Raw genomic sequence first — 230,686 nt, forward strand, 5'->3', positions numbered from 1 at the left:
GCGCAGCCAGGCGAAGGCAGCAGCCTCCCAGGAAAGCGGACGGCTGGCGAAGGAGATCACTCCTGTCACCATCCCGCAGCGCAAGGGCGATCCCATTGTTGTCGGCAAGGATGAGCATCCGCGTGCGACGACGATGGAAGCGCTGGCCAAGCTCGGCACCCCCTTCAAGAAGGAAGGTGGAACCGTCACGGCAGGCAACGCTTCCGGCGTCAACGATGGCGCGGCCGCCTTGATCGTCGCGTCTGAAGCTGCGGCTAAGAAGTATGGCCTGACGCCGATCGCCCGTATCCTTGGCGGCGCTGCCGCAGGCGTTCCGCCGCGGATCATGGGCATCGGCCCGATCCCGGCATCACGCAAGCTGATGGCTAGGCTCGGAATGACCCAGGAGCAGTTCGACGTCATCGAACTCAACGAGGCCTTCGCCTCGCAGGGCCTCGCGGTTCTGCGCGAACTCGGGATTGCCGATGACGATGCCCGCGTCAATCGCAACGGCGGCGCCATCGCGCTCGGTCATCCGCTTGGCATGTCCGGCGCTCGGATCACCGGCACGGCTGCTCTGGAACTCAAGGAAACCGGTGGCCGCTATTCGCTGTCGACCATGTGCATCGGCGTCGGCCAGGGCATCGCCATCGCGCTCGAGCGGGTCTGACGGGCGCGAAGCCTCCCGCTTTGCCGTTTCGGAGCATCATGCCTTCCGAAACGGCGCCCCTTGCCGGGGCAAATCGTAAACTCATCTTGATTACCGATCGGAAGGCACGATTGTGTCCTTCAGGGAGGCATATTGTCGTCTCCGCGCCGGTTTATTCAAATCGTCTGATCCGCGATCCCAGCCTCGATATCGAAGCGGAATCGCGCGGTTGCGGCGCCTCTCCGTACCCTGAGCAAATTCAGGCCGGCAGAAGTCCCGCCGCCCGGTAGCCATCGATCAGCGTGTCATAGAGGGATATGTCCGCCCGGCTTCTTGCCATCAGCTGGGCACCCGCCACAGCCGCAAACACGGCCTTGGCGCGCGCGTCGCTCGCATCCGGCTCGACAGCTCCAGTCGCGATCAGTGCCTTCTTCAACCACGCCACATTGACGTCGGCGAAGATCTGCACTTCCTTTTTCACCGTTTCCGGCAGGTCGTCAAACTCGGCACCCATAAAACTGCACAGGCACATACGGTTCCCGTTTTCGAGCGCCCGTCGAAAGGTCTCCGGGAAGAAGAGCAGTCGCTCGACCGGATCAGGATATTCGTCCCAGATCTTTTCGAGATCGGCTGCCGCGTCCTCCCAGTATCGCTTGGCGACTGCTGACGCCAAGTCGGCCTTGCTCGGAAAATGATAGTAGAGACTGGCAGCCTTTATGCCGACTTCAGCTGCCAGATCGCGCATGCTGAGGCCGCCATAGCCATGGGCCTGGGCCGACCTTTTCGCGGCCGCAAGGATGTCTTCACGCGCATTCGAGCTCATTTCAAGGCCTTTCTGATCCTTCCCAGTTAATCGAAAAAAGGGGGTTGACCAAGGGAAAGTTTGCTTCTAGCGTGATCTAACTAACGTTAGTTAGGCAAAGGAGAAGAGAAATGCAACAAGATAAACTCTATTACACGGACGCCACAAAGCTGGCCGAGCTCATCCGCACTAAGCAGGTCTCGCCCGTCGAGGTCGTCAAGGCACATCTCGATCGTATCGAGGCGGTGAATCCCAAGGTCAACGCTATTGTCACGATGGCTGACGGGGCACTGGTATCCGCCAAGAAGGCCGAAGCAGCCGTCATGGCCGGCGAGACGCTCGGCGCTCTCCACGGCGTTCCCTTCACCGTTAAAGACAGCATCGATACAGCCGGTGTTCTCACCCAGCGCGGCTCGCCGATCTTTAGGGGACGTGTGCCCGACACCGACGCCACCGCGGTTGCCCGCGTCAAGGCTGCCGGAGGCATCCTTATCGCCAAGACCAATCCGCCGGAGTTCGCCACCTCCATCGAGACCGACAACCTTCTGACCGGCCAGACCAACAACCCCTGGAATCTCGACTACACTCCGGGCGGTTCGAGCGGCGGCGAGTCGGCCGCGATCGCAGCCGGCATGTCCCCGCTCGGTATCGGCAGCGATCTGTCGATCTCGACCCGCGGTCCGGCCGCCCACACCGGCATCGTCGGTCTCAAGGCAACGCATGGCCGCGTACCGTTGACCGGTCACTGGCCGCGCGCACCCCGCCGCCTCTGGCACATCGGCCCGATGGCGCGCAGCGTGCGTGACGTGGCACTGGCCTATTCGATCATCGCCGGTCCCGATGGTGCCGACGGCTTCTCGACCGTCCCGCCGACTGTCGATCTCGGAGCACTTCAGATCCGTCCGCTGCGCGTGGGCTGGATCGCCGACAATGGTTTCTTCGGGCCGATCGATCCCGAAGTCGCGGCAACCGTAAAGGCCGCGGCGCAGGCACTGGCGGGCATCGGGGCCGAGGTAGAGGAGGTCGATCTGCCGCTCCTGCGCGACACCGATACCGTCACCGTCCTGTGGCAGCTTCATCAGATGGAAGCTAAACCCAATTTCGCGAAGGCCGTTGCCGGTCATGAGGATAAGGTGTTTCGTCATGCCAGACTGGTTCTCGATGGTGCCGACACGCCGATCGAAGACTTCGTCGCCCACGAGCAGACGGTTGAGCGTCTGCGCGACGAATTCGCCAGCTACTTCCAGCGCTACGACGTGCTGCTTGCGCCTGTCACGCCGTTCCCGGCTACAAAGCACGGCCTGGACGACGTGATCGTGGACGGAAAGGCCTGGTCGCCCTTCCAGGTCATGAACGGGACCTCGCCCTTTAGCCTGACCGGCCTGCCGGCGATGACCCTGCGGTTCGGTACCAGCAGCAACGGCCTGCCGATCGGCGTGCAACTCTCGTCCGCCTGGTATGCGGAGTCGACGATGTTCGACGCAGCCGCCCGCCTGGAGTCGGTCAGCCCGGTTCGCAACCTGTATCCGTCGCTCTGATAGTCAGGAAGGCCCCCGGAAACCTGTTTCCGGGTGCCTCAACATCGCCCAACGGCTCGCCATCAAGCCGAATCCGCAAGACAATAAAAACAAAAGATTTTCCTCGATCCCTGGCTCGGGCTGCCGCCATCACCCCTGACGCGGCCGACAGCGTCAGCGACATGTCAGGCAACTGGAAGCGATTCCTTCGACGCATCGCTTCCCTGTTTCGCAAGCCAGAATTCAAATTCACCCTGCAATATTCATCAGGAGATCTCAGAAATGACAGGAAAGACAGACCTCGACCGCCGCACCGTCCTGCGCGCCATTACCGCCGCGTCCGGCACGGTCTTAGCATCGGCAATCCTGGCAAATCCGGTTTCAGCCCAGTCGAGCCAGGCAACGCCAGCAGCAGGTCCGACCGACTTCGAGCCCGTTGAAGTCAAGACCAAGGACAACACGATTTTCGTTCGCCGTTACGGAAGTGGCTCGCCGCTTCTCCTGGTGCACGGTTTTCCCCGGAGCAGCCTGATGTGGCGCTTCATGGCGCCTGTTCTCGCCAAAAGCCACACGGTGATCTGCGTCGACCTTCGCGGTTACGGGCGCAGCGGCGTGCCGGCCTCGACCGACGACCATTACGCCTATTCGAAGAGGGCAATGGGCGACGAGCTTGTCGAGGTGATGGACAAACTCGGCTTCTCGAAATTCGATCTCGTCGGTCACGACCGCGGTGCCCGCGTCGCCTATCGCCTCACACTCGACCACGCCGAGAAAGTACGTCGGCTGGCGGTTTTCGACGCCATTCCGATTTCCGAGGGATGGGGTCACGCCGATGCAAGATTCGCTTTGGCATATTGGCCATGGACGCTGCTCGCACAGAAGGCGCCCCTTCCCGAGAGATATCTCGCCGGTGATCCCGAAGCCATCTTCGACAATACATTTGGTGCGGGCTCATTCGGTCCCGATGTCAGGGCGGAATATACGTCGACCTATCACGATACCGCCCGGACACACGCGGTTTGCGAGGAATTTCGCGCCGCTGCTTCGATCGATATCGAGCATGACAAAAAAGACCAGGAAGCGTTGCGGCGTATCGCCTGTCCGGTTCTCCATCTCTGGGGTGCTGGCGGCCCCCTTGATGTTTTCTATCAGAAGGACGGCGGCCCTCTCGGCATCTGGCGCAAGTGGGCAGATCATGTCGAGGGTCAGGCAATGAAGGGTGGCCACTTTTTTCCGGAGGAGAATCCCACCGAAACGACCGACCTTCTGATCAAGTTCCTGTCGGCCTGATCGACGGGCCGGGCGATCGGCTGCCGTCTCGCATTGCGACGGAAGCCGATCGTTCGCGTAAGGTCCGCCAGCGACCGGCGGGGCCTCTGACCTTTCATCCCTTCAAACAAATTCAATTGTATCGGTCACTAAAGAAAAATCTTGACGCGGCCCTGGCCTCAAAATATAGCGATCGCTACATATGGGCAGCCAGTGAATTTTCAAAATGAGTTTCAATCACCCGGAGCGCGGGGGAAACGGTTCAACGAACCGAACCGCACAAGCCTTTCGCGAAGATCAACCCTGACATGGCCTGAAGGCCCATGAGAACGGGCCAGGGCTTCATCGTGGTCAAACCAAAGTTAGAGGCAACAATGCAAAGACAGACTGCAACTCCCGGGACCAAGGCGGAAGAAAGAAGAAAATTTCTCGTGCTGGTGTCGGCAGGTTTGGCTTCGTCGCTGATCATGCTCGACTCGAACATCGTCGCGGTTTCGTTGCCATCGATTGCGAAGACGCTTGGCGCGACCTTCACCGAAATCGAATGGGTCGTGAGCGCCTACGTGCTTGCCTTTGCCGCTCTCCTCCTTGCGGCGGGCTCATATGCGGACCGGCACGGTCGAAAACTGGCCATGCTCGCCGGTCTGGCCATATTTACGATCTCGTCGGCATTTTGCGGATTGGCGACATCTGCGCTTGTGCTGAACCTTGCCAGGGCAGTTCAGGGCGTCGGCGCAAGCCTTCTTCTCACGGCGTCTCTGGCCGTCATAAACCACACCTTTGCCGGCCCGGAGCGAGCGAGGGCCTACGCATTCTGGGGCGCCTGCCTCGGAATTGCGATCACCAGCGGACCAATTATCGGTGGCGTCATCACCGACTTTTTCGGTTGGCGCTGGGCGTTCCTGATCAATTTGCCGATCTGCGCGGCGCTCATCATTGCGACCTACCTTGTGGTCGAGGAATCCAGCGACCACGAAGCCAAGAAGCTCGATTTTCCCGGGATCGTCACGTTTAGTGCGGGTCTCTTTCTCTTGATCTGGGCCTCGATCGACGGGAACAATCTGGGCTGGTCCAGCAGCGCGATCCTGCTTCGGCTCGTGGGCGCGTTCGTACTCTTGGCTGCATTCTATTGGATCCAGACGAAGGAAGAGCGGCCGATGATCGATTTCGGCCTATTCCGCCAGCCGACGTTTCTCGGATCAGCCTTCGCCATGCTTGGATATGCTATCGGGGCGCAGGTCCTGATCTTCTTTCTGCCGCTCTTCCTGCAGAACTCCTATGGACTTAAGCCTGCGATAGCCGGCCTGGCCATGCTGCCCTTCGCGCTGCCGATGTTCCTGACGCCTCGTTTCGGCGCGGGTCTTGCGTCGCAATATTCGGGACGCACGCTACTGACGCTCGGCCTTTCGGTTACAACACTTGGCGATCTGCTCCTTTATATCTTTGCAGAAGGGGGCGTATCGTACCCGCTGTTTGCCGCCGCCATGGTGGTCGCCGGTGCCGGAGCGGGACTGCTGAACAGCGAGACGGCGAAAGTGATGCAGGGTGCTGTTCCGCCGCAGCGCGCCGGTATGGCATCCGGCATCTCCGCGACCACGCGATTTGTCGGCCTGCTGTTCGGCTTTGCGGGGCTCGGGGCTGTGCTCTCGCATGGCGTCAATACGCGGTTCGTTTCGGCTGACGCGGTCAGCGGACTGGATTCCAACCTTCTTGCTCAGGCCGCAAGGCGTGTCGCATCGGGCGATTTGGGCGGGGTCATCGGCATGCTTGGAGAGCCGGCGCGAGAATCAATCCGCGCCGCGGCACAAAATGCCTTTGCGGGTGGCTTCGGCGATGCAAGCCTGATCGCGGCGATCGCCGCTGCGTTTTTCGGGCTGCTGACCTATGCGCTGGTACGCGCCGCCGACACGGCGCCGAACAAGGCTGCAAAGGGCGAAGAGCTGGCGCCGGCAATGGAATAAATCTGGTCCGGTGCAGGGGCCGGCCCCGCGCCGGCCTCATGGGCATCCGACATAACGACCAGGCATGGGGCATAAGATAGCGATGCCCCGCGCCAGGATCTGGACGCTGCAATAAGCGTTCCGAGCTACACTGTGCTCAGGCGCCAAGCGTCGCCTTCACCCTTTCCCGCGTGTAGGGCAGATCGTAAATGCGCTTGCCCGTGGCGTGCTTGACGGCATTGGCGATCGCACCGCCCGTCGGTCCTTGTGCTGCCTCCGCCACGCCGAGGTAGGGCGCGCCGGGATTGTCGACGACATGGACCTCCACGCTATCAGGCACGGCGCTGAAGCGCAGGATCGGATAGGATGACCAGTCCGCGCTGGTTACGCGGGTATTGTTGAAATGGACGGCTTCATAGAGGGTCCAGCTCAGCGATTGAAGGATTCCGCCTTCCGTCTGGTTGATAATCGCGTCGGGCGCAACCGCTTCGCCGCAGTCGACGGCAGATACGACATGCGAAATCTTGATCATGCCTGTTTCCGCATCGACATCAGCTTCAAGCGCGATGGCGAGATAGGCAGCATGGTTCTTGTATTTCGCAAAGGCGAAGCCTCTGCCCTTGCCTGCAGGCATCGGGTCATTGTTCCAGCCGAACTTGTCGGCCACCACTTCCATGACCTTCCGGCCGCGCGGATCCTTCATATGCCTGAGACGGAACTCCACGCGATCCGCGCCGGCTGCCTCGGCGAGCTCGTCCATGAAGCTCTCGATCGAGAAGATGTTGCAGTAGGCGCCAAGGCCGCGCAATGCGGAGACGCGAACCGGCATATCCGGAACGAAATGCCAGTTCACGCGCTGGTTCGGAACATCATAGAGCGGGATGGCATTGCGATCGCCATTTCCGAGCGGGGATATTTGCAGCTTCGCCGGATCGGGCGGAAAATGCTGCGCCATCAGGCGACCTGCCAGCAGCGATCCAGCTGATCCCGGACGCGTGCCGTGATTGTTGCTCCACAGATCATAGTGCCAGTTGACGATATTGCCCTTAGCGTCGAGGGTCGCGTTGGCGCGCGTCAGCATGCCGGGGCCATAGGGTTCCCAGAGATGCTCCTGATCGCGCATCCACTGCACGCGGACGTGCCGGCCGGGGAGCGCCTTCGCGATGAGCGCCGCGTCGCCTGCCGCATCGTCGGCACCATTGTGGCCGTAACAGCCCGATCCCTCGGTATGGATGCAGCGCACCTTTTCCTGCGGCATGCCCAGCATCTGCGCAATGGCGATCCGGTCAGGATAGACGCCTTGCGTATGCGTCCACACGGTCATCTGGTCATTGTCGAAAATGGCAACGGCCGCGGATGGACCGATGGAGCCGTGCATCTGATAGGCGCGCGTGAACTGTGCGCTCAAAGTCTTGATGCCATCGGCGGATTCGGCCCCGACGGAAGTCACCACGCCGACCTCGGTGACATTGGCTTCCAGAAACGCGGGAATCTTGTCCTGATCCGGGAGTGCTGCCTGCTCCTGCCAGCGCGCGGATGCATTCATGGCGCGCATCGCCTTCACGGCCTGGAACTCCTGCTCGGCAACGACGGCAAGAAAATCGCCGTCCCGCACGATGGCGATGACGCCGGGCATCGCCTTGATCGGCGCCTCGTCCAGGTCGATCAGCTTGGCGTAATAGCTCGGCGGGCGAACGACGCGAGCATGGACCATATCCTCCGGTCGCATGTCCTGCACATAGGCTTCCCCGCCGGTTACCTTGGCCGGAATATCGACGCGGGCGAAAGGCTTGCCGATGGCATGGTAGCTGCCCGGCTGCTTGATCTTGATGGCGGGATCGGCGTCGATATGCAGCATCTGGTCCACGACGAGATCGCCGTAGCCGACGGACGCACCGCTCGGACCCGTTACCTTGCCATTCTCCGCCTTCAACTGATCGGCCGGAATGCCAAGCTTGGTGCTGGCATTCCGGATGAGGATCTGCCTCACCTGGGCGCTGGCGTAGCGGATGGCCGTGCCGCTGTTCTGGATCGTCTGGCTGCCGGCAGTGTAGCCTTCGTTCGGCGTAACCGCGGTGTCGGCGGTGATCAGATTGATGACTGGGGGCTCGACCTCCAGCTCCTCGGCGGCAATCTGCCGGATGGAGGTCTTGGTGCCCTGTCCGAGCTCGGCCTTGCCAGTGAAGACCGTTATCGATCCGTCCTTGTCGACCCTGATCCAGGCGTCGAGAGCCGGCGTGTCGGCAAGGCTTCCCTGCAGCTTGGGTGCTACCGGCTTCGGCGTTGTCGGCACTTCGCCTTCCTGGGCCTGGACTTCGGGCGGGATGGTGAAGCTGACCACGAGAGCGCCGGAGCCGGCCAGAAAACCGCGGCGGGTGATGTCAAAAGTCGGGGCGTTCATGATGTCCTCCTCAACCGGCCGAAACCGGGGTTGCGGAAGCCGACTTCATCAGCTCCCGCGCACGCTGGACGGAGCGCAGGATGCGCATATGGGTGCCGCAGCGGCAGAGATTTGGCTCGAGTGCAGTGCGGATGTCGCTGTCGGTGGCATCCGGCTTGGCCTCCAGCAAGGCCTGCGCGCGCATCATCATGCCGGCGATGCAATAGCCGCACTGGGCCGACTGCTCTTCGATGAAGGCCTTCTGCATCGGACTCGGATTGTCGATGGTCCCAAGACCTTCGACCGTCTTGATCTGGCGACCCTCCAGCAACATGATAGGGGTCAGGCACGAAAACGTCGCCACACCGTCGACCATGACCGTGCAAGCACCGCATTGACCGAGCCCGCAGCCGAACTTTGCGGCATTCAGCTTGAGATCGTTGCGCAGCACGTAGAGCAGCGGGGTGGATGGGTCGGATTCGACCTCATGCGAGGCGCCATTGACATTGAGCTTCATCATTTATCCTGCGCTCCTATATTGTCGGGACCGCGTTCGATTCCGTCAGAAGGCCGGACGCTGACCTGGTATTTTCCGTTTCTCGTATCGGCCGAACGTTTTGCGACGTCCGTCCAGGCCGGTTTGCCGGCAAAATTCTCACGCAGATAGGCGAGCAGATCCGTCACCTGATCGTCGTTCATCGTATTGGCAAAACCGGGCATGATCGCGCTCTGACGCCCGCTTGCCGCAGGCAGGCCGAAAAGCACGGTGTTGACGGTATTTTGCGCATTCGGCGCATTGATGGCCGAACTCAGGTGAAAATCGATGCCGCCAAAGGGCAGGGGACGGCTGCCGTCGTGACAGACGGCGCAGGCGGCCGAGTAGATCGCCGCCCCGCGTCCGGCAGGCGTGTCGGCGGCCGGTACCGCAGGCGCGCTTGCCAGCACCACCTTGTCCGCCACGCTTTTGCGTATTTCTTCGCCCCTCTTTGCCCTGTCGGCAGAGGGCTGACCCATCGATGCAGCGACATAGGTCGCGATGGCGCTGATGTCGGAATCGGGCAGCAGGCCGAGATTGCCGGTCACTTCTCCCATTGGCCCGTTTGCAACGCCGTGATCCGGGTGCCAGCCCTGGCGCAGATAGGCATAAAGCGAATCGTGATCCCACGGAACCGGAGCAGACGTAGTGGAATCGAGCGCAAAAGCCGACCAGCCTTCAGCCTCACCGCCCGCCAGATGTGCGCTGCCGGATTCGGCGCCGAGGGCATTGCGGGGCGTATGACATGCGCCGCAATGGCCGAGGCCGTTGACGAGATAGGCGCCGCGGTTCCATTCGTCGCTCTGCGAGGCAACCTTCTGATAGGCGCCTTCGCGGAAGAACAGCGCCTTCCAGCCCGCAAGGACAAGGCGCACATTCAGCGGGAATGGCAGTTCGTTTGCCGACGGGCTTTCCTTGACGGGGTTGCGCGTCATGAGGAAGGCGTAGAGCGCCTGGTTGTCTTCATCAGAGACCAGCGTGAAGTGATCGAACGGGAAGGCGGGATAAAGATGCTTTCCGTCGCGGCTCACGCCCTCGCGCATCGCGCGGTTGAACGCTGCTTCCGACCAGGTGCCGATACCGGTTTCCGGATCCGGCGTAATATTGCTCGAATAGATGGTGCCGAAAGGCGTGGGGAGGGCAAAGCCGCCGGAGAATGAATGCCCTCCGGGTTTCGTATGACAGGCTGTACAGTTGCCGACCGCGGCCAGCATCGCGCCCTTGTCGATCAAGGCCTGATCGAAGGATGCCCGCTCAGGCGGAGAAATCGGCGCGATCGCAGGTTTCCAGGCGAAGGCAAAAGCGCCTGCGCCGGCGATGACGGCGATTCCCACCAGCCCGAGGATGATGCGTTTCAATCTCACTTAGAACTCCTAGCCCTGCAACCATCAAAGGTCGAGCGCAAACGAGCGGTAATCGCGCGCCTGTGCACCAGCCAGATAACCTGATGAAAACATTCATAATTATCGTTGGAAATGAAATATAGACGTCGATCTCTGACCGTCAATTATTAGTATTAGTCTAACTGTCCCGATGCCATCGGCTGTCATGCCGCAGCGGATCACACAAACAGGTAATGTTTGATCGCTAACGGAGAATTGGCCTCTGCATCTCCCGCCGAGAGAGGCCTTTTTTGCCCGGATTCGCGACAGATGCCGCACATTTGAATCTCAAATGATCTCGTCGACATCGACCTCATCTCGATCGACGGACGCGGCCTCGGAGAGCTCATCACGGTTTGTTGATAGAGGCGCTATGCGTCAAACCGAACCAATCGAGCACTTGTCCGCAAAGACGAAAAGATCGCGGCGTTTGACCTTCCGCCGCCGCCCACCTTTTCTCGATTCGTCAATGCCCGCTGGGTTGGGACGCGCCTTTTGGCGGGGTGACGTTTTTCATCAGGGGAACGAGAGCTGTCGCAATGACGAAAGCGACCATGATGACCTCGAAGGCATCGGCATAGGCCATGGTCGATGCTTCGCGATAGGCGAGCTTGAAGAGCTGCTTCAGCGCGGCGACATGGCCGTCATCCAGGCTGCCCGGCATTTCGCCATAGCGGCTGGCCACGCCGCCGACCAGACGTTGCATCGCCCCATTTGTGGGGGTCAGATTGGAGGCGATCGCGGTGAAATGCATGTTGGTGCGATCGTTGATGATCGCTGCGCAGACGGCAATGCCGACGGCGCCACCGAGATTGCGCATCATGTTGAAGAGCCCGCTTGCATATTTCAGCCGCTCCGGCGGCAGGCTTCCGAGCCCGAGAGTAACGGCCGGGGCAACCGCGAAAACCTGCGGAAAGCCACGAAAGACCTGCGGCCAGAAGAGCTCGTCACCGCCCCAGTCATGGGTGATGTAGCTGAAGCCCCACATGGCAGCGCCGAAGGATGCCAGACCAAACATCATCAGCCAGCGCGTATCGAAGCGCTTGGCAAGGAATATATAGGCCGGGACACCGAGCGTCGAAGCCGCGCCCGTCGAGAAGACGGCAACGCCGGTTTGCCATGCATCGAAGCCGCGGACATAGCCGAGGAAGAGGGGCGTCAGATAGATCGTCGAGAAGATGCCGATGCCTGTGATGAAGGACAGCACGCAACCGATTGCAAAGTTGCGATTGCCGAAGGCCCTGAGGTCGACGACAGGCCGCGAAAAGGTCAAGCTGCGGATGAAGAACAGTACGCCGGCGACGGCTGCGATGGCGGTTGTGTTGCGGATCGTGCTGTCATCGAACCAGTTGGCGCGCGTACCTTCTTCCAGCACGTATTCGAGCGTGCCGAGCGAAATCGCCATCAGGATGATGCCGGGATAATCGGCGTCCTTTAGAAGCTTCAGGTCAGGCTCATCGATCTTGACCAGGAGCGGCACCAATATCGTGATGATAAGGCCGGGGACAATATTGACATAAAACAGCCAATGCCAGTTCCAGGTATCGGTGATCCAGCCGCCGATGACGGGTCCAAGGGTCGGCGCGACCGAGGCGATCGTTCCGATGACGGCGGCTGAATAGACGCGCTTCGGTCCCTGGAAATAATGGAAGGACGAGGTGAAGACCGTCGGGATCATCGAGGCGCCGAGCAGGCCCTGCAGTGCCCGGAACATGATCATGCTCTCGATGTTCCAGGCTATCCCGCACAACATGCTGCTGAGCGTGAAACCGGCTGCCGATATGGTGAAGAGCCAACGTGTCGAGAAGACGCGGGTCAGCCAGCCGGAGAGCGGGATGACGCAGATCTCTGCGATCAGATAGGCCGTCTGCACCCAGCTGATCTCGTCTTGCGATGCCGATAGACCGCCCCCGATATCCTGCAGCGAGGAGGCGACGATCTGGATGTCGAGGAGCGCGATGAACATGCCGAAGCACATCACCACGAAGGGCAGGAGGCTCCGGACCCAGCTGGTTTCAGCCGGAGCGGACGCCGATGCGGTGGCTGTTGTCACGACCGGCTCCTATCAGGGGTGCGTATCGACCGTGACCGTCGTCGACAGGCCCGGACGCAGTGCCCGAGCCTGCGAAACGTCATCATTCAAGGCGATGCGAACGGGTACGCGCTGGACGATCTTTGTGAAGTTGCCGGTTGCGTTTTCCGGCGGGATGACGCTGAAGGTCGCGCCGGTCGCCGGGGCAATGCTGCTGACGCGGCCCTGCAGGGGATGACCGGGATAGATATCGGTTGTGACATCGACCGTCTGGCCGACTTTGATCACGCCGAGCTGGTCTTCCTTGAAGTTTGCGTCGACCCACAATCCCTTGGCCGGGATTACGCTGAGGAGATAGCTGCCATCGGAGACATAGGCACCGATCTGCGCGGCGCGGTTTCCGACGTAACCGTCGACCGGTGAACGGATTTCCGTGTAGCTCAGGTTGAGGCGCGCCGTCTCGACATCAAGTCGTGCGCCTTGGAGGGTGGATTCGGCCTGCTCGATCTGCGTACCCAGGACATCGATCTGCTGGCGCGCCGCTGTCAGTCCCGCATCGGAAGCCTCGACGGCCGCCTTCGCCTGTGCGTCGGCCATAAGCGCCTTCTGGGCGTTCTGTTCCGTGCCGGTGCTCTGGTTTGCGAGATTGCGATACCGCTCGGCGTCGATGCCGGCGAACTCGGCCGCCGCCTTCTTGGCGGCGAGGTCCGCATCGGCTTGCTTGACGAGGGAGGCCTGTAGTGTCAGCTGCGCATGAAGATTATCGAGGCTCGCCTGCTGCTGATGCACCTGCGCCTCCGCGCGGTCCAGTGCGGTCTTGTAGGTGCTTGGATCAAGCCGGACCAGCAACTGACCGGCCTTTACCAGCTGGTTGTCCTCGACGAGAACTTCCTGCACATGACCGGAAACGCGTGGCGAAAGCGCCGTGGTGTTGCCGCCGACATAGGCATCGTCGGTCGTCTGCTGCCAGCGGCCTGTCTGCCACCAATAATTGGCGTACCAGCCGGCGGCCGCGACGATCGCGATCCCCGCCAGCAGTGCAACCGGCTTCTTCAGGCTCCGCTTCTGCTTAAGGGAGACTGCGCCCTGCTTGATGTCTGCTTCACTGACGACCTGATTCATGGCCGTGATCTCCGTGCCTATGCGATTAATTGATGACGGGAGGGATTTGGATCAGCGCGGATCCCGGGCCTTCGGATTTCAGGCGATAGCGCGAAGGCAGTGGCTCGCGAGCGCTCGGCCCGGCCGCCACGGCATATTTCGGCCTTGCGATGGGCTCCCTCGTTTCCCGGTCGACGAGTATGGGGTCTGCCCAGGCCCCGGTCTCGGTGTCGACAATCACGAGGCTCGGCCCTTCCGGGGCGAAATGCCTGTTGCCCCAGGCGATCAGCGACCAGAGCACGGGGCGGAAGTCCTCGCCGCACGCCGTCAGCACATATTCGAAACGCGGCGGTCGCTCCTGATATGGTCGCTTTTCAAGCAGGCCGGCCTCCACGAGGCTGTCGAGCCGCCGCGTCAGCGTGGCGGTACCAATACCCAGGCTCTTTTGGAACTCGTCAAATCGTGAAACGCCGCGCATCGCGTCGCGAAGAATGAGGATGCTCCACCACTCGCCGATGCGGTCCAGACTTTGTGCCACGGGGCACGGCATGGATTTGAAGCTCTTATTCTGCATGAGGGCACCACACAACTTTCATGATGAAAGTTACTATAGGGCGACCGATTGCACTTTGCAAGTCGATGACTGCAAGCCCGGATGAGCGACATTGCTAAAGGTGCTGGAGGGTAGCCGAACGAGCTGGCAGACGCGCCGGGCGGCAGTGACGTCCGCCCGGCGATAATCTCAGTCCCGTACCCTAAGGACGATCTTGCCTTTCGGACGCGGAAGCTCGCCCTCGAGCATCCGGTGCGCTTTGACAGCATCGGTGATAGGAAGCACGAGGCCGACATTTTGAAGAAGTTCGCCGCTGTCGATCGCTGCGCCGATCTCCTGAAGCTCGGCGGTGTTGACGGCAACAAGGAAGAAGAAGGCCTCGACGCCGAACTGCTTGGCAAGGTCCTGATCAGGCTGCGACACTGCTGAAACCAGCCGTCCGCCTCGCTTCAACACGCCGAAGGATTTCGTCTGCGTATCGCCTCCGACCAGATCGATGACGACATCTACGCCGCTCAGCATGTCTTCGAAACGGTCGCGTTTGTAGTCGATTACCTTGTCGGCTCCCAGTGCCTTAACTCGCTCCTTGTCATCGCCGACAGCGGTCGCAATTACATTCAGCTTTGCCTTCCGGGCGAACTGGATTGCATATGCGCCGACGCTGCCCGCGCCTCCATGGATGAGCACGGTGTCGCCGGCCTTCAGTTTGCCATGCTGGAAGAGTGCCTGGAGCGCGGTCACTGCAATGACCGGCACGGATACCGCTTCGGCATGGTCGATCGAGGCCGGCTTCTGCGCGACCATGTCGGCTGCGGCGATCGCATAGTCCGCATAGGCTCCGATGAACCGTGGATTGGTGACGCCATATATCGCGTCACCAGGCTTGACGTGTAATACGCCCGGCCCGACTGCCTCGACGACCCCGGATAAATCCGATCCCAAAGTCAGGGGGAGCGGCTGGGGCAGCGCGCTCTTGCCCGATCGAATCCAGCCATCCCATGGGCCAACACCTGCCGCATAGACCTTGACCAGGACTTCATTCTGCCCAGGGCGAGGCTTTTCCAGCGCTTCGGCGCGAATAACTTCTGGTGGCCCGAATTCGTGCACGGTGTATGCAGTCATCATCATATCGGACGAGCCGTTGATGTTCTTTTCGTTTTCGATGTCGGTCATCTGAAAAAACTCCTTTAGCGATCTGGCTGCTATTAAGCCTTTTCGTCATCGCGTTGGTTCTTCGGTTTCATTTGATGGGGGTGGTGAGTACCTTGTCGTCGGAATCGACGACGAAGACCGCGAGAAGCTTCGCCGGTTTGCTCTTGCTTGCGTTGCGGCTGATTGTATGGCTCGCATTCGGCGGTTCGGACCAGCTTTCGCCGGCCTTGTAGATGCGGGTCTTTCCGTCATTCACCCTGGACTCGATTTCGCCCGAGATCACATAGGCATAGATGAAGGCGGACTTCGCATGTGTATGCGGCGGGGAGGCCGCGCCCGGAGCGTATTCGACTTCGACGGCGACAAGAGACTTGCCGGGAATGTTCGGAATAGCTTGATTGAATTTGGGGGTGACCGTTTCGGCCTGGCTGTCATGCGCCAAGGCGGATCCGGCAATCGCGAGGGCGCCGACGATGCAGGCGGTGGCGACGATGGTACGGATGTTCATGGGGTCCTCTCTTTCTGATGGCCTCAAGATGTGACTTTTCAGGCTAGAAAAAAGTACCAAGAATGCGAAGAAATCATGTACCAGGGCGCGATGAAAAAGCCGCTGAATCTGAAGCTCGACCGCACCGTAAATATTCCTCTGGCAGAGCAGATCCGCAAGGGCATAGCTGCGGCGATTGAAGGCGGAGTGCTGGAACCCGGTGCGCGCCTGCCTTCATGGCAGGATCTCGCCGCCCAACTCGGCGTCGCGCGTGGCACCGTGCGGAACGCATACGAGAAGCTGGCGGCGGCGCAGTTGATCGAAGCCTCGCGGGCAACCGGCACGCGTGTCGCCCAACGCCCTCGGTCCCTCGTCAAAAGCGAGCCGCAGCCGGAGGCGGGCTCGTTCATGGAAGCCTATCGGGAAATGATCCAGGGACCTGCGCTCTTCCAGATGGGCGTGCCGGCGACCGAGACCTTTCCTGCAACCTTGTTTGCGCGAATTCGTGCGCATGCGGTCCGTGCCGAGGCGAGTGCTCCGCCGCTCTATCCGGATGCGCGCGGCGAGCTCGAGTTGCGGCGGGAAATAGCCGGCTATCTTGCCGTTTCCCGCGGCATCAACTGCTTGCCTTCGCAGGTCTTCATCACCGGAGGATTCGGCGCGGGACTGGGCCTTGCGCTCAGCGTTCTAGGTCTGGAGGGGCATACCGCATGGGTAGAGAATCCGGGCTTTCCGTGGTCCAGGAAAGGACTTGAGCTCGCGCGCTTGTCGCTGTCTCCGATCCCGGTTGATGCCGAGGGCATCGATATCGACTACGGCCTGCACCACCATCCTGACGCAAAGCTCGTTGTCGTGACGCCAGGGCAGCAGGCGCCGCTTGGCCCTACCTTGTCGTTGGAGCGGCGCCTTCGTCTGCTCGAATGGGCCGCCGCGAACGAGGTTTGGGTTATCGAGGACGATTATCTGAGCGAATTGCAGCTGGCCGGCAGGGCGGCGCCGGCGCTAGCCTCGCTCGACCGGGACGAACGGGTCATCCACATAGGCTCGTTCAGCAAGACGATCAGCCCGACTGTTCGGCTTGGCTTTCTGGTCGCGCCGGTCGAATTGATCTCTCGGTTTGGCGAGACAGCAGCGTGCCTTGCGCCGCCACCAGGTCCCGCGGTGCAACTTGCAACCGCGGAGTTTATGCATGAGGGGCACTATATGCGCCATCTCCGACGCACCAAGCGCGCCTATGCCGCCAAACGGCAGGCGCTGCTGGATTGTCTTCAGGCGTCTGTCGGGGTCGGTCGCGTCGCTGCACCAGGCCTGGCCGTGTTGCTGAAATTACCGACGGGAACGCCTGATCTAGCGATCGTACGTGAAGCCTCGATGTTCGGCATGTCTCCCTCACCGCTTTCGGCCTGGTACGTCTCGAGTGACAACGCCGAGTCCGGGCTTCTGCTGGGGGTCGCGACTTCACCGACGAAGAATCTCGCTCTGGCCTGTGATCGGCTGTTTGAAACAATTCGCCGGTTCAGCTGAGCTATACAGTCGGACCGATTGGGGCCATGACAGCTTCCTTCTTATGCTACATCGCTTGGGAGAATTTGTGCCAACGCCGGTTAGCACCTGGAGATTTACGGCTATTGATCTGGCTTGATCGCGCTCGCGATCACAGTCTCCGCTTTAGAAAACCGCGCCAGTTGTTCACTGGTCAGCACTACCGCGTTTGTGATTGCGGCGGCAGGATGAAAGGCAACGATGGTCTTTCCGCTTGTGTCTTCACGCACCAGGACTCGGAGCGGGAGATCCAGTGCTGCCGCTGGCGTTTCCAACATCACGGGCGTGCCCGATTGCGGACTGCCGTAAATCAGAACAATGGTCCGCGGCATTGTCAGGCCCACCTGTTCGGCTGCGCCGCTGTGATCGATGCGCGCAAATATCTTCAAGTTGGCTTTCTCGAATGCATCGCCAAGCCGTTTCAGGGTCGTGGAAAAGTCGTGGGCGCTCTCCAGTTCCACTATGCCTGCAGGATGTTCGACCATGGGTTTCCTCTTTTATGCGTTCAGTTTGATTAAAGGCAGGCGTAGACCATTTTGATGAATTGGTCGCCATTGAAGACGAATTTTCCATGGTCGCTTCGGGCTTTCAAAGCCAGTTGATCCGCTTGAGGATCATCAGCGTTGCAACCGATGTGATCGCGACGAAGGCAACGATTATAATGAACGCCCAGGTGTCGTTGACACCGGGGATACCGCCGACATTCATGCCGAAAAGACCCGCCACCACGCTCGGCGGGAGAAGCAGGGCGGCGAGCGCGGCGAGGCGGTTCGAATTGCGGGCAATCCGCTCGCTGATGACCGTGGACAGGTCGTCATGAAGAATTCCGGTACGGTCGCGGATGGCGTCGAGATATTCGATGAAGCGCATCAGCTTGTCGATGACCTCGCGGAACCGCAACTTGTCACGCTCCTTTAGCCACGGCGCGTCGTCATGTTCGATACGGTTCAAGGCGTCGCGCTGAGGAGCAAGATAGCGCCGAAGCTGAACAGAGCGGCGGCGAAGCTGTTTCAGCCGCTCGCGCACTTCGCTGGCCTCGCCGTGAAAGATCAACTCGTCGAGTTCGTCGACCTCTTCGTCCATTGTGTCGAGCACCGGCTCAAGATCTCGTACCAGTTTTTCGCTGACGAGAGCGAGCAATTCCCCTGTCTGTCTGGGCCCCTTGCCCTTGTCCAGGGCAAGTCGGATGTCGCGCAATGCAGTTATGTAGTGGCCGCTATCGCGCAGGGTCACCAGCCTGCTCTCGTCGGCCCATATATGAAGAGGAACGAGATCGATTTCGGCAGGCCCAGCCTCCACTTCCTCCGGGGGCGCGGCGCAAACACCGCGAAGAATAATCAGCAGCCCGTCATCGATGCTTTCGACACGTGGGCGCGTTTCTTCCTCGAGCAAGGCGTCAGCGACCAGCGGATCAAAGCCGCCTCTCGTTGTGACCCATTCGGCAGCAGCCGCGTGATCCCGCTCGAAATGCAGCCAGACGACGCCGTCAGCCGGCCTCCACCGGCATACGGCTTCCATATCGAGGGTGCGACAGCCGCCGTTTCCGTCAAGGAGCACGGCAAAACGCAAACCGGGCTCGGCGCCGTAGCTTGCAACGCTCACGACCTGTTCCTGCATGAGTAACCTCCACCCGCCAATGCAGCTCTTGGAAGCGCAAGGGCAAGTCGACAGCTTAGCAAGTCGCTGCGAGGCGACAAGACAATCAAATACAGAGCGGTGTGTTGAGAACAAACAAAGCCTGGCAGGCAAGACGCGCCTCGGAAAAGCAGCGGTCATACGCCAGAGAAAGCTGTTTGGTTACGGCCTTATTCCGCTCCAATTCGCGATCCCGGCCAAGGCCTGATATGCCGCTGACCAACATTCGCGCAGGTTCATAATTCCAGGGCTTCCTTGAGATTGAAACCCCTGCGTTCGCGCAAATCTAGATCGGCCTCGATGTGCGCAATGTGATGCAGCATCAGCCGACAAGCCTCATCCAGATCATTTCGCTCAATCGCCGCTACAATGTCGCCGTGCTCGGAGTGGCCACAGCTCGAAATTGTCGATTGGCCGTAAAGTGCGATCACCAGCGAAGAGCGGGCAACGAGTTCATCCATGAAACGCTGCATGATGACGTTGCCGGATATCGCTGCAAGGGTGAGATGAAAATCGCCGGATGCCTTGATCTCGGCACGGCGGGCCGTCTGGCCCCGCTCGCCCATCAAACGGCCTTCCTCAAGCAACAGATGTCTCAGCTGCCAGATCTGCGACGGCGTAATTCTGGTGGCCGCCTCCCGCAGAATTCCGGGCTCCACGAGGCGGCGCGCGGCGAAGATCTGGCGTGCTTCCTCGGGAGAAGGGTAGGCCACGAACGCACCGCGATTCTTCTCGACACTTACCAACCCTTCGTAGGAAAGGGCCTGCAGGGCGGCTCGAACCAGCGTGCGGCTGACATTGAAGAGGTTACCGACATCGCTTTCGGACAGTTTCGTTCCAGGCGACAATCGACGCTCCACGATGGCATCGCGAAGCGCGTCGCGGATCTGTCGCGTGCCCGTATCGGCTGAGTCGTCTGCTGTCTGGAGGGCGCTCGGCGCGAATTTCATGAAATCAGGTACCTTTTGACCGGAAATATATCCCTGTTTCTCTCGAAAGTTAAATGAAATTTGCGCTCAATATGATGAAGGATTGTATACGAAATATTGCCTTAATTGCAGACGATAGCCTAATTCGTGTGCAAGGACGTATGTTGCCTCAATTTTGGATAATTGCGAAAATTCTCCATCAAGAAATTGATTTTAAATGACTTGTTGCGCCGCAATAGAAACTGGCACGGAAGATGCATTGTTCTTCTCAAACAGGGGAAGACAATGTCGAAAGCCGCAGAGATCGATATCGTATCCGTTTCCAAGGTCTATGGAGCCACTACGGCGGTCCATTCCATCAGTCTGAAGATTCCAGCCGGATCCTACTGCTGCTTCCTTGGGCCTTCGGGCTGCGGAAAAACCTCTACGCTACGCATGATCGCCGGCCACGAGAGCATTTCCTCCGGCGATATCAGGCTTGGCAACACCGTCGTTACCGATTTTCCGCCGGCCAAGCGCGACACTGCAATGATGTTCCAGTCCTACGCGCTGTTTCCGCATCTCGACCTTATCGAGAATGTCGCCTTCAGCCTGAAGATGAAGGGCGTCGAGAAAGCCGAGCGTCGTGCCAAGGCGTTGGAAATGCTGAAGCTGATGCAGATGGACGCCTATGCAACCCGGCGGCCGGCGCAGCTGTCGGGTGGTCAACAGCAGCGTGTGGCGCTGGCACGGGCTCTAATCACCGATCCGGAGGCCCTATTGCTGGATGAACCGCTGTCGGCGCTTGATCCCTTTCTCAAGATCCGCATGCGCGCCGAGCTCAAGAAGCTTCAAAAGTCGCTCGGCATCACCTTCGTACATGTGACGCACAGCCAGGAAGAGGCGATGGCGCTCGCCGATCTGATCGTCATTATGAATGACGGCAAGATCGAGCAGGCTGCAACGCCGCGCAAGGTGTTCGAAGAGCCGGCGACTGCTTTCGTCGCGCGTTTCATGGGCGATCACAACGTACTGTCCGGTCGTGTCGTGTCCTCCCAAAATGGCCTCACGACGCTTGAGGTGCCTGAGGGACAGGCCTTCTCCGTGCGTGGTGATGGCAAGCAGGTCGGCGAGAACGTCGATATCGGCATCCGCACTGATCGTGTCCGTCTCGAGGCTGCCTTCGACAAGACGCTCGGCATGAATGGCGTCATCTCCAACATCGAATATCGCGGCGCTTCGGTGAAGATCACCGTCGTCGGCGCGGGCAGCGACGACTTCACGGTCATTGCGAATGACAGTGATTACTTCGCCAAACCTGTGTCGGTCGGCGACGCGGTGCCTTTGCGTTGGGCACTGGAGGACGCCGTTCTTCTAGGCCGTGCATGAATCTCAACACCAAAAAAGGGGAACTGACATGACAAATGACAAGAAGACGACGACCGGCACGGAAGCGGGAATTTCCCGCCGCAAGTTGCTGAAAACCGGCGCTGCCGCGATCGGCGCTGCCGCAGGCTCCGGCCTGATCACCGGTTTCCCGACGATCTGGGCGCAGTCCAATATCACGCTCCGCCAGTTCGGCACCGGCGTTTCGAACATCAATGCCATCGCCGACAAGTGCAAAGCCGACCTCGGCATCACGCTGGAAATGACGGCGACCGATTCCGACGCCGCCGCCCAGCGCGCGGTGACCCAGCCGAACAGCTATGATATCGCCGACATCGAATACTGGATCTGCAAGAAGGTCTTCCCAGCTGGCGTTTTGCAGCCGATGGACGTCAAGAAGCTGAAATATTTCGACAAGGTCGTGCCGATCTTCACGACCGGCAAGCTGACGCCCGACTCCACGATCGCGCAGGGCACGGCGCCGCATACGGTCGGTTTCGTCGAGAGCCAGGATTCGAGGAAGTTCGCCAAGGAACCGACCCAGTGGTTCACCATGATGCCGACGATCTACAATGCCGACACGCTCGGCATCCGTCCTGACCTGACCGGCCGCGAAATCACCAGCTGGGCCGATATCCTCGATCCGAAGTTCAAGGGCAAGACGGCGATCATCAACGTGCCGTCGATCGGCATCATGGACGCCGCCATGATCATGGAAGCGTCAGGCAAGATGAAATATGCCGACAAGGGCAACATGACGAAGGAAGAGATCGACAAGACGATCGAATTCCTGATCAAGACCAAGGGCGACGGCCAGTTCCGCGCCTTCTGGAAGAGCTTCGATGAATCCGTCAACCTGATGGCCTCGGGCGAAGTCGTCATCCAGTCCATGTGGTCGCCGGCCGTCGCCGCCGTCCGCTCCAAGGGCATCGCCTGCACCTTCCAGCCGCTCAAGGAAGGCTACCGCGCCTGGGGCGGCGGTCTCGGCCTCGCCAAGCACCTGTCCGGCGCGCAGCTCGACGCGGCCTATGAATATATCAACTGGTACACATCGGGCTGGGTCGGCGCCTACCTCAACCGCCAGGGCTACTATTCGGCCTGCCTCGACACGGCGAAGGGTTTCATGACCGCCGACGAGTGGGGCTACTGGATGGAAGGCAAGCCGGCACAGGGCGATATCATGTCGCCCGAAGGCAAGGTGATGGAAAAGGCCGGCGCCGTTCGCGACGGCGGCTCCTTCCAGGACCGCATCGGCCACATCGCCTGCTGGAACTCGGTCATGGACGAAGACCGCTACATGGTCCGCCGCTGGAACGAGTTCATCGCGGCGTAAGGCAGGTCAGCGCTTGCCGCTTTCCCCTCGCCAGCCCTCCCCACAAGCGGGAGTGGTCAAGAGGTGGAGCGGCAAGAAAACTCCCTCCCCCTTGTGGGGAGGGCTGGGGAGGGGTCTTAACCGATCCCTCCTCGCATCCCGAGAGAATGAAAGGATCAGAACATGGCCACGATCGCTTCAGAGCAGACCGTATCGGCGGCGGCGGCGCGCAGCCGCCCGTTCCGTCTCGCGCCATGGGCGATTTCCTATCTGCAGGCGATGCCGCTGATCGTAATCCTCGGCTTCTTCTTCATCCTGCCGATCCTGATGATCGCGGTCGTCAGCTTCTGGGACTATGACTTCGCCGGCATCTATCCGGCTTTCCTCTCCATGAATTACACGGACACGCTGGGGTCCTGGGTGACGTGGAAGACCTATCTCAACACGCTGAAATTCGCCGCCATCGTCTGGGGGCTGACGCTCTTCATCGGCTTCTGGGTCGCCTACTTCCTGGCCTTCCATGTCCGGCGCACCTCGACGCAGATGATCCTGTTTCTCGTCTGCACCGTGCCCTTCATGACGTCTAACATCATCCGTATGATCTCCTGGATCCCGGTGCTCGGCCGCAACGGCCTCGTCAATTCGGCGCTGGTTTCGTCAGGCATCGTGCCGCAGCCGATCGAGTGGCTGCTCTATTCCGATTTCGCCGTCGTGCTCGCCATGGTGCATCTTTATACGCTCTTCATGGTGACGCCGATCTTCAACACGCTGATGCGCATCGACCGTTCGCTGTTCGAGGCCGCGCGGGACGCAGGCGCCAGCGGCTGGCAGGTGCTCTGGAACGTGGTGATCCCGCTGGCAAAGCCCGGCATCGCGATCGGCTCGATCTTCGTGCTGACGCTGGTTATGGCGGATTTTTCCACCGTCCAAGTCATGTCCGGGGGCCAGAGCGCCTCGGTGGCGTTGATGATGAAGAACCAGATGTCGCTGCTGCAATATCCGGCCGCGGCCGCCAATGCAGTGGTTCTGCTGGTCGTCGTGCTCTTGATGGTCGCTGCCATCCTGCGCGTCGTCGACATCCGCAAGGAGCTTTGAGATGAACCACGAAAAGCGCACCCTCGAATTCTATGTGCTGGCGGTCTTTTTCGTCGTCTTCGTTCTCTTCCTCTACGGGCCGCTGTCGGCGATCTTGATCCTTTCCTTCCAGGGGCCGGACGGCGGCCTGACCTTCCCGCTCAATGGGGTGTCGCTGCACTGGTTCGTCAACCTCTTCCAAAAGCAGGCGGTCGGTGATTTTGGAGCCTCTTTCCAGCGCTCGCTGATCCTCGGCCTGATGGTCATGGTGGTGACTGTCGTCGTGTCGCTTCTCGCGGGTTTGGCCTTCCGCCGCCGCTTTCGCGGCTCCTCGGTGCTGTTCTACGCGACGGTTGCAAGCCTCGTCGTGCCGTCGATCATCGTCTCGCTCGGCATCGGCGTCGTCTTCCAGCAGAGCGGTCTGGCGCCCGCCTGGTATTCCTCGGCCTTCGGCGCGCATCTCACTTGGACGTTGCCCTTCGGCGTGCTGATCATGTTCGCGATCTTCAACCGCTTCTCTCCAGCCTATGAGGAGGCAGCGCGCGATCTCGGTGCGACGCCCTGGCAGACCTTCCGCTATGTCGTGCTGCCGATGATCGCTCCGAGCCTGATCGGCGTCGGTCTCTTCGGCTTCACGCTGTCCTACGACGAATTTGCTCGCACGCTGATGACGTCAGGCACCTTCAACACGCTGCCGCTCGAAATCTACGGCATGACGACCAATGTCACGACACCGGTGCTTTATGCCCTCGGCACCGTGACGACGCTCTTCTCCTTCACCATCATCCTCGTCGCTCTCGGCATCATGACGATGCTGCGCGGCCGGCAGTCAAAGACAGTCTGATCTTCATGCGCATTCTCATCGTTAATCCCAATACCACGGTCTCCATGACGGAAAAGGCGGCCATCGCCGCCCGCGCGGTGGCGGCCGCCGGAACCGAAATCACCGCCGCGACATCCCGCATGGGCCCGGCCTCGATCGAGGGACATTATGACGGCGCGCTTGCCGTCCCAGGTCTCCTCAATGAACTCAAGTTGCGGCAGGCCGAGGGCTACGATGCCGCCGTTGTTGCTTGCTTCGACGACACTGGCCTAGAGGCGGCGCGTAGTTTCAGCGATGTCCCGGTACTCGGCCTCTGCGAATCCGCCGTCGCGACGGCTGGTTTTCTCGCTCAACGGTTTACCGTGGTGACGACGCTGGAGCGCTCGCGTGTATTGATCGACAATCTCCTACACCGCTATGGCATGGGTGGACGAGCGAAGGTTCGCGCGTCGGATATCCCTGTTCTAGAGCTTGAAAATCCCGCATCGGGTGCCATCGGCAAGCTTCGTTCCGAGATCGAACGGGCATTGTCGGAAGATGGCGCTGAGGCAATCGTGCTTGGCTGTGCCGGCATGACCGATCTTGCTCGTGATCTGCAGGCGATCTACGGCGTGCCTGTTGTCGATGGCGTAGCCGCCGCCGTCAAGCAGGCTGAAGCCTTGGTATCGCTTGGGCTCTCGACCAGCAAACGTGGCTCATATGCTTCGCCTCTTCACAAACCCTTCCTTGGCGCGATGAGCAGTTTCGCGCCTTCGCCAGTGGTGCGCTAGGATGACGGTCTCCTTCGATTTTGAGGCACTCAGTGAGCGTGAACGTTACAAGCTGATGATCGGCACGATTATTCCTCGGCCCATCGCATTGGTGACGACGGTGGACGAGAACGGCCGTATCAACGCCGCGCCCTTTTCCTTCTTCAACTGTCTCTCCGCGGATCCCCCGATCCTGGCGCTCGGCGTTGAAAATCATCCGGATATGTCTTTTAAGGATACGGGTCATAACATCCGCATGACGGAAGTTTTCACCGTCAACATCGTGTCGTTTTCCATCGCCGAGGCAATGCATGTTTGCGGGTCGAAATATCCGCGCGACGTCGACGAATTGAAGGAGGCAGGATTGACGGCGATGCCCGGCACCAAGGTGGTCTCGCCATGGATTGCGGAAGCACCTGCAGCCTTCGAATGCAGGCGTCACGTCACCCTGGAACTCGGGAAATCCCGGCAGATCATTTTGGGCGAAATCATCTACGCGCACTATCGCGATGGCGTCGTCGATCCTGAGCGGCTGCGCGTCGATCCGGCCGGAGTCGATGCCATTGCGCGCCTCGGCGGCGATACCTGTTGCACGATCCGTGATCGCTTTGAGATGATGACGCCCCAGCTTTAGAGTCTCGCGGTGATATCAGCCGACCGAACGGGAAGTCGTCGACATCACCGACCAACTCGTACTTAGCATCCCCACCGCAACGCAGCGGTTGCGATAGGCGAATCCCACAGGGAGAACTCCTCGTCATTGAGGAAAGCGAGCGTGACGGAAAGGCCTTGCATGTCGAGCGAGGTAGCATAGGTACCAACAAGCGAGCGCTCGATATGGAGGCCGTGCTCCGCCAGAATGCGATGAGCGGTATTGTAGGCAAGATACAGCTCGGCCGGCGGCGTGCCGCCGAGCCCGTTGACAAAGAGCAATGCCTTGTCTGTCGCTTGGCTGATGTCGTTGACGATCGCTTCGCTCAGATATCTGACGATCGTGTCAGCGCTGGCGAAGGGCTCTCTTGAATGCCCCGGCTCCCCGTGAATGCCGACACCCATTTCTATCTCGTTTGATCCGAGTGTGAATGTCGTGCGCTGTGTGTGCGGCACCGCCACGCCCGTCAGCGCGACGCCCATCGACCGGATGCGTGGCGAGAGGCTGTCGCCGATGGCCTTCAGCTCTGCGAGCGGCGCGCCCCGCTCGGCCGCAGCGCCGAGAAGCCTTTCTGTGATAAGCGTGCCGGCAACGCCGCGCCGGCCGCGACCGTCGCTGGCTCTGACCGTTTCGACGTCGTCGCAGGTGAGAACCATTTCAACGCTGTGCCGACCGGCTGCCATCTCTGCCGCCATCTCGAAGTTCATCACGTCGCCATCGTAGTTCTTCACGACCAGCAGGCATCCGGCGCCCGTGTCTGTCTCCTCTATCGCGCTAATGATCTGGCTCGGCGTTGGACTTGTGAAAATATGCCCGACGCAGGCAGCATCCAGCATGCCGCGTCCGACGAAGCCAATGTGCATCGGCTCGTGACCTGCGCCGCCGCCGGAGATGATCGCGACCTTGCCGGGAACCAAGTGGCGACGGCGTATGCATTTGCGATCGACGCCGAACGCAACGAATTCCTCATGGGCGCGCACGAAGCCTTCAACGCTTTCCGCGACCATGGTCTCCGCTGTGTTCATGAATTTCTTCATCAAGCCCCTCCCAAGGCGATGATCATCTCAGTCTTGGCGCGCCAAGCGCAATGCCCTGTTCACTCCAGCGGTCCGGAAAGTGCTGCAATCTTCAGCACAAGATCCGTGATTGCTTCCTCCAGCAGCCGGTTGCGTCGTTCGTCGCCGAAATCAGGAACCATCAGCGAAAGGTGCCGCAGTTTTTCTGCGGTGCCAAGCTCCGGCAGTTTGCCGGGATGGGCGGCCTCGTAGGCGTCCAGAAAGCGCTCCTGTTCGGCGCCGCTGAAATGGCACACGCGGAAGATCGTCGCGAGATGCCGGGCAGGAAGCGGTGTCGCGTAGGTCGGGCTCGTTATCTGCGTGACAAAGCTGCGATGTTTGCCCAGTTCCGTGGCCAGCCGCTGCCGTGTTCCGGAAGGTCTGTTGTCGATGATCTGCGCCAGAATGGACTTGTAGGCGATAATGGCGTCTTCGGTGTCTTCGCGCGCCATCTTATTCTCCGGCTGCCTTTGTCCCATCGGCGTTCAGACCGACGATTGCCGATCTTATCGCGGGAAGTCGAGCTGGCGCCACGGAAAAATGACGTATGCCGGCGGCAAGAAGGTCTGCGGTTCGGGATGGATCGCTGGCCATGTCGCCGCAGATGCTGAGCGGCTTGCTGCCGGCAAGCTTCACGGCCTGTGACAAAAGACGCAACACGGCGGGTACTGCGCGGGCTTGGTAGAGAGCAAAGTCGGCACCTTCGCGTGCCGAGGCTACAAGGTATTGCGCAAGGTCGTTCGTACCGAACGAAAAGAAGTCTGCGCTTTCGAAATGGTCGAGCATGAGCGCTGCCGCCGGAATCTCTACCATCATTCCGATCGGTGGGATACGGTGCGGCACGCCCCGGCGCGCGAGCTCGCTGGATTCCTCGCGATAGATCCTCCGCATGTCATCGACGTCGGATGGAAAGGTCACCATCGGCAGCATGATGCGGAGATTGCCGAAGATGGCTGCGCGCAACAGCGCGCGGGCCTGAATGCGGGCAATCTCCGGCCGGGCAAGGAGAAGGCGGATGCCGCGCAAGGAGGAAGCCTCGGCAAGGCCTGCGAGCGGTTTGTCGCCACCAATATCCAACATGCGGACTGTTACCGCCCGGCCATCCGCCCAATCCAGGAGCCGGCGGTAGATCGTAAACTGCTTTTCCTCGTTTGCGGCATCGCCAAGTGATGTCACAGCAAATTCCGAGCGCATCAACCCGATGCCCGCGGTTGTCGTGACGATGATCGAATCGACTTCATCCGGGGCGTTGACGTTGATGGACAACAATATTTGCGAACCGTCGGCCGCGCGCAGATTTCCGTTGTCGGGCGCCGGCGCGCTGCTTGTCGCCGGATGGTCGAATTGGGTTGGCGTGGCGTTCCCCTTGCTCGTTTGAAGGATGACGGTGCCTGAATCGCCATCAACCCCGATATGCTGCCCCCTCTCTGTTGTGAACTGGCCTGCGCCGATGACCATTGGGATAGACCGGGATTTGGCAAGCAGAGCGACATGGCCGACGGCGCTGCCGGCATAAAGAGCGATACCGCCACCTGCGGACCAGTCATGTGCGAGGAAGCGGCTGGGTTCCATGTCCTTTCCGACATAGATGGATCCGGCCGGAAAGTCGTCGAGCGGCGTTCCCGTGAGGACCGCCAGGACGCGATTCTTGATGTCGAGAATGTCGACGGCGCGCGCCCGCATCTGATCCTCTTCCGAGCATTCCAGCTCGCGGATATATCCGTCGAGTGTCCCGACCCATGCGAACGCGATGTTTTCGCCTGCATCGATCCGTGCGCCGGCCATGTCAGTTAACGTCGGATCCCGGAGCACTTCGATCTGAAACTCGACGATATCGCTGCTCTCTGGGTCTGCTCCGGTCGCAAGGTTCTGCAGCTCGCGGATGGCCGTCTTGATCGCGTCGCTGAGCTCAGTATGCCCGGAAAGGCTTGATGGCGGGGACGCGGCGGCGGCCAGCGGCTCGGCTATAAAGGCTGGCCCGGTTGCGACGCCTGGCGATGCGCTCGTGGCTTTCAATCTAAGCGGTGCGGCCATGCCTCTTTTCCTCATCGAAGTTGCGTTCGACGAGCTCCTTCAATGCCTGGATCGCTTCTTGGGCGAGGATTCCATCGGCGCGGATCTTGAGCACTGAACCCTTACGGATCCTGGCACCCATGATCTTGATGATGCTCTTGCCGTTCAGCCAGATGTCGCTGCCATTGACCGCGACTTCGATGGAGCAGGGGAACGATTTTGCCAGCCGGGTGAACGTGACCGAGGGCCGAGCGTGCAATCCCACGCCGTGCTTGACCTCGACCTCGGTCTGGCAGCTGCCATGCACCTGCTCGATCTCCAGGTTTCCTATACGCAATCCGCCGCTCATCAGGGTGACAGCTCCTCTGCCGTTGCAACCACCCTGCTTAGCGATGCGCCACCGGAGGCCTCGGCTGCCGCGATGACGGCTCCCTCCACGATTGGGGCGTTGCAGATCGATACATGCTTGGATCGTGGCATACCGAGCATCTCGATTGCCATTTCGCTATTTGTCTCAGCGCCACCCAGATCGACGAAGACGGCGACGCCCGCTTCCGACCAGGCCTCCTCGATAGCTTTGAGAATGCCGCCAGCATCCGTGCCAAGCTCGCCGTGACGGTTGCCGCCGGACCAGGCAAGCGGCACGCTATCGCCGACCATCTGCCGCACCATATCCGCAGTGCCACGCGCAACCAGCGGCGAGTGGGAAACGATCACAATCCCAACGTTTGGCGTCTTCCCATTCATGCCGGGCGGTACTCCTCAAGGTAGCGGCAGATCGCGGCCGTCAAGAGCGCGCAACTTGAAGCGCCCGGATCGACATGGCCGATCGACCTGTCTCCGAGATAGGAGGCGCGCCCGCGCATGGCCTTCATGGCAGCAGTCAGTTCGGCGGAAAGTTCGGCCCGACGTGCAATATCTGTCAGAGGCGAACGGTGTGCGAGTGCGTCCTGAACCGGATACAGGACATCGAGAAGGGTCTTGTCTCCGGCATGTGAGCGACCGCGACGCGCTACCGCGTCAATCGCCTGCTTCAGTACCAAGGGGAAATCGTGTCGGTTGTCGAGCGCGCGAAGCTCGCGACCCATCTCCATAAGCAACGTTCCGTAGAGAGGGCCTGCTGCTCCGCCGATGTTCATCACCAGGGTCAGGCCAATTTTTTCAAGTGCGTCGGGTAAGGGCAGGATCGAGACGGAAGCTTCCTCCGCACTCACCGCTTCGCAGCCACGCCGCATGTTCGTTCCGTGATCGCCGTCTCCGATTGCGCGATCAAGCCCACAGAGATGGTCGCTGTTTGCCGCAATCGTTGCGCGGCAAGCTTCAATCAACCCCATGAGAAGAACCGGTTCTGCCTGCACCCAAAATCCTCCCAGAGCCTGCTCATGCCAGTGATGCCACCATTTCGAATACACCCGCCACAGCCACCGCGCCTGGATCAGGTACTCCCTCCAGATCCCTCTCGCCAACATAGGAGGCTCGTCCTGCTTTTGCCTTTCGCATTGCCTTCGTCGATTCCGCACCCGCTGCCGCCGCTCTCGCCGCAGCCGCGAGATCTCCCGACGTCAGGGCTGCCAATGCCGGGGTCAGCGCGTCGACCATCGTGCGGTCGCCGACACCGGCTCCTCCATAGAACGTCATCCGATCAAGTCCGGCAAGCAGGGCAGCAGCGATATCTTTCCTTCCGGCCATAGCCTTGGATGCCGCGGTAAAGAAGATCGAGAGCAGTACGCCGCTGGAGCCGCCCATGCTCGTGCTCAGGATCTCGCCGATCGCGGCCATCGTGGCCGCAGGGTCCTTCAGCGGCAGCGTGTCCATGCGGGAGAGAATGCTGCGGGCCCCTGTCGCAACCGTGGAACCGGTGTCGCCATCGCCCACGCGGCTATCCAACCGATTCAACTCTTCTTCTTGGGAAATCAGATGCTCGCAAACTGTCGTCAGGAGATGACGATTCGGCTGGTCATCGCTGGCCGACGTCGCTTCGTTCCGTGCAAGCGCTTTTTGAGGGGCGGGAACGATGGCGATCTCGTGCCTTTCGATTGCCGGTGGCCAGGCGTGCGGAGCGACCGCGGCCTTCAGCGCAACTTCACGGGCGGCGTCCAGACGGATCAGGGAAAGCGAGAAGCCGTTCATGTTGAGTGCGGTCATCATCGGCGCCGGTCCGATGATAAGTCGCACGGGGCGGCTTAAGGGAGACGACAGCACCGCGCCGGCTATCACGCCCATCTCAAGTGGCGGCACGGCACCGAGGTTGTTGATCAGCAAAGCATGCCGATGCGCACTATCCAGCTTGGCGGCCAGCCGCTCGACCATAGTAGCGACGAGATCGGCAACCGGCTGCAGCGCAATGCGCTCAACCCCTGGCTCGCCGTGGATGCCGAGACCGAGTTCTCCCTCGTTATCGCCCAGCCGATCCTCATGCGCCTGCCCCGGTACGCTACAGGTCGATAGCGACATGCCGAGCGAGATGATATCGCTTGCTGCTTCCATCGCCTGCGCAGCGACTGTCCTTAGGTCTGCTCCGGCTTCGGCGTAATATCCTGCGATCTTATGTACGAAGAGCGTACCGGCAACGCCGCGAGGCTGATTGATTTCGGGAATTGCGATGTCATCGGCAACAATCGCCATCTCGACGTCGAAGCCCTCGGCACGGGCCTTCTCCGCCGCAAGGCCGAAGTTCAGTCGGTCACCCGTGTAGTTCTTGACGACAAGCAACGCACCCTTGGGACCCGTCACGGCGCGGATTGCCGTAAGCACGGCATCGACGCTTGGCGAGGCAAAGATTTCACCCGATACCGCTGCGGTGAGCATACCTCTGCCGACGAAGCCTGCATGCGAGGGCTCGTGCCCGGCGCCGCCGCCGGAGATGATTGCAACCTTCGATTTGTCCCAGTCCGCCCGCAGGATCACCTTGATCTCGGGGAAGGTGTCCAGGCGAGCAAGATGGCCCGGGCCGCTCGTCAGGAGCAGGCCGTCCAAGGCTTCGGTGACGATGGTTTCTCGGCGATTGAAGAAATGTTTCATGGAGTGAGACCCGTCGTTTATTCTGCCGTTGTTTGTTTCGTTCCGTTTTTCATCCAAGGCGCTGGCCGCTGGCATCGAAATAGAGCGGATCACGCAGTGTCAGGCTGATCCGATCACCTGGCTGGATCGCGAGATACGGATCGGCAAGTGTAACAAGCTTGTGGTCTCGCACCTTGATGTGAAGGTGGTTCTGGTCCCCCAGGTGCTCGATCCAGTCTATTTTGGCATTGGCGTTCTGATCGATGATGATTTCCAGATGTTCGGTGCGCGCGCCGATCGTCCTGGTTCCTGGCGGCGGATTGGCGCCGGGAAGAAGATCGGTTGGCAAGAGGTTGATGTGCGGCTGCCCAAGCCGTGCGGCAACATGAAGATTGGCCGGATTTCCGTAAATCTCGCGTGGCGTTCCGACTTGCAGCAGCCTTCCTTCGGCAACGATGCCTATCCGATCCGCCATCGTCATGGCTTCTACCTGGTCATGGGTTACATAAAGCAAGGTCGAACCAAGCTCCTTCTGGATACGCTTTAGTTCCAGGCGAAGTTCCGCCCGCAGCTTCGCGTCGAGCGAAGAGAGCGGCTCGTCCATGAGATAGATAGCGGGTCGGCGCACCAGCGCCCGGCCGATCGCGACGCGCTGCATCTCGCCGCCCGACAGACGTGTCGAGCGGTTCTCCAGCTTGTGGTCGATCCTGACCATGTGCGCGATTTCCCGGACGCGTCGGTCGATCTCCTCGCTCGAGAGCTTGCGGACCGGCGCCCGCAGGGGAAAGGCAAGGTTGTCGTAAACCGTCATATGCGGATAGAGCGAATATTGCTGGAAGACGAACGCGACGTCCCTTTCGGCGGGCGCTTGGCTCCCGACATTGCGTCCGCCGATTTCGATGCGTCCGCTATCGGGGCGTTCCAGCCCCGCAATAAGCCTCAATGTTGTCGTCTTGCCGGCGCCCGTCGGCCCGAGCAGGACGACGAACTCACCGTCACGGATGGAAAGGTTTAGATCGGCGAGAGCCTGTATGTCGCCAAAACGCTTGCTAAGGTCCTTGAGAACAACGTCAGCCATGTGCAGCCTCCGAGTAGAGTGCCGAAGCAACGGCGCGGCCGGACTTGCAATCGAACAGCGCGAGCTTGGCCGGATTGAACTCAAGACCGACCGTCTCACCGATGCGGAAGTTGCGGTTTGCTGGAACCCGAGCCTTGATGACGCCGCTCGACGTCTCGATTGCCACGACCTGATTGGTTCCGAGGTATTCGCTGCCGTAGACCGCCCCCCGCAAGGGAGAGGTGTCGCTGAAGCGAATATGTTCCGGCCTGACGCCAAGCGCCAATTCGGCCTCGGCGAGATCCTGGTGCACCTCGGGAATACTGACATCGGCTCCGTCTAGCGAGATCGAGCGTGCGCCACTCTTAAGGCCGGAGGTGAAGCGCATGAAATTCATCGGCGGCGAGCCGATAAAATCCGCGACATACATGGTGGCCGGCTTGCTGTAGATTTCCTGCGGCGTGCCGAACTGCTCGATGACACCATGGTTCATGACGGCGATCTTGTCGGCCATGGCCATCGCCTCGTGCTGATCATGCGTCACGTAAACCGTCGTGGCATGGATGCGGTTATGCAGTTCGCGCAGCTCATGGACCATCACTTCGCGGAATTCCGCGTCTAGCGTTCCAAGGGGTTCATCCATCAGGAAGCACTTCGGGCGACGCACGATTGCGCGCCCGAGAGCCACGCGCTGGCGGTCGCCGCCGGCAAGTCCGGAGACGGAACGGTTCAGGATGTGATCAATCTGGAGTAGCCGCGCGGTTTCCTCAACGCGCTGGCGAATCTGCGACTTCGGCATTCCTTGCGACAGGAGCGGAAAGCCGATGTTCTTGCGCACGTTCATGTGCGGATAGAGCGCAAAAAGCTGGAAAACGAAGGCAATGTCGCGGGCGCTGGCCCGGTTGAAGGTGACGTCCTCGCCATCAAGATAAATCTTTCCGCTGGTCGGCAGCTCAAGACCGGCGATCATGCGAAGCGTTGTCGTTTTGCCGCAGCCCGAGGGGCCGAGCAGTGCCAGGAACTCGCCGTCATGGATGACGAAGCTCGAATCCTGCACGGCGACAAAGCTGCCAAACTGCTTGCGGAGATTTTCTATTCTGATGTCCGCCATGGCTCACTCCGGAAACTTCGAGACGATGATGAACATGGCCGTGCCCGCAAGCAGGGTCACCAGTGAGTAGGTGTAGAGCGCCAGCAGAAACGGCTGGAAGAGCATGAGGAAGCCGATCGCAATCAGCGTGGTTGCGATGTTCTCCATCGGGCCACGACGCAGGAAGAAGGGGCGCTTCGGGCGGGTAGGTGGGCGCGGTGTTTCGATGAGATGCGTCATTTGCGAACCGCTCCGAAAGTGATGCCACGCAAGAGCTGCTTGCGCAGGAGAATGGTGAAGACGAGGATCGGGATCAGGAAGATCGTCGTTCCCGCAGCGACTGCCGGCCAGTCCTGTCCGCCTTCCCCGATGATGGTCGGGATGAAGGGCGGCGCCGTCTGGGCCTCACCCGAGGTCAGCAATGCTGCGAAGGCATATTCGTTCCAGGCAAAGATCAGGCAGAAGATCGCGGTTGCGGCGATGCCGGTCGTCGCCTGCGGCAGGACGACTTTCCAGAAGGCCTGCATCCGGGTGTAGCCGTCGATCATCGCGGCTTCCTCGTATTCCCGCGGGATCTCGTCGATGAAACCCTTGAGCAGCCAGACCGCCAGCGAGACGTTGACCGCGGTGTAAAGCAGGATCATCCCGACGGCAGTGTCGGAAAGACCGAGCTCGCGATACATCAGATAGATCGGGATTGCGACCGCGATCGGCGGCATCATGCGCGTCGACAGAATGAAGAACAGAAGATCGTCGGCAAGCGGTACCCTGAAGCGGGAGAAGCCGTAGGCCGCGAGCGTCCCCAGCGAGACGGCAAGGAAGGTCGAGCCGAAGGCAATCACCAGCGAATTGGCAAAGCGCGGCAGGAAATTCGAGGGGCCGGCAATCACCATGTTTCGCTTGCGCGTGACCTCGTCGCAGGTGCCGCTTGGTGCGGGCAGCGCCGCGATATATTCTGGCGTCTGGCGCGTTCTCGTCGTCAGAAGGTTGCAATAGCCTTCCAGCGTCGGCGTAAAGACGATTTTCGGAGGATAACTGATGGAGTCAGGCGGAGATTTGATACTCGTCAAAAAAATCCAGATGAGTGGGATCATCGTGATCAGGGCGTAGAGGATCACGATGGCGCCAGCGATGCGCTTGCTGGTCGGGCTCGGCTCGACGACCGAATGGGCTGAGGTGACGGAGCTCATCGTTGCTTCACCTTGTTGAGCGCTTTGACATAGATGTTCGCAAGGCCGAAGACGGCGACGAAGAGGACGATGGCGAATGCCGACGCCCGTCCGGTCGCCCAGCTCTCGAATGCGGCGCGCTTCAAGGTGATGGAGGCAACCTCCGTGGTCGAGCCCGGACCGCCGCCCGTCAACAGGGTGACCATGTCGAACATCTTGAAATTTTCGATGCCGCGGAACAGCACGGCGAGCATGATGAAGGGCAGGGCCATCGGCACGGTGATCGACCAGAATTGCCGCCATGCGGAGGCGCGGTCGACCTCCGCGGCCTCATAGATGTAGTCGGGGATGGAACGCAGACCCGCCAGGCAGATCAGCATGACGTAGGGCGTCCACATCCAGGTGTCGACGATGATGATTGCCCAGGGTGCCAGCGAGACGCTGCCGAGCATCTGGATGTCGGCTGTCGGAATTCCGGTGACGAGCGAAACGGCGTAGGCGAAGAGACCGATCTGCGGTTCGTAAAGAAAGCGCCAGAAGTTGCCGACGACAGCCGGCGACAGCATCATCGGGATCAGGATCAGCGTCGTCCAGAATGCATGGCCGCGAAACTTGCGGTCGATGAGATAAGCGAGCGTAAAGCCGATCACCGTCTGCAGCAGGATCGTCCAGAACACGAAGTGCGCCGTCGTCTGCATGGCCTGCCAGATATCGGGGTCGGTCAGAACGCGCTCGTAATTGCTCAAACCTACATTCTGAACCGGCGCATTTGGGCGGTTGGCACGGTAGTTCGTGAACGAGAGGTAGATCGCCCAGATGAGCGGGAAAATGTTGATGGCGAGAAGAAGGATGATGGTTGGGGCGATAAACACCCAGGCGATCGCTCGATCTGACAGGCCGCGGACTCGATGAGCGACCGATGTGGGCGTCGCCCTTGCCGTGGCGTCTGCTGCCTTCTCGACCATGGAAGAAGAGGAAATGTTCAAGATGTCACCCGGTCTTTGCGTATGTGAGACAGGTGGCGGCCCGGCAGTCTTGGCGATTCGGGCCGCCATTCTGGCAAGGATGCGGTGCGTCCAGCCGGACACTATATCTTGCCGTCGTCCTTGAAGACCTCAGTCCAATCCTTCACCAGGCCGTCGAGCGCCTCCTTGGCGGTGCCGTTGCCGGCCACGACATAGTTATGGACACGCTTCTGCATATCCTGGAGAAGGGTTGCGTAGCTCGGCTCGGCCCAGAAATCCTTCACGATTGCCATCGAGTCGAGGAATGCCTGGGCGTAGGGCTGACTGGATGCAAAGTCCGGGGCGTTCACGACTGATTTCAGGCAGGAATAGCCGCCGAGTTTCCACCATTTGGCCTGGACGTCAGGCTGGGCGAACCACTTGATGTATTGCAGTGCGGCGTCCTTCTTGTCGGAATAGGAGACAACAGAGATGCCCTGTCCGCCAAGCTGGGCGAAATGCTTCTTTTCAGCCGGGTTGGGGAAGAAGCCGATCCTGTCGCCGCCGACCTTCTCATCCTTGTAGAGACCGGGCCAAGTGAATGCGAAGTTCATCTGCATCGCGACCTGGCCGGATTTGAAGGCATCCGCGGATTCCACCATGTAGACGTTGGAACTGCCGGGCGGGGTGCAGCAATCATAGAGCGATTTGTAGAATTCCAGACCTTTCACCGCATCAGGAGAATTGACGAAGCCATTCATTTCATAAGGCTTGTCAGGGTTGTCGTACTGGAAGCCCCAGTCGTACAGCACGTTCGTCACACCCATGGTGATGCCTTCAGAGCCGCGCTCGGTGTAGATCGAAGCGCCGTAGACGGTCTTGCCGTCGATTTGGCGCTTCTGGAAGAACTCGGCTATCTGCTTCAGCTCATCGTAGGTCTTCGGAGCAGCGAGATCTCGACCATACTTCTCCTTGAATTCCTTCTTCAGTTCCGGCCGCTCGAACCAGTCCTTGCGGTAGGTCCAGCCAACCACGTCGCCCATGGCTGGCAGCGCCCAGTAATTCGGCGTGTTCTTCGGCCATTCCGAATAGCCAACCACTGTCGCCGGCACGAAGTCATCCATCTTGATGCCTTCCTTGTCGAAGAAGTCGTTGAGCTTGACGTATTGGCCATTCTCTGCCGCGCCGCCGATCCACTGGCTGTCGCCGATGATCAGGTCGCAGAGCTTTCCGTGTGAGTTCAATTCGTTGAGGAAACGATCCGCGTAGCTCGTCCACGGGACAAACTCGAATTTCATTTCCGTTCCGGTCTTGGCGGTGAAGTCTTTCGACAGCTCGACGAGTGCGTTTGCAGGATCCCAGGCGGCCCAGCACAGCGTCAATTGATCGGCTTTTGCGATATTGGGCAGCGCCAACGACATCATAAACGCCGAGGCCAGCCCGAGAAGGGCTTTCAATGTCTTCTGCATGAGTTCCTCCCAGAACCAAAGGCCGGCTCCCCGCCGACCACGCAAGTCCACCAATGTCAGAGAATGCCTACATGAACTCCTCAACTCTCATGTTTAGCAATGTGTTTAGTGATATCAATTTTTATAAACATTGCAAGCGGCAATCGTTGTTGCGCTGCACACGGATACCGCGTGGACTTTCTTTGGCCGTGTCGCCGTTACAGAGGTGACGGAGATGTTGCCTGGCTTGGGGAATGGTTGGCTGAGCAAACGGCGGCAACGTTCCAGCAACGGGTTACCGGTCTTGCTCGGCGACGCGGCGACAGGAGCGCGCCGCGTCGCCGCATCAATCAATGCGTTGCCGGTTCGAGATACCGACGCAGATTGTCATTGATCTGTTCGATCGCTGCCTCTGTTGAAGGTACGTTGCGGATAGCGTTCAACAGCACGAAGTCATGGATCGTGCCGTTATATCGGGCCGCGGCGACGGTCACGCCGGCTTCCTTAAGCTTCCGGGCATAAGCCTCGCCCTCGTCGCGCAGCGGATCGTTCTCGGCGGTGATAACGAGTGCCGGCGGCAGGCCCCTGAGCTGGTCTATGCTGGCGCGCAGCGGCGATACATAGGGGTTGTCGCGGGTCTTGGCATCAGGCGCGTAGAGATCCCAGCCATATTTCATGAATGCCCGTGCCAGGAAGCGATCCTCGCCATATTCATGATAGGAGCCGGTATCGACGCTCGCGTCGGTCGCGGGGATAAGAAGAGCCTGGAAGCTGATCTTCGGGCCACCACGGTCCTTGGCCATGATCGTCAGGGCTGCGGCCATGTTGCCACCCACGGAATTGCCAGCGACGGCGATCCGACTACCATCTGCGCCGAACTCGTCGGCGTGAGCCGCCACCCATTTCAACGCGGCATAGGATTGATCGAGCTGTGTCGGGAAGCGTGCTTCAGGCAGGGACGTATACTCGACGAAGACGCCGACCTGGCCTGAGCCGACCACCAGATCGCGCAGCAGACGCTGATGGTTTTGAAAATTGCCGACGATCCAGACGCCACCGTGAATGAAAAGCAGCACGCCGAGCTTGCCGGTGATGTGCTCGGGCTTCATGATGTAGATCTTCACGGTCTGACCATCCTGGGTGATGGTCTGCTCGGTTGTGGTCACCCCAGAGACATCGACTGGGGTAGCGTTCTGAAGACCGGTCAGGATATCCTGAGGCTTCGGCTGAGGCAGTTTCCAGAACGGGCTCGGATCCTTGTTGATCTCGGCAAGGAAGGAGCGAACCTGGGGGTCGATCCGAGGGTCGGTAGCCGCGGCCGGGGCCGCATGAGCAGGTTGGGTCATAAGGACTACTCCAAGACTGAGGGTTGCGAGTGAGGACAGGAGTTTCACGGTCTTTCTCCCCGAGAAGGTTGCATGCCCCATCATCGGTAGCCCCAACGGGGAAGCTGCCGCTTCTGTCAAATGACCAGTCTGATGACCGGTGGTGTTCAGCGTTCAGGATGAATTATGCTGGCAAGAACGGGTCGCAAGCCGGACCGCGACGTGACGCCGGTCTTCGAAAAGATCTTGTGCAAATGGTAGCCGACGGTTCTGTGAGATAGAAAAAGTCTGGCGCCGATCTCCTTGTTGGAGAGGCCGTCGGCAGCGAGTTGCGCGATATGCAGTTCCTGTGGTGTCAGCTTTTCCCACATATACTCGCTGCGCCGGCGGCTGGATTCGCCAGAAGCACGCAATTCCTCTCGCGCGCGGTCGCCCCAGGGCGAAGCGTCAAGCGCATCGAAAATATCGCGACACTCACGCAGTGGAGCCCGTGCATCGGTGGATCTGCGTTGCCGGCGCAGCCACCCCCCATAGGCGAGAAGAAGGCGCCCTCGCAGGAAAGGAAATCTCACCGACGCGGGACCAAGGCCTGACAAGAAGAATTGCTCGGCATTCTCGGGGGCGGCAAGGAGAGCTCTGCCATAGTGCAACACCGTCTCTACCCATGGTACCGGCCTTGAAGCCGAGAGACGTTCGACCTCGTCAATGATATTTTGCGCCGCCTCGGCGTTGCCGGAAAAAACGGCGGCTTCCACAAAGTCGGCGATACCAAGAAACTCAATACCGGTAACAAATACCGCGTCGGCCGGCCCGAAGATTGGCTTCAGTTGCTCGTAGGCCTTCCAATGCTGGCCCGCTCCGATGGCCGAAACACCTCGTGAGATCTGCAGCAACACGCGCATATAATTGGCACCGACCGAAAGAAGTTGTCTATCGGCTTGCGCGGCATAGGCTTCTGATTGGTCCAGATTACCCTGCATTCCCACAAGCTTGGCTTTTACAATCGCCGCCCCTGCGATCCACAGAATCTCATTGGTCTCTTCGGCGAGGAGCGCGGATTCTTCAGCTTCCCTCATAGCGCCTATCCAGTTGCCGGTTTCCATTTCCGCCCAGCTTCGAGACAGGAGCACGCGTGTAAGCTCTCCAAGTCGTCCCTGAGCACGAAGGGTCGCAGTGAACTCGGCAAGAAGGCTTGTACCAAGATCGAATGCTCCAACGACATTGGGAATGGTTCCGAGGATGCGTGCAGTAGCAGGATCGCCTCTGGCAATTTCGGAAAGTCCCTGGAGCTCATTGTACACCTCGTGTCCTCGCCTAAGCGGTTCGACATAGGCGGATATCGCAATCAAGCGGGGATCAGCTTCAGGCAATTCCAGTCGATTTGCGGCATCGAGAACTCTTTTGCGGACTTCGTCGCTTGCACCGCTCCACCAACAGCGCTGCGCGGCGCGCCAAAGGAAATTCATTGCCAGATCTTTGGCGCCTTCCGATCGTGCCTGAGTGGCAAAGCCGATCAATGTGGAGACTTTCGCAGGATCATCCACCGCGGGGGACAGGCTAATCTCGCGACACCAACCAATTCGTACCGGCACAATCGTGTCCGACTGGTCGAAATCGACCTGGAGCAACAGACGATCCAGCAATTCTGGTTGTCCGAGATCGGCGGCGAGCTCGGCGGCGCGTAGGAAGCGGTCACTCCTGGCTCTTGTCGTGCTGCTTAACGCCGCCGCCTTTTCGAGAACCTCGATCGCCATGGCCACGGCACCTTTCCGCAGCGCGCGGGTCGCCATGGCGTCGTATTCGCTCGCAAGTTCGTCATCCGGTCCGATAGTCGCCGCGGCGCGGTGCCATAGATGACGATCCAACTGGTCACGAACGATCGTGGCAAGTGCTGCATGTATCCTTTGCCGCGTTGCCAGATCCGCCGCCTGATGCATCGCTGAACGCACGAGCGGATGCCGAAACCGCACCTCCCCTTCGTCGATGTCGATCAGCTTGGCGGCAATTGCCGGCGTGAAAGCACCGACATCCACATGCCCGCCCAACACGGCTTCCCCGGCGGACAGGATTTCGTGGAGCGATGTCCCGTCGTTTTCCGCCGCCACGAAGAGCAGCATTCTGGTTGGGGCCGGAAGATCGGTCAGACGGGCCGAGAATGCACGTTCCAGGCGTTCCGTCAGCGGAAGCCACGTCGCATCTCGAGCGTCCTCCGCTCGCCTGTCACGAGGCAGTTCCAATAGGGCGAGCGGATTGCCCGACGCCTCTTTGAGAAACCGGCTGCGCAGATCAGCCGAAAGGTCCGGTGCGTGGGAATCCAGCAGACGCTCGGCATCGGCATCGCTGAGCCCCGAAAGCCGGAGTCGCAACGTGGAGGCATCGTCGAACAGACGGTTGAAACCCTCGCGCATGGCCACGAATAGAACGACGGGATCCGAACTCAACCTGCGCGAGATAAAGGCCAGCACCTCATAGGTCGCCTCGTCCAGCCACTGCGCATCGTCGGCTACAAGCAGGATTGGCTTTCGCGCAGCGCTTTCGGTCAGAAGGGAGAGCGTAGCCAGTGCCACGAGAAAAATGTCAGGCGTGGCCATGTCATCATGCATGCCGAAGGCGGCCAGCAGGGCAGATCGCTGACGAGGGACCAAGCCGACAGCCTCCTTCATCAGCGGACGGAGCGCCTGCTCCAGTGCTGCGAACGGCAGATGAACTTCGGCGAGGACGCCGGTCATGCTCAAGACCGTCATATCGCTCTCTCGCGCGCGATGCCTGGCCGCTTCGAGGAGTGCAGACTTGCCTATCCCCGGCTCACCGCTGATGACAAGCGTCGATCCGCCCTCATGGATCCGGTCGATCACTTGATCAATCAGAACAATGTCTTGATCTCGACCTTGGAGCTTCGCCGGAGAAACTGCGACACTCTTTTGCTGCTTCCGCCGCGGCGATTGCGTCTTGTTCGACTGCTTGGCCATCAATCTACCCTTGGTCACTTGCTCCGCGTCGAAGATGAGGGCGTCAAAGACATGCCAACGGATCGAAGCCTGTGCCACGGTTCAGCGGCCCTCGAAGCTTCGCCTTATTACTATAGCGTGCCATTCACGGACACGTCCGTAAAGCCGCTTCCATTTGTGAAGATGTTCCTGGTCGAACGCGCCAGTATCGCGTTGGAATTCGCGTTGCACCCGCGTCTGGCGCTGGCGCGATCTGTTATTCACGTCTGTCGCTATGGTGGGCGCAATATTTCCTATGTGACGCGGCCGAATGCGAGAACGGACGAATGCGAGAACGGACGCCAGAAGACGTCCGCTCATGATCTATTCGTCAGCGATGCTGGGCAGGCCGATGCGAAGCCGATGAGGTGTTCTGACCGCTGATCGTCAGCGCGTGGAGACAAGGGACCGCAGCGCGTCAATCGGTTCTGTGGTACCGTAGCGAATCTCGCCCACATTCGGCTCGACGTCGATGAGCCCCCTGTTATGAACGTCATAAAGCTCGGTCATCAGCCCGACGGTGCCCGGCTTCATGATGCGCCCCAGGCTTTCTTCCCATTGCGCGCGGGGCGTTGCCTCCGCAATGACAGGGCGGCCAAGGACGTTGCCGATGGCTGCAGCGACATCTGCGGCGCTGTATCGGCGTGGTCCCTCGACGTGGACGATCTGCTCGGCGGCCCCGATATCGGGACGAAGCAGGAGGTCGGCGGCAACGAGGCCGACCTCCTGCGCCGAGACGGTGGGGAATAGCCTGTTCACGGGAGCAATCAGGCTCGGGAGAACACCGGTAGCCGCTGCTACAGGCGCGACGCGACCCCAATTTTCCATATGCTCGGCCGATCGCACGAATATCTTGCGCCCGGCAAGCCGGCGAAGGCGCTCTTCCAGCTCGAAGAAGAGTGAAGGAATGCCGAAGCCTCTACCGAGATGGGCGCCGTAGTCTGAAATAGCGAGCACGACCGTCGGCCGGGTTTCCTCCAACGCCGTGGCGACGCTTTCGATGGACCGGCGCAGGTCGGCGCCCATGTCCTCGGCCTGCGGCTGGGGCGGGAGAATGACCTGTACGGTCTTCGCCCCGGCTATTGCCTTGGCAAGCGTTGCGGCATCCTGAATATCGGCAAAGGCGACATCGCAGCCGATTGTGCTCAAACGGTCAGCCTTTGCCGCATCGCGCAGAATGGCGCGCACCGGCATACCTCTTTCCCGCAGCGCCTTGGAGGTCTGATAGCCAATCTTTCCGGCGGCTCCGAGGATTGCAAACATGGTCGTTCTCCTTGCTGATATCGAGCAAGGACTAGAGGCCGATGCCGAGGCGGTCGCGCAGATTCAGACCGGTCTTTGCAGCTTCGGACGGAATTCACTCGCCTGTCGCAGGATTTCGCCGGGTGTCTGGCCGGTGAACCGGCGCAATGTCGTCGTCATATGGCTCTGATGGGCGAAGCCTGCAGCAAGCGCGATCTCGCTTGCCGGCATCGATGTCGTCGTCATCAGGGCCAGGGCATATTCGACGCGGCGGCGGATGACATATTGATGCACGGGAACGCCGGTGCTGTTGCGAAACAGCGTCTTCAGGCGCGTGACGCTGACGCCGGCAAGGGCGGCCAGATCGGCGAGATGAAGCTTCTGTTCCAGATGGGTCTCGATAAATTCCGTCAGCATCCGCAGCTGTCGAGGCGATAGTTTAGGTTCGGTGCGGCTTTCGGGCGTTACCGAAGCGCCGCTCGCAGTCTCGATCAAGCGGATCGCGAGCGCATTGGCGAGAAGGTCGATATAGAGCGGGTCGGATGGTGTATCGGCCTCCAGATCCGCCTTGATCGCTCGGCAGATTGCCTCAATCCCGGCGTCTCGCAGCTGAAACTTTGGCTGCAACTCGATCTTGCCAACGTCCCGCCCGAGCTCTCCGGCGACCTGGTCGAGCCGCGACGGATCGAGGCACACCCGTAGGATCCGGCAGTCCGAATCATCCTCCCACGAACCGTCAACGCCGGCCGGAATGACGTCGATGTCGCCCCACTTCTGCACGCGGCGCATGCGCCGGCCGTCGCATTGGCAATCGGCATTGACCGGCGGGCTGAAGTGGATGCCCAGCCGATGCATATCGCTACCCTGGATATGGGACCGTCCGCGCGGAATATGCACGAATTCGGCCGATAGGCCGCTCCATGCCCTTCCGGCACTGGTCAGCAGGATTTGCGGTGAAATCTGCGGAGGCAAAATTGTCATGATCCGGCTCGGCGCTCGATTGCAGGACGAATGCTACGTCTCAATCGGCGCCTTGCCAACCGGGTTTGCCCGCGAAATTGAAAGCTCAGCGGCGCAGCAGCGGCAGTAGCTGATCACCCTGCCGCTTGCTCTCCGAAAGGTATGGCGTATCGGAAAGTATGAAATGGGTGATGCCGAGATCCTCGTATTTGCGCAGCGAACGAGCGACGTCGGCAGCCGACCCGACCAGCCATGTGGTGCCGGCGCCGCCGCCGCCGAATTTGCCTGGCGCGGTATAGAGATTGTCGTCGAGAACGTCGCCGCGCGCATGCAGATCGAGCAGTCGCTGCTGGCCGACGGCAACTGCATGACGGTGGTCGCTCCAGCCGGCACCCTCGGTCTCGGCCATGGCCGCGACCTTGGCCTCGGCGTCGGCCCAGGCCTGTTCGGTCGTGTCGCGAACGAGCGTGGTGATCCGCAATCCGAATTCCAGGGGCGGGAGGTCACGGTCGAGTTCCTTGCTCAGCGCCTTCAGATGCGCGATGCGATCCCGCACGCCGTCAAGCGGCTCGCCCCAGAAGAGCTGCACGTCGGCTTCGGTCGCCGCTACTCGCTCCGCCGCCGCCGAGGCGCCGCCAAAATAAAGCTTGGGATGCAGGCGGCCGTCGCGGATCTGGATACGCGGCGCCACGGTGGAATCGGTGACGCTGAAATGCTCGCCGGTGAAGGTGACCTTCTCTTCCGTCCACAGCCTGCGGACCAGCCGCATGAATTCCTTGGTGCGGGCATAGCGATGTGCCTGGTCGCCCTCGCTGTCGCCATAGGCGGCAAGGCTGTCGAGCCCCGAGACCACGTTTACCTTGACGCGGCCGCCGGAGAGATAATCGAGCGTAGCCGCCGAGGAAGCGAAATTGGCCGGGCGCCAATAGCCGGGACGGACTGCGATCAGCGGCTGGAAGGTTTTCGTTCGCGCAGCAAGCACCGCCGCCAAAGTGAAGGTGTCGGGTCGTCCCCATCCGGTGCCGATGAGCGCACCGTTCCAGCCGTGATCCTCGAGTGCCGCCGCCTGGGCAGTCAGCGCCTCCAGGCTATTGTGGTTCTCGACAGCGGCATCGCCGCGATGGCCCGCCTTCGTGTCGTTGGGGATGTACCAGAGAAATTCGGAATTGCTGCTCATGCGATGGGCCTGTCGTTTAACGTGATATGAAAATTGCTTCGCCAATTAAGTATCGGCGTTGACAATAGCTTCAAGCGGGAATGTTGCGGCATGACGCCGCCCTATTCGGCGGATTGGGCAAATGCCCGCGGAAGGTCGCGATAAGCGGCACCCGGATGTGGTGCGACGAGCCGGGGTCCAGAGCCACCCAGCTTTTCGCGCAGGGTCCCCGGACGGTATTCCGTCTTGTAGACGCCACGCCTTTGCAGCTCCGGTACCAGAAGATCCACTGCATCCTCGAAACTCTCCGGCGTTACGGCGTAGGCGAGGTTGAAGCCGTCGACGTCCGTATCCTCGACCCACTCCTGCATCAGGTCCGCGACCGTGGAAGGCGAGCCGACGAATACCGGGCCGAAGCCGCCGACGCCCACCCAGTCGGCCATTTCGCGCACCGTCCATTCCTTGTCCGGATCGATCGTCGTGAAGGTTTCGACAGCCGATTGAACGGCATTGGTATGCCGGTGACGCAGCACTTCGTCAGGACCGAACTGGCCGAAATCGATGCCGGTCCAGCCGGAAATCAGCGTCAGCGCCCCCTCGAAGGACGCGTATTTGCGGTATTCGTTGAATTTGTGCTGCGCCTCCGCATCCGTTTCGCCGAGAACGACGGTCTGCAGGTTGAAGGCGAGAATTTCGCGCGGGTTGCGACCGAGCCGCTCGGCCGCGTGGCGGACATTGGCGACATAGCGCTTCAGGACGGCCTTGGAGGGCGCCGCAACAAAGATGTTTTCGGCATGCGCGCCGGCGAAATCCTTGCCGCGGCTGGAGGCGCCGGCCTGGTAGAGCACCGGCGTTCTTTGCGGCGAAGGCTCGCTCAGGTGAATGCCCGGCACCGTATAGTATTTGCCCGAGTGGCGGATCGGATGCACCTTTTGCGGATGGGTGAAGATGCCTTTCTCGCGGTCGCGCACGACCGCGTCGTCTTCCCAGCTGCCCTCCCAGAGCTTGTAGCAGACTTCCAGATATTCTTCGGCCAGATCGTAGCGATCGTCATGGTTCGTCTGGGCCGGCTGGCCGATATTAAGCGCGCCGCTGTTCAGGTATGAGGTCACGATATTCCAGCCGACGCGCCCCTTGGTCAGGTGATCCAGCGTCGAGAGCCGGCGGGCGAAGGTATAGGGATGTTCGAACGAAAGCGACGCGGTCAGTCCGAAGCCGAGATGCTCGGTCTCGTAGGCCATGGTCGGGATGACTTGCAGGGGGTCGTTGACCGGCACCTGTGCCGAGTGGCGAAGCGCTGCATCGGCATTGCCGTTCAGCACATCATAGACACCAAGCACGTCGGCAATGAAAAGGCCGTCGAATTTGCCGCGTTCCAGTGTCTTGGCCAGATGCACCCAGTAATCCAGGTCCTTATAGGTCCAGGACTTGTCGCGCGGATGGCGCCAGAGCCCGGGCGACTGATGTCCGACGCAATTCATGTCGAAGGCGTTCAGCCTGATTTCGCGGGTCATGTCTCTGTTCCTTGGATCTAGGGATTGCTGCGGCCGAGGCCGTAGGTCAGGGCCAGGGCTCCGACGAGCACGGCGCCCTTGACGAAATCCTGGGTGTAGTAGGGCGCGTTCAGCATGGTGAGGCCGTTGAGCAGCACGCCGACGAAGACGGCGCCGACGACCGTGCCGAGTACGTTCGGGCGGCGCAGGTTGAGGACGGCAAAGCCGATCAAGGCTGCGGCGACTGAATCCATCAGCAGCGAGCCGCCGGAGGAAACATCGCCGCGACCGACGCGGGCGGCAATGACGATGCCGCCAAGGGCCGCAAGCGTGCTGGAGATGACATAGGCAAGGGTCTTCAACCGTGTCGTGGAGGCTCCTGCCAACCGGGTTGCGACCTCGTTACCACCGGTCGCAAACAAAAGGCGGCCGATGCGGGTGCGCTCGGTGAGGATAAAAAGGACTATGGCAACCGCCACCGTCAGCACGACCGATACCGGCACAGTGCCGAAAATGCTGTAGCGGCCGATCAGCAGGAAGGCCGGATCATAGGCGCCGGTCGCCTTGGATCCATCCGGTAGAACGAGGCCGGCTGAGATCGAGCGGCCGGCCGTCGGGATCAGCTGCAGTCCCGACAGTAAGAACATCATCGCAAGCGTTGCCAGGAGATCCGGAACGCGCAGGCGGACGATGAGAAGCGCGTTGACGAGGCCGACCGCGGCGCCGAATGCGAGCACCAGTGGTACGGTTGCGAATGCATCGAGATGCCAGACGATCATCGCATAGCTGGCCGCCATGACGCTCGATGCCGCTACCGCGCCGATCGAAAGGTCGAAGCCACCCACGGCAAGCGTGACGGTGACGCCGGCACCAAGGATGGCGACGACCGAAACCGCCTGCAGGATGCTCATCAGATTGCCGATATTGATGAAGGCCGGTTGTGCAATGGTGAAGCCGATCACCAGTACCGCAAGCAGCATGAAGACGGCGCCGGCCCGCAGGAAAGCGCCGAGGGCGGCGAGGCGGCTGTCCTCATTGCCGCTCCTGCGTACCTTGGCCGCCTTTGGAACTGCGTCGTCGTCGATCGTCGTCATGCTGGAATTCCCTGAATGGCTGAAAGCGAGATCGCTCCGCCCGCGACGGGCCGCAGCGTGTGGTGGTCCATGACCAGAATCCGGTCGGCCACTTCGTAGGCCTCTTCCGGATCGGATGTGGCAATCAGCGTTGCACGATCCTTCCGCGCCCGGATTGCCTGGATGATATCCTGGCGGGCGCCGACATCGACGCCTTGAAAGGGTTCGTCTAGCAGCAGCAGACGGCTCGGCTCCGCCTCCCAGCGTGCGATGACGGCCTTCTGCTGGTTGCCGCCGGAGAGCGTCCACACGGAGGCGAGGGGGCCGGCAGCTTTGATGCCGAGGCGAGCGATCGCCTGTTTCGCCTCACGCTGCTCGCGACCGCCGAAAAGGAAGCCATGCGGATACCATTTCGCCAGATGCGGCAGGCTGATGGTTGCGGCCAGCGAATTGCCCGGCCAGGCAGGTGGCATCAGCGAAGAACGATGGCGGTCTTCAGCGGCCATCGAGATTCCGGCGGCAATCGCCTCTGCCGGCGATCTTGGATGCAGCGGCTTTCCAGCGAGAAACATCGCGCCGCCGGCAAGTCGCCCGAGGCCGAAGATCGCCGAGAGCAGCCGGCTTTTTCCGGCGCCGAGCACGCCTGTGATGGCGACCACCTCGCCCTCGTGGAGCGTCAGATCGAAAGGTTCGCTCGCCGCAAGCAGCCGCGCGCCGCGCATCTCGAAGAGAGCCGGCCCGGCTGCCGGTCGCGCATCGGCGCGAGCGACATCCAATTTGCGGCCGATCATGGTTTCGATCGCTGCGGAAAAGTCGATCGGCCGGCTAAAGCCGCCAACCACGCGACCGCCACGCATGACCACCGCGCGGTCGGCAATGGCTTCGATATCGGCGGTGCGATGGGATATATAGAGGATTGCAAGCCCTTCGCTGCGAAGCCGTAAAAGGACTTCAAACAAGCGCCGGCATTCCTGGCTGGAAAGACTTGCCGTCGGTTCGTCCAGGATCAGCAATTCGGCCTGGTGAGCGAGCGCGCGGGTGATCGCAACGAGCTGGCGGTCCGCTGCGGTGAGATCCCCGAAGTCGCGGTCGAGCGGCAGGGAGATATCGACCGCATCAAGCATTGCCTGCGCCTCACGGCGAACACTGCGTTGCGAGATGAAGAAGGGCATGCCCCGATCGGCGAAGCGATTGAGAAGCAAGGCGTCGGCGACCGTCGATCCCGGAGCTCCGATGAGGTCCGTGGATTGATGCACGGTGACGACACCGGCACGCGCTGCCTCCGACGGGCTGTGCGGCTGGAATGCCCGACCGTTCAGTGTGATCGTGCCGCCATCGGCAACGATCACGCCCGAAAGTATCTTTACCAAAGTCGACTTGCCGGCACCATTTGCACCCATCAGCGCCACGATTTCGCCGCGCTCGATCATCAGTCCGGCGCCGGCGAGGGCACGCGTCGGGCCGAAACTGTGCGTCAGGTTGTCGATTTGAAGAAGTGGCATCCAGCGGCGTTCCGATGATTCAGAAGCCGGATATTGCCCCACCCAGCTGCGAAATCTCCAGGTACGCCTTTCCCGTCGAAGTCAGGGGGCCGGAACAAAGAATCTATCAATGCCGCTAAAATCGGATGATTTAATCTACTAAATTTATAGGGATTATATCTAATAAATTTACGTCGCCGGGAGCTGCCGAACCCATCAGACGACGTTTTGATTGATCAAGGGGATCGCGACGATGAAACCACTCGCACAGCTCGCTCTGTCTGCCGCTGTCATTCCATTCCTGCTCACGCAACAAGCCGTTGCCGGTGGTATTGCCGGTGCGCCCGCACCCTTTGACAAGGGCGGCGTCAAGGTTGCCCTGATCAGCTATATCTCGGCAGGCGATTTCTTCCAGGCCTACCAGGCCGGCGCCGAGGCGCAGGCAAAGTCGCTCGACATCGACCTTCGCGTGTTCCCTGGGCGGCAGGATGCCGCCGAGCAGCGCGAGCAGATCCTGCAGGCGATCAATCTTGGCGTATCCGGTATCGTTGTCGACCATGGCTTGCCTGAGTCGCTCGGCGATGTCGTGCAGCAGGGGCTCGATAAGGGCATCAAGGTCGTCGCCTTCGACGTCAATCTCAACAATCCCAAGATTCCGCAGGTCGAGCAGAGCGACCACGAAATTGCCGACCTCGCGCTCAAGCAAGCCGTCAAGGACAACGGCACCAAGTTCAACGCCGGCTATGTCTATGTCGCGGGCTTTGCTCCGCTCGACCGTCGCAACGAGATTTGGGACAAGTTCAGGGCTGAAAATGCCGGTGTCGTCGAAAAGGCACGTTTCGGCAATGTCAGCGACACGACAGCAACGACTACTGCCGACCAGGCAAAGGCTGCCCTGACGGCCAATCCCGATATCAGCGTCGTCTTTGCACCTTATGATGAGTTCGCCCGTGGGGTGAAGCTTGCCGCCGCCGACCTCGGTATTGCGAGCAAACTGAAGATCTATTCGGCCGACGTCTCGACGGCCGATATCCAGGAAATCACCGCTGACGGCAGCCCCTGGGTCGCAACGGTCGCCACCAATCCGGCCGTGGTTGGTGCCGTGTCGGTGCGCGCCGCGGCACTTCAGATCGCCGGACAGGATGTCCCGCACCAGATCACGGTGAAGCCGGCGCTTCTGACGCAGGAAGCGCTGCGGGCAGCCGGCGTCAAGACGATCGAGGATCTGGCGCAGAAAATCCCGGCCTTCAGTACGAGCGACGCCGCAACTGCGAGCTGGATTCCGGCCAAGGTTTTTTAAAAGTCAGCCGCATCGATTTTCCGATAGCGATCATGGGACCGCTGTCGGGCTCTTCCATAGAACCGGAGTTTCATCCATGAGCCTGTCCAACATCCTCTTCGCGACTAATCCGGGCACGACGCGCAGGGAGCTTTTCGCCAGTGCCGCGGAAATTTCGGCCGATCTTTCGAAGCGGGCAGCCGAGCTTGATCGCGACGGCCGCCCGCCGGTCGGCGAGATCATCAAGCTCAAGAAGGCTGGACTGCTGAACGCGCTACACTCGCGCGAGGTCGGCGGGGGCGGGCTGGACTGGGTGGATGGCCTGCGTCTGGTGCGCATTCTCGCGCAGGGCGAAAGCTCCGTCGGGCAACTCCTCGGCTACCATTTCGTCAACAGCCAATATATCTACTGGGCGCTAGATGCCGCCCGCGCCGATGCGCTCGGGGCAGAGACGGTTGCGCAAAACCTCTATTGGGGTGCCGCCGTCAATCCACGTGATCCGGGCCTGGTCCTGACGCGGCGGGGCAATGGATATGTGCTGAACGGCCGAAAGACCTTCTCTACGGCAGCGCATGTCTCGGATTATATCAACGCCAATGCGGTCCTGGACGACAAGATCGTCGGCTTTGTCATTCGCACCAATCGCCCCGGCTACGTCGCCAATGACGACTGGGACAATTTCGGCCAGCGTCTTTCGGACAGCGGTAGCGTCGAATTCCATGATTTTCCGGTGTATGCGGAGGATTTTGTCGGCCAGCCAACGGCAGCCGACGCATCGCCGCCGGTGCTTTCGACCTTCAATACGCCGCTGATCCAGCTGGTCTTCGTCAATTTCTATCTCGGCACGGCGGAAGGGGCGCTGAAGGCGGCCATCGACTATGTACGCTCGACGACCCGGCCCTGGGTCACGTCAGGCGTCGAGCGAGCCGCTGACGATCCCTACATTCTCGAACGCGTCGGAGAATTTTCGGCCTCGTTGAAGGCGGCTGCGGCACTCGCCGACAGCGCAGCTCTTGCCGTTCAAATCGAACTTGCAAAAGGTCACTCCGTCACCGCCCGCGAACGAGGTGCTGCGGCGGCGGAAGCCTACGCTGCCAAGGTCCACGCGACCAACGTTTCGCTCGACATCACATCGCGTATCTTCGAGCTCACGGGCGCCCGCTCGACGGCGGACAAATATCGGTTCGATCGCTTCTGGCGCAATGTGCGCACGCATACGCTCCATGACCCGGTCTTCTACAAGGCCAAGGAAGTCGGTGACTTCGTTTTGAACGACAAGATCCCTGAAGTTAGCCTTTATAGCTGAGCACCGCGGCGGACGTCAGCGAAGGCCCCACGCCTGATCGCAGGCGTGGGGTTTTTCGTTTGTTGAGAAACGCTGGTGCGCGCCGGACGCACAATAGGGCAAGCGCCTTCGCCGGATCGACGCCGCTGAATACGCAAAATATTATTAAATCTTGTCCATTCGACCGGTATCAAGCGTATTTGAAGAAGAAGGTCTTCAAGAGGCCGCTTTTATGAATAAGCTTCAAGAGCGATCGGATTCTTGGGTGAATTGGCAAGGGCATTGTTCGCGGCGTTAACGCCGGATAAGGAACATAGCATGTCCATTTAGTTGCCGAACACCATAATTGTTCCGCTAACGTCGCACATTTAAGACTCTACACCGAGAATTGGATCAAGGCTGCATGCATATAAAGTACGGTTTCCTGGGCGCCTTCCTGGCAATTGCATCCTCGGCATATGCCCAGGATGCCGCATCGCGGCCAATTTTGACCCCATCGCAACAGCAGGAGCAAGCGGCTCATTTGAGTGCGCAATTTCTGACGCGCTTCGGCTACAAGCCCGTTCCGCTCGATGACGCCCTCTCGGGCAAGATCATGAACAAGTACATCAAGTCCCTGGATCCGGACCGCCTTCTCTTCCTGCAGTCCGACATAGATAAGTTCACGGCTGACGGCGCGAAGATCGACGATGCGATAAACCGCGAAGACCTGCAGATCCCGTTTTCGATTTTCAACGTGTATGAGAACCGAGTTGTCGACCGCATGAACTATGCGCGCAGCTTGCTCAAGCAGAATTTCGACTTCACCGTGAAGGAAGATTATTCCCTTTCTCGCGACAAGGCCGCCTGGCCGCAATCCGAAGCAGAGAGCAACGAACTCTGGCGCAAGCGCGTCAAGAGCGACTGGCTGCGCCTGAAGCTGGCAGGCAAGGCCGACGCCGATATTCGCGATACGCTCGACAAGCGCTACGAAAACTCGCTCGAGCGCGTTCAGAAGTACAAGAGCGACGATGTGTTCCAGTCATTCATGGACGCCTACACGACGTCGATCGATCCGCACACCGACTATTTCGGCGCGACCGCTTCGGCTGAGTTCGATATTTCGATGAAGCTTTCGCTGGTCGGCATCGGCGCGGTGCTGCAGGAGCAGGATGATTACACGACGATCCGCGAACTCGTTCCGGGCGGTCCGGCACAATTGTCCGGCAAGCTCGCTGTCGGCGACCGCATTATCGGCGTCGGTCAGGGCAAGGATAGCCCGGTAAAGGAAGTGGTCGGCAGGCGTCTTGATGAAATCGTGCAAATGATCCGAGGCGCAAAGGGTTCCGTCGTCCGGCTTGAGATACTGCCAGCGGATGCTGGAGCGGATGGCAAGCATCGCCTCCTTGATCTGGTCCGCGACAAGATCAGCCTCGACAAGCAGGCTGCCAAGAAGACCATCATTTCCGTAAAGGACGGTGACGCCACCCGCAAAATCGGCATCATTACCCTGCCGGCCTTCTATGAAGACTTCGAAGCGCGGCAGAAGGGCGACAAGGACTACAGAAGCGCAAGCCGCGATGTCGCCAAGCTTCTGGGAGAGCTGAAGCAAGAGAATGTCGACGGCGTTCTGGTCGACCTGCGCGATAATGGCGGCGGCTCGTTGTCCGAGGCGGTCGATTTGACCGGCCTGTTCGTCGGCAAGGGCCCGGTGGTGCAGGAGCGCGATGCCAAGGGGAAGATTGATGTGGAAAGCGATGATCTTTCTGCACCTCTCTGGACAGGTCCGCTCGGTGTCTTGATCAATCGCAGCTCGGCGTCTGCCTCCGAAATTTTTGCTGCGGCGATACAGGACTACGGTCGAGGCGTGATTGTCGGCGAACCCAGCTTTGGCAAGGGTACGGTGCAGACAGTGATCGATCTCGACCAGGTCGCCCATAACAGCAAACCGAAATTCGGCGAGCTGAAAATGACGATAGCCCAGTTCTTCCGCGTCAACGGTGGCACGACACAGCTGCGCGGCGTGACGCCCGATATCAGCCTGCCGGGCCTCTCGGACCTCAGTACCTTCGGCGAAGCGAGTTTTGACAATGCGTTGCCGTGGGCTCAGGTGAAGCCCGCAAACTACACGCCCGATGGCGATATCAAGGCAGTGCTGCCGCAACTGCAAAGCCGCCATGATGAGCGAGTACAGAAGGATCAGGATTTCCAGCGCTTCATAGAAGACGTTGCCGACTTGAAGGCGCAGCGCGACAAGCAGGTCGTCTCTCTCAATGAAGCCGAACGTCGCGATGAACTGGCCACGCAGGCAAAGCGCCTGAAGGAGCGCAAGCAGATAGATGATGGTGTCGACCCCGGCCAGGACGACGGTTTGCAGGCGGATGAGCGTAGCCTGAGCGCCGATCTTGCGCTTGAAGATGCTCGCAAGAACGCAAAGGACGTCTTGCTGAAGGAGGCAGCCTCCATCGTTGCCGACCAAGCCGATCTTCAGAAGGACGGCTCGAAGGCTGCTACACAGCAATCGGGAAATGCGGACGGGAAATAGTCCGTTCGCACGCCGCTCATGAATTGCGGCGCCAAAAGACACGAACCGCATGGGCCATGGTCAAGGTCCATGCGGTTTGAACACTGGGCGGTCTATCAGACTGCCAGCGAATAGCCGAGATCGCGCAATGGCAGGCGGCGCACCCGCTCTCCCGTCGCGGCGAATATGGCATTGCCGAGCGCGGGCGCGAGCGCCGGGAAGGCTGGTTCGCCCATGCCTGTAGGCGGATTGTCCGACTGGATGAAAAAAGCGTCGATCGTCATCGGCGCGAAAGGCATGCGCAGGATCGGATAGGCATTGTAGTTCTGCTCCTGGATCCGGCCGTTCTCGATGTTGATCTTGAGGCCCATGGCAGTGGAGAGAGCATCGGTCGAAGCTCCTTGTGCCTGGGCTTCGGAGCCGGCCATGTCGATGATCGGCCCGACATCGAGCACCACGACAATCCGATTGACCTTGATCCCTTTGTTGGCATCGACGCTGAGCTCAATCGCTTGCGCGACATGGCCGGCGTGGGAATAGCACCAGGCAAAGCCGAGACCGCTGCCCTTGGGTAGCGACTTGCCCCATCCGGCCTTCTCGGCGCACATCTTGATCACGTCGGTTGCCCGCTTGGGGCTGAAGTTGACACTTGCGTCCTTGGCAACCAGCTCAGGCACGTCGCGGTTCACGGCATCGATGAGGAACTCGACGTGATCGCGACCGGAAGCGAGCGCCAGTTCATGCATGAAGCTCTGTGCTGCAAAGACCTGGGCATTGTCGCCCGGCGCGCGCCAGGCGCCGGTGGGAATCTTCAGCGGGAACATGGTCTTGGCGCGGCGCAGATTGGGCGCCTTGATGGAATATCGCAGATTGTCGGTGAGGTTGGCGCCGCTGGCTTCCTTTTTGCCGTCGGCTGTAAAGGTGATGAAATGTTCCTGCCAGGCATCGAGCCTGCCGGCCTTATCAATTGCGCCCTTGAACTGATGGTAGCCGGCGGGGCGGTAGAAGTCGTGACTGAAATCGTCTTCCCGGGTCCATTGCAGCTTGACCGGGGCGTTGACCTTCCGCGCGATGGCTGCCGCCTCGCAGGCATAGTCATTGACCAGCCGTCGCCCGAAACCGCCCCCCACGCGGGTCTGGTGCATGACGACTTTTTCTTCCGGTACGCCCGCCGCCTTCGCCACCATCGGCAAGCCGCGGTCGGGCTGCTGCGTGGGCACCCACATTTCCATCACGCCGTCGTGCCAATGCGCCGTGGTGTTCATCGGCTCCAGCGGCACATGGGCGGCGAAGGGGTACTCGTAGAAGGCCTCGACAGTCTTACTGGCATTGGCGAAGGACTTGTCCACGTCACCGACGTTGTCATCGAACTTTTCCGGGAAACTGGTCGCCACCTTCTTGGCCTCAGCCGAAAATTGCGAGCTGGAATCCGTCGACGCCTCGCTGAGATCCCAATCCACCTTAAGCTTGTCCTTCGCCTTGAAAGCGCTCCAGGTGTCCTTGGCGATGATGGCGACGCCCGGCATGACTTCGACCATCATGCCGGTGCCATCGACGGCGAAGGCGTCGAGGACGCCCGGCTGCGCCTTGATCTCGTCCACGTTGAAGGATCTGACCTTGCCGCCGGCTGCCGGACATTTGGTGTAGTTGGCATAGACCATTCCAGGGACCTGGACATCGATGCCGAACAGCGGCTGGCCGGTGACGACCTTGGGGTCGTCGACGCCGCGATAGCGCTTGCCGATCAGACGATAGTCGGCGCGGGCCTTCAGTTTCAGGCTCTTCGGATCCGGCACCGGCATTTTCGCTGCCGCTGTCGCCATCGATCCATAGGTGGCGGACTTGCCACTGGCGGCATGGGTGATGACCGAATCCTGAGCGGTGATCTGCGATGGGTCCACTGCCCATTCCTGAGCGGCGGCGGCAATCAGCATTGCCTTGGCGCCGGCTCCGGCCTGACGCAGCTGGTTCCAGGCGCGCGGAATGGAGGTCGAACCTCCGGCGCCCTGGCTGCCATAGACCTTGGGATTGATCGGAGCCTGCTCCATCACGACATGGTTCCAGTCCGCGTCGAGTTCGTCGGCGATGATCACGCCGAAGGAGGTTTTGATGCCCTGGCCGATTTCCGGGGCTTTGGAATAGATGGTGATCGTGTTGTCGGGAGCGATGCGGATGAAGGCATTCATCACCTGATCGCTGCCATCGGAAATGTTGCCGTTCACCGTCTCGGCCGCGAAAGCTGCGTCTCCGAGATGGAACCCCAGCACCAGCCCCGCAGCGCCCGCGCTGGCCAGTTTGAAGAAAGTCCGGCGTCCCATCGTCGGCATCGCCTGCGCCACTGGTACCGAACGGACCTCGCTGATCAAGGCCGAGAGATAAGCATCGGACTGGGCAAAATTGGACTGCATATCAGTCATTGGGTCACTCCCTGCGTTGCCTGGGCGGCCTGCTTTCGCAGATCGGCCACATCCTTGCCTGTCAGCTGGGCGCCCTTGGCGCCAAAGCGGGCGGTGACATAGTTGGCCACGGCCGCAATATCGTCGTCGGAATATCCTGCACCGAAGGCAGGCATGAAGATCGTGCCCTGATCCGTCTTGCGGTTGACGCCGTTGATGACCGTCTGCGCCACATTGGTGGCGGTGGGATCGTTCACCGCGCGCACGCCGGTCAAGGTGGCATAGCCGGTGACAGGGCTCACGCCCGTCCAGTCATGGCAGCTGGCGCAGGCGCTGGCGAAGATCTTTTCCCCGCGCAGATTGACGTCCGGGGTCACACCTTCCTTATGCGATGCTGGCGCAGGTGTCGTGACGGTGCGCGGTAGATCACTCGCATGGGCGGGTATGCTGCGCAGATAGGTTACCAGAGCATGCACGTCGTCAGGCAGCAGATAGCTCACGCTGTCGTCAGTGGCTTCGCCCATCGGGCCAGCCGCACCGCCATGTCCATTGGCGTGGCCGGTGGAGAGATAGAGATAAAGATCTTGGTCGTTCCAATCGCCAAGGCCGGAATCCTTGTCGCCGGTGATGTTGAAGGCGTGCCAGCCCGCAGTGATAGCCCCTGAAAACTTCCGGTGGTTGTCCAGCGCAAAGGCGAGGTTTCGCGGCGTATGACACTCGCCGCAATGGCCCATCGCCTCGGCAAGATAGGCGCCTCTGTTCCATTGCGGGCTTTGGCCGGGGTTTGGACGGAAGCGTTCATCGGTATTGAACGCCACATTCCAGAGCGAGAGCAAGCGGCGCTGGTTGAAGGGCCAGGAGAGTTGGTCCGGCTTGGCCGGGGCATGGACCGGCGCCAGCGTGAAGAGATAGGCCTTGATGGCGAGCGCGTCGGCGTCCGTCATATAGGTATAGGAAGTGTAGGGCATGGCAGGATAGAGCTTCTCGCCGTCAGCACGGATACCCTTATGCACCGCCGCCAGGAACTGGGCGTCGGTGTAATTGCCGATCCCCGTTTCCTTGTCTGGGGTGATATTGGTGGAATAGATGGTGCCGAATGGCATGTTGAAGGCAAAGCCGCCAGCGAAGGGCGGGCCGCCCGGGGCGGTATGGCAGGCCTGACAGTCCGCGGCATGGATGAGATATTCGCCGCGCTTGACCAGATCCGCGCTGGCAAGCTGCGCCGGAACGCCGGTAACAGTGCCTCCCTGGTAAGCGTCAAGCGCGACGGTCGAGCCGCCGGCAAAGGAGGTCGGATTTCGGCCGAGAACCAGCCATCCCGCAAAACCAAGCGCGACGACGACAATGACCACAACGACAATGCCGATGATTTTCTTCATGGTCAGGCCGGCTTGGCAGCGGCGTTCTTGATCGCATGGCGGATGCGTATATAGGTCCCGCAGCGACAGAGATTGCCCGCCATGGCCGCGTCGATGTCGGAATCGTCGGGCTCAGGGTTGCTGTCCAGCAGCGCGGTGGCCGACATGATCTGGCCGGCCTGGCAATAGCCGCATTGCGGCACTGCAGCTTCCATCCAGGCCTGCTGCACCTTTGCGCCGTTGGGCGTGCTGCCAACTCCCTCGATCGTAACGACGGCGCGGGTGCCGACATCGCCGACGGTCAGCTGGCAGGAACGCACGGCCTTTCCAGCCACATGGACGGTACAGACGCCGCATTGGGCGACGCCACAGCCATATTTGGTGCCGACCAGATTGAGATGGTCGCGCAGCACCCAGAGAAGCGGCATGTCTTCCGGCACATCGACGTCGCGGGATTGTCCATTGATATTAAGGGTGAGCATGTCTTTATCCCTGCCTGACAGTGAAATCGACGTACCAACAGCACTAATCATCATACGATACGCCGCTGTCGTCTCGTGGTAAACCTCGGCAAGGCACCATCACGTCCGCTGAATGGGTATCTTTCGGCTCTATCGAAAACAAAAAACCGTGATCGTCTTGCAGCTGGTGCAGCCTCGACCTCAAACGAAAATGCGAACCATCAGTTCCGCCGATAGCCCAATGCGCGGCTGATAAGATCAGCGGTCGAGCGCAGCATGAGGAGGAGTTCTTCACGCCGCTCGACATATCGGCTTGTCAGCGTGCCGAGATTGATGGCCGCAATTGCGTTGCCTTCGGCGTCGAATATCGGAGCTGCAATGCCGGTCGAGCCGGTAATGAATTCCTGATCGTTGATGGCGTAGCCGTCACGGCGCACCCTAATGAGGACCTCACGGAGCTGTTCGACATCCGTGATTGTGTAGCGCGTATAGGATAGGAAGCGGACGCGGGACAAATAGGCATCCCGCGCTTCCGCCGGAGCATGGGCGAGGAGCACGCGGCCGGTCGCCGTGCAATGAGCAGTGATCGCAGCGTCCATGTTGACGTCGTAGCGGACAGGGTGATGGCTGACGCATTTTGCCAACCGGCGCAGGTCGCAGTGCGCGTTCATCGTGCCAAGCAATACCGTTTCGCCCGACTCGTCCCTCAACCGTTCCATGAAGGGTATTGCGGTGACGACCAGGGGTTCCTCATGACGACGGAAGGGGAAGCCGTGACGGCTTGCTTCCACGAGCATGTAGCGCCCGGTGGAATCCTGGACGACATGACCCCTTGCCGCCAGCGTCTGAATGAGGCCATGCGCGCTGCTTTTCGGCAGCTTGAGATCCTGAACGATCTGCGAAAGCGATACGGCTTCGCGCAGCGCCGACAGGTATTCGAGGAGGTCTAGTATGCGACCGGCGCTTTTCACTTCGGAGTTCATATATGTGAACGAAACCCCCGTTTATGACTATTCGATTGGCTTATAACAATTCTGGTCAGAAAAATGACAGCCGCTGAGCGGTGTTGGCATCGCCGAACGAAAGAATATCATGAGCGCAGCAGAACAGCATGACAAGAACCAGCCCTGGCTTTGGACGGATGAGACGTGGCAAAAAAGCGTCAGCAAGGTTCGGGCAGGCCGTTCGCTGAAGCCGGCGCAGTGGAAGAATGGCGCCCGCATGGCCGTCGCGCTTTCTTTCGACGCGGACCACGAGACGATGGAACTGCGCAACGGCGGCATTTCCTTCAGCCGTATGAGCCAGGGCCAATATGGCGCGCGCTCCGGCATGCCGCGCATCCTCAAGCTGCTCGAAAAATACGCAGTCCCCGCATCTGTCTACATGCCGGCCGTCTCGGCGATGATCAACACTGACGAGGCGCGCGCCGTTGTGGCTTCCGGCCACGAAATCGGCATGCATAGCTGGATCCATGAGTTCAATTCGCGCCTGGACGAAACGACCGAACGCGACCTCGCGCTGCGGGCGGCTGATGTCCTCGAGCGGATCTGCGGCGTCCGGCCAGTCGGCATGCGCACCGCTTCCTGGGATTTCAGCCCCTACACGCTGAAGATCGCCCGCGAGATGGGCCTCCTCTACGATTCCTCCCTGATGGCCGACGACGAGCCCTATGAGCTGCTGGAAGACGGCGAGCCGACGGGTGTCGTCGAAATTCCGGTCGAGTGGATACGTGACGACGCACCCTATGTCGCCATGGACCGCATGACCGGGGCAAGGCCCTATGGCGCACCAGCCATGGTTCTCGATATTTTCCAGCGCGAGCTTGATGTGGCCTACGAGGAAGGCGGCCTCTTCCAGCTTACGATGCACCCGCACCATGTTGGTCATCGCTCGCGCATCTTCATCCTGGAGGAAATCATTCGCCAGGCACAGGCCAAGAAAGATGTGTGGTTCACCACGCATGCGGAACTTGCAGCCTATTGCGCCGACGAAGCCGGCTTGAAACGGGCGGGCTAAGGCGTTAACTCGAATTCCGCATAAAATACATAGATTAGATAATAAAAGAGAGGGTAATATGAACTGGAAATTCGCTTCGATCGCCGCACTCGCGGCGGTCATGACGGCTTCGACGGCGCTTGCCCAGACAGCCAAGGACACGCTGACCATCGACCTTCCCAATGACGCGGCCACGCTCGATCCGCAGCTGCAGTGGGATACAGACAGCTACACCATTTACCGCAACATTTTCGACAACCTGCTGACCCGCGACGCCTCCGGCAAGATCGTTCCGCAGATCGCCAAGTCGTGGAAATACGTCAACGACACGACGATTCAGTTCGATATCCGCGACGACGTCACCTTCCAGGACGGCTCGAAGCTGACGGCTGATGATGTGGTTTACTCCATCAACCGCATCATCAGCCCGGACCTGAAGAGCCCGCAGCTGTCCCAGTTCGACCAGATATCCAAGGCCGAGGCGACCAATCCGACGACCGTCGTGGTCACGACCAAATCCGCCTATCCGGCGCTGCTTGCCCAGCTGGTCAAGCTCTCCATCCTGCCGAAGGCCTATGTCGAGAAGGTTGGCGGGCAGACCTTCAACCAGCAGCCGATGGGTAGCGGTCCCTATAAGCTGGTGCAATGGCAGAAGGGCGTCCAGACCGAGCTGCAGGCCAACGACCACTACTGGCGCGGCAAGCCACCCTTCGCCCATGTCTTCTTCCGCGCCGTCCCCGACGTCTCCACCCGTCTTGCCGACCTGAAGACCGGCAAGGCCGATCTCGTCCGCGACCTGCCGTCCGACCAGGCGATCGATCTCAAGAGCGATCCGAATTCGCAGGTGCTTTCGGTTCCGACCGAGCGGGTCGGCTATATCTATATCAACGCCCAGGCCGGCGCGACCAAGGATGTCCGCGTTCGCCAGGCGATCGCCTACGCCATCGACAAGAAGGGCCTGATCGACGCGCTGCTGCAGGGCTTCGGTTCGCAGGTCAACGTGCTCGGCGCAGCACCGATCTTCGGCTATACGGACAAGGTCGAAGGTTATCCCTTCGATCCCGATAAGGCGCGCGCGCTCGTCAAGGAAGCAGGCGCCGAAGGCGCCAAGATCGAGTTCCTGACCTCGCCCTCTTACGACCGGGCCATGGTGGAAGCGATCCAGCAGATGCTGAACGATGTCGGTCTCGACACCGAGATCACCTCGCTCGACCAGGCGACCTTCCTGAAGCGCCGCCAGGGCGATCCGGCAAATGCCGGCAGCCTCGCGCTCGGCAAGTGGTCCTGCGCCTGCCAGGATGCCGACGGCATCATCTTCCCGCTGTTCCGTACCGGCTCGAGCTGGGCGAAATACAGCAACCCGGCTTATGACAAGCTGGTCGACGATGCCCGCTCCACGCTCAACAACGACCAGCGTCTGCAGGATTATGAGAAGGCCTATGGCATCCTGAAGGACGATGTGCCGGGTCTGGGTCTCTATCAGGTTGACGCCGTTTATGGTGCCAGCAAGCATCTGAAATGGCAGCCCAGCCCGAACGAAGCCATGTTCGTCATGGACATGGGCTGGCAGCAGTAACGTGTACAGGCGGGCAGGACGGATATGTTGAAATATGCCGCAGGGCGGCTGGTCCAGGCTGTGATCGCAATCTTCGGGGTCATCACGATCGTTTTCATCGTGATGCATCTCTCCGGCGATCCGACCCTGCTTCTGGTCCCACAGGGAGCGTCGACGGAAATGATCAACGAGCTGCGCCATCAGCTCGGATTCGATCAGCCGCTCTGGCTGCAATATCTTCAATATCTCCAGGGTCTTGCCCACCTCGATTTCGGCATGTCGGTGGTGCAGCGTGTCCCCGCGATCGATATCGTCGCCTCGCGTCTGCCCTATACGATCATGCTGGCAATCGGCGCGCTGATCGTTGCGATCGGTGTCGGCATTCCGGCCGGCATTTTGATGGCCACCCGCCGTGGCGGCTTTCTCGAAAAGATCCTGACGGCGATCGTCATCACCGGCCAGAGCGTGCCGACGTTTCTGTCCGGCATCCTGCTCATCTTCCTTTTCGCGGTAACGCTGCGCTGGCTGCCGGCATCAGGCGTCGGCGGCTTCTCCGCAATCGTGATGCCATCGATCGCGCTTGGGGCGCTGTCCATGTCGACTTTCGCCCGCATGGCTCGCATCTCGGTTCTCGATGAACTCGGCAAGGATTATGTGCGGGCGGGGCGGGCGAGGGGCCTTTCGCTTGGCGCGGTCGTCATCCGGCATGTGCTGCGCAATGCCTCCATTCCGGTCATCACGATCGCGGCGCTGGAAATCGGTAATCTGCTCGCCGGCGCCGTCATCGTCGAGACCGTATTTGCCTGGCCGGGCATCGGCCAGCTTGCCATCCAGTCCATTCAGTCGCGAGATTTCCTCGTTGTGCAGGTGATCGTGCTCCTGATCTCCTTCGTCTATGTGCTGACCAGCGTACTTGCCGATTTCGTCTATGCGCTCATCGATCCACGCATCCGTCTGGCGCGTTGAGGAGGCAGCCATGAGCATCGCCATTTCTGCCTTTTCCCAGCGCATTCGGCGCGTTCCCCTCTCGATCCAGCTGGTTACGATCATCCTGGCCGTTATCCTGATCCTGGCGATCTTTGCGCCGTGGATCGCGCCGGCCGACCCGGCGCACCAGAACCTTCTCGCCCGCCTGAAGCCGCCGGGCTTCGAGGCGAGGGGCATCACCTACTGGCTCGGAACCGACGATCTCGGCCGTGACCTGCTGTCCCGCATCCTTTACGGGGCCGGCGTTTCATTGAGCGTCGCCATCCTGTCGGTCGTCGTCTCCACCGTCGTCGGCGTTACGCTCGGCATGGTCGCCGGCTGGTTCCGCGGCACGGTGGAAATCCTCATCATGCGCCTCGTCGACATCATGATGTCGATCCCGGCGATCCTGCTTGCGGTGCTCACCGTCGCTGTGCTCGGTCCCGGCTTCCTGAAGCTCGTGCTGGTGCTCGGCCTCACCCGCTGGCCGCGCTATACCCGCGTTGCCTATGCGCAGACGCTGCAGGTCTCGAACCTTCCCTTCATCAAGGCATCAGAGCTTGCCGGCGCGGGTGCGGCCCGCATCCTCTTCCATCACGTGCTGCCGAACATTGCTGGTCCGGTGCTGATCGTCGCCACCGCCGAATTCGGCCTGATGATCCTCATGGAAGCCGGCCTCTCGTTCCTCGGGCTCGGTATTCAGCCACCGGCTCCCAGCTGGGGCTCGATCATGAGCGTCGGTCGGCAATATGTCGAACGCGCCTGGTGGATCGTCGCCTTTCCCGGCGCCGGCCTCTTCCTTCTCGTCTTTTCCGTCAATGTGCTGGGAGACTGGTTGCGTGACCAGCTTGATCCCCGCTCCCGTTCGCGCTGAGGCTTTCCATGGAATTCGAAAACAAGAAAATCGTCATCACAGGTGCAGCCGGCATCTTCGGCCGCTGGATCGCCGCCTATTTCGCTCGAGAAGGCGCCCATCTCTGCCTGTCCGACAAGCGACAGGATGCGCTTGAAAAGACGGTAGACGACCTCGGCCTTGATCGCTCGAAAGTGCTTCTGCATACGACGGAGCTCACCAGCGAGGAATCGATGCTCGACCTCGTCGATCTGGTGCGCCGCGAGTGGAAGGCGCCTGACGCGCTGATCAATAATGCCGGCATCTACACCCGCTACAATCTGATGACGATGGAGTTTTCGGATTGGGATCTCGTGTTCGACGTCAATTTGAAGGCGCCCTTTATCCTGACCCGCGAAATGGCCAAGCTGATGATCGCCGAGGGACGCAAGGGCTCGATCATCAATATCTCCTCCGGTGCTGCGCGCGGCATGAACCGGGAATCCGTGCCTTACTGCACCTCCAAGACCTCGATCGAGCGCCTGTCCAAGGGGTTCGCGCTGGAGCTTGCTGAAAGCGGCATCCGCGTCAACGTCGTGGAGCCGGGTTTTGCGGCGGGCAGCGAAGTGAGCCTGCTGACCGAGGAATATGTCGAGAACATGCTGAAGCGCATCCCGCTCGGTCGCCAGAGCGGCCCGGAGGATGCGCCGGCTGCGATCGCCTACCTCTGCTCGGACAAGGCGAGCTTCATCACAGGCGCGGTGCTGAGCGTCGACGGTGGCAACTCGATCGGGACGTTCCAGCGTAGCCAGCCCGCATCAGGCGCTCGCTGAGGAGGGAATATGGGCATCGAAGCCAAGCCGCTCCTGACGGTCGACAACCTCACCATCGAAATCGCTGGTGCCAAGGTTGTGGATGGCGTCTCCTTCACGGTGAGCCGCGGCAAGGTGATGGCGCTGGTCGGTGAATCCGGCTGCGGCAAGTCGCTGACCTCTTACGCCATGCTCGGCCTGCTGCCGCCGGCAGCGCGCCGGGTGAACGGCAGGATCCTGCTCGAGGAGACCGATCTCGCCAGCCTTTCTGAGCGCCAGCTCCGCAAGGCCCGCGGCAAGGACATCTCGATTATCTTCCAGGAACCGAGCGCTTCTCTCGATCCGCTGACGACGGTGGGCTCGCAGATCGCCGCAGCCTTCCGCGCCCACCAGAACGTCTCGAAATCGCAGGCGCTGGCAAAGGCACGAGAGATGCTGGTCGATGTCGGCATTCCCGATCCCGACCGGCGGCTGCACCAATATCCCTTCGAGCTTTCCGGCGGCATGTGCCAGCGCATCATGATTGCCATCGCGCTGATCTGCGGTCCGCGCGTGCTCGTCGCCGACGAGCCGACGACGGCGCTTGATGTGACGATCCAGGCGCAGATCCTCGATGTGATGAAGAAGCTCGTCGCCGAGCGCGGCACCTCGATCGTGCTCATCACCCATGACATGGGCGTCGTTGCCGATATCGCCGATGAGGTTGCCGTCATGTATGCCGGTCGTATCGCCGAGATCGCGCCGGTTCATGCTCTCTTCAACGCGCCGGCGCATCCCTACACGGCATTGCTGCTTGCCAGCGTTCCCAAGCTGGATGTGGCACCGAAGGCGGATCTGGCGACCATCGAAGGTTCCGTGCCGACGCCGAACGAATTCGGCCTCGGCTGCCGTTTCGTCGGCCGCTGTCCGCTCGCGTCGGACAAGTGCCGGGCCGAGCCCCCGCCGCTCTTCGAGCAGGGGACGGGCCATTTCTCCGCCTGCTGGCATATCGACAGAATGACTGAGATGCGTGAGGTGGCGGCATGAGCGGCACGGCAAACGTACTGGAAATCCGCGATGTCGCCGTGCATTTCTCCGGCCGTGGCGGCATGCTCGGCGGATCGACCCATACGGTCAAGGCGGTCAATGGCGTCACCCTCGATATCGCCAAGGGCGAGACCGTCGCGCTGGTCGGCGAATCCGGCTGTGGTAAGTCCACGCTTTCCAACACAATCGTCGGCCTGCAGCAGCCGGTTGCCGGCAGCGTGAAGATCGGCGGCGCGGAAGTGGTCGGCGCCAACCGCAAGGCTCTCAACGATATCCGCCGCAAGGTGCAGATGATCTTTCAGGATCCGGCGCTGTCGCTTGATCCGCGCTCCACCATCGGCGCGACCATCGGCGAGCCCCTGATCGTCCGCGGCATTGCCCGAGGCAAGGAACTCAAGGAGCGGGTGGCGACGCTGCTGACCCAGGTCGGTCTTCGCCCAGAACATGCCGACCGCTATCCGCATCAGTTTTCGGGCGGCCAGCGGCAACGCGTGGTCATCGCCCGGGCCTTGGCGCTGGAGCCCGATCTCGTCATTTGCGACGAGCCGGTCTCGGCGCTCGACGTCTCGGTGCGTGCCCAGATCCTCAACCTGCTCGTCGCGCTGCAGAAGCGTACCGGCGTCTCCTATCTTTTCGTTTCGCACGATCTCGCTGTCGTCCGTCATATCTGCGACCGCGTTGTCGTGATGTATCTCGGCCGCTTCGTCGAGATGGCCGATCGCGACACTTTCTTCGAAAATCCGAAGCATCCGTATACCAAGGCGCTGATGTCCGCCGTGCCTGAGGCCGATCCCGATGTGCAGCGCGCCAAGCAGCGATTCATCCTGAGCGGCGAGTTGCCGAGCCCCTCCAACATCCCTTCGGGCTGCGCCTTTCACACGCGCTGTCCGCTTGCGACCGAAATTTGCTCCAGGGAACGGCCCGAACTGACCCCGCGACCTGACGGCGCGATGGTTGCCTGCCACCATGCCTGATGAGATCGATATGACCGATATGACCGAGACGACCGCCGACGAAACGATGCACCTGCAGGGGCTCAAACAGCCCGCGGAAATCCGTGTGGACCGCTGGGGGATTCCCCATCTCAAGGCGGAAAACGAGCAGGATCTCTTCTTCGTGCAGGGCTTCAACGCTGCACGCGACCGTCTGTGGCAGCTCGATCTCTGGCGCAAGCGTGGCCTTGGCCTTCTCGCCGCCGATTTTGGCCCTGGATATCTCGCGCAGGATCACGCGGCTCGCCACTTTCTCTATCGTGGCGACATGGCGGCTGAGTGGTCTTCCTACGCACCGGACATGCAGGCGATCTGCACTGCCTTTGCTACGGGCATCAACGCCTATATCACCCTCTGTCAGGCCGAGCCCGCCCGCCTGCCGCCGGAATTCTCATTCTTCGGTACCAGCCCGGCACGCTGGCGACCGGAGGACGTGGTGCGCGTGCGCACCCATGCGCTGACCCGCAACGGTGCCTCCGAAATCCTGCGCGCCAATATCCTGACTCTGGCCGATGCTCAGACCGATCTGCTGCGCACACAGATCGAACCGCACGTCGATCTGAAAGTTGCCGACAGCATCACGCTGGCCGATATCCCGCTTGCGGCGCTCCGGCTTTTCAAGCTCGCGACTGCGCCGGTCACTTTCGAGCGCGAGCGGTTGGCTGCGACGCTCGACGATGTGTGGACATGGACCGAAGTCACCGATCTCGGCGACATTATCCGCGCAACTAGCGAGGAGGGGTCCAACAATTGGGTGGTGCACGGCTCGCGGACCGAGACCGGCCGGCCGATTCTCGCGAGCGACCCGCACCGCGCCCATGCGGTTCCTTCGCTGCGCTATCTCGTGCACCTGCAGGCACCGGGCTTCAATGCCATCGGAACCGGCGAGCCGACCGCACCCGGCATTTCTCTCGGCCACAACGGCAAGGCCGCCTTCGGACTGACGATCTTCGGGGCCGACCAGGAGGATGTCTACGTCTACGAGACCCGGGAAGGTGAGCCGGATCTCTATCGTTATCAGGACGGCTGGGAAGCCATCCGCCGGCAGGAAGAGCGCTTCGAGGTCAAGGGATATGCCGACCAGACCTTGATGCTGGCCTTCACCCGGCATGGTCCGGTTCTCCACGAGGATGCAGGCAAGCGGCTTGTGATCGCGTTGCGTTCGGTCTGGCTCTCGCCCGGCTCGGCGGCGTATCTTGGAAGCCTCTCGGCCATGCGCTCGCCCTCCGTTGCCGCCTTCGGCACGTCGCTCCGGTCCTGGGGCACGCCTTCGGTCAATCACGTCTGCGCGGACGTCGACGGCAATGTCGGCTGGTTCACCGCTGGTTTCACGCCGGTCCGGCAGAATTGGCATGGGCTGCTGCCGGTGCCTGGCGACGGCAGCCATGAATGGGCGGGTTTTCTGCCCGCTGAAGAGCTGCCCCGTGTCGTCAATCCGGCTGCCGGCTTCTTTGCGACCGCCAACGAGATGAACCTGCCGGCGGACCGCAGTCCCGATGCGCCGACGATCGGCCATGAATGGGCGGAGGTAAGCCGCGCGGAGCGGATCAAGTCGGTGCTTTCTGCCGATACCGCGCATTCGACCGAAGCCTCCATGGCGTTGCAGATGGACACCTATTCGAGCCCCGCCGGTCGAATCTGCGCCCTTCTCGCGGAAGCTATTGGCCGGAAAGGGGCTGCAATCGTCCCGGAAAAGGTCGCCGCTCTCCTTGATGGCTGGGACTTCCGGCTGACGGCCGACAGTAATATCGCGGCGCTCTTCGAGGTCTGGTGGATGAAGCATCTGCGGCCTGCTCTCTTTGCCCGCTTCGCACCGGATCCGGCTGTGCGGGCATTGCTTGTTCCCGGCGATGTCGACGTGCTTCTTAACCTCCTGGAACATCCCGATCAGCGCTTCGGTCAGCCGGCCGAAGAGGCGAGGGATACCATGCTGCTCGAAACCCTGGCTGCGGCCTTCGACGATTGCAGCCGCCGCCTTGGCGACGATCCTTCGAGATGGGCGTGGGGAACGTTGCATCATGCCCTGTTTGAGCATGCGGCAAGCCGCGTGAAGCAAGACAAGACCGGTGAATGGAATGTCGGCCCGCTGCCAGTTGGCGGCAGCCGCTCCACGCCCGGCCTTGCGAGCTATCGCCTGAGCGATTTCCGCGTCACCGCCGGCGCCTCCGTCCGTCTCGTCATCGATGTCGGCGAATGGGATAAGTCGTTCTGCATCAACACACCCGGTCAATCCGGCGATCCGCGCTCGCCGCATTATGCCGATCTCGCCGAGCGCTGGTCGGGCGGAGAATATGTGCCGCTCCTCTACAGCGACGAGAAGATCGCCGCCGAAACCGATCATCACATCCTGCTTTTGCCCGCCTGAGATCCTTTGGAAGATGCCCATGCCCCTCACAATTTCCGCTGCCGATATCGACGAAGCCGCACTTCTTTCCGAACTCAAGACCTGGGTGGAGCTCGAAACTCCGACGCGTGATGCCGCGGCCGTCAACCGGCTTGCCGATCGGGTCGAAGTGCTTGCCAAGGAAGGCGGTCTCATCGTCGAGCGCATTCCCGGCACGCTGGGTTTCGGCGATATCCTTGCCGTGCGCTCGCCGCGTCCGGCGGGAAGCAACGAGAAAGGCGTCCTGATCCTTGCCCATCTCGATACAGTGCATGCGACCGGTACGATCAAGGAAAACCTCACATTGCGCCAGGAAGGCGACCGGCTCTACGGGCCGGGCATCTACGACATGAAGTCCGGGGCCTTGATGGCGCTGGAGGCTATGAAGATGGCGGTTCGCACTGGCACGAGATCACCGGTCGACCTGCTGTTCATGCCTGACGAGGAGATGGGCAGCGCAAGCTCGCGCGGCCTCATCGAGGATTATGCCCGCCATGCCGGCCATACCCTGGTCGTCGAGCCGGCGCGCGATGGTGGCAAGATCGTCGTCGCCCGCAAGGGCGTCGCCATGTATGACATCGTGGTGCGTGGCCGCGCCTCTCATGCCGGCAGCAAGCCGCAGGATGGCCGCAGCGCCATCCGCGCCGCCGCCCGCCTGGTGCTCGAACTCGAAGGCATGAACGACGTCGAGCGTGGCATCACCGTCACCGTCGGCACGATCAATGGCGGCACGGGTCGCAACACCGTGCCGGCCGAATGCCGCATGCAGGTCGATCTCCGCTTGCCCGACAGCGAGACGGCGACCGAAATTCTGGGCAAGGTCCAAAACCTGAAGCCAGTCGATCCTGATATCACCATCGAGGTCAAGGGCGGCCTCAGCCGTCCGCCTTTCGCGCAAACGGAAGAGGGCAAGCGCCTCTTCGATCATACTGCGAAGATTGCCGCACAGCTGGGCATCACCCTCGAAGGCGTCAGCACCGGCGGCGGCTCGGACGGTAACTTCACTGCAGCGCTCGGCGTGCCGACGCTCGACGGTTTGGGGGCCGATGGAGCCGGCGCGCATACTTTCGACGAGTACATATTCGTCAGCAGCGTCGCGCCGCGCACTGCGCTTCTGGCGAACCTGATGCTGACCCTGAACGGCGACCTCTGATGTCGCCTATCACCCTGACTATCGGTTCGTATCGGTCGGCTGCAACATGACATCGTCGGAGATTATCAGCTTCGTGCTGATGGCGGGCGTTGCCGCCTATGTGCAGACCTTGACCGGCTTTGCCTTCGGGCTGTTGCTTATGGGTGGGGTCGGCCTCACTGCCGTCATGCCGCTGCGCGATGCCGCGGTCGTGACCGGCGTGCTGACGCTGGTCAACGCCACCATCATGATGACGAAGGGCTGGCGCGACGTGCTGCGCGCCGAACTGGTACTCGTGCTCTTCGCCAGCCTGCCGACATTGGTCGGCGGCTATTTCCTGCTCGACCATCTCGCCACCAACGGCCTCGTCTATCTCCGCATCATCCTTGGTGCGGTGATCATCATCTCGGCCCTGCAACTGGTCATGCCGCCGAAGAAGGAGGAGAAAGAGGCGACGAAATCCTCCTTCGTCTTTTTCGGAGCCTTTTCCGGCATCATGAGCGGCCTGTTCTCGACCAGCGGGCCGCCGCTCGTCTATCATTTCTATCGGCAGCCCCTGCCGATCGCGGCCATTCGCGAAACACTCGTGGCGATCTTTGCCATCAACGCCCTGATCCGCCTGCTGGTGGTCATCGCCGACGGCACCTTTCCCAAGCCGGTCTACTGGCCCGCCTTTCTGGCCGTCGCTACCGTCGCCGCCGGCACGCAGATGGCGCGGCGCTTGCCCCTGCCGCTGTCGCCGAGAGTGCTGAGGCTGATCGTCTTCCTATTGCTTTGTGCCTCCGGTGCCTCGCTGGCGCTGCCGGCAATTCCGCAAGCCCTCGCCGGGAGTTAATCACATGCTGCTGTCCATCTCCGAAGCCGAGCGTCTCGTTGCGCAGATGTTCGAACGCAACAAGGTAAGCCCAGAGAATGCCAGGTCGGTAGCCACGGCTCTCGTTGCCGCCGAAGCCGCGGGGCAAGGCGGCCATGGCCTACGCCGCATTGAGGCCTACGCCTCTCAGGCCAGGGCAGGCAAGGTCGACGGCTTTGCCGTACCCGCCCTGTCATTGAATGCGCCGGCCGTACTCCGGGTCGATGCCGGCTACGGTTTTGCCTATCCGGCCCTCGACCTTGCCGTCCGCGAACTTCCGGCCCTCGCCTCGAAATCCGGCATTGCAATCGCCGCCATCCATCGCTCGCATCATGCCGGCGTGATGGGGCTGACGGTCGAGCGCTTCGCCGAGCGCGGCCTCGTTGCCCTGATGTTTGCCAATGCGCCTGCAGCAATGGCACCTTGGGGCGGAAAGACCGCAGTCTACGGCACCAATCCGATCGCCTTTGCTGCGCCCCTGCCGGACGCCGACCCGATCGTCATCGATCTTGCCATGTCGAAGGTTGCACGGGGCAAGATCATGGCGGCCCATCAGAAGGGCACGGAGATACCCGGCGATTGGGCTCTCGATCCCTTCGGCGAGCCGACGACGGATCCGGGCGAGGCGCTCAAGGGCACGATGATGCCGCTTGGGGAGGCCAAGGGCGCTGCATTGGCCCTGATGGTCGAGATCCTCGCCGCCGGCCTGACCGGAGCCAACTACTCCTTCGAGGCCACTTCGTTGTTCGACGACCGTGGCGACCCGCCGGCACTCGGGCAGATGATTATCGCGATCGACCCCGAGGCAACCGGCGGCAGCGGCACCGCTTCCCGCCTTGCGCTGCTTGCGGCCACGATGACCGCCGATCCCAATGTGCGGCTTCCCGGTCGGCGCGGTCAGGGCAGTCGGAGGGAAGCTCTGGCTGAAGGCATCCAGATTGATGACGAAATAGCGCAACTGATCTGCCGCTAACGAAAAGGCTTTGGACCCTGAAAGACGGAACCCTTTCAGGGCCTAACAATTCACCTCTCTGAGGGACCGGACTGCCGCGCGAAATCGCGCCCAGGATTTAGCCAAGGTCAGAATGTTGAGCGCGCCATGAACCGCGATCAGTATCGCAATTCGCATTTGTCAGGACGAGATATGCCGGGGCGGCATAGGCGGCGATCAACCAAAGGTTCTGGTTGCAGGCAGTGACTTCGTTTATTGGTCGCACTCGATGTTGTTGAATTGTCTAAATAACTCGAACGAGGATTGGTCTTACACCAGTGGCCGTCAACGGCGCGCCACCGAGGACAATTCTGTTCGTGGTGAAGAGAGCCAAATGACTTGGGCGGATTTGCCTGGAATTTCCATCCGATATGAATTGTCCGGCCAGGGGCCGAACAGCCTGATACTCCTGCACGAGCTCGGGGGAAGCCTCGAGAGCTTTGACGCGTGCATCGACGGACTGGAGGATGGCAATCGCATCCTTCGCTACGATCAGCGGGGCGCCGGTTTCTCCGAAAAGCCGCGTGCTTCCTTCACGTTGACGGATCATGTCGCCGATCTCCTGGCATTGACGGATGTGCTTGGTCTCAAGCCGCCCTATCGACTATTGGGCGTCGCCGCCGGCGCGGCGATTGCCGCGTCGCTGGCAATTGCAAATCCTGATCTGGTCGAGGCTCTGATCCTTTGTTCTCCGGCGCTTGGGACCGTGCCAGAGCGACAAGTCTATCTCATGCAGCGCTCGGCAATGGCGGAAGAAAAGGGCATGCGCGCGATCGCGGATGCGACTCTGGAGCGGTCCTATCCTCAGTCTTTCAGAGAGGACGAAAAGGCTTACCAGACCTATCTGGCTCGCTTTCTCGCCAATGATCCTGTTGCCTATGGTCACGCCAACCGAGCCCTCACCGAGGCGAAGCTGACAAGTCAGCTGGATCGGATCACGGCACCATGTCTCGTACTGGCCGGGGCTCACGATGTGCTGCGGCCCAAATCGGAGATGCTCGATATCTGCAACCGATTGCCCCGTGGCGAATTCGCGGAGGTCTTAAGCGGCCATCTGATGCCGGTGCAGGCACCAGGCGAGCTCGTCGCGGAGACGCGACGCTTTCTCGCCTCTCTTGAAGAAAGTCCGGCCGGTGGACTGCAACGTAGCCCGACAGGCGGCAATCCGGAATGAGCATTACGAGTTCTTCAATCGACCAAATCGCCGACCGCTTCATCACAGTAAACGGCATTCGCTTTCGCTGCCGTATCGAAGGCAGTGAGGCCGGGCCATGGCTCGTCTTCAGCAATTCTCTGATGACCGACCTGAGCTTGTGGGATGCCCAGGTTGCGGCCTTTTCCGACCGGTTTCGCATCCTGCGCTACGACCAGCGAGGACATGGCGGAACGTCGGTCCCGTCTGCCGACTGCACTTTCGACCAACTGGTCGACGATACCATCGCCCTGTTCGATGAGATCGGCATAGATCATGCTGCGCTTGTCGGTATCTCGATGGGCGGCGTTACCGCGCTTCGATTTGCAGCGCGCTATCCGGAGCGGGTCAACAGTCTTGCGATTTGCGATTGCCAGGCCTCGTCGCCGGTCGCTGGGGCTGCACGGTGGCAGGAGCGGATCGATATGGCCGAAGCGAGCGGCATGGCAGCGCTGGCAAAGGCAACCGTTGCGCGCTGGTTCACGCAAAATTCGCAGGCCAATCAGATGCCCGCGATAGCGAAAATCGAAGCTATGGTTGCGGCAACGCCGCTCCCGGGCTTCGTGCGTTGCGCGCGAGCGCTCCAATCCTATGATTTTCAGGAGGATCTCGGTCGGATCACATGTTCGACCCTGATGCTCGCCGGCGAAAGCGACGCCAACATCCCCGAAACCATGCGGCTCATGGCACAGCGCGTGGCGCCGGCAGAGTTTCATGAAATTGCGCAAGCGGGGCATCTGCCCAACGTCGAGAGGTCCGAGGAGTTCAACAGGCTCCTGACGGTCCTGCTCGATCAACCGGACCCTGATGACGGCGGCGAGCGCCGATGCGACGACGCGGTTGCGTCCGATAATGGAGGATGACATGCGCCTGAAAGATTTGAAGCCCGAAGACATGACGGACGAGCAGCGCCTTGTCGCCGAAGAGGCAATCGGCGGAAAGCGTGGGCATCTGCCCGCGCCGCTGCGTGCCTGGCTGCATAGTCCGGAAATGGGCGCCAGGGCGCAGCGTCTCGGCGAATTCGTTCGATATGACACGAGCCTGGAACCACGTCTTTCCGAGCTCGCCATCCTCGTTACGGCCCGGTTCTGGAGCTCGCGCTACGAATGGAATGCGCACAAGATCAAGGCGCTGGAAGCGGGGCTCGAGGAATTCATCGTCGAGGCGATCCGCCTGCGTCAGACGCCGTTCTTCGCTTCCGCACGTGACCAGCTCGTCTACGACTACGCCTATGCGCTCCATGACACCCATTTCGTGTCGGACACCCTTCACGCAGCCGCACTCGAACTCTTCGGCGAGCGGGGATTGGCGGAGCTCGTCGGGATAATCGGATACTACACCTTCGTAGCGATGACGCTGAACGCCTTCGAGATAGGCGTGCCGGACGGCCAACCACATGATTTCGATGAATGACGCTGTCCAGCGAACTTCGATCAAATACCTGGGAGAGGAAATATGACTGATACTCCTGTCGGCAAGCCGGTAGCACCACCCCTCATAAGCACTGCAGACGATGCGCTGGAGGCATCGACAATGCGTCTCGTTCGCCGGCGCTTCCTGCCCGTTCTCGTGCTCGGCTTTCTCGTCGCCTATCTCGATCGCGTCAATGTGGGCTTTGCGGCCCTGACGGCGAATAGCGATCTTGGTCTGTCGCCGACAGATTTCGCTCTCGGCGCGGGTGTCTTCTTCTGGGGTTATTTCCTTTTCGAATTGCCGAGCAACCTGGTGCTTGAGAAGGTGGGCGCGCGCATTTGGGTGAGCCGTATCCTGATCACGATCGGGCTCGTTTCCATGGCCATGGTGGCGATACGCGGTCCGGTCAGTTTTGAGATCGTTCGCTTCCTCCTCGGCGCTGCCGAGGCCGGTCTCTTCCCGGGTGTCATCTATTTCATGTCGCTTTGGTTTCCCAAGCGTTACAAGGCGCAGGACATGGCGCTTTTCATGATGGCCATTCCGCTTTCCGGCTTCATCGGAGCTCCGGTCTCGAGTTGGCTGCTGGCGCTTGATGGCGCCCTCGGTCTTCGCGGCTGGCAGTGGATGTATCTTATCGAAAGCGTTCCCGCGATCGTGATCGGCCTGATGTGCTACCGGCTGCTGTCCGATACGCCGGCAAATGCACCCTGGCTCTCCAGGGAACAGCAGGTCTGGCTGCAAAACCGACTTGCACAGGAAAAAGTGCAGGTGCAGCCCGGCGTGAAGATTTCCAAATGGCAGCTGCTGAAGGACGTCAATCTGCTCTGCTACGGCGCCATCTTTTTCGGCGTAACCGCCGGCAGCTACGGGTTGAGCCTATGGCTACCGCTGATCCTGAAGGGCCTCGGGCTCACCACGTTCGAAACCGGGCTTATGGGCGCCGTGCCGTTTGCTTTTGGCTGCGTTGCCACCATCGTTTGGGGTTGGAGTTCCGATATCCGCAAGGAACGTGTGTGGCATACGGCCATTGCCTCCTTCGTCTCGGCGCTTGGTCTTGGCCTTTGCCTGTTGACGGTATCGCCTGCCTTGACCGTGGCCTTTCTTTCCGTCTCGGCGCTTGGCCTTTACGGCGTCAAGGGTCCGTTCTTTGCGCTGGCGACTGAGCGGTTGCCGCCCAGCCTGGCAGCGGCAGGCATCGCGGTCATTACCTCGCTTGCCGGCCTTGCCGGTTTTGTCGGGCCGTACGTGGTCGGCTGGCTGAAGACCGTTAGCAACAGCTATTCCGCCGGCCTCGGGTTCCTCGCCCTCCTGTGCGTGGTGAGCGGTTTACTCACTCTCATCCAGGCTTCTTTGCAGGGAACAAAGCAGCGTGACTGAGGCAAGTCCGACCGCCGTGATGCTTGCCATGATGGAACCTCCTTCTCAATATGAGGAGGAGTTCCACGACTGGTATGACACCGAACACGTGCCGCAGCGGCTCGGCTTGCCGGGATTCTTGCGTGCCTCCCGCTGGGAGTGCATTGCCGGCGCCCCGCGCTGGCTCGCACGCTACGAGCTTGCTTCACTCGCTGCCCTGGAATCTGCGGAGTACAAGGCTGTATCCGGCGCGAATTCCACGCCATGGAGCCGTCGTATGCTTGCCAAATGTGAGGGACCGGGCCGAGGGCAGGTCAGAGGCGATATTCTGACCTCGGCACAGAAGAACATGCCTGATGCCGCCAACGTCGACCATCTGATCGTCGCACGCTTTCCGGCGCTGGGGGCAAAAGACGAAACCATGCTTTCGGCAGCGATCGCAGGGCTTGTTGCCGAAGTGGAAGAGGTGTCGGGCTACACGCTGTTGCGATCGAGCGTCGAAGCGACGAACGGCTCCGATATCTGGGCGCTGATAGAAGGCGGCATCCCGCTCACCTACCTCATGGAAAACAGGCTTCTGGCATGCGGGCAATGGAGCGCTGAGGTAACTAACCTGTACAGAGGCTATAGACGACCTTTGAAATGAAGACCGGACGAATGCTCCTGACCTAGACTGTTGTCGTTGTGGCCTTGCAGCCTTTATACAATGCGGCGACTGAGCATTCGCGAGGGAACATGATCGATATTCGCGAGTTGCGATATTTCGTGCAAGTGGTGCGGGCAGGAAGTTTTAGCCGGGCTTCGATGGAGTTGAACGTCGCGCAGCCCGCCCTAAGCCGGCAGATGCAGAAGCTCGAGGAAGAGCTTGGCACCGCGCTGCTGCTGCGCCACGGGCGTGGGGTCCGCCCAACCGCGGCCGGTACACTGTTGCTCGAACGCGCCGAATCCATCCTGGGCCACTTGCGGCAGCTTCCCGATCATATCCGGGACGCATCGGAGGCTATGGTCGGACATGTCGTTCTCGGCCTGCCGCCTGCAGCCGGCCTGTTGATCGCGCCGGAGATCGTTTCAAGGTTCCGTGCACGCTGGCCGCATGCGACCCTTCATCTGAAGGAAGGCGTCAGCTCTTCGCTCGAAGAGTGGCTTCTCGGTCGCCGCCTGGATATTGCGGTACTTCATAATCCGACAATGCTGCCGGGCCTTAATCTCCATACGGTCATAAATGAAAACATGGTGGTGGCCGGGCCCGGAAAAGGTGGGCCTCGCGACGAGTTGGGGACGATCCGATGGCGCGAGATTGCGGAGACGCCGCTGATCCTGCCGAGCCTGCCCCACAGCAATCGCCGCTTCATCGAGCAGGAGGCCGCGCGGCGCGGCGTCAGGCTCACGCTCGTCCAGGAAGTCGACAGCGTCGCCATGACCAAGGTGCTGGTCAAACGCGGCTTCGGTTCAACGATCCTGACTTATGCCGCGGTCGCCGCGGAGGTCGCCAGCGGCGAAATCGACGCACGCCGGATCGACCGGCCACCACTGATCTCGACCATCGCGATTGGAACGACCCAGGACGCCATGATGGCTCCTCTTGCGCGCGAGGTCTTCGAACTCCTGCGTGATGTCATTAGTAGTCTGGTCGCTTCCGGCACCTGGGTCGGCGCGCAATGGGTCGAGACTTTGGCTCGACGTTGAGCCAATGAGCACGACCGTTCGCTGAGCTGCAATCTGTTCCCGCCGCCTTCGGGAGCTGATCCCGACACTAGCTCGCCTTTGATTGCTCCCCGGCGAGCGGCGCTGTCTCCCGAACATTAATTTACGCCGTTTGTTACCGTAACATACTTGCGGACGGCCTTGTTTCGGCTCTTTGTTATATAAGGTAACACATACATGCGGGCTTATCCGAGGGGGAAGTCATGCGAGTTCTCGTCAGCCTATCGTCTGTCGTCGCAGCGGCCGCCGCCGTCATGTTGGCCCCCAGCGCATTCTGCCAGGAAGCGGCAACAACCGCCGCACCGCCACCGCCGCCCACTGTCACCGTCGCGCTGGTAACCGAGAAGGATATCCGGCCTTCGTCCTCGTTCACCGGACGGGTGGTCGCTGTCGACAAGGTCGACCTCAGGGCGCGCGTTGACGGATTTCTCGAAAAGACGCTCTTTAAGGAAGGACAGGATGTAAAGCCTGGCGATCTGCTCTTCTCGATGGAAAAGGGGCAATTTCAGGCGGCCGTAGAGCAGGCCCAGGGAAATCTCGAGGCGGCTGAGGCATCGGTCTCGCTCGCGGATATCGAGGTCAAGCGGCAGTCCGATCTTGTCGCCAAGAATGCGGGGACCCAGCAGGCACTCGATCTGGCGAACGCCAAGAAGCAGGGATCCGCGGGAACCGCCGAACAATTGCGAGCCGCCTTGGCGCAGGCCGAACTCAATCTCGGTTACACGGATATTTCGGCGCCGATTGCTGGGCGGATCGGCCGTGCTGCATATTCGGTCGGAAACTTCATCGGGCCTTCGAGCAATGTACTCGCAACGATCGTCAGCCAGGACCCAATCTACGTGAATTTCACGGTTTCACAGCGTGAGATGCTGGGGATACGCGAGAAATACAAGGGAGCAGCCGCTGACGCGCTGGTGAATGTGCAGCTTGCCGACGGCACGACCTATCCCCAGGGTGGGAAGATCGACTTCGTCGACGTGAGCGTCAATCAGGGAACGGACACGGTGGTTGTGCGAGCAAGCTTCGCCAATCCGGACCGAGTGCTTGTCGATGGTCAGCTTGTCAACGTCACGGTCAAGGGTGATCAGGCGCAGTCCGCTCTGGTGATCCCGCAGTCGGCCATACAGATCGACCAGGCAGGCCCCTACGTGCTTGTCGTCAACAAGGACAAGAAGATCGAGGTGCGGTACCTCCAGCCGGGGCAGATGGAAGGCAGTGACGTCTCCATCACCAAGGGGCTGTCTGCCGGGGAGATGGTCGTAACAGAAGGCATACAGAAGGTTCGCCCGGGGCAGGCTGTCGAGCCCGTCGTCGCCAAATCAGGGTCCTAAGCAATGCTCTCAGAAGTCTTCATCGATCGGCCGCGATTGGCCGTTGTCATCTCGCTTGTCATAACGATCGCAGGCCTTGTGGCGCTCAAGGTCATTCCGATTGCCCAATTCCCGGACATCGTACCGCCCCAGGTATCAGTGACGGTCACCTATCCCGGCGCGAGCGCTGATGTGGTGCAGGAAACCGTCGCGCAGCCGATCGAGTCGCGCGTCGTCGGCGTCGACAACATGATCTATATGAAGTCGACGAGCGGCAATGACGGCAGCTATACGCTGACGGTCAGCTTCGCCGTCGGAACCGACCCTGACATCAACACCGTCAACGTCCAGAACCGCGTCAGTCTGGCAGAAGCACAACTGCCCCAGGAAGCCCGCGCTCAGGGCATCAACGTCAAGAAGAAGTCTTCGGCGCTGATGCAGCTCATTGCGCTGACATCCACCAAGCCGGAGCACGACCAGCTCTTTCTGTCGAATTACGCGACGATCAACATCATCGACGGCCTGAAGCGGATCAAGGGCGTCGGCGATGTGACGTTGCTGACGCCATGGGATTACAGCATGCGTGTCTGGGTCACGCCGGAACGCCTTGCGAATTTCGGCATGACGCCGAATGACGTCGTGGCCGCGCTGAAGAGCCAGAACATCCAGGCGGCGATCGGCCGCATCGGTGCGCAGCCGGCTCTGCCGGACCAGCAATTCCAGCTCACGATCCAGACCAAGGGCCGCCTGACGTCCGCCGAGGAATTCGGCGCGGTCGTGATCAGGGCGCAGCCGGATGGCTCGTTCGTGCGGGTAAGAGACGTGGCGCGCGTCGAACTCGGGCCGAAGGCCGCAGATCAGATCGGTCGACAGGACGGCGCTTCGGCAGCCGTCATCGGTATCTACCAGGCGCCTGGCGGCAACGCCATTGCGACGGCCGAGGCGATCCGCCAGCTCCTTGAGAGGCTGAAGCCATCGTTCCCCGACGGGGTCAGCTACGCGATCACTTACGACACGACGAAGTTCGTCGAGGAAAGCATCCATGAGGTGGTCAAGACCCTGATCGAGGCCTTCGTCCTCGTCGTGATCGTCGTCTATCTCTTCCTCGGCAGTGTCCGGGCGACGCTCATTCCGCTGATCGCCGTGCCGGTATCGCTGATCGGTACGTTCGCCGTCATGATGGGATTGGGCTTTTCAGCCAATACCGTCTCGCTGCTCGCCCTCGTGCTCGCCATCGGGATCGTGGTCGACGACGCCATCGTCGTGGTCGAGGCGGTCGAGGCTCATCTCGAGAAGGATCCGACCATCACGCCGGCAGAAGCGGCGCGACGCGCCATGACCGAGATCACGGCTCCGATTATCGCGATCACGCTCGTTCTGCTCTCCGTGTTCGTCCCGGTCGCCTTCATTCCCGGCATCTCCGGCGAGCTCTTCCGCCAGTTTGCCGTTGCAGTCTCGGTGTCGATGGTCATTTCGGCGATCAACGCCCTCAGTCTATCGCCCGCCCTTTGCGCCGTGTTGCTCAAGGCGCACCACGGCCCGAAGCGCGGCCCGATCCGCTATGTGTTGAAAGGCATCGACCTCGCACGCGATGGCTATGCCTCGATTGTCCACAGGCTGGTGCGAATTGCCGTCTTTGGTCTGGTCCTGTTGGCCGTAATTGTCGTTGCTACCGGTTGGTTGTTCAAGACAACCCCGACTGGCTTCCTTCCATCCGAGGATCAGGGCGCCATCTTTGGCGAAATCATTCTGCCGGAAGGTGCGTCGGTCAACCGCACGGATGCCGTCACCAAGAAGGTCGAGGACATCGTGCGCAAGACAGAAGGTGTTCAGGGCGTCATGTCGGTCGTCGGCTACAGTCTGCTCGATGCACAGGTAAAGTCGAATGCCGCCATGATGGTGCTGACGCTCAAGCCCTTCGCCGATCGAACCAAACCCGAGCTCTCAGTGGATGGCCTGATCTCCAAGCTTGGCGACGAGTTTCGATCTCTCTCCGAAGCCAACGTCATCGTCTACAATTTGCCGCCGATTATCGGGCTCGGAACCGGAAGCGGCTTCGAATACCAGCTTTTGAGCCTTACTGGCAGCAATCCGGCTGAGGTTGCACAAGCTGCGCGCGGCCTCGTTTTCGCGGCCAACCAGAACCCGGTTCTCAACCGTGTCTACACGACCTTCAGCGCCAACACGCCGCAGCTCTACCTCGATATCGACCGCGAAAAGGTGCAGACGTTGGGCATTCAGGTTTCCGACGTCTTCAACGCGCTCCAGGCGATCCTCGGCAGTATCTATGTCAACGACTTCAACCTGTTCGGCCGTACATGGCAGGTCACCGTTCAGGGCGAGGCCAGCAACCGGGCGCGAATAGACGACATCTACCGTATCAACGTCCGTAACAGCAACGGTGATATGGTGCCCATAAAGGCCTTTGCCAACGCTCGTCTGATCCTTGGGCCACAGCTCATCGTGCGCTACAACAACTACGCCAGCGCCACGATCAACGGCGGCCCGGCGCCTGGCCGCAGCTCCGGCGAGGCGATTGCCGCAATGGAGCAGGTCTCCGCCAAGACGCTTCCGCCGGGCTACAGCTACGAATGGACGGGCACGGCACTTCAGGAAATCGAAGCGAGCGGCAAAACGGCGATCATCCTCGGCCTTGCAGTCCTATTCGCCTATCTCTTCCTGGTGGGGCTCTATGAAAGCTGGACGATCCCGGTAGCAGTGCTGCTCTCGGTTTCGGCGGGTATTGCAGGCGCCATGCTGGCGTTGAAGCTCGCGGGCCTTGACAACAACATCTATGCCCAGATCGGTCTCGTGGTCCTGATTGCACTTGCCGCAAAGAACGGCATCTTGATCGTCGAGTTCGCCATGATGCGTCGCGAGCACGGTCTGAGTATTTCCGAGGCCGCGGTCGAGGGAGCAAGGGAGCGGTTCCGCGCTGTGATGATGACGAGCTTCGCCTTCATCGCGGGACTCATACCGCTGGTGATTGCCGAAGGCGCGGGCATGCTCAGCCGCCGTGGCGTCGGTACGGCCGTGTTCGGCGGCATGGTCGGGGCGTCGTTGGTCGGCATCTTCCTGATCCCCATCCTTTACGTGATCTTCCAGTGGCTCCGCGAAAAAGTGAAGCGCATCGGGTCATCCGCGAAACAGAAGGAAGTGCACTAGGTCCGAAAGCTTCTCCTGGATATTGGCCTTACGTGCGGGCATTTCGCATCTGCACAACTCCAGGTAATAAAGCGATTCGAAATATATGAAGCCATGAGCTCCATTCTGCGCTATGGTTGATCGCCGCAGTTTGGGTAACTGCAGCCTCCGCGATCACAGCGGAGGGGACGGAACCTTTGGCGAGGGGATATCGAGATCGCTTGTTCATCGATGATATCGGCGCGGCCCGGGAACGGGGTGCGACGCCTTTGCGAACATGCGACGGCCTGCCTGACGCTGCTTTTCCTCGTCGTTCTCTCGGCCTGTGCCAACGGCAAATCGGCTGGCATGGCGGATGCGGGATCAGGCGCAAAGACCGCCATCGCCTCCACGACAACAGCGAAAGCCAGAAATTTCGATGTCCTCTACGTGACAGATCGGGCGCCTGTTGTCTCCAGCGCCCGAGCGCTTTCCTATGGTCCAGGCAGAGATCGGGCGCTAAGCTTCGGTTCAGTCTCGCTTGCCTTTCCCCCAACGGCCTCAGGTCGGCCGGCGGACACCAGTGACGCGCCGCTGAAGGTTGTCGCGACGACCAGGATCGGCGCGTTCCCGCAGACGCCCTACGCCATCCAGGCGACGGCCAAGGGTCCGGAGCGATTGCCGGCGACTGTCAAAGCGCACGAAAGAGCGGCCGCTGCGCTCAAAGGAGAGATCAGCAGGCGGCTGTCCCTGGCGAAACGCAAGGAAGTCGTCATTTTCATCCACGGCTACAACAACACCTTCAACGATGCGGCGGAATCGACCGGCAAGATATGCGAGACGCTTTCGATGGATTTCGTCTGCGTTGCCATGACATGGCCTGCCGGCGGCTCGGGTGGCGTTTTCCAGGGATACAACATCGACCGGGAGTCCGGAGAATTCGCGGTAGCGGATATCAAAAAAGCCATCCGCATCATTTCTGAAACGCCAGGCGTGGAGCATGTTCATCTTCTCGCCCACAGTCGTGGAACCGATGTCCTTCTCTCGGCCATCCAGCAGCTTGGTATTGAAGCCTATGTCGCCCGCTCCTCGCCGGCGCAGCGCTACAAGATCGCCAATGTCGTTCTTTTCGCGCCCGATATCGACCTGGATGTGGCCGTGACCAAACTGTTCGGTGTCGTCTCCGATCCGGATATTCCCTTTGGATCACGGCCGAAACCTTCCGGCGCCTTTCCGCCGACAGGTTCTCTACATCTGACCGTGTATTCCTCGCCGAACGACAAAGCGATCGCGCTATCGAGCTTTCTCTTTGGCAGCGTCGTCAGGCTCGGGCGGCTGACCAGCACCAACATGACGACTGATATCAACGGCTCGAATGCACTCTGGGAGAATTCGCAGATCGCTGGCATTGCCGACTTCATCGAATACAAGGGACAGGCCGGATTTTTCGGACATGCCTACTTCAATTCCGATCCGGCAGTGCGTGAAGATCTGGTGGCCCTGTTGCGTGATCGTCTTAAGGCAGGAGATCCGCGGCGACCGCTGGTGGAGGTCAAGCGGCCGTTCTGGCGTATCGCGGAGGCTTCGAAAGCAACCAACTAGAATTGGCCAGCTTCAGTAATATACCGTATTTTACCTCTACGGAGGCGTATCTTACTGCCTCCGTCCTCTCATCGGACCTATCATAGTTTTAAATTTTGGAGGCCATGGCGATGACATCAACCGAGACGTCCACACCCCAGACAATGAACAGCGCGGAAGATTTGCGCAAACGTGCCCTTGAGCTTCAACTTGCCGAGATGGAGCGCAATGACAGAATCAAGGAGCGCGAGGCAAAGAAGCACGCGGAATTCGTTGAGGACTTTTTCCGCAAAAATATCGGTGACGCCGAGCGCGCCGTTATCAAGCGGCTGGTCATGAAGGCCGCTGCCGACGGAAAGTACGAGGCTATGATCTACAGCTTCCCTTCGAGCTTCTGCACTGATAGCGGCCGCGCCATCAACAATAGCATTCCCGGTTGGCCGGACACGCTCCAGGGAAAGGCAAAGGAACTGTTTGAACTTTTTGAAGAGGTGGCCAAACCTCAGGGCTACGGACTGAAAGCCACGATCATCAATTTCCCGGAAGGCATGCCGGGAGATGTCGGGTTTTTCCTGACGTGGGAACCACCCGTCGAGTGATCATTCAAACACAATCAAGATGTCACGCGTCCGCCCTAGCCGGCGGACGATTTATATAGCTGACGATCGAATCCCGCACTGCCTTGGCAAAGTACGACGGTCCCGCCGATGACGTTCCTGAGGCACGACATCGGCGGTCCATGCTAGTCCTGAACAATGGTCCAGTTGGAGTCGGGATTGAACTCCTTTATCGCTGCTGCTCGCTCTGTGGTCTGCGGCCCAAGATCGCGTTGGTAGATGGGGCTCACGCCGTTGACGATAAAGGTCTGCACACCGGTCACCCGATATGTGACCGGCCAGGCAATCAGGGCAAAGCCGGCCGTCATATGTCCATTGACGATATAACTCTGCTTGCCACCAAGCACATTGGCTCCCTGTCCCGTCAGGATGCGATAGCGGTATCCGTAATATCCGCCGCCTCGCTTGGCCGTGCCGAAGGCCGCCGTCTCGATCAGGGCGCTCGCCGGGCTGTCGTCGCCGTCGGGGCCGGGTTCCCAGTACAAGCCGTCCCGCTTGCCGGGCGTGCTGATCAGCTTCTGGGCATACTCATAGATGCCATCGCCGTCAGGATCCTCGGACGCGTACTGGTGTTGGGCGACGACATAGTCCCGCATGGTCTGAATGGTTGCGAGCTCGTTCTCGCCGATCCGACGGTTGACGATTTCCTGCAGGCCATCGCGTGTGTCGAATGACCATTTTCCGTCCTTGCTCTTGGCAAGCGGGAAAGGCAGGGGCCAGAGCTTATCTCCGATGGCAACGACTTTCCGGTCCCCCAAATCCTGCAGGACGACCTGCCGTGTGGCTCCCTCGCGGATCAGGTGATAGGCGATCATCGCATCATCGCTCGCCTGTAGTTTGTCGGCCTTCAAGCCGAGAAGATTTGCAAGTCCGCCGATGTCGTCCGAGGAGAGCACCGACTTCAGCCGATCGACCGCCTGCTCGGGCGTGTCGAACGACGGCGGCGGGCTTGTTCCCACGAATTCAGCAAGATCGGTCTTGCCCTGGGAGAACGACGGGGTCGCGGAAGCCACGCAGAGTGCGGTGGCGAGCATGAGTGGGAGCACCGTAGATTGAAGTCTCATGATGTAACTCCGATAATCTGGAAGGGAAAACACTTACCGCCGACGACCGCCGCCGCCACGACCTCCACCACCGCGGAAGCCACCACCGCCGCGACCTCCGCCACCACGACTCATCTGAGGACGATGAGCCGGACGCGACATGGAGCGACCGCCGCCGCGGAATCCGCCACCCATGCTTTGCCCACCCCGCCTCGAGGCTATAGCTTCGCGGCGGCCGCCGGATTGGAAGTTTCCAAGCGCACTCGTTCGGCCCCGGTTGTCGGGGCGCGCCGCCATCCTGGATTTGTTCCCTCTCGCTGCGGCGACATTTCCCGCGCGGTTGGCCGGTCTCGCAGCGGCGCGGTTACCAGACCTGTTGCCGCGGGCCTCAGGTCGCGACGCATTCGCTCGGTTGATCCCATCTCCTGCTCCTGGCCTGTTTGACGCATTCGCTCTCAGGCCCTGGGATGTATTCCGCCTGATATCGTCGGCACGGCCTCGGACGTTCCCCGCCCCCGTGCCGCGGTTCGCCCGCAGTTCGTTGGCTCTGTTACTCAGCTGGTTACGATTGTCGCCCTGAAGCCCGTTTCTGACTGCCGAGCGGTCAATGTTGGCGAGTTGATCGCGACCGATCGAAAGCTTGCTCCGATCGACGTTCTTCCAGTCGATGTCGTTCCACTTGACCTTGCCGTTGAAGTTGCGGTTGTTGAAGCAATTGTTGCAGTCGACATCAACGTCTCCGCGCCAATTGCCGCCCCATACGCCCCAATTGTTCCAGTTGACGGCCGCTGCCCAGGCGACTCCCGTGACGGCCGCAGCGAAGAATCCGGCCCCTGGATAGTAATAATTGTCGTAGGAATCGGGATAGTAGGAGATCGGGGCAGGCGCATAGTTCGGCTCGTAGAGCATCTCAGGCGCATATTGCGGGATGTAGATCTTTTCGGGATTGGTCGGACGAATGATAATATTGTCGTTCTCGTTGACAACAGTCACCTTGTCGTCCGTCTTGATGATGTTTTTCGCCACCGCCTCGTCTCGGAGTTGCTGAATGGCGATAAGCACGTCCTTTTGCTGATTGGTGAGTGCGTCGGCAAGCGACTGTGTCCAATCGAGATCCTCACTCATCATCTTGACGACATCGGGATAGTTCAGAAGCGAGATGACACTGCCGTCCCAGTCACTTTTCGGCTTGAGCTTGCTGTCCTTCTTCTTCGCCTCGAGATAACGCTGGGCCTCGACGATCTGTAGCGGAAAAAGGGAAGCAGCCGAGATCGCCGCAACCAGATCGTCCGGGTAAAGCGCGATCCGCGCGACCAGAATCTCTAGATCATCGTCGGAAAGTATCGTTGTATCGGTCTGGTCCGCATTCGCCGTAGCGGCAGCTGCAGCCGCCGCCGGCTCCTGGGCGCGCACGGCGAGCGCCGGCTGCAATGATATGATTGTGAAGGCTGACAGTCCGGCGAGCAGCCTGCGAGAAATTGCTTTCATTGCGCATTGACCTCCTCTGGATCAGAACCAATTGCTTTGATGCTTGCCTCATGGTGACTTTGGTCGTGCGTCCGGTGGCTTGAGCATCACGATTTTCGACTGGGCGAGCGCCTCTCTCATTTCCTTCAACAGGGCGTCGACCAGGGCGGCATATTCTTGCCGCCGCATCTCTCGCAGGTTGTCCGGTAAGCGTTCGACATGCGCCAGGGCGTCAATCGCGGCCGCGAGGTCTTCGCACATGCTGTGGAAGGCCTCGTTCACATAAAAAAGCCGCTGCACCAGCCTCTTCTGGTCGGGGAAGTGCGCCTCGACCGTCTCTAGAACGGACAGATGTGTCGAATTGCCTCCCGAGTTCATCCCCCACCGCCATCGAAACGCGTTAAGCAGACGATGCCATTATAAAATGCCTGCAGTGACGGGAGGCGTAACTTACGCGATCCTACGGTTAGTCGGCATTTCGATTTGGAACCTGACAGATCCTAAGCCGGAGAAAGGTCGCCTTCTCCAAGCGATTGATGGCGTTGGCGATTTTGGGTCGCCTTGCCGAGGGCCTCCGCTTCCAAGATCTCGATAGAGGTTACGCGATGCTACGGGCCTTTGGGCCAAAGCGGGTCTATTATCGAAGGTCGATCAACTGCTCGAAAACAACGGCAAGTGCCGACGGCCTGGCGATGTTGTTGCAGGAGAGCAATGATAAATTGGTAGGGGACCCGCGGTGATAGGCAGTCTTCCGATGTTGCGGGGCTTAGCCGGTTTCAATCGAGACTGGCTTCGCAAGGATATACCGGCCGGGCTGTCGATCGCCGCGGTGGGCTTGCCGAGCGCCATCGCCTATCCGGCAATTGCCGGCTTGCCGCCGGAAACCGGCATCTATGCGAGCATAGTTGGGCCGATTGCCTACGCGATCTTCGGTCCCTCCCGGCTGCTGGTCGTCGGCCCCGACGCTGCTACCATGACCGTGCTTGCTGCTGCGATGGGCATCATCATTGCGGCTGAACCCGCTACCGCCAACATTGATCGGGTTACAATCGCGTCAGCGCTTGCTGTCGGCGTCGGTATCTTTTGCATTGTTGCGAACCTGCTCAGGCTCGGTGTGTTGGCAAGCTTTCTCTCTCGTCCCATCCTGGTTGGCTTTTTCGCTGGCGTGTCGCTCTCCATCCTCATTGGACAGATTAGCCGTTTCACGGGAGTGAAGATCGAATCCGATGGATTGATCCCTCCCCTCGTCGAAATTCTAGCAAAGAGCGCCTCGATCCACTGGCCGTCACTGCTCTTCGGCCTGCTGATGTTCGCGTTGCTCTGGGGCGTGCGGGCATTGCCCTTCAATATCCCCGGCCCCGTGTTGGTGGTCGTGATATCAGTCATTCTCTCCGCTGTCTTCGATTTCAGAGGACACGGCATCGCCGTCGTCGGTGACGTTCCCACCGGGTTGCCAAAGTTTTCATTGCCGGCACTCTACGAGATGCCTTGGGACCAGATCGTGCTCGGTTCTGCCGCTATCTTTCTGGTGAGTTTCGGTGCCGGCATCGTAACCGCGCGAAGTTTTGGGTCGCGGACCGGCGAGGAGGTCGACGCAAATCAGGAACTGATCGGCCTTGGCGCTGCAAACATTGCGCCGGGCCTGTTCGGTTCCTTCCCCATCAGCATGTCGGACTCCCGAACTGCGATCAACCTCTCGGCAGGCGGCGTCTCGCAAGCGGCAGGTCTGGTCTCAGCGGCCACGCTGATCGCCGCGCTTGTCTTCCTGCACAGCGCTTTGCGAATCCTGCCGCTTCCGGCGCTCGCAGCAATTCTGGCGAGCGCTGCAATCAGCCTTATCGATGTCCAGGAGCTCCGTAAGATCTGGCGGATCAGCCGTATGGAATTCGTCTTTGCGCTGATCGCCATGGCGGGGGCCATCAGTTTCGGTGTTCTCAATGGCGTGATTGTCGCCGTCGCAGCAAACCTTGCCTACCTGATCCGCAAGATCATGTTTCCGCGCGACGGTTTTCTTGGTCGCCTGGAAGGGCGTGACGGTCTCTTCGATCTTGCCCGCTTTCCCGAAGCGCACCCGATCGACGGCATCGCCGTCTTCACGGTTCACGGCAGTATCCTGTTTTTCAACGCAGACTATATCCGCATGCGATTGACGACGGTCGCAAAGGAACTCCCCGCCGGAACCAGATGCCTTCTTCTCGATGGCAGCGCCATCACGCATATCGATAGCACGGGCGCCGCAGCACTGGATTCTGTCGTCGGAACCCTGGCGGAGCGAAATATCACTTTCGCGATTGCAGATCTCGGCGAGGAGAGCAGGGGCATTCTCGATCGCGCCGGCGTTTTGAGTGCAATCGGCGTTCACAACCTTTTCAATGACAGGGAAGAAGCCGTGACGGCACTGAACGGCAGGATCGATCGAACAGGCAATGCATTCTCTGAAAGCACCGGACTCTAGAGAACGAAGGAGGGAGAACCATGGACGAGATATATGAGGCGAAACGTCTGGACGAAGAGGCAATAACAAACGGCAAGGAGAAAAAAAAGAAGAAGTCATGGGACTACGACAAGGAAATCGCGCGCCTGCAGGTGGAACTGGCTCATCTCCAGGCATGGGTAAAAAAATCCGGCGCGAGAGTGGTCATCGTCTTCGAGGGGCGTGATGCCGCCGGCAAGGGCGGAATGATCAAGCGCATAACGGAGAAGGTGAGCCCACGCGTCTTTCGCGTGATCGCGTTGCCCGCGCCCACCGAACGCGAGAAGTCCCAGATCTACATGCAGCGTTACATCGCCTATCTGCCGGCTGCCGGGGAAATCGTGATCTTCGACCGCAGCTGGTACAATCGCGCAGGCGTCGATCGCGTCATGGGCTTCTGCAGCGACAAGAAGGCTCAGCGCTTTCTTGAACTGGCGCCGCGCTTCGAGGCCGCAATCGTCGAAAGCGGCGTCATTCTGCTGAAATACTTCCTGACGGTTAGCGAGGAAGAGCAGGAACGCCGGTTCAAGCGCCGGATCGACGATCCCGTGAGACAGTGGAAACTCAGTCCCATGGACGTGGAGTCATATCAACGCTGGTGGGACTATACGCGCGCCTATGACGAAATGCTGCGAATGACCGACAGCAACCATGCGCCATGGTGGATCGTGCCATCGGATGACAAGAAGCGTGCCCGGATCAACTGCATCTCGCACATTCTGCAATCCATCCCCTACGAGCGCGTGAAGTTTGATGCTCCCGATCTCGGAAAACGCCAGAAGCGCCCGTCGGGCTTCATGGAGGATCACACCGTTAGGCACGTCGTGCCCGACACCACGCCGTGAAGCGCTATTTCGGACGGGGATAGGGAGGACGGGATGGGGCGATGGAGCAAACCAGCGATACGACACCGCAGAAAACCGACACGGGGCAGATTTCCATAGAGGCAAGGGTAAGCGACCTTGTCAGATTGGGTATCATCGCGCTTTTCACCTATTGGACCCTGCGTCTGATAGCGCCTTTCGCGCTGATCATCGTCTGGTCGGCGATCCTTGCCGTTGCGCTCTTTCCACTGTTCCAGGGGTTGTCGCGATTGCTCGGAGGTCGGCCCATCATTGCCGCGACCACCATCGTGGTGGCTTGCCTTGTGCTGATCATCACGCCATTGGCACTTGTTGCCGTCAACTTCATCGACGCGGCGGAGGTGCTTATCGAAAAATTGAGGAACGAGAATTTGACGTTGGCGGCAGCGCCGGAAGCCATTCGCGGATGGCCTATCGTCGGCGAGCGGATTTATGCGTCATGGAATCAGATCGCAAGCGATCTCGCTGCCGCCATCATCAGGTTCGAGGAGCCGCTCCGCCGTGCCCTGGGCGTCGTTATCGGAAAGCTTGCCTCGATCGCCGGCGGCGTATTGGGCTTTGTCGCCTCGATCATTCTTTCCGGCGTCTTTCTCACCATGTCGGACCGGCTGGCCGAAACGATCCACGTGCTGGCAAGGCGGATTGCCGGCGACAAGGGCGTTGGCTTTGCGCGTTTGGCCGGAACGACGGTACGAAATGTCTCGCGGGGCGTCATCGGCGTTGCCTTCCTTCAGACGCTGCTGTGCGCCTTATGCTTTGCCTTCTTTGACGTCCCGGCCCGTGGTGCATTGACCTTTGTGGTACTCGTGCTCTGTCTGATGCAAATCGGGCCTGCATTGGTGCTGGTTCCCCTGATCATTTGGGGTTGGTACTCCTGGCCGGCTACGACGGCACTCGTCTTTACCGTCATTTCGATTCCCATCCTGATCGTGGACAACATATTGAAGCCGATCCTGATGGCCAGGGGCCTCACGACACCGATGGCGATCATCGTGATTGGCGTGATCGGCGGCACCCTTTCCTATGGTCTGCTGGGTCTGTTCCTGGGGCCGGTTATTCTCAGCGTCTTTTATGAGCTGCTGCGCGCCTGGGCTTGGCCGTCAGGGACATCGAGCGTAGCGCAGGCCACGTTGAAGGATGTTGCGCAGCAAACGTCGCCATCCCCTGAGCGGCCCGTGACATAGCGGAAGCGCCCAACCCCGGCCGGAGACGAGGGCCGTCGACCAACGCTCCATTGAACCGATCGCGATCCTCAGTCACCAAATGTGATGGCCAGTTTATTTAGCTATTTCGAGATGTAATGAATACGCTGTTGCAGCCACTCGTAGCTATGGATATGATAAATTAGTAATTACTCATGTCATAGCGCGATGTTGGGTGAGGGCGATCATGGACACCGCAAAAATCGACGCTGTCGGCAGTCCAGGACCTACGGCAGAAGAAGTCTGTCGCCAACTGGAACGGATCCTCGCAAGCGAGGAATTTCTTTCTCCCGATCGCGGGCGAAGGTTTCTGCAATTTATCGTCGACGAGACCTTGGCAGGGCGGTCCGAATTCCTGAAGGCGTTCACGATCGCAAACCAGGTCTTCGGCCGGGAGGTTTCATTCGATGCCCAGAATGATCCTGTCGTCAGGATCGAGGCGGGCCGCATTCGAAGAGCGCTGGAACGATATTACCTCATCTCAGGACAGGACGACGAGGTAACCATCACGATACCAAAGGGCAGGTATGTGCCGCATTTCGAATACTCTCGGTGCCCGCAAACGCTGGTACTGCCCGCGCCGGAGCCTGAGGTGCCGGAGAATATTCAGCCCGTCAGCCCCGATCAGCTAAAGCCGACACCACGGCCTGGCCAGATGCAACTGCGCGCTTTCCTGGCACTCGGAACTGTACTGGCGATCGGTGCTGCATCTTTCTACGCTTTTCACGCGCAGCCACTTCCCGTTTCGCAGGCTTCTCTCCCGGAAATGTCGGGGGGAGAAACGTCTCAGCCGCGGGTTGTAATTGAATCTTTCGAAGATGGCGGCTCTGCAGATGCAGCGTCGGACTTCGCACATGGCTTGAGGAGCGAAGTCATCGGTCAACTCACGAAGTTCGCCGACATTCTCGTCATCGCAGATCCGTCGAAATCCAACCAGCAAAACCCCGCCGGTTATGCCTTGCAAGGCAACGTTCAGTTTGATGGCGACAGGATACGCTCTGTTGCCCGGCTCGTGCGCCAGTCCGACGGCGTAGTGATCTGGGCAAACAACTACGATGCCGATCTTCGTGTCCGCAATAAACTCGATATCCAGGCAGATGTCGCCGAGCAGATCGCAGGCGCTGTCGCCCAGCCATATGGCGCCATGTTTCAGACCGACGCAGATACGATCGCGCGACAGTCTCAGACCGGCGGCAGTGACGTCTACGCCTGCACACTGGCCTATTACAGCTATCGCCGGTCGATGAATAGCCAGAGCCACAATACGGCACTCGGTTGCCTGAAAAGAGTGACCGAGCGATTTCCCGAGAGCGCCACGTCATGGGCGCTCCTCTCCCTGACCTATCTGGACGAAATGAGATTTCGCTACAAGTTAGGCACCGTCTCTGCGGCAAAACCGCTTGACCTTGCTGCCAGTGCCGCGGATCGGGCAGTAACGCTGGCGCCAAACGACGCACGTGCTCTCCAGTCCGTCATGTTGGTCAGCTTTTTCAAGGACGACATCGCAAAGGCCTTGCAGGCGGGCGCTGCAGCTTATGCTGCCAACCCGAACGATACCGAAGTCGCCGGAGAATACGGCCTCCGACTGGCAATGTCCGGAAAATGGCAATCGGGCTGCGAATTGATCTCCAATACCGTGAACAAGAACGCCGGCCCGAAGGGATATTATGAGGTGGGCATGGCCCTGTGTGCCCTTATGAGGGACGATCTTCAGGCTGCCGAACTGTGGTCCCGCATGTCCGATCTGCAATACAACCCCATGCACCATCTCGTGCTGCTGTCGATCCTTGGTACAGCGGGGAAGATGGCCGATGCGAAGCAGGAAGAGATCTGGCTGAATGCCAACGCTCCCGAACTGATGAGGAATATTCGTCGGGAAGTTTCCATTCGCCTGCAGCGGCCGGAGGATCAGGAGAGATTCTTCAAGGGACTGCGGGCTTCCGGCCTTGTCGTCGACACCGCGAGTGCGGAGTAAGGTCGCGAGGGAAAGGCCTCCATCAATCCCTCCGTCTCTCCACCATAAGAAAGACAGCCAATAGGCCGGACAGCAGACCGAGGGACAGCGGCAGCCCCTGATGTCCCGCCGCTTGCATTGCCAATCCTGTCGCCGGCGAGCCCAAAATGCCGCCGATACCCCATGCTGACGCGAACGCCGCGTTACCGGTGATCAAGGCTGGACCGGTGAAACGCTCGCCGAGTTGGATCAAGGACATGGTGTATATCCCGAACGAGACCCCGCCCCAGACGAAAACGAGCGGCCAGATGAGCCACGAGTCGAAGGCCGGCGACAGCAGTATGCAGCCGGCTACACAAGCCAGGGCGCAGAACAGCATGGTCCGCGTCGGGTCAAATTGTTCGGCAAGGCGCCCGAGCAAGATCTGCAGCGCGGCATTGCCGGCGATGAAGCAGGTGATCAGCGAAGCAACACGCTCCTCCGCGCTGCCGAGTGCGGCGCCATAGACCGCGAATAGGGAAAGCAGGATCTGTTCGAAGGCGGCAGCCGTGAAAACCGCAAACAACAGGAGGGGCGCCAGTGTGAGGAAGCCGCCGACCGATGTTGACCTGCCTTCTTCATGCGGCATGTTAGGCAGGTGCGGCACCACCGCAAGGACGATCACGCCGCAGAGGAGGAAGGCCGCGATGCCGATCATGAAGGGCGGCCAACCCTGCGTGCCGACCAGGCCAAGCGACAGCGGGCCGATGGCGAAGCCGCCCGAAACGATCGATGAATAGAGGCCCATGATGCGACCCCGGCGCGAGGCGGGGGTGATCGTGATCAGCCAGGTTTCACTGATCACGTAAAGCGGATTGGCAAAGAAGCCTAGCAGGAAGCGCAGCGGCATCCAGGCCCAGAGGTCTTGCATCCAGGCAATTGCAATCAGGATGATCGCAGCCAGGATCGAACACAGGATCGCAAGCCGTGCTCCGCCCATACGTCGCGCCAGCGCCGGGATGAAGGGCGCGGATGCGATGAAACCCAGCGGTGTCATGGCCGCCGACAGGCCGATCAGGCTCGACGTCGTCCCCTCCCGTTCCAGGATGAAGCTGAGCAGTGGATAGGTCAGTCCCTGAGCCACGGCAAATACCGTGACCGTTGCGATGATACCCGCCATCGCGGCCCACGGAATCCGATCCTCTCGCGGTAATGTCGTGTTGTCGGTAGCGTTGATGTTTCTCAGGGTTACGGGGCTGTCGTGCCGGTCGGACACTTCCGCCGGCCTCGCTGGGGGAGTATCGTTCATGGCAATCCTCCTTATGGTTCGAGATTTTGGGGCTCAACCTGAAAGAGGATGACTTCTGCGGGATCGGACGGATGTTGTAATTAAGCTTCCCCAAATAATTCCAAAAACTTCCGAACCGTCTAGTCTTGCGACCTTGCAGGCTTAGCCTTCAGCCGGAACATCATCAGGACCATCAGGACCATCAGGACCATCAGGACCATCAGGACCATCAGGACATGACCGCTTCACCTCGCTTTCTCGGTTTTCCCGATCGCCTCGCCGATGGACGCGTGCCCCGTGCGGTGATCTTTGGAGCCGGTCACGGCAGCACATATCCCGGCAAGGACAGCAGCGGCTATGTCCTTGCTGCCGACGCCATCAGGGCTGCGAGCCAAGACGATGCCGCGCTCGTCGAACACTGGGATTTCGATCTCGGCGGCCCGCTATTCGATGGCAAGCCGATCTCGTGCATCGATGTCGGTAACGTCGAGACATCGATGCACGACAATGTCGGAAACCGGGCACGGATTGAGGCGAAGACCCGCGAGATCCTGGCACTGTCTGCCGTGCCGATCCTGCTCGGAGGCGATGATTCCGTGCCAATTCCCTTTTTTGCCGGCTTTGCCGATCACGGGCCGGTCTGGATCCTGCAGATCGACGCCCATATCGACTGGCGCGACGAGCTGCATGGCGAACGCTACGGCTATTCGAACCCGATGCGCCGGGCGAGCGAGATGGCGCATGTTGCCGGCATGGTGCAGGTCGGCCTCCGCGGCGTTGGCAGCGCACGCGTTACCGAGATCGACGCGGCAAGGCACTATGGCAGCCGTTTCGTGACCGCGCGCGAGGTTCATGCCGATGGCGTCGAAGCCGCTCTCCGGCATATTCCGGAAGGAGCGCGGGTCGTTGTCACGCTCGACTGCGACGGGCTCGATCCGGCCATTATGCCGGGCGTGGCCGCGCGTACCCCCGGCGGCCTTACCTACACCCAGGTGATCGATCTGATCGCGGGCCTCGGCAGGCGGGCCTGGATCGCAGGATTCGACCTTGTCGAGCTCTATCCTCCCGCCGACATCGAGGCTCTGTCGGCGCTGACCGCGGCGCGTCTTCTTGTCAACGCGATCGGCGCCATCGTCAGGCAGGTCTAGACCCCGGCCCGAATGGCCCTAGGATATGCCGCATGCGGGGATTGCGCTTTGCTTTTGGTCCGTTCGTGCTTGATCCGGGTGCGGGAACGCTCCTGCGGAACGGTGATACCGTTGCCGTCAGTCACCGCGGACTGCAGCTGCTTGCAGCGCTCGTCGAGCGGCCCGGCGAAATTCTTGGCAAAGCCGAGCTGATGGATGCCGCGTGGCCTGGCATGGCGGTTGAGGAAGGCAATCTCACCGTCCAGATTTCGCAGCTGCGCAAACTTCTTGGTATTACCGCCGATGGCGATGACTGGATCGTCACGGTTCCGCGTGTCGGTTATCGCTTTATCGGGGTTATCGAACAGCTTAGCGGCGCGATGCCGAAATCTTTGCCCTTGCCGGACAAGCCATCGATCGCCGTGTTGCCTTTCGTCAATATTGGTGATGATCCCGCGCAGGAATCCTTTGCGGATGGCCTGACCGAAGACCTGATCACCGACCTGTCTAGGACAAGAGGCCTCTTCGTCATCGCGCGCAACTCCGCCTTTGCCTACAAGGGAAAGGCGATGAATGCGCGCGCGATCGCCGAGGAGCTTGGCGTGCGCTATCTGCTGGAGGGTAGCGCAAGACGCATCGCGGGACGCGTGCGCATCAACGCGCAGTTGGTCGATGCTGTAAATGGCGATCATCTCTGGGCGGAACGCTTCGATCGCAGCCTGGACGATATCTTTGCCGTTCAGGACGAGGTCACCGGCAAGATTGTGGAGGCGCTGCTCGGCCGGCTGCGCGCACCGCCACCGCGCAATCGCCCCAAGAGTCTTGAGGCTTATGATCTCTGCGTGCGGGCGCGCAAGCTGATGGACGATTCACCGCAGACGGCGCAGGAGGCGCATCTGATGCTCACGCGCGCGATTGCGCTCGACCCTGATTATGCCGAGGCCTATCGCTGGCTGGCCATGAACCACTGGATGGGATGGGTGCATTCCGGCGGACCAACGGAGCCTGCCCGTGGTATCGCTTTAGATCTGGCGCGCAGGGCTGTCGCGCTTGATCCCAACGATGCCGGCTGCCGCTGGATTCTCGCTTACCTGCTTTCCTATGAGCGCAGTTTTGCCGAGGCGGATGCGGAATTCGCCAAGGCGATCGAGCTGGACCCGAACGAGGCCGACACCTTTGCGGCATTATCCGACATCGCGGTCCTGGCCGGGCGGGTGGGGGAAGGGCTTGAGCATATCGCCAAGGCGTTCCGGCTGAACCCGTTTCCGCCGGGCTGGTATTATCTTGTGCGCGGCCAGGCGCAATATGCGGCCGGCGAATACGCAGCCGCTGTGGAGACATTGCGAAGGGACGAGACCTATCGGACCAGTTCACGCCGGTTCCTGGCGGCTAGTCTTGCGCAGCTGGGCCGTCTCGACGAGGCGCGCGTCGAGGCTGAATTGTTCCTCGTCGGCAATCCGCGTTTTACAATCGGCCACTGGGCGATGACCGAGCCGTTCAGGGACGCGGCAATGCTCGAGCATTTCATCGATGGCTATCGCAAGGCCGGTTTTCCGGAATGACGCGCGACCCAATCGCGCAGGTAGCCTCTGACCTGAATGCGATGATGAGTTGGTCAATACGCAGAAGGATTGACCGCGGCCGCGCGGAGGCCAATGTAGGGAAGGGGCTGTTCGGCCCATTTGAATTTCTGCTAAGCGATATCGATGCCATCCGAAGATAGAAAGAAAAACCGGGTAACGCTTCTTGATGTGGCACGACACGCCGGTGTTTCCCGCGCCACCGCCTCCCTCGTCATCCGCAAGAGCCCACTTGTCGGCGCGGAGACCAGGATGCGTGTCGAGGAGGCCATGCGTGAACTTGGCTATGTCTATAATATGGGCGCAGCTCGTCTTCGGGCCGAGCGCAGCCATACGGTCGGCGTGATCGTACCGAACCTTACCAACCCGTTCTTCGCCGAACTCCTGTCGGGCATCGAGGCAGTGGTCGATTCCGCTGGTATGGTGGTGATCGTGGCAAACAGTGGCGACTCCGTGGAGCGGCAGGACAGGTTGATGCGCCGCATGCGCGAACATGGCGTCGACGGCGTTATCCTGTGCGCGGCCGCCGGCACCGGACCGGGATTCCTGCATCAGCTCACCGAACACAGCCTGCCATTGGTTCAGGTGCTCCGCCATATCTCCGACGATATCGACTATGCCGGCGTCGATTATGCCGGCGGCATGCGCCAGGCCGTCGACCATCTCGCCTCGCTTGGTCACCGGGCAATCGCCTTTGCCGTCCACGGACCCGTTCATTCGGCCTATAGGGAGCGCGTCGAGGGATTTCGCGATGCCATGCGATCGTGCGGATTGAACCCCGACATGATCGTCCGGCTGCCGAACCAGATCCGCGAGATTGCTGCCGCCGCACACCTGCTCTTCGATGGGGCAAAACAGCCGACGGCGGTGGTCTGCTTCAACGACGTCATCGCACTCGGCCTTGCCGCCGGGCTTTACGACCGGGGACTGAGGGTCGGAGAGAATTTCTCGCTGGTCGGTTTCGACGACGTGACCGACGCGGAGGCCATGCGTCCGCGGCTGACGTCAGTTTTTACAGCGCCTGTCGCGATCGGCGAAAATGCTGCCCGGCTTCTGCTTGACCGGTTGGCGGACCCCTCATGCCAGCCTCGGCGGGTGGTGAAGGAGCCGCAGCTTCACATTCGCCAGTCCTGTGGGCCTGTTGCGGCACCTGTTTCTTAACTGCGCGTTAATAGCTGTTGACGCTCGATGGAAAAGCTTTTAGATCGATCTAAACGGTGAGGCGCCGAAGGAGCTGCGTCCAGCCGACTGCTATTGGGGAGGTCCCAAGTTGTATAAATTGAACTTCGAGCCCGTGTTTGCGGGTTTCGACCAGCTTCTCTTGGGCGCCTGGCTGACGATTCAGCTTTCCGTCTTAGCGATGATCCTCGGCCTGATCGTCTCGATCGCCTGCGCCGCCGGTAAAACATCCGGTGTGGCGCCTCTTCGCTGGCTGATCGACGCCTATATCGAAGTCATCCGCAACACGCCCTTCCTCGTGCAGATCTTTTTCATCTTCTTCGGCCTTCCGTCGTTGGGTTTGCGCCTGACGCCGAACAGCGCCGCACTGCTGGCGCTGGTGATCAATTTCGGCGCTTATGGGACCGAGATTATCCGCGCAGGCATCGAATCCATCCAGAAGGGGCAGGTCGAGGCTGGCACCGCGCTGGGGCTCTCGAAGCTGCAGATCTTCCGCTACATCATCATGAAGCCGGCGCTCCGCACGGTTTATCCGTCGCTGACCAGCCAGTTCATCTACCTGATGCTGACATCGAGCGTCGTCTCGGCCATCTCTGCGGACGACCTTGCGGCGGCCGGCAACAATCTGCAATCGCAGACCTTTGCGAGCTTCGAGGTCTATATCGTCATCACCATCATGTACCTCGTCATGTCGGTCGGTTTTTCGGCGATCTTCTCGGTGATCGAAAAGGCCGCTTTCAAATACCCCTTGAGCCGATAGGAGCCTGGTCATGCCTCTCATCAGACCTTTCGGCATCAACGAATTCTGGATCATCGTTATTGCGGCACGATGGACGATCGCGCTTTCGGCGATCGCGTTTGTCGGCGGTGGTATAGGTGGGCTGCTGATCGCATTGCTGCGGGTTTCCGATCTCAGGTGGCCGCGTCTCCTCGCCACCTGGTTCATCCGCGTCTTCCAGGGAACGCCGCTTTTGATGCAGCTCTTCTTGGTTTTCTTCGGCATGAACATTCTCGGTTTCGCCATCAATCCCTGGCTTGCGGCGACGGTCGCCCTCACATTGCATGCGAGTGCTTTTCTGGGCGAGATCTGGCGCGGCTGCATCGAAGCCGTTCCGTCCGGCCAGCGGGAAGCGGCGACGGCGCTCGGGCTCAGGTACTATAACCGCATGCGCTACATTATCCTGCCGCAGGCAAGCAGGATTGCGGTGGCGCCCACGGTCGGCTTCCTGGTGCAGCTCATCAAGGGCACGTCGCTGGCGGCAATCATCGGTTTCACCGAGCTCACCCGCCAGGGGCAGATCATCAACAACGCAACCTTCAGCCCGTTTCTCGTCTTCGGTACGGTGGCGGCTGTTTATTTCGTACTGTGCTGGCCGCTCTCTGTGCTCGCACGGCGCATGGAATTGAGATTTTCCCGGGCAACGGCACGTTGACGGGACCCGAGCCGGCGGAGGAAGCCGGCGTAACAGAAAGGGTAGGAAATGAATATTTCGAGACGTATGGTTATGGCCGCGATCGGCGCGGGTCTCCTGGTTGGCGCAATGGCTTCGACGGCCTCGGCGCAAACCGTCGACAGCATCAAGTCCGCAGGCACGGTCAAGATCGGCATGCTGGTCGACTTCCCGCCCTTCGGCATCATGAACGCTTCCAACGAGCCTGACGGCTATGACGCCGACGTCGCCAAGCTGCTCGGCAAGGAATGGGGCGTGAAGGTGCAGATCGTTCCTGTCACCGGTCCGAACCGCATTCCGTATCTCCAGAGCAACCAGGTCGACCTGCTCGTCGCTTCGCTCGGCATCACCGAGGAACGCGCAAAGAGCGTCGATTTCTCGCAGCCCTATGCCGGCATCTCGATCGGCGTCTTCGGCGCCAAAGACAGTGCAGTCTCGAAGCCGGAGGACCTTTCGGGCAAGACGATCGGCGTCGCCCGCGCTTCGACGCAGGACACCGGCGTTACCAAGATCGCGCCGAAGGACGCCAAGATCCAGCGCTTCGATGACGATGCCAGCGCCGTCCAGGCTCTGCTGTCCGGCCAGGTTGAACTAATCGGCGTCTCTAACGTCGTTGCCGCCCAGATCGAGAAGGCTGCACCGGGTCGCTTCTCCCAGAAGCTACAGCTCAGCCAGCAGGTCCAGGGTATCGCCGTCCGCAAGGGCTCTTCGGAGCTGCTGGCCGCCGTCAACGCCTTCATCGACAAGGCCAAGGCTGATGGCGAGCTCAACAAGATCCACGAAAAATGGCTCGGCGCGCCGCTGCCTGATTTCGTGGCCAATGCAAAGAAGTAAAGACTGAAAGGGAGTTCCTCGTATGACTGAGGGTAACGCAAACGCAGCGACCGCGGACGTGCGGGGAGCTTCCGATCTGGCCGTGCGCATGGGAGGCGTCAACAAATGGTATGGCAGCTTCCATGCTCTGAAGGATATCGAACTTTCCGTCAACCGGGGGGAGCGGATCGTCATCTGCGGCCCGTCCGGCTCCGGCAAGTCGACGCTGATCCGCTGCATCAACCAGCTTGAAATCATCCAGAAGGGCAGGATCGTGGTCGACGGCCACGATCTGACGGCGGGCGGCAAGAATGTCGATATCGTGCGGCAGGAGACCGGCATGGTCTTCCAGCAGTTCAATCTCTTTCCGCACATGACGGTTCTGGAAAACTGCACGCTGGCCCCGATGAAGGTCCGCGGCATTTCGAAAGCCGAGGCGGAAAAGACCGCCCGCAAATACCTGGAGCGGGTGCGCATTCCCGAACAGGCCGCGAAATACCCCGCCCAGCTTTCAGGCGGCCAGCAGCAGCGTGTGGCGATCGCCCGCGCCCTGTGCATGAACCCGAAGATCATGCTGTTCGACGAGCCGACCTCGGCGCTCGATCCGGAAATGGTCAAGGAAGTTCTGGACACGATGATCGATCTCGCCAGGGAGGGAATGACCATGCTCTGCGTGACCCACGAAATGGGATTTGCGCGGCAGGTCGCCGACCGGGTGATCTTCATGGATCGCGGCGAGATTCTCGAAGTCGGCGCACCGGACGAATTCTTCGGTAATCCGAAGAACGAGCGGCTGAAAGTCTTCCTCGGCCAGATTTCCTGACCGCGGACAATTTTGAAATATGGAATTTCGGACATGAAACCAGGGATATTGCTCGTTGAGCCGATGATGCAAATCATCGAGGAGCGCTTCGACGAAATCTATACCGTCCATCGTCTCTATGAGCCGGCTCACAAGGCGGCGATTGACGCGGCGCTGCCTGGCATCCGTGCGGTGGCGACAGGCGGCGGCACGGGCCTTTCCAACGAATGGATCGAGAAGATGCCGTCGCTGGGCGTAGTCGCCATCAACGGCGTCGGTACTGACAAGATCGACCTGAAATTCGCCCGTGGCCGCAATATCGACGTCACCACCACACCAGGTGTGCTGACTGACGATGTTGCCGATATCGGCATTGCTTTGATGCTTGGCGTTCTGCGCCATGTCGCCAAGGGCGACGCCTTCGTGCGGCAGGGCAAGTGGGGAGCGGAAAGTTTTCCGCTCGGCCACAGCCCGAAGGGCAAGCGTGTCGGTATTCTCGGCCTCGGCCAGATCGGCAAGGCTTTCGGCAAACGCGCCGAAGCCTTCGGCATGGCTGTGCGCTACTGGAACCGATCTCCGGTGACCGACACCAATTGGAAATCCTGCTCTTCCCCCTTGGAGCTTGCCGAAGACAGCGATGTGCTCGTTGTCTGCATCGCGGCCAGTGCAGCAACCCAAAACATTGTCGATGCCAACGTGCTGAAGGCGCTGGGGAGCGGCGGTATCCTCATCAACGTCGCCCGTGGCAGCGTTGTCGATGAAGACGCACTGTTGGCCGCGCTGAACGACGGCACGATCGCCGCCGCGGGGCTCGATGTTTTCGTCAATGAACCGACAATCCGCGAAGCCTTTCTTAGCGCACCGAACACCGTGCTGATGCCGCATCAGGGCAGCGCCACGGTCGAAACCCGCATCGCCATGGGCGAATTGGTGCTTGCCAACATCGCCGCTCATTTCGCCGGCGAAAAGCCGCCGACCACCGTCAACTGACTGGGAAAATATCCGATGATCATCCGCCAGGCCTTTTTCGAAGGCACGATCCATGCCGGCCAGGAAGAAGCATTCAAAGCCTATATCGCCGAAAAGCTGATGCCGCTGTGGCTCGCCTTTCCGGGCGTTAGGGAAGTCCGCGTGCTCTACAATATCGAACGGGACGAGGGTGCGCCGGCCTATCCCTTCGTGCTGTCAACCATGTATGAAAGCCGGGAGGCGCTGGCTGCGGCGCTCGATTCAGCCGTCCGCTATGAAAGCCGGGACGTGACCAAGGGGCTGCTCGAAATGTTCGATGGCCATATCCACCACCACGTTTTCGATCTGGCGCTGAGCTAGTTCCGTCCCCTCGTGGTCTTTGCAAGCATCTCGCTTAGCGTCGCTGCGGAGAGCATAGCTTCGGCCAACAGCTTCTTAAGCTTCTGGTTCTCTTCCTCCAGTGCTCTGACCCTTTTGGCATCGAGACCGACATTTCCGAACTGCAGGGATTGCCACCGGTAGAAGGTCGGCTCGCTGATGCCATGCCTATGGCAGACATCCGCGACCGTCACCCCGGCCTGGTGCTCCCTCAGAATGTCCGTGATCTGTTCGTCGTCGAATTTTCTCTTGCCCATGCCCATCACCGCGTCAGTCCTCACGAAATGCCCTGTTGAAACTGTCGAGGAGAGGCCTGACAGCATAGAACGCTACGCTGCTCTTGCCCGTTTCGATCAATGTCTGTGCAGGCATGCCTGGGATCAGTTCGACATCACTCATTTTCGCCAATCGTTCGTCCGTTACGCGGATTGTCACGGCAAAGTAGGGCTGGCCGGTCTGCGCATCGGTAAGACGGTCCGCTGAAACATATTCGACCCGCCCCTTCAGGAGCGGCACGCGCCGCTGATTGTAGGGAAGCAGGTGAACCTGCGCCTCCAGGCCCGCATGGACGAGATTGATATCTTCCGGCCTGACATGCGCAGACACGATAAGCCGATCGGCGCCCGGCATAAGGTCGACCAGCGGTTCGCCCGCGCCGATAACGCCGCCAGCCGTGTGAATGCGCAAGTTCATGATGACGCCATCGGCGGGCGCGCGGATATCGGTTCTCGACAGTTGATCGTCGATCGCCCGCAAGCGCTCGCGCAGCTGCATGATCTGGCTTTCCGTATCGCGCATGCCTTGGGCGACTTCGCTCAACCGGTCGCTCTCCAGCTTTGCAAGATCGGCCTGCGACCCGCTGATCACCTGGTAGGCGCGTGAGATTTGTGCCTCCACTTCACCTTGCTGGCCATCAAGGTCCGCTCGTTCCCGTTGGAGATTGAGCAGTCTGCTCTTTCGCTCCAACCCCTTGGCGCTGAGGGCAACAACCTGATCCAGCTCTTCCTGCGAGATTGCGGCTCTATTCGCCAGAGACGCTTTCTGCGCGCCAAGCCCGACGATCTCCTGCCGCACCTGCGCTATCTTTTCATTGGTGATCGCTATTTCCGACTGCATGACCCGGCGACGGGCCTCGAAGATTTTCTGTTGCCCGGTCAGGATCGCGCTGACCGAAGGGAATCTGTCCATTGCCGTCCTGAGGTCCGGCGGATAGGCGACATAGTCACTGCCGGTCTGTTCGGCAAGCAAGCGAGCGCGGCTTCCTTCCGCATCCCAAAGCTGCCCTTGGACGCTGTCGCGCTCCGAGCGGGACTTGGTATCGTCGAGTTGTATCACGACCTGTCCGGCTTTGACCGTATCGCCGTTCTTGACGAGTATCCGCCGTACGATTCCGCCCTCGAGATGCTGGATGGTCTTGCGGCTGGACTCCGGCTCGATGATGCCGGATGCGATCGCCGCGCTCTTCAGCGGCGCCAGAACCGACCAAGTTCCGAGGCCGATTATGAAGAAGCAGATTATAAGGTTGCCGGTCCAGGCAACACCTCGAAGCCTCGGCATGGGCGAAGGCGGCGCAAGCCCGGTCTGCTCAGGCACGATCGTCGGCGCATACGGGCGCAACTGCCTGACTGCGGGCTTCGACCGTCGGCCGAACCATTTGCCCGTCTTCGGCGAATTTGAAACTCTTGCCTGTATTGCGTCCAGTTGAACGAGGGTCATGGCAGCATCTCTCCCTACGTTCCTGATTGCGATTGTGGTTGCAGATAGGTGTCATAGATCCGCTCGCTGTCGCCGAACGCGGCCACCGTTCCGTTCCGCATGATGGCAATCTTGTTGGTGATCGGAAGGATGCCCATCCGGTGCGTTATGACAACGACGGTCATCCGTCGGGATTTCATCCGCTCAATTGCGTTGAACAGCATGCGCTCGCCGTCATAATCCAGGCTCGAATTCGGATCGTCGAGAACGACGAGGGACGGATTTCCATAGGCCGCCCGTGCCAGCCCCAGCTGTTGGCGCTGGGCGCGAAGGAGCAGGCTTCCACCCTCTCCGATATCAGTGTCGTACCCCCGAGGCAGCCGCATGATCGCCTCGTGCAATCCGACGAGCTTTGCAGCGTCGATGGCCTTGCTGGGATCTCCTCCGTCCAGCCGGCCGATGACATCCTTGATTGCTCCGCCGAAGAGTTCGATGTCTTGCGGTAGGTATCCGACGTGGCTGGTCCCCCCGCAAAGGCGAAGAGCAGAGATATCCACACCACCGAGAAGGGCGCATCCGCTCGTTGCCTGCGCGACGCCTGCTATGATGCGACCCAATGTCGATTTTCCAGATCCCGACGGGCCGATGACGGCCACACATTCACCGGGGGCAAGCCGCAGGGTGACGCCCCTCAATATCTGGCGACCAGCGGATGGCAGCGTGTAGCTGACATTGTCGAGAACGAGACCGTTGGGCTCCGGTACCTGCACCACCCGGGCATCGTCCTCGGATGAAACGGCGATCAGCATTCTGTTCAGACGATTGAAGGCGTTGCGCGCAAAGGCAAAAGAGCGCCATGCACCTATTGCGCCTTCGATAGGTGCAAGCCCGCGCCCAAGCAGTAGGCTCGCGACGAAAATGATCCCAGGACTGCTGTTATAGGCTAGTACCAGCCATGTAGCGGCCCCCATCATGAGGATCTGCGTCAGCGTGCGGATCGATTTGGAGAAGCCCAGAATGATCTCCGTGCGATGCATCGCGCTGTCCTGCGCCTGCCTTGCCACTTCGGCATCGCGATAGACGATCTGTGCTGCGCCATCCTGCATGCCCATCGCACGGATCACATGGATGTTTTTGAGCGCAGTCGCAAATCGCAGATAGCTCTTCGAAAGGGCAATATTGGCGTGGGCAAGCGGCCGTCGCGTCGTCAGTTCTGTCAGGATTGCAAAGAACAGAAGGGCGAGTGCGCTGACAAGACCGATCGTCCCAAGCAGGGGGTGCACGAGAAAAAGCAGGGACAGGAATACCAGTGCCCAGGGGACGTCGAAAAGCAACGAACTCGCCGGCGAATCCAGAAACTGACGCAATGTGGCCAGGTCCCTATAGCAGTCCGTGGCGACCGCCGTATCGGCGCGAGCCGCATATTCGAACGATGCGGTGAGCACCATGGGCCGCAACCTGTGGTCCAGCCAGCTGCCGATGCGCGAAAGAGCGGCCCTGCGCACGATATCCAGCGTCGACCCGACCACCACAGCGACGGCGATGATCATCGTCAGCATCAACAGCGTGTCGGCACTTCGGCTCGACAGGACCCGGTCATAGATCTGCAGGAGGTAGATGGATGGCGCGAGAAGAAAGAGATTGTACCCGCAGCTATAGACGAAGACCAGCCCGAAGGCCCCGGCACAGGCTCGGAGCGCAACAACCAGCTGCGTCTGTGGATTCGGCGGCTTTATGGAAATCGTTGTCATTATCAGATCTCGCTGCATTTGATACTGACAAGGAGGGGCGTCCGACCAGTTCATCAAAACATGAGGGTCGTCGGCCGGAACCAGCGACCCTCATGGCCCGAATTCAGGAGCCAAGATGGCTGAGATCGATATCGCCGAAGGCGTTTACGAAATGATCGAGAGCGTTGTTCACCGTCGTCGTTTCGGGATCTGAGTGAACCACTGCTGCCGAAATATCGCCGCCCTGGGCCAGGTTGCCGTTGCCGCCGTTGCCGCCGACGCCGGCGAGAATTGTGGCGTGCTGATCGGCCATCAACTGCGTGTTCTGTGTCGCGGTTGTAGCCGCAGCCACTGCAGCCGTGTCGCCGCCGCTCAAGCTTCCCTGATCACCATCGGAGTGAGAGTCTCCCCCTGCTCCACCGGCGCCGCTTGTAACGGCTGCGAAGAAGCCATTGTTCTGCGCTTGACTTGCGCCACCAGCACCGCCATCGCCAGAGCCCCAGCCTGCCGCCTGCCAAACGTGATCGCCGTTGTGCAGATCGGTATATGCCCCTTCGACTGTTTGTGTGTTGGCGACAAACGCAATCGGGTTGTAAGAAATATCCCCGTGGTTGTAGCCATCGCCGCCGTTACCGGCGTTTCCGTCACCCGCATCCGAGTGGTTGAGATGAATTGTGTCAGATACTTGTGGGATAGGCATTGATGTCACTCCTTCTACTTCGTTTCGTCCGCGTTTCCTTCTACGGCGTAGGTATCCAGCATGTCACCGCCAGCCAAGACAACCGCGTGTGAATATTGCTCGTGTTTTCAACTGCGAACTATCTAGATATTTGGAGACGTTCCTTTGGACGTATACTTCAAGGCGATGGAGCGTTATTTATGCTTAGTCCTTAGTGGTTTGCCAGGGGATGACATGGCCGCGATCGTGCCTGGCACCTTCCGGAACTCCCGCCATTTTCCGAAGCAGATCGCCGGGCTTTTAACCTCGCTGTGATGGGGATTTTCCATCGCCAGCATGTGTCGAGGAAGATGTCGTTGGGGGCTGAAAACTCCCGCTGTTCCCTCGCAAGAACGGTCGCGCAAGATGCAAGGGCGCGCCGATCCAGAGGCGGATCCCAGCGGTTCTCGGTCTCTTCGTTTTGTCGAGTGCTGTACGCGCCAGAGTTGATCTCGATAGGGTTATCGCGCATCGCCAAGGTAGATTACTGCGCGCCGGTTGCTCTCGAACAATGTGAGATTGCTGCCGTGACAGCCAAATGGCTATCGAGCTAGCCAAACAGCTATAGACGAATTGCAGGCTCCGTTTTTTCCGCGTTCGGTTACACAATGCCGAATGAATTGGGCTGCATTCCGCCGTGCGTTCGGTGGAAGCGCGGTCGAGCGCGGACGCGGGATGGAGACGACAATGACGGAAATTCGTTCGCTACTGGAAGACCTGCCCAAAGTGGGCGCCGATCAAAACCTTGCCTCCAATTCGGCCGCGGGGCACTTGGCACTGGTTCCGACATGGCTTCCCCTGGATGTGGCTTCCAGTCCCGCCTATAATTCAGCCGGCAGCGGTGGTGATGGAATAAGCGACGGCCTGATCAGCAGCAATGCATCGGCCGTCTTCATGCCGTCCAATGCCGCTATTGCGGGACCTCACTCCGGTGCGGATGCTTTCCAGGGCAACGACGCGCTGATCAATCAGCATCCCACCGAAATGGCCGGGATAGGCGGGAACGGCGGAAGTGGAAACACCGCCATCGGCGGCGACGAATATGCCAACCACGCCGGGACTGGCGGTAATGGCCTTTTTTATGGCGGACTCGTGAGTTCGGAAGTCGCGCTATTTGCGCCCGTGAATACGGCGGTCGCTGCAGGCCCTGGCTCGACTGCGCACGCGGAGCAATCGAACAATGCGCTATTCCTGCAAGGGGCAACCCAGATTGGCGGTGTCGGCGGCTCGGGCGGGGACCATAATGTCGCGGCCCATGGTGCGTCGGCAAACCCGGGTACAGCGCTCACATTCACGGGTGACAATTATGCGGGCCATGGGGGCGATGGAGATTTCATTGGCAGCATGATCGACGTGAGTGTGGCTATCTTCTCACCGATCAATATCGCCGTGGGCGCCGCAGGCGGTTCGGCTGAGGCTCACCAGACAAATAATGCAATCTTCGATCAGGGCACCGTACAGATCGCAGGTGTTGGCGGTGACGGCGGCGGCTTCAACATGTCATCCGGCACGATCTTTACCGGCAACCATGCGGGTGGCGGTGGAGGATCGGGATCGGCGACCGGAAGCATGGTGGATGTCAATCTCGCGTATTTCCATCCGATCAACATTGCCGTTCCTGCCGGCGGGACGGCCGACGCCCAACAGATCGACCATGTTCTCTACGATCAGCATGCGCTTCAGCTGGCCGGTATCGGCGGCCACGGCGGAGAGGGCAACATCACGGACGCCCATTCGGCTCTCGTAGACGATATCCTCAACTTCATACACACCTAGCGGATTGGCTCCCATTTGCACCGCTGTAGGGGCCAGCAAAGCGAAGCCATTCTCAGTGGCGGTTTTCCAAGCCGCATGTCGGATCGATAGATCATCGGGCGGTGGCCTCCGTACGCCGGCAAGGTGTGCAGACCGGACACGCTGTCGGGGCCTCAAGCAATTCCACAAATCACAATGTTTCGATTACCAGAGACACCGCGCTTGGCCGGTATCTCGTGATGTGCACAGCGCCGCACGACTTAGAAAAAATCCCGGCTGATCTCACCCGCCGCTGGATCTTAGTTTGTGTGTAATCATAACGGGTAATGAGGGATTTTGTGGCTTTATTGGCTTTCGTGTCAGCCGTCTTTGCCGTCTGGCCCTCCGATTGCCTCGGACGAGGACATGAAGACGACGCCGACCCTGTCGACAGCACGCCGTAACCGGCGGTTCTCACTCCAATCGCTTGGTCACAGATCGGGTTACTTTTCAGCGCCTTTGGAAGCTTTGTTGAGGTGCTTGCCGTATGGGAACTCGGCCAGGATTGGGACGCCTGCAGTGGTAAGTCGATTCCGGGACTGCACGTAGTAAGCGTCCGAATGTGCTGTCTAGGCTCCAGCTATCTCTCGCCGAGTTCTTATAGACTATAAGAATTATCGCATGATCTCCCAATATTGATATTGAGAATACACTCATTTTTTATCATGACATGAAGCGAGAACAGGAATAGTATGTATAGCCGTTGGGTTGCAAATACTCTGGGGAGCACGCAAGTGTCCATCAGTTCTGGAACGAAGCGCCGGATAGGGCGCAATGCACCAACTGTGATCGTTATCGAGCATTCTACACTGGCGCGCACTACCGTCGTGAAGCTCCTAGAGCGCGAACTCGCCGGCTGGAATTTTATCGATATGATCTCGACTGAGAGTCTCGATAGAGCTCTCGGATGCGAGGTGCGTTTAATTGCATTGGATCTGGCCGGCAGAAGTGTAGAGAGCACCAGTCTGCGCGATGATCTTGCGGCTATTAGTGCACGTTTTCCTGAGGCACCTATCACGTTGCTCTCAGGAACGGATGATGTGATCATCGCACGTCAGGCGCTGAAGATGGGCATTCGGGGTTTATTCTCGCCCTCTCTTCCCATCGATATTGCCCTTGCCGGTCTTCGCCTCGTTCTTGCGGGAGGAACATTCTGTCCGCAGCTATTGGGCGCTGTTACGAACGGCTCAAGCGAACATGCTCAGCCGCGAAGTGAACCTGAGAAAAGCTTGGATGATCGAACACATTACTTGGCGTTCGCGGATTTTACGCCTCGGGAAGCGGATGTTTTGGCGGAATTGCAGTCCGGTTGCTCAAATAAGGTGATTGCAGGCAAACTCAATTTGTCGGGGCACACTGTGAAGATGCATCTGCAGCACATCATGCGCAAACTGCAGGTGCAAAACCGCACCGAAGTGGTCGCCCGCCTGGGTCACAAAGCGCCGGGCGGACATGATGCTTCGCCCAACTAAAAAGCGATCTGTTTAATCCGTTGTTGGAGCTCCGGCGGGCAGACCTCCACTCGAAGATTGGGGGGTATCCAATGGGTGGATCGCGAGTTTCAGCTCGCGATAGTATTCGGTCAGGCTGGCGAGGGTGAAGGCCCTGTTGAGCCCGCTCGGATTCGGAACCACCCAGATTGTAGCGCCGCCGAAATCTTCCGGTTGCCTGCCCCACTCGATATGCGTCCGGCGGCTGATAGCCGCATATGCCGCTTTCCCCAGAAAGGCGAAATTCGTCGGCATGTATTTTCTAATCTTCTCTTCGAGTGCAGGCGCTGCGTTCAGGTAATCGCGCTTCTTGAGCTCGCCGGCACTCTTCGTCGGACGAGAGACTGCAGCTGTGATGCCGCAGCCATATTTCAGGAGTTCCCATTCTTCCTCTGCGCGCAACAGGCGGGGCGTAAATCCGGCCAGATGCAACACGCGCCAAAAGCGATTGTTTGGGTTGGAGAAGTTGTGGCCGTCCAGAGCCGCAGTAAGGGCCGGATTCAATCCGCAGAAAACCACCGAAAGATGAGGCGCAAGAATCTCCGCAAGTTCGTGCGTCTGCTTTTCGGTGTCGGTTAGCGGGTCGATATCCACGAGCGGTATTTACCTTGTTCATTTGCACAGAAACAGCGTTTGATACTTTCTACGAGAGTCTCCCGGCAAGCCGAGATATCTTGACACGACAATTTGTCTGACTTAAGTCAGATATTATGTCATATAATCCTATTGCACGCGTTCGTCGCTTCAATCGTGTCGTCACCTCAGAGGTTGGCGCACTCGACACATCCTTTCTCGGTCGCGGACGCCCGCTGGGTGCGGCGCGGGTGCTTAACGCGATTGGGCACGGCCAGTCGGATGTTGCGGCAATCCGGGATCATCTCGGGCTGGACTCGGGGCTGATGAGCCGTTTGCTGCGCAGCCTCGAAGATGAAGGCCTTATCGAAACAGTGCCGAATCCCGATGACGCCCGCCGGCGCGTTTCAAGGCTGACCGAAACCGGCCGTTCCGAATTCGAGGCTTACGAAGCGCTCTCAGATGCTCAGGCGGAGACATTTCTGGCTCGCCATTCTCATCCGGAAGAACTTTTGCGCGCCATGGATCTCGTCGCCTCCGCACTCGGGCGCAGTCATATCGTGATCGATGAGATGGATCCCAGGCAGGATGCTGCAAAATATTGCCTCGGTGAATATTATGCGGAACTTGGACGCCGTTTCGAAAAAGGTTTCGACGTATCGCTTTCTCGCGATCCCGAGGCAGAGGATATGATCCGCCCGCGCGGCGCCTTCCTCGTCGCAATATCCGAGGGCTTGCCGATCGGCTGTGTCGGCTTGAAGGGTACGGGGGACGATGTTGCCGAAATCAAGCGGCTATGGGTCGCGCCGTCTGCTAGGGGCCTTGGGCTTTCACGACGGCTCATGAACACGGTCGAGGATATCGCCCGCAAACTTTCGATCAAGGTTCTTCGCCTCGATACGAACAAGGCGTTGCCGGAAGCGCAGCGGCTCTACCGCAGCACCGGATGGACGGAAATCGACCGCTTCAACGATGATCCTTATCCGGACACTTTCTTTGAAAAGCGGCTTTGAACGGCCGTAGTAGATTTCGAATAGTCGGGCAGGTGATCTCAAGAAAATCCTAGTGGTGTCCGCAACACTCGCCGGAAAGATACAGCTGCGCATCCAAGATATCCGCCAGCGCGACGACGAGGCCTGACTTGGAACTGTGAGCTTCTTCGATGGTTGTTCAAAATTGAACAAGTATGGAGGACCAAGAGATGGTCGGAACATTTGGCGATGTAGGTCAAACGATCAGCGCGATGTTTGACAGCGAAGGCGATGCGGAGCAGGCCGTCGACGAATTGATCGCTGCGGGAATTCCAAAGGATGCCGTCATCCTGACGCCAGGCCAACGGCAGGAAGAAGAGCCCATGGATCATGTCGGCTTCATGGACGCGATCGCGAACTTCTTCTTCACAAGGGAACAACGCAACCTCTATGCCGAGGGACTTCGGCGCGGAGGCTTCCTTCTGACGGTGCAGGCTGCCACTCAGCCCCTGCATGACGCAGCGATCGGGATTCTGAGCGAGAAGGGAAGCATCGACATCGATGAGCGGGCCGAGCAATGGCGCTCAGACGGTTGGTCTGGTTAGGCCGCCAGATTAGCCTGCGGTCCGGCTGACCAGTACCTCGGCGTTGAGACGGAGCGCGCCCTGGACTTCCGCGGCGGTCGGCGCGCCCATCCTTCCGCCAAAGCTCTGGCATTTCAGCGCGGCCGCAACAGAGGAGAGACGGATGGCATTCTCTGCCGGCTGTCCCTCGGCTATGGCCAGCGCAAAGGTGCCGTGGAAGATGTCGCCCGCTGCGAGCGTATCGACAGCCTCGATTTTGATCGCCGGCATGGATTTCACGGACCGGTCGATTTCATCGAGCCAGTAGCAGCCCTGTTCTCCGGCAGTGACGCAGACGAAGGCCCGTTCAAATTTCTGCTTCAGGCGGGAAACGGTTGCTATGAGATCGATGGTTCCGGCTAGACGTTCGGCAGCCGGCTGTGAAAACACGATATGGGTCGCCGCCGGGGCCAGCATTTCGATGACGCCATCGGCTGCGACGTCGCCATCGAGAATGGCAGGCTTTCCAGCCTCTCTCGCAGCAACCAGCGTTGCCAGTGCAAGCTTCGGCCAGCGGACATCGACCAGCACGGCGTCGAACGCCGCGACGTCTTCTGCGCCGATCGCCCTAGTCGTCTGATGCAGGAGCGGATCGTAGAACGGCACGATCAGGCGCTCGCCGAGATCGTCGATCAGAATGGTCGAAACCGCCGATCTGGCGCCCTCGACCTTCACCACGCCTGTCGTGTCGATCCCATCGCGGCTGAGTTCGGCGATAATTCGTGCACCGGTTTCGTCGTCGCCGACGGCGCCCCATAGGCTGGCTCTGCCGCCGAGACGGGCAACTGCATAGGCAGCGCTCGATGCCATGCCCTCGGCGACCTGCAACATGTCGTAGGGCAAAACCTTGCCCTGGCCTGATGGCATCGAACGAACGCGAAACAGCGTATCGAGGACGGCGGCGCCTACGCAGAGGACGTGACGTGGAGGCACCTTCAAGTCGAAACCAGCGCCGGAGTTCAAAGACGCCTGCCGGTCGCTTTGTCGAAGAGATGCACGGAGGCTGGATCGATCGCAAATCCGAGCATGTCACCGAAGCGGATCTGGAGCCGCTCGCGGAAAAGGCAGGAGATCTGCTCGCCGCCGCAATCGATCTTCACGAAGATTTCCGATCCGGTGCCCTCGACCATCGCGGCTTTACCCTCTATGCCGCCCTCCGCCGCGCGGATGTGTTCCGGACGGATGCCGTAGACGATTGGCTTGCCGCCCAGATGCTGGAGATCCAAGCCCTGCGGCAGCGGCAGGATCAGACCCTTGTCGCTGCGGAACGAGCCTTCCTCGATCCTGCCATCGATGAAGTTCATCGAAGGCGAGCCGATAAAGCCGGCCACGAAGAGATTGGCCGGCCGGTCGTAGAGATCGAGCGGAGCGCCCACCTGTTCGATCAAGCCGTCATGCAGCACGACGATTTTGTCCGCCATGGTCATGGCCTCGACCTGGTCGTGGGTGACATAGATCGTTGTGGTGCCGACGCGCTGATGCATGGCCTTGATTTCGCCGCGCATCTGCACGCGGAGTTTCGCATCCAGGTTCGAAAGGGGCTCATCGAAAAGGAAGACCTTGGGATCGCGCACCAGCGCGCGGCCCATCGCCACGCGCTGACGCTGACCGCCCGATAGCTGGCGCGGATAGCGGTCGAGCAGCTTTTCAAGGCCGAGAATGGCGGCAGCCTTTTGGACGCGGCCGGCAGTCTCGCTGGCATCGGCCTTTCTCAGCTTCAGGGCAAAGCCCATGTTGTCGGCAACAGTCATATGCGGATAGAGCGCATAGTTCTGGAAGACCATGGCGATGTCGCGGTCGCGGGCCGGCAGGTTGCTGACTTCACGGCTGCCGATGCGGATCTGGCCGTCGCTGACCTCTTCGAGACCCGCGATCATGCGCAGCAGAGTGGACTTGCCGCAGCCGGAGGGGCCGACGAGAACGACGAATTCGCCGTCGCCGATGTCGACGCTGATATCGTGGATGACCTTGACTGCGCCGAAGCGCTTCTGGACGTTTTGAATGTTGACGGGTGCCATTGTTGCTTCCTGTCTGAAATCTTGAAAGAGAAGGCGGTCATCCGCCCTTGACGGCGCCTGCGGTCAGTCCGGCGACGATCTGCTTCTGCGCGAACATCGTCAGCACGAGAACAGGCAGCGTCACGATCAGCGCTGCGGCTGCAAGCGGCCCCCAGCTCACCTGCTCGAAGGAGAGCATGTTGTAGACCGCGACCGGCAGGGTTCTGGTCTCGCGGCTGGCGAGCACGATGCCGAAAACGAAATTGTTCCAGGAGAAGATCACCGAGAGAATGAAGGCAACGACGATGCCGGGCCTTGCAATCGGCAGGGCGACGAGACGAAACACTTGCCAGGGCGTCGCTCCGTCGATGCTGGCGGCTTCCTCCAATTCCATCGGCGTCGTCTCGAAATAGCCGATCATGATCCAGACGACGATCGGAACCGTCACGACGAGATGGATGATGATCTGCGGCCAGAGTGTGCCGAGCAGGTTCAGCCACTGGAACAGCAGGAACAGCGGGATGAGGAAGGAAAGGCCCGGCGTCATGCGCGCTATCATGATGACGATCGCCGATCGCTCAGCTTTCAGCCTCGCGATGCCATAGCCGGCGGGTACGCCGATCAGCAGCGCCAGCAAAGTGGCCGCGCCCGTCACCAGGATCGAATTCCAGAAGTAGAGGAAGAAATTGTTCTCCTGGAATACCTTCACATAGTTCGTCCAGGCAAAGCGATCCGGAATGAAAATCGGCGGATAGGCGCCATTGTCGATCTCATATTTCAGCGACAGCGAGATCATCCAGAGGAAGAAGAGGATGACCGGCGAAACCATGACCAGCGCCACGAAAAACAGGCCGATGCGGTTGAGCGTCTTTTGCGTCATGATCATTTCCCCTCCGCATCCGTCCATCGGGTGCGTTGCCTGACCATGAGAAGCACGAAGGACAGCGCGACGACGACGATGAAGAACACCACCGCCATGGCCGAGCCGTAGCCGATGTCGTAATAGGAGAAGGCGGTGTTATAGAGATAGATGTTGATCGTTTCCGAGGCCGTTCCCGGCCCACCCTGGGTCATGGCGTAGATGATGTCGAAGCTCTTGATGGCATCGATGCTGCGGATGATGACGGCAATCATCAGGAAGGGCGCGATCATCGGCAGGGTGAGATAGCGGAATTTCTGCCAGGCGTTGGCGCCGTCGATCTCGGCACTTTCATAGGGTTCCCGCGGTACGGAGGCGAGCCCGCCGAGAACGATCAGCATGATCAGCGGCGTCCACTGCCACGTCTCGACCAGCACCAGCGAGGGAATGACGCTGAACTGGTTGTATATCCACTCTTGAGGACCGATACCGACCAGCGACAGAAGATAGTTGAGCACGCCGAGCTGCGGGTGGAACATCATGGTCCAGACCAGCGCGACCGCAACAGGCGTTGCCATCATCGGCATGACGAAGATGCCGCGGAGAAACCCTCGCAGCGGAAAGTTCGCATCGAAAATCAGGGCTGCCAATGTGCCGAAGAAGAGCGGCGCCACCACCGACAGGAAGGTGTAGGTCACCGTGTGCCAAAGCGCTTCCCAGAAACGGGCGTCCGTCGCCAGACGAAGGTAATTGTCAAAGCCGACAAAGCTTTGCGATTGACCGAGCGTCCAGCGGTTGACGCTCATCCAGAGCGTGAACGCCCAGGGAAAGACGATGACGGCGGCAATGACGATCAGTGCCGGGATGACGAACGGCCAGTAGTTCGGAGCAAGCCTGTTCGGCTTGCTCCTGTTGCCCGTCGCCTTCTCGGCTGCCGTATTTTCGATGCTCACGGAGGCCATCAACCCTGCTCGCTTCGTGCAAGAACGGGCTCGAATTGCGCCGTGGCGGTCTTGAGTTCGCTTGCGGGATCGCTGCCGCCGATCATGTTGGTTAGCGCCACGCCGTAGATGTCGCGGAACTCGGTGACCGGGATGATGACGGGCAGGGCGAGCTGCGAGACCTTGCCGGAGCCGACAACGGCATCCACCCAAGCGCTCGGCATCTTGACGCCCTTGCGGACGGCTTGGTCCTCAAGCACGGACTGGCGGAAGGGAACGCCGGCACCTGCTTGCAGCAGGCGTGCGCCCATGTCGTGCGAAATCACCCACTGGCAGAACAGGTAGGCAGCTTCCTTCTTCTGGCTGGCGGCGGTGACGCCGATGCCGTCGCCGGTCGTGGCTGCCGCCTGCGCATTCGGACCCTTCGGCATGATGCCGTAGCCGACCTGTCCGACGACGCGGGACTTTTCCGGGTCTTCGATCGGCGGAGCAAAGCCGACGCCGTCCAGCCACATGCCGATCTTGCCCTGCAGGAAAGCCGACTGCGATTCCGCCCAGTTGAAGCCGGAGACGCCGGGAGGAGCCGACTTCGTCATCAGGCGCTGGTAGAGATTGGCGGCGTCGAGCGCGCCCTGCGAGGTCGTCTGCAGCTTGCCGTCGGCCCCGAGTGGGGTCGCGCCGTAGCCGAGCATGAAGGTGGTCCACACGGGCGTGTTGGCGTTCTTCAGGCCGCGGGCGACGAAGCCGTAGGTGTTGGTCGACTTGTCGGTCAGGGCTTCCGCGGCCTTGACCATGTCGTCGAAGGTTTCCGGATATTTCAGGCCCTTCTTCTCGAAGAGGTTCTTGTTCCAGTAGATGATCCAGTAGTCCACCGAGAAGGGGAAGGACCGCATGACGCCATTGGAATCCTTGGCGAATTTCAGGCCGGCTTCGGCGAAATCGCTTTCCGTCAGTGACGGATCGGTCAGCGACGGATCCTTCATGAAGCCGCTGATGTCGGCAAGCCAACCGCCCTTTTCGAACTGACGCTTCTGGACGTGGTAGCTCAGGTGAACGACGTCGAAGCTCGGCTTTCCGGAGCTGAGCTCGATCGTCGTCTTCTGGCGCTGCTGCTGCTCCGGCGTTGCCTCGGCATTGACCTTGATGCCAGTCAGCGCCTCGAATTCGCTCAGATATTTGAGAATGGTCTCGCTGCGCGGGCTCTTGATCAGGTTCACTTCCAGCGTCGTGCCCGAAAAACGCTTCCAATCCAACGCAGCCGATGCCGGGCGAACGCCCAGAAGACCTGCGGCGCCGATGGCGGCCGTGCCGGCAAGAAAGCCGCGGCGTGTCGGATTCATGAATGATGTTGGCATGTTATTTTTCCTCCTTGGCGCTCGGAATTCTCCTTACTCCGAGCTGTTGTCTTCTATATCGCTAGCGCCCGATCCCTTGCGTGATGGATATGGGCCACCAGATTGTTGACGGCGTCCTCCGCAGATCGCCGTTCGATCGCCTGCAGAACCTTCAAATGTTCTCCCATGACCGGCCCGACGCGTCCGTCGATACGAAAGCGTTCCTGGCTGATCAGGCGCATCTTGATGGAATTGACGCGATAGGCATTCGAAATGATCGTATTGCTGAGCGCATCGATAAAGGCGTCATGCATGCCCCAATCGACCGACTGTGCGTGGAGTTCAAGCTCGTGGGAGCCGTCTCCATTGTCGATGGCGTCGACAATATCGCGATGCTGCTTCATGAGCCGCGCGATGTCGTCGTCGGACGCCTTCCGGGTGAAAACGGCGACCGCTTCCTTTTCCAGGACGACGCGGAACTGGAAGGCCTCACGAATGAGGTTGAGATCGATATGCGCGATTTGAAGCCCGCGTTGCGGGACCGTTTTGATCAGCCCCTCAGCCTCAAGGCGGGGGATGAGCTCACGGATCGCGCCGAGCGTCAGCCCCGTCAATTCGACAAGGCGGCGCTGTGAAATGAATTGACCGGGACGGACATCGCGCGCCAGCAGGTGGCGGGTAAAGCTCTCGTAAGCCTTCTCCCTCAGCGTCGTCTGTTCCCCGGTTTCCTCCATTGCGTCTCCTTCGCGCACAGCCAAATCTCACGCCGCCTTCGACCGGAATAGCGACTCGAAAGCGTCGGCCAGCTGCTTTTGCCCTTCGCCGGATATTGAAACGAGCGGAGGACGGACCGCAAGCCACATCTGATCGCCGGTCGATCTTGCCACCATGACTTTTACCGCCGGTGTGACCGGATGCTTCAGGAGTTCGACCACGAAGTCCGCAATGCGGCTATCCTCATATCCGTGCTCGGCCATGGCCTTGACTTCGCGCGGCAGGAAATTTGCCATGCCCGAGATCGCGCCCTGGCCCCCGAGCTGCACGCCCTTGGCCAGATGCCGCTCGTCACCGATCAGGATGATCAGATCCCCATGCGCTTTCAGCAGAGATTCGGTGTACGGCCAGTCGCCCGAGGAATCCTTGACGCCGACCACAGCCGGAAAAGCCTTGCGAAGCCGGCCGATCAGCGGGACCGAGAGCGCCACCATCGTCACCGACGGAATGTTGTAGACGATGACATCGCGGGCGGTGTCGCCGAGCTTCGAAAATACCGCGCCGAACCAATCGAAAAGGCCGTTGTCGCTGACATTCTTGAAATAGGAAGGGGGCGCAAGCAGGATATTACGAACACCCTTGGCAAGCGCATATCCCGCCTGCGCGGCCGCATCCTCTGCAGCATCGACCAGAACGCCGACTACGATCTGGTTGGCCGCGATTCCGGCATCTAGAAATGCCGACAGGACAAGCTCACGCTCATGCGTTCCGATAGAAGAACCTTCACCGGTCGTTCCGAAAAGCGTTACGCTGGCGCAGCCTGCCGAGAGGCTACGCTTTGCCTGTTCGATCATCGCGTCGACTGCGATCGCGCCAGTCGAATCAAATGGCGTCGCAAGAGCGACTGAGAGCCCAAATTTCTTCGTCAATTAAAATCCTCCTCGCGGTTCACTGAAGGCGTAACACGCTAACATGTTAGTTGTAAAGAGGTGATCGCGGCACTGACATCTGTTGCTGTCACAGTGAGCCAAGCTGCAGTTTTGCTGCCGGGAGCCATCTCAATCGTTGCAGAATGATGAGATTTATCTATCGCAATGGGGCAAAATAATCGATTTTTCTGCGGCCCAAGTCTTCGATACAGTCTGGCCTATAGGCAGAATTTTATACGCGCGAATGCGGCTATCCAGCTCAGCCTCCTATCGAAGCCACCGTCCCAATCCGACGAGCACATCGGGGAATGGTGACCCCGCCTCGACTGAGCAGCAACTGCGTGTGAAGAGGGAAAAATGGTAGATAGAACAATCCGGCTCGGCATTATCGGTTTGAGCTCCGCTGAATCCTGGGCTGCGAGAGCGCATGTTCCGGCACTGAAGGCTATAACCGGTTACGAGATTGCGGCGCTCTCCACGTCGAATATCGACTCGGCTGCGAAGGCTGCAAAGACATTTGATGTACCGGCCTTTTTCGACAATCCGGTGCAACTGGCGAAGCATCCCGATGTGGATGTCGTGGTCGTTGCGGTGAAGGTTCCGCATCACCGGGAGTTGGTTACGGCCGCCCTCGATGCGGGGAAGCCCGTTTATTGTGAATGGCCACTCGGCAATGGCAGGCAGGATGCCGAAGCCATGGCTGCGTTGTCGCGGGACGCTGACGTCACCGGCTTCGTCGGGCTGCAAGGCCGCGCTTCTCCGGCACTACGCTATATCCGCGATCTTGTGAAAGCAGGTCACATCGGCGACGTGGTTTCGACCACACTGGTGGGGTCGGCTGGCGCCTGGGGGGCTACGATCGATCCACGCCTCGTCTATGGTCTCGATCGTAAAAACGGGGTGTCTATGCTGACGGTTCAGTTCGGTCACACCATTGATGGTCTATGCTGGTGCCTGGGGGAATTTTCCGAAATATCCGCCACCCTGGCAACGCGTTTCCCGATGGTGAAGCGAACGGATACGGGCGAAATGGTGCCGAAAACGATCGACGATCAGATCGCGGTCGGCGGCATTTTGCAGAATGGAGCCGTCGCCTCGGTTCACTATCGCTCCGGATCATCTTCCGTCGCCAATTTTCTCTGGGAGATCAATGGCACAGAGGGAGATCTGGTGATCACCAGCAACCAGGGCCGATTGCAATATAGTGACTTCCGAATTCAGCACGGTCCTGGCAAGGGAGGCAAACTGGCTGACATGGTGGTGCCGGAGGCCTATAAACTGGTTCATACCTGTGCTCCGACCGATATGTTCTATACGCTCGCCCATGCCTATACGCTAATGCACAAGGATATCGTCAACGGAACGTCCCATGTACCGAGGTTCTCCGATGCCCTTGTCCGCCACAAGATGATCGAGTCGATCGAAACGGCGTCATCGACAGGCTCGCGCCAAGCCTACCTGTAAGCCCCTGCCTATCGGCTGAAAGCGCCACGCGCTCCTTGGGCGCGTGGCGCCAATTTCCCTTCGGTCATTTGAACAACTGATGATGGGAGATCAGTTCCTTGGTCAAACTTACGATCGCTTCCAGGTCAGGCCCGAATTCCACGATCTGATAGCAAAGAAAAACGCGGTGCGCCTCGACGGGAACGCTCACCGGGACTGTTATCAATTCCCCTCGCGCAAGCTCCTCCGCGACCAGGCGCGCAGGAACAAGACCAATCGCAAAGCCGCTCTTGATCATGAGAAGCGTCACCGAGAGGCTATTGCAGGTGCTGACGCGGCTAGGGGCACTGCCGCCAAGCGAAAACCAGTTTGTCATCGTGGTGTGCAGGCGTGCCGTCTGCGGGCTGACGATGAGGTGGTTCTGCGCCAGATCGGCGGGCGTCAAAATACCCGGCGGCAATTTGAGCTTGCTGCTCGCAATCCACGCCAGCTCGTTTCGTCCGATCGGCACCCGCTGAATATGGCTTGCCACGCCGGGTTCGGAGATGACAGCGATATCGAGCTGATGGTCGTTCAGCAGCGCGCTTATCATGCCGGTGTCGCCAACTGTGACCGATGTCTTCAGCTTGGGATATTGCTGCTCCAACCGACCCATCAGATCGGTGAGGCAAACATGGGCGAAGCTTTCATTTACGCCCAGTCTCAGGAGGCCAAGCAATGGGTTTCGTTTCTTGAAGCGGACCACCGCCTCGTCTGCCGTCTCCAGCATCCGGTCCGCATACTCGAGCAACGCATGGCCATCAGCCGTCAGCGTGACCTTCGGGCCATTGCGGGTGAAAAGCTCCGTGCCGAGGACTGCTTCGAGATCCTGGATGCGATGTGAAATGCTCGGCTGCGTAATGCCGACATGCTGCGCGGCCGCATGAAAACTGCCGAGGCGAGCGATGCGCTCGAAAGCGCGTATCTGAGCGAGTGTGATAGCCATGATAAGTTTTATCAATCGGAATGGCTAAAAACAATCGATTTTTCTCTTTGCTCCCATGCTGCTATGCAGGTTTACGACGTCTTAATGACTGTCATATCTGGGAGGATAGCGATGCCGGTACTTTCGGTAAACGACGGCGAGATTTTCTATGAGGAAAGCGGTGAAGGATATCCGGTGCTTCTGTTCGCGCCGGGTTTCCTGGGATCGCGGATAGAGCGCTGGCGCACCAATCCTTCGCGTCCCGGCGTCGATCAGGACTGGCGCGATCCCATTCCGGTCTTCACGCCGCATTTCCGCGTTATTAGCTTCGATGTCCGCAATGCCGGAAGTTCTCGCGCCAGCATCGGTCCGGACTACAGCTGGTCCTCCTACACCGCGGATCATCTTGCACTGCTCAAGCATCTCGGCATTGCGCGATGCCATGTGATGGGAGGCTGCATCGGCGTCTCCTTTGCGCTGGCTCTGGAGCAGGCGGCACCGGGGACAGTCTCGGCTCAGATTCTGCAAAACCCGATCGGGCTCAGCGACACCAACCGTGCTGCCGTCGACGGCGAGGTCGCCCACTGGGAGTCGACGGTTGCAGGTCGGTCCGATGTCGATCCAGCGCTCTTGAAGGCGGCGGGTGAACGCATGTTCGCCACCGATTTCATCTTCAGCGTGACCCGGGAATATGCAGCAACCTCCACCGTGCCCACGCTGCTCATGCCCGGCGACGACACGATGCACCCGGTATCCGTCTCAGCCGACATCGCCCGTCTCACGAAAGCGGAGGTGCTGGCGCCGTGGAAAGGGCCGAAATACCGGGATGCCGCCATCGAACGCGCCCGTGATTTCCTTCTTGAGCATACTCCGGAGGTGTCGTCATGACGATGAACGGATTTGCCGCTCACGATGAAGACAGCGTCATCGAACCCGTCCTTGAAACCTCGGGACTAGACGTACCTCAGCACTCCTTCCGCCGCCAGTTCGATGCTCTGGCGCTTTCGGTCGAAGTTTTCGTCGTCGTCGCGCTGATCATCAATATCGTCGTGACCTTCTCCAATACGATGCTTCGGTACATTCTCGGTCAGGATTTGCCCTGGGCTGCCGATGTGTCCACGCTTCTCCTTTCCATCATCACCTTTCTCGGAGCGCCGGCCTTTATGCGGCGGGCATCCGGAATGGCCTATATGGCCATCATTGATCAGGCGACCGGGCTTCGGCGCGACATCCTGAGAAGTTGCGGCTTTCTGATCGTCATTGCGCTTTGCCTTCTTTCCCTGTCCGTCTTCCCCGACTTCTTTGCCGCGCAGGTCAAGCAGGTTCTGCCGGTTCTGCAAATGTCGCTCGGGGTTGTCGCCATATGGCTAGGCGTCGGCCTCGTGCTGACGATCATCTATACGATCGAGAAGCTGTCGGACGTTTCGTGGACTGGGCTGGCCATCGCGTTTGCCATCATGGCTGTGCTCGGCGCTTTGGTGATGCTTCTTCGCAGCGGCTATTATTCGGGGGCGCTGGAGCTGGATCCGTTCCTGCCCATCCTCGGCTTCCTGGCCTTCGCCTTCGTCACTGGCACGCCGATCCCGTTTATCCTGGCCTCCGGTGGTGCATTGTACTTCGTCATGACAGGCGATGCGCCGCTGGTCGGGATTCCGGCCGCCTATCAGTATGGCATCAGCAGCTTCGTCCTTTTGGCAATCCCGTTCTTCATGGCCGCCGGGGCGCTCATGGATGTAACGGGCATGGCCCGCAAGCTGATCGATATGGTCCAGGAATGGGTGGGGCATTGGAAGGGTGGCCTGCTGATCGCCGAAGTTCTCGCAACATATGTCTTTTCGGGCGTCAGCGGCTCCAAGGCCGCCGATATCGCTACCGTTGGATCGGTCATGAGGGCCCCGATGCGGGAGCGCAACTATCCATCGACGGAATTCGTGGCTGTGCTTGCCGCGTCTGCTGCCATGGCTGAAACCATCCCACCGTCCGTTGCAATGCTGATACTGGGCTCGGTGACCAGTCTTTCGGTCGGCGCACTTTTCGTTGCGGGCTTTCTGCCGGCGGCGATCCTGGCAATCGCCTTGATTCTCGCGATAGTCCTTCGCGGCCGGAAAAGAGAATGGCCCAAGGGTGCTCCGTTCAATTTGAAAAGGGCGTTGTTCAGCCTGCCACCGGCTCTGCCTGCACTGGGTGTGCCCGTTATCGTCATTGGTGGCCTTGTCGGTGGTATCGCGTCGCCGACGGAGTCCTCTTCCTTCGCTGTCGTATATGGCTTTGTCGCAGCACTCTTCTTCTACCGGAGCGTAGGGCTCGCTTCTTGCTGGCGTGCGCTGCGGGAAGGAGCGCTTGTCGCGGGTATGGTGCTGCTGATGGTGGGCATGGCCAATTTGATGGTCCAAGCAATCGTGGTGGATGGTCTCGGCGCGACGATGGTCAGCGTGTTCAGTCAGACGGTAAGCCCAACGGTCTTTCTCTTCGTCAGCGTCGCGGCTCTCATCGTGATCGGCTTCGTGCTTGAAGGTTTTCCGGCCATTCTGATATCGGCGCCGATCCTTCTGCCGCTTGCCGTCAAGCTGGGCATTGATCCGCTTCAGTTTGGAATCCTCATCATCATGGCCACGGGCATCGGCGTAATGATGCCGCCGATCGGTATCGGCTTCTACATCGCCTGCACGGTCGGTGAAGCCCCCATCAATGCGACGATGCGTTCGAGCATGTACTACAACGCCTTCCTCATCCTGGGCGTCGTGGTCGTCATCCTCTTTCCGCAGATCACCACATGGCTGCCGACGGTATTCGGCATGCACTGAAATGCAGCATCTCATTGAAACGCCTAAGCTTAATCATACCGGGAGGGTATAATGAAAAAATCCAGCATCGACCTCGGCACAGCAACCCGCAGCCGTCGTGAATTCCTCAAGCTTTCGGCGGCGGCCGGTGCTGCGGCCACTGTCGCGGTCACGGGCCTGGCGACGCCTGCCCTTGCGCAGCGGGCTCGCACCCTGCGCTTCGGCAATCCGCAGCCCACCAGTTCGAACTACCACAAGGCGATGATGATGTTCGCGGAGGAGGTCGCGACGCTTTCATCGAACAAGATCAAGATAGAGACATTCCCGAACTCTCAGCTGGGTAGCATCAAGGAAATGCTGACGGCCGTGCAGCTCGGCACCCTGTCGATGAGCAATGCCACGCCCGCCTGGTATTCCAATTTCATCCGGCAGATGGATGTGTTCACCTTGCCGTTCCTTATCTCCTCCCCGGACAAATTGAGATCATCGTTCGACGGCGCCTTCGGCGCGAAGATGGAGGAACTGTCGGAAGCGGCCGGGTTCAAGATCCTTGGCTCGTGGCTGATGGGCGCGCGCCATATGGTCAACAACGTGCACCCGATCAATACGCCCGCCGATGTTGCCGGCCTGAAGTTTCGGGTTATCTCAAGCCAGGTGTACCTCCAGGCCTTCCGCGCCATGGGTGCCAATCCCGTCGCGCTCGATTCCGCTGAAATCTACCTTGCCATGCAGCAGAAGGTCGTTGATGGACTGGAATATCCCATTCCTGACCTGATCGATGTCAAGCTCTACGAGGTGAGCAAATACGTCTCCCTCACAAGCCATGTCACCGATTTCTTCGTCGTATCGATGAACAAGGGACTGTGGGACGGCTTCGGGAAAGAAGAGCAGGGCATTCTGCAGGCCGCGATGAAGAAGTCGATGGATTGGGAATGGCAGGCTCAGCCGCAGACAACAGCCGCGGCCGCCGAGAAACTCAAAACCCTCATGCAGATCAACGATATCACCCCGGAAAATCGCGCGCTGTTCGTAAAGGCGACCCAGCCTGTCTACCAGCAGTTCGAGGCTTCCATCGGCAAGGATATTATCGATCTGGCTGTCAAGGAACTGGGCTGATGCAAAGGGTTTCAGCAGGAGAAATGGAATGACGAAAGTCGCAGTGATCGATGACTGGCAGGGCGTCGCCCGTACCAGTGCGGATTGGAAGCCCTTGTCTGCCCGCGCGGATGTGAGCTTCTTCGAAGATTCCCTCTCAGGGGAGGATGCCGTCGTCAGGCGTTTGCAGGATTTCGACATCGTGATGACGATGCGCGAGCGGACACCCTTTCCGGCAAGCCTGATCGCGAGATTGCCGAAGCTTCGGATGCTGAGCGTGACGGGCATGCGCAACCTCTCGGTGGATTTGAATGCCATGGCCGAGCGGGGCATCACCGTGACGCGCACCGAAGCAGGCGAGGGCGGTGAGGCAACGGCGGAGCTGGCGCTTTGCTTGATGCTTTCGGCTGCGCGTCGCGTACCGGCAGGTGACGCGGCGATCCGGGCGGGAGGCTTCCAGAGCGGCGTGGCTCCGGGCTTTGTTCTGCGTGGAAAAACGCTTGGCCTGATCGGGCTTGGACGGCTTGGAGCCCTCGTTGCATCCTATGCGAAAGCGCTCGGGATGAACGTGCTGGCCTGGAGCCCGAACCTGACGGCAGAGCGCGCTGAAGCCGCCGGAGTGGCTTATGCGACAAAGGACGAGCTTGTCGCGCGCGCCGACTTCATCAGCATCCATATGGTCCTTGCGCCGCAGACGATCGGCATCATCGGAGCGCGTGAGTTCTCGCTGATGAAACCAGGCGTCGTGGTGGTCAACACATCGCGTGGCCCCCTCATCGACGAGCCGTCGCTACTGGCCGCGCTTGCGGCAGACAAGGTCGTTGCCGCTCTTGATGTCTACAACCAGGAGCCCCTGGCGGCCGATCATCCTTTGCGCAGCTCCAAGAACACCGTTCTGTCGCCGCATCTCGGCTACTGCGTGCGCGAAAATTTCGACGTCTTCTACAAGCAGTCGATCGAAAATGTTCTCGCCTTTCTGGACGGAGCGCCGATCCGCCTCCTGACCGCTACGAAATAATATGGAAATTCCTTCAATCAAAGGGCACCGCAATGGATAAGATCGCAACGAAGCAAAGCCGCAATATCGTCAAACAGGCGGCAGCAACGCGGGAAAATATTCGGGGCATTCATCTTACCTTCCCTGCACCGACCATCATCGAGGTTCTCTCCTCGCTGGATCTCGATTTCGTCTATCTGGACGGCGAACATGGCTCCTTCGATACGAGGGACCTTGAGACGGCGTGCATCGCAGCCGAACGATATGACATGGTTCCAATTGCCCGCGTTCCAGATCGGTCTGCGGCAACCATCACGCGGTTCCTCGATCGAGGCGTACGCGGCATCATTATTCCGCATGTAGACTCGGTGGCCGATGCCAAGGAAGCGCTTGACGCGGTCTATTTTTCGCCGCAGGGCAGCCGCTCGTTCGGTGGTGGCCGGCCGTTCTTTACCGAGATCGACGATCTGCCCGGCCATCTTGCCGCCTGCAATGAAAATGTCTCGGTCGGCATCATGATCGAGAGCACCGAAGGGCTCGAAGCAGCAGAAGACATTGCGGCGCTACCTGGCGTCGATTATTTCAGTTTCGGTCTCAACGATCTCGCCCAATCGCTTGGATATCCCGGCGAGCCAAATCATCCCGAGGTGAAGCGCATCGTTGAGGAGACGACCCAGCGCATCCGTCAGGCAGGAAAGCCTGTCCGCGAAGACTTCATGAATCTCGCATGGATCAATCAGGTTCTTCTTGCGGGTGCTCGCAAATTGCTCGTACAGCAATCGACGAAAGCCTACTGAGGAGGAATATCATGCAAGAGAAATACATTCATAACGCGGCGAACCTTCTGGCGAAGGCGCGTCTTCAAGGCCTATCCCTGAAGGAGTTGCCGGCGGATGCGAGGCCAACCACCTTTGCCGATGCGGCCGCCATCCAGAATGAAACGGCAAAGATCCTGGGCGAGAAGATTGTCGCCTATAAGGTTGCCGGCACCGATCCTGAGACCGTGATGTGGGGCGGAATCCTGGCGTCCCGCTTACTCGCGCACCCTGCGAAGCTGCCTGCCTCGGCTGTTCCGCTGCTGGGCGTGGAAGGGGAGATTGCCTACCGCTTGAACGTCGACTTGGAGCCCTCTCACCGAACGCTGACGCTCGAGCAGTTCGATGAGATGACGACCGTCGTGCCGACGATAGAAGTGGTGGATACGCGGTTCGTCAGCTACACGGACGCACCGCCCATGGATCGCAACGCGGATTTCATGTCCAACGGCGCGCTCGTTTACGGCGACCCGTGGCCCAATAGCAAAGCAACCGATTTCACCAAACTTCCGATCAAGCTTTCCAGTTCGGGAGAGGTCTTGTCGGAGACCGTGGGCGGCCATTCCGCGGTCGACTCCCGACTGCCGGCTTTGGCGTTTTTCCGGTCGAAGCACCGTCCTGATTATGTGCCTCAGGGAACGATCATCACGACAGGCACCTATACTGGATTGAAATTCGCCAAACCCGGCGACACCGTTTCCGTAGCCTTCGAAGGCTACGGCCCGCTTGAGATCACCTTCACGGTGTGACGCCAGGCAACAGGATGAATGTCTAAAGCTGCGAGCGAAGGAAGCCGGCTGCCGCTGAAACGCCAGACGGTTTCCGACGCTTCGACGGGAGGATGCCATGCCCTTAAACTTTGACCTGCAAAACACCACGAGGATCGTGTTCGGCCAGGGTAAGATTGCCGATCTCGATCATCTGCTGAGCCGAAACGAAAGGGTCCTGCTCCTTTTCGGTGGAGGAAGCATCAAGTCAAACGGAGTCTATGATCAGGTCATGCGCGCACTGGGAGACCGGCACGTCATTCCGTTTGGCGGCATCGAGCCCAACCCTGAGTACGATACCATCCTTGAGGCCGCGAGGCTCGCGCAGCATGAAAAAGCGACGTTCGTTCTCGGCGTCGGCGGCGGCTCCGTTATCGACGCTGCGAAGTTTCTGGCCGCCATAATTCCCGTCAAGTCCGGGGACGCATGGGATCTGCTCGTATCAGGTGCCGCCTTGCCGGATCCGCTGCCGAACGGCGCTGTTCTGACGCTGCCGGCAACCGGCTCCGAAAGCAATCCCGTGTCCGTCATGTCGCGTCGGACCCGCGGCCTGAAACTGCCTTTTGCGATTGAAAAGGCCCGTCCGAAATTTGCCGTCCTCGATCCCTCGACAATGAAATCCCTGTCCCGGCGGCAGTTGGAGAATGGCGTCGTCGACGCGGTGACCCATGTGCTTGAGCAATATCTGACGCAGCCGGCCAATCTCCCGATCCAATATGGCTTCAGTGAAACCCTGCTGACTGTCCTGTTCGAGGCCGGGCCGAAACTCATCGATGAGCCGACGGATGAAGTGCGCGACACGGTCATGTGGGCGGCCAATCAGGCGTTGAACGGGCTTATCGGCGCTGGCGCACAACAGGATTGGTCGACCCATATGATCGGCCACTCACTCACGGCGCTCTACGGCATCGATCATGCGCGGACGCTGTCGCTCGTCATGTCGCATCTGTTGCGCGACCAGCTGGAGCTCAAGCTCGCAATGCTAGCCCGCTTCGGCCGGAACGTGTGGAAGCTCGAAGGGAGTGACGACCGTGCAGTTGCCATGGAAGCGATCGCTTTCACGGAGCAATTCTTCAGCCGCATGGGCTGCCCTGTACGTCTGAGCGAATTGCCGAATATTGCCTTTGATGTGGAGCACATCATCGAACATCTGGAAAAGGCGCATCAGTTGCCTCTCGGCGAGAGACAAAACCTGAATGCAGAGGATGTCCGGCGGATTCTCAAAGCCGCTGCGTGAGCCCATTCACAGGAATCATTTCCAAACAGTTCGGGAAATTGACGATGAAGAAACTTATAAACGATCCCAAATTTGTCGTTCGGGAAATGCTCGAAGGCGTGGTTGCGATGTCGCAGGGGCTTGCCATCTTGTGTGACGAGAATGTTGTCATCCGCAACGATCTTCCGGGCAAGCTCAACAGGAAGGTCGCCGTCATTTCTGGCGGTGGTGCCGGGCATGAGCCTGCACACGCAGGCTATGTGGGTGCTGGGATGCTGACGGCGGCTGTGGTCGGCGACGTATTCACTTCTCCGAGCGTCGATGCGGTGCTTGCGGCCATCCGCGCTGTTTCAGGCCGTGCTGGCGCTCTGCTTATCGTGAAGAACTATACCGGCGATCGGCTCAATTTCGGGCTTGCGGCCGAGATCGCCACGTCGGAGGGCATCCCGACCGAGATGGTTCTGGTTGCCGACGACGTATCGCTGCGCAACACCGTTTCAGTAGAGAGGCGCCGCGGTATTGCCGGTACGGTGTTCGTCCATAAACTGGCCGGCGCGGCAGCCGACGCGCGACTGCCTCTTTCGGATGTAGCGCGCATTGCACGACAGGCAGCTTCCGAGGTTCGCTCGATGGGCGTCGGGCTTGGCACCTGCATCGTTCCTGCTGTCGGTCATGCCGGTTTCAGCCTCGGGGAAAACGAAATCGAATACGGACTGGGCATCCATGGAGAAAAGGGTGTCGAGCGAATGGCAATGAAACCGGCCGATGAGATTGTCGACGACGTGCTCAGCACTATCCTGTCGGATTTCGGCGAGGCCTCGCCGTCCAATGTTGCGGTCCTCGTCAACGGCCTTGGCGCGACGCCGCAGATGGAGCTTGCAATTGCCCTGCGCCACAGCCTTTTCAATCTGACGCAGCGGGGATTGAAGGTCGAGCGAGCCTGGTGCGGCAATTTTATGACCGCTTTGGAAATGCCGGGTTTCTCCCTTTCGTTGTTGCCGGTGGACAAGGAACGGCTTGAGTTGCTCGACGCCCAAGTGGATGCTGCCGGCTGGGCCGGAAATGGCCTGATCCGCTATCCCTTTGCAGTGGCTGAAGGCGAGGCCGTGGAAGCTGTCTCGCAAATCGATGCGCAGGATGGTCCGCTATCCGACAAATTGCGCACGGCCGCCCGGTCCATCGCCGATGCACTGGAGCAGGCAGAAGCCGAGCTCAGCGATCTCGACGGAAAGGCCGGCGATGGTGATCTCGGCGCAAGCATGGTTCGCGGCGCGGCGGCCATCAGGGAGCTTGCCGACGCAAGCTATGCGACGCCGTCGCGCTTCTTGGCCGATCTTGGAACGTCGGTGCGCCGCGCCATCGCCGGCAGTTCCGGTCCGTTCTACGCGACAGGCCTGGTGCGTGCCGCAACCCATCTGCAGGGGATAGATGATCCAGAAGAGATCGATTGGCTGAAAGCCTTTGCGGCTGCGATCCAGGCCATTTCGGATCTCGGAGGAGCAAAACGCGGCGATCGAACTATGTTGGATGCCCTCTATCCGGCACTGGATGCTTGGGCTAACGCCGCATCTGCCCCGCACTCGCCGGTAGCGGCATTTGCCGCCGCGGCGTCGGCTTCCACCAAAGGCGCGGAGCAGAGTGCAAATCTCACTCCCCGGGTCGGTCGCGCGAGCTATCTCGGCGAACGCGCGCTCGGATTTCCCGATGGTGGGGCCACAGCTGTCGCGATCTGGATGAATGCAATCGAACGCTCGTTGCAGTCCTCCGATTGCTGCCACTGAGGCAATGGGCACCGGGGAGGAATGCTTCGTGATGCGTGACAAAGGTTAGGGTCGGAAGATGTCAGTCCACGGCTTTGCGCAAATCGACCGGGAAAATAAGTCCGGGAACGGGAGCGGTCGTTCGCCTTGCGATCAACTGGGGTTCCAGTCGTATCTTGCGCATCGTCGTGCGACCCTTGAGCGTATCGAGCAGGAACCGCGCGGCGCCGTCTCCCATTTCCTTGGCCGGCACGTCCATGGTCGTCAGGGGGGGGCTGATGTGGGCGGTGAAGTCGAGATTGTCAAAACCAACGATCGAGATGTCATTCGGCACTGCAAGGCCCATCTCATGACATTCGATAAGCGCACCGAAAGCAAGAATGTCGTTGCCGCAGATGATCGCCGTCGGCCGCGGGATCAGCGCCTGCAGCACGCGCAAGGCTTCCCGACCGCTTGGAATGCTGTAGGGGCGCTCGATAATAGCGGACGGATCGAGTTCGATTCCGTGACGGGCAAGCGCTTCCCTGACGCCCGCCACGCGCGTGGCCGCACGGTCGTTGCCCTCCATCAATGCACAGATGACACCGAATGTGCGGTGCCCAAGCCCGTACAGGAATTCGGCTATGTCGAAGGAAGCTTGTCGGTTGTCAATGCCGACGCAGGGATGCGCCCCATCCGGCCTGAACACATAGGTGTTGATGTAGGGAATGTCGGCAGCCGCCAGCATCGGATAGAATTCAGGATGATGACATTCTCCAACCAGAACAAGGCCTTCGGCGCCCCGTTCTATCAGGACAGCGGTCTGTTCCTTTTCCCTGTCCAGGTCGTAGTCGAAGGTCGCGACAAGAAGAGAATATCCTTCGCTGGCAAAGCGCTGCTGCGCGGCGTCGACCAGGCTGGCATAGATCGCATGGTTGAGAGTCGGAATGACGATGCCGATCATGCGCGAACGATTGGAGCGGAGGGCCCTGGCGGCACTGTTCGGCATGTAGCTGAGCGCACGGATCGCGGCCTGTACTCGCTCGCGTGTTTCGGCCGATACGAGATCCGGCGTATTCTGGACTCGTGACACTGTTGCCGTCGAGCATCCCGCCAGTCGCGCCACGTCGCTGACCCGGACAGCTTCACCTTGATTTTTCTGTAATCGTTTTCTTTTTTCTGGCGCCATGATTGATCTTAATAGTCGTCCTCTGACGCCTTGACAAGATATCCGCAAAACTTTGCCGAGCAATGAATCCGGCATTCAGCCCCAAAATCGGCATTATCTAGGGAGTTTATATGAGATATCCGGACAATCTGAGGTCCTCTTTTCAGCTGCGGTTCCATAGATTCCGTTTGACGCATCCTGCAAAGAAATGTAATCCATTACATTAATGATCTCGACGGGCGGGAGGCCCAGACACGGAGACCAGGCGACGGCAGGTCGAAAAACCCCGTTCGCAATGGTGCGTGCACCAGGGAGGAATGCATGACAGTTGAGGTGGCTCCGGCCTATAGGGCCGAGGTTGACGGGGTTGAGGATCTGCATCCTGTTCCGCGCTGGCTTCAATGGATCGACGAGGCTGCGATCGCAGTCCTGAATATCTCATTGGTAGGGCAAGTTCTGCTCATTTTCGCGAGCACCATTCTGCGAAGCTATACCAATTCCCCGCTTGTGGTCGGCGTAGCCGAAACGGCTCATCCTTTCCTGGTGACCATCTCCTTCCTCGGAGGTGCCGTTTCCTACAGCCGCGGAAATTTCGTCGCCATCACCTTCCTGTCGGATCGGATGCCGGCGCATGTGAAGCCGTTCCTCGCGGCTCTGGTCGAGTGGACCGTTATTCTGGTCACCGCGCTCACTGCTTATTATTCCGTGCCCCTGCTGTTTTCCAATCTGGAAGAGACGACGATCGTTCTCGGCATCGGTTACGCGTGGCTGACAGTGCCGATCACGATCGGATGCGTGCTCTTCGTCGTACATGCCGCGGTCCGTCTGTTCCGGCTTCCCATTGCCGCCGCAATTTCCATGTTCTTCATTCCGGCGATCGCGGTCGCGTTGTTCCTTGTCAGCCAGGATGCGCTCAGCGCGAATCTTCCGGCCCTATATGCCGTGCTTGCCGGCATGTTCCTGGTGCAACTGATCCTCGGGATCCCGATCGGCTTTGTCCTTGCCACAACAGGTATTGTGTGTGTCTTGGGCTCGGAATCCTCGGACATGGTCGCGGTTGTCACGAATGCACAGCGCGGATCGGATGGGTTCATTCTGCTTGCCCTGCCATTCTTCATCTTCGCCGGCTTCATCATGGACCAGGCCGACATCGGCTCGAAGATCGTGAACCTGATCGTTGCGTTGATCGGCCATGTTCGTGGTGGATTGCTGCAAGTCATGGTGGTGGGCTGCTATCTAGGCTCGTGCATTTCCGGCTCTAAGGCCGCCGATATGGCCATGATCGGCATTCCGATGTCCAAGCAGCTCGAGGAGGAAGGGTATCCGGCGCCAGAGCGGGCCGCGGTGCTTGCGGCGGCGGCTGCGATGTCCGAATCCGTGCCCCCGAGTATCGCCCTGATCCTGATTGGATCTGCAACTGGCATATCGACAGGTGCACTGTTCGTTGCCGGTGTGCTTCCGGCGGCGACACTTGCCTTTTGCCAGATGGTGCTCATCCGCATCCGCGCCTCGATGTTCGGCTGGAAGCCCAGGCCGCGTGCGCCTTTCAGCCGGGTCGTCTCGACCGGCCGCAGCGCCATTCTTCCGCTGCTCCTGCCGGTCATCCTCATCGGCGGCATCATTGGTGGTTTCGGCACACCCACGGAAGTCTCGACTTTTGCCGTCATATACGGGCTGTTTCTGGGCTTCCTCTACCGCAAGTTCACGCCGGCCACCCTGTGGCAGACGCTGACCAACGCCTCGATGCTGAACGGCATGGTCTTCTTCACGGTCAGCATGGCGACGGTCTTTTCCTGGGCGCTGACACTAGAGGGCGTTACCAGCTCGCTCGCCGATTTCGTCGGCGGTTTCGGACCGACGGGATTTCTTCTGGCGGTGATCGTCATTTTCGTACTGGTCGGCGCTGTTCTCGAGAGTTTCGTCACGATCATCATCCTGGCGCCGTTGCTTATGCCCGTTGCGGTGTCGCTTCATATCGATCCGCTGCACTACGGTATCGTGATGGCTGAGGCATTCGGTATTGGTGTCGTTCTTCCGCCGGTCGGCATCGCGCTTTACGTCGCCTGCAAGATCACGGGCGCCAGGGTGGAGGCCACCAGCCGCATACTGCTTTGGTATTTGAGCGTTCTGGTGATCGGCCTGCTCATACTGGTCGCCGTGCCTTCAATCACAACAATTCTGCCCACCCTGTTCAACATCAAGGGTTGATGGGCAGCGAGGGGAAACGAGAGGAGTGTTACTATGTCCGCATTTGATTTTCTAAACGGAGCAAGCTCCAACGGCGTATCGCGCCGACAGCTGTTGAAACTCGGCGGCGCGGTGGGAGCCGCCTCCATTCTCCCAGCCGGCATTGTGAGGGCTGCGGCAGCGAAGAAGCTTCGGCTCGCCCATCCGGCCCCCACCGAGCACGGCTGGCATCTCTGGGCACTGGAATTCAAGGCGCAGATAGAGAAGCTGACAGATGGCGGCGTGACCGTGCAGATTTTCCCGAATGCCCAGTTGGGAGGAGAGCGCGATATTGCGCAGGCGGTTCGTCGCGGCTCCGTCGAGATGGGTGGCATCGGCGTCGGTCTTTCGGGATGGGTGCCGGAAATGTCCATCACGGACGCTCCCTTCCTTTGGAAGACGCGCCAGCAGGCCTACAACGCATTCGCCGGCGAATTCGGCGACGATCTGCGCAAGCTTTCGCTCGATAAGGGATTCAAGCTCTGCGGCTGGACCGATCTGGGCTTCCGCTGCATGACCAACAACGTCAAGCCTGTGCTCAAGGCGGACGACATGCAGGGCCTGAAAATGCGCGTCCCCAATTCCCGCGCCTATATCGCCCTCATACAGTCTCTGGGCGCCTCGACTGTCGCAGTCGATCTGAGCGAGCTTTATCTGGCCCTCCGGCAGGGCGTCGCTGATGGCCAGGACACGCCGGCTCCGGTTGTGAAATCGACCAAGCTCTATGAAGTCCAAAAATTCGTGTCGAAGACCGACCACGTGCTGACGACGGCCTATATCGTGATCAATCCGGACGCCTACAGCAAACTTTCCGAGACCGAACAGGACGCTTTCAACAAGGCTTCGAAGGCAGCCGACGACCATGTCCGGATGCTGACGGTGCAGCAGGAGACCGAGGCCTACACCTTCTTTGCATCCAACGGCCTCAAAGTTTCGACCGACGTCGATCGCGAGTCGTTCCGAACCAAGACCGCATCGGTTCTGACAGGCAATCCCGACCTTTTCCCTCCCAAGCTGATCGAAATGGCCAACGCAACTGCTTCGTGACCGATCCGACAGATCTCCCAAGTCAACAAGAAATGAGGTTCACTCGATGGAGCAGACTAAGACCACCACCGCGACCCCGCCCCTGGCAAAGCAGGGGCGTCCCATTACCGATGAGATACGCGATATCGTCCGCAGGGATCTGCCTGAGATCGCGGAGATCAGGAATGACGATCTCCGCGCAAAAGTTGTCGAGGCCTGGGCCTTCGCCTTGGCAGGAAGCAGCTATAATTCGCTGGTAGAGATGCCGGCCTGCGGTGTGCCCGGCATATTCGAAGCGATAAGCGGCAATCAGACGGATCATTTTCGTACCGTCACGCGCCAGGCCATTCTGGTAGCGGACGACTTCATCCGGAATTTCCCGCAGCTCGACATAGACCGCGATCTGGTTGTCGCCGGCGCGCTCTGCCATGACATCGGCAAACCGTGGGAATTCGACCCGGTAAACCGGGAACGGTGGGCGTCTTCGCCCCATACCGGAAGGCCGGCATTGAGGCACCCAGCCTACGGCGTCTACATCTGCCTGACCGTCGGTCTGCCGGAAGAGGTCGCACACGTCGCGGCCGCGCATTCGGCGGAAGGCAATATGGTCGCACGCAGCATCGAAAACTGCATCATACATGCCGTCGACGAAGCCTACTGGCAGGTCATGACCGCCGGCAATCAGGTCAAGCCCGAGACGATCCCAGCCGCCTTCCGGCGGCCATAAAAGAACGGGCGGCAACTAAAAACCCGCGACAGGAACGCCGAAGCGCTCCGGTCGCGGGAACGAACGTCTTTGGGGGACGTCAATTGCGCAGATATTCCTCCATCGAGTCATCAAGGGCCTCGACCCAACGCGTATGATGCGTCGGCGACATGTTGCCGGTCATCAGCGAGCGATAGGCATGGTCGCGGAAGCCCATGATGTTGTGGGCCTTGTGATGTTCCCACTCCATGAACGTCTTGTTGGTGCCTTCGATGTCAAAGCTCGGATAGTCGGTCTCTGCGAGTAGCTCCTTCACATAGTCACCCTGATACCAGATCATCTGCTCGGCATCTTCGAGCGTCTCCTCGCGGGCGCGCCACATGTCGAAATTCGCCTGCAGCTCTTCTTCAGGCGGCAGCTTGATGCGGCCCATCATGACGTCACGCGCCCACCAGGCCTGCACGTCGAACATGTTGAACGTGTAGAACTGGTCCTGCATGCCGATATAAAAGAGCTGCGGATTCTTGTCGAAGATCACGCCCTTGTAGAGGTGGTCGGCCCAGAGCCGGTTGGCCGTCTTCAGGCGCAAGTCGTCGGGCAAGAACGGGAAGTGATGCTGGTAGCCGGTGCACAAGATGAGGGCGTCGACCTCCTTGGTCGAGCCGTCGAGGAAATGCGCCGTCCGGTTCTCAAGCTTGGTCAGAAGTGGCCGCTCCTCGAAATTGTCCGGCCAATTGAAGCCCATCGGCTTGGAGCGATAGCTTGTTGTCACGGATTTCGCGCCATATTTCCAGCACTGCGATCCGATGTCTTCGGCCGAATAGCTGCGTCCGACGATCAGGATGTCCTTGCCCTTGAATTCCACCGCGTCGCGGAAATCGTGGGCATGGAGCACACGGCCGTTGAAGGTCTTCACGCCCTCGAAATAAGGCACGTTCGGCGTCGAGAAATGGCCGGTTGCGACGACCACATAGTCGAATTCTTCGTCATACATCCGGTCTTCGATCCGGTTATGCGCGGTCACCGTGAACTTCTTGGTCTCCTCGTCGAAGCTCACCATGCGCACCGGCGTGCTGAACCGCACCCAATGACGGACATTCGCCTTCTCGACGCGGCCCTTGATGTAGTCCCAGAGCACGGCGCGTGGCGGATAGGAGGCGATCGGCTTGCCGAAATGTTCCTCGAAGGAATAGTCGGCGAACTCCAGGCATTCCTTCGGGCCGTTCGACCAGAGGTAACGGTACATGCTGCCGTGGACGGGCTCGCCATATTCATCGAGCCCCGTGCGCCAGGTGTAGTTCCAAAGCCCGCCCCAATCCGACTGTTTTTCGAAGCAGACGATTTCCGGGATTTCGGCACCCTTCTGGGCAGCCGATTGGAAGGCGCGCAATTGGGCAAGGCCGGATGGGCCGGCGCCGATGACGGCTACTCTAGTCATGTATCATTCCCCTTTTATTGGTAGGCTGTCTTCAAACGCATTCCTTTTGCGTCAATCCGGATAGATACCGGGGCTGGTCGGCGCCCCGTCGTCATAGGCCGAAAGCCAGTCGATCGTGTCCTGGCGAAAGCGGGTCAGTCCCTTGTAGTCGATGAGTTCGGGTGGCAGTGTCTTCAACACCCGCGGAAAGCGACGCGCCCATTTCGGCACGGTCACCAGTTCCTGCATGTTCATCAGGTAGCAGCGGATGACGAATAGGATGCCGTTGGAACGCGGCAGCCGCCAGAGGCTCTGGAGTTCGACACGCAGGTGCACCTTTTCGCCGACATTCTGCGGGGTGACCGTCGTGCGATCCGGGCCCCATTTCGGATAGTTCTCCGGGCTGGTGTCGAGCCGTGGATTGATCGTCATCGTCCAGTTGAAGCGACGCGTCGGCTTGCCCTGCTGCAGATTGAGCAGGAACTTCAAGGCGCGGTCGAAAACGCCCATCTGATGCGCCAACGGCACTGGTCCGTGCCATTCCATGAAGTTCATGCCGATGTCGAAATCGAGCGACCAGTCGGCCTGGGTCGTCACCATGCCGGCATCCATCCAGAGATTGCCGTCGCGCTGGTCAACGATGCAGAAGTCTCCCTGCGCCTGCCGTGTGATGTATTCGAACGGTTCATACGGCAGGGTGGATGGATCGCCGAAGGTGAAGGTATCGTCGATGCCGAGCGGCCGGTTGATCCATCTCCACCTGTCGCCGTTCCTGATCAGCGTGAAATGCTCGGGGTAGCCGGCGGCCTGTTCTTCCATCAGCAATTCAAGCGTGTCCCACTGTGCCGACATCATGTGGGGCAGGGCCTGATAGCGTAGCGGGTCCTCCTTCAGGACGAGCGCGCGATCGCGCATCTCCGCAACATAATGTTCGTCGACATCGATCAAGTTTTCGAAGACGGTTCCCGTACGTCCCTTCTCATGCGGTTCCATGTTGACGGAATACATGTATTCGTCCCGCTCGAAGGGAAAGGGAAAGCGGCGAATGTTTTCCGGGCTGTTGCGATAGCTGAAGTCGTCGCGGAAGGTTTCCTGTTTGAAGGCGATGGCCATGGTCATTCTCCCTGTTCCGCGTTTGTCGTCTTGGCTAGAGATCGAGATGCAACGTCTTTCCCTCGAAGCGGGAGACGCAAATCATCACCTTGCCGCCGGCTGCTTTTTCTTCGTCCGTCAAATAGATGTCCTGATGCAGAAGCTTGCCTTCGCAGGCGACGACTGCAGTCTCGCACTGTCCGCAGGCTCCGCCGCGACAGAGGAAGGGCGCATCGACGCCGGCAGTCTCGATTGCTTCCAGCATGCTTTCGTGGTGACCGACATGGACGCTCTTGCCGGAGCGAACAAGTTCGACCGTGAATGGCTTGCCGGGTTGCGAAGAGAGGAAGCGCTCAGAATGCAGGTTCTGCTCCGGCCAGCCGGCCTCGATCCCGGCCTTGAGCACACCGTCGATCATGCCTGACGGGCCGCAGACGTAAAGATGCGTGCCGAGCGGCTGGCTGTCGAGAAGGCGCGCCAGCGGCGGGACGCTGCCTTCCGCGTCGCAGTAGAACTTGATCCGTTGCGAGCCGTAGTGCGCGACCAGCTCTTCGGCATAGGCGGCGCGATCACGGGTGCGCACGGCATAATGCAGCTCGAAATTGGCGCCCTCGCGGGAAAACTGCTCCATCATGGCGATGAAGGGCGTAATGCCGATGCCGCCGGCGATCAAAAGATGCTTGCGGCCGCGCCAGTCCGGCTGGAAGAGATTGACGGGGTAGCTGACCTTGATCTCGTCGCCTTCGCGAACCCTTTCATGCATGAAAGTCGAGCCGCCGCGCGACTCCTCGACATGCAGCACGCTGATCTCGTAAGCAGAGCAATCATGCGGCGCGGACATCAGCGAATAGGCGTTGCGCCTGACATGGCCCCCATCGTTCATCGTTACGATGACGTGGGCACCGCCCGAGAAATAGGGCATCGGCTGCCCATCCAGCCGCTCGAACCGGAAGCGCTTGATGCGGTCGGCAACAGGCGTCACCTTGGTCACACGAACCGGAATTTCAGTACCACCGCTCACAGGAACAATTCCTCCGGATCAGGGGCGCTGCCCGGCTCTTCCGCATCGATATTGACGCCCTGGAAGGCACCGAGCCGGCGAGAATAGTGGTCGCGCACCAAAAGCGGCAGGCCGCAATGGCTGCAGGTGAAGGGGCTGTGGGTCACATCGTCGGTGATGCCCTTGCAGTGCACGCATTGCACCCTTCGCGCCAGCGAGCCGCGATGCTCCGTGATGACGGAGGCGTGGTCCATGCCATATTCCAGCGCGACCATCATCACCTGGCCGATAAAGCCCTCGGTGCCTGAAATATAGAGGCGGGTACCCATACGCGCGCTTGACAGCGATCCCTTCAGCCGGAAGAGCAGCGTCGAGATCGTCGGCGCCACGTAGAACATGTCGGCGCCGAGCTTGCGCAGTGCCTCGTCATGTCCCGCGCCCTGCGAGCCGCGGGCGACGTAGAGGATTTCGCTGCGGGAGAGGGCGGTTTCGTCGAGCGTCGACCGTTGCTCCAGCAGCGCCTTTGCTCCCTCTCCCTCGAGTGCGAAGAGATGTCGCCTTGCGTATGGCTTGATGGCAAGACCGCTATAGACCGGCCGGCTCTTGATGCCTGCAACGAGCATGGGCACTCCTTAACCTATGGCTGTCCTCTTCTTCTTTTCCGGATCATCGAAGGGCAGCATATGTGCAATCGCGCTCGGCTTCACGGTCTTGCCGCGCACTTCGAGCTTCGTGCCTTGCACCGCTTTGTCGACGTCGAGGCGGGCGATCGCCATGGATTTTTTCGTTAGCGACGAATAGCTGGGGCAGGTGATGACACCGACCTTTTTACCGTCTGCGTAAACTTCGTCGCCAAGATCGGCCGGCCCGTCGGCATCGATCAGCATGCCGAAAATCTTGAAGCGTTCCTTGCCTTTGAGCCGCGCATGTTCCTCCGCGCCGCGGAAGCCGGTCTTGCCGGGGCTGACGGTGAAGTCGAGCCCGAGTTCCCACAGGCTGTCGCCCGGCTGCTCGTCAGCGAAGGGATACATCTGCGAATTGTCATAGGGATAGAAGAGCAGGTAGCTTTCGACCCGCAGCATATCGAGAACGGAGAAGCAGCAGGGAATGATGCCCATTTCCTTGCCTTCCGCGACGATCCGGTCCCAGACCATACCGGCATCCTGGCCGCGAACGAAGATTTCGTAGCCGCGCTCGCCGGTGTAGCCGGTACGCGAGATCATCACGGGCGCACCGAAGAGAGTCGTCTGCATGTGATGGAAATATTTGAGATCGCGGATGCCGGGCACATATTTGGCCAGATAGTCGACTGCAAGCGGCCCCTGCAGCGACAGATCGTGCAGATCGTCGTCGAAGAGCACGGCGCAGTTGCGGCCCGCCGCCTGCTTGACGAGTTCCTCATGGCCGGAGCCGGAGCCGTGCACCAGCATCCAGGAATTCGGACCGGTGCGATAGACGATGCAGTCGTCGGTGAAATGGCCGCGGTCGTTCAGCATCGTGGCGTAGACTGAGCGACCGGGATAGATCTTCGTCATGTCGCGCGTGGTGATGTAGTCGAGAACGGCGATGGCGTGCGGGCCGACTAGGTGCACCTTCTTCAGGCCCGAGACATCCATGATGCCCGCCTTGGTGCGAACGGCGACATGCTCTTCCGACATGTCCTTCTCATAGGTCCAGGCGGTTCCCATTCCGCTCCAGTCCTCGAGTTTCGAACCCAGAGCCCGATGTCGATCCGCCAAGGCGGAGAAACGCCAAGATAAAGCCATTTCGTTCCCTCTTTTTCCTGTACGGAATATTTATTTCTTGACTATATTCGTCTTTCCCGTTGTGGCAAGCCGATCCAGACGATTTTATCGGCTTGTTTCGCTCTAAATTTCAAAACCTCGGGGCGCTTTTCAGGCATAGCGATGACAGCCGATCTCCCTGCGCTGCCGCTCACCCCATCCTCTCCGACGCATAGCTACCCGGGCTTGCCGGGAAGACGACGGTGCGGTTGCCGTTGATGAAGGTGCGGTGATGGATATGGGCATGGATGGCGCGGGCCAGCACCTGGCTTTCGACGTCGCGGCCCATCGAGACATAATCCTCGGCCGACTGCGCATGCGTGACGCGCACCGTGTCCTGCTCGATGATCGGGCCTTCGTCGAGATCGGCGGTGACATAGTGCGCCGTCGCCCCGATCAGCTTCACGCCGCGCTCATAGGCCTGCTTGTAGGGATTGGCGCCCTTGAAGCTCGGCAGGAAGGAATGGTGGATGTTGATGATGCGGCCGGACATCTTGCGGCACATGGCGTCCGACAGGACCTGCATGTAGCGGGCAAGCACGATCAGCTCGGTGCCGCTCTGCTCGGCAAGGTCCAGAAGCTGGGCTTCCGCCTGCGGCTTGTTTTCCTTGGTGACGCGGATGTGGTGGAAGGGGATGTCGTGGTTGACGACGACCTTCTGGTAGTCGAAATGGTTGGAGACGACGCCGACGATGTCGATCGGCAGGGCGCCGATCTTCCAGCGATAGAGCAGGTCGTTGAGGCAATGACCGAAGCGCGACACCATCAACAGCACCTTCATGCGCTTGGTGGCATCGTGCAGCTCGGCATCCATGGCGAATTTCCCGGCGACCGGCTTGAAGCCCTCGACCAGCGCCTCGGCGCCGACCCCTTCCTCAGAGATGAAGCTGACGCGCATGAAGAACTTGCCGGTGTCGAGATCGTCGAACTGCGAGCTGTCGACGATGTTGCAGCCTTGGTCGGCCAGATAGTTCGATATCGCCGCAACAATCCCGCGCGTCGACTTGCACGATACCGTCAGAACGTAGCTCTTCATGTCGTTTTCCTCGCCGCTGCGGCGTATATCGCATCCTTAAGAACCGGCGGTCGCCGCCGGTCCATGGCCCCTATAAATTTCGAAACCTCGGCGCCCGGCTCAGATATCGAGCGTCGCGTCGCGTTCCCACTGCGTGAAATGCGAGCAGTAGGCGTTCCATTCCTGATGCTTGAGCTTGAGGTAGGCGGAGGAGAATTCGGTTCCGATCGCTTCCTTCAAACCCTCGTCAGCATCATAGGCACGCAGGGCATCGAGCAGGTTCAGCGGCAGGCGCGGCGCGTCCTTGACCAGATGGCCTTCCGCATACATGTCGATATCGCAATGCGGACCGGGGTCCGCCTTGGTACGGATGCCGCCCAGACCGGCGGCGATGATCACCGCTTGCAGCAGGTAAGGGTTGACCGCTCCGTCGGGCAGGCGAAGCTCGAAGCGCCCAGGCCCCGGCACGCGCACCATGTGGGTGCGGTTGTTGCCGGTCCACGTGACCGTGTTCGGCGACCAGGTCGCGCCCGAAGTCGTTCTCGGCGCGTTGATGCGTTTGTAGGAATTGACCGTCGGATTGGTGATCGCGGCAAGCGAGGAGGCATGTTTCATGATGCCGCCTAGGAAGTGCTTGCCTTCCGCCGATAGCCCGAATTCGGCTTCCTTGTCGGCAAAGACGTTGGTCCTGCCGTCATTGTCCCAGACGGAGACGTGGCAATGGCAGCCATTGCCCGTCAGGCCCTTGAAGGGTTTGGGCATGAAAGTCGCGCGAAGCCCATGTTTCTCGGCGATCGACTTCACCATGAACTTGAAGAAGGAATGCTTGTCGGCCGTCTTCAGCGCGTCATCGAATTCCCAGTTCATCTCGAACTGGCCGTTCGCGTCTTCATGGTCGTTCTGATAGGCGCCCCAGCCGAGCTCCAGCATATAGTCGCAGATCTCGGCGATGACGTCGTAGCGACGCATGACCGCCTGCTGGTCGTAGCAGGGCTTTTCAGCGGTATCGAATTCATCCGAGATCTTCGAGCCATCGGCGGTGATCAAGAAGAATTCCGCCTCGACTCCGGTCTTGACGCGCTTGCCCTGTGATTGCGCCTGGGCAACCAATTTCTTCAGGACATTGCGGGGCGCCTGCGCCACCAGCTGGCCTTCCATCATGCAATCGGCAGCAACCCAGGCGACTTCCCTCTTCCAGGGCAGTTGGATGACGGAATCTGCGTCCGGCACCGCAAAAAGATCGGGATGGGCAGGCGTCATGTCGAGCCAGGTGGCGAAACCGGCAAAGCCCGCGCCTTCTTCCTGCATGCCCTTGATCGCCTGCGCTGGCACAAGCTTGGCACGCTGCCCGGAGAAGAGATCCGTATAGCTGATCATGAAATATTTGATGCCCTTGTCTTTTGCAAAGGCAGCAAGGTCCAGTGTCATTCTCGTTCCCCTTTGGATTTCTCAGAGACACTTTGGTTATGCATGCGAGACGGCCGGGCATTTTTGCCTCGGCCGGCAGAAATCAGTAGCCTCCCTTGCCTGGTATCCAGCTCGTTCCCGCGAGTGGTACCTGCGCCATGGCCGATGCCTCGATCGTCAATGCGCACAAATCTTCCGGTTCCAGATTGTGGACATGGTTCTTGCCGCAGGCACGGGCGATCGTCTGTGCCTCCAGCGCCATGACTTTGAGATAATTGGCCAGACGGCGACCCGCTGCAACAGGGTCGACGCGCTTCATCAATTCAGGGTCCTGCGTGGTGATGCCTGACGGATCCTTGCCCTCGTGCCAGTCGTCATAGGCCGCAGCAGTTGTATGGAGCGCCTCATAGTCGGCAGCCCAGCGCGGATCATTTTCGCCGATAGCGATGAGGGCCGCCGTACCGATCGATACCGCGTCGGCCCCGAGCGCCAACGCCTTGGCGACGTCGGCGCCATTCCTGACGCCGCCGGAGATAATCAGCTGCACCTTGCGATGCATGCCGAGATCCTGCAGCGCCTGGACCGCAGGGCGGATGCAGGCAAGCGTCGGCATGCCGACATTCTCGATGAAGACTTCCTGCGTGGCGGCCGTGCCGCCCTGCATGCCATCGAGCACGACGACGTCAGCGCCGGCTTTCACGGCAAGAGCGGTATCGTAATAGGGCCTGGCGCCGCCGACCTTGACGTAGATCGGCTTTTCCCAATTGGTAATTTCGCGCAGCTCGAGGATCTTGATCTCCAGATCGTCCGGTCCGGTCCAGTCAGGATGGCGGCTGGCAGAGCGCTGGTCAATGCCCTTCGGCAACGTGCGCATCTCTGCAACACGGTCGGAAATCTTTTGCCCGAGCAGCATGCCGCCGCCGCCAGGTTTGGCACCCTGGCCGACGACGATTTCGATCGCATCGGCGCGGCGCAGATCTCGCGGGTTCATGCCGTAGCGCGACGGCAGATATTGATAGACCAGAATCTCGGAATGGCCGCGTTCCTCTTCGGTCATGCCGCCGTCACCTGTTGTCGTCGAGGTTCCGGCGATGGTCGCGCCGCGGCCGAGAGCCTCCTTGGCGGGGCCGGAGAGCGAACCGAAGCTCATGCCGGCAATCGTAATTGGGATTTTCAGCTCGATCGGCTTCTTTGCATGGCGTGAGCCGAGCACGACATTGGTGCCGCATTTCTCGCGGTAGCCTTCCAGCGGATAGCGGGAAATCGAGGCGCCGAGGAAGAGAAGATCGTCGAAATGCGGCAGCTTGCGCTTGGCGCCGGCGCCGCGGATATCATAGATGCCGGTCGCTGCTGCGCGGCGAATTTCCGACATCGTGTATTCGTCGAAGGTTGCCGAGGGGCGAGGCTTGGTGGGCGGATTCTGATAGCTCATTTAAAAACCTCGATTGGGCTCAATAGGCGTCGGCATTGTCGACGTGGAAATTGTAGAGCTTGCGGGAGGAGCCGTAGCGGCTGAACTCTTCCGGCCTGACATCGGTAATGCCGGCCTTTTCGAGAAGGTCACCGAGAAGCCTGATATGCTCAAGGCGCATCTCCTTGGCCACGCAATCGGCGCCAAGGGACTGGACCTTGCCGCGCACGAAGATGCGGGCTTCATAAAGGGAATCGCCCAGCGCCTCGCCGGCATCGCCCAGCACGACCAGATTGCCTGCCTGCGCCATGAAGGCAGACATGTGGCCGATATTGCCGCGCACGATGATGTCGATGCCCTTCATCGAAATGCCGCAACGCGAAGAAGCATTGCCCTCGATAACAAGCAATCCGCCGCAGCCGGTGGCGCCGGCATATTGGCTGGCGTCGCCCTTGATGGTGATCCGGCCGGACATCATGTTCTCTCCGACACCGGGGCCGGCCGATCCGTGTACGGTGATGCTGGCCTCTTCATTCATGCCGCCGCAGTAATAGCCGACGCTGCCGTGGATATCGATGCTGACGGGCGCATGTACGCCGGCTGCAACCGCATGGTGCCCGCGAGGGTTCACGACATCGAACTTGATGTCGTTGTCGCCCGTTGCCACGTCATGCAGGGTCTGGTTGAGGTCGCGAAGCGGAGTTACCGCAAGATCGAATGTGGGCATGAAATCGTCCTGAAATGAAATCGAGCCGATAGGTTGAAGTCGATGTCCGGCTTCAGCGTTCCCAGAAATAGACGGTCGCCGGTTCCGGCTCCCAGACCCGTGCATCCTCGATGCCCGGCAGGTTGACGAGCGCGCGATATTCCGAGCCGAAGGCGACATATTGATCGGTTTCGGCCATGACTGCCGGCTTGCAGGCGATCGCGTCGCGCACGACACCGAAGCCGGATTTCGTGCCGACCACAAAGGTGAAGAAGCCGTCGAGATCGTTGACCGCGCCTTCCAGTGCCTGGCCGAGGTTCTTGCCCTTGGCCATCTCGGCGGTGAGATAGGCGGCAGCAACTTCGGTGTCATTTTCCGTCTCGAAGGTCATGCCCTCGCGTTTCAGTTCACGGCGCAGATTATTGTGGTTGGAGAGCGAGCCATTGTGCACCAGGCACTGGTCGGAGCCTGTCGAGAAGGGGTGGGCGCCAAGCGTCGTCACGGCCGATTCCGTCGCCATGCGCGTATGGCCGATGCCATGTGTGCCCGACATGGAGTTGACCGCAAAGCGCGAGACCACGTCCTTCGGCAAGCCGGTTTCCTTGTAGATCTCGATTGCATCGCCGCTGCTCATGATGCGTACTTCAGGACGAAGCTCGGCAATCGCGGCGCGTCCCTCGTCAAGCATGTCTCTCGGTAGAGTGATGACGGCATGGGTGCTCTTGATCTCGATGGAGATGGGAGCGTCCAGTGCCTTTCTGAGGTCGGCCCCGAGGTCGGCGAAGTCTTTCTTCGGCTTGGCCGACTGGATCGTGATCTTGGTGTCGCTACCGCTGCTTGCGCCGTAGATCGCAATACCGGCGCTATCCGGTCCGCGGTCGGTCATCGTGACAAGCATCGACGATAGAAGCGAGCCGAGTTCGGGCTCCAGGCTTTTATCCTTCAGGAAAAGCCCCACAATTCCGCACATGATCAGACCCTCCATTCGCGTATGCGAAATGAGTAACAGGTCCAATTCTGGATTTCAACTTGGAAGAATAAATTTTTCTTTTAAGGCAAGTCAGCCGGACCCGTCGCGCTGTGGATAGCTGATGATCGACAGGTATCTGCTCGGAAGCTTGACCAATTGCTCCGGTCCGTGCGGCGCATCGGCGTCGAAGAACAGGCTGTCGCCCGGCTGCATCGGGAAAAGCTGGTCCCCGTGGCGATAGACCACCTCGCCCTCAAGCATATAGAGAAACTCCATCCCTTCGTGCTGGAAGGTCGGGAAGACATCGGAATCGGCAGTCAGGGTGATGAGATAGGGCTCGACGATGACGCCGCTGGAGTTGTTGTCGATGTGACCGAGAAGATTGTATTGATGGCCGGCGCGCGTCCCTCGCCGTTCAAGCTCGACGCCTTCGCCCGCCTTGACGAAAACGGCATTGCGGGGCTGCTCGTAACGGCGAAAGAATGCCGTCAGCGGTACGCCCAGGGCGCGGGAGAGGGCCTGGAGCGTGGTGAGCGACGGTGAGATGTTACCGTTCTCGATCTTCGAGAGCATGCCGAGCGATATCCCGGTTGCGGCGGCAAGGTCCGTCACTGTTATGCCGAGCTTCTTGCGATAGGCACGCACCTCGTGGCCGATCGCCATTTCGAGATTGTTTTCCTTGGGTTCGCGAACCGCATGCGGATCTTGCGTAAAAGCGGGCCGGGAGCCATGCGGCGGTTCCTGGTTCGCTGCCTTATCATGCTTGCTGCTCATTGGCGGTCCCTTGCGGCAGGTCTTCTGCAGCGCACCCTATCGTCAGGGTGAAATTTTCTCAACCGTGAAGAAAGTCAGGACTTACGCACGTCGCTCGGTGCCATGCCATAGGCGCGCCGAAAGACGCGAGAGAAGTGCGCCCCATTGGAAAATCCCGTCGCGACCGCGATCTGCGAAATCGAAAGCGGGCTTTGCTCCAGCAGGCGCCGGGCATGCTGCAATCGGATCTGGCGGTACTGATCAAGGAAACCTGAGCTGAGATGGGTGGCAAAAAGCCGATCCAGATGACGCGGTGTGACACCGGCAATGCGCGCCATGGCGGAGCGATCAAGCGGCATCTCGATCGTCTCCTCCATTTTCTCAAGGACGCTGAGAAGCCCCGGATGATGGACGCCGTAACGCTCTGCCAGCGATGCGCGTTGCGGCGCGGCGGGCTCGCCGACCTCGGTGTGCAGATACCAGTCGCTGACCCTGCGGGCGAAGTCCTGCCCCATCCGTTCAGCGATCAGGGCGTGCATCATGTCGAGGGATGCGATGCCGCCGCCGCAGGTTATGCGGTTGCTGTCGATGACGAAGCGCGCCTGGCGTGGAGCAAGATCGGGAAAGGCTTCCAGCAGCGCGGGTGCATATTCCCAGTGAATGGTGAAATCACGCTGCGCCAGCAGGCCGGCCTGCGCCAGCAGGTAGGGGCCGCCGGAGATGCCGCCGATGCGCACGCCGTCGCGGGACAATTGTCGGAGGCAGGAAAGCAGGGCCGGATATTGCCACTCCCGCGGCGAGCCGCCGGCGCACACAAAGACAGTCCCGAGTTCCGATCGCCGGCTGGGTAGCGGCTCGGCCGGAACCAACACGCCGCTGGAGGAGTGTGCATGCTTTCCTTCCGGCGAGAAGTTAGAGATGCGATAGATCTCCCGACCGGCGAGAAGGTTCGCAGCGCGCAGCGGCTCGGTCGCCGAGGCGTAAGACATCAAGGCAAATCCCGGGATCAGGATGAAGCCGACATGCTGCAGGTTTTTTGCATCGACCGAAGACATGTCTCTTTCATACCGGCGGACGTCCCGAAGAGGCAAGGAGCGCGGTAAGAGCGTCAGATCTCTTCTTCGGCCAATGCACCGCGCAGTGCGCGCACCTGCCGGTTCAGCGCTTCCATTTGCTGCGGTGTCATGCCCGAGCGCTCCACCAGGGTCTCACCAAGACAGTTGCTCTGGACAAGCAAGGCGTGACCGGCATCGGTGAGCCAGACGTGAACCTGACGTTCGTCTGCCTTGCTGCGCCGGCGTTCGACGAGGCCGGCCTGCTCCATCCGTTTCACCGGCGGCGTGATCGTACTCGACTCCAGTGCCAGCCGCTCGGCAATTGCGCCGATCGTCATGCCGTCCTCCTCTCCCAAAGCGCTCAGAACCAGATACTGCGGGTAGGTGATACCCATAGCATCCAGCATCGGCTTGTAGGTGCGATTGATCGCAAGGCTCGCGGCATAGAGCGAGAAACAAAGCTGGTTGTCTAGCGGGACAGGCATATAAGGTCTCCTGCAAATGTCAGGTCTCTTTCTACCACGAAAAATAATATCGCGATAATATTTTTTCTATGGACAGGCTCGAGAAGTGCCGCTATGGTCAAGTTATCGCGATAATAGATATTGCGATAATGATTTAAAGGAAGATCGAGATGAGCCAGTCGAACACTCAAGCTACCCGTCGCGGCGTCATGACAGCAGGTCTGGGCATTGCCGCTGCAGCGGCGGTCCTGCCCCTTGCACAATCCGCAGAAGCCTCCACCAAGCAGCCTTCGAAAGGGAAGAACACGATGAGCAGCAATACGATCACCACCAAAGACGGCACTGAGATTTACTACAAGGACTGGGGAACGGGTCAGCCGATCGTGTTCCACCACGGTTGGCCGTTGAGCGCCGACGACTGGGATGCCCAGATGTTGTTCTTCCTCGACAAGGGCTTCCGCGTTATCGCCCATGATCGCCGCGGCCACGGCCGTTCGAGCCAGACGGCGACCGGAAACGAGATGGACACCTACGCCGCCGACGTGGCCGAGCTGGTCGATCATCTCGGCCTGAAGGGTGCGATCCATGTCGGCCATTCGACAGGCGGTGGCGAAGTTGCCCGCTATGTCGCAAAGCATGGCGGTAACGGCCGAGTGTCCAAGGCTGTCCTGATTGGCGCTGTGCCGCCGATCATGGTCAAGTCCGACAAGAACCCGGGCGGCCTTCCGCTTGAAGTGTTCGATGGCTTCCGTACTGCCCTGGCTGCAAAGCGCGCACAGTTCTTCCACGACATACCAGCGGGGCCGTTCTACGGCTTCAACCGTCCGGATGCCAAGGTGTCGGAAGGCATCATCGACAATTGGTGGCGCCAGGGCATGATGGGCGGCGCCAAGGCCCATTATGATTGCATCAAGGCCTTCTCCGAAACCGACTTCACCGACGACCTGAAGGCGATCGACGTGCCGGTGCTCGTCATGCATGGCGATGACGACCAGATCGTGCCGATCGCAGATTCCGCCCTTCTGTCCTCCAAGCTGCTGAAGAACGGCACTTTGAAGGTTTACAAGGGCTTCCCGCATGGCATGGCCACGACCCATGCCGATGTGATCAACGCGGATCTGCTGGCCTTCTTCAAGGCATAAGCCTTCAAAAGCCGTTATGGCGACTGAATGGAGCGCCCTTCGACGAGGGGCGCTCTTTTGCATTCGAAGCCGGGGACCACGGGCAATTGTATCAAAGTGTATCTTGGCCGCTGAAAGCTACATGGGTATTCAAAACAGGATGGATCGCGACACAACGGGGATACATGAGAGTCGTTTTCTTGCGGCACGACGAATTCAACTGGAGAGAAGACCATGTCTGACGAAATCAACCATCAACGCCGTCGATTTTTTGGTATTGCCGCGATGGCGGTCGCTGCAACTCAGCTGGGAGCGATCGGCATCGCCAATGCGCAGTCAGGCAATGAGACCCCGAAAAAATTGCCCACCATCAAGCCGGGCACGAATACCTCGTTCGCGCCACTGAAGCAGATTGATGCTGGCCTCCTCAATATCGGATATGCCGAGGCAGGTCCGGCCAACGGCCCCGTCGTCATCCTCCTGCATGGCTGGCCCTACGATATCTACAGCTTTGTCGACGTCGCGCCCTTGCTTGCATCGGCCGGCTACCGGGTGATCATCCCCTATCTTCGTGGTTATGGCACGACAAGGTTCCTCTCCAGCGACACAGTCCGCAACGGCCAACAGGCGGTTGTGGCTGTCGACATCATCGCGCTGATGGATGCGCTGAAAATCGAGAAGGCAGTCGTCGCCGGTTACGACTGGGGCGCTCGCACAGCCGACATTGTCGCCGCACTCTGGCCCGAGCGCTGCAAGGCCCTGGTTTCTGTCAGTGGCTACCTGATCGGCAGCCAGGAGGCTAACAAGAAGCCACTCCCGCCCAAGGCCGAGCTCTTGTGGTGGTACCAGTTCTACTTCGCCACGGAACGCGGACGGCTTGGCTACGAGGCCAACCGGCATGATTTCAACAAGCTCATCTGGCAGCTCGCCTCTCCGAAGTGGAACTTCGACGATGCGACCTATGACAGGTCGGCTGCGGCCTTCGACAATCCCGATCACGTGGCAGTTGTGATCCACAATTACCGCTGGCGTCTTGGCCTTGCTGAAGGCGAGCCGCAGTATGACGAACTGGAAAAGAAGCTCGCTGCATTTCCGGTTATATCGGTGCCGACGATTACCATGGAAGGCGATGCCAACGGTGCGCCGCACCCTGAACCGGCCGCCTATGCCAACAAATTTTCCGGCAAGTATAGCCATCGCACCATCGGCGGCGGCATCGGCCACAACCTGCCTCAGGAAGCGCCCCAGGCCTTCGCTCAGGCCGTGATCGACGTCGACGCATATTGATTGCCGATAAGAAGGGCGCGGGCACAGCGTTCGTCGCCGCGAAAATCGAGATGGCAATAGACCACACTTATTCCGCCGGCTGGCTATCCGGGCCTCGTGTCCGGGTAGCAGCCCAACAAACCAAGTACACGAAAGGATCCGACTATGGGTTCACTCAGCATCTGGCATTGGTTGATCGTCCTCGCGATCGTCCTTCTTATCTTCGGTCGAGGCAAGATCCCCGAGTTGATGGGTGATGTTGCAAAGGGCATCCGGAGCTTCAAGGCCGGTATCTCGGATGATGACGATGAAAAATTGCCCGCTATTCGCCATGCGCGCGAACAGGAACCGCAATGATCGGCAGGCTGCGCTTGCGCTTCGGCATATCAACATTTGAAGATATGGAACTTTTCGGACATCGATCGAAGAGTCTTCATATCAGATCGAATATCGATCATGACGGGCCTGCCTTCGTCGACAATTGATTCAGGAGCCGCAAGTGGAGCACATCGATCACATTCTCATCGTCGATGACGATCGTGAAATCCGTGAACTGGTGTCGAGCTATCTGACGAAGAACGGCCTTCGGACGACTGTCGCTGCCGATGGCCGGCAGATGCGCAGCTTTCTCGAATCCAATACCGTCGACCTTATCGTGCTCGATGTCATGATGCCGGGCGATGACGGCCTTGTTCTGTGCCGGGAATTGCGGGCAGGCAAGCACAAGGCAACGCCGATCCTGATGCTGACGGCCCGCACCGACGAGATGGACCGGATTATCGGGCTAGAGATGGGCGCGGACGACTATCTTGCCAAGCCTTTTGCCGCACGCGAACTGCTGGCCCGCATCAAGGCCGTGTTGCGCCGGACCCGCATGCTGCCCCCCAATCTGCAGGTGACCGAGGTCGGCCAGCTGCTGACCTTCGGCGATTGGAAGCTCGATACGGTTGCCCGCCATTTGCTCGACCGCGAGGGAACCGAGATTGCGCTCAGCGGTGCTGAATATCGGCTGCTCCGCGTCTTTGTCGATCACCCGCAGCGCGTTCTCAATCGCGATCAGCTGTTGAACCTGACGCAAGGTCGCGAGGCGGATTTGTTCGATCGCTCCATCGATCTTCTGGTCAGCCGTCTTCGGCAGCGGCTGGGCGATGATGCCCGTGAACCGACCTACATTAAGACGGTTCGCAGCGAAGGCTACGTGTTGTCGGTACCGGTCGAAATCTCAGAGTTTCGCAAATGATTGCGGCGAAGGCATTCCATCCTTTGCAGCTTTGGCCAAGGACGTTGCGGGCAAGGCTGTTTCTGATCCTGCTTGCCGGTCTTACGATCGCCTCCGGCCTGTCTTTTGCCGTGATTGTCACCGAGCGCTACCTGTCGGCCAAGGCGATCATGCTTGGCACGCTGGAGAGCGACGTGGCGACTTCGATCGCCGTTCTCGATCGTTTGCCGGCGAACGAACGCGCGAATTGGCTGGATCGGCTCAGCCGCGGAAACTATCACTTCGTCATGGGACCAGGATTGCCCGGCGTGGCTGACGTATCCGGTCGAGGTGCCGAGATCGCCGCGAAAATCGAGGAAGCCGTCGGTCATCGCTTTCCTCTCAAGGTCGAATCCATCCCGGGAGACGGGCGGCGGCTGCAGGCGCATTTGACATTGAGCGACGGCAGTCCCCTGACGATCGATGTCACGCCGACGGGTATCATGCCGCTCGCCCAGTGGCTGCCCTATGTCCTGATCGTCCAGCTCATCCTCCTGATCCTTTGCACATGGTTTGCCGTTCGACAGGCGATCCGTCCCTTAGCGGCACTTGCCGCGGCAGCGGACGCGCTCGACCCCAACAAGAAGGACCCGAGGCTGGACGAAAGCGGTCCGACCGAGGTCGCCCATGCGGCAAAGGCCTTCAATTCCATGCGCGACCGCATTGCCAGATATCTCGAAGAGCGCGTCCAGATCCTTGCGTCAATCTCGCATGATCTGCAGACGCCGATCACCCGCATGCGCCTGCGGGCGGAGATGGCGGACGATACGCCGGAGAAGGACAAGCTTGTGCAGGATCTGGCCGAGATCGAACGCCTTGTTCAGGAAGGGGTGGCCTACGCCAGAAGCGCTCATGGCAACGTCGAAAAATCATCTAAAATCGATATCGCCTCATTCATCGAGAGCCTTGCCTACGATTACCAGGATATGGGAAAGGCCGTGACCATCGCCAAGACGATTAGCGGCACGCTGATGACAAGGCCGCATGCGCTTCGGCGTATTCTATCGAACCTCATCGACAACGCCCTGAAATTTGCCGGCGATGCAGAGATCAATGTCGCGCGAGACGGCCAGGGACTTGTCACCATCACCGTTCTGGATAGCGGCGCTGGCATCCCCGACGATCAGCTCGAAGCGGCGATGCAGCCGTTCTACAGGCTCGAACAGTCCCGCAATCGCGGCACCGGCGGAACCGGGCTGGGTTTGGCGATCGCACAACAATTGGCAATCGCGATCGGCGGCTCTCTGAGGCTCTACAATCGCAGCGAAGGCGGCCTTGCCGCGGAAATCACCATCCGCTGACGTTTCAGCGCAGCTTTCCAACAGGATCGCGATCGACGTATCGCGTCTCGCCTCTGCGTGACCATTAGAGTAAGCTCGTGTCTTGCACATCTACCCTTTCAAAATTTCTTGGCAACATACCAGGCGATCACCAACAACTGGAGTAGCTGCGATGACCGTGAAGAGACCTGAAGGTATTGAAGACTATAACGAGCCTGCCGGCGGTTGGGGTGCGTTGCGTGCCGTCGCCAAGACGCTGGCGCACCAGCAGGTGATCGCTCAGGGAACCGCCACGCTTCTCAAGGCCAACCAGCCCGAAGGCTTCGACTGTCCGGGCTGCGCGTGGCCCGACCCGAAGCACACCTCTTCCTTCGAGTTCTGCGAAAACGGCGCCAAGGCCATTACATGGGAATCAACTGCCAAGCGTGTCGGCCTGGATTTCTTCGAAGCACATACCGTGAGCGAACTCTGGCAATGGATCGACCACAAGCTTGAAGATCAGGGCCGTCTGACGCATCCGCTGATCTATAATGCGAAAGCCGACCGCTACGAGGCGATTGAATGGAGCGCGGCCTTCGAGATCATCGGGGAGCAGCTCCGCAATCTGCCTGATCCTGATATGGCAGAGTTTTACACATCGGGCAGGGCGTCCAACGAGGCCGCTTTCCTCTTTCAGACCTTCGTACGGGCCTATGGCACCAACAATTTTCCCGATTGCTCCAACATGTGCCATGAGGCCACGAGCGTCGGGCTGCCACTGTCGATCGGTGTGGGCAAAGGCACCGTTACGCTTGAGGATTTCGACCACGCGGACGCGATCTTCAGCTTCGGCCACAATCCCGGAACAAATCACCCCCGCATGATGACGACGCTGCATGAGGCGTCCCGGCGAGGCGTCCCGATCATCGTGTTCAATCCGCTGAAGGAGCGCGCGCTTGAAAGGTTTGCCGCGCCGCAGAATCCGGTGGAAATGGTGACGCTGTCCTCGACGCCGATTGCCTCGGCCTATCATCAGGTCAGAGCCGGCGGTGATCTCGCGGCGCTCAAAGGCCTGATGAAGTCGATCTTCGAGCGTGATGCCGCAGACATCGCGGCCGGAGGGAAGGGGGTTCTCGACCGGGATTTCATCGCAGAACACACGGTCGGCATCGATGCGCTCAAAGCCGATGTGGAAGCCACCGACTGGGCTGCAATATTGGCTGTTTCGGGGCTGACGCGCGATGCGATCGAAAGCGCCGTCGACGTCTATCTCAATGCGAAGAACGTCATCGTCTGCTATGGCATGGGGCTTACCCAACACAGCAACGGCACGGCGAACGTCCAGCAGGTCGCGAACTTGCTGATGCTGCGCGGCAATATCGGCAGACAGGGTGCCGGCATCGCACCGATCCGCGGCCATTCGAACGTTCAGGGAGACCGGACGGTCGGCATTACCGAGATTCCCAACGACGCGCTGATTGACGGCATGGAGCGCGCCTTCGGATTTCGGCCTTCGGCGACCAAGGGACACAATGCGATAGAAGCCATCGAAGCTATTAGCGAGGGACGTTCGAAAGCGCTTATCTGTCTTGGTGGCAATCTTGCAGTGGCAATGTCGGATCCCGATGTGACCTTTGCGGCGATGCGCAAACTGGATCTTGCAGTCCATCTCGCAACGAAACTGAATCGTTCTCACCTCCTGACTGCCAAGACGTCCCTGATCCTGCCGGTTCTCGGCCGCACCGATCTCGATACCCAGGCATCGGGACCGCAGGCGATTACGGTTGAAGATTCCATGTCGATGGTTCACGCATCGCGCGGCTTCCTTAAGCCCCCGAGCGACCAGCTCAAATCCGAACCCGCCATCATCGCCGGCATTGCCAAGGCTACGCTCGGTGATCGATATGGCATCGACTGGGACGGACTGATCGCAAACTACGACAGGATCCGGGAAAAGATCGAAGTCGTGTTTCCCGACTTCCACGATTTCAACAAACGCGTGCGGGTGCATGGCGGGTTCCGGCTCGATGTGGCGGCCTCTGACCGCAGGTGGAATACTGAGACAGGGAAGGCGAATTTCCTGCTTGCGCCGGGCTTGGATGAAGATCCAAGGATCAAGGATCCAAATGTTCTCGTGATGACGACGATCCGCAGCCATGATCAGTATAATACGACGGTCTATGGACTGGACGATCGCTATCGCGGGGTATTCGGAAGGCGCGATGTCATCTTCATGAACAGGGACGATCTCGCAGCCCGAGGTCTCGCCGATGGCGACGTCATCGACGTCGAAGCTGCCTATTATGAAAGTGATGTCGACAGGCCCCGGAAGGCTGCGCGTCGCTTCACGGCGGTGGCTTACAATATTCCCCAAGGCGCGGTTGCCGGATACTATCCGGAGATGAACAGCGTGGTCTCTCTCGGGCACTATGACCGGAAATCCGGAACGCCAGCATATAAGGGAGTGCCCGTCAGGATCGTCAGAAGTCTCTGAAGGCGGAATTTGCGAGATTGAGCGCGCAAGCTTTCGTGAATGGCTGCGGCCGTGGCTGGCGTTTGCGGCTGCTTCGGGCCATGAGAGACATACTTGAGATTCTCAAGGTCACGGTCCTAAACTGCCGTTGGCTTCATGCCTGGCTTTTCGAGCCGGGCCGCGTGAGACATTTACGGATCGCTTCTTTTCGCTGCACTGCATAAGGATAGTTCGCCATGGCACAGCCCGCTTTGTTCAAACCATTTAACGTTCGCAATCTCACCCTGCCGAACCGCATCGTGATTGCGCCCATGTGTCAATATTCGGCCGAAAACGGATGCATGACGGACTGGCATCTGATCCATCTCGGCCAGCTCGCGCTCTCGGGCGCTGCGCTGCTGACGATCGAAGCAACCGCCGTCCTTCCGGAAGGCCGCATCACCTATGCGGATGTCGGGCTGTGGAACGACGAGACCGAAGCTGCGATGGGTCGGGTTCTTGAGAGCATTCGGCGGTGGTCGGATATGCCGATCGGAATTCAGCTCAGCCACGCCGGCCGCAAGGCCTCAACGCTGGTGCCCTGGACGGGCAGCGGGCAGTATTCTCCCGAAGATCCGCATGGTTGGGAGACCGAGGCGCCATCAGGAATTCCCTTTGCGGATGGCTATTTTGCACCGATGGATTTGAACCTGGATGGCCTCCGGCGCGTTCGGGATGCTTTCGCAGCGTCTGCAGTCCGCGCCGCGCGGCTTGGGCTGGGCTTCATCCAGCTTCACGCTGCACATGGCTATCTCCTTCACCAGTTTCTTTCGCCGCTGTCGAACCGCCGCGACGATGAATATGGCGGCAGCCTCGAGAACCGCATGCGTTTTCCGCTGGAAGTGTTTGACGCGGTTCGCGCCGCTTTCCCTGCTGATAAGGCGGTGACCATGCGCGTCTCGGCCACCGATTGGGTCGAAGGCGGTTGGGATGCGGAGCAGACGATCGAGTTTGCTACCCGGCTGGAAGCCCATGGCTGCGACGCGATCCACGTTTCGAGCGGAGGGCTGCATCCTGCTCAACAGATCCCGATCGGGCCAAGCTATCAGGTGCCGCTCGCTCGTGCGGTCAAGGCCGCCGTCAGCATCCCGATCGTTGCCGTCGGGCTCATCACCGAGTTCGAGCAGGCAGAAGCAATCATCTCGACCGGGGATGCAGATCTGATCGCGCTGGCCCGAGGGATCCTCTACGATCCGCATTGGCCGTGGCACGCCGCTGCCGAACTGGGCGGACAGGTTCATGCGCCCAATCAATATCTTCGTTCCCAGCCGCGGCAATACAAGGATCTCTTCATCACCGAGCCTCGGTGACCTGACATCAGGAGAAGATTGAAACGGATTTCGCCGAATTGGCCATAAGTGGGTAGCGACGTTCTTGCCATATCGGTTGGAGCGTCGCATATCTCGTGCCCTGTCATCTGCTTCAGCCAGCGATCGGTCTTCACTGAAGACCGGGGATTCCTGCTGTCGCCTTTAACTCTGGAGAGGCGGCTTCGACTGAAGCCTTCAATCGTCAATACGGCCTGTTGCCGCGCTTTTGGTCCCGATGTCGAAATCCACAGAACCCTCTTCCGCCCCGAGCCGTCATCTTCGGCTGTTTCACCCGATGCTTGCCGGCGCAACATTGCGCGAACGCCTGCTTGCGTGTCTCGGCGCGCTCATCGGCATTGCCCTGACGGGCACGATCTGTGGCTATCTTTTCGGTCAGGGGCCGGCTCTCCCGCTGATCGTGGCGCCTATTGGCGCTTCCGCGGTGTTGCTGTTCGCAGTGCCGGCTAGTCCGCTGGCGCAACCATGGTCCATCATCGGCGGCAACACGATATCTGCGCTGATGGGTGTCATTGCAGCGTATTTCATCCATGAACCAATCCTGGCGATTGGCGTTGGCGTATCATTGGCAATCGGCGCTATGACGTTTACACGTTCCCTGCACCCTCCAGGCGGCGCGGCTGCCCTGACGGCAGTGCTTGGAGGGCCGGCGGTAGCGAGTTGGGGGATACTTTTCCCTCTGGTGCCGGTGGGGCTCAACTCCTGCATTCTGGTTGCCCTCGGCCTGCTGTTCCACAAACTCGCAAGGCGGCAATATCCGCATGTCGCGCTGGCTGCAGCCGTCAATACGCATCGGACTCAGGATCCCCCATCAGCCGAGAGGGTGGGTTTTCGGGAAGAAGATATTGATATGGCGCTCGCCGCGCTCGACGAGACGTTCGACATAGACCGCGGCGATCTCTCCCGCGTGCTGCATCAGGTCGAGCTACAGGCCGCAATCCGGTCTCATGGGGATATTCTTTGCAGCGATATCATGTCCCGCGATATCGTATCGGTCGGGCAGGAGACGCCAAGCGATGAAGCGCGCTCGCTTCTGTTGAAGCACAATATTCGAACGCTTCCGGTCAAGGATAGCACCGGCCGGTTACTCGGAACCGTCGGCCTTAGAGAACTTTCCGATGGTCACGGCCGTGTCAGTGATCATCTTTCGCCGGCCGCCAGTGCCTCCGCGAACGACCCGGCTCTCGGATTGCTACCGGTGCTGACGGACGGCCGAACGCATGCAGTCATCATCGTCGATGCGGAGCGCCACGTGATCGGCCTCATTTCCCAGACGGATATTCTGACTGCTGTTGCGCGCTCCCTGCCGAAAGCAAAAATTTCGGAAGCGGTGGCATAAGGCCCGGAAGCCAAAACTGAAAAAGGCCGGGCAAGCCCGACCTTCTTCTTTCATTTGAGCCCTGCTGCCAGTTCATCCGTGGTCAGCAAGTCGAAATGAACTGGAAAAAGCATACATCCGTTCATAAGAGATGTCGAATGGAATGCGCTGGATAGGCGAAATATGAGAGAATAGCGATCGCCATGTGGTTGATGGCGCGCAATCCAGATGTTCCCGATTTCTGAGGCGGAAAAAGGCGACCTGATGAGAGCAGGCTAGACATTTCAGGTTGATTTCCGGCAACATGCGCGTCAGGCAGATCAGATCAAGCCATCTGATGGGGGACGTGCGGTGATCATCGCTTTTTTGGCAGTTGCGGGCGGATGTTGGTTCGATGGCTGATACTGCTGTCATACACCCTGGTAATATCGGTCGTCTTGTACGCGAGGAATGGTTCCTGGGCGTCAGCGTCCTCACCAGCCTGGCCTTTTTTGCCTTTGAAGGGCGGCTGTTTCAGCATTTGTCCCAACCGGTCTGGTTTGCGTTTATCTTTCTTTGGCTTTTCAGCGCCGTGCTTGGTTCCGCACTTTCCGTCGTGCGACATGCGGATCATCTTGCCGAGCGGCTGGGTGAGCCCTATGGCACCTTGATCCTGACGCTCGCTGTCACCTCGATCGAGGTTATGGCCATTTCCGCGGTGATGCTCCACGGCGACAACAATCCGACGCTAGCACGGGACACGCTTTTCGCCGTCGTCATGATCATTCTCAACGGCATGGTTGGCCTATCCCTGCTGCTTGGCGCTTGGCGGCGGCCTGAGCAGCACCATAATCTCCAAGGCGCCAACGCTTATCTTGGCGTTATCGTGCCGCTCGCGACCCTAACTCTGGTTCTGCCCAGCTTTCTCTATGCCGAAGGCGGGCAGCATCCCTCCGCTCCAAGGCAATTCGTGCTGGGTGTTATTTCCGTTGGCCTTTACTGCACGTTCCTGGTGCTTCAGACAGGTCGTCAACACGACTATTTCACGGAAGCGGAAGAATATCATAACGCGCCGGAACGCATGCCGGCGCCCGAGCCGATATGGCTGCACGCGGTGCTGCTATTCGCCTATATGTTGCCTGTCGTCTATTTGGTCGAGCAATTGGCACTGCCGATCGACTATGTCATCGAAACCCTGCACGCTCCCGCCGCATTCGGGGGTGTCGTCATGGCCGTGCTGGTGGCGACGCCGGAGGCGATCAGCGCAGTGCGGGCCTCCATTGCCAATCATCTGCAGCGCTCGATCAATATCTTTCTAGGCTCCGTGCTTTCGACCATTGGACTGACCGTGCCTGCCATGCTCGCCATCAGCCATCTCTATGGGCATCCCGTGACATTGGGGCTGGAACACAGCGATCTGGTGATGCTTTTGCTCACTCTTGCAGTCAGCATCATCACCTTTGCCAGCGGCCGCACTCACCTCATGCAGGGCGCGATCCATCTCGTGCTTTTCGTCTCTTATCTGCTGCTTATCTTTCAGAGTTGAGACGCCGACCATCCTGTTCGTCGAACGATTGATGGAATCTGCCGGCGAAAAAGGTCGATTGTTCATACGAATTGCATTCCGTGGGTTATTGCAATTTTCGGCAATGGCGCTTCATATTGCCGCTACCTTGATCTTAAAGCTGTATGGCGAGGCAAGGTGCGCATGGGACTGGATCACGTAGGCATGTCGAGGGGGCTGCAGAATGCGTGGAACGTGTCGTCAATGCCCGCAGGTTTTTCTCGCGCTGTTCAGCGTCGCATTTCTCGTCGCCTGCGAGGGGAGCGGCAACACATATGCGCCGCCGCCGCCGCCCAAAGTGATGGTGGCGCAGCCGCTGCAACAGCCCGTGACGCAATATTTCGAACTGACCGGCAACACCGCTGCCATCAACTCTGTCGATATCGAGGCGCGGGTCCAGGGCTTTATCGAATCCATCGACTATCAGGATGGTACAGCGGTTACGAAGGGCACGCAGCTTTTCGGAATCCAGAGAAATACATATCAGGCACAGCTGGACCAGGCGAAGGCGACCCTTGCTTCCTCTCAGGCATCTCAGGTCGGCGCCAAGCAGGAATATGACCGGCAGGTCAACCTGCTGAGGCAGAACGTGACGACCCAGACAGCGGTTGATAGCGCCAAGGCGACGCTCGATCAGGCAAATGCCACCATCGCCAACGCCCAGGCGAGTGTCGAATTGGCAGAGATCAATTTGGGGTACACACAGGTCGTGGCGCCTTTCGACGGGACGATGACCAATCATCTTGTCGATGTCGGCGCGCTGGTCGGTGTCTCCGGCCCGACGCAACTTGCGACCATCGTTCAGATGGATCCGCTCTATGCCTATTTCAGCGTCAGCGAAACGCAGGTGCTTGCGATCAAAGCCAGTCTCGCCAAGCAACATTCCACGCTCTCGCAGCTAGATCTTCCAAAGATACCAGCAGAAATCGGGCTGCAAAACGAGGACGGCTATCCGCACAAGGGGCATCTCGATTATGTCTCGCCGCAGATCGATTCATCTACCGGCACGCTCCAGGTCCGGGCACTCTTCGACAACAAGAACCGTGCCATGCTTCCGGGGATGTTCGTCAGGGTGCGCGTGCCGGTTGGCCACGATGACAAGGCGCTTCTGGTGCGGGACGACGCACTCGGCACCAACCAGCAGGGCAATTACCTGCTGGTGCTCGGCAAGGACGACGTGGTCGAGCAGAGACAGGTGAAGACCGGGCAGAAGGAAGGTGCTCTGCGGGTGATTATATCCGGTCTCGATGCCGACGAGTGGGTCGTGACACATGGCATTCAGCAGGCGATCCCCGGCAGCAAGGTCGCGCCTGAAAAGTCAGACATGAATTCTGTCACCGCAGACGCATCGGGCACTACCGCCACGACCGCCTCCCAATAGTGATTTCGCTACCGTCTTCATCCGAACACCGGAGGCAACAGTATGATTTCGCGCTTCTTCATCGAACGGCCGGTGCTCGCCAACGTTCTGGCGTTGGTCTTCGTGCTCATCGGTGCGGTTGCGCTCTTCCAGCTGCCCGTCGCGCAATATCCGAATGTTGTTCCGCCCACGGTGCAGGTCACGACGCGTTTTCCGGGCGCCAGCGCCAAGACGCTCATCAATACCGTCGCGCTGCCAATCGAGCAGCAGGTCAATGGCGTGCAGAACATGCTCTACATGCAGTCGACAAGCGCCAGCGACGGTACATATTCCCTGATCGTCACTTTCGCGATCGGCACGGATCCGGATCAGGCTCAGGTTCTGGTCCAGAACCGGGTGGCGATTGCGATGTCGTCGCTGCCGGATGCGGTGCAGGTTCAGGGCGTCACGACCCAGAAGAAGTCGACCGCGATCCTCGGTTTCGTCACCCTGACCTCGCCTGACGCCCGCTACGACAGCCTGTTTCTCTCCAATTATGCGGTCATCAATCTGCAGAACGAGCTGGCGCGCCTTCCAGGCGTCGGCAATGTGACCGTCTTCGGTGCCGGTCAATATGCGATGCGGATCTGGATGGATCCGAACCTGCTGCAGGCGCGAGGCCTGACCCCACAGGATGTCATCAATGTCGTCCAGCAGCAGAGCCAGGAAGTCGCCGCCGGTCAGGTCGGAACTCCGCCGGTGCCGAAGGGGCAGGATTTTCAGTATACGCTGAACATCAACGGGCGACTGAACGACGCTCCGGATTATGAGAACATCATCCTCAAGGTCGACCCGCAGCAGGGCGGCCGCGTAACCCGGGTGCGCGACATCGGCCGTGTCGAGCTGGGGGCCCAGACCTACAGCCAGTCCTTCATGCAGAATGGCAATCCGGCGACGGGCATTGGCGTTTCACAGTTGCCGGAAGCAAATGCAATCACGGTAGCCCAGGAAGTCAGAACAAAAATGGCGGAACTCGCCAAGGGCTTTCCGCAGGGACTTACCTACGAAATCCCCTTCGATACGACAAAATTCGTCAAAGCCTCGATCAACGAGGTCTATATGACGTTGATCGAAGCCGGCGTTCTTGTTCTCATCGTCATCCTGATCTTCCTTCAGGATTGGCGCGCAATGCTCGTCCCCGCCACAACGGTGCCCGTCACGATCATCGGCGCTTTCGCAGCCATGGCGGCGCTGGGGTTCACGGTCAACCTCTCCACGCTCTTTGCCATCGTTCTTGCCATCGGCATCGTCGTCGACGACGCGATCGTGATTGTCGAAGGGGTCGCTCGCCACATCGAGGAAGGCATGTCCGGCAGGGAGGCGGCCGAGAAGGCGATGGACGAGCTTTTCGGGCCTGTCATCGGCATTACGCTCGTCCTGATGGCGGTGTTCCTTCCAGCCGCGTTTCTGCCTGGCTTGACCGGTCAGCTCTATAAGCAGTTCGCCCTGGTGATTGCGGCGACTGCTCTGATCAGCGCGATCAACGCGATGACGCTGAAACCCACCCAATGCGCCCTCTGGCTAAGGCCGCCGGTGCCGCCGGAGAGGCGCAACGTCTTCTATCGTGGTTTCAACAGGGGCTATGCCTGGGCGGAACGGCACTATACCGGGCTGATCAGCGGAATGGTTCATCACAGCGCCATCATCGTCCTGGTTGGGCTGGCCCTGATTGGCGTTGCCGTTTGGGGGCTTACGCGCCTGCCGACTGCCTTCCTGCCGGTCGAGGATCAGGGCTATGTCCTGATTGCCGCCCAATTGCCGGATGGCGCCTCGAAGGAGCGGACCGACGCCGTCATGTCGCAGGTCGGCAAGATCGCGCAGGCGACGCCGGGGGTCGACCAAGTGCTGACGATCAGCGGCATCTCCATCCTCGACAACAACGCCAGCCTTCAGAATGCCGGCGTTGCCTACGTGGTTCTCAAAGACTGGGGCGAGCGCGGCAAGGTGAAAGGGCAGGACCTGTTGTCGATATATGAACACCTCAATCAATCGCTGCAGGTTGTCTTGAGCGCCAAGACCCTTGTGGTCGTGCCTCCACCGATCCAGGGCATCGGCAACGCCAATGGCTTCACGATGCAAGTCCTGATCAAGAATGGCGATTTCGATTATCCGCTGCTGCAATCCCTGGCAGATACGATCGTCAAGAGCGGCAATGCCCAATCATCGCTGCAGCGGCTGAGCACATCCTTCCGCGCGACCGTGCCGCAACTCTCCGTAGCCGTCGATCGTATCAAGGCGGAAAAGCTCGGCATCACGGTCGGCCAGGTTTTCTCGGCTTTGTCGAGCTATGTCGGCTCCAGTTATGTAACCCAATTCAACAAGTTCGGGCGCACCTTCCAGGTCTACATTCAGGCGGCATCCGATTTTCGCGTCAGGCCGGATGATATCCGCAACTACAAGGTCAAGGCCGGCGACGGCACGATGGTGCCGCTCGGAACCGTTCTCGATGTCTCGATCGAGCAAGGTCCGTCCCTGATCAGCCTCTACAATCTCTATCCAACAGCCACCATTGTCGGCGGCGCGGCTCAAGGCTTCAGCTCCGGCCAGGCGCTCGATATCATGGAGCAGATCGCCGACCGAACGCTTCCGCCGGGCACGGGCTATGAATGGACGGCGCTGTCCTATCAGGAAAAGATCGTCGGCGGGCAGATCTATTTTATCTTCGCCCTTGCAATGCTGCTGGTCTATTTCGTGCTCGCGGGTCAATATGAGAGCTGGATCCTGCCCCTGGCAGTCCTGCTTGCCGTGCCGCTTGCCCTTCTGGGAACGGTGGGCGCATTGACCTCGCTGGGTGTCGCCAACAATCTCTATACCCAGATCGGCCTCATTCTCCTGATTGCGCTCGCGTCGAAGAACGCCATTCTGATCGTGGAATATGCGCGCGAAAAACGGGAGGAGGGGATGGAAATCCTGGATGCCGCGGTCGAGGCGGCCCGCCTGCGTTTCCGGCCGATCCTGATGACTTCCTTTGCCTTCATTCTTGGCGTGCTGCCGCTCGTGCTCGCTAGCGGCGCTGGCGCCTCGGCCCGCAAATCCATCGGCATTTCGGTCTTCAGCGGCATGATCGCCTCGACCTGCCTTGCGGTCCTGTTCGTCCCCTCGTTCTATGTGGTGCTGCAACGCCTTGAGGAATACCGGAGGCGGCGGTCCGGGACCGTAAAGGTCGAGCAGGCCGCCAATGTCAATTAGGCGGTTTGCCATCATCATTTCGGTAGGATGCTGAGGCGGTCTATAGGCCCGAGGTCAGAATTCTCTGGCATCCCGGCGAGACGCGCGCAAAGTTTTCCTTCAGGCACGCGATGCCGCGGCCGCCACCCAGCGGAACCGCACGGCACAGTGCCCTGAAATCTGGGCCACAGGACCGGCGCATGACGATCAGCTCTTCCCGTGGAGAGAAATTATGCATCGCAGGAGGGGCGGCTTGCGCCGGTGCGGTCGCCACTGCGCCGCCACCTGCCGCAGTTCCCGCTCCACCCAATGCGGCGACCGACTGCTTGCATGCCGGCGACAGTGAAGTGCTGTGCGCCTGCAGACAGGATAGGGCTTCCTGTCCGCCAGGCGTTACGCCCGAACATTGCGCCATAAAATCGTTCCGGCAATTCGACTTGATGGCGCTCTTTTGCGCCTGCGTCGGGGCCTGCGCAGACATGGCTCCTGCAGCCGGAGCAGATGTTGCGGCTGTCGCTGGCTGTGTCGTCGTCGGTGCCGCAGAGCTGGACTTCTTGGCGCCTATGGCCGAGATGGCTTGCTTGCAGGCCGGCGACAGCGATGCGTCGTGCTCTTTCAGGCAATTCAGTGCCTCGATGCCACCGGGCTTCACGCTGGAACATTGCGCAATGAAGTCCGAGCGGCAGGCCGAACGGATCGCACTGCGCTGCTCCTCGGTCGGCTGCTGGGCAATGGCCGCGCCGGCAAGGACAGACGTTATGAAAAACGCATGCAACAGCACGCTGCCCGACGAAACCCTTCGTTCACGGTGTACGATAGCTGTCATTGAAGACGTCAATTTCCACATTTTCCCTCTCCCAAAGGATCTATCGAGTCTATCGCAAAGATCAGGCCGGCCGAGTTGGCGGGCATCTGGCATATGAAATGGAAGGAACCCGGGGGAATCCGAGAACATCCCGGCCGCCGCTGCGCTAATCTATATAATTTTAAGATGATTAGGAAGTATTATAGGAAAGATTGATAGTTGCCTCGGCTGTATTTAGTCAGCTTGGGAGCGGTTGAAGCTTACTTCCAGGTCAAGATGACGGACATAACGCTCCGGGACGTTGCCCCACTATGGCTGTGTCTGGCTGTGAGCGACTTCAGGCGGATTGTTTTTGTTCCTGTGATCGCTGGTCAGTTCATAGGCTGTGCATATGAAAAAGCCGATGGCGAGCACCGCGATCATGATCCTGTCGCCGAATTTCGAATCCACTGTCGTATCTTTCCAGGAGTTTGATGGAATTCGCCTACGCAGGAGAGCTCTGGCATTTCTTTACTATGGCTTCTGCGGCCACAACGCCAGTCTCAAATGCACCATGCGCGGTCGAGAATTTTCGCGGTGAACATGCTTCGCCGGCAAAGAAAAGGCGATCGTCGACGGATTCGGCCAGGACCTGTCGCTGGTTCGCCTCGCCCGGCTTTGCATAGGAATAGCCCCCGCCAATATTGACATCATTGCACCAACCGGACATGGCAGCGAACGAAAGTCTCTTTGGGAAGCTGCTTCCGAATAGCTTAGCGAGATCGGTCGAGGCGAAGTTTTGGGCACCTTCCGGTCCCGCCTTCTCCATGTCCTCTGCAAGCTGCCCACCGAAATAGACTTCGATGGCGGAGGAGCCGAACGGTCGGAGTTGATAGGTGACGCTTCCACCTTCGCCATGGGTTCCGAGATAGAGCCCGTCGACCGGGAGGTCGCCGGCACTATCCAGCGAAAGGAACAGCTTGTTGACCTTTCCAAGCGGGAGGCCGGCTGCCGCTTCCGTTTTCCCCGGAAGCGCTGGAAGAAATTTTATTCCCTCAGTCGCAAGTATGGTCGTCGACACCGTTACGATCACCGCGGCGGCTGTCATCATTCCTCGATTTGTTACGATCCGGATCTCGTTGCGATCCCGGTGGTCGATCGTCTGAACGACGGTGCCATATTCAATCGACAAGGGCGCAGCCGCAGCCGATATCAGCGAGCCATATCCGTTCGACGTCCGCAGATCCGGGCCGCGTCCGGGGGCATAGTGCTGGTAGTCCACGATCGAGGACTGCTTGAGGCTCGCGCCGTTCATCATGTTGGAGGACATTTCGAAACGGGACCGCCACTGTTCGCCAGGGGACACAGCTTCTGCCCAGCTGCTATCTCCTTGGCTGGCGTCATAATCGTGCAGCCGGTCGAAGAAATCGCCCAGAGCCTGCTGAGCCTTTTTCTCTGCATTCGCATCAAGGGCAAGACGACGCGTCGGATCGCTCCACGGAGCCGGTGTTTCATCGATCGCATATTCCAACTCGCGCGCCAGGGCGAACCACCTGTTGTCCCGCGAACCGTGGAACCACCCACATCCAAGGTCAACGGCCTGACCGTTGAGCGCAGGCGGCTTTACGCTCCAGGCCCGCCCGCCGGGGCGATTGGCTGCTTCGAGGATTGTCACCTTGAGATCTGGACGTCTTGATAGGAGATGCCGTGCCGCCGATATGCCCGCAGCCCCTGCGCCGATGACGATTATTTGCAAGCAGTTCACTCCTTCGAGCCAGCGAATACACGAATGCTCTCGGGAAAATTTCCGGCTCGGCTGAGCGGAGGGACCGGGGCTTCAGAATCCATTCTGCCGGAAAATGGGACATTGATCCATGGTCGGAGGACCCGCCGATGCTCGCATCGCAGTCACGATATTCTCAACTGCGGTACTGATCATTGATGCCAAAGTCTTCGCCACAAGGCGAAGCCTTTGCCCATGAGTTGACTCAGGTTGCTCTCTTCCCTTCGCCGTCGAACACATGCACATACTGCGCCGGGAACGACACCGTAACCTTCGGCCCGGCGCTCAGCGCTTCGCGGTTTAGCGTGAAAATCTTGAACGGCAGCCCGTGCAGCGAAAGGTGGAGGATGATGCCGAAGCCGGTGGGCTCGATCAGCTCGACATTGGCGCTGATACCCGAGCCATCCGATGTCAACTGAACATGTTCAGGCCGGATGCCAAGGGTAACCTTCGCGCCAGCAGGCAGGTTCGGCGTCGACGCGATCGGAACCGCGGTCCTATCCTTCAGCCTCATCACGCCTGCATCGTAGGTGGCTTCAAGGAAGTTCATTCCGGGAGAGCCGATGAATCCGGCAACGAAGAGATTGGCGGGGCGGTCGTAAAGCTCGAGCGGGCTGCCGACCTGTTGAACCACCCCGCCATGCATAGCAACAATCCGGTCCGCCAGCGTCATCGCCTCGATCTGGTCGTGGGTCACATAGATCGAGGTCGCCTTCAGGTCGCCATGCAGCTTCTTGATCTCGGCGCGCATCTGTTCGCGAAGGCGAGCATCGAGGTTGGAAAGGGGTTCGTCGAAGAGGAAGGCTTTTGGCTGGCGCACGATGGCGCGTCCCATAGCGACGCGCTGGCGCTGGCCGCCGGAAAGCGCCTTGGGGCGACGCTCTAAGAGCGGATCGAGGCCGAGTTTCGACGCGGCGCCCGCGACAGCGCTCGCAATCTTTTCCTTCGCGGCCTTTCGAAGCTTGAGGCTGTAGCTCATGTTGCCGGCGACATTCATATGCGGGTAGAGCGCATAGGACTGGAACACCATGGCAATGTCGCGATCCTTCGGATGCAGCTCGTTGACACGGTTTCCGGCGATGCGGATCTCGCCGCCGGTGACATCCTCAAGGCCGGCGATCATACGCAGAAGCGTGGACTTGCCGCAGCCCGAGGGGCCAACGAGCACGATGAATTCGCCGTCCTTGATCCTGAGGTCGACATCGTGCAGCACCTGCACGTGGCCATAGGCTTTCTTGATGTTCTGGATATCGATCGATGCCATTTGACTAACCCTTGACCGCGCCGGCCGTCAGGCCCTGGACGAGATAACGCTGGATGAGCAGGAAGAAGAGGCCGGCCGGAATAAGCGCCATGACGCCAGCCGCCATCATCTGCCCGAAATCCACGGAGAATTTCGAAACGAAGGTGAGAAGCCCGACCGGAAAGGTCGCCGCCTGATTGCCGTTGATCAGCATCAGGGCGAAGAGCAACTCGCTCCACGCCGCCGTGAAGACAAAGCCGAGTGTTGCGGCAATGCCGGGCAAGGTCAGGGGCAGGATGATCTGCCGGAAGGCCGTGAACTGGGTAGCGCCGTCGATCATCGCCGCCTCTTCAAGATCCTTCGGAATGCCATCGAAAAAGGACTGCATCAGGAAGGTCGCGAAGGGAACGTTGAAGGCCGTATAGACGATGACGAGGCCGGTCAGGCTGTTCGTCAGGTGCAGCGGCGTCAGGATCTTGAAGATCGGCGCGACGAGCATGACAAGCGGAAACATCTGCGTCAGCAGCATCAGGCCCACGATCCAGTATTTGCCACGGAAATTGAAGCGCGACAGTGCATAGCCGGACAGCGATGCGCAAAGCGTGACCGCAATCGCCGTCGATGCCGAGACGATCAGGCTGTTTTCAAAAAAGGTCGGAAAGCTGCTGTGCTGCAGGACGAAGGAATAGTGCTCCCAGGTCGTGCGCGAGGGCCATAGCCGCACGCCCTCCGTATAGAGCAGGTCGTTTGGTGTGACCGAAACCTTCAGCAGCCAGAAGAGTGGGAAGAGAGCGAAGACGATGTAGCAGAGGATCGCCAGCCGATGCGCAATGGTTGGAAGAATGGATCGTTTCATGGGCTCAATCCTTGCTCAGCAGGGTTTGCCGAAGCACGATGATCAACATCGAATAGGCGAGCAGCAGGATCAGCAGCACCAGCGCGATCGCCGACGCATAGCCGAAATCCAGCCGCTTGAAGGCCTGGGTGAAGATATAGCTCGACACGATCTGGGTGCGGTCGGCCGGACCGCCGCCGGTCATGACGACGATCAGGTCGGCGAAATTGGCGATCCAGACGGTGCGCAGCAGAACGGTGATTGCAATGGTCGGCGCGAGGAACGGCAGCGTGATCGAACGGAAGCGATCGAACCAGCCTGCACCATCGATGGAGGCGGCCTCATAGAGATCGCGCGGGATCGCCTGCAGCGCGGCAAGCAGGGTGATCGCGAAGAAGGGAATACCCCACCAGACATTAGCGACGATCGGCCCCCACATTGCATATTGCGGATCCGACAGGATATTGGCGGGCTCGCTCATAAGTCCCAGACCGAAGAGCCAATGCGGGATCGGCCCGATGACCGGATTGAAGAGCCATGCCCAGGTAAGACCGGCGAGGAACGACGGTACCGCCCAGGGCAGGAACACGAGAGCCTGGACGATGCCCCTGCCGACGAAGGGCTTGTCGAGCAACAATGCGAGGATGAGACCAAAGATGAATTGCAGCAGGACGGATGCGACCGTCCACCACAGCGTGTTCTTCAACGCGCCGTAGAAGGCGGCATCCTTGGCAAGATCGCGGAAATGCTCCAGGCCCACGAAGCCGCCGGAAAATGGGTTGAGCAGCTGTATGTCGCGGAAGGCATAGGAAATACCCACCACCAGCGGCACCAGCATGACCGCGGCGATGAGGATGAGTGCCGGCGCGCTATAGAGATAGGGCTCTGAGGCGTCGGCCAGACGCTTCTGCCACGACCTGCGGTCGGGACGCATGTCGAGCGTTGCTGCAGGAGTGGTCATCGATTTGCAGTTTCCATAATCGTTTCCCAACCGAGGGTTTGGGCGGCAGGCCTTGACGGAGTGCCATACGGCCCCGTCATCGACCCTTCGGGCCACCTTCTCCCCGAGGGGAGAAGGGGAGCGGCGACGCTGCAGCAGGTCTCTTCTCCCGAGCGGGGAGAGGTGCCGGCAGGCGGATGAGGGGCCGCAATCCCGGCGGCCCCGCTATCCGGTTACTTCTTGGCCATGAACTTCTGCTGCGCCTTGGTCAGATAGTCAGCCCACTGATCGGCCAGATCCTTGGCGGAGATATCGCCAAGCATGGCCTGCTGCGAGGTCTTGATCGCCAGCGAATCCTTGAAGAAGGCGAATTCTTCGAGGTAGGTCGGCATGACTGTTGGGACCGTGTTCTTGTCGGCCAGTTCTTCGAACCAACCCTTGAACTGGTCGCCGGCGTAGAAGGGATCCTTCTCGGCGGACGTATAGGCCGGCAGCGCGCCGATCTTCTTGTTCCATTCGAGATTGCCTTCCGGGCCTTCCAGCGTCGCGATCAGTTTCCAGGACAGGTCCTTGTTCTGGCTTGTCGAGAACATCGACCAGCCGCCGTAGCCGATCGTCGGGAAGGACTTGCCGTCAGGCCCCTTCGGCAGCGGAGCGACGCCGAAATCGTCCTTGTTCATGCGCTCGGCAACGGCGATCAGCGCGTCCGGATCCTGGTCGAGGAAGGCGCAGGTGCCGGAATAGAAGCCGGCGACGACTTCATTGAAGCCCCAGTTGACGCTGTCCTTGGGCGCAAGGCCCTTCTTGTAGAGATCGACCATCCACTCGATGCCCTTTGCCCAGCCTTCGCTGTTCATGGTCGAGGTGCCGTCATCCTTGAAATATTTGTTGTCGCCGGCCATGGAGGCGGCGAAGATCATCCAGCCATTCAGACCGCCAGGGCCGCCGCGCATGCAGTAGCCGGACTTACCGGGAATCTTGGAGACGGCTTCGGAGGCCTTGACGAAGTCATCCATCGTCTTCGGCGGCTCGGACACACCGGCCTGCTGCAGGAGCTTCTTATTGTAGAACATCGCGCGCAGATAGAAGCCGTAAGGCAGCATATAGGCGGTGTTGTTGACATAACGGCCGAGTTCGAGGGCGCGCGGTGTCAGTTCCTTGGTGTGATCCCACTTGGCGAGATAGGGTTCGAGGCTTTCGAGCATGCCGTTGTTGCCATAGAGCGAAACCCAGGTGTCGGGCATTTCCATCACGTCTGGCGTATCGCCGGCCGAAACCATGGTCGCGAACTTCTGGAAGGCTTCGTTCCAGGGCAGCGAGATGATGTCGACCTTGGTGCCCGGATTGGCGGCTTCGAACTTGGAGACGATCGACTTCAGTGTCTCGGTGCGCTCGGGGCTGGTGATGACTTCGACGAGCTTGAGCGTCGTGTCGGCAAAGGCCGTTCCTGCCATCATCGTGGCGAAGAGTGCGGCGGTGATCAGTCTTTTCATGCTTCGTTCCCCCTCTTAGGTGTTTGTTTGGGTTGAAGGTTCTGGTTTTCAGGAGGCGGCGGCAATCGCCTCCTCGATATCTCTCCACAGCGCCTCGGTTCCTTCGAGACCGACATGGAGACGCACGGACCGCGCATTGATGCCAAAGGTATGCGCGGAATTCGGCTGTGCCTTCTGCTGAAGGACGACCTCGCCCGGTACGATCAGGCTTTCATGTCCACCCCAGCTCACTCCCAGTTTGAAGAGCTTGAGGTGGTCTGCGAAGGTTCGGATGTCGATGCCTTCGCGGAGGATGAAGGAAAACAGGCCCGACGTGCCGTTGAGGCCTGCCGGCAGGCGGTTGGCAAGGCCCGGATGGCAGACCTGCTCGACAATATCGAGGTTCTGCAGCCGCTTGGCGATCGTCATCGCAGCCGCCTCATGCGCCCTCATGCGCAGTGGCAGGGTGCGCAGGCCGCGGATCAGAAGCCAGGCGTCGAAGGGCGAGAGCTTGCCGCCGAGATAGGGATAGGCCTCGGATTTTACCCGCGCGATCATCTCCTTCGATCCTGCGACCACGCCGGCGACGACATCGCTGTGGCCGCCGAGATATTTGGACGCGGAATGGATGACGAGATCGACGCCAAGCGTCAGAGGCCGCTGGAAATAGGGGCTCGCCCAGCTGTTGTCGATCATCGAAACGGCGCCGTGCTGCTTGGCAATTGCGGCAAGCGCGCCGACGTCATGAGCTTCCATCACCCAACTGGTCGGGCTCTCCATATAGAAGACCTTGGCGCCGGGGAGCGCCTTGGCGACCGCCTCTTCGTCGCGGCCGTCGACATAGGTCACCTCGACCTTCATGCGCTTCAGGATCGTGCCGAACAGGCGGAAGGCGTCCGGATAGACATGCTTGACCGCTACGATGCGGTCGCCGGGCTCGACGAAACTCAACACAGCGGAAGAAATCGCCGCCATGCCGCTCGCAAAGCCAAGCGCATCTTCGCCACCTTCAAGCTTTGCCAGCATCTCTTCGAACATGCGCACGGTCGGATTGAGGCCGCGCGTATAGATCGGCCGCACTTTCTCGCCGCGATAGGAAGCGATCATGTCGTCATAATCGGAAAAGGTGAAAAGCGATGTCTGAAAAATCGGCGGCACTACGGCTTCGGCGTAGTTGCCGTCGTCATGGGCTGTAATCAGAGAAGCGAGATCGAATGGCTCAAGCCCATCAGTCATTTGGACATTTCCTTGATGTCTTCCTCGACAACGTCGAGAATTTTCAATGTCTCAGCGCGAGCCGCTTCGGGGTCCTGGGCGACAATCGCGTTGAAAAGCGTACGGTGAAACGGAAAGGACCGGCGAGCGAAGTCCTGCCGGTCGAAGGGATGGGTCCAGAAGCGCTCGAAGGTGCCGCGCATCTGCTCGAGAAGCTGCTTGAACAACGGATTATGGGTCGCGTCGTAGACAGCGAGATGGAAGGCGAGGTCTTCCGGGCCGGAGGCGCCCTTGGCAATATGGACACGCTCCATCTCGTCGAGCTTTTCCTCGATGATGGCGATATCAGCGGTCGTACGCTTCTTTGCGGCGACCATTCCGGCCTCGCATTCGATGCCGCGACGAACTTCCAGCGTCTGCAGAAGCGCATCACGGAGATGCGGTGTGTCCATCGACAGCGGCATGTGGATGGTCGCCTTGGAAACCGGTTTCAACAGATAAGTGCCGCTTCCCTTGCGGGTTTCCATGACGCCGAGGGCCTGGAAATGCGTGATGACCTCGCGGATCGTCGAGCGCCCTACCGAGAGGGCCACCATCAGTTCGCGCTCAGTCGGCAGCCGGTCGCCCGACTGGAGCTTCGATGTCTCGATGAAATTGGACAGCGCATCGATAACCTGCTGCGTCCGATCAATCGACGGAAGTGGTGTAAGCATTGCCCCTCTCTTATTGCCCCTAAATTGGTCTGACATCTGCCATCAGGTCAATCCATTTTCTCATCTGTCCGCTTTCTTTTTTTTGAGTGGCCCTGCGTCGCTACGGGCTTCGTCGGGTGGGTTAACTGTGATGGCGGAAGCAGTCGATGCGTAGGCTGCAAAAGCAGGGTACGATGAGAGGCCGCAGCTGCAAGCTCGGTTCCTGTCCGCCGTGCGCGCGTCACCGGGACGGCCGCAGCTCGGAAAGCCCAATGGGAGACGCTGAAATGGAACAGCAAGTCGTCATGATTACTGGCGCTGGTGGTAACCTTGGAACTGCGATCGTCGAGCATCTGTCTTCCGAGGGGGGCGTGAACCTCATTTGCCTTGAGCGAAATACGGAAACTCTTGCGACTGTGATCGCGCGCGTACCTTCCGGGGTTGAGGTCTTGGGACTCGACCAGATCGATCTCACGGACGTAGTTTCGTGTCAGGGCGCTGTCGAAAAGGCTGTCGCCCGATTTGGGCGCATAGACGCGTTGGTCAACACGGTCGGCGGGTTCTCGATGGGGCCGGTCGATCCATCCGGAATGGATCGATGGAACCACATGATGTCGATGAATGCCTTCACGGCATATGCGATAAGCGCCGCTGTCCTGACTGTCATGCAGCCACGCAAATACGGTCGGATCGTGCATGTGGCTGCCTCCCCGGGCCTGAAGGCAGGACGCCATCAGGCCGCCTACGCGGCGTCGAAGGCAGCGGTTATTCGGCTAACCGAGGCTATTGCTGCCGAAAACAGAAGCAATCGGATCACTGCGAACTGCATCCTTCCCGGAACCATCGACACTCCCCAGAATAGACAGTCCATGCCGAATGCAGACGTGAATGACTGGGTGCCTCCAACGTCGGTCGCAAAGCTCATAGCATTCCTGATTTCGAAGGACTCGAGCGCGGTTACCGGTTCGGCGATCGCGGCAGGCGGCTTTTAACGGGATCTGAGTGTTGCTAGGTGCCTGGCGGCGGCCGCCACGGCGCGGGAAGAAGCTCGCGATCATTCAACCGGCAGAAGCTGAGAAGCCGATACGAACGTGTGATGGACAATGCACGTTCTTTCGTCGAGCATAGGACTCCGGCAGCTTGGCTTAAATGCCAAAGCAGTTGCTTTCCTTGGGAGATCGATATGGAAGAAGCCGCTTATCGACAGCTCTTGATGCGACATTGGAAGGCGTCGGACGAGGGCGACTTTGAAGTCGAACACGAAATCTATGATCACAAGTCGATGTTGTACTATCCTCAATCGGGAGAGCGAATTTCAGGGCGAGCCAACATCCAGGCGAGCCGTTATGCACAGCCGAACAGCAAGAGGTTCGCGGTCAGGCGCATTACCGGAAGCAGAGATCTCTGGGTGACCGAATTTCTGCTTTCCTATGATGGGAAGCCGAGCCACACGGTGAGCATAATGGAATTTCGCGACGGGCTGGTTGTCCGGGAGACGCAATACTTTGCCGATCCATTCTCGCCGTCGCCCTCTCGTTCAGCACTGGTCGAACTGGTGACCGAAGGGGATTTGGACAATTGACGCCCGTTCTCCGCTAATGACCGCCGGGACGCCGGATCAACCAGATTGGAATGCTTTCGGCTGAACGGTCTTAACCTCAGGGACGCTCGCAATGCCAATTCTGACAAAAGAACTCGACACCGCAGAAGAAGTGATTGGAGAGATTCGCACCAGATCACTGTTCACGATGAGATTGGATGCCAGACCTTCCCGGATCATCGGCTCTACCCCGTCGACGTTTAGGCAAGTGCGTGTCATCGATGGCGGCCGTTTTGAGGGTGATCGACTCTCCGGAAAGGTTCTGGATGGAAGCGACGATTGGCAGACTATCCGTTCCGACGGCTGCACCTTATTGGACGCTCGTCTGACACTTGAAACCGACGACGGCGCCCTGATCTGCATGACCTATCACGGCCTGCGCCATGGCCCGCCCGAGGTCATGGCGCGGATCGAACAGGGGCTTACGGTCGATCCTGCGAGCTACTATTTCCGCATCAATCCAATGTTTGAAACCGCTTCCCAGAAATACGGCTGGCTGAACCGCATACTGGCCATTGGTGCCGGCCACCGTTTCGAAGATGGGCTGGTGTACAACGTGTTCGAACTCCTCTAGGGCGTCCCCTGCGTTGCTTTTGCTCGAGGCAGAACTGCCTGGAATCCGGGCCTTCTCCTGCTTGTCAGCAAAGATGGCCGCTGGCTGCGATTTGCCTCATTGCCGGCGGGATCGTGTCTTCCCGATCCAATTCGCCAATAAGGAGGCGAAGCCAGCTAAATCCGACCCAGAGCGCCAATTTCGCATCGATGTGATCTTGTCCGAATTCGCCGCGGCCGGCGGCCGCAAGAAGCATTTCGCGAACGTCAGCCGTCCGGTCGGGCAGGAATTTTTCTCTCAAGGCGTGGAGTGCTTCCGGCGTGCCCTGGGCCTCCGCAATCAGTCCGCGCAGTGCAGTTCCCGCGGGATGTGACGCCCAGAAGCGCCACAGGCTCGTCGTATAGCCGGTCAGATCGTCGACCAGATTGCCGGTGTCGGGAACCGAGACGAAGGCAGACCGCTCAGCAGTGTAGATTGCGATAAATAGATCCGCCTTGGTGGGGTACCATCTGTAAATGGTGGTCTTGCCTGAGCCGGCTCGGCGGGCGACTTCCTCGACTGAAAAGCCGACATAGCCTTTTTCCCAAATGAGTTCCTTCGCAGCGGCTAGGACTGCGGTCTCCGCTTCAGGATTTCTGCGTGCGCCAATGGACGTACGCCTTTTCGCTGGCGCCGATTGTGATTTGCTGACCATTGAGAAGGCGTAGCTCAAATCGATGCTTCCAATCAATCACGATCAGGCGTTGGAGACCGGCCCTTCCTGCTTTTCGACTTTTGGCCTACTTTTCGACTCTTGGAATGAAGCCGGGCACGCCAGTGCTCACCACGCCGTTGAATCGCACGTTCGTACTGATCTCGTTTCGAATCCGCCGCATCGCCTCCTCAGGCAGTGCAGAAATATCAAAATTCTCTTGGATGCGGCTTGGCGTAACGGATGTCGTCAAGAACGCGGTGCCGCGCTGTACGGCCCATGCCAACGCGACCTGGGCCGGCGTCTTGTGAACGCTTTCGGCTATGGAGGTAATCACCGGATCTTCCAGGACCCTTGGCTCCATTGCGTGCCCCAAGGCCGCAAAGGCAAGCAGAACGATCCCTTGCTCGTGGCAATATTCGAGAAGCTCCCACTCCGGAAGATAGGGGTGGGACTCCACCTGAATCACCGCCGGCTTTATGCGCGCCTCAGAGACGATTTCCTTCAACGTATCCAAAGAGACATCCGAGAGGCCGATGGCGCCGCAACGACCCTCGTCGACGAGCTGCTCGAGGGCTCGCCAGGTATCGATCAACCTGACGCCCTTGTCATAAATTACGTTGCCTTCGACATCCCGGGGATCCTGATTGTCTCCAGGCTGAAACGCGAATGGGGTGTGGATCAAATAGGCGTCGATGAAATCCACCTGCAGGCGTCGGCGACTTGCCTCGAACGCAGCCTTGACGCGCTCGGGACGATGATTGGTGTTCCAAAGCTTGGTTGTTATGAACACGTCCTCACGACGAACCGTCCCGTCGGAGAACGCCTCCCGGAAGGCGTCGCCGATCACCTCTTCATTGCAATATCGTTCCGCGCAATCGAAGTGTCGGAATCCTGCGGCCAACGCAGCCTTGACGGCCTGCTTGGTTGCCACCGGGTCCGGAATGAGCGTGCCGAATCCGACGGCCGGCATCGAGCCGGTGCCGTGCACCAGCGGAATTTTCTTCAAACGAAGCGTGTCAGGGGATTCCACGGATAAACTCCTTCAGTCAGGACTAGAGAGACGACGAGCCTGATGCCGTCGACGAATGGATTGGCCCAGCGTTGATTTTCCAGGCCACTTCCCGTTCTAGGCGCGCTGATCGGTCGGGCCTATTGCACCTTGGTGTCGACCTTGGATCGCGGTGCGACCGATTGTTTGATCGGGTGGTGGCCAGAGCAAATGTCATGTCAAAGCTCCTTGTCGAGGTAGACGAGGAATTCGCGGATGGCCTGCTCGTTGCGTTGGTAGAGAACCCATTGCCCGATACGTCGCGAAGTAAGTAGGCCGGCCTTCAGCAACTCGCCAAGATGACTTGAGATAGTCGATTGAGATAGACCCAAACGCTCGAATTCACCCGCACACACGCCCATGTTCAATGGATGCTGTTGCGAAGAAAAATAGCGTTCCGGGTTCTTAAGGCGCGCCAGGATTTCAAGCCTCGTAGGGTTGGCCAGGGCCTTGAGGATCAGGTTCTTTTCCATCTGCGCTCTAGCCTCGCGAAGTCATGGACGCGGTCAGCGGATGCGCGGGAGAGGGCGCCATTAGGGAAACGACGACCAATCCAACAATCGCGGCCAGAAACGTGATCCAAAACCCGTCGATATAGGCCTGAACATTCGCTTCCCTTTGGACGATGCCCGCCAAGTTACCGAGCCCGCGCTTTATGGCTTCGGCCTGGGAGCCGCCCGAAGCCGATCCGGCGCCGAGTTGCAGGAGCAGGGAACTCCAGCCTGGCGTCGTGCCGGTCACATGCAGTCCGATCAGGTATGAATGCAGCTGTTCCCGTTGCCGGACAAACGTCGCCATCGTCGTCGCAACCGTCTCGGAGCAGATCAGGCGCATGACTTGGACATAGGCGGTGAGAGCGATGGCGCGCGACGGGTTCACATTGCTGAACAACGTGGCGACTGCCGCAAGGAACACGATCTCTTCTCCGAACGTCTGGAGGACGACGATCAGCTTGAACTCGGGAAGTGACCATAGGTTGGTCAATCCCGTCCCCAGCCATGCAGACAAGGCGAAACAAATGAATCCTATCATTAGCGTTGTTCGCTGCTTGACTGTCTGAACGAGCACGACTGCGGTGCCGGTCGCAGCCGCGAGGAGAAGCATCGCATAAGGTGCCGAAAAATCTCCAATCTGTTCGGGACGCAGATGCGCCACGGCGACCAGAAAGTTTGGCTCCAACAGCGAACTGCCAAGGCTGGCGGTCATGAAGCAGCCGATAGCGGCAAAGCCGAGGGCAATGTTTCTTGAAAACAGTATGGAGACGTGCGCCCAGGGCTCTTCGACACGGGATTCGTGCCAGACAAAGACGATTGCCTGAAAGGCGGCCGCGGCAAGGAGCGACAGGATCAGCCCGGACCTGAACCAATCGAGCCGATTACCCTGGTCGAGCGCCAAGTAAAGCGTCGTCAAGGCGCTGCCGAAGATCGCCATCCCACCCCAGTCCGCACTCCCAAGGAGCTTTCGATCGACATCGACCGGTTTGCCGCCAAACCAAAAGAGCACACCGATCACCGGGGCAACTATGGCGCCCTGCCAATACAGCCATTGCCAGCCGATGGTCTGAGAATAGCTGCCCGCGGTATATAGGCCGAGATTCTGTGCGAACGGGATTCTCAGAACATAGAACGCAAGCGCAAAGATCCAGAACCTGCGATCCAGATTTCGAAACGCGGTCATCAGCGTCGCGCCAACAAACAGGCCGAGCAACGCAGCCCTGAGCGCGTGCAGGGCGACCAGCAGTTCAAAACCGCCACAAAGCGGGATGGTGAAGGAGATGGCAGAATAAAGGAGCGCCGGCCCGATCATCACTCGCTTCACGCCGAAGGCCGCAATTAGCCAGCCGACGGAGGGGGCCACCAGAATTTGAGGCGCGGTCGCGAAGGTCGCAAGCCAGGAACCTTCATCCACCGTCAGACCGAACGCTCCGCGCAGGTCCGGCAGACCGATGCTGGCTGCGCGGATGTCGAAGGCGGTCAGTATCGACGCCATCACCACAGCGATGGCAACGAATCCCTGACGAGGCAAATCACTGGATGAAACTCTGCTAGACATGATCTTTGACCTCGCGCGTCGTGATGCGCGTAATGACCGACATGCCAGGCCGTAGGCGGTCGAAGTTTGCCTGGTTGGGATCCAGTTCTATGCGGACTGTCAGCCGCTGCGCCACCTTGGTGAAGTTGCCGGTCGCATTGTCCGGGGGAAGCAGCGCGAAGGTCGAGCCGCTGGCGGGAGAAACTTTAGACACCGTCCCCTGCAGGGTCGCGCCAGGAAGCATGTCGACCGAGATCTCGACCGGCTGTCCTTCCCGCACCCATGCCAACTGATTTTCCTTATAGTTCGCAAGGATGTAGATATGAGGAAGCGGGACAATGGAGATCAGGTTGGTGCCCGCGCCGACATAGTTGCCGAGCTGGACATTGCGTCGCGCGACGACGCCGTCGATCGGTGCGTGAACGTCCGTGTAGCTCAGCTCAAGTTCGTTTGCGGCAACTTCGGCGGAAGCGCTGTCGACGTTGGCCTTGAGGGCGTCGCGCTGCTTGGCAAGAACATCCAATTGTGATCTCTGCGCCGATACGGTTGCTTCAGTCATCTTTGCGTTGGCAAGAGCTCGCTCGTGAGCCGCGGTAGCTTTCTCCAGGTTTTGAAGAGAACTAGCTCCGCTCTCGAGACCAAGCCGCGTCTGCCGTTTCAGCTCCTTGTCGGTTTCGACTTCGTCAGCTTCTGAAGCCTGCTTCTGGGCGACGGCGACATCGATCTGAGCGAGCTGAAAAACGCGTTGGCTATCGTTGTTTGCAAGCTGAGCCTCTGCGGCCTCGAGTTTCGCCCTGGAGGCCCGGAGAGCCACTTCATAAGGAGCGCGATCTATCGAAAACAACAGGTCGCCGGCTTTGACGTGCTGATAATCATGGACGGTGACCAGTTCGACGGTGCCACCGACCCTTGTGCTGACCGAGGAAACGTCTGCGTAGACCGCGGCATCGTCCGTTGACTGAACAGTCCGACTGGCGACCCATGAGTCCCAGTTCGCGCTGGCGCCGGCCACTGCGGCAAGCGCGACGCCGATTGCAGTAACGGGCACAGCAAGCGACAGCAGCGAGTTCGTTCTTTTGGGGAGAGAGGGCGAGGCTGCGGCCGAAGGCTCCCTCTCTGGCGAAGGGGCGGACACAAGGGCAGGCCGTGGAGAGGTGGACGGCTCGCTGGCTTGATCTTCTTTGGATTGCATCTGAGGCATTTTGCTTCCAGTTCAAAACTGTCGTCGCGTCGTTCTGGGAGACATGCCCGAGACCACGCCGGCGATGCTCTGTGCATTGTCGACAGGCCCGGATGACTCCCTCGCATAACAAGTTCCGCGATCGGGTCGATCTTAAGGTTGTATCTTATATAAACGATCCGTATCGTTTCATCAAGAAGGCGTCGAAAATTCGATGTTCATTTCCGCCCCAACGACAGGAGATGCGTCAACAGGTGCGGGAACTGTAGACCGAGCGGGATGGAGTTTTGCGGATGCTTTGGCCTCAGGGGCAGATCGAACAATTGAAGCTTACAGGAACGGAGCCGATTGGGCCGTTCCAGTTTCACGCCTCTTCCCGATGCATGCGGCCGTTAAGAAGGGCGTGTGGCGGCTGAAGCCGATGCCGATCAATAAAGCCGAACGCGAGGCAGCGAGCCCATTTTAAGCTCGTATCTAGTACGCGATGGCGCGGCTACAGGATTGCGGTGACGAGCCGGTCGACGCGGGTTCCCTCGCGGTAGAGGACATTGACCAGGGTCGTCGCTGTCATGGCCATGGCAGCGCCTCCGATGATATCGGTGACATAGTGCGTTCCGACATAGACCCGAGACAGGCTGATCACCAGCGCTGCTGCGGCAGCGATTGCACCTCGCCTTTTCAAGCCTTGAATCAGAAGGGTCGTTGCTATCGCGAAACAGGCGGTTGCGTGGTCGGAAGGAAAGGATGCGTCGACGCTGCGGTCGATGATGAGATGCGTGACGCCCGCGTCGTAGGGCCTGACGCGTTGGAAGAACAAGATGACGATCTGGTTCACGCCAAGACCCAAAAGGAAGGACAGACCGGCAGCGATGCATGCATGTCGGACATGCGCGCGATCACGCACGGACCACCATTGCAACCCCATGAACAGCACTAGGAGCGGAACGCCGAACTGGGTTATGGCGATTATCACCTTGTCGAGCATGCCGCTCGATCCCGCCCAGCTGTTGATCCAACCGGTGATGATCACATCCATTTTATTGCCTTTGCTTGAAGAGGGAGTCCAAGGCCTCATTGAGAAGCGATGCCGAATAGGACCGTGCCGAGGAGCGAACCGTGTCGGGCAGACTGAGTTCGTCGCAGCGTGCGTCGACCAGCTTGCGCATCAGCGCAAACGTACCTGATCCGGTAAGAGTGTTTCCGCGCAGGAAGAGACATTGTGACGGGGCTGACATGAGCTGGAGAACAATCTGTCGTCCCAGAGCTTCGTCGTCTGGCGGGTTTGAATTGCTGAAGGGGAGTTCATTCTCAATCGATCGATGCATCGCTTTCATTCCGACGCGGGCATCCCGGCGGCCCATCGGACTGATACCGGGCCGCCCGACTGCGGCATTGACCTCGTCGCGTCTACAAGGTCGCAGTCGAAAAACGCAAGATGAACCATGAGAATTAGAACAGACTTAGATGCGGCAGTCTCCGCAATGTCATGTTCCCGCCACTTCATAAGTTGCGGCTAAGTTTCGCGGTCCATACTTCGTCCAAAAATCTCATGAGGAGTTTGGTATGGCGGTTGAATGGTCGCATGGACATGATGTCGTCAAGCGAAGCGGGCGAAGATCCGCGCCGCGGGCGGTCGGATGGTCCAGCCGGATAGCGCCGCTTTTGGAGGCCCTGATCGCCGTGGCGATCGGCCTTGCCATCACCTGGTTCCTTGTCATCGTGTCAGTCTCTGGATGAGCCGTCGATTGCTGGGCGCCGGGACGGCGGATGAGGTTTTGCGGCTTCCAATCGTGGGCGCCGTCCTTTGGCTTGCGGCCTGTTCGGCGGTGGTCGTTGAAAGCGACACCTATCGCTATGCCTGCGGAATTCTTGCTCTGATCGGGCTCTATTTCTATCTGCGCATGACCGATAGGCCCACGATCAGCTGGGTAGGGTGGTTGTGTATGGGATGGGCGGCCTATGCGTTCGCCATATTCCTGGTGATGTTCGCCTTCTGGCCGGGGCATCCGATCGGCGAATCCGAGTTCCTGTACTGCTTCCCGCTATTCTTTCCCATCCTCGGTTTTGCTCTTTCGATCTATTGGAAGTCGATGGAGCGCATCATCGCTGCATTTCACATCGGCGGGCTTCTCATGCTTCTTCTGACGACGAAGTTTAGCGAGGTCGCCTCCGGGGAAACCGTTCGTCCTCTGATCCAGAACAACCAGATCCACGGCGCGGTCTGCTGTGGCATCCTCTTTGTGACATCCTGCTTCTGGCTGCTTCATTATGTGACCGAGAAGCGATCAGATCGGACGATGGCGACCATTTCTTTCCTGGTGGCTCCCCCCGTGATGGCCCTCTCTCTGTTCTGCATCTACGGCGCGAAGTCTAAGGGCGTCTGGCTGGCGCTCGGGCTAACGCTGCCCCTGCTTGCGATCCTTGTTCTTCGCCGATTGAAGATGGGCAAGGGCACCCTGGTTTTCGCTGTCGCGCTGGCGGGACTGCTTTTGGGCACCTATGCCGTTCGCGCCAACCTGGACCAATTTGCGGGCCCGACGGTGCAGGCAGCCGAAACGATGCTGTGGAGCGCCGGGCATGACGGCGGCGCGGCGGCTGACGTCGCAGCGACCATTGCCTCGAGTTCAACTCCAATCTCGATGGATGAACGGCTTCAACTGTGGTGGAACGCCTCGGAACTCATTGCGTCATCGCCGATCCTAGGCTGGGGAAACGAATGGCTGAACCAATGGCACCACGCCAAATATGGATCGATCAAGTATGATCTGATGCACAATGGCTATCTCGAAATCCTGGTGCGCTACGGGGTCGTGGGCGCGCTCGTGTTCCTGCTTATGCTCACGGTCTTCATAAGAAGCGTGCAGATGGCGTGTCGCGATGGCATCATCCCGCCTTGCGCCTTCTACGCCTACCTTACGGTTCTTGTGTTTTTCGCCTTCACCCTGTTGAGCAACTCGAACAATCGGCTTGCGATCGGAGAGAGTCTCGCGCTCGTCAGCTCAGCCTTTGCCTGCGCGTGTCATTTTTTCATCGAACAACGCCGGCGAGCCGTCGCAAATGGTGACAGGCACGAAGTCTCGTCATAACGACGCGGTCGATCGCTGAGGGTGCGATAGCGCTCGTCCCTGCCGTGAAGTTCAGCCTCATCTGGAGCCATGCCCGACAGGGCGCAGCCACATGGCGTTGGCCGACGCTCTGTCGAGTTTCATGGGGGCAGCGCGACGCGCGAACTCCTCGCTGGTCCCACGGGTGGTGAACCTTGCGCCTTGTCTCCTATAGCGCGTCATGCGCTGGTGGACAGCAGGGCCAAAGAGTTCATCCGTTGCGGTCGAAAGCGGTTTGGACAACAGCTTACAGGTCGCACAATGGCGCGGTATTCTTAGGTGAGACTTAGAGTTTTTACCGTCTTCCTAATTCCGCGCTAAATTTTCGATGCGAGATGCTTGATAACGGACGAGCGGGAGCTTGGTGCAGATGAGAATTCTCGTGGTGGAAGATGACAGGATGCTGGCGCTCGGGCTGCAGCGGGCGCTCTCCGACGTCGGCATGTCGGTGGACTGGATTGCCGATGGCAAACTTGCCGAAGAGGCGATGAAGAGCGACAGCTATGCCGCGGTCCTGCTGGATCTGTCTCTGCCCGCTCCCGACGGACTGACGTTGCTTCGGGAGGCTCGGTCTCGAGGCGCCAGCGTGCCTGTGGTGATCATCACGGCTCGGGACGATCTCGATACGCGCCTGAATGGCCTGGATCTCGGCGCCGACGATTTCGTGTTGAAACCCTTCGAACCCTCGGAGATCATCGCGCGACTGCGGGCGGTGATCCGGCGCCATTCCGGTCACGCGACCTCCAAGATCGGAACGTCGAACATCGCTCTCGATCTGGCGTCCCATGAGCTTTCGTACGGCGGGGTCACGGAGGTTCTTCCGCATCGCGAATTCGCGTTGATGCGGGCTCTTCTCGAGCGTCCTGGCATCATCCTGTCCCGGTCCCAGCTCGAAGAGAAAATCTATGGCTGGGGAGAGGAAGTCGAAAGCAACGCTGTGGAGGTCCTGATCTTTTATATCCGGCGTCGCTTCGACAAGCAGGTCATCCGCAATGTGCGCGGGGCCGGCTGGATGATTCCAAAGACATGATCTCGCTCAGAACCGCTACCGCCAGTTCGCTGGCGATCCTCTTTACCGGGATCGCGGTCGTGGTCGGTGCCACGTCCTATCTGTCGACGATGCGAGAGAGCGGAGATTTCCTCGACCTGCAGCAACGCCAGATCGCCCGTTATGTCGGTGATCTCACCTTCATTGCGCCAGGCGAGGCGGCGCTGCCGCCGCATGACAGCGAGGACGACTACGTCATCGAGGTGACCTACGCCGATGGACGCCCTGCAAAGACCTCAGATCCATCGGTCGTCATTCCCGATCAGCCAACTACGGGGTTTTCCGAATTCTCCGATCGAAACGGGCAATGGCGCGTGTTCTCCCTGGTGACACCCGGTCGGACGGTACAGGTCGCCCAGCAGGTCGTTGTCCGTCGGGAACTTGCGGCAGACGCTGCCGCAAGAGCGATAGTTCCGTTTCTTGTCGCGATACCTCTTTCTTGGTTGCTGGTGGCCTTGGTAGCAGGTCGGATCTTCCGGAGCCTCGAACGCCTCGGCGACGAGATTTCGCGCAAGGCGACCACCGATGTCGAGCCGCTCGATCTCAGCACAATGCCACGAGAGGTCTGGCCGTTCGTGCGTTCCATGAACGAGCTCATCTCACGCCTCGGGGTCGCCTTGCGCCGCCAGCAAATGTTTCTGTCGGATGCGGCACACGAGCTGCGGACGCCGTTGTCGGCGCTAACCCTGCAGATCGGCAATCTTTCCCAGCACCGCGGCGCCGATCTCGAAGAGCGCTTGACAGATCTTCGCGCAGGCGCGCGACGGGTATCGGCACTGACCGACAAGCTCTTGAAGATCAGCCGATACGAAGGGCAGAATCCCGCCTCGACACCGGCGTGGCTGGACCTTTCCGAAGTCGTGAAAGACGTGGTGTCCGGACTTCTGGTATCTGCCGAAGAGAAGCAGGTCGACCTGGGCTTCTCGGGCCTCGCCGAGAACGCCCGAGTGCGTGTCGATCTCGACGACTTGCAAACATTGTGCGAGACCCTTGTCGACAATGCTGTTCGCTACACGCCGAATGGTGGCGCCGTGGACGTGACGGTCACAGGAGGCCCATCTCCGTTGCTCATCGTTGCCGACAACGGTCCTGGCGTCGCGGCCGAGGAATTGCCCCGATTGACCGAGCGCTTCTTTCGTGGCTCGTCGGGCGGCGAGGGGACGGGTCTCGGGCTTGCGATCGTCCACGCCATATGCGTCAGGCAAGGATTGTCCCTGCGGCTGCAAAATCGCGCCGAAGGCGGCTTTCTGGTCCAGGTCGGCTTTCCCCGTCCCAAGGACTAGCATCCTGCCGCCGGGGGCGATCGGCGTGCTTCAGATGGTTGTCAGCAAATAGGAGCATTGGTGTTCGCATCAACGGAGAATTGAGTTGCGAATACTGCTCGTGGAAGACAACGTTCTGTTTGGCGACGCCTTGAGGGAGCATCTGGTCTCTTCAGGCTGGGACGTCACATGGGCAACCGGGTTCAAGGCGGCCGTTGATATCTTGAAGCGGTCGACGTTCGATCTCGTTTGCCTTGATCGGCGGCTCCCGGATGGCGACGGCTTCGACATTCTGCGTCAAGGGTTGCCGAGGTGCCCTACGCTTGTCCTTTCGGCTTTCGATCAGTTGTCCGACCGCCTTGAGGGCGAGCGGCTGGGTGCATCGGACTATCTGGTAAAGCCTTTCAATCTCGACTCGGTGGTCCGCCGGCTGGAGGCGCTGCTGGCGCGGCCACCGCAAGCGCGGCGTGCATAAACGCACCATTTTCGCGCAAAAATCTCCTCGGACGACCCCGTGTGCCGCCAGCTTTCAGGTGCCTGTCAGCCTTATCGGGCAAGTGATGCTGACATCATCAGGGAATCTCGGAAAAGGCATGACACGGTTTCGTTTTCGTCGGTTTTCGATTGCTGTGGCGGCTGTCATCGGGTCCGTCGGCGCTGGCTGCGGCGCATATGCCGGATATCTGCAGCTCAGCGGCAACTTTCATCCGGTCATCGATGGTCAACTCTATCGCTCCGCGCAGCCGACGGCTGATGAGCTTGCTGCATATGTGCGCGCTCATGGGATCAAGACCGTGATCAATCTTAGGGGAGCCCATCCGGGCACCCCGTGGTACGATGACGAAGTGGCGATGGCTGGCGGCCTGGGCGTCAAGCATATGGACTTCGGGTTGTTTGCCTCCAAGGTCGTCTCGGCACAGAAAATCGACCAACTTGTCGCGATGATGGAAGCTGCCCCCAAGCCGATCCTTATTCATTGCCAAGCAGGCGCTGACCGAAGCGGTCTCGTTTCTGCGCTGTACATGCGCAAGATTGCCGGAATGGACGAGCGGCAGGCCGAGGGCCAGCTGTCGTTCTACTATGGTCATATTGGCATACCGGTCGTTTCTGCGGCATATGCAATGGATCAGACGTGGGAAGACATGGAATCCCGCGATAAGACGCAAGCACAAGCGGACCTCCCGGCCTATGCCGTTGTTCGCTGATTTCGGCCAAAGCCGAAGGAATAGACAGTCGAGGTTCTCATCGGGTAGGCGATTGGGTGGGGGCAAAACGCTCGATCTCGTCCTGATGGTCGGGTGACGTGACGCTGCCGTACCCTAGTATTGCGTCACCCGATAGTACGCCTCGCGATAACGAGAAAATTGGATCAGTATTTGCTAAGTGATGCCCGTATTGACGAGGATGCCGGCCTGCATTCGACGCATTCATTGCCGAGGCTGTTGGCGGTCAGTCTGATTGCCGCCTCGCTTGACCTTCTGGTCTTTGCGGCGTTGCGGGGCCAGAATGTCGATCCGTTGACCGCCCAATTCTTCGGCTTTGCGGCCTCGGCGGTTTTTAGCGCTGCGTGCTTTGGCGGAACCCTGCTGTCGGTCGCTAACGCTACCGCGTCCACGATGCCGCGTCATATGATGTGGTCCGGTTTCGTTCTTGTGCAAGTGATTGCGCTCGCAATCCGAGGAGGCATGCTCGGAGTGGAGCTATCCGCGCTCGGGCTTTCGCCGCGGGTTGCGATCGGCCCTGCGGTCCTCGCCGGGGCAACTATCAGCTATTTCGGTCAAGCTCATCTGCTCCTGAGGCGGTCCTTTGGCACGGGGCGATTGGCTCCGATCGCCGTTGCGACGATCTTGACCCTGTTCGTGCTCAGGCTCCTTTACCTCGGCCTGATCGACCTGCTGCCGGAAGAGGCTTATTACTGGAATTATTCGCAGCACCTCGACATCGGGTATCTCGACCATCCGCCAATGGTGGCCTGGCTGATCTGGGCGGGAACGTGGCTCTTCGGCGTCAACGAATTCGGTGTCCGGATCGGCGCCTTCCTCGGCTGGCTTGTCACCGCGTGTTTCGCCTCCCTTCTCACACGCAACCTCTTCGGAAGGCAGGCTGCGCTCGTTTGCGGCGTGCTGATCGCCGCGATGCCGGTCTATTTTCTTTCCGGTTTCCTGATGATGCCGGACGCTCCGCTGACGGCGGCATGGGCCGGAACGCTCTATTTTCTGGAGCGTGCGCTGATCGGAAACAGGCGTTGGGCATGGCCTGCGGCAGGCGTCTGCTTCGGACTTGGACTGCTGTCGAAATACACGATCGCGCTCCTTGGACCGGCGGCCTTGCTCTTCATTCTGCTGGACGCCAGATCAAGGCGATGGCTGCTTCGTCCTGATCCCTATGCTGCCGCGGTCATCGCACTCGTGCTGTTTTCTCCGGTGATTTATTGGAATGCCACCCACGACTGGATGTCCTTTGCGTTCCAAAGCTCGCATCGTCTGGAAGAGGTGCGCCATTTCTCGCTGCTGGAGCTTCTAGGGTACGCTGCGGTCCTGCTGACGCCCACGGGGCTCTTGGCTGCGTTCGTTGTGCTAACTTCCGACGGCATCGCCGCTTTCTCCCGGGCCTATCCGCGCGATAGCAAGCGTCTGTTTTCCCTCGTCTTCACGCTCGTACCGCTTTGCGTGTTCGTCGGCTTCAGCCTGTTTCATGAAACCAAGCCGAACTGGACGGGTCCTCTGTGGCTTTCCATCCTGCCGGGCGTGGCCGCAGCGTTCGTGTACCAGAGGGAGAAGGAGACACGGATCGTTGGTCTGCTGAGAGCGGCGGGACCTCCGACAATCGGGATCACGGTCGCCGTATTGGCGATTATTTTCCATTATATTGCGCTGGGCTTTCCCGGCGTCGGCTACCGGCACAACATCCGCACCTTGCCAGTCGCCTGGAGCGAGTTTGGCGGCGCCGTCGCGGGCCTTGAGCAGGCAGTCGAAAGCCAAAGCGACAAGCCGGTCGTGCTGATCGGTATGGATCAATATTTTGTGGCGAGCGAGATGGCCTTTTACGTCCGGCCCGATGGAATCCCATCTACCAATTCTATCGGTCGAGGCGCAATCGGAACCGGCAGTCTGATGTATGACATCTGGTTCCCTCCGAGTTTTTCAAGCGGAAAGACAGCACTCATGGTATCTTTGGGCAAGGGAGAGTTGGAGCGGCCCGATCTGGCTAGCCGGTTTTCACGGTTGACCGACATCCGTAAACAGATCGTGGAAAAAAGAGGCCGGGAAATTGGGAGCTTTTATTACCGCGTCGGTTACGATCTCCGGACATGCTCCCCCAGTGACGGCGATTGTGGCACTCCCGACAGTGAATAATGGCCATCCACAGCAAATGTGAGCTTCGTCGCGCGTTCAGCATCCTGTCAGGGTTTCATGAAAGGTAAAAGAATCGATAGTCGCCCAGGCGTCATGGCGAGCCAGAACGCGACAGGATTCGTTGAAAGATCGGAAGCAATCGGCGGACGTTTATCCGTCTAGCGGGCGCTGAGCCAATTCCATTGGCGTAAATCTTTCACGAACTCGTCGAGCAAACTCGCCCTTCCTTATTAAGTAAACTTGGGACGCAAATGAGTTCACGAAATTCCGCTTCGCTCGCCCAGAGAGCGGAGAAACTGACAGTCATCGAGGGGCTCTCACCCGGTCCTGAGCTTTCGATCATCATTCCGACGTTCAACGAGCGCGACAACGTCGTCCCGATGATCGAACGGCTGCGAACCGCCCTGCGGGGGATCGCCTGGGAGGTGATATTCGTCGACGACGATTCTGCAGACAGAACCCTCGATGTCGTCCGTGATCTTTCGACGCAAGACCGGCGTATCCGCGGCATTCGGCGCGTCAACCGGCGTGGTCTCGCCGGCGCTTGCGTCGAAGGGATCTTGTCGAGTTCTGCGCCAATCGTCGCGGTGATGGACGCCGACCTTCAGCATGACGAAACGCAGCTTGCGGGCATGCTCGAAATCATTCGCCAGGGCGAGAGCGATCTCGTCGTTGCGACCAGATATGGAGAAGAACAGTCGTCCGACGGCGCGCTGACGGCCATTCGCCAGGCTGGGAGTCGCGTTGCGATCCGAGCGGCCCAGCGGCTGCTCAATGTCAAGACCACCGATCCGATGAGCGGTTTCTTCATGGCCCGGCGCTCTGTCGTCGAACAAGCTGCGCCCAAACTCTCAAATCAGGGTTTCAAGATCCTTCTGGATCTCATTGCATCCTCGCCTTCTCCATTGAGGATCGCGGAAATTCCCTACATCTTCCGTCCAAGAATGCACGGCGAGAGCAAGATGGATGCTTCGGTCGTGATGGATTATCTCGGCCTGCTGATCTCGAAATGGTCCGGGGACCTGATTTCGGCACGCATGGTGCTCTTCGGCCTGGTCGGATCGAGCGGGGTTGTCCTGCACCTTGCGGTTCTGCGCCTGCTGCTTTTGCAGGGTGCAACTTTCTCGGTCGCCCAGCTTGGCGCGATGTTGGTTGCGATGGTATCGAACTATACGCTCAACAACGCACTGACCTACAGGGATCGGCGCCGCCGGGGCTGGCGGTTCGTCAGCGGACTCGTGCTCTTTTCGCTGCTTTGCAGTGTCGGCATCTTCGCGGGCGTCGGCGTTTCCTCGTTATTCTACGGCAATCGGTCCCGCTGGTGGGTCGCGGGGCTTGCCGGCGCGATCATCGGCTCGGCGTGGAACTACATCACCAATTCGATGATCACGTGGCGACATGCTCGGTAACGCAGCGCGTTCCGTGTTAAGGACCTACGGAGGCGTCTCGGTTGCAGTTGCGGTTACCGCGCTGACCTTGTTTCGATTGCTGGCAATCTCACATATCAGCCTGGTGCCCGACGAGGCCTATTACTGGCTCTGGTCCAAGGTTCCTTCGGCCGGCTATTACGATCACCCGCCGATGATCGCGTGGTGGATCTGGCTGTCGACAACTATCGCCGGCAACAGCGTCTTTGCCATACGGCTCCTGCCGGTCCTTTCCATCGCGGTTACCTCGGCAGCGACCTATCTGACTGCGCGCGAGCTTTTCGACGACAGACACATCGCCGCGAGAGCGGCGATGTGGGTCAACGCGATGTTCCTGATTGGGTTGGAACATATCTTTGCAACGCCGGACGCGCCGTCGACAATGTTCTGGGCGCTTACGGTCCTCGCTCTGGCACATCTGCGACAGCGAGACCGCCCGTGGATATGGGTGATCGTCGGCCTTCTTGCCGGCGCAGGCTGCGTTTCCAAATATACCAATCTCTTTCTCGGTCTGGGGATCGTGGCCTGGTTGGCCCTTGATCCGGCTGCTCGTCGATGGAGATTGGACCCGTGGGTCATCGTCGGGGGGATTGTGGCATTTGTCACTTTCCTTCCGGTACTTTTGTGGAACCAGGCGCATAACTGGATATCGTTTCAAAAGCAGTTCGGTCGAATTGGAGAAGCGGGAGCGGGAAACTCGCATTTGGCAGAGTTTCTTGGCGGACAGTTTGGTTTGATCAACCCGGTTCTCGCCGTCCTTGCCTCGGTTGCTGTTTGGACCTACTTCCGGCGGCGGCAATATGCTGTGCAAAGCCCGCTAACGTTTCTGATCCTGCTCAACGCCCCCCTTTTCCTCTACATGCTCGTGCAGTCCAGTCACGATCGGGTCCATCCAAACTGGATGGCGCCTCTTTATCCGGCGCTTGCCATCTTCGCGGCCGTGGCGACCTCGTCCGAGTTTGGCTCGGCCCGCATGTTGCGTCTTGGTCGTTGGGCAACGCCTGTTGGCATCGGTCTGTCCTCTCTGATCCTCGCGATTTTCGCTACGCCGCTAGGCCGCGAGATGCCCCTGCGATCGCCCGCCGACAATGTTCTCGGCTGGCGAGGCCTCTATTCGAGCCTTGACGAGATTCGCCAGCGGACCGGGGCCGAATGGATCGCGACGACCGACTATGGGCTGACAGGAGAACTTGCCTTTCAGGCCAAGGACGAGGTTCCTGTCCGGCAGATTGTCGACCGACAACGCTATTTCTTCGAACATACGGATCCGGCGATGCTGGAAAAGATCGGCTTGCTCGTCGTGTCCGCAAATGAGGAGGAGCGTTTTCTGAAGTACAGGAAATGCTTCCAGACACTGTCGCCCGTCGAGACTGTCCATCGCCAGGCAGGCGGACGCCAGATCGAACTCTATTTTGTCGTGGCGGTCTCGCATGCACCCGCGGACCTGTTGTCGCGTGGATGTCAACTGTCCGGTTGAAGCGAAGGCGAGGCGCACGCCTGTTCCCGTCGCTCTGCCTTCATTTCGGATTTGTAAGGTTCCGGCAAAGTTGCGTGCAAGATCGGCGACTAGATTGAGGGGGCTGGCGGCATCGCCGGCTGCCCACAAGGGCAAGCAGACTCAATCAGCAATAGGAGTGAGCAATGTCCAGGAAGTCGCTTATGATCGCCGTCGCCTCCGTCGCCGTACTGAGTGCGGGAGCGGCGCTTGCTCGTGACGAAACCGGTACGATCACTAACATCGACGCCAAGGCGGACCAGATCACGTTGTCGACCGGAACTACAATCAATCTGCCCGAGCATATCGAGGTCCAGTCATTCAAGGTCGGTGAACGTGTCGCCGTCAAGTACACCGTTCAGAAGTCCGGAATTGCGCTCGCGTCGAAAGTCCATCCGATCAAGAAGTCCTCGGCTCCCTGAGAAGGCGGAAGCCTGACGCGTCCAGGGGAGGCCGGCCGAGATGACGTCCGGCTCCCAGCCTCGTTGAGGAAGCCATCCTGCGCTCCGCTAGAGCTTTCGAAAATCCAGGCACGCCTTCAGACCCGGCTTGTTGTCCTCCAAGGTGATGGTTGCCGAATGGAGGTCCGCTATCGCCTTGACGAGGCTGAGGCCCAGACCGCTTCCGGGGGTAGTCCTGCTTTTGTCCAGTCGGTAGAGCCGCCTGAAGACAAGGTTGCGCTCTCCGGCGGGAATTCCCGGGCCGTTATCGTCGACCGCAGCGCGAAAGCCGATCTCCGTGGGACGCAACGACATCGCAATGACAGTCTGTGGCGGACAATGCGTGATGGCGTTCTCCACCAGGTTGACGAAGAGCTGGATGAGAAGTTCGTGATCTCCGTTGATCATACAGGGATCCGAGGGTTGCGGCTCCAGTTTTAGGCTCTGCAGGCTGTCTTCTGCCACATCCGCATAGATCTCGCAGACCGACACCATGACGTCCCAGAGGTCGACCGCCTTGAACCGCGTCTTTCTCGCACCGGCCTCGATTTGCGAAATCCGGAGGAGCGCTTCGAACGTGCCGTTGATGCGGTCGCTTTCGTCCCTCGCGTCGAGCAGAAGGTCTTCGACATCCTCGGCCCGCTCCTGTCGCGAAATCGCCTGCTCGATCGTCAGGCGCAGCCGATTCAGCGGCGTCTTCAGATCGTGAGCGATGTCGGTGCTGACCTGCCTCATTCCTTCCACGAGACCCGAGAGGCGGACGAGCGCGTCGTTCATATGACTTGAGACGACGTCGATGTCGTCTCCATTGCCGCGGGTCGGAATGCGACGCGAAAGATTGCCGGCCGATACTTCGATCATCGTCTGCTCGATCGACCGGAGCCGATGCTGGGTGCGGCGCGCGAGCACGGCGCCTCCGACGATGACGGTCGCGACGATGATGACCGACGCCCAGGCGAAGCTCATCAAGGCTATGCGCTCGATACGGTCGGTTTCCTTATAGCTCTGGCCGACAATCAGCCTGTTGTCGCCGACGCCCCCTGCCATGATCCGGATCGGATCGTTTCCTTCTAGCCCGAAAGCGGTAGAGGGGAGGGTGGATATTCCCGGCGTGACACTGATGGCAGGGACATTGCCGGCAAGCTTCTTTCCATTCCCATCCAGAAGCAGGAACACCTGATCCTCGGAGCGCTTCAGCGCCGAGTAGGTATCGACGGCTGCGACGAGATCCTCAAGATCGTTCGACGAATAGGTGGACTGGACGATCGAGTAGGTGTCCATGATCGAGACGTCGAGCGACCGCGCGAGCTCTCGCCTCATCAGCCCGTAGGCGACGAGACCCGTGATGAAAAAGGCAACGATGAAAAACAGGCCGAAGGAGACTGCGAGCCTGAGTGGCGTGCTTCGCAGCAGCCTAGCGCGGTGCATGGATGCAGTATCCGGTATTTCTGACCGTATGGAGCAGCGGCACCTCGAACGGCCTGTCGATTTTCGCCCGCAGGCGGCTGATATGGGTCTCCACCACGCTTGTCTTCGGATCGAAGTGGAAGTCCCAGACCCGTTCCAGCAGCATCGTGCGGGTCAGGACCCGACCTTCGCCACGCATGAGCACTTCCAGCAGCGTGAATTCGCGTGGCTGTAGTTCGATGGCAACGCCCTGTCGACAGACCTGTCGCTTGACGAGATCGAGCTCGAGATCTGCGACCTTCAAGACAGTCTTCTGATCGAGGACCGGCGGACGGCGCGCCAAAGCATTCAGGCGCGCGAGCAATTCGGAAAACGCAAACGGCTTCGTAAGATAGTCGTCGCCGCCGGCCTCCAGGCCTTCGACCCGATCGTCGACGCCGCTCACCGACGTCAGGAACATTGCCGGGGTCTTTATTTTCGCTGCTCTGGCCGCCTTGATCAATGACAGGCCGTCGAGCCCCGGGATCATGCGATCGACGACGAGCACGTCATATTGCTCCCGAGTCACCTGGAACAGCGCATCCGTGCCATCTGATATGGCGTCACAGATGTGGCCGGCTTCGTTCAGTCCGCGGGAAATATATTCGGCTGTTTTTTTATCGTCTTCGACGACGAGAATTTTCATGCCCCTGTCGCGGCTCCGGGTGCGTGGCAAAATCAGGCCTACACATGCTCCACAAAGGTGTCTGCAACCTGAACGGCGCCTTACAAATCCGTAAGCCCGGCGCGCAGAGAACCTCGTTTCTTACGAAATCGTATTTTCCGGGCAAAGGGTCGGTATGGCCAGCCGGCTACAACCGGCCTCGTCAGAGCGCACATCCGGTGCGGACCATGATCAACCAGGCCGCGCAACGGCCGCAAATCGGAGATCACCCGATGTATTCATTCAAGCCCTCCCACTATGTCCGCGCCGCGATCCTCGCTATGACGGTGCTCCCTCTGGCGGCGAATGCCGCATCCGTACGGCCCTGCGAAGACGTGTTGAAGGAAATGCGTGCGACCAAGGCGTCAGCCACGCTCGCGCCCGACGTCAAATCGAAGGTGGACGCACTGGAAACGAAGGCTGTCGAACGTTGCAACGCCGATGACGACAAACGCGCCGATGGCTTCCTGCAGGATGCCATGAAGCTCATGGCCAAGTGAGGCTCGGTCCTGCCATGGTGATCGAAATGAAATCGGATCCATCCTTCAGCACTGCCGGCTTGATCAATCGCGTCCCACGCGTGACCGTTGACTTCTGGCTGATCAAGCTCCTTGCCGTGACGATGGGAGAGACCGCCGCCGACTACCTGGCGGTCAATTTGGGGCTCGGACTGACCATGACATCGGCGATCATGACGGTCGTTCTCATCGCCGCGCTCATCAATCAGTTCATCCGGCAGCAATATGTTCCCTGGTCCTACTGGATCGCCGTGGTTCTGATCAGCGTTGTCGGAACGCTCCTGACCGACAATCTGTCGGACAATCTGGGCGTACCGCTCGAGGCCTCGACGATCGGCTTCAGCATACTGCTCGCACTCACTTTCTTCATATGGTGGAGCTATGAGAGAACGCTGTCGATCCACTCGATCTTCACGACGCGGCGCGAGGCCTTCTACTGGCTAGCGATCCTCTTCACCTTCGCTCTGGGGACGGCGGTCGGCGATCTGATCTCGGAGAAATTCGATTTCGGCTACATAACGACAGGGCTGATCTTTGCCAGCGTTATCGCTCTGATCGCGATTGCCTATTTCAGTTTCAGCATGAACGGCATCCTGGCATTCTGGCTTGCCTACATTTTCACAAGGCCGCTTGGCGCATCGCTCGGAGACTATCTCTCGCAGCCGTCGGAATATGGAGGCCTCGGCTTCGGCACGGTCTATACCAGCCTGCTGTTTCTCGGGGCGATCATCATCACCGTTGTCTACATGACGGCGCATTATGAACCCGAGATGTCCTCGGACGCCGAGCATCGTGATTTATAATTGAGGTCCTGCCCGAGACGGCCGCCCATTACAGCAGGTAGGTCGTGTATTTGCCGATACCACGAATATCCATGACCTCGCGATGGGCCGCCAACTGCCTGTCGCCAAGGGCGTCAAAGGTTGTTTCGGATATCTGAATTCGCCCCGGCATGCCGTAGGACTCCATGCGACTGGCGACGTTGACCGTATGGCCCCACACGTCATAGATGAATCGCTTTCTGCCGATCAGGCCCGCAACGACCGGTCCGCTATGGATGCCGATGCGCAGCATGAGCGGCGGTTTGTGATCGGTGCAGACAGACGTTTCAGCGATCAATGCCCGGGCGAATGCGACGCCGACGGCGGCATGATCCGGCCGTGGGTTCGGCAATCCCGCAGCCGCCATGTAGGCATCTCCAATGGTCTTGATTTTCTCGACGCCGAATTGGTCGGCAAGCTCGTCGAAGCGGTTGAAAAGATCTCCCAATCTCTGAACAAGATCAGCGGGCGACGTTCGCGCTGCGAATTCCGTGAAGTTGACGATGTCGGCGAAGATGATGGTTACAACGTCGATCCGATCGGCGATGACGTCCTCTCCTCCCGCAAGCCGGCTGACCACCTGTTTGGGAAGCACAGCTTGCAGCAGCGCGTCGGCACGCTGTTTCTCGAATTCTATCTGCGCAAGATATTGCTTTTCGCGTTCACGCCAGCGCCGGCGTTCGAGGCAGGCGGCGATGCGGGCGCGCAGCAGGACGGGATCGATCGGCTTTCGCAGATAGTCATCCGCTCCGGCCTCGATGCAGCGGGTAACGGCGGCATCGTCCTTAAGCCCGGAGACCATGACGACGGAGATATCCCGAAAACGCCTGTCGGATTTAAGCCGCGCCAGAAGCTCGATGCCGTTGAGATCGGGCATAAGTATATCGGCCAGCACGAGGTCGAAATCCTGCTCGCAGATGATCCTCAGCGCTTCTTCGCCGGAAGCCGCCGCGACGACGACATGTCCCTCGCGACCAAGGCGGCGGCACAGAAGGTCGCGATTGGAAAGCGTGTCATCGACGATGAGGATGCGGCCCGCCCGCTCTGCCGCGATCGGGGAACGATCCGCCATCGTTCTTACGAGATTTGCGGCAATCATGCCATCGAACTCGACGGAAGGCGCCTGCCCCTCTTTGAGGATCGAGCTATCGGGCGTCTCGTCGATCTGGGCAAGAAGCTTGCGTGTCTCATAGACCACCTTGGACAGATCGCTGAGCACATGGACGGGCAGTGCATCCGCGAAATCCTCGATCACCATTTCGGAATAGCCGAGGATGGCGGTCACGGGGGTCTTGAGATCATGCCGCAACACGGCATCAAATGCAGGGACGTTCCCAGCCTGCGGTGCCTCGACGTCAAAAAGCTTGCCAATCAACAGGTTCAATTGCCGCGCGGCGCTCAATATTCTCTCAAGATCCGGCAAGGCATCGCTGGGGCCAAGTTCCCTCACCTCCTCGGTAATCAGCTCTTGATAGCCAAGGATCACCTGTGCCGGATCGACGATGTTCTGAGCGAGCCTGGCGATATAGATGCGGCGATCGACATCCGGAGATTGAGCCAAGTTCGTCATCCCCCGGTCAGTCGAGCGATCTTGTCGAGCAGCCCCGGCAATTCGATCGGCTTGGTGTCATAGTCGTCGCAGCCTGCTTCCATCGCCTTTTCGCGGTCGCCGGACATGGCGTGCGCGGTGAGGGCTATCACGGGTATGGCTGACGTGGCAGGGTTCTCCTTGATCCGCTTCGTTGCTTCCCATCCGTCGATCACGGGAAGGCTCATATCCATCAGGACGAGATCCGGCTTGGCAGTGACTGCGGCCTCGACGCCCGCCAGCCCATCCGTCGCGCTTACCACCTCATATCCCCGTTTTTCCAGCCGGCGGGAGAGCATGTCGCGGTTCATCTCATTGTCCTCGACGAGAAGAATCTTGACCATTCTGTCCCTCCCTATGCCTCTTCGCGCAATGGAACATGCCGCTTCACGGCGGCGATCAGATCGGCGCGGCCCTTCGTGCCCTTCCTGACGATTTCATTTGAATGAGTGTGAAGCCAATCCAGCTCGTCTCGCGTCAGATCCTTCGAGGTCACGACCACGATGGGGATATCGATCAGGTCCGGTCTGCTCTTGACCGCTTTGAGAAAGGCGAAGCCGTCGACATTCGGCATCATCAGATCAAGAACGATGATCGTCGGCCGGCCGGCTTCCAGCTGTTCGAGACCGCGGCAGCCATCGACGGCCTCCCGCACTCGCCAGCCTTCCCTTATCAGCAGCCTGCGGAAAAGTTCGCGGGTCGGCGGATCGTCATCGACGACGAGCACGTCATGCCGGTCTTCACCGGCAACCGCGTTCAACGTGTCGATCAACTGCTTCGGGTCGATCGGTTTGATCAGGTGATCGACGGCGCCGAAGGCCAGTCCCATTTCGCGATCCGCCACGACGGTCGCCAGGATGACGGGAATATCACAGATCGTGTTGTCGGACTTGATCTCGCGCAGCACGGACCAGCCGTCTTGCCCCGGCATGATCACATCGAGGACGATCGCGTCCGGACGCAACTTTCGGGCCTTCGCCAAGCCTTCTTCTCCGCTGGCAGCCTCAACGACGTCAAATCCGGCGCTGCGAACCGCCTCGGAGACCAGTTTGCGAGCCTGCGCCTCGTCATCGATCACCATGACAACGGCACGAGAGCATGGAATTTCCGCCCCATCGTTCCGTGGCGGCGCTTCGGGAACGACCTCGGTCTTGCTGACGGCCGGAATTACGAACCGGAAAGTCGAACCCTTGCCGAACTCGCTTTCGACCGTAATCGTACCTCCCATCATCGTGATGAAATGCTGTGTGATCGTCAGGCCGAGCCCGGTTCCGCCGTAGTTGCGGGTGGTGGATGAATCGACCTGGACGAAGGCCTGGAATAGCTTCTGCTGCTGCTCTTTGGTCATGCCGATACCGCTGTCGCTGACGGCGAACTCCAACCAGTCTCCGCCTTCGTCACCGTAGCGTCTCACCGCAAGCCTGATCTCGCCGTCTTCCGTGAACTTTGCGGCGTTCGACAGCAGGTTGAAGAGGTTCTGCCGCAGCTTGGTCTTGTCGGTTTCAATCTCGTCCGGTTCGACCGAGGCAGTCACCACCAGTCGATTGCGTCTCTTGGCGATCAGGGGAGCAATGGTGCTTTGGACCTCGATCAGCAGTTGCCGCAGGCTGAGACGTTCGACATAGAGCTCCATCTTGCCGGCCTCGATCTTGGAAAGATCAAGCACGTCATTGATCAGCGAGAGAAGATGGCGGCCCGATCCCATGATCTTGTTGAGGTCAGCAACGAAATCGGTCTGTCCAAGCTCGTTTGCATCCTCCATGAGGATTTCGCTGTATCCGATGATCGCGTTCAACGGCGTGCGCAGTTCGTGGCTCATCGAGGCGAGGAAACGGCTCTTTTCCTGGCTGGCGACTTCTGCTCCTCGACGGGCTGTCTCGAGTTCGGTCTGACGGCGTTTCAGATCCGTTATATCGGTATAGACGGCCACGGTACCGCCCTCCGGCGTTTTGCGTTTGGCTATGCGCACCCAGCTCCCATTGGAGAATTGCCGTTCGATCATGCCCTGAGGCTCATGGTGGCGGTGTATGGCGTCAGCCACCCAGCTCTCGACCCCCGCACTTCCCACTTTGGCCGTACCGCGTTCGACCTGTGCACGAACGATGTCTTCAAAGGGTCTTCCGGGCGTCATGAACTCTGCCGTTTCCGGAAACAATTCCAGATAACGCTGGTTGACCATGACCAGCCGATCATCTGGATCGAACAAGGCGAAACCATCGGGGATGGTTTCCATTGCTGTCATGACAGTATTGCGCTGACGCTCTGCTATGGCCTCAAGTTCGCGTCGCCTTGTCTGGCTGTCGCGTAGCAGCCGCAGCGTCGTGGAAAGTTTCCCGAATTCGTCGGCGCCCTCAGGCGGCAGCTCGACGTCTTCCTGGCCCTTCGTCAATTGCGTCATTGCCCTGTCGACGCGGCCGAGCGGGACGAGGATCGAGCGAAGCACCAGCCAGGTCATGACAATGCAGGCGATCGTCGTCACACCAACGGCAATCAGGGCGCGGATGTAGGTGTTGCGCGCTGTCGCATCGGCTGCGTCCCGTGCCAGATCGGCCTCGTTCTCAAGCCGTTGTTCGAGGGACATGAGGACGGCATCGACTTCATCGCTGTGGGTTCTGGCGGCGGCCAGGCGCGTGTTGCCGACAACTCTATTGTCGTTGGTATAGGCATCGACCGCTTCCATCGCCTTGTCGTAATAGGCGTTCGCGCCCTCGAGGATGGTGTCCGCTTCGGCCGGTGCGAACAGCCTGACATGGGTCAGATCCCCTTCCAGTGCTTTGCGAGCCGCTTCCGCTCTCCGCTCGGAGAGTGTGAGGAGACTGACCGAGAGGTCCGTCAGCCAATAGCGCAACTCGCCGAAATGCCGGTGTGCCTTTGCCGCATCGTCGAACATGTGAAAGCGTGCGTTGGCTTCCTCCACACGCCGTTGATTTTCACGCAGGTCGTGCGCCATAAAGGCGATGGTCAGCAGCAGAGCGCCGAGAAGACCGGCGGAAAGACAGATCAGCCGGAGCGGTATCTTTCGATTTGTGAGATGTCCGATCCGCGTCGGAATGGTCGCGAGCGCACTCATTTGAACAGCGTGATGCTGACCGCACCGCCCAGATCGCCTTCGGCTTTTCCCTCTTTGGGATAGCCCGTCACATCGACCTCGCCCTTGGGCTTGCCATGGCATGTCAGGCAGGATGCGGAATAATATTCGGGGATGAGCATGCGAAACGATGGGCGGCCATTGACCTCCACCTGCTCCGTGAAGGATTTGCCCTTTGGCCAATCGGGAGAGAGAAACTTGCTCTCGATGACATGCTGTTCCCAATTGTCGGGACGGGCCTTGCGGTTGCGGATCAGTTCCTCCGGGGCCGTCAGCTTTACCTTTGCAATATCGCCGACCTTTTCCTCGAACCGCTCGTTGACCAGGCGGGCGAAGGTTGAAGGAATGAACCCCTTGAAGCCGAGGCCCTTTGTATTGATCAACCCCTGGTGCTCGTCGACGACCTCCTTGATCGAGGCGACCTGGGCATCGAACAATTGTTTGTCCAGCGGGTCGAAATTCTGATCGGTTACGGAATCGCCCTTGCGTTGCGCAAATATCGCCAGCGCCTCGTCGACGACACGCTGCCCGGTCAGGTTCTTGTTCCCGAGGGTTTCGTCGTTGATCAGTGTTTGATGGCTCGAAATGACGGCTCTTCCGGCGCTCAACATTGCAGCGAGCCGGTCGCCTGTAACGATATCGTCTTCGTTGGCAGCAACAAAACCTGCCAGAGCGCAGACCGCGACCCCAGCAAAAAGGACACCACATATCAGGCCGCGCCGCATATTGAGCCCCATATTGTCGTGATTGCAGCGCGATAATATCAGTATAAGCTAAACTTCAAAAGTTATTAATGCCGCGTTCTCCGATGGCAGCCTCATGAAATGGCACTGGTCTAAATCACCCCGATGGGCGGAAGCTGAACGGGTATTCGACTGATCGTCCGATAGCGACCACGTTGGAGATCGTTGCATTCCCGGTCGGACGATGACAATGGGCCCATCCATCGATTTAGATCAAAGGAAAGGTAGCGCGACCGGTATCAGTTGCTGCATCATGGTCGAATGGGAGAAGAGGGAGGACTTCGAGCCATGACATATACGGCGGCGCAGCTGATGGACAGGCTGCTCTCGATATCGCGTGCCTTTGCCGGCCATACCGATCCCGGTGCTGCGCTGGGTGAGGTCGCCGTGGAGATCAGGACGCTTCTGCCGCATGAACACATGGATATTGCGGTGATCCTGGACGAAGGACGCACGCACATCTGCTACGAAACAGGTTGCCGTACAAGTTGGAGCGAGCTTGCCCAGCGTCCTCTGCCGGTCGATCTCAGTCCCGTGCGCGCCGTGTTGCGCGGCGAGGTGCCCTACCTGATGACGCAGGATGCCTTGGCCGATCCACGCTTTCATTTTCCGGGCGCGCTCGACGGTCCGATTTTTGCCGCCAACCTGCGCAGTCGCATCGTCGTGCCGCTCAGGGCGCGCGCCAATATCATCGGTGCCCTGAACATCAGCCTGCACGAGCCGGCTTACTATGATGATTCCCATCTTGAAATTGCGCAGCACTGTGCCGAGTTCATCGCGCCCTATATCTTCGCCCTGATCCAAAGCGAGGAGGCTCGGCGGGCGATGCTCGCGGAGAGCGATGCACGCAATCGCGAAGAGCTTCTGCGGGTGGGCGCTGCCCGTCTGACCGAAGGTATGGAACGCGAGCGACGGCGCATTGCCATGGATCTCCATGACCAGACATTGGCGGATCTCGCCCGTGTTGTACGCCAGGTCTCGGCTCTCCATCGGCAGGGCGTTGCCGGGTCGGCACAGCTTGCGGAACTGGAACGCGAGGTGGTCAATTGCCTGACGGAGTTGCGTCACATCGTCGACGACATGCGTCCGAGCGTGCTCGAACTGTTCGGTCTGCGCGATGCCATCGAGGCGCATCTGAACCGAAGCGTCAGTCGCGCGACGCCCTCGATCGCCGTACGAATGCATGATTCCAGCGATGGCGCTGCCGACGCGCTTCCCGAGCGCATATTGACTTCGATCTACCGAATTGCCCAGGAGGCGATCAACAATGCGGTCCGGCACGGTGCCCCGCGATGCATAGAGGTGCGGATCGACGCAACACCGACAATCCTGCGGGTGGTCGTCACGGATGATGGTATCGGATGCGACAATATCGACCCCGAAGCCGCCGGTGGCATCAGCCACATGCATACCCGCGCTGCGCTGATCGGCGCACGGCTGAGGATCGGTCGCGTCGGCCGCAAAGGTGGCACGCGGGTGGCAATCGAGATCACGCGGAGCTGGGGGGCAGCAGTATCGCCAGCATCGGAAGCACCGTTCGCAGCGATGGAGAGCCTTTAGATGTTAGTGATGGTTGCCGAGGACGACAGTCTGCATCGCACCTTTGCGCGGACCACGATCGAACATCTGTGGCCTGGCAATGTCGAGGTCATAGAGGCAAGCAGCGGCGATGTCGCCATCGACATGGCGCAGCAGCGCAAGCCGCCCTATGTGGTGCTCGATCTTCAGCTGCCGAAGGCGACCGGTATCGAGGTCGCACGCTCGATCTGGGCAAGTCGCGCAGACACGAACATCCTGTTCTGGTCGAATTTCGCCGATGAGTCCTATGTGCGAGGCGTAGCGCGCATCGTGCCGCCGGGCACTGTCTATGGATATGTGCTGAAGTCGGCATCGGAGGAGGGGATGCGGTCGGCGTTGCGCGGCGTCTTTGCTGAGGGGCATTGCATCATTGATCGTGAAGTGCGCGGCATCCAGCACCGTGTTCAGGACCGATTGGAAGGCATCACCGACAGCGAGTATGAGAGCCTCATAGACTTGGCGCTCGGACTGACGGACAAGGCGATTGCGGCGCGCAGGGGGCTTTCGACGAGAGGCGCTCAGGCCCGCATCCGTCATCTCTATGAGAAGCTTGGCGTGGCTGCGCTGGAAGAACCGGCTGACAACAACCTGCCCATATTCAATTCGCGGACGCGGGCAATCTATCTCGCACTGGCTCGCGGCCTGATCAATGTCGACGCCCTCCGGCGCGAGCAGCAAAATCTCGAGGACTGGCTCGATCGGGTCGATGTGCTGCCGAGGGAACGGTGAGCCACCTTTACGAGTGTGCAAACACACAGTCGGCGATGCGTTTTGAAACGTATCGTGGGCTTGGGGATCGTGGTTAATCTGGCAGCAACAAAAAATAAAGCATGAGGGGAGGAGTGTTGCATGCCATTCGTCAATATTCAGATTCTCAAAGGTCATTCCCAGCAGCGCAAGAACGAGATTGCGCGGCGCGTTACCGAGGCTGTCAGCGAAGTCGCCGAGCTGCCAAAGGAAGCGATATGGGTCGTATTCGAGGATGTGGCGGCGTCCGACTGGTATGTGGGCGGCAAGACGACCGAAAAGCCGGCGAACTGAACATGTCGAACGGTTCGCGCAATCCGGGCTTTGCCGATGTTGTGGGCGATGCCGCGCTGGAAACGCTTGCAAGCGGCCTTGGCTTTACCGAGGGGCCGGTGTGGCACCCCTATGAGAAGTGGTTGGTCTTCAGCGACATGCCGGAAAACCGCATGTATGTGCGCCAGCTTTCCGGTGTCATCGAGGATTTTCGGCGGCCGAGCAACAAGGCGAATGGCAATACGCTCGATCGCGAGGGCAGGTTGCTCACCTGCGAGCATGCGACCAGCAGCGTCACCCGGCTTGAGCCCGATGGCTCGACGACAGTGCTTGCGACGCACTATCAGGGCAAGGAATTGAACAGCCCGAACGATATTGTGGTCGCAACGGGCGGGGCGATCTATTTCACCGATCCGACCTTTGGCCGGATGGAATATTATGGCATCCCACGCGATCCCGAGCTTTCCTTTCGAGGTGTCTTCAGGGTTGATCCGGATGGAGCCGGTCTGACGCTTCTGGCTTCGGATTTCGATCAGCCGAACGGCCTTTGCTTTTCGCTCGATGAATCCAGACTGTTCGTCAATGACACGGAACGCCAGCACATTCGCGTTTTCAACGTTACGCCGCAGGGCGAGCTGATGGGCGGGGCGGTCTGGGCGGAAACCAAGGGCGAGGAGCCGGGTGCGCCCGATGGCATGAAGATCGACAGCCGCGGGAATCTCTATTGCTGTGGTCCAGGCGGCATTCATGTCTTCGACCCGTCGGGCAACGCGCTTGGCATCATCCGGACACCGGAACCCTGCGCGAATTTTGCCTTCGGTGACGACGACTTGATGAGTCTGTATATTACCGCATCGAGCTCGCTGCACCGACTGAGGGTGCGTGTGCCAGGGCTGAGACTGTTCTGAGGCCGGCAAGCCGGCTGCAAGGCGTTGCCGATCCAAGGATCGGTGACGGGGGTGCCTTTGGCATCGCGGATAGCGAGACATCGGAAGAGGAGCCGGTGGCCGAAGGGAGACAGAAAGAGGTCAATTACTCTAGGGAGGATCGAAATGCGTAAACTATTCGTTCTTGGCGTCCTTGCTGCGACGCTCGCTTCCGGTACGGCTCTTGCCGACACCAGCGGCAAGAAGATCGCCTTTTCCAATAACTATGCCGGCAATTCGTGGCGTCAGGCGATGCTGAAAAGCTACGACATCGTCACCAAGAAGGCGGTGGCCGACAAGGTCGTCGGCGCTGCCGATGTCTTTACCACGGCGGACCAGGAAGTGCCGACACAGGCAGCCCAGATCCAGAATCTCATTCTGCAGGGCTATGACGCCATCGTCATCAACGCTGCTTCGCCCGATGCGCTGAACGGCGCGATCAAGCAGGCTTGCGATGCCGGCATCGTCGTCGTCTCCTTCGACGGTATCGTCAACGAACCCTGCGCCTACCGCGTCGTCGTCGACTTCGAGGACATGGGCAAGCAGGAAATCGAACAGATGAAGATGATACATCCGGACGGTGGCAATCTGCTCGAGATCCGCGGCCTTGCCGGCACGTCGATCGACGATTCCATCCACAAGGGCCTACTGGAAGGCGTCAAGGCCAATCCGCAGTTCAAGATCGTCAACTCCGTGACGGGCAACTGGGATCAGACGACCGCACAGAAGGCGGTCGCAACCGTGCTGCCGTCATTGCCTGACGTTGTCGGCGTCGTCACCCAGGGCGGTGACGGTTATGGCGCTGCGCAGGCCTTTGCTGCCGGCGGCAAGCCGCGCCCGACTATCATCATGGGCAATCGCCAGGATGAGCTTGAATACTGGAAGGAGCAGAAGGCGAAGGACGGATACAAGACCTGGTCCGCTTCGATCGCCCCTGGTGTCTCGACACTTGCCTTCTGGGTCGCCCAGCAGGTTCTTGACGGCCGCAAGGACATTCCGCACGACCTGCTCGTTCCCTATCTTGCCTATACGCAGGACGATTTTGAGCAGCATCTGCCTGATATTCCGGTCGGCGGCGTCGCCAGTAAGGAATACTCGCAGGAGGATGCCATCGCAGCGATCAAGGCGAACATCAAGTGATGGCAGCTGCTTTGATCTTTGCCCTTCATGATGACTGCCTGGGATGTGCCGGTGCTGGCTGACGCTCCCAAAAGCTTCATCAGGCTGAACGACGCCGAAAAGCATTTCGGCGCCGTTCGTGCGTTGGATAGGGTTGATTTCACGGTTGGGCGTGGCGAATGCGTCGGGCTTGTCGGCCACAACGGGGCCGGCAAGTCGACCTTGATGCATATGCTTGTCGGAACTCTGCCGCTCGACCGGGGCCAGATGACGGTCGGGGATGCCATCGAGGATAGCTATTCCGTCAGCCGCGCCAAGAAGCTCGGCATCCGCTGCGTATTTCAGGAGCTTTCTCTATGCCCGAACCTTTCGGTCGCCGAGAACACGCGAATCAATCATCCGTCGCTGCGTGGCTTCGGTTGGCGCCGAAGGGCGTCAGCTCTCGTTGCTGCCAAACTGGATGAGATTTTCCCTGACCATACCATTGATGCGTCGGACATCGTGTCCGATCTATCCATCGGTCGGCGCCAGATGGTGGAGGTCGCCCGCGCCTTCACGGTGACAGACAGCCCGCTCAACCTCGTGATCCTGGATGAGCCGACCTCTTCGCTGGATGCGCATACGGCCGGCCAGCTGCTTTCCTTCGTCCGACGCTTCGTGGAAAGCGGCGGCAGCTGCATTCTGATTTCGCATGTTCTGGGCGAGGTGCTGCAAAATGCCGACCGTATCGTGGTGATGCGTGACGGCAAGGTCGTTGCCGCTGATTCAGCCGACAGCTTCGACCGCGATCGGCTGGTTGCGGCCATGGGCGGGGCGGAGCATCGCGAGAGGGCGGGCGTCGAGACCAGGCTCGACGACAGACCCGTCGGTGCGCTTCGTGTCAAAGCCCGGCCAGCGCGTCAAAGCGATGGGGTCGAACTTCTTGCCCATGTGGGCGAGATCATCGGACTTGCCGGCCTTGCCGGACATGGGCAGACCGATCTTCTTCTCTCGATCTACAAGGCTGCCAGCCGCCGCAAGGCCGGCGTCGAGGTCAACGCGCCGGTTGCGCTTGTTGCGGGCGACCGGCAGTCTGACGGCATTTTCCCGCAGTGGTCGATCGCCGAGAACATCGGCATCCGTTCGCTGTCGCGGCTGCGCAATGGTTTGTTGATCTCGCCAAAACGGGAGGCAGAGCTTGCGCAGCTCTGGCAAAAGAAGATCGGCATCCGCACGCCCGACCTGAACAACAATATCCTGTCGCTTTCCGGCGGCAATCAGCAGAAGGCGCTTTTTGCGCGCGCACTGGGTTCGGATGCGGACATTATTCTCATGGACGATCCGATGCGCGGCGTCGATATCGGCACCAAGCTCGAAGTCTACGATCTGATCCGTCAGGAAGCGCAGAAGGGCAGGACTTTCGTCTGGTACACGACCGAGACCGAGGAACTCGACAATTGCCATCACGTCTATGTTTTCAAGAACGGCCGCATCGTCGCCGATTTGCGCAGGGACGAACTGACCGAGGAGAGGATCATTCAATCCTCTTTCGTGGAGGCGGGCTGATATGACGGTTGTCTCTCCGTACAATACTTTCAAGACGGCCCGCGGGTCTGCCGGGCGCGCCCGGGCCCTGCGCGCGCTGTTACCGGCACTGTCGCTGGCGCTGGTGTTGATTGCCATCGCCTGGCTCAATCCGCGGGCGATCTCCTATTTCGGCTTCAGCCTGATGCTCAACCTCGCCATTCCGATCGCGTTGGCAACGATTGCGCAGATGTTCGTCATTGCCGGTAACGAACTTGATCTGTCGATCGGAACATTCGTCGGTTTCGTCGGCTGCGTCACGGCGACGTGGCTGCGCGACGCGCCGCTGCTTGGCGTGGTCGTCCTGCTTGGCTCGATCGGGGTCTATGCGCTTCTGGGCGCGCTCATCCACCTGCGCAATCTTCCCTCCATTGTCGTTACCCTTGGCATGAGTTTCGTCTGGCAGGGTCTGGCGATCCTGGTGCTGCCCAAGCCCGGCGGCAAGGCGCCGGAATGGCTCCAGGCAATCACCTCCTTCAAGCCACCTTTCGTACCCTTTCCGATTGTCGCAGCCGTGGTGATCGCGGCTGTCGTGCATTTCGGGCTGATGCAGACCTCTTACGGGGTCATCTTGCGCGGATCCGGCGGCAATCCCGCAGCGCTCAGCCGCGCTGGCTGGTCGTTACTGCGTACCAAGGTCACCTTGTTTGCGCTCGCCGGCGTCTTCGGCGTTCTTTCCGGCATGACCCTGATCGGCATCACCTCATCGGGCGACGCCAACATCGGCAATGGCTACACGTTGCTGGCGATCGCCGGCGTCATCCTCGGCGGCGGGGAATTCATGGGCGGGCGCGTCTCGCCGATCGGCGCCGTCCTTGGCGCCTTGACGCTGGCGCTTGCCGCCTCCTCGCTTCTTACTTTCATGCATATTCCGCCCGACTGGCAGGTGGCAGCCAACGGCGCGATCCTGATCATCGTACTTGCGGCGCGCGTCCTGATCAGCCGAAGGGAGGCCTGAAGACCATGCGGCAGATCAAGGCACTCGCAGCACTTCCCTGGATATGGTCCTTCATCGGCGCGCTGGTGGTCTGGCTCGCCACGATCATCTTTACCGGCGGCTATGGTGCCGGGGGAATGATCACGGCAGCGCTTTCCCTCGCGGTCTTCATGGTCATTGCCGGCGTCGGCCAGATGTTCGTCATTACGCTTGGTCCCGGAAATGTCGACCTTTCCCTGCCGGCCAATATCGGTCTTGCCAGCGCCGTCGCCATGAAGGTCATGGACGGACAGGACAGCATGATCGCAGTTGGACTTCTGGCGGCCCTTGCCAGCGGCGCTGTGATCGGCGCCGTCAACTACCTGTTGATCTGGGCGCTGCGTATCCCGCCGATCATCGCCACGCTGTCGGCAAGCTTTATCATCCAGTCGATCGATATCAGCTATGGACGCGGATTGCAGATCAAGCCGCCGCCCGGCTTTGCTGCTTTCACCAATGTGCAGGTCCTCGGCATTCCGTTGCTTGCGATTCTCATCGCATTGTTCACGGTCGGGGCAGCCGTTGCACTCCGCCGGATGATCTACGGCCGCTCAGTCCTTGCGATTGGGCAGAATATGCGCGCCGCGTGGCTCGCCGGCGTCCATGTCGGCTGGGTGCGCTTCCTCACCTACACACTGTCAGGCACGTTGGCCGGGTTGAACGGAGCCCTTCTTGCCGGCTATTTCCGCGGCGCCAATGTCGATATCGGCAACGAATATCTGCTCGCTTCCATCGCCGTCGTCGTTATCGGCGGGACCTCGGTTGCGGGAGGCAAGGCAAATGTGCCCGGCGTATGGGGGGCGGCGCTCTTTCTGGTGCTGCTTCTGACCATGCTCAACACCTTCGGTGTCAGCGCAGGCGTCCGTCTTCTTCTGACCGGTCTTATCATCGTCGGCGTTATCACCGCGGCTGGCGGCCAGAAATCGCCGACGTGAAGGCCTGAGGTTCAGGCGAGCATTGTCAGGCCGACAAAGCCGAGCGCGCCGAGCAGAAGAACCATGACGGCATTGATTCGTGTCATCGTCAGTCCGACCGCTGCGGTGAGGCAGATCAGCAATGCCTGCCATCCGCCGTCCATCGATCGCATCAGGACATAGGTCGAGGCCACGATCATGCCGGCCGCGACAGGGCGCAGGCCCGTTTCCAGCGCGACCTGCCAGCGGGCGCCGCGATAGCGCGACCAGACATGCGCAACGCCATAGATCAGGAAGGCCGTCGGACCGAAAATCGCAAGCGTTGCAACGACCGCGCCCCAAAAACCGGCGACTTGCCATCCGATCAATGTGACCAGCAGCGAGCCCGGCCCGGGTGTCATGCGGGAGATGGCGAAGGCGTCGACGAACTGGTTCGGCGTGAGCCAGTGATGGAGATCGACCACCTGCCGGTGGATCTCCGCAACGGCGCTCTGTCCGCCGCCTATGGTGACGATCGACAGCGGCAGGAAGACGACGGCGAGGTTCCAGAGCGGATTTTGCATGACCGTCAGGCTCCTTCGGAGAAGTAGGAATGGGCAAACCCAACTGCGCCACCGACAATGACGGTGTAGACGAGCGACCAGTGAAGAATGCCGATCGACACGAAGGTCGCAGCGGCAAGCCCCAGGGGAAAGAGTTTTCGCGGCAGATGCCGGCAGGCAATGAAGCCCATCGACAGGGACAGGCCGATTGCCGCAGCACCAGCTCCCTCAAGCAGCATTTCGGTCAGAGTGAACTTCGTCAGCGATGCAAAGACGGTGGCAAGCAGAATGATGAAGATCGCCGAAGGCGCGATCGTCCCGAAGAAGCCGGCAACCGCTCCCCATCGTCCGCACACGCGATAACCGATCCAGATGGCCAGGTTCTTGACGTTGACCCCGGGCAGCGCCTGCGACAGCGCGAGGCCGTTCAGAAATTCATCGCGGGATATCAGCTGCCGGCGGTCGACGAATTCCCGCATGAACCAGCCGCTGAGACCTCCGCCGAAACTGGTAAGCCCAATGCGGGCGAAGATGAAAAAGAGGCCCCAGGCGGTGGGCCGGTCTTGTTGATTCTCCATCAGCGGATCCGATTTTCGGGATGTGTTGGAAGGCTTCGATAGCAGCTTCTGAAGTCGCTGGCACGTCCAAGAATTTATGCATTCGAAGTGAAAATATGTAAATCGAAAATCGTTGACAATTTACAGACTACGATCTAATCCTTCTCGTCATGAAGACACCGGACCTCGACGTTTTGCGATTTCAGTCAATGACCAGCGTTCTCAAGCATGAGATCGAGCAGCTGGTTTTGTCGGGACATTTCGCAAGCGGGGAGCGGCTGAACGAAAATACCTTGGCGACCCGTTTTCAGGTGAGCCGGGGGCCGATACGCGAGGCGTGCCGCGCACTCGCGGAGACTGGATTGCTGGAGCTAATTCCCAATCGCGGCGTCTTCGTCAGAAGCGTCAGCGAAGAAGAGGCGGCCGATGCTTACGAGGTTCGCGCCGCATTGTTCGGGCTTGCTGCCAGGCTTGCGGCGCAGCGCATATCGACAGACGACTTGAATACCCTCGAGGAGATGCTGGACGAGATGGACAGCCTCGCCGAGAAGGAACTGCTTGAAGACTATTATCACGTAAACCTTAACTTCCACCAATTGATCCTGAAAGCCTCGATGAACAAGCGGCTGGTGACCGACTACGCCGCACTCATCAAGGAACTGCATCTGTTTCGAGCCCGTGGACTGCTGCACGGCGGCGGTCTTCACAAATCAAATCTGGAACATCGATATATTATCGCGGCATTCCGTGCCCGCGACGCTGAGATGGCGTTCAGGACTGCCTTCGAGCACGTCCAGAACGGAAAAGAACGCATGTTGCATGCCGAAGGCAAAGACCCCCGTCGATCGGGAACCGAAGGCTAGTCAACATCAATCATTGGTTCGAATGCGATGGGAGGAAAAATCGCATGAACAAGACATTTGGTATCAAGGCAATCTGTATTGCTGCCGCATTGGCCATATTGCCGGCAGGCGCTGTTTTGGCGCAGGAGAAATATCCGGCACCGCTGATCAAGATGGTCACGCACTCCAGCCCCGGCGGCGGTAGCGACGTTTTCCTTCGCGAGATGCTGCCGTATCTGCAGCACTATCTTTCGCCGAAGCTGATCGTCGAGAACGTAACGGGCGGCAGCGGCGCAAAGGCGATGTCGACGGTCGCATCGTCTCCGATGGACGGCAGCTGGCTCTATGCCACGACGCCGACCTATATCTACACCTCGCTGCTCAGCAAGCCGGATGCGAGCTACAAGGACATGGAGCCGCTGGTAAACGTCTTCTACGATCCTGAAGTCGTCTACACCTCGGTCGATTCGAAGTTCCAGACGCTTCCCGATGTCATCGCCGCCGCAAAGGCAGGCCGTGGCAAGTGGGGCGCCGCCAACCCGGCCTCTCTCGAGCGTCAGCTCCTGGAGCTGATGAAGCAGAAGACTGGCGTCAACGCCTCGATTGTCACCTTTGAAGGCGGCGGCGACATGCAGATCAGCGTCCTGAACGGCACGCTCGACATCGGCGTTGGCGAGATCGGAGAAATTCGCGCGCAGCTCGATGCCGGCAAGATCAGAATGCTGGCGGTCCTCGGCGATCACCGCCTGTCGCTGTTCCCCGATGTCAAGACTGCCAAGGAGCAGGGCATCGACGTTGCAGCCGTGAAGTTCCGCGGTCTGGCCGGCCCGAAGAACATGTCTCCGGCCGTGATTGCAGCATGGGAAGATGCCATCCCGAAGCTTCTCGAAGACCCGAAATACAAGAAAATCTATACGGAAAACGACCTCGAGCCGGGCTTCATGAAGCACGACGAGTACGTTTCCTTCATCAATAAATTCGGCGACGACACTCAGGCCTTCCTGAAGGCATCGGGCGTCATCAAGTAAGCCGGAGGGCCTTGCGGCCCTCCCACGCACTTCCAATTGATCAAAGGGCTCCCGTAGGATGAAACGTGACCTCGCGTGCGGCGTGCTTATGCTCGCACTTGCCATTGCCTATTACAGTGTTGCAGCGGCGATACCGCAAAGCACGCTTGCGGATGCGGTTGGTCCGCAGGGCCTTCCGCTCAACTACGCGATCGCCCTCGGGATACTGTCCATTCTTCTGATCATCAACACGATGCTTGGCCGCGGCGGCGGCATCCAGGCGGTTGTCGGCGCGGCAAAGAGCGCTGAAAAGAGCGATCTCTATGCTGCGCTGCGCGCCATCGGCATGCTGGCGATCGGTGTGGTCTATGTGGCGGTGCTGCCGTGGCTCGGCTACATCGTCTCGATCGCCCTGCTGCTGCTGGCTATCATCTGCTACATGGAAGGCCGCCTGAACCGCTGGGCTATCCCGATCGCGGCCTGCGGCGGCGTGGCCTTCTGGATCATTTTTGTCGAAATTCTTCAGGTTCCCCAGCCCGCCGGGCTGTGGCCCTCACTGATCTGAGGGGCGTAATATGTCTACTCTTTCCCATTTGTTTGACGTTCTCACCACACCGGGCATCATCATCGCCGCATTTGCCGGCGTTGCCTGGGGCGTTGTCGGCAGCTCCATGCCCGGCATCGCCGCCTCGATCACGATGGCGCTTCTTCTGCCTTTCACTTACGGCATGCAGCCGTCCATGGCGATCGTGCTGCTCGCTTCGGCCTATTTCGGCGCCGAGTACGGCGGCTCCATTCCCGCCATCCTGATCCGGACGCCGGGAACCAATGCGGCCGCAGCCACGGTTCTCGACGGCTTTGCGATGAAGCAGCAGGGGCGTGCGGGCGAAGCCCTCGGGATATCGCTTTATTCCGGTATTCTCGGCGGTATCTTCGGCCTGGCTGTTCTCGTCCTCCTGACCGAGCCGCTCTCGCGGCTGGCGCTCTCGTTTCATCCCGCGTCCTATTTCGCGCTCGGCATCCTCGGCATCAGTGTCATCGGCTCGCTTGCAGGAGAAAACTTGATCAAGGGCCTGATGGCCGCCGTGTTGGGATTGATGATCGCTGCTGTTGGAACCGACCCGGTGACAGGCCTCAACCGCTTCACCTTCGGCAGCCCGGAGCTCCTTTCCGGCATCCCGCCGATCCTCGTTCTCGTCGGCCTCTATGCGCTGAGCGAATTGATGACCAGTGCCAGCGAACCGGCCTGGGACAAGGCCGATGCGGGTGCTGCCAAGATCAAGTTTCCGAGCGCTGCCATCTGGAAGCGCATCTGGCCGGCGCAGCTGATCGGCATGATCGTCGGCACCATCGAAGGCGTCACGCCGGGTGCAGGCGGTACGGTAGCTGCCTTCCTCTCCTATAACGAGGCCCGTCGCTGGTCCCGTCACAAGGATGAGTTCGGCCATGGCGCGCCGGAAGGCATCGCCGCTCCGGAGACCGCCAATACCACGGTTTCAAAAACCGCGTTGATACCGCTGCTCGGGCTTGGAATTCCCGGAACGAATTCGACGGCCGTTCTGCTTGGCGGCTTCCTGATCCAGGATCTCATCCCCGGCCCGATGCTCTTCGTGCAGCATGCGGATATCGTGTTCGACCTCTATGTCGGTCTCGGCATCAGTGTCGTTGCGCTCTGGGTCGTCGGCTATGCCTTCATGCCGCCCTGCATCTGGTTGGTGAACAGGCCCAAATCCTATCTCATGGCCTTCATCTTCGCGCTGCTCGTCTCTGGTGTTTACGCCATCGAATACAGCCTGTTCCAGGTCGGCGTGGCGCTCTGCTTCGGTGCGCTGGGCTATGCCATGCGCTACTTCCGCCTACCTTTCCTGCCGATGGTGCTTGGTGTCGTCCTAGGCTTCCTGATCGAATCCAATTTCCGCCGCGCCCTTGTTCTGTCCGCCGGTGACTACTCGACCTTCCTGACCGACCCGATTTCAGCGGGTCTTCTCGGGGTCGCGGCAATCTTCGTCATAGGCTCTATCGTTGGTCACTTCCGCGCACGCGGAAAGGCAGCCCAGGGCGCATCAAATTCTCATATCGTGAAAGGCCACTCGTGAACCAGCATAGCCCCATCAAAGACACGGTCGCCGAGGCACTGGCCCATTGGATCGTGAATCTCAATGTTTCCCGCGTCTCTCCCAAGTCGCGCGAAATCGCCCGAATGCTTGTTGTCGACGTTGCCGGCCTGGCGGTCGCCGCACGCGGCGAGGAATATGTGACCTCCTGCGTCGGCGCTGCCGAACCGGGACTGGCGACAGCCATCGGCCACGAGGGCGGCTTCGACAGCTTCAGCGCTGCCCTTATTAACGGCACCGCAGCACATGGCGAGGATTACGACGATACCTTCGAAGGTGGCCCGGTGCACTCCGGCGCCGTTATCGTTCCTGCAGTTCTGGCAGCCTGCCAACGCGAAGGCCTGGGAGGCGAAGCTCTCCTCAAAGGAATCGTGGTCGGTGTCGAACTGCTGTGCCGTCTAAGCCTGGTGGCGCCAAAGGCGATCCACAAGGCCGGCTTTCATCCGACTGCAGTGATCGGGACGGTTGCCGCTGCTGCTGCCGTGTCCGCTGCACTGGGCCTCGACGAAAAGCGCACGGTTTCTGCGATCGGCATCGCCGGCAGCATGGCGGCAGGGATCATCGAATATCTGGCCGAAGGCACGTGGACCAAGCGCATGCATGCCGGCAACGCCGCGCAATCAGGCATCCGCGCAGCACTGCTCGCTCGCGGCGGCTTCCTCGGACCGCGATCGGTGTTCGAGGGCACGCATGGGTTCTTCCAGGCATTTGCTCCGTCGAGGGCGCCGGATTTCTCGCCGGTGCTGGATACTCTCGGCCAGGAGTGGGTAATGGAGACGATCGCCTTCAAGCCCTATGCCTGCGGAACCATGACCCAGCCGTTTATCGACTGCGCGATCCAGCTCGCAGAGCGCGGCATCGCAGCCTCGGACATTGAAACGATCGTTTGCCAGGTGGGCGAGGGCACTGTGCATCGCCTCTGGGAGCCGCTCGCTTCCAAGCACGCCCCCCAGACGACCTATGCAGCCAAGTTCTCGACTCCGATCTGCATGGCGCTGGGCTTCATCGATCGCAAGGCTGGCCTTGCGCAATTCACCGAGGAGCGGATTTTCGACCCGGCGGTACGGGAGCTTGCTTCGAAGATCAGCTACGTCATCGATCCGAACGACGAATATCCGACGAATTTCACCGGCCAGCTCAAGGCGCATCTCAAGGACGGAAGCGATATCGAGATCCGTCAGCCCCACATGAGGGGCGGAAAGCATGCGCCGCTGACCATTGCGGAAATCGAAGAGAAATTCACCGATAACGCGATTTACGGCGGCTGGAAGCGTGAAACGGCAGAAGCCTTTCTGGCGCTCTCCCATACGATTTTCGAGAGCAAGGATGTCGACGGTTTCAAGGAGTACGCGCTGTGACGGAGCGGAATCTTGAGGGCCGCGTAGCTGTCGTCACCGGTGCCGCCCGCAACATCGGCCGCGAGATCGCATTGCGGCTCGCATCCGAGGGCGCGGCAGTCGTCGTGAATACGCTGAGTTCGGTCGGCGAGGCCGAGGGCGTTGCAGAAGAAATACGCTCGGCTGGCGGCAAGGCAACGGTCGTTCAGGGTGACGTCTCGTCCGAAGAGGGGGTTGCCGCGATTGTATCGGGCGCACTCGATGCCTTCGGAAGGATCGATTGCCTCGTCAATAATGCGGCGGTGCGCCGCGAGACGCCCTTTGCTGAACTCAGCTTTCGGGAATGGCGGGAGGTGCTTTCCATTATTCTCGACGGCGCCTTCCTAATGTCAAAGGCAGCACAGCCGGCGCTTTCGAAATCCGACAATGCGGCGATCATCAACATTGGCGGCATGTCGGCGCACACGGGCGCCGCCAACCGCGCCCATGTGGTGACTGCCAAGACTGGCCTTGTCGGGCTGACGCGCGCGCTCGCTCATGATCTGGCATCCGACGGCATTACTGTAAACTGTGTGGTTCCGGGCATGATCGGCACCGTGCGCGGACGTTCGGCCGCCGCCGAGCCCAGCCATCACGCCGTGCACAATCCGCTGGTCGGGCGCCGCGGGAAACCCAGCGAAATCGCCGCACTTGTGGAATTCCTGGCAAGCCCCGACGCCCGCTACATCACCGGCCAGACGATCCACGCCAACGGCGGCGTCTTCATGTCGTAACAGCTGTCCGCAGCTGCACCATTCGACCTTATCGTTGCTGGCGCAAACGCCGGCCACTCGACCCTTGTTTGAAATTCTCTGCAGAGGAAAATCCATGACTGAAGTGACACGAATTCTTGCGCGCTATATTGTCGAAGCCAAGCCCGAAGATGTGCCGGCCGCTGTCAAGCGCGAGGCTTTGCGTTCATTCCTGAACTGGCTCGGATGCGCCGTCGGCGGCTCGATCCATCCGACGCTCGACCGGACCGTCGATGCGCTCGGCGCCTTCTTTGGCCAGGAGCAGGCGACGGTGCTTGGCCGTAGCGAGCGTGTCGATATCCTGAACGCAGCGCTGCTGAACGGCATTTCCGGACACGTCTTCGATTTCGACGACACGCATCTGAAGACGATCATCCACCCGGCCGGTCCGGTGGCGGCTGCGATCCTGGCGCTGGCCGAACACCAGCCGGTATCCGGCGTCGATTTCCTGCACGCCTTCATCCTCGGCGTCGAAACGGAATGCCGGATCGGCAACGCCGTTTATCCCGCACATTACGATATCGGCTGGCATATCACGGGAACGGCCGGCGTCTTCGGTGCTGCCGCTGCAGTCGGCAAGCTTCTGGGTCTGAACGAACAGCAGATGGTCTGGGCGCTCGGTATCGCCGGCACGCAATCTTCCGGTTTCCGCGAGATGTTCGGCACCATGTGCAAGAGCTTCCACCCCGGCCGCGCCGCGCAGAACGGTCTGACGGCGGCGCTTCTCGCAAAGCGCAATTTCACCAGCTCCGACCGCGTGATCGAAGCTCCGCGCGGCTTTGCCCATGTCATGTCGACGGCCCGGAATTTCGGCGAGATTACCGAAGGACTTGGCGATCATTTCGAAATCAGCCTCAACACTTACAAGCCCTTTGCCTGCGGCATCGTCATCCATCCGTCGATTGACGGCTGCGTCCAGCTGCGCAACGAGAACGGCTTGGTCGCCGAGGATATCGCCTCGATCGAGCTCGAAGTTCACCCGCTGGTTCTGGAACTGACAGGCAAGAAGACGCCGCGCACCGGCCTCGAAGGCAAGTTCAGCGTCTATCACTCCTGCGCAGTCGCCATCATCCATGGCGCTGCCGGCGAAACGGAATACGATGACGCCGTGGTCGCCAACCCTGAAGTCATTGCGCTGCGTGATCGCATCACTGCCTCGGCAAGCTCCAGCATTCGCGAAGACGAAGTAAAGATCCGTCTGACGAAGCGTGACGGCACCATCATCGAAAAGCACGTCGCACACGCGATCGGCAGCCTGGAGCGGCCGATGAGCGACGCCGACCTCGAAGCCAAGTTCACCCATCTGTCCGAGCCGGTCGTTGGCGCAGATGTTACGGCCAAGCTCATTCAGCTTTGCTGGGCATTGGAAGGTCTTTCGGATGTTGGCGAGATTGCCCGCACCGGCGCAAATCTCTCGAAGAAGAATTAGGCGAGGGCAGTCTGATGCTGAAGATTGGTGTTCTCAATGGTGACGATATCGGCCACGAGATCGTTCCGGAGACGGTGGCTGTCATGCGGGCAGCGGCCGAGAGAGTGGGGCTCGGCATAGAATGGGAAAACCTGCCCATCGGTCGCAAGGCCTATGACGAACTCGGCACGAGCATGCCCGGCGATACGCTGGATCGCCTGTCCAAGCTGGATGGCTGGGTGCTCGGACCGATCGGCCATCAGGCCTATCCGAAGGTTCCGGCGGCCATCAATCCGCATCCGATCCTGCGCAAGCATTTCGATCTCTATGCCAACATCCGGCCGGCGCGCTCCTACAGGAGCCTGCCTTGCGTTCACCAGGACGTCGATCTCGTCATCGTCCGGGAGAACAACGAGGGATTTCAGCCGGACCGCAACGTCGTTGCAGGATCGGGAGAGTTCCGTCCGAGCGAGGACATGACGATTTCCGTTCGCGTCATCACCCGGCAGGGCTCTTCGAAGGTGGCTCGCGCCGCCTTCGAACTTGCACAGGCCCGGCGGAAGAAGCTGACGGCTGTTCACAAGGACACTGTCTTCAAGCTCGGCTGCGGCATGTTCGCAGAAGAGTGCCGCAGGGTCGCCGCGGAATTCCCTGAAGTCGAATATCAGGAAACCATGGTCGACACGTTTGCGATGCGGCTGGCAATGAAGCCGCAGCAGTATGACGTCGTGGTCACGACAAACATGTTCGGCGACATTCTCTCCGACGAAGCGGCCGGTCTCGTCGGCGGTCTCGGCATGGCGCCCGGACTTTGCGCCGGGCCTAACCTGGCAATGGCGCAGGCGACTCATGGCTCGGCACCTGATATCGCCGGCAAGGGCATCGCCAATCCCTTCGCCATGATCATTTCCGGCGCGATGCTGCTCGACTGGCTCGGCCGGAAGAAGCAGGAGCCCAAAGCGGTGGCCGCTGCAGAACTGATCAAGCGGGCAACCGATCACGTGATCGAGACCCGGGATCAGGTCACCCCCGATCTCGGCGGCACGGCGTCGACGAGCCAGATGGGTGCGGCGATCAGATCGCAGATAGTTTCGGGTGGGGCCTGAAATATTGACCTTGCCGGGATCGCTCGTTCCCTCGGCGATCCCGGCAGGAAAAACAGAGCGGCGCGGGATTGATTGTCCCGCGCCGCTCTTCTTCTTTATGGGTGTCTTTTGGACACCCGCATGTTGCAACGGTCTCCCGCAAAGGGACAGGATGCCGCTGCTACTCCTGATAGGGTTTCGGTTCCTTGCCGGTGAAGAACGACCAGAAGGCATCATAGACCAGATCCGGTCGATGTTCGGCCGGGTAGTGGCCGGTCGGGATTGCCCACCCTCTAAGATCGGGGGCCCAGGGAGACCAGGCCTCGATCGGCTTCAGGTGGCGGCCAACATGGCTGTTGCTGCCCCAAAGGACCAGGACAGGGCACTGGATCTTCTTCTTGCCGAAATCCTCGGTATCAAGCGCGAGATCGAGGGTGACGGTTGCCCGATAATCCTCGCAGACGGCGTGGATCTGTTCCGGCGTCGTGCAGCGCGCATATTCCTTGAACGCCTCGGGCGTGAAGATCTGCAGGCCGACGCCCTTCTTGTTGAGCTTGTAGTTGATGTAATAGTCGAGATCGGCGCAGATGAGCTTCTCAGGGAAGGGCTCCTTCTGTGCCATGAAGAACCAGTGATAGCTCTCCAGCCCCCAGCCGAGCGTAACGTTCGTCAGCAGGTGGTAGGTCGGGATGATGTCGAGAGCGCAGAAGCGGGTCACTCTGTTTGGCTCATCGAGAGCCATTCGAAAGCCGACGCGGGCGCCGCGATCATGACCGGCGAGGGCAAATTTTTCGAAGCCCAGCTCGGTCATGACATCGAAGGCATCTTCGCCCATCGCGCGGAAGGAATAGGCGGCATGGTCAGGCCCGCCATCTGGCTTCGAGCTGTCGCCGTAACCCCTGATATCCATGGCAACGACGGTAAAGCTCTTTGCCAGCGACGGCGCGATGCAGTGCCAGCTGACATGCGTCAGAGGATTTCCGTGAATGAGCAGCAGCGGTGGACCGTTGCCGGCCATCGCGACATTGATCTCCGCGCCGCGGGTCTTGATGCGGCGATAGGAGAAGCCTTCCATGAGGCTTTTATGGTTGGTTTCGAGAGCCGGCATTTCCGACGGCATCGCGGTCTGAATCTGATCTACCATGCGTTCCTCCACGAGATGGCAGAGGTATCGTCGTCGTCCTCTTGAAAATTGTCAACAGTTTTCAGTTGACTTTTTATTCGTTCGCCTCAACATTCCAGAAGACGAGTTCGAAGCCGTCCTTCTGTAGGGATCATTTCATGGCGAGCACATCTTACGCCCCAACCACACTTCCTCGACTTGCGCTTCTCTTGGGTGACATGACCGGGATCGGTCCGGAGTTGGTCGCCCGCGTCGTGTCCGATCGCCGTCTGGCGGATGTTGCGCGCATTGCGGTATTCGGTGACCTGCGCGTGCTCGAAATGGGCGCGCGCGATGCGGGCGTGCAGCTGTCGGTCAAAAAGGTGGCAGATGCGGCCGAGATAGATTGGACCGCGCCGGAAACACCTGTCGTCGATATCGGCAATATCGATCCACAAACGCTGCCGCGTGGAGAAGTTTCCGCGGAGTCAGGGAAGCTGACCGGCGATACGCTTGCCGCCGCCATACGGCTATCGCTCGAAGGGAAATTCGAAGCGATTACATTTGCGCCGCTGAACAAGGCGGCCCTGCATGCCGGCGGCTGGAAGTTCCCAGATGAGCACAAGATGTTTGCCCATCTCCTGGAACACAAAGGCTATTTCTCGGAGATGAATGTGCTCGACGGGCAGTGGATGTCGCGCGTCACCTCGCATGTCTCGCTGCGCACGGCGCTCGACATGATCACCCACGACAGCATCATCGAGGCGATCGAACTTGTGAACCGCACGATGCAGCTCGCAGGCATCGAAAATCCCCGCATCGCAGTTGCAGCCCTCAACCCCCACGCCGGGGAAAACGGTCTTTTCGGCCGGGAGGAGATCGATCTGATCGGTCCAGCCGTTCGCGCTGCTGCCGAAACCGGCATCAACTGCAAGGGTCCGTTCCCATCGGACACCGTCTACATCAAGGCATTTGCCGGCGAGTATGACAGCGTTGTTGCGATGTATCACGACCAGGGACAGATCGCGACGAAGCTCCGCGGCTTTAATCGCGGCGTGACTGTTACCGCCGGTCTCGACACCGTTTTCACGACGCCCGCGCACGGAACCGCCTTCGATATCGTTGGCAAGGGTGTCGCCTCTACAGGCGCCCTCGAAAGCGCGGTGCGTCTGGCGGCGCAGCTTGCCGGACGCAAGCGAAACGCGGCGGCAAACTAGCATTTCCATTCAACTGAAATCATTGGACAAGCATCGATGTCACAATCCAACAGCTTTCGCATCGCAGTCATCCCCGGTGATGGGATCGGCAAGGAAGTCGTTCCCGAGGGCGTGCGCGTTCTGGAAAAGGTAGCGGCGCGCTTTGACATTGCGATGCAGTTCGACTGGTTCGATTTCGCCTCCCAAGAGTACTATCTCAGCCACGGCAAAATGCTGCCCGACGACTGGAAGGAAAAGATCGGCTCGCATGACGCGATCTTTTTCGGCGCGGTCGGCTGGCCGGACACTGTTCCCGACCATATTTCGCTATGGGGCTCTCTTCTGCAGTTCCGGCGCGAGTTCGACCAGTATGTGAACCTCCGGCCAGTCCGGCTGATGCCGGGCGTGCCGAGCCCGCTTGCGGGTCGCGCGCCTGGCGACATCGATTTCTGGGTCGTGCGTGAAAACACCGAAGGCGAATATTCGTCCATCGGCGGCCGCATCTTCCCGGGAACGGAGCGGGAGGTCGTCGTTCAGGAAACCGTGATGACGCGTATCGGCGTCGATCGCGTGCTCAAGTTTGCGTTCGAGCTGGCGGCGACGCGAAACCGCAAGCATCTGACCTCGGCGACAAAGTCGAACGGCATCTCGATCAGCATGCCCTATTGGGACGAACGTGTCGTGGAGATGGCCAAATCCTATCCCGATGTCACCTGGGACAAATATCACATCGACATTCTGACGGCGCAGTTCGTGCTGCATCCGGATTGGTTCGACGTCGTCGTCGCGTCCAATCTGTTCGGCGATATCCTGTCCGATCTCGGCCCTGCCTGCACCGGGACAATCGGCATTGCGCCGAGCGCCAACATCAATCCGGAACGCAAGTTCCCGTCGCTCTTCGAGCCGGTGCATGGCTCGGCCCCTGATATCGCCGGCAAGGGCATCGCCAATCCGGTCGGCCAGATCTGGTCGGCTGCGATGATGCTCGACCATCTCGGTCATCCCGAGGCGGCGGCTGCCATCGTCGCGGCAATCGAGAAGGTTCTGGCAGACCCATCGCTGCGAACACGCGATCTCGGCGGTTCGGCGAATACGAAGGAATGTGGAGCGGCTATCGCAAGCGCGCTCTAATGACGACGGGGCACGCAATTTGAGCCGTTCCAATCCGGCAAAAGTTGCGTGTCCCTATGGGGAGGAGAGAGGTTGTAATGCCAACGACGCCGTTATTTCGGCGCTTGCGTATCCGGTATAGCCATACGCACCTTGCCGCTCAGCACGTGATTGAATGCTTCCTCCGTAGCGGCGGCCGGGTCCCGCGCCCGCAGGGCTGCAACAATCCGGCGGTGCTCGGCATTCGATACGGCAAGACCGCCATCGTGAAGCAGCGCTCGTTCGCGAAAGAGATGCAGCTCCCGGATCAGCTCGCCGTAAAGGCTGTGCAGGCGGCTGTTGCCGGCAAAACGCATCAGGGAGTCGTGGAATTCCAGGTTGAGCGGATAGTATTCGTCGAGCGACTGCGTGGCGGCCGCCTTGTCCATGCCTTCCAGCAACCCGTCGAGCACAGCCAGTTGCTCGGGCGTGATCTTGGTCGCCAGCAGGCGGACGGCGGAGGCAAAGATGCCCGCGCGGACGTCATAGAGAGCAGCCGCATTGCTTTCATCTATCGTCCGCATGAACACGCCGCGATTGGGAATAAGGTCGAGCAGGCCTTTTTCCGCAAGTGCGCGGCAGGCCTCGCGAACCGGACCCCGGCTCACGGAAAAGCGTGCGGCAAGCGCATACTCGTTCAGCCTTTCACCCGGCGCGAATTCACCCGAGAGGATCAGTTTTTCCAACTCGCGGCGGACCAGGCTGCTTAGCGAATGTTTCTTTAAAAATTCGAGCTCAGTGTTCATGAAAAGGCCAATCCATCATTTACTGGCAACTGTCAACAAACCCTCGCGGTTCCAGTCTGGGCCGGGTGAGCGCGAGACGCATTTTCCCACGGAGTCGGATTCTGTGCAAATCTCGGTTGAAATCGAGAACGGAGCGGGGCGAACGGCGAGAGATAATGCGCCGCAGGGTGGAGCGCCCAGCCTTTGGACCCTTCTCATCGTCTTCACCAAGCTCGGGGTGACAAGCATCGGCAACGGCGTCAATGGCATGCTGCATGCGGAGCTTGTCGTTGCCAGACGCTGGCTGAGCGAAGACGAGTTCCTTTCCGGTCTTGCGGTCAGTCAGGCGATGCCCGGCGTCAACATCGCCAACCTGGCGCTTTGGCTGGGCTACCAGCAGCGCGGGATCACCGGGGCGCTTGTCGCGCTGACCGCCGTGGTCGTGCCGCCGGCCGTCATCATTGTACTTATCGGCGGGTCGCTTTTACGGCTGAGCGCCAATCCTGTCATCGGCGCGTTGCTTGCCGGTCTTGCGACGGCTGCTGCGGGTCTCTCGCTGTCGGTGGGGTATCGCGCCGCCCGCCATGCCTATCGCGACTGGTTTTCCGGCGTGCTTTTCATAGCAGCCCTGGCCGGCGGCATTGTCTTCCATTTCTCCGCAATCGCGCTTGTCGGCGTTCTGGCGCCTGTTGGCATCGGTATCGGTTTCCTGAGGGCCTGGCGTGAAGGACGATAATCTGCTGGTCGCGCTCTGTCTGACGTTCGCGCCGCTTTCGCTGCTGGCGATCGGCGGCGGCGCCTCTATCCTGGGCGAACTGCAGGCTGTTGTCGTCGACCAATCTCATTGGCTGACCAAGCAGGGGTTCCTGGACATCTTTGCCATCTCACGAGTTGCGCCCGGCCCGGGCACGTTGATCGTGACGCTGATCGGCTGGAAGATTGATGGCCTGGCGGGCGCTATTGTCGCAACGATCGCCATCTTCGCGCCGTCGTCTCTGCTCATTCTGATCGTCGCGCATTTCTGGCACAGCAGGCCCAACGCGATCTGGCAGCGCGCCCTGATTTACGGGCTGTCGCCGCTTGCCGCCGCACTCGTGCTCTCCAGTGCCTATTTCCTGCTGAGCAATGCAAGGGGTGGCTGGATCGCCTGGATTGTCGCGCTAGCCATTGCGGTTGCCGCGCAGAGGCTGCGGCTCGGAGCCCTGGCGCTGATGGGGGCGGGATCCCTGTTGTTTTGCGGTCTTGCTCTAGTTGCCGGGTGATCCATCGGCGATGGCTTGCCCAATAGATTAAATCATTCTTACGTGACCGTTTAGTTAACTGTTGACAATTTTCTGAAAACAATCGACCATGAGTTATGTCAGGCCGCGCTGCCTGCAGAAAGGTTCGGGAGGAACGATGACCTTTGTGGAGCTAAATAAGCTTACCAAGCGCTATGGTGCCATGACGGCGGTCAACGGCGTCGACCTTGCCATAGAAAAGGGAACCCTCGTTTGCCTGCTCGGCCCTTCGGGGTGCGGCAAGACAACCACGCTTCGCCTCGTTGCAGGTTTCATCAAGCCATCAGATGGACAGATCAAGGTCGGCGGCCGGGTCATGTCATCGGCGTCAGGCAGCGAGCCGCCGGAAGCGCGCAACATGTCGATGATCTTCCAGAGCTATGCGCTCTGGCCGCACATGACCGTCGCCGAAAACGTCGCTTACGGCTTGAAACTGCGTAAGCTCGGCAAGGCCGAGATCGAGACGCGCACCAATCGCATTCTCCAGGCAACCAAGCTTGCCAATCTCGCAGCCCGCTATCCATCCGAATTGTCGGGCGGCCAGCAGCAGCGCGTGTCGCTGGCGCGTGCGCTGGTGGTCGAACCCGAAACGCTTCTCCTCGATGAGCCGCTTTCCAATCTGGATGCGAACCTGCGCGAAGAGATGCGTTTCGAGATCCGTCGGCTGCATGACGAATTCCGCTACACGACCGTCTATGTGACGCATGACCAGACCGAAGCCATGACTGCTGCCAACCTCATCGTCGTGATGAAGCAGGGCAATATCGAGCAGGCCGGATCGCCGGAAGATATTTACGAGCGGCCGCGGTCCGAATTCGTGGCCCAGTTCATCGGCGGATCGAACATCTTCAGGGGTAAGCGCGTCGGCGACAGGAGCGTCGACTGCGGTGGCGGCCTGATCCTCGATTGCGGCAGCGGCGAGTTTGAAGGCAACGACGAGGTGGCCGTCTCGGTACGCCATCACGACATGCATCTGACAGCTGAGAAGCCCGCTGGCGATCCCAACAACTGGGCGACCGGCAAGGTCGCGCGCCAGGTCTATCTCGGCTCGCACCGCGACTACCTGATCAGCCTGCCAAGCGGCGAGACCGTGCGCGCGATTGCGCCCGTCAGCGTCGCGATCCCGGAAAACCAGCAAGTCTGGCTTCACTGCCCGCCTGATCGTTGTCGGGCGCTCGTACATTAAGGGAGGAGAATGACATGACGAGAATGAGGATTGCAGCTGTTGCAGTTATCGCGTCACTGGGATGGGGGCATGCCGTCTGGGCGGCAGTGCCCGAACCATACCAGGCGACGCCGGATCTGGTGAGTGCGGCCACGAAGGAGGGGCTGGTCGTCTACTACACCTCAACCGACGTTCAGGTCGCCGAAAAGCTCGGCGAGGCGTTCGAGAAGAAATATCCGGGCATGAAGGTGCAGGTCGAGCGCGCCGGTTCCGAGCGCGTCTATCAGCGCATCGGGCAGGAATATTCGAGCGGCATTCACAATGCCGACGTCATCGAGACCTCGGATGCGTCGAACTTCCTGGTCTTCAAGGATCAGGATTGGCTGATGCCGGCCGTTCCGGAAGATGTTGCCAAGCTCTGGCCGGAAAAGGATCGCGATCCCGACGGGATGTACGCTGCCTTCCGCGCAACGCTCACGGTCATGGCCTATCGCACGGACCTGGTGAAGGCGGAAGATGCGCCCAAGACCTGGAAGGATCTGCTGGATCCCAAATACAAGGGCAAGCTCGTCAAGTCGCATCCCGGCTATAGCGGCAACGTCATGACGGCGACCTACGCGCTCAGCCAGCTGCTCGGCTGGGACTATTTCCAGAAGCTTGGCCAGCAGAGCGTGATGCAGGTCCAGTCCTCGACCGAGCCGCCGAAGGTGCTGGCCCAGGGCGAGCGCCCGATCGAAGCTGACGGCAACGAGTACAATGTCTTCATTCTTCAGGACAAGGGCGTGCCGATCAAGGCAATCTATCCGCCGGAAGGCACCTCCATCGCCTACGGCAATGCGGCCATTCTCAAATACGCTCCGCACCCGAACGCTGCGAAACTCTTCTATTCGTTCATGTTCTCGCAGCAGGCACAGCAGCTTAACGACGATATCGGCGGATTGCGCTCCGTGCGTCCCGACGTGAAGGAAAAGTCGACCCGCACGCCGCTGTCGCAGATCAAGATCATCGAGTCCAATCCCTCGGCTGTTCGCGATGCCGTCGAGGACATCAAGCAGAAATACGAGCAGTATTTCGGAACGTGACCTCCGGGGGAGGTGTCTGCTTCAGGCGGCGCCTTCCCCAAGGTCCATCGAGATCAGGCCCGGGAAGAAACGCATCCTGCGACACTGCGCCCGACTTCCCGGTGCCTGGTACTCACTAGCAGCCACTGACCCTGTGTCGGAACCGATCGGCCCTGCCGATGATGTTCCGCGAAAATTCGGATCGGCAAGCAATGTCTCGGATGAACGCGCAAACCACCAAAGGTGAAACGGTGACAAACCTCGCACTCTCTGCTGCGACCTCTAAAAAGCAGCGCCTCGTCAGGTTCGATCTGTCGACGCCGCTCTTTATCTTTCTGGCGCTTGTCCTGTGCGTGCTTGTCATCTTGCCGCTTTTCTGGCTCGGCTATTACGCTTTTACCACCAAGAGCGGATCGCCGACCCTCGCAAATTTCATCCGGCTCTTTTCCGATCCGACGATCCGCAAAGCTTTTTCGATTTCGGTGGCGATGGCCGCCTGCGTCGGCTTCTTTTCCTGCCTGGTCGCAACGCCGCTCGCGTGGCTGGTCGCGCGCACCGATATGCCCGGACAAAAGCTCATTCGCAGCCTCGTCACCGCTTCCTTCGTGACGCCGCCTTTCCTGGGGGCGATTGCCTGGGCAATGCTGGCCGCGCCCAACAGCGGCATTCTCAACAATATCTATCGCTGGGCCTTCGGCCTCGATCAGTCGGAAGCGCTGTTCAACATCTACACCTTCACCGGTCTTGTGTTCACGATCACCTGCTATTCCTTTCCCTTCGTATTCACGCTTGTCGCCAATGCCTTCGACAAGGTGCCGTCCGATCTTGAGGAAGCGTCCGCAATCCTCGGCGGCAAGCCGGGAACGACGCTCTGGCGCGTGACGCTGCCGATGGTGCTGCCGTCCATGCTCGCCGGCTCGTTGATCGCAATCGTCCAGGCCTTCACCATGTTCGGCTCTCCTGCCATCCTGGCGTTGCCGGCTGGCTTCCATGTTCTGACGACGAAGATCTGGAGCTATTTCCAATTCCCCCCGAGGCTTGATCTCGCCGCGGCCAGCGCCGTGCCGCTGTTGATCGTGACAATGTTCCTGCTCTGGCTGCAGAAGTGGCTGCTCGGCCGCCGTGGCTACACTGTCGTCGGCGGCAAGAGCGGCGTGCCGCGGCGAGTCGAGCTGGGCGGGTGGAAGTGGCTGGCCGGACTGTTCGTGCTGGTGATCCTCTGCGTGACCATCATTTTCCCCTACCTGGCTCTGCTGAAGGTCGCGCTGACGCATAATATTTCCGAGCCGCTCTCCTGGAGCTCGCTGACCTTTCATAATTTCGAGTTCGTGCTGTTCGAGCTATCGAGCACGAGGCTCGCGATCTGGAACACCTTTATCGTCGGGATTTTGACGGCAACGATCGGCACTGGTATCGCGCTTGTCGTGGCATATCTGGTGGCACGCCGGGCGGTGAGATATTCCTCGTGGCTCGGAGTGCTTGCCATGGCCCCGATCGCCGTGCCGGGGATCGTGCTCGGTGTCGGATTGTTCCTTGCTTACGCCAATACGACTTTCCATCTCTACGGAACCTTGTGGATTTTGCTGATCGCCTTCCTGACGCTGGAACTGCCGGCAGGCTATCAGCAGCTTTCCGCATCGTTCCACGGCGTGCATCCTGAATTGGAGGAGGCAAGCCGCATCCTCGGCGCGACACGCTTGCGCAGCCTGTGGCAGATCACGGCGCCGCTCCTGCGAACCAGCATCATCGCGGCCTGGTGCTTCGTCTTCATCGGCACCATTCGCGAACTGTCGGCGACGATCCTTCTGACCACGGCTCCGACCAAGCTCGTCTCGGTCATCATCTACGACCTGAACGAAAGTGGTGACTACGGCGCGATCTCGGTTCTCGGCATCCTGCTTCTGATCGTTTCCTTCGGCGTTGTCTTCATCGCCAACAAGATCCCGGTCCTTGGCGGCTCCGGACCGAAGAACAGCGGTGTTTGAGGCAGCAAGGCGTTGGACGGAGGAATATAACCTTTGATTGCGGAATGGCCCAAGGCGTTGCCGGCTTGCCGGATATAGGGAAGTTGGGTTAAGCCGCGCGATAAACTTCACGACGGATCTACGGCTCATGACGAACGGCACCGAAAAGACACCCGGGCTTTCGCCTATCGACTTCCTCAGGACGCGTTCCCTGGCGAACGCAGTCCAGACGGAGATCGAGCGGATGATCGTGGAAGGCGAGTTCACCCCGAACGAGCGGATCAATGAGAACGCCCTTGCGCAACGCCTGAAGGTCAGCCGCGGCCCCATCCGCGAGGCCTGCAGCGCGCTGGCCGCGCTAGGCCTCATTCAGGTCATCCCGAACCGGGGCTTCTTCGTCAGGGAACTCAGCGACGAGGAGGCCCGCGAAGTCTCCGAAGCGCGGGCCTATCTCTTTGCCTGCATCGTCATGGGCGTGGCAAAGAATGCCGGCGAGGGTGGTATTGCAACGCTTGCCGGCCTCGTCGACCGCATGGATCAGATCGCGGAGATGGGGGAGGTCAGCGACTATTATCCGGTCAATCTCGCCTTCCACTCGGAG

At 59.8% G+C, this 230,686-nt stretch carries 206 protein-coding genes and 1 pseudogene (1 of these 207 cut by a window edge); 114 read left to right on the forward strand and 93 right to left on the reverse strand.

What is annotated here, in order from left to right; translation table 11 throughout:
• Window positions 1–649 (forward strand): acetyl-CoA C-acyltransferase (locus DTW90_RS19980; RefSeq protein WP_149340483.1); only part of this gene is annotated, 649 nt, incomplete at its 5' end.
• A 238-nt stretch (window positions 650–887) separates the two neighbouring features.
• On the opposite strand, the gene DTW90_RS19985 is transcribed toward DTW90_RS19980, so the two are convergent.
• Entirely contained in the window at window positions 888–1,451 is a 564-nt protein-coding gene (locus tag DTW90_RS19985; RefSeq protein WP_132523672.1) for a TetR/AcrR family transcriptional regulator, read from the reverse strand.
• Between the two features lie 110 nt (window positions 1,452–1,561).
• Between DTW90_RS19985 and DTW90_RS19990 the strand changes: the two genes are divergently transcribed.
• The 3 genes from DTW90_RS19990 (at window position 1,562) to DTW90_RS20000 (ending at window position 6,177) form a co-directional block, all read left to right on the forward strand.
• Window positions 1,562–2,968, forward strand: a complete 1,407-nt coding sequence (locus DTW90_RS19990) for an amidase (RefSeq protein WP_132523671.1) — start codon at window positions 1,562–1,564, stop codon at window positions 2,966–2,968.
• Window positions 2,969–3,229: 261 nt separating this feature from the next.
• Entirely contained in the window at window positions 3,230–4,237 is a 1,008-nt protein-coding gene (locus DTW90_RS19995) for an alpha/beta hydrolase (protein WP_132523670.1), read from the forward strand.
• Window positions 4,238–4,590: 353 nt separating this feature from the next.
• Window positions 4,591–6,177 (forward strand): MFS transporter, encoded by a 1,587-nt coding sequence (locus DTW90_RS20000; RefSeq protein ID WP_149340485.1) that lies wholly within the window; start codon window positions 4,591–4,593, stop codon window positions 6,175–6,177.
• 136 nt (window positions 6,178–6,313) lie between these two features.
• Here DTW90_RS20000 and DTW90_RS20005 read toward each other — a convergent pair whose 3' ends face one another.
• From DTW90_RS20005 to DTW90_RS20040, 8 genes are all read right to left on the reverse strand, one after another.
• Window positions 6,314–8,557 carry a molybdopterin cofactor-binding domain-containing protein gene (locus DTW90_RS20005; protein ID WP_132523668.1) on the reverse strand — a complete coding sequence of 748 codons (2,244 nt, stop codon included), beginning with the start codon at window positions 8,555–8,557 and terminating at the stop codon, window positions 6,314–6,316.
• 10 nt (window positions 8,558–8,567) lie between these two features.
• Window positions 8,568–9,056 (reverse strand): (2Fe-2S)-binding protein, encoded by a 489-nt coding sequence (locus DTW90_RS20010; RefSeq protein ID WP_149340487.1) that lies wholly within the window; start codon window positions 9,054–9,056, stop codon window positions 8,568–8,570.
• Window positions 9,053–10,435, reverse strand: a complete 1,383-nt coding sequence (locus tag DTW90_RS20015) for a c-type cytochrome (RefSeq protein ID WP_165927842.1) — start codon at window positions 10,433–10,435, stop codon at window positions 9,053–9,055. Before DTW90_RS20015 ends, DTW90_RS20010 begins: the two co-directional genes overlap by 4 nt.
• 484 nt (window positions 10,436–10,919) lie before the next feature.
• Window positions 10,920–12,506, reverse strand: a complete 1,587-nt coding sequence (locus DTW90_RS20020) for a DHA2 family efflux MFS transporter permease subunit (RefSeq protein WP_246664984.1) — start codon at window positions 12,504–12,506, stop codon at window positions 10,920–10,922.
• A gap of 12 nt (window positions 12,507–12,518) precedes the next feature.
• The gene (locus DTW90_RS20025; protein WP_132523666.1) at window positions 12,519–13,607 is read right to left on the reverse strand and encodes an HlyD family secretion protein; all 1,089 of its coding nucleotides are present in this window, start codon (window positions 13,605–13,607) and stop codon (window positions 12,519–12,521) included.
• A 25-nt stretch (window positions 13,608–13,632) separates the two neighbouring features.
• Window positions 13,633–14,160, reverse strand: a complete 528-nt coding sequence (locus DTW90_RS20030) for a helix-turn-helix domain-containing protein (RefSeq protein ID WP_132523665.1) — start codon at window positions 14,158–14,160, stop codon at window positions 13,633–13,635.
• A 168-nt stretch (window positions 14,161–14,328) separates the two neighbouring features.
• Window positions 14,329–15,312 carry an NADP-dependent oxidoreductase gene (locus DTW90_RS20035; protein WP_246664985.1) on the reverse strand — a complete coding sequence of 328 codons (984 nt, stop codon included), beginning with the start codon at window positions 15,310–15,312 and terminating at the stop codon, window positions 14,329–14,331.
• Between the two features lie 67 nt (window positions 15,313–15,379).
• A complete protein-coding gene (locus tag DTW90_RS20040) occupies window positions 15,380–15,799 on the reverse strand; it encodes a cupin domain-containing protein (protein WP_132523664.1) in 420 nt (139 codons plus the stop codon).
• Window positions 15,800–15,889: 90 nt separating this feature from the next.
• On the opposite strand from DTW90_RS20040, the gene DTW90_RS20045 reads away from it, so the two are divergent.
• Window positions 15,890–17,302 (forward strand): PLP-dependent aminotransferase family protein, encoded by a 1,413-nt coding sequence (locus DTW90_RS20045; RefSeq protein ID WP_132523663.1) that lies wholly within the window; start codon window positions 15,890–15,892, stop codon window positions 17,300–17,302.
• A 101-nt stretch (window positions 17,303–17,403) separates the two neighbouring features.
• On the opposite strand, the gene DTW90_RS20050 is transcribed toward DTW90_RS20045, so the two are convergent.
• From DTW90_RS20050 to DTW90_RS20060, 3 genes are all read right to left on the reverse strand, one after another.
• Window positions 17,404–17,805, reverse strand: a complete 402-nt coding sequence (locus DTW90_RS20050) for a DUF302 domain-containing protein (protein ID WP_132523662.1) — start codon at window positions 17,803–17,805, stop codon at window positions 17,404–17,406.
• A 103-nt stretch (window positions 17,806–17,908) separates the two neighbouring features.
• Window positions 17,909–18,937 (reverse strand): zinc transporter ZntB, encoded by a 1,029-nt coding sequence (locus tag DTW90_RS20055; protein ID WP_149340489.1) that lies wholly within the window; start codon window positions 18,935–18,937, stop codon window positions 17,909–17,911.
• Window positions 18,938–19,191: 254 nt separating this feature from the next.
• Window positions 19,192–19,905, reverse strand: coding sequence for a GntR family transcriptional regulator (locus tag DTW90_RS20060; RefSeq protein ID WP_149340491.1), 714 nt, complete (start codon window positions 19,903–19,905; stop codon window positions 19,192–19,194).
• 264 nt (window positions 19,906–20,169) lie between these two features.
• On the opposite strand from DTW90_RS20060, the gene DTW90_RS20065 reads away from it, so the two are divergent.
• The 6 genes from DTW90_RS20065 to DTW90_RS20090 all read left to right on the forward strand — a co-directional run bounded on the left by DTW90_RS20065 (window position 20,170) and on the right by DTW90_RS20090 (window position 25,841).
• Complete coding sequence (locus tag DTW90_RS20065; RefSeq protein ID WP_132523659.1) at window positions 20,170–21,252, forward strand: ABC transporter ATP-binding protein; 1,083 nt, start codon at window positions 20,170–20,172, stop codon at window positions 21,250–21,252.
• A 28-nt stretch (window positions 21,253–21,280) separates the two neighbouring features.
• Window positions 21,281–22,582 (forward strand): PotD/PotF family extracellular solute-binding protein, encoded by a 1,302-nt coding sequence (locus tag DTW90_RS20070; protein ID WP_149340493.1) that lies wholly within the window; start codon window positions 21,281–21,283, stop codon window positions 22,580–22,582.
• A 162-nt stretch (window positions 22,583–22,744) separates the two neighbouring features.
• Window positions 22,745–23,656 (forward strand): ABC transporter permease, encoded by a 912-nt coding sequence (locus tag DTW90_RS20075; protein ID WP_149340495.1) that lies wholly within the window; start codon window positions 22,745–22,747, stop codon window positions 23,654–23,656.
• A 1-nt stretch (window position 23,657) separates the two neighbouring features.
• Window positions 23,658–24,479 carry an ABC transporter permease gene (locus DTW90_RS20080; protein WP_149340497.1) on the forward strand — a complete coding sequence of 274 codons (822 nt, stop codon included), beginning with the start codon at window positions 23,658–23,660 and terminating at the stop codon, window positions 24,477–24,479.
• 5 nt (window positions 24,480–24,484) lie between these two features.
• Entirely contained in the window at window positions 24,485–25,228 is a 744-nt protein-coding gene (locus DTW90_RS20085; protein ID WP_149340499.1) for an aspartate/glutamate racemase family protein, read from the forward strand.
• Between the two features lies 1 nt (window position 25,229).
• Window positions 25,230–25,841 carry a flavin reductase family protein gene (locus DTW90_RS20090; RefSeq protein ID WP_132523654.1) on the forward strand — a complete coding sequence of 204 codons (612 nt, stop codon included), beginning with the start codon at window positions 25,230–25,232 and terminating at the stop codon, window positions 25,839–25,841.
• A gap of 62 nt (window positions 25,842–25,903) precedes the next feature.
• Here the strand turns inward: DTW90_RS20090 and DTW90_RS20095 are convergent, their stop codons facing one another.
• From DTW90_RS20095 to DTW90_RS20195, 21 genes are all read right to left on the reverse strand, one after another.
• Window positions 25,904–26,896, reverse strand: a complete 993-nt coding sequence (locus DTW90_RS20095) for a dihydroxyacetone kinase subunit DhaK (RefSeq protein ID WP_149340501.1) — start codon at window positions 26,894–26,896, stop codon at window positions 25,904–25,906.
• 59 nt (window positions 26,897–26,955) lie between these two features.
• Window positions 26,956–27,366, reverse strand: coding sequence for a hypothetical protein (locus DTW90_RS20100; RefSeq protein ID WP_132523652.1), 411 nt, complete (start codon window positions 27,364–27,366; stop codon window positions 26,956–26,958).
• Window position 27,367: 1 nt separating this feature from the next.
• Window positions 27,368–28,948, reverse strand: coding sequence for a putative PEP-binding protein (locus DTW90_RS20105; protein WP_149340503.1), 1,581 nt, complete (start codon window positions 28,946–28,948; stop codon window positions 27,368–27,370).
• The gene (locus tag DTW90_RS20110) at window positions 28,932–29,276 is read right to left on the reverse strand and encodes an HPr family phosphocarrier protein (protein ID WP_149340505.1); all 345 of its coding nucleotides are present in this window, start codon (window positions 29,274–29,276) and stop codon (window positions 28,932–28,934) included. The genes DTW90_RS20105 and DTW90_RS20110 overlap by 17 nt, the downstream gene beginning before the upstream one ends.
• Window positions 29,276–29,674, reverse strand: coding sequence for a dihydroxyacetone kinase phosphoryl donor subunit DhaM (gene dhaM, locus DTW90_RS20115; protein ID WP_149340507.1), 399 nt, complete (start codon window positions 29,672–29,674; stop codon window positions 29,276–29,278). Before dhaM ends, DTW90_RS20110 begins: the two co-directional genes overlap by 1 nt.
• Entirely contained in the window at window positions 29,671–30,285 is a 615-nt protein-coding gene (gene dhaL / locus DTW90_RS20120; RefSeq protein ID WP_132523648.1) for a dihydroxyacetone kinase subunit DhaL, read from the reverse strand. The genes dhaM and dhaL overlap by 4 nt, the downstream gene beginning before the upstream one ends.
• A 22-nt stretch (window positions 30,286–30,307) precedes the next feature.
• Window positions 30,308–31,948 carry a dihydroxyacetone kinase subunit DhaK gene (locus tag DTW90_RS20125; RefSeq protein ID WP_132523647.1) on the reverse strand — a complete coding sequence of 547 codons (1,641 nt, stop codon included), beginning with the start codon at window positions 31,946–31,948 and terminating at the stop codon, window positions 30,308–30,310.
• A 49-nt stretch (window positions 31,949–31,997) separates the two neighbouring features.
• On the reverse strand, window positions 31,998–33,005 hold the full coding sequence (locus DTW90_RS20130) for an ABC transporter ATP-binding protein (RefSeq protein WP_132523646.1): 1,008 nt from the start codon (window positions 33,003–33,005) through the stop codon (window positions 31,998–32,000).
• Window positions 32,998–34,095 carry an ABC transporter ATP-binding protein gene (locus DTW90_RS20135; RefSeq protein ID WP_132523645.1) on the reverse strand — a complete coding sequence of 366 codons (1,098 nt, stop codon included), beginning with the start codon at window positions 34,093–34,095 and terminating at the stop codon, window positions 32,998–33,000. Before DTW90_RS20135 ends, DTW90_RS20130 begins: the two co-directional genes overlap by 8 nt.
• A 3-nt stretch (window positions 34,096–34,098) precedes the next feature.
• On the reverse strand, window positions 34,099–34,314 hold the full coding sequence (locus tag DTW90_RS20140; protein WP_132523644.1) for a hypothetical protein: 216 nt from the start codon (window positions 34,312–34,314) through the stop codon (window positions 34,099–34,101).
• On the reverse strand, window positions 34,311–35,264 hold the full coding sequence (locus DTW90_RS20145) for a carbohydrate ABC transporter permease (RefSeq protein WP_132523643.1): 954 nt from the start codon (window positions 35,262–35,264) through the stop codon (window positions 34,311–34,313). The genes DTW90_RS20140 and DTW90_RS20145 overlap by 4 nt, the downstream gene beginning before the upstream one ends.
• Complete coding sequence (locus DTW90_RS20150) at window positions 35,261–36,229, reverse strand: sugar ABC transporter permease (RefSeq protein WP_188079995.1); 969 nt, start codon at window positions 36,227–36,229, stop codon at window positions 35,261–35,263. Before DTW90_RS20150 ends, DTW90_RS20145 begins: the two co-directional genes overlap by 4 nt.
• Before the next feature lie 101 nt (window positions 36,230–36,330).
• Entirely contained in the window at window positions 36,331–37,656 is a 1,326-nt protein-coding gene (locus tag DTW90_RS20155) for an ABC transporter substrate-binding protein (protein WP_132523641.1), read from the reverse strand.
• A gap of 329 nt (window positions 37,657–37,985) precedes the next feature.
• The gene (locus tag DTW90_RS20160; protein WP_165927841.1) at window positions 37,986–38,981 is read right to left on the reverse strand and encodes an alpha/beta hydrolase; all 996 of its coding nucleotides are present in this window, start codon (window positions 38,979–38,981) and stop codon (window positions 37,986–37,988) included.
• 146 nt (window positions 38,982–39,127) lie between these two features.
• The gene (locus DTW90_RS20165) at window positions 39,128–41,929 is read right to left on the reverse strand and encodes a LuxR family transcriptional regulator (RefSeq protein WP_149340509.1); all 2,802 of its coding nucleotides are present in this window, start codon (window positions 41,927–41,929) and stop codon (window positions 39,128–39,130) included.
• A gap of 405 nt (window positions 41,930–42,334) precedes the next feature.
• Window positions 42,335–43,210: an NAD(P)H-binding protein gene (locus tag DTW90_RS20170; protein WP_132523638.1), complete on the reverse strand. Its 876-nt coding sequence runs from the start codon at window positions 43,208–43,210 to the stop codon at window positions 42,335–42,337.
• Window positions 43,211–43,273: 63 nt separating this feature from the next.
• The gene (locus DTW90_RS20175) at window positions 43,274–44,170 is read right to left on the reverse strand and encodes an AraC family transcriptional regulator (RefSeq protein WP_149340511.1); all 897 of its coding nucleotides are present in this window, start codon (window positions 44,168–44,170) and stop codon (window positions 43,274–43,276) included.
• An 85-nt stretch (window positions 44,171–44,255) separates the two neighbouring features.
• The gene (locus DTW90_RS20180; protein WP_132523636.1) at window positions 44,256–45,326 is read right to left on the reverse strand and encodes an LLM class flavin-dependent oxidoreductase; all 1,071 of its coding nucleotides are present in this window, start codon (window positions 45,324–45,326) and stop codon (window positions 44,256–44,258) included.
• A 101-nt stretch (window positions 45,327–45,427) separates the two neighbouring features.
• Window positions 45,428–46,819, reverse strand: a complete 1,392-nt coding sequence (locus DTW90_RS20185) for an LLM class flavin-dependent oxidoreductase (RefSeq protein WP_132523635.1) — start codon at window positions 46,817–46,819, stop codon at window positions 45,428–45,430.
• A 17-nt stretch (window positions 46,820–46,836) separates the two neighbouring features.
• A complete protein-coding gene (locus DTW90_RS20190; RefSeq protein ID WP_132523634.1) occupies window positions 46,837–47,892 on the reverse strand; it encodes an ABC transporter permease in 1,056 nt (351 codons plus the stop codon).
• The gene (locus DTW90_RS20195; protein ID WP_132523633.1) at window positions 47,889–49,373 is read right to left on the reverse strand and encodes a sugar ABC transporter ATP-binding protein; all 1,485 of its coding nucleotides are present in this window, start codon (window positions 49,371–49,373) and stop codon (window positions 47,889–47,891) included. Before DTW90_RS20195 ends, DTW90_RS20190 begins: the two co-directional genes overlap by 4 nt.
• Before the next feature lie 232 nt (window positions 49,374–49,605).
• On the opposite strand from DTW90_RS20195, the gene DTW90_RS20200 reads away from it, so the two are divergent.
• The 3 genes from DTW90_RS20200 to DTW90_RS20210 all read left to right on the forward strand — a co-directional run bounded on the left by DTW90_RS20200 (window position 49,606) and on the right by DTW90_RS20210 (window position 54,440).
• Window positions 49,606–50,652, forward strand: a complete 1,047-nt coding sequence (locus tag DTW90_RS20200; RefSeq protein WP_132523632.1) for a substrate-binding domain-containing protein — start codon at window positions 49,606–49,608, stop codon at window positions 50,650–50,652.
• A 76-nt stretch (window positions 50,653–50,728) separates the two neighbouring features.
• On the forward strand, window positions 50,729–51,937 hold the full coding sequence (locus DTW90_RS20205) for an acyl-CoA dehydrogenase family protein (protein WP_149340513.1): 1,209 nt from the start codon (window positions 50,729–50,731) through the stop codon (window positions 51,935–51,937).
• 382 nt (window positions 51,938–52,319) lie between these two features.
• Complete coding sequence (locus DTW90_RS20210) at window positions 52,320–54,440, forward strand: carboxy terminal-processing peptidase (protein ID WP_149340515.1); 2,121 nt, start codon at window positions 52,320–52,322, stop codon at window positions 54,438–54,440.
• A gap of 95 nt (window positions 54,441–54,535) precedes the next feature.
• Here the strand turns inward: DTW90_RS20210 and DTW90_RS20215 are convergent, their stop codons facing one another.
• The 4 genes from DTW90_RS20215 to DTW90_RS20230 form a co-directional block, all read right to left on the reverse strand.
• Window positions 54,536–56,836, reverse strand: coding sequence for a molybdopterin cofactor-binding domain-containing protein (locus DTW90_RS20215; protein WP_149340517.1), 2,301 nt, complete (start codon window positions 56,834–56,836; stop codon window positions 54,536–54,538).
• Complete coding sequence (locus tag DTW90_RS20220; RefSeq protein ID WP_149340518.1) at window positions 56,833–58,194, reverse strand: cytochrome c; 1,362 nt, start codon at window positions 58,192–58,194, stop codon at window positions 56,833–56,835. Before DTW90_RS20220 ends, DTW90_RS20215 begins: the two co-directional genes overlap by 4 nt.
• A 2-nt stretch (window positions 58,195–58,196) precedes the next feature.
• Window positions 58,197–58,655 carry a (2Fe-2S)-binding protein gene (locus DTW90_RS20225; protein WP_132523627.1) on the reverse strand — a complete coding sequence of 153 codons (459 nt, stop codon included), beginning with the start codon at window positions 58,653–58,655 and terminating at the stop codon, window positions 58,197–58,199.
• 200 nt (window positions 58,656–58,855) lie between these two features.
• Window positions 58,856–59,605, reverse strand: coding sequence for an IclR family transcriptional regulator (locus DTW90_RS20230; protein ID WP_246664986.1), 750 nt, complete (start codon window positions 59,603–59,605; stop codon window positions 58,856–58,858).
• A 121-nt stretch (window positions 59,606–59,726) separates the two neighbouring features.
• On the opposite strand from DTW90_RS20230, the gene DTW90_RS20235 reads away from it, so the two are divergent.
• The 21 genes from DTW90_RS20235 to DTW90_RS20335 all read left to right on the forward strand — a co-directional run bounded on the left by DTW90_RS20235 (window position 59,727) and on the right by DTW90_RS20335 (window position 84,449).
• Window positions 59,727–60,650, forward strand: a complete 924-nt coding sequence (locus DTW90_RS20235) for a polysaccharide deacetylase (RefSeq protein ID WP_132523625.1) — start codon at window positions 59,727–59,729, stop codon at window positions 60,648–60,650.
• 58 nt (window positions 60,651–60,708) lie between these two features.
• Window positions 60,709–62,205, forward strand: coding sequence for an ABC transporter substrate-binding protein (locus tag DTW90_RS20240; RefSeq protein WP_149340522.1), 1,497 nt, complete (start codon window positions 60,709–60,711; stop codon window positions 62,203–62,205).
• 24 nt (window positions 62,206–62,229) lie between these two features.
• A complete protein-coding gene (locus tag DTW90_RS20245) occupies window positions 62,230–63,150 on the forward strand; it encodes an ABC transporter permease (protein WP_132523623.1) in 921 nt (306 codons plus the stop codon).
• A gap of 10 nt (window positions 63,151–63,160) precedes the next feature.
• Complete coding sequence (locus tag DTW90_RS20250; RefSeq protein ID WP_132523622.1) at window positions 63,161–64,024, forward strand: ABC transporter permease; 864 nt, start codon at window positions 63,161–63,163, stop codon at window positions 64,022–64,024.
• Window positions 64,025–64,032: 8 nt separating this feature from the next.
• Window positions 64,033–64,815, forward strand: coding sequence for an SDR family NAD(P)-dependent oxidoreductase (locus tag DTW90_RS20255; RefSeq protein ID WP_149340524.1), 783 nt, complete (start codon window positions 64,033–64,035; stop codon window positions 64,813–64,815).
• Between the two features lie 9 nt (window positions 64,816–64,824).
• Window positions 64,825–65,820 (forward strand): ABC transporter ATP-binding protein, encoded by a 996-nt coding sequence (locus DTW90_RS20260; protein WP_149340525.1) that lies wholly within the window; start codon window positions 64,825–64,827, stop codon window positions 65,818–65,820.
• Window positions 65,817–66,794 carry a dipeptide ABC transporter ATP-binding protein gene (locus DTW90_RS20265; protein WP_149340527.1) on the forward strand — a complete coding sequence of 326 codons (978 nt, stop codon included), beginning with the start codon at window positions 65,817–65,819 and terminating at the stop codon, window positions 66,792–66,794. Before DTW90_RS20260 ends, DTW90_RS20265 begins: the two co-directional genes overlap by 4 nt.
• A 10-nt stretch (window positions 66,795–66,804) precedes the next feature.
• Window positions 66,805–69,177 carry a penicillin acylase family protein gene (locus tag DTW90_RS20270; protein WP_348642647.1) on the forward strand — a complete coding sequence of 791 codons (2,373 nt, stop codon included), beginning with the start codon at window positions 66,805–66,807 and terminating at the stop codon, window positions 69,175–69,177.
• A gap of 19 nt (window positions 69,178–69,196) precedes the next feature.
• Window positions 69,197–70,348, forward strand: a complete 1,152-nt coding sequence (locus DTW90_RS20275; protein ID WP_149340528.1) for a M20 family metallopeptidase — start codon at window positions 69,197–69,199, stop codon at window positions 70,346–70,348.
• Window positions 70,349–70,394: 46 nt separating this feature from the next.
• On the forward strand, window positions 70,395–71,162 hold the full coding sequence (locus tag DTW90_RS20280) for a sulfite exporter TauE/SafE family protein (RefSeq protein ID WP_132523616.1): 768 nt from the start codon (window positions 70,395–70,397) through the stop codon (window positions 71,160–71,162).
• Between the two features lie 4 nt (window positions 71,163–71,166).
• A complete protein-coding gene (locus tag DTW90_RS20285) occupies window positions 71,167–72,153 on the forward strand; it encodes an Ldh family oxidoreductase (RefSeq protein ID WP_132523615.1) in 987 nt (328 codons plus the stop codon).
• Window positions 72,154–72,505: 352 nt separating this feature from the next.
• On the forward strand, window positions 72,506–73,345 hold the full coding sequence (locus DTW90_RS20290) for an alpha/beta hydrolase (RefSeq protein ID WP_165927840.1): 840 nt from the start codon (window positions 72,506–72,508) through the stop codon (window positions 73,343–73,345).
• Window positions 73,342–74,226: an alpha/beta fold hydrolase gene (locus DTW90_RS20295; protein ID WP_149340532.1), complete on the forward strand. Its 885-nt coding sequence runs from the start codon at window positions 73,342–73,344 to the stop codon at window positions 74,224–74,226. The genes DTW90_RS20290 and DTW90_RS20295 overlap by 4 nt, the downstream gene beginning before the upstream one ends.
• 1 nt (window position 74,227) lies before the next feature.
• Window positions 74,228–74,776, forward strand: a complete 549-nt coding sequence (locus DTW90_RS20300) for a carboxymuconolactone decarboxylase family protein (RefSeq protein ID WP_132523612.1) — start codon at window positions 74,228–74,230, stop codon at window positions 74,774–74,776.
• Between the two features lie 42 nt (window positions 74,777–74,818).
• On the forward strand, window positions 74,819–76,153 hold the full coding sequence (locus DTW90_RS20305) for an MFS transporter (RefSeq protein WP_149340534.1): 1,335 nt from the start codon (window positions 74,819–74,821) through the stop codon (window positions 76,151–76,153).
• Window positions 76,146–76,778, forward strand: a complete 633-nt coding sequence (locus DTW90_RS20310) for a DUF4286 family protein (RefSeq protein WP_149340536.1) — start codon at window positions 76,146–76,148, stop codon at window positions 76,776–76,778. The genes DTW90_RS20305 and DTW90_RS20310 overlap by 8 nt, the downstream gene beginning before the upstream one ends.
• An 89-nt stretch (window positions 76,779–76,867) precedes the next feature.
• On the forward strand, window positions 76,868–77,818 hold the full coding sequence (locus DTW90_RS20315) for a LysR substrate-binding domain-containing protein (RefSeq protein WP_149340538.1): 951 nt from the start codon (window positions 76,868–76,870) through the stop codon (window positions 77,816–77,818).
• 221 nt (window positions 77,819–78,039) lie between these two features.
• Entirely contained in the window at window positions 78,040–79,167 is a 1,128-nt protein-coding gene (locus DTW90_RS20320; RefSeq protein ID WP_132523608.1) for an efflux RND transporter periplasmic adaptor subunit, read from the forward strand.
• 3 nt (window positions 79,168–79,170) lie between these two features.
• Window positions 79,171–82,311 carry a multidrug efflux RND transporter permease subunit gene (locus DTW90_RS20325; RefSeq protein ID WP_149340539.1) on the forward strand — a complete coding sequence of 1,047 codons (3,141 nt, stop codon included), beginning with the start codon at window positions 79,171–79,173 and terminating at the stop codon, window positions 82,309–82,311.
• A 237-nt stretch (window positions 82,312–82,548) separates the two neighbouring features.
• Entirely contained in the window at window positions 82,549–83,871 is a 1,323-nt protein-coding gene (locus DTW90_RS20330) for an alpha/beta hydrolase (RefSeq protein ID WP_246664987.1), read from the forward strand.
• Between the two features lie 143 nt (window positions 83,872–84,014).
• Window positions 84,015–84,449, forward strand: coding sequence for a hypothetical protein (locus DTW90_RS20335; protein ID WP_188080004.1), 435 nt, complete (start codon window positions 84,015–84,017; stop codon window positions 84,447–84,449).
• Between the two features lie 143 nt (window positions 84,450–84,592).
• On the opposite strand, the gene DTW90_RS20340 is transcribed toward DTW90_RS20335, so the two are convergent.
• The 3 genes from DTW90_RS20340 to DTW90_RS20350 are packed head-to-tail and all read right to left on the reverse strand — an operon-like array spanning window position 84,593 to window position 87,355.
• A complete protein-coding gene (locus tag DTW90_RS20340; protein ID WP_132523605.1) occupies window positions 84,593–85,531 on the reverse strand; it encodes a DUF2950 family protein in 939 nt (312 codons plus the stop codon).
• A 33-nt stretch (window positions 85,532–85,564) separates the two neighbouring features.
• Window positions 85,565–86,998 (reverse strand): DUF3300 domain-containing protein, encoded by a 1,434-nt coding sequence (locus tag DTW90_RS20345; protein ID WP_149340543.1) that lies wholly within the window; start codon window positions 86,996–86,998, stop codon window positions 85,565–85,567.
• 48 nt (window positions 86,999–87,046) lie between these two features.
• The gene (locus DTW90_RS20350) at window positions 87,047–87,355 is read right to left on the reverse strand and encodes a hypothetical protein (RefSeq protein ID WP_132523603.1); all 309 of its coding nucleotides are present in this window, start codon (window positions 87,353–87,355) and stop codon (window positions 87,047–87,049) included.
• A 358-nt stretch (window positions 87,356–87,713) separates the two neighbouring features.
• On the opposite strand from DTW90_RS20350, the gene DTW90_RS20355 reads away from it, so the two are divergent.
• The 4 genes from DTW90_RS20355 to DTW90_RS20370 all read left to right on the forward strand — a co-directional run bounded on the left by DTW90_RS20355 (window position 87,714) and on the right by DTW90_RS20370 (window position 93,490).
• Window positions 87,714–89,432 carry a SulP family inorganic anion transporter gene (locus tag DTW90_RS20355; protein WP_149340545.1) on the forward strand — a complete coding sequence of 573 codons (1,719 nt, stop codon included), beginning with the start codon at window positions 87,714–87,716 and terminating at the stop codon, window positions 89,430–89,432.
• Between the two features lie 20 nt (window positions 89,433–89,452).
• Window positions 89,453–90,295 carry a polyphosphate kinase 2 gene (gene ppk2 / locus DTW90_RS20360; protein ID WP_149340547.1) on the forward strand — a complete coding sequence of 281 codons (843 nt, stop codon included), beginning with the start codon at window positions 89,453–89,455 and terminating at the stop codon, window positions 90,293–90,295.
• A 41-nt stretch (window positions 90,296–90,336) separates the two neighbouring features.
• On the forward strand, window positions 90,337–91,497 hold the full coding sequence (locus DTW90_RS20365) for an AI-2E family transporter (protein WP_132523600.1): 1,161 nt from the start codon (window positions 90,337–90,339) through the stop codon (window positions 91,495–91,497).
• A 205-nt stretch (window positions 91,498–91,702) separates the two neighbouring features.
• A complete protein-coding gene (locus DTW90_RS20370; RefSeq protein ID WP_149340549.1) occupies window positions 91,703–93,490 on the forward strand; it encodes a hypothetical protein in 1,788 nt (595 codons plus the stop codon).
• Window positions 93,491–93,512: 22 nt separating this feature from the next.
• On the opposite strand, the gene DTW90_RS20375 is transcribed toward DTW90_RS20370, so the two are convergent.
• On the reverse strand, window positions 93,513–94,628 hold the full coding sequence (locus DTW90_RS20375; protein WP_246664996.1) for an MFS transporter: 1,116 nt from the start codon (window positions 94,626–94,628) through the stop codon (window positions 93,513–93,515).
• A gap of 344 nt (window positions 94,629–94,972) precedes the next feature.
• Between DTW90_RS20375 and DTW90_RS20380 the strand changes: the two genes are divergently transcribed.
• From DTW90_RS20380 to DTW90_RS20420, 9 genes are all read left to right on the forward strand, one after another.
• Window positions 94,973–95,884 (forward strand): agmatinase, encoded by a 912-nt coding sequence (locus tag DTW90_RS20380; RefSeq protein ID WP_149340553.1) that lies wholly within the window; start codon window positions 94,973–94,975, stop codon window positions 95,882–95,884.
• 32 nt (window positions 95,885–95,916) lie between these two features.
• Window positions 95,917–97,425, forward strand: a complete 1,509-nt coding sequence (locus DTW90_RS20385) for a winged helix-turn-helix domain-containing tetratricopeptide repeat protein (protein WP_149340555.1) — start codon at window positions 95,917–95,919, stop codon at window positions 97,423–97,425.
• 144 nt (window positions 97,426–97,569) lie between these two features.
• Window positions 97,570–98,604, forward strand: a complete 1,035-nt coding sequence (locus tag DTW90_RS20390) for a LacI family DNA-binding transcriptional regulator (RefSeq protein WP_149340557.1) — start codon at window positions 97,570–97,572, stop codon at window positions 98,602–98,604.
• Between the two features lie 109 nt (window positions 98,605–98,713).
• On the forward strand, window positions 98,714–99,382 hold the full coding sequence (locus DTW90_RS20395; RefSeq protein WP_132523594.1) for an amino acid ABC transporter permease: 669 nt from the start codon (window positions 98,714–98,716) through the stop codon (window positions 99,380–99,382).
• A 10-nt stretch (window positions 99,383–99,392) separates the two neighbouring features.
• Entirely contained in the window at window positions 99,393–100,055 is a 663-nt protein-coding gene (locus DTW90_RS20400; protein ID WP_149340559.1) for an amino acid ABC transporter permease, read from the forward strand.
• A 48-nt stretch (window positions 100,056–100,103) separates the two neighbouring features.
• Complete coding sequence (locus tag DTW90_RS20405; protein ID WP_149340561.1) at window positions 100,104–100,907, forward strand: transporter substrate-binding domain-containing protein; 804 nt, start codon at window positions 100,104–100,106, stop codon at window positions 100,905–100,907.
• 22 nt (window positions 100,908–100,929) lie between these two features.
• Window positions 100,930–101,709, forward strand: coding sequence for an amino acid ABC transporter ATP-binding protein (locus tag DTW90_RS20410; RefSeq protein ID WP_149340563.1), 780 nt, complete (start codon window positions 100,930–100,932; stop codon window positions 101,707–101,709).
• Window positions 101,710–101,742: 33 nt separating this feature from the next.
• Window positions 101,743–102,678, forward strand: coding sequence for a 2-hydroxyacid dehydrogenase (locus tag DTW90_RS20415; protein WP_149340565.1), 936 nt, complete (start codon window positions 101,743–101,745; stop codon window positions 102,676–102,678).
• A 15-nt stretch (window positions 102,679–102,693) separates the two neighbouring features.
• On the forward strand, window positions 102,694–103,017 hold the full coding sequence (locus DTW90_RS20420) for a hypothetical protein (protein ID WP_149340567.1): 324 nt from the start codon (window positions 102,694–102,696) through the stop codon (window positions 103,015–103,017).
• Between the two features lie 17 nt (window positions 103,018–103,034).
• Here the strand turns inward: DTW90_RS20420 and DTW90_RS20425 are convergent.
• From DTW90_RS20425 to DTW90_RS20440, 4 genes and pseudogenes are all read right to left on the reverse strand, one after another.
• Window positions 103,035–103,292: pseudogene (locus DTW90_RS20425) on the reverse strand (transposase); the annotation flags it as partial.
• A 13-nt stretch (window positions 103,293–103,305) separates the two neighbouring features.
• On the reverse strand, window positions 103,306–104,751 hold the full coding sequence (locus DTW90_RS20430) for an HlyD family type I secretion periplasmic adaptor subunit (RefSeq protein WP_149340569.1): 1,446 nt from the start codon (window positions 104,749–104,751) through the stop codon (window positions 103,306–103,308).
• Between the two features lie 14 nt (window positions 104,752–104,765).
• The gene (locus tag DTW90_RS20435) at window positions 104,766–106,481 is read right to left on the reverse strand and encodes a type I secretion system permease/ATPase (RefSeq protein WP_149340571.1); all 1,716 of its coding nucleotides are present in this window, start codon (window positions 106,479–106,481) and stop codon (window positions 104,766–104,768) included.
• Window positions 106,482–106,584: 103 nt separating this feature from the next.
• A complete protein-coding gene (locus tag DTW90_RS20440; RefSeq protein WP_132523585.1) occupies window positions 106,585–107,160 on the reverse strand; it encodes a PE-PGRS family protein in 576 nt (191 codons plus the stop codon).
• Window positions 107,161–107,865: 705 nt separating this feature from the next.
• On the opposite strand from DTW90_RS20440, the gene DTW90_RS20445 reads away from it, so the two are divergent.
• Window positions 107,866–108,954 (forward strand): hypothetical protein, encoded by a 1,089-nt coding sequence (locus tag DTW90_RS20445; protein ID WP_132523584.1) that lies wholly within the window; start codon window positions 107,866–107,868, stop codon window positions 108,952–108,954.
• Window positions 108,955–109,664: 710 nt separating this feature from the next.
• Entirely contained in the window at window positions 109,665–110,444 is a 780-nt protein-coding gene (locus DTW90_RS20450) for a response regulator transcription factor (RefSeq protein WP_132523583.1), read from the forward strand.
• Window positions 110,445–110,456: 12 nt separating this feature from the next.
• Here the strand turns inward: DTW90_RS20450 and mug are convergent, their stop codons facing one another.
• Window positions 110,457–111,056 (reverse strand): G/U mismatch-specific DNA glycosylase, encoded by a 600-nt coding sequence (gene mug, locus DTW90_RS20455; protein ID WP_149340573.1) that lies wholly within the window; start codon window positions 111,054–111,056, stop codon window positions 110,457–110,459.
• Between the two features lie 116 nt (window positions 111,057–111,172).
• Here mug and DTW90_RS20460 point away from each other — a divergent pair, with 116 nt between their 5' ends.
• Together DTW90_RS20460 and DTW90_RS20465 are read left to right on the forward strand one after the other, a co-directional pair.
• Complete coding sequence (locus DTW90_RS20460; RefSeq protein ID WP_132523582.1) at window positions 111,173–112,048, forward strand: helix-turn-helix domain-containing GNAT family N-acetyltransferase; 876 nt, start codon at window positions 111,173–111,175, stop codon at window positions 112,046–112,048.
• 188 nt (window positions 112,049–112,236) lie between these two features.
• Window positions 112,237–112,611 (forward strand): hypothetical protein, encoded by a 375-nt coding sequence (locus DTW90_RS20465; RefSeq protein ID WP_149340575.1) that lies wholly within the window; start codon window positions 112,237–112,239, stop codon window positions 112,609–112,611.
• A 9-nt stretch (window positions 112,612–112,620) separates the two neighbouring features.
• Here the strand turns inward: DTW90_RS20465 and DTW90_RS20470 are convergent, their stop codons facing one another.
• From DTW90_RS20470 to DTW90_RS20500, 7 genes are read right to left on the reverse strand one after another with little or no spacing between them, the layout of a single operon-like run.
• Window positions 112,621–113,592, reverse strand: coding sequence for a sugar kinase (locus tag DTW90_RS20470; RefSeq protein ID WP_149340577.1), 972 nt, complete (start codon window positions 113,590–113,592; stop codon window positions 112,621–112,623).
• Complete coding sequence (ugpC, locus tag DTW90_RS20475) at window positions 113,589–114,647, reverse strand: sn-glycerol-3-phosphate ABC transporter ATP-binding protein UgpC (RefSeq protein WP_149340578.1); 1,059 nt, start codon at window positions 114,645–114,647, stop codon at window positions 113,589–113,591. The genes DTW90_RS20470 and ugpC (DTW90_RS20475) overlap by 4 nt, the downstream gene beginning before the upstream one ends.
• A gap of 37 nt (window positions 114,648–114,684) precedes the next feature.
• Window positions 114,685–115,506, reverse strand: a complete 822-nt coding sequence (locus DTW90_RS20480) for a carbohydrate ABC transporter permease (RefSeq protein ID WP_188079996.1) — start codon at window positions 115,504–115,506, stop codon at window positions 114,685–114,687.
• 2 nt (window positions 115,507–115,508) lie between these two features.
• The gene (locus DTW90_RS20485; protein WP_149340582.1) at window positions 115,509–116,447 is read right to left on the reverse strand and encodes a sugar ABC transporter permease; all 939 of its coding nucleotides are present in this window, start codon (window positions 116,445–116,447) and stop codon (window positions 115,509–115,511) included.
• On the reverse strand, window positions 116,447–117,781 hold the full coding sequence (locus DTW90_RS20490; protein ID WP_149340584.1) for a sugar ABC transporter substrate-binding protein: 1,335 nt from the start codon (window positions 117,779–117,781) through the stop codon (window positions 116,447–116,449). The genes DTW90_RS20485 and DTW90_RS20490 overlap by 1 nt, the downstream gene beginning before the upstream one ends.
• Window positions 117,782–117,834: 53 nt before the next feature.
• On the reverse strand, window positions 117,835–118,494 hold the full coding sequence (locus DTW90_RS20495; RefSeq protein ID WP_149340586.1) for a GntR family transcriptional regulator: 660 nt from the start codon (window positions 118,492–118,494) through the stop codon (window positions 117,835–117,837).
• Between the two features lie 27 nt (window positions 118,495–118,521).
• Window positions 118,522–119,403, reverse strand: coding sequence for a dihydrodipicolinate synthase family protein (locus tag DTW90_RS20500; RefSeq protein WP_132523574.1), 882 nt, complete (start codon window positions 119,401–119,403; stop codon window positions 118,522–118,524).
• Window positions 119,404–119,760: 357 nt separating this feature from the next.
• Between DTW90_RS20500 and DTW90_RS20505 the strand changes: the two genes are divergently transcribed.
• Window positions 119,761–120,867: a Gfo/Idh/MocA family oxidoreductase gene (locus DTW90_RS20505; protein WP_210251421.1), complete on the forward strand. Its 1,107-nt coding sequence runs from the start codon at window positions 119,761–119,763 to the stop codon at window positions 120,865–120,867.
• Between the two features lie 64 nt (window positions 120,868–120,931).
• Here DTW90_RS20505 and DTW90_RS20510 read toward each other — a convergent pair whose 3' ends face one another.
• Entirely contained in the window at window positions 120,932–121,831 is a 900-nt protein-coding gene (locus DTW90_RS20510; RefSeq protein ID WP_132523573.1) for a LysR family transcriptional regulator, read from the reverse strand.
• Between the two features lie 111 nt (window positions 121,832–121,942).
• Between DTW90_RS20510 and DTW90_RS20515 the strand changes: the two genes are divergently transcribed.
• The 8 genes from DTW90_RS20515 (at window position 121,943) to DTW90_RS20550 (ending at window position 131,264) form a co-directional block, all read left to right on the forward strand.
• Complete coding sequence (locus DTW90_RS20515) at window positions 121,943–122,698, forward strand: alpha/beta hydrolase (protein ID WP_188079997.1); 756 nt, start codon at window positions 121,943–121,945, stop codon at window positions 122,696–122,698.
• Window positions 122,695–124,614 carry a TRAP transporter large permease subunit gene (locus DTW90_RS20520; RefSeq protein WP_132523571.1) on the forward strand — a complete coding sequence of 640 codons (1,920 nt, stop codon included), beginning with the start codon at window positions 122,695–122,697 and terminating at the stop codon, window positions 124,612–124,614. Before DTW90_RS20515 ends, DTW90_RS20520 begins: the two co-directional genes overlap by 4 nt.
• A gap of 51 nt (window positions 124,615–124,665) precedes the next feature.
• Entirely contained in the window at window positions 124,666–125,709 is a 1,044-nt protein-coding gene (locus DTW90_RS20525) for a TRAP transporter substrate-binding protein (RefSeq protein WP_132523570.1), read from the forward strand.
• A gap of 28 nt (window positions 125,710–125,737) precedes the next feature.
• Entirely contained in the window at window positions 125,738–126,706 is a 969-nt protein-coding gene (locus DTW90_RS20530; protein WP_132523569.1) for a D-2-hydroxyacid dehydrogenase family protein, read from the forward strand.
• Between the two features lie 32 nt (window positions 126,707–126,738).
• Window positions 126,739–127,482: an aldolase/citrate lyase family protein gene (locus DTW90_RS20535; protein ID WP_149340590.1), complete on the forward strand. Its 744-nt coding sequence runs from the start codon at window positions 126,739–126,741 to the stop codon at window positions 127,480–127,482.
• A gap of 11 nt (window positions 127,483–127,493) precedes the next feature.
• Window positions 127,494–128,249: a fumarylacetoacetate hydrolase family protein gene (locus tag DTW90_RS20540; protein ID WP_132523567.1), complete on the forward strand. Its 756-nt coding sequence runs from the start codon at window positions 127,494–127,496 to the stop codon at window positions 128,247–128,249.
• A 97-nt stretch (window positions 128,250–128,346) separates the two neighbouring features.
• On the forward strand, window positions 128,347–129,504 hold the full coding sequence (locus DTW90_RS20545) for an iron-containing alcohol dehydrogenase (RefSeq protein WP_132523566.1): 1,158 nt from the start codon (window positions 128,347–128,349) through the stop codon (window positions 129,502–129,504).
• Between the two features lie 44 nt (window positions 129,505–129,548).
• Entirely contained in the window at window positions 129,549–131,264 is a 1,716-nt protein-coding gene (locus DTW90_RS20550; protein WP_132523565.1) for a dihydroxyacetone kinase family protein, read from the forward strand.
• Between the two features lie 61 nt (window positions 131,265–131,325).
• On the opposite strand, the gene DTW90_RS20555 is transcribed toward DTW90_RS20550, so the two are convergent.
• On the reverse strand, window positions 131,326–132,348 hold the full coding sequence (locus tag DTW90_RS20555; protein ID WP_188079998.1) for a LacI family DNA-binding transcriptional regulator: 1,023 nt from the start codon (window positions 132,346–132,348) through the stop codon (window positions 131,326–131,328).
• 363 nt (window positions 132,349–132,711) lie between these two features.
• Here DTW90_RS20555 and DTW90_RS20560 point away from each other — a divergent pair, with 363 nt between their 5' ends.
• From DTW90_RS20560 to DTW90_RS20570, 3 genes are read left to right on the forward strand one after another with little or no spacing between them, the layout of a single operon-like run.
• Window positions 132,712–134,598 carry a TRAP transporter large permease subunit gene (locus DTW90_RS20560; protein WP_132523563.1) on the forward strand — a complete coding sequence of 629 codons (1,887 nt, stop codon included), beginning with the start codon at window positions 132,712–132,714 and terminating at the stop codon, window positions 134,596–134,598.
• Window positions 134,599–134,631: 33 nt separating this feature from the next.
• Window positions 134,632–135,663, forward strand: a complete 1,032-nt coding sequence (dctP, locus tag DTW90_RS20565; RefSeq protein ID WP_132523562.1) for a TRAP transporter substrate-binding protein DctP — start codon at window positions 134,632–134,634, stop codon at window positions 135,661–135,663.
• A gap of 46 nt (window positions 135,664–135,709) precedes the next feature.
• Window positions 135,710–136,369: an HD domain-containing protein gene (locus DTW90_RS20570; protein WP_149340594.1), complete on the forward strand. Its 660-nt coding sequence runs from the start codon at window positions 135,710–135,712 to the stop codon at window positions 136,367–136,369.
• Window positions 136,370–136,448: 79 nt separating this feature from the next.
• Here DTW90_RS20570 and DTW90_RS20575 read toward each other — a convergent pair whose 3' ends face one another.
• From DTW90_RS20575 to DTW90_RS20635, 13 genes are all read right to left on the reverse strand, one after another.
• Entirely contained in the window at window positions 136,449–137,786 is a 1,338-nt protein-coding gene (locus DTW90_RS20575; RefSeq protein ID WP_149340596.1) for an NAD(P)/FAD-dependent oxidoreductase, read from the reverse strand.
• Window positions 137,787–137,837: 51 nt separating this feature from the next.
• Window positions 137,838–138,878, reverse strand: coding sequence for a DUF3445 domain-containing protein (locus tag DTW90_RS20580; RefSeq protein WP_132523559.1), 1,041 nt, complete (start codon window positions 138,876–138,878; stop codon window positions 137,838–137,840).
• Window positions 138,879–138,912: 34 nt separating this feature from the next.
• Window positions 138,913–139,878, reverse strand: a complete 966-nt coding sequence (locus DTW90_RS20585; protein ID WP_149340597.1) for a PDR/VanB family oxidoreductase — start codon at window positions 139,876–139,878, stop codon at window positions 138,913–138,915.
• The gene (locus DTW90_RS20590) at window positions 139,875–140,480 is read right to left on the reverse strand and encodes a dimethylamine monooxygenase subunit DmmA family protein (protein ID WP_149340599.1); all 606 of its coding nucleotides are present in this window, start codon (window positions 140,478–140,480) and stop codon (window positions 139,875–139,877) included. The genes DTW90_RS20585 and DTW90_RS20590 overlap by 4 nt, the downstream gene beginning before the upstream one ends.
• Before the next feature lie 9 nt (window positions 140,481–140,489).
• Window positions 140,490–141,623: an aminomethyltransferase family protein gene (locus DTW90_RS20595; protein WP_149340601.1), complete on the reverse strand. Its 1,134-nt coding sequence runs from the start codon at window positions 141,621–141,623 to the stop codon at window positions 140,490–140,492.
• Between the two features lie 169 nt (window positions 141,624–141,792).
• Window positions 141,793–142,677, reverse strand: a complete 885-nt coding sequence (purU, locus tag DTW90_RS20600; RefSeq protein ID WP_132523555.1) for a formyltetrahydrofolate deformylase — start codon at window positions 142,675–142,677, stop codon at window positions 141,793–141,795.
• Window positions 142,678–142,776: 99 nt separating this feature from the next.
• Window positions 142,777–144,084 carry a type III glutamate--ammonia ligase gene (glnT, locus tag DTW90_RS20605; RefSeq protein WP_132523554.1) on the reverse strand — a complete coding sequence of 436 codons (1,308 nt, stop codon included), beginning with the start codon at window positions 144,082–144,084 and terminating at the stop codon, window positions 142,777–142,779.
• An 82-nt stretch (window positions 144,085–144,166) separates the two neighbouring features.
• The gene (locus DTW90_RS20610; RefSeq protein WP_149340602.1) at window positions 144,167–145,495 is read right to left on the reverse strand and encodes an FMN-binding glutamate synthase family protein; all 1,329 of its coding nucleotides are present in this window, start codon (window positions 145,493–145,495) and stop codon (window positions 144,167–144,169) included.
• A gap of 19 nt (window positions 145,496–145,514) precedes the next feature.
• The gene (locus DTW90_RS20615; protein WP_149340604.1) at window positions 145,515–146,201 is read right to left on the reverse strand and encodes a GXGXG domain-containing protein; all 687 of its coding nucleotides are present in this window, start codon (window positions 146,199–146,201) and stop codon (window positions 145,515–145,517) included.
• 52 nt (window positions 146,202–146,253) lie between these two features.
• Complete coding sequence (locus DTW90_RS20620; protein ID WP_149340605.1) at window positions 146,254–147,150, reverse strand: glutamine amidotransferase family protein; 897 nt, start codon at window positions 147,148–147,150, stop codon at window positions 146,254–146,256.
• 90 nt (window positions 147,151–147,240) lie between these two features.
• Window positions 147,241–147,924, reverse strand: coding sequence for a helix-turn-helix domain-containing protein (locus DTW90_RS20625; RefSeq protein WP_132523550.1), 684 nt, complete (start codon window positions 147,922–147,924; stop codon window positions 147,241–147,243).
• Between the two features lie 74 nt (window positions 147,925–147,998).
• Window positions 147,999–148,958: a GlxA family transcriptional regulator gene (locus DTW90_RS20630; protein WP_132523549.1), complete on the reverse strand. Its 960-nt coding sequence runs from the start codon at window positions 148,956–148,958 to the stop codon at window positions 147,999–148,001.
• Window positions 148,959–149,011: 53 nt separating this feature from the next.
• Window positions 149,012–149,443 (reverse strand): MarR family transcriptional regulator, encoded by a 432-nt coding sequence (locus DTW90_RS20635; RefSeq protein WP_132523548.1) that lies wholly within the window; start codon window positions 149,441–149,443, stop codon window positions 149,012–149,014.
• A gap of 287 nt (window positions 149,444–149,730) precedes the next feature.
• On the opposite strand from DTW90_RS20635, the gene DTW90_RS20640 reads away from it, so the two are divergent.
• The 11 genes from DTW90_RS20640 (at window position 149,731) to DTW90_RS20690 (ending at window position 165,615) form a co-directional block, all read left to right on the forward strand.
• Window positions 149,731–150,564, forward strand: a complete 834-nt coding sequence (locus DTW90_RS20640; RefSeq protein ID WP_246664998.1) for an alpha/beta hydrolase — start codon at window positions 149,731–149,733, stop codon at window positions 150,562–150,564.
• A 213-nt stretch (window positions 150,565–150,777) separates the two neighbouring features.
• Entirely contained in the window at window positions 150,778–151,830 is a 1,053-nt protein-coding gene (locus DTW90_RS20645; protein ID WP_132523546.1) for an alpha/beta hydrolase, read from the forward strand.
• Window positions 151,831–151,974: 144 nt separating this feature from the next.
• Window positions 151,975–152,166: a twin-arginine translocase TatA/TatE family subunit gene (locus DTW90_RS20650; protein ID WP_132523545.1), complete on the forward strand. Its 192-nt coding sequence runs from the start codon at window positions 151,975–151,977 to the stop codon at window positions 152,164–152,166.
• Between the two features lie 142 nt (window positions 152,167–152,308).
• Entirely contained in the window at window positions 152,309–153,049 is a 741-nt protein-coding gene (locus tag DTW90_RS20655; protein WP_132523544.1) for a response regulator, read from the forward strand.
• Window positions 153,046–154,368: a HAMP domain-containing sensor histidine kinase gene (locus DTW90_RS20660; RefSeq protein ID WP_149340609.1), complete on the forward strand. Its 1,323-nt coding sequence runs from the start codon at window positions 153,046–153,048 to the stop codon at window positions 154,366–154,368. Before DTW90_RS20655 ends, DTW90_RS20660 begins: the two co-directional genes overlap by 4 nt.
• A 151-nt stretch (window positions 154,369–154,519) precedes the next feature.
• The gene (locus DTW90_RS20665) at window positions 154,520–156,820 is read left to right on the forward strand and encodes an FdhF/YdeP family oxidoreductase (protein WP_132523542.1); all 2,301 of its coding nucleotides are present in this window, start codon (window positions 154,520–154,522) and stop codon (window positions 156,818–156,820) included.
• Between the two features lie 215 nt (window positions 156,821–157,035).
• Window positions 157,036–158,148, forward strand: coding sequence for an NADH:flavin oxidoreductase/NADH oxidase (locus DTW90_RS20670; RefSeq protein WP_132523541.1), 1,113 nt, complete (start codon window positions 157,036–157,038; stop codon window positions 158,146–158,148).
• 235 nt (window positions 158,149–158,383) lie between these two features.
• Window positions 158,384–159,505 carry an HPP family protein gene (locus tag DTW90_RS20675; RefSeq protein WP_132523540.1) on the forward strand — a complete coding sequence of 374 codons (1,122 nt, stop codon included), beginning with the start codon at window positions 158,384–158,386 and terminating at the stop codon, window positions 159,503–159,505.
• Window positions 159,506–159,878: 373 nt separating this feature from the next.
• A complete protein-coding gene (locus tag DTW90_RS20680) occupies window positions 159,879–161,009 on the forward strand; it encodes a calcium:proton antiporter (protein WP_132523539.1) in 1,131 nt (376 codons plus the stop codon).
• A 202-nt stretch (window positions 161,010–161,211) separates the two neighbouring features.
• Entirely contained in the window at window positions 161,212–162,408 is a 1,197-nt protein-coding gene (locus DTW90_RS20685; protein ID WP_132523538.1) for an efflux RND transporter periplasmic adaptor subunit, read from the forward strand.
• A gap of 42 nt (window positions 162,409–162,450) precedes the next feature.
• The gene (locus DTW90_RS20690) at window positions 162,451–165,615 is read left to right on the forward strand and encodes a multidrug efflux RND transporter permease subunit (protein WP_132523537.1); all 3,165 of its coding nucleotides are present in this window, start codon (window positions 162,451–162,453) and stop codon (window positions 165,613–165,615) included.
• A gap of 40 nt (window positions 165,616–165,655) precedes the next feature.
• Here DTW90_RS20690 and DTW90_RS20695 read toward each other — a convergent pair whose 3' ends face one another.
• From DTW90_RS20695 to DTW90_RS20730, 9 genes are all read right to left on the reverse strand, one after another.
• Window positions 165,656–166,420, reverse strand: coding sequence for a cysteine rich repeat-containing protein (locus DTW90_RS20695; protein WP_246664988.1), 765 nt, complete (start codon window positions 166,418–166,420; stop codon window positions 165,656–165,658).
• 288 nt (window positions 166,421–166,708) lie between these two features.
• Complete coding sequence (locus tag DTW90_RS37170; protein WP_165927834.1) at window positions 166,709–166,849, reverse strand: hypothetical protein; 141 nt, start codon at window positions 166,847–166,849, stop codon at window positions 166,709–166,711.
• 34 nt (window positions 166,850–166,883) lie between these two features.
• Window positions 166,884–168,134: an NAD(P)/FAD-dependent oxidoreductase gene (locus DTW90_RS20700; protein ID WP_246664989.1), complete on the reverse strand. Its 1,251-nt coding sequence runs from the start codon at window positions 168,132–168,134 to the stop codon at window positions 166,884–166,886.
• Window positions 168,135–168,366: 232 nt separating this feature from the next.
• Entirely contained in the window at window positions 168,367–169,425 is a 1,059-nt protein-coding gene (gene ugpC / locus DTW90_RS20705; protein ID WP_149340615.1) for a sn-glycerol-3-phosphate ABC transporter ATP-binding protein UgpC, read from the reverse strand.
• A 4-nt stretch (window positions 169,426–169,429) separates the two neighbouring features.
• Window positions 169,430–170,260, reverse strand: coding sequence for a carbohydrate ABC transporter permease (locus DTW90_RS20710; protein ID WP_132523533.1), 831 nt, complete (start codon window positions 170,258–170,260; stop codon window positions 169,430–169,432).
• A gap of 4 nt (window positions 170,261–170,264) precedes the next feature.
• Window positions 170,265–171,200 (reverse strand): sugar ABC transporter permease, encoded by a 936-nt coding sequence (locus tag DTW90_RS20715; protein ID WP_132523532.1) that lies wholly within the window; start codon window positions 171,198–171,200, stop codon window positions 170,265–170,267.
• 212 nt (window positions 171,201–171,412) lie between these two features.
• The gene (locus DTW90_RS20720) at window positions 171,413–172,672 is read right to left on the reverse strand and encodes a sugar ABC transporter substrate-binding protein (RefSeq protein WP_132523531.1); all 1,260 of its coding nucleotides are present in this window, start codon (window positions 172,670–172,672) and stop codon (window positions 171,413–171,415) included.
• A 48-nt stretch (window positions 172,673–172,720) separates the two neighbouring features.
• On the reverse strand, window positions 172,721–173,887 hold the full coding sequence (locus DTW90_RS20725) for a PLP-dependent transferase (protein ID WP_132523530.1): 1,167 nt from the start codon (window positions 173,885–173,887) through the stop codon (window positions 172,721–172,723).
• A complete protein-coding gene (locus DTW90_RS20730; RefSeq protein WP_132523529.1) occupies window positions 173,884–174,579 on the reverse strand; it encodes a FadR/GntR family transcriptional regulator in 696 nt (231 codons plus the stop codon). Before DTW90_RS20730 ends, DTW90_RS20725 begins: the two co-directional genes overlap by 4 nt.
• A 266-nt stretch (window positions 174,580–174,845) precedes the next feature.
• Here DTW90_RS20730 and DTW90_RS20735 point away from each other — a divergent pair, with 266 nt between their 5' ends.
• From DTW90_RS20735 to DTW90_RS20745, 3 genes are all read left to right on the forward strand, one after another.
• Window positions 174,846–175,550, forward strand: a complete 705-nt coding sequence (locus DTW90_RS20735) for an SDR family NAD(P)-dependent oxidoreductase (RefSeq protein ID WP_246664990.1) — start codon at window positions 174,846–174,848, stop codon at window positions 175,548–175,550.
• Between the two features lie 191 nt (window positions 175,551–175,741).
• Window positions 175,742–176,140, forward strand: coding sequence for a nuclear transport factor 2 family protein (locus tag DTW90_RS20740; RefSeq protein ID WP_149340617.1), 399 nt, complete (start codon window positions 175,742–175,744; stop codon window positions 176,138–176,140).
• A 91-nt stretch (window positions 176,141–176,231) separates the two neighbouring features.
• Window positions 176,232–176,732 (forward strand): DUF3237 domain-containing protein, encoded by a 501-nt coding sequence (locus tag DTW90_RS20745; RefSeq protein ID WP_207910552.1) that lies wholly within the window; start codon window positions 176,232–176,234, stop codon window positions 176,730–176,732.
• Between the two features lie 64 nt (window positions 176,733–176,796).
• On the opposite strand, the gene DTW90_RS20750 is transcribed toward DTW90_RS20745, so the two are convergent.
• The 6 genes from DTW90_RS20750 to DTW90_RS20775 all read right to left on the reverse strand — a co-directional run bounded on the left by DTW90_RS20750 (window position 176,797) and on the right by DTW90_RS20775 (window position 182,700).
• Complete coding sequence (locus tag DTW90_RS20750) at window positions 176,797–177,423, reverse strand: TetR/AcrR family transcriptional regulator (RefSeq protein WP_245512704.1); 627 nt, start codon at window positions 177,421–177,423, stop codon at window positions 176,797–176,799.
• A 67-nt stretch (window positions 177,424–177,490) separates the two neighbouring features.
• Window positions 177,491–178,435, reverse strand: coding sequence for an aldo/keto reductase (locus DTW90_RS20755; RefSeq protein ID WP_210251422.1), 945 nt, complete (start codon window positions 178,433–178,435; stop codon window positions 177,491–177,493).
• 197 nt (window positions 178,436–178,632) lie between these two features.
• Entirely contained in the window at window positions 178,633–178,926 is a 294-nt protein-coding gene (locus DTW90_RS20760; RefSeq protein WP_132523527.1) for a metalloregulator ArsR/SmtB family transcription factor, read from the reverse strand.
• A 7-nt stretch (window positions 178,927–178,933) separates the two neighbouring features.
• Window positions 178,934–180,505 (reverse strand): MFS transporter, encoded by a 1,572-nt coding sequence (locus tag DTW90_RS20765; protein ID WP_132523526.1) that lies wholly within the window; start codon window positions 180,503–180,505, stop codon window positions 178,934–178,936.
• The gene (locus DTW90_RS20770) at window positions 180,498–181,676 is read right to left on the reverse strand and encodes an HlyD family secretion protein (protein WP_245512703.1); all 1,179 of its coding nucleotides are present in this window, start codon (window positions 181,674–181,676) and stop codon (window positions 180,498–180,500) included. The genes DTW90_RS20765 and DTW90_RS20770 overlap by 8 nt, the downstream gene beginning before the upstream one ends.
• A gap of 481 nt (window positions 181,677–182,157) precedes the next feature.
• Entirely contained in the window at window positions 182,158–182,700 is a 543-nt protein-coding gene (locus tag DTW90_RS20775; RefSeq protein WP_149340619.1) for a phosphatase PAP2 family protein, read from the reverse strand.
• Between the two features lie 527 nt (window positions 182,701–183,227).
• Here DTW90_RS20775 and DTW90_RS37175 point away from each other — a divergent pair.
• The 10 genes from DTW90_RS37175 to DTW90_RS20820 all read left to right on the forward strand — a co-directional run bounded on the left by DTW90_RS37175 (window position 183,228) and on the right by DTW90_RS20820 (window position 193,778).
• On the forward strand, window positions 183,228–183,401 hold the full coding sequence (locus DTW90_RS37175) for a hypothetical protein (RefSeq protein ID WP_188079999.1): 174 nt from the start codon (window positions 183,228–183,230) through the stop codon (window positions 183,399–183,401).
• Between the two features lie 38 nt (window positions 183,402–183,439).
• On the forward strand, window positions 183,440–184,750 hold the full coding sequence (locus DTW90_RS20780) for an O-antigen ligase family protein (RefSeq protein ID WP_246664991.1): 1,311 nt from the start codon (window positions 183,440–183,442) through the stop codon (window positions 184,748–184,750).
• A 388-nt stretch (window positions 184,751–185,138) separates the two neighbouring features.
• A complete protein-coding gene (locus tag DTW90_RS20785; protein ID WP_149340623.1) occupies window positions 185,139–185,798 on the forward strand; it encodes a response regulator transcription factor in 660 nt (219 codons plus the stop codon).
• A complete protein-coding gene (locus DTW90_RS20790) occupies window positions 185,795–187,099 on the forward strand; it encodes an ATP-binding protein (protein ID WP_149340625.1) in 1,305 nt (434 codons plus the stop codon). The genes DTW90_RS20785 and DTW90_RS20790 overlap by 4 nt, the downstream gene beginning before the upstream one ends.
• Before the next feature lie 85 nt (window positions 187,100–187,184).
• Entirely contained in the window at window positions 187,185–187,553 is a 369-nt protein-coding gene (locus tag DTW90_RS20795; protein WP_165927832.1) for a response regulator, read from the forward strand.
• Between the two features lie 118 nt (window positions 187,554–187,671).
• Window positions 187,672–188,283 carry a dual specificity protein phosphatase family protein gene (locus DTW90_RS20800; RefSeq protein ID WP_132523519.1) on the forward strand — a complete coding sequence of 204 codons (612 nt, stop codon included), beginning with the start codon at window positions 187,672–187,674 and terminating at the stop codon, window positions 188,281–188,283.
• A 171-nt stretch (window positions 188,284–188,454) separates the two neighbouring features.
• Window positions 188,455–190,434, forward strand: a complete 1,980-nt coding sequence (locus DTW90_RS20805; RefSeq protein ID WP_149340627.1) for a glycosyltransferase family 39 protein — start codon at window positions 188,455–188,457, stop codon at window positions 190,432–190,434.
• A 251-nt stretch (window positions 190,435–190,685) separates the two neighbouring features.
• Window positions 190,686–191,843 (forward strand): glycosyltransferase family 2 protein, encoded by a 1,158-nt coding sequence (locus DTW90_RS20810; RefSeq protein ID WP_149340629.1) that lies wholly within the window; start codon window positions 190,686–190,688, stop codon window positions 191,841–191,843.
• A 13-nt stretch (window positions 191,844–191,856) separates the two neighbouring features.
• Window positions 191,857–193,338, forward strand: a complete 1,482-nt coding sequence (locus tag DTW90_RS20815; RefSeq protein ID WP_188080000.1) for a glycosyltransferase family 39 protein — start codon at window positions 191,857–191,859, stop codon at window positions 193,336–193,338.
• A gap of 164 nt (window positions 193,339–193,502) precedes the next feature.
• Window positions 193,503–193,778, forward strand: coding sequence for a DUF1344 domain-containing protein (locus DTW90_RS20820; RefSeq protein WP_132523515.1), 276 nt, complete (start codon window positions 193,503–193,505; stop codon window positions 193,776–193,778).
• Between the two features lie 87 nt (window positions 193,779–193,865).
• Here DTW90_RS20820 and DTW90_RS20825 read toward each other — a convergent pair whose 3' ends face one another.
• Window positions 193,866–195,224, reverse strand: a complete 1,359-nt coding sequence (locus tag DTW90_RS20825) for a HAMP domain-containing sensor histidine kinase (RefSeq protein WP_149340632.1) — start codon at window positions 195,222–195,224, stop codon at window positions 193,866–193,868.
• Window positions 195,211–195,888 carry a winged helix-turn-helix domain-containing protein gene (locus tag DTW90_RS20830; RefSeq protein ID WP_132523513.1) on the reverse strand — a complete coding sequence of 226 codons (678 nt, stop codon included), beginning with the start codon at window positions 195,886–195,888 and terminating at the stop codon, window positions 195,211–195,213. Before DTW90_RS20830 ends, DTW90_RS20825 begins: the two co-directional genes overlap by 14 nt.
• Window positions 195,889–196,187: 299 nt before the next feature.
• On the opposite strand from DTW90_RS20830, the gene DTW90_RS20835 reads away from it, so the two are divergent.
• Window positions 196,188–196,406 carry a hypothetical protein gene (locus tag DTW90_RS20835; protein ID WP_165927844.1) on the forward strand — a complete coding sequence of 73 codons (219 nt, stop codon included), beginning with the start codon at window positions 196,188–196,190 and terminating at the stop codon, window positions 196,404–196,406.
• 26 nt (window positions 196,407–196,432) lie between these two features.
• Window positions 196,433–197,227: a hypothetical protein gene (locus DTW90_RS20840; protein WP_149340636.1), complete on the forward strand. Its 795-nt coding sequence runs from the start codon at window positions 196,433–196,435 to the stop codon at window positions 197,225–197,227.
• A gap of 28 nt (window positions 197,228–197,255) precedes the next feature.
• On the opposite strand, the gene DTW90_RS20845 is transcribed toward DTW90_RS20840, so the two are convergent.
• Genes DTW90_RS20845 through DTW90_RS20860 form a run of 4 tightly spaced genes read right to left on the reverse strand, consistent with a single transcriptional unit; the run spans window position 197,256 to window position 202,646 of the window.
• Window positions 197,256–198,806, reverse strand: a complete 1,551-nt coding sequence (locus DTW90_RS20845) for an adenylate/guanylate cyclase domain-containing protein (RefSeq protein WP_245512701.1) — start codon at window positions 198,804–198,806, stop codon at window positions 197,256–197,258.
• A gap of 5 nt (window positions 198,807–198,811) precedes the next feature.
• Entirely contained in the window at window positions 198,812–199,177 is a 366-nt protein-coding gene (locus tag DTW90_RS20850) for a response regulator (protein ID WP_132523509.1), read from the reverse strand.
• 11 nt (window positions 199,178–199,188) lie between these two features.
• Window positions 199,189–201,903 carry a response regulator gene (locus tag DTW90_RS20855; RefSeq protein WP_132523508.1) on the reverse strand — a complete coding sequence of 905 codons (2,715 nt, stop codon included), beginning with the start codon at window positions 201,901–201,903 and terminating at the stop codon, window positions 199,189–199,191.
• Window positions 201,900–202,646 (reverse strand): DUF3365 domain-containing protein, encoded by a 747-nt coding sequence (locus tag DTW90_RS20860; protein WP_149340640.1) that lies wholly within the window; start codon window positions 202,644–202,646, stop codon window positions 201,900–201,902. Before DTW90_RS20860 ends, DTW90_RS20855 begins: the two co-directional genes overlap by 4 nt.
• A 306-nt stretch (window positions 202,647–202,952) precedes the next feature.
• Between DTW90_RS20860 and DTW90_RS20865 the strand changes: the two genes are divergently transcribed.
• From DTW90_RS20865 to DTW90_RS20900, 8 genes are all read left to right on the forward strand, one after another.
• Window positions 202,953–204,224 carry a histidine kinase gene (locus DTW90_RS20865; protein ID WP_149340641.1) on the forward strand — a complete coding sequence of 424 codons (1,272 nt, stop codon included), beginning with the start codon at window positions 202,953–202,955 and terminating at the stop codon, window positions 204,222–204,224.
• Entirely contained in the window at window positions 204,225–204,971 is a 747-nt protein-coding gene (locus DTW90_RS20870; RefSeq protein WP_149340643.1) for a response regulator transcription factor, read from the forward strand. It begins immediately after the preceding gene.
• Between the two features lie 120 nt (window positions 204,972–205,091).
• On the forward strand, window positions 205,092–205,283 hold the full coding sequence (locus DTW90_RS20875; protein ID WP_132523504.1) for a 4-oxalocrotonate tautomerase family protein: 192 nt from the start codon (window positions 205,092–205,094) through the stop codon (window positions 205,281–205,283).
• Window positions 205,284–205,285: 2 nt separating this feature from the next.
• Entirely contained in the window at window positions 205,286–206,170 is an 885-nt protein-coding gene (locus DTW90_RS20880; RefSeq protein ID WP_246664992.1) for an SMP-30/gluconolactonase/LRE family protein, read from the forward strand.
• Window positions 206,171–206,314: 144 nt separating this feature from the next.
• Window positions 206,315–207,328 (forward strand): substrate-binding domain-containing protein, encoded by a 1,014-nt coding sequence (locus DTW90_RS20885; protein ID WP_149340645.1) that lies wholly within the window; start codon window positions 206,315–206,317, stop codon window positions 207,326–207,328.
• 27 nt (window positions 207,329–207,355) lie between these two features.
• Complete coding sequence (locus tag DTW90_RS20890; protein WP_246664993.1) at window positions 207,356–208,852, forward strand: sugar ABC transporter ATP-binding protein; 1,497 nt, start codon at window positions 207,356–207,358, stop codon at window positions 208,850–208,852.
• A 1-nt stretch (window position 208,853) separates the two neighbouring features.
• The gene (locus tag DTW90_RS20895) at window positions 208,854–209,828 is read left to right on the forward strand and encodes an ABC transporter permease (protein WP_132523502.1); all 975 of its coding nucleotides are present in this window, start codon (window positions 208,854–208,856) and stop codon (window positions 209,826–209,828) included.
• A 5-nt stretch (window positions 209,829–209,833) separates the two neighbouring features.
• A complete protein-coding gene (locus DTW90_RS20900) occupies window positions 209,834–210,781 on the forward strand; it encodes an ABC transporter permease (RefSeq protein ID WP_149340647.1) in 948 nt (315 codons plus the stop codon).
• Between the two features lie 11 nt (window positions 210,782–210,792).
• Here the strand turns inward: DTW90_RS20900 and DTW90_RS20905 are convergent, their stop codons facing one another.
• A complete protein-coding gene (locus DTW90_RS20905) occupies window positions 210,793–211,323 on the reverse strand; it encodes a chromate transporter (RefSeq protein ID WP_149340649.1) in 531 nt (176 codons plus the stop codon).
• Between the two features lie 5 nt (window positions 211,324–211,328).
• A complete protein-coding gene (locus tag DTW90_RS20910; protein ID WP_132523499.1) occupies window positions 211,329–211,880 on the reverse strand; it encodes a chromate transporter in 552 nt (183 codons plus the stop codon).
• A 188-nt stretch (window positions 211,881–212,068) separates the two neighbouring features.
• Here DTW90_RS20910 and DTW90_RS20915 point away from each other — a divergent pair, with 188 nt between their 5' ends.
• The 8 genes from DTW90_RS20915 to DTW90_RS20950 all read left to right on the forward strand — a co-directional run bounded on the left by DTW90_RS20915 (window position 212,069) and on the right by DTW90_RS20950 (window position 220,464).
• Window positions 212,069–212,722: an FCD domain-containing protein gene (locus DTW90_RS20915; protein WP_188080001.1), complete on the forward strand. Its 654-nt coding sequence runs from the start codon at window positions 212,069–212,071 to the stop codon at window positions 212,720–212,722.
• A 44-nt stretch (window positions 212,723–212,766) separates the two neighbouring features.
• Entirely contained in the window at window positions 212,767–213,729 is a 963-nt protein-coding gene (locus DTW90_RS20920; RefSeq protein ID WP_149340653.1) for a tripartite tricarboxylate transporter substrate binding protein, read from the forward strand.
• 58 nt (window positions 213,730–213,787) lie between these two features.
• Entirely contained in the window at window positions 213,788–214,273 is a 486-nt protein-coding gene (locus DTW90_RS20925) for a tripartite tricarboxylate transporter TctB family protein (protein ID WP_132523496.1), read from the forward strand.
• Between the two features lie 10 nt (window positions 214,274–214,283).
• Window positions 214,284–215,804: a tripartite tricarboxylate transporter permease gene (locus tag DTW90_RS20930; protein ID WP_149340655.1), complete on the forward strand. Its 1,521-nt coding sequence runs from the start codon at window positions 214,284–214,286 to the stop codon at window positions 215,802–215,804.
• A complete protein-coding gene (locus DTW90_RS20935; RefSeq protein ID WP_149340657.1) occupies window positions 215,801–217,180 on the forward strand; it encodes an MmgE/PrpD family protein in 1,380 nt (459 codons plus the stop codon). The genes DTW90_RS20930 and DTW90_RS20935 overlap by 4 nt, the downstream gene beginning before the upstream one ends.
• Window positions 217,177–217,932: an SDR family oxidoreductase gene (locus DTW90_RS20940; protein ID WP_149340659.1), complete on the forward strand. Its 756-nt coding sequence runs from the start codon at window positions 217,177–217,179 to the stop codon at window positions 217,930–217,932. Before DTW90_RS20935 ends, DTW90_RS20940 begins: the two co-directional genes overlap by 4 nt.
• 94 nt (window positions 217,933–218,026) lie before the next feature.
• On the forward strand, window positions 218,027–219,379 hold the full coding sequence (locus DTW90_RS20945; protein WP_149340661.1) for an MmgE/PrpD family protein: 1,353 nt from the start codon (window positions 218,027–218,029) through the stop codon (window positions 219,377–219,379).
• A gap of 14 nt (window positions 219,380–219,393) precedes the next feature.
• A complete protein-coding gene (locus DTW90_RS20950; protein WP_210251423.1) occupies window positions 219,394–220,464 on the forward strand; it encodes an isocitrate/isopropylmalate dehydrogenase family protein in 1,071 nt (356 codons plus the stop codon).
• 160 nt (window positions 220,465–220,624) lie between these two features.
• On the opposite strand, the gene DTW90_RS20955 is transcribed toward DTW90_RS20950, so the two are convergent.
• Window positions 220,625–221,587 carry an alpha/beta hydrolase gene (locus DTW90_RS20955; RefSeq protein WP_245512698.1) on the reverse strand — a complete coding sequence of 321 codons (963 nt, stop codon included), beginning with the start codon at window positions 221,585–221,587 and terminating at the stop codon, window positions 220,625–220,627.
• Between the two features lie 137 nt (window positions 221,588–221,724).
• On the opposite strand from DTW90_RS20955, the gene DTW90_RS20960 reads away from it, so the two are divergent.
• Window positions 221,725–222,762, forward strand: coding sequence for a 4-hydroxythreonine-4-phosphate dehydrogenase PdxA (locus tag DTW90_RS20960; RefSeq protein WP_149340663.1), 1,038 nt, complete (start codon window positions 221,725–221,727; stop codon window positions 222,760–222,762).
• A gap of 36 nt (window positions 222,763–222,798) precedes the next feature.
• Window positions 222,799–223,872, forward strand: coding sequence for a tartrate dehydrogenase (locus DTW90_RS20965; protein WP_149340664.1), 1,074 nt, complete (start codon window positions 222,799–222,801; stop codon window positions 223,870–223,872).
• Window positions 223,873–223,964: 92 nt separating this feature from the next.
• Here the strand turns inward: DTW90_RS20965 and DTW90_RS20970 are convergent, their stop codons facing one another.
• The gene (locus DTW90_RS20970) at window positions 223,965–224,636 is read right to left on the reverse strand and encodes an FCD domain-containing protein (protein WP_149340666.1); all 672 of its coding nucleotides are present in this window, start codon (window positions 224,634–224,636) and stop codon (window positions 223,965–223,967) included.
• A gap of 103 nt (window positions 224,637–224,739) precedes the next feature.
• On the opposite strand from DTW90_RS20970, the gene DTW90_RS20975 reads away from it, so the two are divergent.
• The 6 genes from DTW90_RS20975 to DTW90_RS21000 all read left to right on the forward strand — a co-directional run.
• Window positions 224,740–225,351: a chromate transporter gene (locus tag DTW90_RS20975; protein ID WP_188080002.1), complete on the forward strand. Its 612-nt coding sequence runs from the start codon at window positions 224,740–224,742 to the stop codon at window positions 225,349–225,351.
• Entirely contained in the window at window positions 225,338–225,877 is a 540-nt protein-coding gene (locus DTW90_RS20980) for a chromate transporter (protein WP_149340670.1), read from the forward strand. Before DTW90_RS20975 ends, DTW90_RS20980 begins: the two co-directional genes overlap by 14 nt.
• A 136-nt stretch (window positions 225,878–226,013) precedes the next feature.
• Complete coding sequence (locus DTW90_RS20985) at window positions 226,014–227,081, forward strand: ABC transporter ATP-binding protein (protein WP_149340672.1); 1,068 nt, start codon at window positions 226,014–226,016, stop codon at window positions 227,079–227,081.
• A gap of 14 nt (window positions 227,082–227,095) precedes the next feature.
• Entirely contained in the window at window positions 227,096–228,142 is a 1,047-nt protein-coding gene (locus DTW90_RS20990) for an extracellular solute-binding protein (protein WP_149340674.1), read from the forward strand.
• A gap of 230 nt (window positions 228,143–228,372) precedes the next feature.
• On the forward strand, window positions 228,373–230,106 hold the full coding sequence (locus DTW90_RS20995) for an iron ABC transporter permease (RefSeq protein WP_245512697.1): 1,734 nt from the start codon (window positions 228,373–228,375) through the stop codon (window positions 230,104–230,106).
• A 127-nt stretch (window positions 230,107–230,233) separates the two neighbouring features.
• A protein-coding gene (locus DTW90_RS21000; RefSeq protein WP_149340676.1) for an FCD domain-containing protein crosses the window boundary here: on the forward strand, window positions 230,234–230,686 show its 5' portion. It continues 249 nt past the right edge of the window; the window shows 453 of its 702 coding nt (coding positions 1–453); it begins with the start codon at window positions 230,234–230,236; its stop codon lies off the right edge, out of view.

Origin of the sequence: Neorhizobium sp. P12A (genome assembly GCF_008365395.1) — a bacterium.
GTDB lineage: Bacteria > Pseudomonadota > Alphaproteobacteria > Rhizobiales > Rhizobiaceae > Rhizobium.

Coding starts and splice junctions, on each gene's coding strand:
- DTW90_RS19990 (WP_132523671.1), top strand. CDS start 1,562: ATGCAACAAGATAAACTCTATTACACGGACGCCACAAAGCTGGCCGAG.
- DTW90_RS20125 (WP_132523647.1), bottom strand. CDS start 31,948: ATGAAACATTTCTTCAATCGCCGAGAAACCATCGTCACCGAAGCCTTG.
- DTW90_RS20785 (WP_149340623.1), top strand. CDS start 185,139: ATGAGAATTCTCGTGGTGGAAGATGACAGGATGCTGGCGCTCGGGCTG.
- DTW90_RS20910 (WP_132523499.1), bottom strand. CDS start 211,880: ATGGAGAATCAACAAGACCGGCCCACCGCCTGGGGCCTCTTTTTCATC.
- DTW90_RS20535 (WP_149340590.1), top strand. CDS start 126,739: ATGGATAAGATCGCAACGAAGCAAAGCCGCAATATCGTCAAACAGGCG.
- DTW90_RS20505 (WP_210251421.1), top strand. CDS start 119,761: ATGGTAGATAGAACAATCCGGCTCGGCATTATCGGTTTGAGCTCCGCT.
- DTW90_RS20435 (WP_149340571.1), bottom strand. CDS start 106,481: ATGACAACGATTTCCATAAAGCCGCCGAATCCACAGACGCAGCTGGTT.
- DTW90_RS20245 (WP_132523623.1), top strand. CDS start 62,230: ATGTTGAAATATGCCGCAGGGCGGCTGGTCCAGGCTGTGATCGCAATC.
- DTW90_RS20290 (WP_165927840.1), top strand. CDS start 72,506: ATGACTTGGGCGGATTTGCCTGGAATTTCCATCCGATATGAATTGTCC.
- DTW90_RS20875 (WP_132523504.1), top strand. CDS start 205,092: ATGCCATTCGTCAATATTCAGATTCTCAAAGGTCATTCCCAGCAGCGC.
- DTW90_RS20840 (WP_149340636.1), top strand. CDS start 196,433: ATGAAATCGGATCCATCCTTCAGCACTGCCGGCTTGATCAATCGCGTC.
- DTW90_RS20025 (WP_132523666.1), bottom strand. CDS start 13,607: ATGAATCAGGTCGTCAGTGAAGCAGACATCAAGCAGGGCGCAGTCTCC.
- DTW90_RS20970 (WP_149340666.1), bottom strand. CDS start 224,636: ATGAACACTGAGCTCGAATTTTTAAAGAAACATTCGCTAAGCAGCCTG.
- DTW90_RS20680 (WP_132523539.1), top strand. CDS start 159,879: ATGGCTGATACTGCTGTCATACACCCTGGTAATATCGGTCGTCTTGTA.
- DTW90_RS20200 (WP_132523632.1), top strand. CDS start 49,606: ATGAAACCACTCGCACAGCTCGCTCTGTCTGCCGCTGTCATTCCATTC.
- DTW90_RS20880 (WP_246664992.1), top strand. CDS start 205,286: ATGTCGAACGGTTCGCGCAATCCGGGCTTTGCCGATGTTGTGGGCGAT.
- DTW90_RS20790 (WP_149340625.1), top strand. CDS start 185,795: ATGATCTCGCTCAGAACCGCTACCGCCAGTTCGCTGGCGATCCTCTTT.
- DTW90_RS20270 (WP_348642647.1), top strand. CDS start 66,805: ATGACCGATATGACCGAGACGACCGCCGACGAAACGATGCACCTGCAG.
- DTW90_RS20190 (WP_132523634.1), bottom strand. CDS start 47,892: ATGACGACGATCGACGACGACGCAGTTCCAAAGGCGGCCAAGGTACGC.
- DTW90_RS20740 (WP_149340617.1), top strand. CDS start 175,742: ATGGAAGAAGCCGCTTATCGACAGCTCTTGATGCGACATTGGAAGGCG.
- DTW90_RS20715 (WP_132523532.1), bottom strand. CDS start 171,200: ATGACCACTCCTGCAGCAACGCTCGACATGCGTCCCGACCGCAGGTCG.
- DTW90_RS20550 (WP_132523565.1), top strand. CDS start 129,549: ATGAAGAAACTTATAAACGATCCCAAATTTGTCGTTCGGGAAATGCTC.
- DTW90_RS20225 (WP_132523627.1), bottom strand. CDS start 58,655: ATGCTCACCCTTAATATCAATGGACAATCCCGCGACGTCGATGTGCCG.
- DTW90_RS20530 (WP_132523569.1), top strand. CDS start 125,738: ATGACGAAAGTCGCAGTGATCGATGACTGGCAGGGCGTCGCCCGTACC.
- purU (WP_132523555.1), bottom strand. CDS start 142,677: ATGAAGAGCTACGTTCTGACGGTATCGTGCAAGTCGACGCGCGGGATT.
- DTW90_RS20525 (WP_132523570.1), top strand. CDS start 124,666: ATGAAAAAATCCAGCATCGACCTCGGCACAGCAACCCGCAGCCGTCGT.
- DTW90_RS20945 (WP_149340661.1), top strand. CDS start 218,027: ATGACTGAAGTGACACGAATTCTTGCGCGCTATATTGTCGAAGCCAAG.
- DTW90_RS20090 (WP_132523654.1), top strand. CDS start 25,230: ATGACGGTCTCCTTCGATTTTGAGGCACTCAGTGAGCGTGAACGTTAC.
- DTW90_RS20300 (WP_132523612.1), top strand. CDS start 74,228: ATGCGCCTGAAAGATTTGAAGCCCGAAGACATGACGGACGAGCAGCGC.
- DTW90_RS20450 (WP_132523583.1), top strand. CDS start 109,665: ATGTATAGCCGTTGGGTTGCAAATACTCTGGGGAGCACGCAAGTGTCC.
- DTW90_RS20050 (WP_132523662.1), bottom strand. CDS start 17,805: ATGGTCGAACATCCTGCAGGCATAGTGGAACTGGAGAGCGCCCACGAC.
- DTW90_RS20420 (WP_149340567.1), top strand. CDS start 102,694: ATGATCATCCGCCAGGCCTTTTTCGAAGGCACGATCCATGCCGGCCAG.
- DTW90_RS20215 (WP_149340517.1), bottom strand. CDS start 56,836: ATGACTGATATGCAGTCCAATTTTGCCCAGTCCGATGCTTATCTCTCG.
- DTW90_RS20635 (WP_132523548.1), bottom strand. CDS start 149,443: ATGCCTGTCCCGCTAGACAACCAGCTTTGTTTCTCGCTCTATGCCGCG.
- DTW90_RS20685 (WP_132523538.1), top strand. CDS start 161,212: ATGCGTGGAACGTGTCGTCAATGCCCGCAGGTTTTTCTCGCGCTGTTC.
- DTW90_RS20295 (WP_149340532.1), top strand. CDS start 73,342: ATGAGCATTACGAGTTCTTCAATCGACCAAATCGCCGACCGCTTCATC.
- DTW90_RS20105 (WP_149340503.1), bottom strand. CDS start 28,948: ATGGCCGCACCGCTTAGATTGAAAGCCACGAGCGCATCGCCAGGCGTC.
- ugpC (WP_149340615.1), bottom strand. CDS start 169,425: ATGGCATCGATCGATATCCAGAACATCAAGAAAGCCTATGGCCACGTG.
- DTW90_RS20305 (WP_149340534.1), top strand. CDS start 74,819: ATGACTGATACTCCTGTCGGCAAGCCGGTAGCACCACCCCTCATAAGC.
- DTW90_RS20250 (WP_132523622.1), top strand. CDS start 63,161: ATGAGCATCGCCATTTCTGCCTTTTCCCAGCGCATTCGGCGCGTTCCC.
- DTW90_RS20065 (WP_132523659.1), top strand. CDS start 20,170: ATGTCGAAAGCCGCAGAGATCGATATCGTATCCGTTTCCAAGGTCTAT.
- DTW90_RS20890 (WP_246664993.1), top strand. CDS start 207,356: ATGATGACTGCCTGGGATGTGCCGGTGCTGGCTGACGCTCCCAAAAGC.
- DTW90_RS20820 (WP_132523515.1), top strand. CDS start 193,503: ATGTCCAGGAAGTCGCTTATGATCGCCGTCGCCTCCGTCGCCGTACTG.
- DTW90_RS20495 (WP_149340586.1), bottom strand. CDS start 118,494: ATGGAGGAAACCGGGGAACAGACGACGCTGAGGGAGAAGGCTTACGAG.
- DTW90_RS20595 (WP_149340601.1), bottom strand. CDS start 141,623: ATGGCTTTATCTTGGCGTTTCTCCGCCTTGGCGGATCGACATCGGGCT.
- DTW90_RS20850 (WP_132523509.1), bottom strand. CDS start 199,177: ATGGTCAAGATTCTTCTCGTCGAGGACAATGAGATGAACCGCGACATG.
- DTW90_RS20110 (WP_149340505.1), bottom strand. CDS start 29,276: ATGAGCGGCGGATTGCGTATAGGAAACCTGGAGATCGAGCAGGTGCAT.
- DTW90_RS20895 (WP_132523502.1), top strand. CDS start 208,854: ATGACGGTTGTCTCTCCGTACAATACTTTCAAGACGGCCCGCGGGTCT.
- DTW90_RS20720 (WP_132523531.1), bottom strand. CDS start 172,672: ATGAAAAGACTGATCACCGCCGCACTCTTCGCCACGATGATGGCAGGA.
- DTW90_RS20060 (WP_149340491.1), bottom strand. CDS start 19,905: ATGAAATTCGCGCCGAGCGCCCTCCAGACAGCAGACGACTCAGCCGAT.
- DTW90_RS20000 (WP_149340485.1), top strand. CDS start 4,591: ATGCAAAGACAGACTGCAACTCCCGGGACCAAGGCGGAAGAAAGAAGA.
- DTW90_RS20390 (WP_149340557.1), top strand. CDS start 97,570: ATGCCATCCGAAGATAGAAAGAAAAACCGGGTAACGCTTCTTGATGTG.
- DTW90_RS20045 (WP_132523663.1), top strand. CDS start 15,890: ATGAAAAAGCCGCTGAATCTGAAGCTCGACCGCACCGTAAATATTCCT.
- DTW90_RS20620 (WP_149340605.1), bottom strand. CDS start 147,150: ATGTGCGGAATTGTGGGGCTTTTCCTGAAGGATAAAAGCCTGGAGCCC.
- DTW90_RS20650 (WP_132523545.1), top strand. CDS start 151,975: ATGGGTTCACTCAGCATCTGGCATTGGTTGATCGTCCTCGCGATCGTC.
- DTW90_RS37175 (WP_188079999.1), top strand. CDS start 183,228: ATGGCGGTTGAATGGTCGCATGGACATGATGTCGTCAAGCGAAGCGGG.
- DTW90_RS20480 (WP_188079996.1), bottom strand. CDS start 115,506: ATGACGCAAAAGACGCTCAACCGCATCGGCCTGTTTTTCGTGGCGCTG.
- ppk2 (WP_149340547.1), top strand. CDS start 89,453: ATGGACGAGATATATGAGGCGAAACGTCTGGACGAAGAGGCAATAACA.
- DTW90_RS20625 (WP_132523550.1), bottom strand. CDS start 147,924: ATGAGCAGCAAGCATGATAAGGCAGCGAACCAGGAACCGCCGCATGGC.
- DTW90_RS20920 (WP_149340653.1), top strand. CDS start 212,767: ATGAACAAGACATTTGGTATCAAGGCAATCTGTATTGCTGCCGCATTG.
- DTW90_RS20130 (WP_132523646.1), bottom strand. CDS start 33,005: ATGGCTGACGTTGTTCTCAAGGACCTTAGCAAGCGTTTTGGCGACATA.
- DTW90_RS19985 (WP_132523672.1), bottom strand. CDS start 1,451: ATGAGCTCGAATGCGCGTGAAGACATCCTTGCGGCCGCGAAAAGGTCG.
- DTW90_RS20175 (WP_149340511.1), bottom strand. CDS start 44,170: ATGACAATTTTGCCTCCGCAGATTTCACCGCAAATCCTGCTGACCAGT.
- DTW90_RS20085 (WP_149340499.1), top strand. CDS start 24,485: ATGCGCATTCTCATCGTTAATCCCAATACCACGGTCTCCATGACGGAA.
- DTW90_RS20710 (WP_132523533.1), bottom strand. CDS start 170,260: ATGAAACGATCCATTCTTCCAACCATTGCGCATCGGCTGGCGATCCTC.
- DTW90_RS20645 (WP_132523546.1), top strand. CDS start 150,778: ATGTCTGACGAAATCAACCATCAACGCCGTCGATTTTTTGGTATTGCC.
- DTW90_RS20510 (WP_132523573.1), bottom strand. CDS start 121,831: ATGGCTATCACACTCGCTCAGATACGCGCTTTCGAGCGCATCGCTCGC.
- DTW90_RS20800 (WP_132523519.1), top strand. CDS start 187,672: ATGACACGGTTTCGTTTTCGTCGGTTTTCGATTGCTGTGGCGGCTGTC.
- DTW90_RS20990 (WP_149340674.1), top strand. CDS start 227,096: ATGACGAGAATGAGGATTGCAGCTGTTGCAGTTATCGCGTCACTGGGA.
- DTW90_RS20180 (WP_132523636.1), bottom strand. CDS start 45,326: ATGAGCAGCAATTCCGAATTTCTCTGGTACATCCCCAACGACACGAAG.
- DTW90_RS20260 (WP_149340525.1), top strand. CDS start 64,825: ATGGGCATCGAAGCCAAGCCGCTCCTGACGGTCGACAACCTCACCATC.
- DTW90_RS20540 (WP_132523567.1), top strand. CDS start 127,494: ATGCAAGAGAAATACATTCATAACGCGGCGAACCTTCTGGCGAAGGCG.
- DTW90_RS20885 (WP_149340645.1), top strand. CDS start 206,315: ATGCGTAAACTATTCGTTCTTGGCGTCCTTGCTGCGACGCTCGCTTCC.
- DTW90_RS20545 (WP_132523566.1), top strand. CDS start 128,347: ATGCCCTTAAACTTTGACCTGCAAAACACCACGAGGATCGTGTTCGGC.
- DTW90_RS20865 (WP_149340641.1), top strand. CDS start 202,953: ATGACATATACGGCGGCGCAGCTGATGGACAGGCTGCTCTCGATATCG.
- dctP (WP_132523562.1), top strand. CDS start 134,632: ATGTCCGCATTTGATTTTCTAAACGGAGCAAGCTCCAACGGCGTATCG.
- DTW90_RS20210 (WP_149340515.1), top strand. CDS start 52,320: ATGCATATAAAGTACGGTTTCCTGGGCGCCTTCCTGGCAATTGCATCC.
- DTW90_RS20870 (WP_149340643.1), top strand. CDS start 204,225: ATGTTAGTGATGGTTGCCGAGGACGACAGTCTGCATCGCACCTTTGCG.
- DTW90_RS20075 (WP_149340495.1), top strand. CDS start 22,745: ATGGCCACGATCGCTTCAGAGCAGACCGTATCGGCGGCGGCGGCGCGC.
- DTW90_RS20580 (WP_132523559.1), bottom strand. CDS start 138,878: ATGGCCATCGCCTTCAAACAGGAAACCTTCCGCGACGACTTCAGCTAT.
- DTW90_RS20370 (WP_149340549.1), top strand. CDS start 91,703: ATGGACACCGCAAAAATCGACGCTGTCGGCAGTCCAGGACCTACGGCA.
- DTW90_RS20145 (WP_132523643.1), bottom strand. CDS start 35,264: ATGAGCTCCGTCACCTCAGCCCATTCGGTCGTCGAGCCGAGCCCGACC.
- DTW90_RS20055 (WP_149340489.1), bottom strand. CDS start 18,937: ATGCAGGAACAGGTCGTGAGCGTTGCAAGCTACGGCGCCGAGCCCGGT.
- DTW90_RS19995 (WP_132523670.1), top strand. CDS start 3,230: ATGACAGGAAAGACAGACCTCGACCGCCGCACCGTCCTGCGCGCCATT.
- dhaM (WP_149340507.1), bottom strand. CDS start 29,674: ATGAATGGGAAGACGCCAAACGTTGGGATTGTGATCGTTTCCCACTCG.
- DTW90_RS20080 (WP_149340497.1), top strand. CDS start 23,658: ATGAACCACGAAAAGCGCACCCTCGAATTCTATGTGCTGGCGGTCTTT.
- DTW90_RS20900 (WP_149340647.1), top strand. CDS start 209,834: ATGCGGCAGATCAAGGCACTCGCAGCACTTCCCTGGATATGGTCCTTC.
- DTW90_RS20950 (WP_210251423.1), top strand. CDS start 219,394: ATGCTGAAGATTGGTGTTCTCAATGGTGACGATATCGGCCACGAGATC.
- DTW90_RS20855 (WP_132523508.1), bottom strand. CDS start 201,903: ATGAGTGCGCTCGCGACCATTCCGACGCGGATCGGACATCTCACAAAT.
- DTW90_RS20035 (WP_246664985.1), bottom strand. CDS start 15,312: ATGACCGACATCGAAAACGAAAAGAACATCAACGGCTCGTCCGATATG.
- DTW90_RS20905 (WP_149340649.1), bottom strand. CDS start 211,323: ATGCAAAATCCGCTCTGGAACCTCGCCGTCGTCTTCCTGCCGCTGTCG.
- DTW90_RS20205 (WP_149340513.1), top strand. CDS start 50,729: ATGAGCCTGTCCAACATCCTCTTCGCGACTAATCCGGGCACGACGCGC.
- DTW90_RS20005 (WP_132523668.1), bottom strand. CDS start 8,557: ATGAACGCCCCGACTTTTGACATCACCCGCCGCGGTTTTCTGGCCGGC.
- DTW90_RS20185 (WP_132523635.1), bottom strand. CDS start 46,819: ATGACCCGCGAAATCAGGCTGAACGCCTTCGACATGAATTGCGTCGGA.
- DTW90_RS20100 (WP_132523652.1), bottom strand. CDS start 27,366: ATGGCGCGCGAAGACACCGAAGACGCCATTATCGCCTACAAGTCCATT.
- DTW90_RS20030 (WP_132523665.1), bottom strand. CDS start 14,160: ATGCAGAATAAGAGCTTCAAATCCATGCCGTGCCCCGTGGCACAAAGT.
- DTW90_RS20400 (WP_149340559.1), top strand. CDS start 99,393: ATGCCTCTCATCAGACCTTTCGGCATCAACGAATTCTGGATCATCGTT.
- DTW90_RS20340 (WP_132523605.1), bottom strand. CDS start 85,531: ATGAGACTTCAATCTACGGTGCTCCCACTCATGCTCGCCACCGCACTC.
- DTW90_RS20570 (WP_149340594.1), top strand. CDS start 135,710: ATGGAGCAGACTAAGACCACCACCGCGACCCCGCCCCTGGCAAAGCAG.
- DTW90_RS20770 (WP_245512703.1), bottom strand. CDS start 181,676: ATGCAATCCAAAGAAGATCAAGCCAGCGAGCCGTCCACCTCTCCACGG.
- DTW90_RS20350 (WP_132523603.1), bottom strand. CDS start 87,355: ATGAACTCGGGAGGCAATTCGACACATCTGTCCGTTCTAGAGACGGTC.
- DTW90_RS20415 (WP_149340565.1), top strand. CDS start 101,743: ATGAAACCAGGGATATTGCTCGTTGAGCCGATGATGCAAATCATCGAG.
- DTW90_RS20445 (WP_132523584.1), top strand. CDS start 107,866: ATGACGGAAATTCGTTCGCTACTGGAAGACCTGCCCAAAGTGGGCGCC.
- DTW90_RS20280 (WP_132523616.1), top strand. CDS start 70,395: ATGACATCGTCGGAGATTATCAGCTTCGTGCTGATGGCGGGCGTTGCC.
- DTW90_RS20765 (WP_132523526.1), bottom strand. CDS start 180,505: ATGTCTAGCAGAGTTTCATCCAGTGATTTGCCTCGTCAGGGATTCGTT.
- DTW90_RS20915 (WP_188080001.1), top strand. CDS start 212,069: ATGACCAGCGTTCTCAAGCATGAGATCGAGCAGCTGGTTTTGTCGGGA.
- DTW90_RS20520 (WP_132523571.1), top strand. CDS start 122,695: ATGACGATGAACGGATTTGCCGCTCACGATGAAGACAGCGTCATCGAA.
- glnT (WP_132523554.1), bottom strand. CDS start 144,084: ATGACACTGGACCTTGCTGCCTTTGCAAAAGACAAGGGCATCAAATAT.
- DTW90_RS20830 (WP_132523513.1), bottom strand. CDS start 195,888: ATGAAAATTCTCGTCGTCGAAGACGATAAAAAAACAGCCGAATATATT.
- DTW90_RS20485 (WP_149340582.1), bottom strand. CDS start 116,447: ATGGCCTCCGTGAGCATCGAAAATACGGCAGCCGAGAAGGCGACGGGC.
- DTW90_RS20515 (WP_188079997.1), top strand. CDS start 121,943: ATGCCGGTACTTTCGGTAAACGACGGCGAGATTTTCTATGAGGAAAGC.
- DTW90_RS20490 (WP_149340584.1), bottom strand. CDS start 117,781: ATGCCAACATCATTCATGAATCCGACACGCCGCGGCTTTCTTGCCGGC.
- DTW90_RS20010 (WP_149340487.1), bottom strand. CDS start 9,056: ATGATGAAGCTCAATGTCAATGGCGCCTCGCATGAGGTCGAATCCGAC.
- DTW90_RS20670 (WP_132523541.1), top strand. CDS start 157,036: ATGGCACAGCCCGCTTTGTTCAAACCATTTAACGTTCGCAATCTCACC.
- DTW90_RS20385 (WP_149340555.1), top strand. CDS start 95,917: ATGCGGGGATTGCGCTTTGCTTTTGGTCCGTTCGTGCTTGATCCGGGT.
- DTW90_RS20615 (WP_149340604.1), bottom strand. CDS start 146,201: ATGCCCACATTCGATCTTGCGGTAACTCCGCTTCGCGACCTCAACCAG.
- DTW90_RS20745 (WP_207910552.1), top strand. CDS start 176,232: ATGCCAATTCTGACAAAAGAACTCGACACCGCAGAAGAAGTGATTGGA.
- DTW90_RS20675 (WP_132523540.1), top strand. CDS start 158,384: ATGTCGAAATCCACAGAACCCTCTTCCGCCCCGAGCCGTCATCTTCGG.
- DTW90_RS20775 (WP_149340619.1), bottom strand. CDS start 182,700: ATGGATGTGATCATCACCGGTTGGATCAACAGCTGGGCGGGATCGAGC.
- DTW90_RS20985 (WP_149340672.1), top strand. CDS start 226,014: ATGACCTTTGTGGAGCTAAATAAGCTTACCAAGCGCTATGGTGCCATG.
- DTW90_RS20560 (WP_132523563.1), top strand. CDS start 132,712: ATGACAGTTGAGGTGGCTCCGGCCTATAGGGCCGAGGTTGACGGGGTT.
- DTW90_RS20835 (WP_165927844.1), top strand. CDS start 196,188: ATGACGGTGCTCCCTCTGGCGGCGAATGCCGCATCCGTACGGCCCTGC.
- DTW90_RS20630 (WP_132523549.1), bottom strand. CDS start 148,958: ATGTCTTCGGTCGATGCAAAAAACCTGCAGCATGTCGGCTTCATCCTG.
- DTW90_RS20810 (WP_149340629.1), top strand. CDS start 190,686: ATGAGTTCACGAAATTCCGCTTCGCTCGCCCAGAGAGCGGAGAAACTG.
- DTW90_RS20325 (WP_149340539.1), top strand. CDS start 79,171: ATGCTCTCAGAAGTCTTCATCGATCGGCCGCGATTGGCCGTTGTCATC.
- DTW90_RS20040 (WP_132523664.1), bottom strand. CDS start 15,799: ATGAACATCCGTACCATCGTCGCCACCGCCTGCATCGTCGGCGCCCTC.
- DTW90_RS20610 (WP_149340602.1), bottom strand. CDS start 145,495: ATGAGCTATCAGAATCCGCCCACCAAGCCTCGCCCCTCGGCAACCTTC.
- DTW90_RS20460 (WP_132523582.1), top strand. CDS start 111,173: ATGTCATATAATCCTATTGCACGCGTTCGTCGCTTCAATCGTGTCGTC.
- DTW90_RS20825 (WP_149340632.1), bottom strand. CDS start 195,224: ATGCACCGCGCTAGGCTGCTGCGAAGCACGCCACTCAGGCTCGCAGTC.
- DTW90_RS20925 (WP_132523496.1), top strand. CDS start 213,788: ATGAAACGTGACCTCGCGTGCGGCGTGCTTATGCTCGCACTTGCCATT.
- DTW90_RS20320 (WP_132523608.1), top strand. CDS start 78,040: ATGCGAGTTCTCGTCAGCCTATCGTCTGTCGTCGCAGCGGCCGCCGCC.
- DTW90_RS20440 (WP_132523585.1), bottom strand. CDS start 107,160: ATGCCTATCCCACAAGTATCTGACACAATTCATCTCAACCACTCGGAT.
- DTW90_RS20240 (WP_149340522.1), top strand. CDS start 60,709: ATGAACTGGAAATTCGCTTCGATCGCCGCACTCGCGGCGGTCATGACG.
- DTW90_RS20285 (WP_132523615.1), top strand. CDS start 71,167: ATGCTGCTGTCCATCTCCGAAGCCGAGCGTCTCGTTGCGCAGATGTTC.
- DTW90_RS20640 (WP_246664998.1), top strand. CDS start 149,731: ATGAGCAGCAATACGATCACCACCAAAGACGGCACTGAGATTTACTAC.
- DTW90_RS20860 (WP_149340640.1), bottom strand. CDS start 202,646: ATGCGGCGCGGCCTGATATGTGGTGTCCTTTTTGCTGGGGTCGCGGTC.
- DTW90_RS20380 (WP_149340553.1), top strand. CDS start 94,973: ATGACCGCTTCACCTCGCTTTCTCGGTTTTCCCGATCGCCTCGCCGAT.
- DTW90_RS20155 (WP_132523641.1), bottom strand. CDS start 37,656: ATGCAGAAGACATTGAAAGCCCTTCTCGGGCTGGCCTCGGCGTTTATG.
- DTW90_RS20430 (WP_149340569.1), bottom strand. CDS start 104,751: ATGACCCTCGTTCAACTGGACGCAATACAGGCAAGAGTTTCAAATTCG.
- DTW90_RS20465 (WP_149340575.1), top strand. CDS start 112,237: ATGGTCGGAACATTTGGCGATGTAGGTCAAACGATCAGCGCGATGTTT.
- DTW90_RS20590 (WP_149340599.1), bottom strand. CDS start 140,480: ATGCTCGTTGCAGGCATCAAGAGCCGGCCGGTCTATAGCGGTCTTGCC.
- DTW90_RS20160 (WP_165927841.1), bottom strand. CDS start 38,981: ATGACCCAACCTGCTCATGCGGCCCCGGCCGCGGCTACCGACCCTCGG.
- DTW90_RS20660 (WP_149340609.1), top strand. CDS start 153,046: ATGATTGCGGCGAAGGCATTCCATCCTTTGCAGCTTTGGCCAAGGACG.
- DTW90_RS20760 (WP_132523527.1), bottom strand. CDS start 178,926: ATGGAAAAGAACCTGATCCTCAAGGCCCTGGCCAACCCTACGAGGCTT.
- ugpC (WP_149340578.1), bottom strand. CDS start 114,647: ATGGCACCCGTCAACATTCAAAACGTCCAGAAGCGCTTCGGCGCAGTC.
- DTW90_RS20335 (WP_188080004.1), top strand. CDS start 84,015: ATGAACAGCGCGGAAGATTTGCGCAAACGTGCCCTTGAGCTTCAACTT.
- DTW90_RS20735 (WP_246664990.1), top strand. CDS start 174,846: ATGGAACAGCAAGTCGTCATGATTACTGGCGCTGGTGGTAACCTTGGA.
- DTW90_RS20315 (WP_149340538.1), top strand. CDS start 76,868: ATGATCGATATTCGCGAGTTGCGATATTTCGTGCAAGTGGTGCGGGCA.
- DTW90_RS20960 (WP_149340663.1), top strand. CDS start 221,725: ATGGCGAGCACATCTTACGCCCCAACCACACTTCCTCGACTTGCGCTT.
- DTW90_RS20235 (WP_132523625.1), top strand. CDS start 59,727: ATGAGCGCAGCAGAACAGCATGACAAGAACCAGCCCTGGCTTTGGACG.
- DTW90_RS20170 (WP_132523638.1), bottom strand. CDS start 43,210: ATGTTTGCAATCCTCGGAGCCGCCGGAAAGATTGGCTATCAGACCTCC.
- DTW90_RS20725 (WP_132523530.1), bottom strand. CDS start 173,887: ATGACTGATGGGCTTGAGCCATTCGATCTCGCTTCTCTGATTACAGCC.
- DTW90_RS20410 (WP_149340563.1), top strand. CDS start 100,930: ATGACTGAGGGTAACGCAAACGCAGCGACCGCGGACGTGCGGGGAGCT.
- DTW90_RS20690 (WP_132523537.1), top strand. CDS start 162,451: ATGATTTCGCGCTTCTTCATCGAACGGCCGGTGCTCGCCAACGTTCTG.
- DTW90_RS20255 (WP_149340524.1), top strand. CDS start 64,033: ATGGAATTCGAAAACAAGAAAATCGTCATCACAGGTGCAGCCGGCATC.
- DTW90_RS20930 (WP_149340655.1), top strand. CDS start 214,284: ATGTCTACTCTTTCCCATTTGTTTGACGTTCTCACCACACCGGGCATC.
- DTW90_RS20575 (WP_149340596.1), bottom strand. CDS start 137,786: ATGACTAGAGTAGCCGTCATCGGCGCCGGCCCATCCGGCCTTGCCCAA.
- DTW90_RS20265 (WP_149340527.1), top strand. CDS start 65,817: ATGAGCGGCACGGCAAACGTACTGGAAATCCGCGATGTCGCCGTGCAT.
- DTW90_RS20665 (WP_132523542.1), top strand. CDS start 154,520: ATGACCGTGAAGAGACCTGAAGGTATTGAAGACTATAACGAGCCTGCC.
- DTW90_RS20220 (WP_149340518.1), bottom strand. CDS start 58,194: ATGAAGAAAATCATCGGCATTGTCGTTGTGGTCATTGTCGTCGTCGCG.
- DTW90_RS20135 (WP_132523645.1), bottom strand. CDS start 34,095: ATGGCGGACATCAGAATAGAAAATCTCCGCAAGCAGTTTGGCAGCTTT.
- DTW90_RS20345 (WP_149340543.1), bottom strand. CDS start 86,998: ATGAAAGCAATTTCTCGCAGGCTGCTCGCCGGACTGTCAGCCTTCACA.
- DTW90_RS20695 (WP_246664988.1), bottom strand. CDS start 166,420: ATGACAGCTATCGTACACCGTGAACGAAGGGTTTCGTCGGGCAGCGTG.
- DTW90_RS20140 (WP_132523644.1), bottom strand. CDS start 34,314: ATGACGCATCTCATCGAAACACCGCGCCCACCTACCCGCCCGAAGCGC.
- DTW90_RS20405 (WP_149340561.1), top strand. CDS start 100,104: ATGAATATTTCGAGACGTATGGTTATGGCCGCGATCGGCGCGGGTCTC.
- DTW90_RS20070 (WP_149340493.1), top strand. CDS start 21,281: ATGACAAATGACAAGAAGACGACGACCGGCACGGAAGCGGGAATTTCC.
- DTW90_RS20165 (WP_149340509.1), bottom strand. CDS start 41,929: ATGGCCAAGCAGTCGAACAAGACGCAATCGCCGCGGCGGAAGCAGCAA.
- DTW90_RS20095 (WP_149340501.1), bottom strand. CDS start 26,896: ATGAAGAAATTCATGAACACAGCGGAGACCATGGTCGCGGAAAGCGTT.
- DTW90_RS20365 (WP_132523600.1), top strand. CDS start 90,337: ATGGAGCAAACCAGCGATACGACACCGCAGAAAACCGACACGGGGCAG.
- DTW90_RS20730 (WP_132523529.1), bottom strand. CDS start 174,579: ATGCTTACACCACTTCCGTCGATTGATCGGACGCAGCAGGTTATCGAT.
- DTW90_RS20195 (WP_132523633.1), bottom strand. CDS start 49,373: ATGCCACTTCTTCAAATCGACAACCTGACGCACAGTTTCGGCCCGACG.
- DTW90_RS20275 (WP_149340528.1), top strand. CDS start 69,197: ATGCCCCTCACAATTTCCGCTGCCGATATCGACGAAGCCGCACTTCTT.
- DTW90_RS20965 (WP_149340664.1), top strand. CDS start 222,799: ATGTCACAATCCAACAGCTTTCGCATCGCAGTCATCCCCGGTGATGGG.
- DTW90_RS20375 (WP_246664996.1), bottom strand. CDS start 94,628: ATGGCGGGTATCATCGCAACGGTCACGGTATTTGCCGTGGCTCAGGGA.
- DTW90_RS20955 (WP_245512698.1), bottom strand. CDS start 221,587: ATGGTAGATCAGATTCAGACCGCGATGCCGTCGGAAATGCCGGCTCTC.